Origin of the sequence: Pseudomonas palleroniana, assembly GCF_022836895.1 — a bacterium.
GTDB lineage: Bacteria > Pseudomonadota > Gammaproteobacteria > Pseudomonadales > Pseudomonadaceae > Aquipseudomonas > Aquipseudomonas palleroniana.
The window spans coordinates 4605783-4836468 of the sequence record NZ_CP092411.1 but is presented as its reverse complement, the minus strand read 5'-3'; the positions used below and the strand labels follow the sequence as shown (position 1 = coordinate 4836468).

The 230686-nt window shown below is 60.1% G+C and carries 194 protein-coding genes, 12 tRNA genes, 3 rRNA genes and 4 pseudogenes; 111 read left to right on the top strand and 102 right to left on the bottom strand.

Translation table 11 applies throughout. The features are described 5' to 3' along the window. Nucleotides 1–152 precede the first annotated feature (152 nt). The 5 genes from phnN (at nt 153) to MJP36_RS27960 (ending at nt 8419) form a co-directional block, all read left to right on the top strand. Nucleotides 153–725, top strand: coding sequence for a phosphonate metabolism protein/1,5-bisphosphokinase (PRPP-forming) PhnN (phnN, locus tag MJP36_RS21540; RefSeq protein ID WP_161548883.1), 573 nt, complete (start codon nt 153–155; stop codon nt 723–725). A gap of 350 nt (nt 726–1075) precedes the next feature. Next, on the top strand, nt 1076–2596 hold the full coding sequence (locus tag MJP36_RS21535) for a M10 family metallopeptidase C-terminal domain-containing protein (RefSeq protein WP_244383973.1): 1521 nt from the start codon (nt 1076–1078) through the stop codon (nt 2594–2596). 623 nt (nt 2597–3219) lie between these two features. Beyond that, nucleotides 3220–4032: a M10 family metallopeptidase C-terminal domain-containing protein gene (locus tag MJP36_RS21530; protein WP_244383972.1), complete on the top strand. Its 813-nt coding sequence runs from the start codon at nt 3220–3222 to the stop codon at nt 4030–4032. Nucleotides 4033–4939: 907 nt separating this feature from the next. Continuing rightward, the gene (locus MJP36_RS21525; RefSeq protein WP_244383971.1) at nt 4940–6661 is read left to right on the top strand and encodes a M10 family metallopeptidase C-terminal domain-containing protein; all 1722 of its coding nucleotides are present in this window, start codon (nt 4940–4942) and stop codon (nt 6659–6661) included. 480 nt (nt 6662–7141) lie between these two features. Next, entirely contained in the window at nt 7142–8419 is a 1278-nt protein-coding gene (locus tag MJP36_RS27960; protein WP_279613729.1) for a M10 family metallopeptidase C-terminal domain-containing protein, read from the top strand. A 126-nt stretch (nt 8420–8545) separates the two neighbouring features. Here MJP36_RS27960 and MJP36_RS21510 read toward each other — a convergent pair whose 3' ends face one another. After that, nucleotides 8546–9742, bottom strand: coding sequence for an MFS transporter (locus MJP36_RS21510; protein WP_244383970.1), 1197 nt, complete (start codon nt 9740–9742; stop codon nt 8546–8548). Between the two features lie 175 nt (nt 9743–9917). Here MJP36_RS21510 and MJP36_RS21505 point away from each other — a divergent pair, with 175 nt between their 5' ends. Next, on the top strand, nt 9918–10532 hold the full coding sequence (locus MJP36_RS21505; RefSeq protein ID WP_060754539.1) for a DUF5666 domain-containing protein: 615 nt from the start codon (nt 9918–9920) through the stop codon (nt 10530–10532). Nucleotides 10533–10682: 150 nt separating this feature from the next. Here MJP36_RS21505 and MJP36_RS21500 read toward each other — a convergent pair whose 3' ends face one another. The 8 genes from MJP36_RS21500 to gcl form a co-directional block, all read right to left on the bottom strand. Beyond that, on the bottom strand, nt 10683–11687 hold the full coding sequence (locus tag MJP36_RS21500; protein ID WP_060754538.1) for a sulfate ABC transporter substrate-binding protein: 1005 nt from the start codon (nt 11685–11687) through the stop codon (nt 10683–10685). A gap of 98 nt (nt 11688–11785) precedes the next feature. Next, nucleotides 11786–12607, bottom strand: coding sequence for an ion transporter (locus MJP36_RS21495; RefSeq protein ID WP_244383969.1), 822 nt, complete (start codon nt 12605–12607; stop codon nt 11786–11788). Between the two features lie 31 nt (nt 12608–12638). Then, nucleotides 12639–13514, bottom strand: a complete 876-nt coding sequence (locus MJP36_RS21490) for an urea transporter (protein ID WP_244383968.1) — start codon at nt 13512–13514, stop codon at nt 12639–12641. A 168-nt stretch (nt 13515–13682) separates the two neighbouring features. After that, on the bottom strand, nt 13683–15098 hold the full coding sequence (pyk, locus tag MJP36_RS21485) for a pyruvate kinase (RefSeq protein ID WP_244383967.1): 1416 nt from the start codon (nt 15096–15098) through the stop codon (nt 13683–13685). Beyond that, nucleotides 15088–16368, bottom strand: coding sequence for a glycerate kinase type-2 family protein (locus MJP36_RS21480; protein WP_205345475.1), 1281 nt, complete (start codon nt 16366–16368; stop codon nt 15088–15090). Before MJP36_RS21480 ends, pyk begins: the two co-directional genes overlap by 11 nt. A 265-nt stretch (nt 16369–16633) precedes the next feature. Continuing rightward, on the bottom strand, nt 16634–17524 hold the full coding sequence (locus tag MJP36_RS21475) for a 2-hydroxy-3-oxopropionate reductase (protein ID WP_060754533.1): 891 nt from the start codon (nt 17522–17524) through the stop codon (nt 16634–16636). 18 nt (nt 17525–17542) lie between these two features. Next, a complete protein-coding gene (gene hyi, locus MJP36_RS21470; protein WP_244383966.1) occupies nt 17543–18325 on the bottom strand; it encodes a hydroxypyruvate isomerase in 783 nt (260 codons plus the stop codon). 10 nt (nt 18326–18335) lie between these two features. After that, nucleotides 18336–20111 carry a glyoxylate carboligase gene (gene gcl, locus MJP36_RS21465; RefSeq protein ID WP_244383965.1) on the bottom strand — a complete coding sequence of 592 codons (1776 nt, stop codon included), beginning with the start codon at nt 20109–20111 and terminating at the stop codon, nt 18336–18338. A gap of 256 nt (nt 20112–20367) precedes the next feature. Between gcl and MJP36_RS21460 the strand changes: the two genes are divergently transcribed. Beyond that, nucleotides 20368–20808, top strand: coding sequence for a GlcG/HbpS family heme-binding protein (locus MJP36_RS21460; protein ID WP_060754530.1), 441 nt, complete (start codon nt 20368–20370; stop codon nt 20806–20808). Between the two features lie 105 nt (nt 20809–20913). Here MJP36_RS21460 and MJP36_RS21455 read toward each other — a convergent pair whose 3' ends face one another. The 4 genes from MJP36_RS21455 to MJP36_RS21440 all read right to left on the bottom strand — a co-directional run bounded on the left by MJP36_RS21455 (nt 20914) and on the right by MJP36_RS21440 (nt 25241). Further along, on the bottom strand, nt 20914–21519 hold the full coding sequence (locus tag MJP36_RS21455) for a TetR/AcrR family transcriptional regulator (RefSeq protein ID WP_060754529.1): 606 nt from the start codon (nt 21517–21519) through the stop codon (nt 20914–20916). A 291-nt stretch (nt 21520–21810) separates the two neighbouring features. Then, complete coding sequence (locus MJP36_RS21450) at nt 21811–22689, bottom strand: hypothetical protein (protein ID WP_158510691.1); 879 nt, start codon at nt 22687–22689, stop codon at nt 21811–21813. Between the two features lie 472 nt (nt 22690–23161). Then, nucleotides 23162–23950: an MlaA family lipoprotein gene (locus MJP36_RS21445; RefSeq protein ID WP_060754527.1), complete on the bottom strand. Its 789-nt coding sequence runs from the start codon at nt 23948–23950 to the stop codon at nt 23162–23164. After that, complete coding sequence (locus MJP36_RS21440) at nt 23943–25241, bottom strand: serine/threonine protein kinase (RefSeq protein WP_060754526.1); 1299 nt, start codon at nt 25239–25241, stop codon at nt 23943–23945. Before MJP36_RS21440 ends, MJP36_RS21445 begins: the two co-directional genes overlap by 8 nt. Before the next feature lie 236 nt (nt 25242–25477). Here MJP36_RS21440 and MJP36_RS21435 point away from each other — a divergent pair, with 236 nt between their 5' ends. Next, nucleotides 25478–25846, top strand: coding sequence for a hypothetical protein (locus tag MJP36_RS21435; protein ID WP_090365963.1), 369 nt, complete (start codon nt 25478–25480; stop codon nt 25844–25846). Between the two features lie 98 nt (nt 25847–25944). Here MJP36_RS21435 and MJP36_RS21430 read toward each other — a convergent pair whose 3' ends face one another. Continuing rightward, nucleotides 25945–27498 (bottom strand): glycoside hydrolase family 17 protein, encoded by a 1554-nt coding sequence (locus tag MJP36_RS21430; RefSeq protein ID WP_244383964.1) that lies wholly within the window; start codon nt 27496–27498, stop codon nt 25945–25947. A gap of 332 nt (nt 27499–27830) precedes the next feature. Between MJP36_RS21430 and MJP36_RS21425 the strand changes: the two genes are divergently transcribed. The 3 genes from MJP36_RS21425 to MJP36_RS21415 all read left to right on the top strand — a co-directional run bounded on the left by MJP36_RS21425 (nt 27831) and on the right by MJP36_RS21415 (nt 30845). Continuing rightward, the gene (locus MJP36_RS21425; protein WP_060754523.1) at nt 27831–28682 is read left to right on the top strand and encodes a glycine betaine ABC transporter substrate-binding protein; all 852 of its coding nucleotides are present in this window, start codon (nt 27831–27833) and stop codon (nt 28680–28682) included. Between the two features lie 196 nt (nt 28683–28878). Next, entirely contained in the window at nt 28879–29190 is a 312-nt protein-coding gene (locus MJP36_RS21420) for a DUF485 domain-containing protein (RefSeq protein WP_003190001.1), read from the top strand. Beyond that, nucleotides 29187–30845, top strand: a complete 1659-nt coding sequence (locus MJP36_RS21415) for a cation acetate symporter (protein ID WP_060754522.1) — start codon at nt 29187–29189, stop codon at nt 30843–30845. Before MJP36_RS21420 ends, MJP36_RS21415 begins: the two co-directional genes overlap by 4 nt. Before the next feature lie 1008 nt (nt 30846–31853). Here MJP36_RS21415 and gltA read toward each other — a convergent pair. Beyond that, nucleotides 31854–33143 (bottom strand): citrate synthase, encoded by a 1290-nt coding sequence (gene gltA, locus MJP36_RS21410; RefSeq protein ID WP_060754521.1) that lies wholly within the window; start codon nt 33141–33143, stop codon nt 31854–31856. Nucleotides 33144–33505: 362 nt separating this feature from the next. Between gltA and sdhC the strand changes: the two genes are divergently transcribed. From sdhC to MJP36_RS21355, 11 genes are all read left to right on the top strand, one after another. Continuing rightward, the gene (gene sdhC / locus MJP36_RS21405; protein WP_016979564.1) at nt 33506–33880 is read left to right on the top strand and encodes a succinate dehydrogenase, cytochrome b556 subunit; all 375 of its coding nucleotides are present in this window, start codon (nt 33506–33508) and stop codon (nt 33878–33880) included. Next, nucleotides 33874–34242, top strand: coding sequence for a succinate dehydrogenase, hydrophobic membrane anchor protein (gene sdhD / locus MJP36_RS21400; RefSeq protein WP_003172805.1), 369 nt, complete (start codon nt 33874–33876; stop codon nt 34240–34242). Before sdhC ends, sdhD begins: the two co-directional genes overlap by 7 nt. 3 nt (nt 34243–34245) lie before the next feature. Continuing rightward, entirely contained in the window at nt 34246–36018 is a 1773-nt protein-coding gene (gene sdhA, locus MJP36_RS21395; protein WP_060754520.1) for a succinate dehydrogenase flavoprotein subunit, read from the top strand. Between the two features lie 11 nt (nt 36019–36029). Beyond that, a complete protein-coding gene (locus MJP36_RS21390) occupies nt 36030–36734 on the top strand; it encodes a succinate dehydrogenase iron-sulfur subunit (protein WP_003172807.1) in 705 nt (234 codons plus the stop codon). A gap of 261 nt (nt 36735–36995) precedes the next feature. After that, on the top strand, nt 36996–39827 hold the full coding sequence (locus MJP36_RS21385) for a 2-oxoglutarate dehydrogenase E1 component (RefSeq protein ID WP_161548864.1): 2832 nt from the start codon (nt 36996–36998) through the stop codon (nt 39825–39827). A gap of 44 nt (nt 39828–39871) precedes the next feature. After that, complete coding sequence (odhB, locus tag MJP36_RS21380) at nt 39872–41098, top strand: 2-oxoglutarate dehydrogenase complex dihydrolipoyllysine-residue succinyltransferase (RefSeq protein WP_244383963.1); 1227 nt, start codon at nt 39872–39874, stop codon at nt 41096–41098. 98 nt (nt 41099–41196) lie between these two features. Beyond that, nucleotides 41197–42633, top strand: a complete 1437-nt coding sequence (lpdA, locus tag MJP36_RS21375) for a dihydrolipoyl dehydrogenase (RefSeq protein ID WP_090365957.1) — start codon at nt 41197–41199, stop codon at nt 42631–42633. A gap of 204 nt (nt 42634–42837) precedes the next feature. Continuing rightward, nucleotides 42838–44004 (top strand): ADP-forming succinate--CoA ligase subunit beta, encoded by a 1167-nt coding sequence (gene sucC, locus MJP36_RS21370; RefSeq protein WP_060754516.1) that lies wholly within the window; start codon nt 42838–42840, stop codon nt 44002–44004. Continuing rightward, the gene (gene sucD / locus MJP36_RS21365) at nt 44004–44885 is read left to right on the top strand and encodes a succinate--CoA ligase subunit alpha (RefSeq protein ID WP_003172813.1); all 882 of its coding nucleotides are present in this window, start codon (nt 44004–44006) and stop codon (nt 44883–44885) included. The genes sucC and sucD overlap by 1 nt, the downstream gene beginning before the upstream one ends. A 419-nt stretch (nt 44886–45304) precedes the next feature. Continuing rightward, a complete protein-coding gene (gene brnQ, locus MJP36_RS21360; RefSeq protein ID WP_060754515.1) occupies nt 45305–46618 on the top strand; it encodes a branched-chain amino acid transport system II carrier protein in 1314 nt (437 codons plus the stop codon). A gap of 165 nt (nt 46619–46783) precedes the next feature. Next, complete coding sequence (locus MJP36_RS21355; RefSeq protein WP_060754514.1) at nt 46784–47512, top strand: DUF599 domain-containing protein; 729 nt, start codon at nt 46784–46786, stop codon at nt 47510–47512. 110 nt (nt 47513–47622) lie between these two features. Here the strand turns inward: MJP36_RS21355 and MJP36_RS21350 are convergent, their stop codons facing one another. Beyond that, the gene (locus tag MJP36_RS21350; RefSeq protein ID WP_060754513.1) at nt 47623–47889 is read right to left on the bottom strand and encodes a hypothetical protein; all 267 of its coding nucleotides are present in this window, start codon (nt 47887–47889) and stop codon (nt 47623–47625) included. A gap of 158 nt (nt 47890–48047) precedes the next feature. Between MJP36_RS21350 and MJP36_RS21345 the strand changes: the two genes are divergently transcribed. The 4 genes from MJP36_RS21345 (at nt 48048) to MJP36_RS21330 (ending at nt 51763) form a co-directional block, all read left to right on the top strand. Beyond that, nucleotides 48048–48524 carry a PaaI family thioesterase gene (locus MJP36_RS21345; RefSeq protein WP_060754512.1) on the top strand — a complete coding sequence of 159 codons (477 nt, stop codon included), beginning with the start codon at nt 48048–48050 and terminating at the stop codon, nt 48522–48524. Further along, a complete protein-coding gene (locus MJP36_RS21340) occupies nt 48521–48973 on the top strand; it encodes a PaaI family thioesterase (RefSeq protein ID WP_090365954.1) in 453 nt (150 codons plus the stop codon). Before MJP36_RS21345 ends, MJP36_RS21340 begins: the two co-directional genes overlap by 4 nt. A gap of 89 nt (nt 48974–49062) precedes the next feature. Then, complete coding sequence (gene htpG, locus MJP36_RS21335) at nt 49063–50967, top strand: molecular chaperone HtpG (RefSeq protein WP_060754543.1); 1905 nt, start codon at nt 49063–49065, stop codon at nt 50965–50967. A gap of 67 nt (nt 50968–51034) precedes the next feature. Then, nucleotides 51035–51763 (top strand): dienelactone hydrolase family protein, encoded by a 729-nt coding sequence (locus MJP36_RS21330; protein ID WP_244383962.1) that lies wholly within the window; start codon nt 51035–51037, stop codon nt 51761–51763. A gap of 61 nt (nt 51764–51824) precedes the next feature. Here MJP36_RS21330 and MJP36_RS21325 read toward each other — a convergent pair whose 3' ends face one another. The 7 genes from MJP36_RS21325 to MJP36_RS21295 form a co-directional block, all read right to left on the bottom strand. Beyond that, complete coding sequence (locus MJP36_RS21325; protein ID WP_244383961.1) at nt 51825–52691, bottom strand: pirin family protein; 867 nt, start codon at nt 52689–52691, stop codon at nt 51825–51827. A 64-nt stretch (nt 52692–52755) separates the two neighbouring features. Beyond that, the gene (locus MJP36_RS21320) at nt 52756–53172 is read right to left on the bottom strand and encodes an OsmC family protein (RefSeq protein WP_090365950.1); all 417 of its coding nucleotides are present in this window, start codon (nt 53170–53172) and stop codon (nt 52756–52758) included. Between the two features lie 202 nt (nt 53173–53374). Further along, nucleotides 53375–54595, bottom strand: a complete 1221-nt coding sequence (gene fabB, locus MJP36_RS21315; RefSeq protein ID WP_016979549.1) for a beta-ketoacyl-ACP synthase I — start codon at nt 54593–54595, stop codon at nt 53375–53377. 11 nt (nt 54596–54606) lie between these two features. Continuing rightward, nucleotides 54607–55122, bottom strand: coding sequence for a 3-hydroxyacyl-[acyl-carrier-protein] dehydratase FabA (fabA, locus tag MJP36_RS21310; protein WP_003210552.1), 516 nt, complete (start codon nt 55120–55122; stop codon nt 54607–54609). A gap of 249 nt (nt 55123–55371) precedes the next feature. Then, the gene (locus MJP36_RS21305; protein ID WP_060754507.1) at nt 55372–57273 is read right to left on the bottom strand and encodes an ATP-binding protein; all 1902 of its coding nucleotides are present in this window, start codon (nt 57271–57273) and stop codon (nt 55372–55374) included. Then, entirely contained in the window at nt 57270–58196 is a 927-nt protein-coding gene (locus MJP36_RS21300; protein ID WP_244383960.1) for an ABC transporter substrate-binding protein, read from the bottom strand. Before MJP36_RS21300 ends, MJP36_RS21305 begins: the two co-directional genes overlap by 4 nt. Before the next feature lies 1 nt (nt 58197). Further along, nucleotides 58198–60318 (bottom strand): TonB-dependent receptor plug domain-containing protein, encoded by a 2121-nt coding sequence (locus MJP36_RS21295; protein WP_327194339.1) that lies wholly within the window; start codon nt 60316–60318, stop codon nt 58198–58200. A 195-nt stretch (nt 60319–60513) separates the two neighbouring features. Between MJP36_RS21295 and MJP36_RS21290 the strand changes: the two genes are divergently transcribed. The 9 genes from MJP36_RS21290 (at nt 60514) to MJP36_RS21250 (ending at nt 68362) form a co-directional block, all read left to right on the top strand. Beyond that, complete coding sequence (locus MJP36_RS21290; protein WP_090365947.1) at nt 60514–61539, top strand: NAD(P)H-dependent glycerol-3-phosphate dehydrogenase; 1026 nt, start codon at nt 60514–60516, stop codon at nt 61537–61539. Nucleotides 61540–61549: 10 nt separating this feature from the next. Beyond that, the gene (locus MJP36_RS21285) at nt 61550–61897 is read left to right on the top strand and encodes a DUF4389 domain-containing protein (RefSeq protein WP_090365945.1); all 348 of its coding nucleotides are present in this window, start codon (nt 61550–61552) and stop codon (nt 61895–61897) included. Continuing rightward, a complete protein-coding gene (gene sixA, locus MJP36_RS21280) occupies nt 61894–62343 on the top strand; it encodes a phosphohistidine phosphatase SixA (protein ID WP_060754502.1) in 450 nt (149 codons plus the stop codon). The genes MJP36_RS21285 and sixA overlap by 4 nt, the downstream gene beginning before the upstream one ends. Before the next feature lie 88 nt (nt 62344–62431). Next, on the top strand, nt 62432–64081 hold the full coding sequence (locus tag MJP36_RS21275; RefSeq protein WP_244383959.1) for an AMP-binding protein: 1650 nt from the start codon (nt 62432–62434) through the stop codon (nt 64079–64081). A 30-nt stretch (nt 64082–64111) separates the two neighbouring features. Beyond that, nucleotides 64112–64555, top strand: a complete 444-nt coding sequence (locus MJP36_RS21270) for a hotdog fold thioesterase (protein ID WP_060754500.1) — start codon at nt 64112–64114, stop codon at nt 64553–64555. Nucleotides 64556–64652: 97 nt separating this feature from the next. Continuing rightward, nucleotides 64653–65456, top strand: a complete 804-nt coding sequence (locus tag MJP36_RS21265; RefSeq protein WP_060754499.1) for an alpha/beta fold hydrolase — start codon at nt 64653–64655, stop codon at nt 65454–65456. Then, the gene (locus tag MJP36_RS21260; RefSeq protein ID WP_090365938.1) at nt 65453–66307 is read left to right on the top strand and encodes an alpha/beta hydrolase; all 855 of its coding nucleotides are present in this window, start codon (nt 65453–65455) and stop codon (nt 66305–66307) included. The genes MJP36_RS21265 and MJP36_RS21260 overlap by 4 nt, the downstream gene beginning before the upstream one ends. Nucleotides 66308–66409: 102 nt before the next feature. After that, nucleotides 66410–67228: a DUF4892 domain-containing protein gene (locus MJP36_RS21255; RefSeq protein ID WP_060754497.1), complete on the top strand. Its 819-nt coding sequence runs from the start codon at nt 66410–66412 to the stop codon at nt 67226–67228. Nucleotides 67229–67300: 72 nt separating this feature from the next. Beyond that, on the top strand, nt 67301–68362 hold the full coding sequence (locus MJP36_RS21250) for an AI-2E family transporter (RefSeq protein WP_060754496.1): 1062 nt from the start codon (nt 67301–67303) through the stop codon (nt 68360–68362). Here the strand turns inward: MJP36_RS21250 and MJP36_RS21245 are convergent. Next, on the bottom strand, nt 68359–69393 hold the full coding sequence (locus MJP36_RS21245; protein ID WP_060754495.1) for an ATP-binding protein: 1035 nt from the start codon (nt 69391–69393) through the stop codon (nt 68359–68361). The genes MJP36_RS21250 and MJP36_RS21245 overlap by 4 nt on opposite strands. Continuing rightward, the gene (locus MJP36_RS21240) at nt 69393–70157 is read right to left on the bottom strand and encodes a response regulator (protein ID WP_090372210.1); all 765 of its coding nucleotides are present in this window, start codon (nt 70155–70157) and stop codon (nt 69393–69395) included. The genes MJP36_RS21245 and MJP36_RS21240 overlap by 1 nt, the downstream gene beginning before the upstream one ends. 260 nt (nt 70158–70417) lie before the next feature. On the opposite strand from MJP36_RS21240, the gene pyrF reads away from it, so the two are divergent. Next, nucleotides 70418–71116: an orotidine-5'-phosphate decarboxylase gene (gene pyrF / locus MJP36_RS21235; RefSeq protein ID WP_060754493.1), complete on the top strand. Its 699-nt coding sequence runs from the start codon at nt 70418–70420 to the stop codon at nt 71114–71116. A 31-nt stretch (nt 71117–71147) separates the two neighbouring features. Here pyrF and MJP36_RS21230 read toward each other — a convergent pair whose 3' ends face one another. Then, the gene (locus tag MJP36_RS21230; RefSeq protein WP_244383958.1) at nt 71148–72152 is read right to left on the bottom strand and encodes an NADP-dependent oxidoreductase; all 1005 of its coding nucleotides are present in this window, start codon (nt 72150–72152) and stop codon (nt 71148–71150) included. A 228-nt stretch (nt 72153–72380) separates the two neighbouring features. On the opposite strand from MJP36_RS21230, the gene MJP36_RS21225 reads away from it, so the two are divergent. From MJP36_RS21225 to MJP36_RS28215, 4 genes and pseudogenes are all read left to right on the top strand, one after another. Beyond that, on the top strand, nt 72381–73142 hold the full coding sequence (locus MJP36_RS21225) for an SDR family oxidoreductase (RefSeq protein ID WP_090365932.1): 762 nt from the start codon (nt 72381–72383) through the stop codon (nt 73140–73142). Nucleotides 73143–73345: 203 nt separating this feature from the next. Further along, nucleotides 73346–74758, top strand: a complete 1413-nt coding sequence (locus MJP36_RS21220; RefSeq protein WP_244383957.1) for an aminotransferase-like domain-containing protein — start codon at nt 73346–73348, stop codon at nt 74756–74758. A gap of 80 nt (nt 74759–74838) precedes the next feature. After that, nucleotides 74839–75930 (top strand): annotated as a pseudogene (locus tag MJP36_RS28220) (methyl-accepting chemotaxis protein); the annotation flags it as partial. Then, nucleotides 75922–76839: a methyl-accepting chemotaxis protein gene (locus MJP36_RS28215; RefSeq protein WP_425226351.1), complete on the top strand. Its 918-nt coding sequence runs from the start codon at nt 75922–75924 to the stop codon at nt 76837–76839. The pseudogene MJP36_RS28220 and the gene MJP36_RS28215, both read left to right, overlap by 9 nt. A 36-nt stretch (nt 76840–76875) precedes the next feature. Here the strand turns inward: MJP36_RS28215 and MJP36_RS21210 are convergent, their stop codons facing one another. Both MJP36_RS21210 and MJP36_RS21205 read right to left on the bottom strand, forming a co-directional pair. Further along, entirely contained in the window at nt 76876–77688 is an 813-nt protein-coding gene (locus tag MJP36_RS21210) for an alpha/beta fold hydrolase (RefSeq protein ID WP_104995942.1), read from the bottom strand. Between the two features lie 320 nt (nt 77689–78008). Further along, nucleotides 78009–78767, bottom strand: coding sequence for a hypothetical protein (locus MJP36_RS21205; protein ID WP_081087098.1), 759 nt, complete (start codon nt 78765–78767; stop codon nt 78009–78011). Between the two features lie 370 nt (nt 78768–79137). Here MJP36_RS21205 and MJP36_RS21200 point away from each other — a divergent pair. From MJP36_RS21200 to MJP36_RS21175, 6 genes are all read left to right on the top strand, one after another. Beyond that, nucleotides 79138–79213: transfer RNA gene (locus tag MJP36_RS21200), tRNA-Glu, on the top strand. Nucleotides 79214–79217: 4 nt separating this feature from the next. Next, a tRNA-Gly gene (locus MJP36_RS21195) sits at nt 79218–79293 on the top strand. A gap of 103 nt (nt 79294–79396) precedes the next feature. Further along, nucleotides 79397–79472 (top strand) — tRNA-Glu (locus MJP36_RS21190). Between the two features lie 3 nt (nt 79473–79475). Further along, nucleotides 79476–79551: transfer RNA gene (locus MJP36_RS21185), tRNA-Gly, on the top strand. Nucleotides 79552–79651: 100 nt separating this feature from the next. Next, nucleotides 79652–79727: transfer RNA gene (locus MJP36_RS21180), tRNA-Glu, on the top strand. Between the two features lie 3 nt (nt 79728–79730). Then, a tRNA-Gly gene (locus MJP36_RS21175) sits at nt 79731–79806 on the top strand. Between the two features lie 38 nt (nt 79807–79844). On the opposite strand, the gene pdxR is transcribed toward MJP36_RS21175, so the two are convergent. Continuing rightward, the gene (gene pdxR, locus MJP36_RS21170; RefSeq protein ID WP_244383955.1) at nt 79845–81329 is read right to left on the bottom strand and encodes a MocR-like pyridoxine biosynthesis transcription factor PdxR; all 1485 of its coding nucleotides are present in this window, start codon (nt 81327–81329) and stop codon (nt 79845–79847) included. A 78-nt stretch (nt 81330–81407) separates the two neighbouring features. Here pdxR and MJP36_RS21165 point away from each other — a divergent pair, with 78 nt between their 5' ends. After that, nucleotides 81408–83063 carry a M24 family metallopeptidase gene (locus tag MJP36_RS21165; RefSeq protein ID WP_244383954.1) on the top strand — a complete coding sequence of 552 codons (1656 nt, stop codon included), beginning with the start codon at nt 81408–81410 and terminating at the stop codon, nt 83061–83063. 29 nt (nt 83064–83092) lie between these two features. Here MJP36_RS21165 and MJP36_RS21160 read toward each other — a convergent pair whose 3' ends face one another. From MJP36_RS21160 to MJP36_RS21135, 6 genes are all read right to left on the bottom strand, one after another. Then, nucleotides 83093–84832 (bottom strand): dipeptidase, encoded by a 1740-nt coding sequence (locus MJP36_RS21160; RefSeq protein WP_244383953.1) that lies wholly within the window; start codon nt 84830–84832, stop codon nt 83093–83095. Between the two features lie 433 nt (nt 84833–85265). Beyond that, nucleotides 85266–86483, bottom strand: a complete 1218-nt coding sequence (locus tag MJP36_RS21155; RefSeq protein WP_244383952.1) for a phospholipase D-like domain-containing protein — start codon at nt 86481–86483, stop codon at nt 85266–85268. Nucleotides 86484–86538: 55 nt separating this feature from the next. Beyond that, complete coding sequence (locus tag MJP36_RS21150) at nt 86539–87186, bottom strand: MotA/TolQ/ExbB proton channel family protein (protein ID WP_060757007.1); 648 nt, start codon at nt 87184–87186, stop codon at nt 86539–86541. A gap of 17 nt (nt 87187–87203) precedes the next feature. Continuing rightward, nucleotides 87204–89486, bottom strand: coding sequence for a TonB-dependent receptor (locus MJP36_RS21145; RefSeq protein ID WP_104995946.1), 2283 nt, complete (start codon nt 89484–89486; stop codon nt 87204–87206). 24 nt (nt 89487–89510) lie between these two features. Next, on the bottom strand, nt 89511–90245 hold the full coding sequence (locus MJP36_RS21140; protein WP_244383951.1) for an energy transducer TonB family protein: 735 nt from the start codon (nt 90243–90245) through the stop codon (nt 89511–89513). A gap of 2 nt (nt 90246–90247) precedes the next feature. Next, nucleotides 90248–90655, bottom strand: a complete 408-nt coding sequence (locus MJP36_RS21135; protein ID WP_060757004.1) for an ExbD/TolR family protein — start codon at nt 90653–90655, stop codon at nt 90248–90250. 189 nt (nt 90656–90844) lie between these two features. Between MJP36_RS21135 and MJP36_RS21130 the strand changes: the two genes are divergently transcribed. Further along, on the top strand, nt 90845–91399 hold the full coding sequence (locus MJP36_RS21130) for a GNAT family N-acetyltransferase (protein ID WP_090365907.1): 555 nt from the start codon (nt 90845–90847) through the stop codon (nt 91397–91399). After that, nucleotides 91396–92970: an alkaline phosphatase D family protein gene (locus tag MJP36_RS21125; protein WP_244383950.1), complete on the top strand. Its 1575-nt coding sequence runs from the start codon at nt 91396–91398 to the stop codon at nt 92968–92970. The genes MJP36_RS21130 and MJP36_RS21125 overlap by 4 nt, the downstream gene beginning before the upstream one ends. Here MJP36_RS21125 and MJP36_RS21120 read toward each other — a convergent pair. Continuing rightward, entirely contained in the window at nt 92967–93593 is a 627-nt protein-coding gene (locus MJP36_RS21120) for an alanyl-tRNA editing protein (protein WP_104995949.1), read from the bottom strand. The two genes, MJP36_RS21125 and MJP36_RS21120, sit on opposite strands and share 4 nt — an antisense overlap. Nucleotides 93594–93683: 90 nt before the next feature. Between MJP36_RS21120 and MJP36_RS21115 the strand changes: the two genes are divergently transcribed. Then, complete coding sequence (locus tag MJP36_RS21115; protein WP_090365903.1) at nt 93684–94616, top strand: LysR family transcriptional regulator; 933 nt, start codon at nt 93684–93686, stop codon at nt 94614–94616. A 274-nt stretch (nt 94617–94890) separates the two neighbouring features. On the opposite strand, the gene MJP36_RS21110 is transcribed toward MJP36_RS21115, so the two are convergent. Together MJP36_RS21110 and MJP36_RS21105 are read right to left on the bottom strand one after the other, a co-directional pair. Then, on the bottom strand, nt 94891–95298 hold the full coding sequence (locus tag MJP36_RS21110; protein WP_060756949.1) for a PA2817 family protein: 408 nt from the start codon (nt 95296–95298) through the stop codon (nt 94891–94893). Nucleotides 95299–95373: 75 nt separating this feature from the next. Next, nucleotides 95374–97821, bottom strand: a complete 2448-nt coding sequence (locus MJP36_RS21105) for an acyl-CoA dehydrogenase (protein ID WP_244383949.1) — start codon at nt 97819–97821, stop codon at nt 95374–95376. A gap of 190 nt (nt 97822–98011) precedes the next feature. Between MJP36_RS21105 and MJP36_RS21100 the strand changes: the two genes are divergently transcribed. The 4 genes from MJP36_RS21100 to MJP36_RS21085 all read left to right on the top strand — a co-directional run bounded on the left by MJP36_RS21100 (nt 98012) and on the right by MJP36_RS21085 (nt 101186). Beyond that, nucleotides 98012–98671, top strand: a complete 660-nt coding sequence (locus tag MJP36_RS21100) for a transglutaminase-like domain-containing protein (protein WP_244383948.1) — start codon at nt 98012–98014, stop codon at nt 98669–98671. Between the two features lie 56 nt (nt 98672–98727). Continuing rightward, nucleotides 98728–99345, top strand: coding sequence for a glutathione S-transferase family protein (locus tag MJP36_RS21095; RefSeq protein ID WP_104995951.1), 618 nt, complete (start codon nt 98728–98730; stop codon nt 99343–99345). 132 nt (nt 99346–99477) lie between these two features. Beyond that, a complete protein-coding gene (locus MJP36_RS21090) occupies nt 99478–100410 on the top strand; it encodes an ABC transporter ATP-binding protein (RefSeq protein ID WP_090365896.1) in 933 nt (310 codons plus the stop codon). Next, nucleotides 100407–101186, top strand: a complete 780-nt coding sequence (locus MJP36_RS21085; protein WP_060756954.1) for an ABC transporter permease — start codon at nt 100407–100409, stop codon at nt 101184–101186. The genes MJP36_RS21090 and MJP36_RS21085 overlap by 4 nt, the downstream gene beginning before the upstream one ends. Nucleotides 101187–101296: 110 nt before the next feature. On the opposite strand, the gene MJP36_RS21080 is transcribed toward MJP36_RS21085, so the two are convergent. Beyond that, nucleotides 101297–101842: a TetR/AcrR family transcriptional regulator gene (locus MJP36_RS21080; RefSeq protein WP_244383947.1), complete on the bottom strand. Its 546-nt coding sequence runs from the start codon at nt 101840–101842 to the stop codon at nt 101297–101299. Between the two features lie 91 nt (nt 101843–101933). On the opposite strand from MJP36_RS21080, the gene MJP36_RS21075 reads away from it, so the two are divergent. The 3 genes from MJP36_RS21075 (at nt 101934) to MJP36_RS21065 (ending at nt 106341) form a co-directional block, all read left to right on the top strand. Continuing rightward, entirely contained in the window at nt 101934–103121 is a 1188-nt protein-coding gene (locus MJP36_RS21075; protein WP_104995953.1) for an MFS transporter, read from the top strand. Nucleotides 103122–103234: 113 nt separating this feature from the next. After that, a complete protein-coding gene (locus tag MJP36_RS21070) occupies nt 103235–104383 on the top strand; it encodes a TDT family transporter (protein WP_104995954.1) in 1149 nt (382 codons plus the stop codon). Between the two features lie 83 nt (nt 104384–104466). Beyond that, the gene (locus MJP36_RS21065; RefSeq protein WP_060756958.1) at nt 104467–106341 is read left to right on the top strand and encodes an MFS transporter; all 1875 of its coding nucleotides are present in this window, start codon (nt 104467–104469) and stop codon (nt 106339–106341) included. 103 nt (nt 106342–106444) lie between these two features. Here the strand turns inward: MJP36_RS21065 and sugE are convergent, their stop codons facing one another. The 3 genes from sugE to rdgC form a co-directional block, all read right to left on the bottom strand. Beyond that, the gene (sugE, locus tag MJP36_RS21060) at nt 106445–106759 is read right to left on the bottom strand and encodes a quaternary ammonium compound efflux SMR transporter SugE (protein ID WP_060756959.1); all 315 of its coding nucleotides are present in this window, start codon (nt 106757–106759) and stop codon (nt 106445–106447) included. Nucleotides 106760–106865: 106 nt separating this feature from the next. Further along, entirely contained in the window at nt 106866–107831 is a 966-nt protein-coding gene (locus tag MJP36_RS21055) for a bile acid:sodium symporter family protein (RefSeq protein WP_198763471.1), read from the bottom strand. Between the two features lie 86 nt (nt 107832–107917). Then, the gene (gene rdgC, locus MJP36_RS21050) at nt 107918–108838 is read right to left on the bottom strand and encodes a recombination-associated protein RdgC (protein WP_060756961.1); all 921 of its coding nucleotides are present in this window, start codon (nt 108836–108838) and stop codon (nt 107918–107920) included. 159 nt (nt 108839–108997) lie between these two features. Here rdgC and MJP36_RS21045 point away from each other — a divergent pair. The 4 genes from MJP36_RS21045 to MJP36_RS21030 all read left to right on the top strand — a co-directional run bounded on the left by MJP36_RS21045 (nt 108998) and on the right by MJP36_RS21030 (nt 109517). Continuing rightward, nucleotides 108998–109073, top strand: a tRNA-Val gene (locus tag MJP36_RS21045). A gap of 19 nt (nt 109074–109092) precedes the next feature. Further along, nucleotides 109093–109169: transfer RNA gene (locus MJP36_RS21040), tRNA-Asp, on the top strand. 176 nt (nt 109170–109345) lie between these two features. Continuing rightward, nucleotides 109346–109421: transfer RNA gene (locus tag MJP36_RS21035), tRNA-Val, on the top strand. Between the two features lie 19 nt (nt 109422–109440). Beyond that, a tRNA-Asp gene (locus tag MJP36_RS21030) sits at nt 109441–109517 on the top strand. A gap of 79 nt (nt 109518–109596) precedes the next feature. On the opposite strand, the gene MJP36_RS21025 is transcribed toward MJP36_RS21030, so the two are convergent. Next, entirely contained in the window at nt 109597–111111 is a 1515-nt protein-coding gene (locus MJP36_RS21025) for an MFS transporter (protein ID WP_244383946.1), read from the bottom strand. Between the two features lie 103 nt (nt 111112–111214). Between MJP36_RS21025 and MJP36_RS21020 the strand changes: the two genes are divergently transcribed. Then, nucleotides 111215–112117: a LysR family transcriptional regulator gene (locus MJP36_RS21020; protein ID WP_060756963.1), complete on the top strand. Its 903-nt coding sequence runs from the start codon at nt 111215–111217 to the stop codon at nt 112115–112117. Nucleotides 112118–112430: 313 nt separating this feature from the next. Here MJP36_RS21020 and MJP36_RS21015 read toward each other — a convergent pair whose 3' ends face one another. Beyond that, nucleotides 112431–113594, bottom strand: a complete 1164-nt coding sequence (locus MJP36_RS21015) for a catalase family protein (RefSeq protein ID WP_090365883.1) — start codon at nt 113592–113594, stop codon at nt 112431–112433. Beyond that, entirely contained in the window at nt 113591–115402 is a 1812-nt protein-coding gene (locus MJP36_RS21010; RefSeq protein WP_198763475.1) for a di-heme-cytochrome C peroxidase, read from the bottom strand. Before MJP36_RS21010 ends, MJP36_RS21015 begins: the two co-directional genes overlap by 4 nt. A gap of 248 nt (nt 115403–115650) precedes the next feature. Between MJP36_RS21010 and bamJ the strand changes: the two genes are divergently transcribed. The 4 genes from bamJ to MJP36_RS20990 all read left to right on the top strand — a co-directional run bounded on the left by bamJ (nt 115651) and on the right by MJP36_RS20990 (nt 117974). Next, nucleotides 115651–116391 carry a BamJ family beta-barrel-assembly machinery protein gene (bamJ, locus tag MJP36_RS21005; RefSeq protein ID WP_060756966.1) on the top strand — a complete coding sequence of 247 codons (741 nt, stop codon included), beginning with the start codon at nt 115651–115653 and terminating at the stop codon, nt 116389–116391. A gap of 324 nt (nt 116392–116715) precedes the next feature. Continuing rightward, nucleotides 116716–117171 (top strand): YkvA family protein, encoded by a 456-nt coding sequence (locus MJP36_RS21000; RefSeq protein ID WP_060756967.1) that lies wholly within the window; start codon nt 116716–116718, stop codon nt 117169–117171. Between the two features lie 96 nt (nt 117172–117267). Beyond that, nucleotides 117268–117606 carry a helix-turn-helix domain-containing protein gene (locus tag MJP36_RS20995; protein WP_161550349.1) on the top strand — a complete coding sequence of 113 codons (339 nt, stop codon included), beginning with the start codon at nt 117268–117270 and terminating at the stop codon, nt 117604–117606. Then, complete coding sequence (locus MJP36_RS20990; protein ID WP_005786715.1) at nt 117603–117974, top strand: hypothetical protein; 372 nt, start codon at nt 117603–117605, stop codon at nt 117972–117974. Before MJP36_RS20995 ends, MJP36_RS20990 begins: the two co-directional genes overlap by 4 nt. Here the strand turns inward: MJP36_RS20990 and MJP36_RS20985 are convergent. The 8 genes from MJP36_RS20985 to MJP36_RS20950 all read right to left on the bottom strand — a co-directional run bounded on the left by MJP36_RS20985 (nt 117971) and on the right by MJP36_RS20950 (nt 127715). After that, the gene (locus tag MJP36_RS20985; RefSeq protein WP_060756999.1) at nt 117971–119740 is read right to left on the bottom strand and encodes a bifunctional diguanylate cyclase/phosphodiesterase; all 1770 of its coding nucleotides are present in this window, start codon (nt 119738–119740) and stop codon (nt 117971–117973) included. The two genes, MJP36_RS20990 and MJP36_RS20985, sit on opposite strands and share 4 nt — an antisense overlap. 119 nt (nt 119741–119859) lie before the next feature. Further along, nucleotides 119860–121941 carry a carboxy terminal-processing peptidase gene (locus MJP36_RS20980; RefSeq protein ID WP_232966038.1) on the bottom strand — a complete coding sequence of 694 codons (2082 nt, stop codon included), beginning with the start codon at nt 121939–121941 and terminating at the stop codon, nt 119860–119862. Between the two features lie 423 nt (nt 121942–122364). Beyond that, entirely contained in the window at nt 122365–123018 is a 654-nt protein-coding gene (locus MJP36_RS20975; protein WP_060756970.1) for an HAD family hydrolase, read from the bottom strand. Nucleotides 123019–123048: 30 nt separating this feature from the next. Then, the gene (locus tag MJP36_RS20970; protein WP_003172971.1) at nt 123049–124038 is read right to left on the bottom strand and encodes an ABC transporter ATP-binding protein; all 990 of its coding nucleotides are present in this window, start codon (nt 124036–124038) and stop codon (nt 123049–123051) included. Beyond that, nucleotides 124035–124835: an ABC transporter permease gene (locus tag MJP36_RS20965; protein ID WP_060756971.1), complete on the bottom strand. Its 801-nt coding sequence runs from the start codon at nt 124833–124835 to the stop codon at nt 124035–124037. The genes MJP36_RS20970 and MJP36_RS20965 overlap by 4 nt, the downstream gene beginning before the upstream one ends. Then, nucleotides 124822–125667 carry an ABC transporter permease gene (locus MJP36_RS20960; RefSeq protein ID WP_060756972.1) on the bottom strand — a complete coding sequence of 282 codons (846 nt, stop codon included), beginning with the start codon at nt 125665–125667 and terminating at the stop codon, nt 124822–124824. The genes MJP36_RS20965 and MJP36_RS20960 overlap by 14 nt, the downstream gene beginning before the upstream one ends. Further along, the gene (locus tag MJP36_RS20955; protein ID WP_244383945.1) at nt 125664–126470 is read right to left on the bottom strand and encodes an alkaline phosphatase family protein; all 807 of its coding nucleotides are present in this window, start codon (nt 126468–126470) and stop codon (nt 125664–125666) included. The genes MJP36_RS20960 and MJP36_RS20955 overlap by 4 nt, the downstream gene beginning before the upstream one ends. 177 nt (nt 126471–126647) lie before the next feature. Then, nucleotides 126648–127715, bottom strand: a complete 1068-nt coding sequence (locus MJP36_RS20950) for an ABC transporter substrate-binding protein (RefSeq protein WP_161550342.1) — start codon at nt 127713–127715, stop codon at nt 126648–126650. A gap of 352 nt (nt 127716–128067) precedes the next feature. Between MJP36_RS20950 and MJP36_RS20945 the strand changes: the two genes are divergently transcribed. Further along, nucleotides 128068–128781 (top strand): UTRA domain-containing protein, encoded by a 714-nt coding sequence (locus MJP36_RS20945; RefSeq protein WP_090365867.1) that lies wholly within the window; start codon nt 128068–128070, stop codon nt 128779–128781. A gap of 18 nt (nt 128782–128799) precedes the next feature. Here the strand turns inward: MJP36_RS20945 and MJP36_RS20940 are convergent, their stop codons facing one another. From MJP36_RS20940 to MJP36_RS20905, 8 genes are read right to left on the bottom strand one after another with little or no spacing between them, the layout of a single operon-like run. Continuing rightward, on the bottom strand, nt 128800–129756 hold the full coding sequence (locus MJP36_RS20940; RefSeq protein WP_244383944.1) for a metal ABC transporter substrate-binding protein: 957 nt from the start codon (nt 129754–129756) through the stop codon (nt 128800–128802). After that, the gene (locus tag MJP36_RS20935) at nt 129756–130655 is read right to left on the bottom strand and encodes a metal ABC transporter permease (RefSeq protein ID WP_090365864.1); all 900 of its coding nucleotides are present in this window, start codon (nt 130653–130655) and stop codon (nt 129756–129758) included. The genes MJP36_RS20940 and MJP36_RS20935 overlap by 1 nt, the downstream gene beginning before the upstream one ends. Continuing rightward, nucleotides 130652–131398 carry a metal ABC transporter ATP-binding protein gene (locus tag MJP36_RS20930; RefSeq protein WP_060756978.1) on the bottom strand — a complete coding sequence of 249 codons (747 nt, stop codon included), beginning with the start codon at nt 131396–131398 and terminating at the stop codon, nt 130652–130654. The genes MJP36_RS20935 and MJP36_RS20930 overlap by 4 nt, the downstream gene beginning before the upstream one ends. Then, nucleotides 131395–132315: a metal ABC transporter substrate-binding protein gene (locus tag MJP36_RS20925; RefSeq protein ID WP_244383943.1), complete on the bottom strand. Its 921-nt coding sequence runs from the start codon at nt 132313–132315 to the stop codon at nt 131395–131397. The genes MJP36_RS20930 and MJP36_RS20925 overlap by 4 nt, the downstream gene beginning before the upstream one ends. 19 nt (nt 132316–132334) lie before the next feature. Continuing rightward, on the bottom strand, nt 132335–132895 hold the full coding sequence (locus MJP36_RS20920) for a DUF6162 family protein (protein WP_104995970.1): 561 nt from the start codon (nt 132893–132895) through the stop codon (nt 132335–132337). Beyond that, nucleotides 132892–133215 carry a hypothetical protein gene (locus MJP36_RS20915; RefSeq protein WP_104995971.1) on the bottom strand — a complete coding sequence of 108 codons (324 nt, stop codon included), beginning with the start codon at nt 133213–133215 and terminating at the stop codon, nt 132892–132894. The genes MJP36_RS20920 and MJP36_RS20915 overlap by 4 nt, the downstream gene beginning before the upstream one ends. Beyond that, nucleotides 133212–133748, bottom strand: coding sequence for a thiamine pyrophosphate-binding protein (locus tag MJP36_RS20910; RefSeq protein WP_244383942.1), 537 nt, complete (start codon nt 133746–133748; stop codon nt 133212–133214). Before MJP36_RS20910 ends, MJP36_RS20915 begins: the two co-directional genes overlap by 4 nt. Beyond that, nucleotides 133748–134947 (bottom strand): PepSY-associated TM helix domain-containing protein, encoded by a 1200-nt coding sequence (locus MJP36_RS20905; protein ID WP_198763581.1) that lies wholly within the window; start codon nt 134945–134947, stop codon nt 133748–133750. The genes MJP36_RS20910 and MJP36_RS20905 overlap by 1 nt, the downstream gene beginning before the upstream one ends. A gap of 274 nt (nt 134948–135221) precedes the next feature. Here MJP36_RS20905 and leuC point away from each other — a divergent pair, with 274 nt between their 5' ends. Beyond that, nucleotides 135222–136640, top strand: a complete 1419-nt coding sequence (gene leuC, locus MJP36_RS20900; protein WP_244383941.1) for a 3-isopropylmalate dehydratase large subunit — start codon at nt 135222–135224, stop codon at nt 136638–136640. Beyond that, nucleotides 136637–137251, top strand: a complete 615-nt coding sequence (gene leuD / locus MJP36_RS20895) for a 3-isopropylmalate dehydratase small subunit (RefSeq protein ID WP_060756985.1) — start codon at nt 136637–136639, stop codon at nt 137249–137251. The genes leuC and leuD overlap by 4 nt, the downstream gene beginning before the upstream one ends. A gap of 47 nt (nt 137252–137298) precedes the next feature. Here the strand turns inward: leuD and MJP36_RS20890 are convergent, their stop codons facing one another. The 5 genes from MJP36_RS20890 to soxR form a co-directional block, all read right to left on the bottom strand. After that, nucleotides 137299–138213, bottom strand: coding sequence for a LysR substrate-binding domain-containing protein (locus MJP36_RS20890; RefSeq protein ID WP_244383940.1), 915 nt, complete (start codon nt 138211–138213; stop codon nt 137299–137301). 42 nt (nt 138214–138255) lie between these two features. Beyond that, nucleotides 138256–139560, bottom strand: coding sequence for a dicarboxylate/amino acid:cation symporter (locus MJP36_RS20885; RefSeq protein WP_244383939.1), 1305 nt, complete (start codon nt 139558–139560; stop codon nt 138256–138258). A gap of 85 nt (nt 139561–139645) precedes the next feature. Beyond that, on the bottom strand, nt 139646–140521 hold the full coding sequence (locus MJP36_RS20880; protein WP_060756988.1) for an alpha/beta fold hydrolase: 876 nt from the start codon (nt 140519–140521) through the stop codon (nt 139646–139648). Nucleotides 140522–140645: 124 nt separating this feature from the next. Next, entirely contained in the window at nt 140646–141107 is a 462-nt protein-coding gene (locus tag MJP36_RS20875; RefSeq protein ID WP_205345431.1) for a VOC family protein, read from the bottom strand. A 144-nt stretch (nt 141108–141251) separates the two neighbouring features. Further along, the gene (soxR, locus tag MJP36_RS20870) at nt 141252–141695 is read right to left on the bottom strand and encodes a redox-sensitive transcriptional activator SoxR (protein ID WP_060756990.1); all 444 of its coding nucleotides are present in this window, start codon (nt 141693–141695) and stop codon (nt 141252–141254) included. A gap of 100 nt (nt 141696–141795) precedes the next feature. Between soxR and MJP36_RS20865 the strand changes: the two genes are divergently transcribed. Then, the gene (locus MJP36_RS20865) at nt 141796–142161 is read left to right on the top strand and encodes an antibiotic biosynthesis monooxygenase (RefSeq protein ID WP_060756991.1); all 366 of its coding nucleotides are present in this window, start codon (nt 141796–141798) and stop codon (nt 142159–142161) included. On the opposite strand, the gene MJP36_RS20860 is transcribed toward MJP36_RS20865, so the two are convergent. Then, nucleotides 142150–143253: a sigma-54 interaction domain-containing protein gene (locus MJP36_RS20860; protein ID WP_060756992.1), complete on the bottom strand. Its 1104-nt coding sequence runs from the start codon at nt 143251–143253 to the stop codon at nt 142150–142152. The two genes, MJP36_RS20865 and MJP36_RS20860, sit on opposite strands and share 12 nt — an antisense overlap. 11 nt (nt 143254–143264) lie before the next feature. Then, on the bottom strand, nt 143265–144452 hold the full coding sequence (locus tag MJP36_RS20855; RefSeq protein WP_244383938.1) for an acyl-CoA dehydrogenase family protein: 1188 nt from the start codon (nt 144450–144452) through the stop codon (nt 143265–143267). 286 nt (nt 144453–144738) lie between these two features. On the opposite strand from MJP36_RS20855, the gene MJP36_RS20850 reads away from it, so the two are divergent. The 3 genes from MJP36_RS20850 to MJP36_RS20840 all read left to right on the top strand — a co-directional run bounded on the left by MJP36_RS20850 (nt 144739) and on the right by MJP36_RS20840 (nt 148247). Continuing rightward, a complete protein-coding gene (locus MJP36_RS20850) occupies nt 144739–145008 on the top strand; it encodes a hypothetical protein (protein WP_060756994.1) in 270 nt (89 codons plus the stop codon). A 232-nt stretch (nt 145009–145240) separates the two neighbouring features. Further along, the gene (locus tag MJP36_RS20845; RefSeq protein ID WP_244383937.1) at nt 145241–146401 is read left to right on the top strand and encodes a cysteine desulfurase family protein; all 1161 of its coding nucleotides are present in this window, start codon (nt 145241–145243) and stop codon (nt 146399–146401) included. Between the two features lie 37 nt (nt 146402–146438). Continuing rightward, the gene (locus tag MJP36_RS20840) at nt 146439–148247 is read left to right on the top strand and encodes an aminopeptidase P family protein (protein ID WP_104995980.1); all 1809 of its coding nucleotides are present in this window, start codon (nt 146439–146441) and stop codon (nt 148245–148247) included. A 58-nt stretch (nt 148248–148305) separates the two neighbouring features. Here the strand turns inward: MJP36_RS20840 and MJP36_RS20835 are convergent, their stop codons facing one another. Together MJP36_RS20835 and rhtA are read right to left on the bottom strand one after the other, a co-directional pair. Next, nucleotides 148306–148587: a hypothetical protein gene (locus MJP36_RS20835; RefSeq protein ID WP_060756997.1), complete on the bottom strand. Its 282-nt coding sequence runs from the start codon at nt 148585–148587 to the stop codon at nt 148306–148308. 165 nt (nt 148588–148752) lie between these two features. Then, nucleotides 148753–149640, bottom strand: coding sequence for a threonine/homoserine exporter RhtA (rhtA, locus tag MJP36_RS20830; protein ID WP_244383936.1), 888 nt, complete (start codon nt 149638–149640; stop codon nt 148753–148755). 692 nt (nt 149641–150332) lie between these two features. On the opposite strand from rhtA, the gene MJP36_RS20825 reads away from it, so the two are divergent. The 6 genes from MJP36_RS20825 to mrdA all read left to right on the top strand — a co-directional run bounded on the left by MJP36_RS20825 (nt 150333) and on the right by mrdA (nt 157800). Then, nucleotides 150333–151869 (top strand): 16S ribosomal RNA (locus MJP36_RS20825). A gap of 82 nt (nt 151870–151951) precedes the next feature. Beyond that, nucleotides 151952–152028, top strand: a tRNA-Ile gene (locus MJP36_RS20820). 30 nt (nt 152029–152058) lie between these two features. Then, a tRNA-Ala gene (locus MJP36_RS20815) sits at nt 152059–152134 on the top strand. Nucleotides 152135–152380: 246 nt separating this feature from the next. Further along, nucleotides 152381–155273, top strand: a 23S ribosomal RNA gene (locus MJP36_RS20810). A gap of 151 nt (nt 155274–155424) precedes the next feature. Then, nucleotides 155425–155540, top strand: a 5S ribosomal RNA gene (gene rrf, locus MJP36_RS20805). The 16S, 23S and 5S rRNA genes sit together here with 2 tRNA genes alongside, the layout of an rRNA operon. Before the next feature lie 367 nt (nt 155541–155907). After that, nucleotides 155908–157800 (top strand): penicillin-binding protein 2, encoded by a 1893-nt coding sequence (gene mrdA, locus MJP36_RS20800; protein WP_060752352.1) that lies wholly within the window; start codon nt 155908–155910, stop codon nt 157798–157800. A 17-nt stretch (nt 157801–157817) separates the two neighbouring features. On the opposite strand, the gene MJP36_RS20795 is transcribed toward mrdA, so the two are convergent. Beyond that, entirely contained in the window at nt 157818–158216 is a 399-nt protein-coding gene (locus MJP36_RS20795) for a GFA family protein (RefSeq protein WP_104996103.1), read from the bottom strand. A 98-nt stretch (nt 158217–158314) separates the two neighbouring features. On the opposite strand from MJP36_RS20795, the gene MJP36_RS20790 reads away from it, so the two are divergent. The 5 genes from MJP36_RS20790 (at nt 158315) to MJP36_RS20770 (ending at nt 163300) form a co-directional block, all read left to right on the top strand. Next, nucleotides 158315–158782, top strand: coding sequence for an SRPBCC family protein (locus tag MJP36_RS20790; RefSeq protein WP_090372204.1), 468 nt, complete (start codon nt 158315–158317; stop codon nt 158780–158782). Between the two features lie 118 nt (nt 158783–158900). Continuing rightward, nucleotides 158901–161258, top strand: a complete 2358-nt coding sequence (locus MJP36_RS20785) for a DNA polymerase II (protein ID WP_244383935.1) — start codon at nt 158901–158903, stop codon at nt 161256–161258. Between the two features lie 73 nt (nt 161259–161331). Beyond that, the gene (locus MJP36_RS20780; protein ID WP_060752356.1) at nt 161332–161910 is read left to right on the top strand and encodes a GNAT family N-acetyltransferase; all 579 of its coding nucleotides are present in this window, start codon (nt 161332–161334) and stop codon (nt 161908–161910) included. 16 nt (nt 161911–161926) lie between these two features. Next, nucleotides 161927–162559, top strand: a complete 633-nt coding sequence (locus tag MJP36_RS20775) for a glutathione S-transferase family protein (RefSeq protein ID WP_060752357.1) — start codon at nt 161927–161929, stop codon at nt 162557–162559. A 165-nt stretch (nt 162560–162724) separates the two neighbouring features. Next, nucleotides 162725–163300: a DUF4174 domain-containing protein gene (locus MJP36_RS20770; protein WP_104993218.1), complete on the top strand. Its 576-nt coding sequence runs from the start codon at nt 162725–162727 to the stop codon at nt 163298–163300. Nucleotides 163301–163359: 59 nt separating this feature from the next. Here the strand turns inward: MJP36_RS20770 and MJP36_RS20765 are convergent, their stop codons facing one another. The 13 genes from MJP36_RS20765 to inhA all read right to left on the bottom strand — a co-directional run bounded on the left by MJP36_RS20765 (nt 163360) and on the right by inhA (nt 179980). After that, nucleotides 163360–164403, bottom strand: a complete 1044-nt coding sequence (locus MJP36_RS20765) for an acyltransferase family protein (RefSeq protein ID WP_162843541.1) — start codon at nt 164401–164403, stop codon at nt 163360–163362. A gap of 22 nt (nt 164404–164425) precedes the next feature. Beyond that, the gene (murJ, locus tag MJP36_RS20760; protein ID WP_244383934.1) at nt 164426–165835 is read right to left on the bottom strand and encodes a murein biosynthesis integral membrane protein MurJ; all 1410 of its coding nucleotides are present in this window, start codon (nt 165833–165835) and stop codon (nt 164426–164428) included. 2 nt (nt 165836–165837) lie between these two features. After that, nucleotides 165838–167265, bottom strand: a complete 1428-nt coding sequence (locus MJP36_RS20755; RefSeq protein WP_104996105.1) for an O-antigen ligase family protein — start codon at nt 167263–167265, stop codon at nt 165838–165840. 2 nt (nt 167266–167267) lie between these two features. Beyond that, nucleotides 167268–168371: a glycosyltransferase family 4 protein gene (locus MJP36_RS20750; protein ID WP_244383933.1), complete on the bottom strand. Its 1104-nt coding sequence runs from the start codon at nt 168369–168371 to the stop codon at nt 167268–167270. Further along, complete coding sequence (locus MJP36_RS20745; protein ID WP_104993221.1) at nt 168362–169579, bottom strand: glycosyltransferase family 4 protein; 1218 nt, start codon at nt 169577–169579, stop codon at nt 168362–168364. Before MJP36_RS20745 ends, MJP36_RS20750 begins: the two co-directional genes overlap by 10 nt. An 8-nt stretch (nt 169580–169587) precedes the next feature. Continuing rightward, nucleotides 169588–170916: a cellulase family glycosylhydrolase gene (locus tag MJP36_RS20740; protein WP_244383932.1), complete on the bottom strand. Its 1329-nt coding sequence runs from the start codon at nt 170914–170916 to the stop codon at nt 169588–169590. Next, nucleotides 170906–172096: a glycosyltransferase gene (locus MJP36_RS20735; RefSeq protein ID WP_244383931.1), complete on the bottom strand. Its 1191-nt coding sequence runs from the start codon at nt 172094–172096 to the stop codon at nt 170906–170908. Before MJP36_RS20735 ends, MJP36_RS20740 begins: the two co-directional genes overlap by 11 nt. Continuing rightward, nucleotides 172096–174087 (bottom strand): GumC family protein, encoded by a 1992-nt coding sequence (locus MJP36_RS20730; protein WP_161550195.1) that lies wholly within the window; start codon nt 174085–174087, stop codon nt 172096–172098. Before MJP36_RS20730 ends, MJP36_RS20735 begins: the two co-directional genes overlap by 1 nt. A 14-nt stretch (nt 174088–174101) precedes the next feature. After that, entirely contained in the window at nt 174102–174878 is a 777-nt protein-coding gene (locus MJP36_RS20725) for a polysaccharide biosynthesis/export family protein (protein WP_090372180.1), read from the bottom strand. Between the two features lie 28 nt (nt 174879–174906). Further along, a complete protein-coding gene (locus MJP36_RS20720; RefSeq protein WP_104993225.1) occupies nt 174907–175818 on the bottom strand; it encodes a glycosyltransferase family 2 protein in 912 nt (303 codons plus the stop codon). A 1-nt stretch (nt 175819) separates the two neighbouring features. After that, on the bottom strand, nt 175820–177280 hold the full coding sequence (locus MJP36_RS20715; RefSeq protein WP_244383930.1) for a mannose-1-phosphate guanylyltransferase/mannose-6-phosphate isomerase: 1461 nt from the start codon (nt 177278–177280) through the stop codon (nt 175820–175822). Further along, complete coding sequence (locus MJP36_RS20710; protein WP_104993226.1) at nt 177280–178719, bottom strand: undecaprenyl-phosphate glucose phosphotransferase; 1440 nt, start codon at nt 178717–178719, stop codon at nt 177280–177282. Before MJP36_RS20710 ends, MJP36_RS20715 begins: the two co-directional genes overlap by 1 nt. Nucleotides 178720–179299: 580 nt before the next feature. Continuing rightward, nucleotides 179300–179980, bottom strand: a complete 681-nt coding sequence (gene inhA / locus MJP36_RS20705; protein WP_161550193.1) for an isonitrile hydratase — start codon at nt 179978–179980, stop codon at nt 179300–179302. 90 nt (nt 179981–180070) lie between these two features. Here inhA and MJP36_RS20700 point away from each other — a divergent pair, with 90 nt between their 5' ends. Beyond that, the gene (locus MJP36_RS20700; RefSeq protein WP_244383929.1) at nt 180071–181039 is read left to right on the top strand and encodes a GlxA family transcriptional regulator; all 969 of its coding nucleotides are present in this window, start codon (nt 180071–180073) and stop codon (nt 181037–181039) included. On the opposite strand, the gene MJP36_RS20695 is transcribed toward MJP36_RS20700, so the two are convergent. From MJP36_RS20695 to MJP36_RS20680, 4 genes are all read right to left on the bottom strand, one after another. Next, nucleotides 181009–181935 carry an alpha/beta fold hydrolase gene (locus MJP36_RS20695; RefSeq protein WP_244383928.1) on the bottom strand — a complete coding sequence of 309 codons (927 nt, stop codon included), beginning with the start codon at nt 181933–181935 and terminating at the stop codon, nt 181009–181011. The two genes, MJP36_RS20700 and MJP36_RS20695, sit on opposite strands and share 31 nt — an antisense overlap. A gap of 49 nt (nt 181936–181984) precedes the next feature. Continuing rightward, nucleotides 181985–183811: a glycoside hydrolase family 15 protein gene (locus MJP36_RS20690; RefSeq protein ID WP_244383927.1), complete on the bottom strand. Its 1827-nt coding sequence runs from the start codon at nt 183809–183811 to the stop codon at nt 181985–181987. Then, nucleotides 183804–184604 (bottom strand): glucose 1-dehydrogenase, encoded by an 801-nt coding sequence (locus MJP36_RS20685; protein ID WP_244383926.1) that lies wholly within the window; start codon nt 184602–184604, stop codon nt 183804–183806. Before MJP36_RS20685 ends, MJP36_RS20690 begins: the two co-directional genes overlap by 8 nt. A 90-nt stretch (nt 184605–184694) precedes the next feature. Continuing rightward, nucleotides 184695–185825, bottom strand: coding sequence for an FAD-dependent oxidoreductase (locus tag MJP36_RS20680; RefSeq protein WP_244383925.1), 1131 nt, complete (start codon nt 185823–185825; stop codon nt 184695–184697). 180 nt (nt 185826–186005) lie between these two features. Here MJP36_RS20680 and MJP36_RS20675 point away from each other — a divergent pair, with 180 nt between their 5' ends. From MJP36_RS20675 to MJP36_RS20655, 5 genes are all read left to right on the top strand, one after another. Continuing rightward, nucleotides 186006–186506 (top strand): sigma-70 family RNA polymerase sigma factor, encoded by a 501-nt coding sequence (locus MJP36_RS20675; RefSeq protein WP_090372158.1) that lies wholly within the window; start codon nt 186006–186008, stop codon nt 186504–186506. A gap of 26 nt (nt 186507–186532) precedes the next feature. Then, nucleotides 186533–187483, top strand: coding sequence for a FecR family protein (locus tag MJP36_RS20670; protein ID WP_244383924.1), 951 nt, complete (start codon nt 186533–186535; stop codon nt 187481–187483). Nucleotides 187484–187580: 97 nt separating this feature from the next. After that, entirely contained in the window at nt 187581–189986 is a 2406-nt protein-coding gene (locus MJP36_RS20665; protein ID WP_244383923.1) for a TonB-dependent siderophore receptor, read from the top strand. Nucleotides 189987–190589: 603 nt separating this feature from the next. Next, nucleotides 190590–191048: a hypothetical protein gene (locus tag MJP36_RS20660; protein ID WP_244383922.1), complete on the top strand. Its 459-nt coding sequence runs from the start codon at nt 190590–190592 to the stop codon at nt 191046–191048. Between the two features lie 611 nt (nt 191049–191659). After that, the gene (locus MJP36_RS20655) at nt 191660–192556 is read left to right on the top strand and encodes a hypothetical protein (RefSeq protein ID WP_244383921.1); all 897 of its coding nucleotides are present in this window, start codon (nt 191660–191662) and stop codon (nt 192554–192556) included. Between the two features lie 52 nt (nt 192557–192608). Here MJP36_RS20655 and MJP36_RS20650 read toward each other — a convergent pair whose 3' ends face one another. Continuing rightward, a complete protein-coding gene (locus tag MJP36_RS20650; RefSeq protein WP_244383920.1) occupies nt 192609–193760 on the bottom strand; it encodes an MFS transporter in 1152 nt (383 codons plus the stop codon). 343 nt (nt 193761–194103) lie between these two features. Here MJP36_RS20650 and MJP36_RS20645 point away from each other — a divergent pair, with 343 nt between their 5' ends. The 5 genes and pseudogenes from MJP36_RS20645 to MJP36_RS20625 all read left to right on the top strand — a co-directional run bounded on the left by MJP36_RS20645 (nt 194104) and on the right by MJP36_RS20625 (nt 201049). Next, nucleotides 194104–195090, top strand: coding sequence for a diaminopimelate epimerase (locus MJP36_RS20645; protein WP_244383919.1), 987 nt, complete (start codon nt 194104–194106; stop codon nt 195088–195090). 307 nt (nt 195091–195397) lie between these two features. Further along, nucleotides 195398–197282 (top strand): annotated as a pseudogene (gene tssI, locus MJP36_RS20640) (type VI secretion system tip protein TssI/VgrG). Continuing rightward, entirely contained in the window at nt 197282–198118 is an 837-nt protein-coding gene (locus tag MJP36_RS20635; protein WP_244383918.1) for a DUF4123 domain-containing protein, read from the top strand. The pseudogene tssI and the gene MJP36_RS20635 overlap by 1 nt, the downstream one beginning before the upstream one ends. After that, a complete protein-coding gene (locus tag MJP36_RS20630) occupies nt 198111–198905 on the top strand; it encodes a hypothetical protein (protein WP_244383917.1) in 795 nt (264 codons plus the stop codon). The genes MJP36_RS20635 and MJP36_RS20630 overlap by 8 nt, the downstream gene beginning before the upstream one ends. Beyond that, the gene (locus MJP36_RS20625; protein WP_244383916.1) at nt 198905–201049 is read left to right on the top strand and encodes a lipase family protein; all 2145 of its coding nucleotides are present in this window, start codon (nt 198905–198907) and stop codon (nt 201047–201049) included. Before MJP36_RS20630 ends, MJP36_RS20625 begins: the two co-directional genes overlap by 1 nt. On the opposite strand, the gene codA is transcribed toward MJP36_RS20625, so the two are convergent. The 5 genes from codA to MJP36_RS20600 form a co-directional block, all read right to left on the bottom strand. Beyond that, a complete protein-coding gene (gene codA / locus MJP36_RS20620; protein ID WP_244383915.1) occupies nt 201046–202293 on the bottom strand; it encodes a cytosine deaminase in 1248 nt (415 codons plus the stop codon). The genes MJP36_RS20625 and codA overlap by 4 nt on opposite strands. Nucleotides 202294–202369: 76 nt before the next feature. Then, nucleotides 202370–203638 (bottom strand): cytosine permease, encoded by a 1269-nt coding sequence (codB, locus tag MJP36_RS20615; RefSeq protein WP_244383914.1) that lies wholly within the window; start codon nt 203636–203638, stop codon nt 202370–202372. Between the two features lie 176 nt (nt 203639–203814). Next, nucleotides 203815–204438 (bottom strand): NUDIX hydrolase, encoded by a 624-nt coding sequence (locus MJP36_RS20610; RefSeq protein ID WP_060752416.1) that lies wholly within the window; start codon nt 204436–204438, stop codon nt 203815–203817. Between the two features lie 97 nt (nt 204439–204535). Then, on the bottom strand, nt 204536–204892 hold the full coding sequence (queD, locus tag MJP36_RS20605; protein WP_003190259.1) for a 6-carboxytetrahydropterin synthase QueD: 357 nt from the start codon (nt 204890–204892) through the stop codon (nt 204536–204538). Between the two features lie 76 nt (nt 204893–204968). After that, nucleotides 204969–206048: a patatin-like phospholipase domain-containing protein gene (locus MJP36_RS20600; RefSeq protein WP_198763209.1), complete on the bottom strand. Its 1080-nt coding sequence runs from the start codon at nt 206046–206048 to the stop codon at nt 204969–204971. Nucleotides 206049–206196: 148 nt separating this feature from the next. Here MJP36_RS20600 and MJP36_RS20595 point away from each other — a divergent pair, with 148 nt between their 5' ends. Genes MJP36_RS20595 through MJP36_RS20585 form a run of 3 tightly spaced genes read left to right on the top strand, consistent with a single transcriptional unit; the run spans nt 206197 to nt 208504 of the window. Further along, entirely contained in the window at nt 206197–206520 is a 324-nt protein-coding gene (locus MJP36_RS20595; RefSeq protein ID WP_060752418.1) for a PepSY domain-containing protein, read from the top strand. Next, nucleotides 206520–207188: a response regulator transcription factor gene (locus MJP36_RS20590; protein ID WP_060752419.1), complete on the top strand. Its 669-nt coding sequence runs from the start codon at nt 206520–206522 to the stop codon at nt 207186–207188. The genes MJP36_RS20595 and MJP36_RS20590 overlap by 1 nt, the downstream gene beginning before the upstream one ends. After that, on the top strand, nt 207185–208504 hold the full coding sequence (locus tag MJP36_RS20585; RefSeq protein ID WP_161550180.1) for a sensor histidine kinase: 1320 nt from the start codon (nt 207185–207187) through the stop codon (nt 208502–208504). The genes MJP36_RS20590 and MJP36_RS20585 overlap by 4 nt, the downstream gene beginning before the upstream one ends. A 34-nt stretch (nt 208505–208538) precedes the next feature. On the opposite strand, the gene MJP36_RS20580 is transcribed toward MJP36_RS20585, so the two are convergent. Next, a complete protein-coding gene (locus MJP36_RS20580; RefSeq protein ID WP_244383913.1) occupies nt 208539–210686 on the bottom strand; it encodes a methyl-accepting chemotaxis protein in 2148 nt (715 codons plus the stop codon). A 314-nt stretch (nt 210687–211000) separates the two neighbouring features. Between MJP36_RS20580 and MJP36_RS20575 the strand changes: the two genes are divergently transcribed. From MJP36_RS20575 to MJP36_RS28205, 3 genes and pseudogenes are all read left to right on the top strand, one after another. Next, a complete protein-coding gene (locus tag MJP36_RS20575; RefSeq protein ID WP_162492698.1) occupies nt 211001–212320 on the top strand; it encodes a Na+/H+ antiporter family protein in 1320 nt (439 codons plus the stop codon). A 72-nt stretch (nt 212321–212392) separates the two neighbouring features. Continuing rightward, nucleotides 212393–213166: pseudogene (locus tag MJP36_RS28210) on the top strand (cache domain-containing protein); the annotation flags it as partial. Nucleotides 213167–213250: 84 nt separating this feature from the next. Next, nucleotides 213251–214072, top strand: a complete 822-nt coding sequence (locus tag MJP36_RS28205) for a methyl-accepting chemotaxis protein (protein WP_372241728.1) — start codon at nt 213251–213253, stop codon at nt 214070–214072. Here the strand turns inward: MJP36_RS28205 and trhP are convergent. Continuing rightward, nucleotides 214069–215388: a prephenate-dependent tRNA uridine(34) hydroxylase TrhP gene (gene trhP / locus MJP36_RS20565; RefSeq protein ID WP_244383911.1), complete on the bottom strand. Its 1320-nt coding sequence runs from the start codon at nt 215386–215388 to the stop codon at nt 214069–214071. The genes MJP36_RS28205 and trhP overlap by 4 nt on opposite strands. A gap of 268 nt (nt 215389–215656) precedes the next feature. Here trhP and MJP36_RS20560 point away from each other — a divergent pair. Next, a pseudogene (locus MJP36_RS20560) lies at nt 215657–216103 on the top strand (thioredoxin family protein); the annotation flags it as partial. 81 nt (nt 216104–216184) lie between these two features. Then, complete coding sequence (locus MJP36_RS20555; protein WP_060752425.1) at nt 216185–217252, top strand: AI-2E family transporter; 1068 nt, start codon at nt 216185–216187, stop codon at nt 217250–217252. 3 nt (nt 217253–217255) lie between these two features. On the opposite strand, the gene MJP36_RS20550 is transcribed toward MJP36_RS20555, so the two are convergent. The 3 genes from MJP36_RS20550 to MJP36_RS20540 all read right to left on the bottom strand — a co-directional run bounded on the left by MJP36_RS20550 (nt 217256) and on the right by MJP36_RS20540 (nt 218310). Continuing rightward, the gene (locus tag MJP36_RS20550; RefSeq protein WP_090372117.1) at nt 217256–217438 is read right to left on the bottom strand and encodes a hypothetical protein; all 183 of its coding nucleotides are present in this window, start codon (nt 217436–217438) and stop codon (nt 217256–217258) included. Nucleotides 217439–217529: 91 nt separating this feature from the next. Continuing rightward, nucleotides 217530–217724, bottom strand: coding sequence for a hypothetical protein (locus tag MJP36_RS20545; protein ID WP_060752427.1), 195 nt, complete (start codon nt 217722–217724; stop codon nt 217530–217532). A gap of 232 nt (nt 217725–217956) precedes the next feature. Then, nucleotides 217957–218310, bottom strand: a complete 354-nt coding sequence (locus MJP36_RS20540) for a hypothetical protein (RefSeq protein WP_060752428.1) — start codon at nt 218308–218310, stop codon at nt 217957–217959. Nucleotides 218311–218466: 156 nt separating this feature from the next. On the opposite strand from MJP36_RS20540, the gene MJP36_RS20535 reads away from it, so the two are divergent. Next, entirely contained in the window at nt 218467–219285 is an 819-nt protein-coding gene (locus MJP36_RS20535) for a shikimate 5-dehydrogenase (protein WP_198763214.1), read from the top strand. A 117-nt stretch (nt 219286–219402) separates the two neighbouring features. Here MJP36_RS20535 and MJP36_RS20530 read toward each other — a convergent pair whose 3' ends face one another. Then, nucleotides 219403–220050: a YceH family protein gene (locus MJP36_RS20530; RefSeq protein WP_060752430.1), complete on the bottom strand. Its 648-nt coding sequence runs from the start codon at nt 220048–220050 to the stop codon at nt 219403–219405. Between the two features lie 117 nt (nt 220051–220167). Between MJP36_RS20530 and MJP36_RS20525 the strand changes: the two genes are divergently transcribed. Beyond that, nucleotides 220168–220677 carry a DUF1993 domain-containing protein gene (locus tag MJP36_RS20525; RefSeq protein WP_060752431.1) on the top strand — a complete coding sequence of 170 codons (510 nt, stop codon included), beginning with the start codon at nt 220168–220170 and terminating at the stop codon, nt 220675–220677. Nucleotides 220678–220831: 154 nt separating this feature from the next. Further along, nucleotides 220832–223540, top strand: a complete 2709-nt coding sequence (locus MJP36_RS20520; protein WP_244383910.1) for a hypothetical protein — start codon at nt 220832–220834, stop codon at nt 223538–223540. A gap of 41 nt (nt 223541–223581) precedes the next feature. On the opposite strand, the gene sstT is transcribed toward MJP36_RS20520, so the two are convergent. Beyond that, nucleotides 223582–224802: a serine/threonine transporter SstT gene (gene sstT / locus MJP36_RS20515; protein WP_244383909.1), complete on the bottom strand. Its 1221-nt coding sequence runs from the start codon at nt 224800–224802 to the stop codon at nt 223582–223584. Nucleotides 224803–225042: 240 nt separating this feature from the next. On the opposite strand from sstT, the gene MJP36_RS20510 reads away from it, so the two are divergent. Continuing rightward, the gene (locus MJP36_RS20510; protein ID WP_244383908.1) at nt 225043–226200 is read left to right on the top strand and encodes an MFS transporter; all 1158 of its coding nucleotides are present in this window, start codon (nt 225043–225045) and stop codon (nt 226198–226200) included. 4 nt (nt 226201–226204) lie between these two features. Here the strand turns inward: MJP36_RS20510 and nhaR are convergent, their stop codons facing one another. Beyond that, nucleotides 226205–227107, bottom strand: coding sequence for a transcriptional activator NhaR (gene nhaR / locus MJP36_RS20505; RefSeq protein ID WP_244383907.1), 903 nt, complete (start codon nt 227105–227107; stop codon nt 226205–226207). Nucleotides 227108–227242: 135 nt separating this feature from the next. On the opposite strand from nhaR, the gene MJP36_RS20500 reads away from it, so the two are divergent. From MJP36_RS20500 to mnmH, 4 genes are all read left to right on the top strand, one after another. After that, complete coding sequence (locus MJP36_RS20500; RefSeq protein ID WP_244383906.1) at nt 227243–227491, top strand: hypothetical protein; 249 nt, start codon at nt 227243–227245, stop codon at nt 227489–227491. Nucleotides 227492–227522: 31 nt separating this feature from the next. Next, nucleotides 227523–228272, top strand: coding sequence for a TerC family protein (locus MJP36_RS20495; protein WP_090372100.1), 750 nt, complete (start codon nt 227523–227525; stop codon nt 228270–228272). A gap of 93 nt (nt 228273–228365) precedes the next feature. Then, nucleotides 228366–229400 carry a selenide, water dikinase SelD gene (gene selD / locus MJP36_RS20490; protein ID WP_244383905.1) on the top strand — a complete coding sequence of 345 codons (1035 nt, stop codon included), beginning with the start codon at nt 228366–228368 and terminating at the stop codon, nt 229398–229400. Further along, nucleotides 229400–230503, top strand: coding sequence for a tRNA 2-selenouridine(34) synthase MnmH (gene mnmH, locus MJP36_RS20485; protein ID WP_060752439.1), 1104 nt, complete (start codon nt 229400–229402; stop codon nt 230501–230503). The genes selD and mnmH overlap by 1 nt, the downstream gene beginning before the upstream one ends. Nucleotides 230504–230686 lie beyond the last annotated feature (183 nt).

The window sequence follows — 230686 nt, the reverse complement described above, 5'->3', positions numbered from 1 at the left end:
ACATGATCATGCCGATGGGCGCACCGAACTGGGTGCACGGCGTATCGCACTCGGGTAATGTGGCCGCCGCCGGCCTGGCGGCCGGGGGATTGCTGGGTATACTTTCCAGCGACTACCAGGCCAGTCTGGCGACAAGCGAAGAGGGTGTTTTGATGGCGGGCAGGTTGATCTATCTCATCGGGCCGTCGGGTTCGGGCAAGGACAGCCTGCTGGAGGCCGCACGCCCACGTTTGCTTGAGCGCGGCTGCCGCATTGTGCGCCGCGTGATCACGCGTTCGGCGGAGGCGGTGGGCGAGGCGGCGCAGGGCGTGAGCCCGCAGCAGTTTGCCGCGATGCAGGACGAGGGCGCATTTGCCCTGAGTTGGCAGGCCAATGGGCTGTCTTATGGCATCCCGAGGGAAATCGACGTCTGGCTGGCGGCGGGGGAGGATGTGCTGGTCAATGGCTCCCGAGCGCATCTGGCGCAGACGCGTGAACGCTATCCGACCTCGTTGGTGTTGCTGCTGACCGTGGATCAAGCGGTGTTGCGTGAACGCCTCATCGCACGCGGGCGTGAGTCGCTGGCGGACATTGAAGAGCGCCTGGCGCGCAACGTGCGGTTCACCGCCGAGCTGATTGCCGGCAATGGCGCGGGATTATTCGTGCTGGATAACTCCGGCCCCCTTGAGCATACCGTCGAGCGCCTGTTGTGCTGCCTGGATCACGGGGACGCGGCATGTGCCTGACGTCCGCGTTCATTGCGTAATGTAGGCGTCAGACGTGTTGAAAGTGAGGCAGGGGTAACGAGAGTGTTCCACTAGTTACCGGTGTGTTTGGGTGGGTTTCTTGATGTTTTCACCTCAATAGATTGCTCGCTTGTTGCGAAGTATTTTTTCTTTATAAAACAGCTTGTTGACGGTTTGTAATAGAACAGTCAAGGCAGCTTGTTGTTCGGCGGTTTTCAGGCAGTGGTCTTGCAATAAAGTCTGGGTGGCTGGCGCTTTTTATCTATGGGACTTTTATCGGGCTGGCGACGGATTGGTCAGCATCGAAAATTCATTATGGATTGTGCTCAACGCCCAAGAGTATTCATGGCATGCAGATCCCTGTCAGACATCCTTTCCTGTCACACCCCGATTCTTTGCCGTCCGAACCACCGTGCTCGAATAAAATTGATGTTTTAAAGTGGGTCGGTACACAGCGCTCCTTTAATACGGATCAAGCGGCAAAACATATAACACGCGAAGGTTGCAAGTTTTATGATCGCAATGGTGATAATAAAATCGTTGTTGGTTTTAACCTGGTTGGAGGATTTACCGAGCCTCAGAAGGTGCGTATCAGGGAAGCCTTGCAATACTGGGCGGATGTTACAAACATCAACTTTGTTGAAAATGGCTCGAACACCGATGGCCATATCACGGTCAATGGCGTGGCGGGTTCTTGGTCTGGTCACGCGTATATGCCTAACCAGTCTCAATCTCGGGTCACCGCCAATATAGGCACCGGGGGTGGCGGGGGTAAGCCGGCGATAGGCAGCGCGTTCCTGGGTTTGGCGATCCATGAACTGGGACATACCCTGGGGCTCAGCCATCCGGGCGACTACGACGGCATGGGCCACAGCTACAGCAGTTCTGCGGCCTACAAACAGGACACCAAAGCGCGCAGCGTCATGAGTTACTGGGCGGAAACCAACCAACCCGGGCACAACTTCGCCAACCAAAGCCCCTGTGCGCCCATGATGGATGATATTGCGGCGGTTCAAAGGCTTTATGGAAAGAACACCAAGACCCGAGATACCGATACCACGTATGGCTTCAACTCCAACGCCGGTCGTGAGGTTTATAGCCTCAAGCGTGCAACTGAAAAGCCGGTCTTCACGGTCTGGGACGGCGCGGGCAACGATACGCTGGATTTTTCCGGGTTTGCCCATAACCAGAACATCAACCTCGATGCCGAGGCGTTCTCGGATGTGGGTGGGCTGCGGGGAAACGTCTCCATTGCCAAAGGGGTGGTTATCGAAAATGCCATCGGCGGATACGGTGACGATACGTTGAAAGGGAACGACGGCGACAATCGCCTCAAAGGCGGCAAGGGCAGCGATAAGCTGCGTGGGGGAGCTGGATCTGACACTTTCATTTATGAGCGCATCAGTGACTCTACCCCACAAAAGCCTGACACCCTTGAGGACTTCACTAGTGGTGTCGACCGGATCGACGTTTCCGGTGTGCTTCGAGCTGCAGGCCTCAAGGACCTGAACTTCTCCGAGCGGTTCAGCGGCCAGGCGGGCGACGCCATACTCAGTCATGATTCGAATACAGGCCGTTACCGCCTGGCTGTGGATACGACAGGGAGCGGCGAGGCTGATCTGCTGATCCTCAGTCGTGGCCAGATCAAGCAGACGGATGTGATCTGGAGCGCCCCTGGGCCGACGGTCGCACCAAATGTGGAACCCGCTCCTGAACCAGAACCAACCATTGAGCCTGAGCCTGAGCCGATTCCGGACTCGGCTCCGGCCCCGCTCACTTTCGGCTTGGCTGGGCTCGTCAAAAGAACGGTGAATAAACTCTCCACGACGGCCATCGGCTGGGTAAGCCGAATATTTTCATGGTTCAAATAATGCCAAGCCAGTTTGTACCCTGTGCGGGTGAGTACCTAGTGTTTAAAGACAGCGCGTTACAGGATTTGAGGTTATTTTAAAAGCGGTTGGCCTGTTGTCTTTAGTTTTAAAGGGGGGGTTGGAAGGTTTTTGTCAAAGTTTGCATTGGTGTTTTTGTATTGCTCTTCTTGTCAGCATGGGTGAGTGTTTTAGTCTGAAATAAATAAGCTGTTGTCGCGCTTTTTTTGTCGTGAGAATTTAGAGCTGCTTTGATCGGATGCTCATTTATTTCCTATGTGTATTTGATTCCGGCAATGGGTTTTAATTATTTGTATTCGAAATATTTTCTGGATGGAGAGTGTTGGCTTATGACGGTTCATGGCTCTAATATCAGTTTTCAAACGTATAGTTCATCGCGCTTTGCGGAGCAGTCTACTTTGAGTGGTCGGCCTGATGATACGATGATGTCCAGTACTTCTCGCCTGCACAACTACCACACCCGTAGTCATTTTTCGTCCACGGTAAATGTCCTGGCACCCAACGTACTCGACAGGGGATGGGCGGGCCCGGGGAACGCAAACCTATCGTCCGCCTCCGGCGGCAATCAGCAGATTATGGCGGGGTTTCCAGGGGGGAGCGAAGTGATGAGCCTGTTCGCCAGGGCCTATATGGAATTCCAGCAGGCTTTTACCCGATACGCGCCATGGGGGAGTGCGCATCCGCGCCCGGCATCTGAACCCAAGCCTGGTCCGAAGGCTGTCTTGGCGGCATGCCCAGCCCCTGTGCTGGAGCCAAGTCCGAAGCCTGAGCCGCGTCCGGCGCAACATTTTCCGGGCGATACCCGGTATGGGTTCAATTCGAATACCGGGAATACTCAAACTTCCCTGGTATCTACCTATGACAGACCATGGTTCAGCGTCAAGGATGCAGGGGGCAACGATACCTTGGATTTTTCCGGGTTCAAGCAGCATCAGGTTATCAATCTGGGGGCGGGTACTTACTCCAGTGTCGGTGGGATGGCTAACAATGTTTATATCAGCCGCGAGTCGAAGATTGAAAATGCTGTGGGGGGGGCAGGCAACGATCGGATAATCGGTAACTCATCTGATAATGTCCTGCTTGGGGGGGAGGGCGCAGACACATTGAGTGGCGGCGGCGGGAGTAATGTCTTCAAATATAATGCGGCAGCTGACTCCACTTACGAGAATGCCGACCTGCTCACGGATTTCAAGACAGGTTGGGACAAGATTGATTTGTGCGGCATGGCAAATGCGGCTGGCGTCAGGCTGAACCTGGTGCACAGCTTCACGGGGCGACCCGGTGACACAATCATTAAATACAATGCAAACAGCGGGCGCTATTTTATGGCGGTCGACATGTCGGGTAATCGCCACAGTGACTTCCTGATAAAGAGTACTCGGCCTTTCGGCCCGGAGGATGTCATCGGATTGTCCTGAACACATGAGCCGTGCGCTCGACTGATGTGCACGGAAACATTGCGTTGATCCCCTCGCTGTAACTATCAGCCTCATATTTATCTATTTACAGGCTTGAAACGCGCCCTGGCTTCGCGTTCAAGCCTGCTTTCTGATTCAGCATGGCAGCCTGAAGGCTCCGTGTCGGCGCTATCAACCCCTCCTGGCATGATCCTTCCCCCTACTTAGCTTTGCTGAGGCAAATGTGTGCACTTGGCCGTCTTGTCGACCTGGTTGACGCATTCGCCTGCATTTTACTTCTTTCGCTCCGAAGGTTTGATTTTTCAGGCAGGAATAATGCTGTAGGCATTAATTTACCGACGCGAGACAGAGAATAATCTATTTTTTTGAAATGTTGAGTTTTTCACTCAAGCCAGATTCTTAGATCCTTGTCTTGAATGGATAGTTATGTAGTCATAGTAAGAGAGGGGGTGTTTAACTTTGAGTTTTTGATGAGGTTGGTGTTATCTGATTGTGAGCAATGCGATGAAATTATTCTGATTTTTAGTGTGCTTTATAATTTGTTTTTTCTGCAAAGTCAGTGGCTTATGAAGGTTCTACGTGTGTGTCTGAGGTGGGGGTGGTTTCAGGGTTTTGCGTGGTTAAGGAAAAGTGTGATCAGGATTTAGAATGTGTCAGGGTGAATTAATTAGTGCCTGGAATGCCAAGCGGCTGTGTGCGAACTTAAGGGTGTGCCGACAACTAGTGCCGCTCTTGATGAGCGGGGATTCGGTATCTCGAGTTTGACAATTGTTTACCCCGAGTTTGATTGAAATGAGGACTATGGTTTATGAGAGTACCCGGACCGCCCGCTACTGCCGTTAGTGTAAATAAGGCGTCTAATCCCTGGAGCAGTATCAGCCCTGGGCAGCCTATCAAGACGTACACCTTGGGCAGTAAGAAGGCCGTATTAACAACAGAGCAGGCTGGGAAGAAAATTACCCGAGGTGGCTACCGGTTTCATGACCGCGATGGCGACAAGAAAATTGACTTGTCGTATCGGATCGCCAAGGGCTTCACTCCGCAGCAGGCGGATCAGGCCAGGCAAGCACTGCAATCTTGGCAGGATGTCGCCAATGTGACGTTTACTGAAAACGCGCAAAAAGCCGACGGCCATGTCGATATCAATGATATGGCTGGAACACCTTCTGGCGTGGCCTCGCTCCCCAATAAGTCAATGAATCGAACATTCGCAAATATTGGGACCCTGGGTGTGGGGGCAGACCCGAAGATCGGCAGTTTTTTCCGTGAGGTGCTCATCCACGAAATCGGCCATTCCATCGGGCTGGAACACCCAGGTGGTTATGATGGTTTTGGCGACTATGGGCTTCACGCGGAGTATGCGGGGGATACCCGGGCGCGCTCGGTGATGAGCTACTTCTCGGAAAAGAATCAGCCCGGGCACGATTTCAAGTCGCTGAACCCCTCTGCGCCGATGATGGATGACATTGCGGCTATTCAGAAACTCTACGGCGCGAACAACAAAACCCGTAATACCGATACCACATACGGGTTCAACTCCAATACGAACCGTGAAGCCCTTAGTTTGAAGGCGGACAGCGACAATCCTATTTTCTGTGTGTGGGACGGTGGTGGGAACGATACATTGGATTTTTCCGGGTTTTCACAGAATCAGAAGATCAACCTCAATGCTGAGTCGTTTTCAGACGTAGGAGCGTTAAAGGGCAATGTCTCCATCGCCAAGGGTGTCGTGGTGGAAAATGCCCTGGGCGGCAAGGGAAATGACACGCTGCTGGGCAATCAGGTGGCTAACCGCCTCAAAGGCGGCGGCGGCGCAGATCGTCTGCAAGGCGGTGGTGGGGGCGACACTTTTGTCTATGACCGGGCAAGTGACTCCACCCCGGACAACCCCGATGTCATTCTGGATTTTGAAAGTGGCGCAGATACGATTGATCTCTCTGCGGTCCTGAAAGCTACAGGTATCAAAGCGGTCAAGTTCGTCGATCATTTAACCGGTCAACCGGGTCAAGTCGTGCTCAGGTACGACGCGGGTAGTCGCGAGGGAAGCCTGGCATTGGACCTGACGGGCAACGGCAAGGCGGATCTGTTGATAAATAGCATTGGCCAGATGAAGGCGGGGGATGTCCAGGCGAATGGCGAAAATCCGGCACCCTCGCCCGTGCCGAAGGAGCCCAGGCCGGAGCCACGTCCTGTGCCGCAGGAGCCCAGGCCGGAGCCACGTCCTGTGCCGAAGGAACCCAGGCCGGAGCCATGCCCTGTGCCGAAGGAACCCAGGCCGGAGCCACGTCCTGTGCCGAAGGAACCCAGGCCGGAGCCATGCCCTGTGCCGAAAGAGCCCAGGCCGGAGCCATGCCCTGTGCCGAAGGAGCCCAGGCCGGAGCCATGCCCTGTGCCGAAGGAGCCCAAGCCAGCTCCACGTCCGGATGTCTGCGAGCCGAAGACAGACCCGCGTCCACGACCTCCAGCGGATCTTTGCGGGCCGCAGGTGGGCCCTGGGGGCCTGAATGACGCACATAGATTCCATGCCAAATCTGCGGAGCATCGATCGACGCTGATGTCGGCCTTTGATAGCGCTGCATTTACGGCGCGGGCATGGCAAATCGATCCATTAAATAATAAAAATGTGTGAAATATATTTAAGTAAGTTGTGTTGCTTGAATAGTTGATCCTCTCGCTGATCGCTTGATCAGTCTAAATCCAGTGTGATGAGAATGGTCTTTTGGCATCGCTCAGAAAATTAAGGTGGTGCATTAATCGCCTTGGTGTGTGAGCTATGGCTCGAAAGTAACTATTTAATAATTCGTAAGTTCTACTGTTGCGAAGTGTTGGGCCGTTGTTTTTTTTTAACTTAAAGAGAAAAGTAATTATGATTAATATGAATGCACCCGTTGTAAATTTCCATGCATCCACCAATGTGGCTCCTCAGCTGTTACCCATTGTACATAACCCATACGAGCACTCGCTTATTGAAAAACAGACCTCTACGCGGTCTCCGTTGCTCGGTTTGTCTATGTCGGTGACAAATGGGTTTTCCAGTCTTCAGCGCCTTTATGGATCAAACCCGAATGTCGGTGTGCCCTCCAAGTTATTGCAGCCTGGAGAAACAGCCTTGAGCAACTTATCTTTCGCGGCCATCATCGGCTTCAGCGGTAACGTAGCCACTGCCAGCTGTGAGCCTATGCCTCAGGGAGATGAACCTCGGCCAACTCCAGAACCCAAGCCTCAGGGTGAAACGAAACCTGCTGATGCGAAGCCTAAAGGTGAACCCGAGCCCGTCGGTGATGCGAAGCCTAAAGGTGAACCCAAGCCCGTCGGTGATGCGAAGCCTAAAGGTGAACCCAAGCCCGTCGGTGATGCGAAGCCTAAAGGTGAACCCAAGCCCGTCGGTGATGCGAAGCCTAAAGGTGAACCCGAGCCCGTCGGTGATGCGAAGCCTAAAGGTGAACCCAAGCCCGTCGGTGATGTGAAGCCTAAAGATGAAACCAAACCTGCCGGTGACGCGAAGCCTAAAGATGAAACCAAACCTGCCGGTGACGCGAAGCCTAAAGGCGAAACCAAACCCGCTGGTGATGTGAAGCCTAAAGGCGAAACCAAACCTGCCGGTGACGCGAAGCCTAAAGATGAAACCAAACCTGCCGGTGATGTGAAGCCTAAAGGCGAAACCAAACCCGCTGGTGATGTGAAGCCTAAAGGCGAAACCAAACCCACCGATGACGCGAAACCTGGAGTTAAAACCCTGTCGGATGACACCATCTACGGTTTCAACTCCAACACGGGTAAACCGGAAATGACCCTCACGTCCGCCTCCGACAAACCAGACTTCACCGTCTGGGACGACCGAGGAGTGGATACATTTGATTTTTCCGGTTTCGAGCAGGATCAGTCGATCGACTTGCGGGGCGGTTCACGGTCCAACGTGGGGGGATTGAGGGAAAACGTCAGGATCGCTGAGAACACGGTGATCGAAAATGCCATTGGGGGCCGTGGTAACGACCGGATCGTGGGGAATGGTGCGGACAACGTGCTGACCGGGGGCGCGGGAGCGGACACCTTGGTCGGCGGGGGCGGGTGGAACACCTTCAAGTTCAATGCCTTCGCGGACTCGACACGCACCCAAGCCGATTTATTGCTGGACTTCAACACCGGCCAGGACAAGATCGATCTGTCGCAGATGGCCATCGACGGCAAGGTTGCCTTTAACTTCGTGAATGCCTACACCGGTCAAGCGGGTGACACCCTCATCAAGTTCAATCCGCAATCGGGGCGCTACCTGCTGGCAATAGACCTGGATGGTGACGGCAAGACGGACTTCCTGATCAAAAGCACACGAATGATCAGCCCGGAAGATGTCATTGGGCTGAATATCAAGGAGGATGGCTATCTCTAAGGGGCATGCGGCGTATTTTCAATGATCGCCGTGGCATTCGTTAAAGCTGGGCAGGACTGATCGGTGATTGATCAAGTCCTGCCCTTTTGTGCATTTGAAACAATATTCCGACGGATAGAAGATCGATCAGGCGGTGGCCACCGAGACGCCACGTGCCGCACTCAGGAACCGCAACAACGCCACCAGCGGGAAGGCACTGCCTACCAGCATCACCCCCAACCAACCGCCCTGTTCATACACGCTGCTGGCAATCGCCGAGCCGAAGGCGCCGCCGATGAAGATGCTGGTCATGTACAGCGCGTTGAGGCGGCTGCGGCTTTTGGCGTCGAGGGCGTAGATGGCGCGTTGGCCGAGGACCATGTTCATCTGCACGCAGAAGTCCAGGACCACGCCGGTGACGGCCAGGCCGATGACGCTGTACAGCGGGTGTACGAAGGCCGGCAGGAAGCTCAGCGCCGCGAACAACATCGCCAGCAACGAGGCGCGGTGGGTGTGGCCGGCATCGGCCAGGCGACCGGCGATGGGCGCGGCAACAGCGCCCAGGGCGCCCACCAGGGCAAACAGCGCGATTTCGCTTTGGCTCAGGCCGTGGTTGCGCGCCAGTTCCAATGGGGCGGCGGTCCAGAACAGGCTGAAGGTGGCGAACAGGCAGGCCTGATAGAACGCGCGCTGGCGCAGCAGCGGTTGCTCACGCACCAGGGTGCCGAGGGAGCGCAACAACTGGCCATAACTGGCACTGTGGTCGGGTTGGCGCTTGGGGATGGTCAGCAGCAGCACCACACTGATAAACGCCATCAGCGCGGCGGCGGCCATGAACATCGCACGCCAGCCGAAATGGTCGGCCACCACACTGGACACCGGGCGTGACAGCAGGATACCGAGCAACAGGCCGCCCATGATGCTGCCGACCACACGTCCACGGGACTCGGCGGGCGCCAGGTGCGCGGCCAGCGGGATCAGGATCTGCACCGAGACCGAACTGAAACCGATCAGCAACGACACCAGCAGGAACAGGTTCGGCTGTTCGGTAAACGCTGCGCCCAGCAGGCTGGCGATGGCCACGACGGTCGTGGTGATCATCAGCTTGCGGTTTTCCAGCAGATCACCCAGCGGTACGAGGAAGAACAGGCCGAGGGCGTAGCCGATCTGCGTCAGGGACACGATCAGGCTGGCCATCGCCGGGGTCAGGCCGATATCCGGTGCAATCAGCTCGATGATCGGTTGTGCGTAGTAGATGTTGGCAACGATGGCGCCGCAGCAAAATGCGAACAGCATCACCATGCTCCGGGTCATCGTGCTCGCAGTGTGGGAAGTAGCGTTCATGGTGTTCTCATAAAAGCGTAGGAAAGTGGCGCAAGCCTAAAGGCAACACCGCCGCCGGGGTAGGCCGCTGGCAGTGATATCACTCATGCGCGGCATTGATGACTGAATCGTTAATTTTCTGCGCCGAGGGTGATGATACATTCAGGCACAAAGGCTGAAACAGGAAACTCTTGCGATGAAGATCACGTTGAACAAGATGCTCATGGCTTCGACCCTCGCCGCCGCCATGGCCGTGGGCTTGGCCCACGCTGCCGAGGCTCCGCGTGTCGGGGTTCGCGGCGAGATTACGGCGGTCGACGGTGACGCGCTGCAGGTCAAGGCCAACAGCGGTGAAGAGGTCACCGTCAACCTTACCCAAGCCACCCAGGTGCGCGCCGTCACGCTGGCCAGGATCGATGAAATCAAGCCCGGCAGCTATATCGGCTCGGCCGCAATGCCGAATGCCGACGGCACCCTCACGGCGCTCGAAGTGCACGTGTTCCCGCCAGCCATGGCCGGCACCGGCGACGGGCACCGTGCATTTGACTTGAAGGAAGGCAGCAGCATGACCAACGGCACCGTCGGTGATCTGGTGGTCAGTAACGGGCGCACCCTGACCGTCAAATACAAGGGTGGCGAGCAGAAGATCGTAGTGCCGGAGGGTGTGCCCATCGTCAACCTGGAGCCGGGGGATCGCAGTCTGCTCAAGGCCGGGGTGAAGGTGGTGCTGTTTGCGGCGAAAGGGCCGGATGGAACGATCACCGCTCAAGCCATCTCAGCCGGCAAGGACGGCGTAACGCCGCCCATGTAACAGCCAGTCACAAAACCCAGTGTGGGAGGGGGCTTGCTCCCGATAGCGGTGTATCAGTCAACTCATTCATTGACTGACACTCTGCTATCGGGAGCAAGTCGAATCGTCGCACCGCCCCTCCCACACTTTTACCAGGTTTATCTGAAAGGGTTATTGGCCAGAGTAGATCTGGTCAAACACGCCACCATCATTGAAGTGGGTCTTCTGCACCGTGCGCCAGTCACCAAAGGTCTTTTCCACCGACAGGAAGTCGACCTTCGGGAAACGGTCGGTGTACTTGGCCAGTACCGCCGGATCACGCGGGCGCAGGTAGTTGTTGGCGGCGATTTCCTGGCCTTGCGGCGACCACAGGTATTTCAGGTAGTCCTCGGCGGCCGCGCGGGTGCCTTTCTTTTCGACCACCTTGTCGACCACCGACACGGGTGGTTCGGCTTCGGCGGAGACACTCGGGTAGATCACTTCGAATTGATCACGCCCGAATTCACGGGCGATCATTTCTGCTTCGTTCTCAAAGGTCACCAGCACGTCGCCGATCTGGTTGGTCATGAACGTAGTGGTGGCGGCGCGGCCACCGGTATCCAGTACCGGTGCTTGTTTGAACAGCTTGCCGACAAACGCCTTGGCCTTGTTTTCGTCGCCGCCGTTCTTGAGCACATAACCCCAGGCCGACAGGTAGGTATAGCGCCCGTTACCCGAGGTTTTCGGGTTGGGCACGATCACCTGCACGCCATCCTTGAGCAGGTCCGGCCAGTCTTTCAGGGCCTTGGGGTTGCCTTTGCGCACGATAAACACCGTGGCCGAGGTAAACGGTGCGCTGTTGTTCGGCAGGCGGGTGACCCAGTTGTCGGGCACCAGTTGGCCGTTGTCGACCAGGGCATTGATGTCGGTGGCCATGTTCATGGTGATCACGTCAGCCGGCAGGCCGTCGATGACCGAGCGCGCCTGTTTGCTCGACCCACCGAAGGACATCTGCAAGGTGAGCTTGTCGTTCGGGTGCTCGGCTTCCCAGTGCTTCTGGAAGGCCGCGTTGTAGTCCTTGTAGAAATCACGCATCACGTCGTAGGAGACGTTGAGCAGGGTGACCGGTGCGGCTTGGACGGCACCGGCCAGGGCCAGGCCGGCGGCCAGTAGAGACGCGCTGAGGATTTTTTTCACTGCTCATTCCTTGTTGTTCGGGAGAAGAGGGGGGCGGCAATTTGCCAGCGACTATAGCCGGGGGCGCATAGTCGCTTAAAGATTAAAACGAACTTTGCTTATTCCACTTTCTTAAACAGTGCATTACCGCATCGGGAGCAAAATGCGGCATTGGCTTCGTGGCTGTTTTTCTTGCACACCGGGCAATCCGTTTGCAGTTGCTCGCCACGCATGGCGTTGGCCAGTTCCGCGGTGAAGATTCCGGTCGGCACGGCGATGATCGAGTAACCGGTGATCATCACCAGCGACGAAATCACTTGGCCCAATGGGGTCTTGGGCACGATATCGCCAAAGCCGACGGTGGTCAGGGTCACGATCGCCCAGTAAATGCCCTTGGGAATACTGGTAAACCCGTGCTCCGGGCCTTCGATCACGTACATCAGGGTGCCGAACACCGTGACCAGGGTGCACACGCTGACCAGGAACACCACGATCTTCTGCTTGCTGCCCCGCAGCGCCGACATCAGGTAGTTGGCCTGCTTGAGGTAGGGGCCCAGCTTGAGCACCCGGAAGATACGCAGCATGCGGATAATGCGGATGATCAGCAGGTATTGGGCGTCGCTGTAGTACAGCGCCAGAATGCCCGGCACGATGGCCAGCAAGTCCACCAACCCGTAGAAGCTGAAGGCATAGCGCAGCGGCTTGGGCGAGCAATACAGGCGCAGCCCGTACTCGATGGCGAAGATGATGGTGAAACCCCATTCGATGTAGGCCAGCAGGTCGGCATAGTTATCGTGCACCGCCTGGATACTGTCGAGGATCACGATCACCAGGCTGGCAAGGATGATCAAGAGCAGGGTGCTGTCGAAGCGTCGCCCGGCCGCGGTGTCGCTCTGAAACACCATTACATACAGCCGTTGACGCCAGTTGTTGCTGTCCATGGAAGTCGCCTGAATCGAATATCGCGCCAGCCTAGGAGGATTCGAAGGGGCTGTCCATGCGGGTTTTCTGCAGTACCCGGCAACTGGCGCGCACCAGCCAGCACGCGAGGATAAACGGCGCGGTCAGCGCCGGCAGGTGCAGCGCGGCAAAACCCGGTGTGAGTGCAATCGCCAGCAGGATACCGAGCAGCGGCAGCCAGGGGCGCCGATGGGCCTGGCTCAGCGCCAGGGCGGCGAGTGCCGGGTTGTAGCTGTGCAGGCCGAGCAGGGCGCCGGTGGGGTCATCCAGCAGCCAGCCGACCCAAACGCCGCTACCGGCGCCGATCAACGCCCATAACGCGGCGCTGCGGTTGGCCAGCAGCAGGCCCAGGGCAATCAACGCGCCGGTCAGCGGTTGATCGAGCAACAGGACTTGCGCGAGCCCCGTAAAGGGGGCGGTGAGCAAGGCCACTGCATCGGGTTCGCTCAGGGCGGTGGGGCTATCAGGCACCGTGCCCAGCAGCAACCAGCCAAGGCCGACAAATGGCGCGGTGTAGGCGGGCAAGGCTTGCGCATGGGTGGCATGTTGCAGCCATTGCCGTGTGAGGATCGCACTCAAGCCGCCGCACGCCAGGATCAGTGGCGGCAGTAACGCCGACCAGGCGCAGTGCTGGCTGATCAACAACCCCAGCAGCACGCCGTTATAGCTATAGAGGCCGGCCTGCCGCTCAGCCTTCGGATACCCTCGGCGCTGGGCGGTCAGCAATCCCGCCACACCGCCCAGCAGCGCCCCGCCGAACAGCGCCGGAGCGCCGATCAGAATGGCCAGCAGGCACAGCAGGCCGCATAGCGGGTGGCGTTGCAGGAAGATCTGGCTGAAACCGTTGAGCAGGGCTTCGGCCCAGTCGGGGCAGGTTGGGTTGTGCATGGTGGTCAGTCAGTTGGATTGGGGTGCCCCTAATCGGGAGCAAGTCGAATCGTCGCACCGCCCCTCCCACACTTGATGGTGTTCACACATTTGGACCGGTGAACGCAGTTAAATGTGGGAGGGGCGGTGCGACGATTCGACTTGCTCCCGATGAGGCCCTGACAGGCGCTAAATCAACGTCTCAATCCGCAAGGAATTGGTCGACCCCAACTGCCCGAACGGCACCCCCGCTGTAATGACCAACGTATCCCCACGCTGCGCCATCCCCTGGGCCTGGGCGATCTCCAGCGCCGTGGAGCACACCTCATCCACCTGCCGCAGCCGGTCATTGACCACTGAATGCACGCCCCACGCCACGCTCAAACGCCGCGCCGTGGCCAGGTTCGGCGTGAGGTTGAGAATCGGCGCCACCGGGCGTTCCCGCGCCGCACGCAGGCTGGAGTTGCCCGACTCGCTGTAGTTCACCAGCACCGCCACCGGCAGGATGCTGCTGATGCGCCGGATGGCGCAGCTGATCGCGTCGGACACCGTGGCCTGCGCCTTGGGTCGGTTGACGTCCAGTTGCGTCTGGTAGTCCGGGCCGTTTTCCACCTGGCGGATGATCTTGCTCATCATCTGCACGGCCTCCAGCGGGTAATCGCCCGAGGCGGTTTCCGCCGACAGCATCACCGCATCCGCCCCTTCAGCCACCGCATTGGCTACGTCCGTGACTTCGGCGCGCGTGGGCGCAGGCGAGAAGCGCATGGATTCGAGCATCTGCGTGGCCACCACCACCGGTTTACCCAACTGGCGGCAGGTACGGATGATGTCTTTCTGAATGTGCGGCACGCTCTCGGCCGGCACTTCCACCCCCAGGTCGCCCCTGGCCACCATGATCGCGTCGCTCAATTCGGCGATTTCCGCCAGGCGCTGCACGGCCGACGGTTTTTCGATCTTGGCCATCAGGAACGCCTTGTCGCCGATCAGTTCGCGGGCTTCGCGGATGTCTTCAGGGCGTTGCACGAAGGACAGCGCCACCCAGTCCACGCCCAGCTCCAGGCCGAAGCTCAGGTCGCGGCGGTCCTTGGCGGTCAGCGGGCTGAGTTCCAGCAAGGCTTGTGGGACGTTCACGCCTTTGCGGTCGGACAACTCGCCACCATTGAGCACGGTCGTGTCGATGGCGTCGGCGTGCTTGGTGATGACCCGCAGGCGCAGCTTGCCGTCGTCCAGCAGCAGGTCCATGCCCGGCTCCAGCGCTGCGATGATTTCCGGGTGAGGCAGGTTGACCCGGCATTGGTCGCCCGGCGTCGGGTCCAGGTCCAGGCGCAGGGCCTGGCCGCGCACCAGTTGCACCTTGCCCTCGGCAAAACGTCCGACCCGCAACTTTGGCCCCTGCAGGTCCATGAGAATGCCCAGCGGGTAATTCAACTGGCGCTCCACCTGGCGAATCCACTGGTAGCGCTGGGCGTGATCGGCGTGCTCACCGTGGCTGAAGTTGAGGCGGAAGATGTTTACTCCGGCTTCCACCAGTTCGCGGATATCGTCGATACCGTCGGTGGCCGGCCCCAGGGTGGCGAGGATTTTGACCTTCTTGTCAGGCGTCATGGTGGGCAGTCTCAAGGATCAGGATGGCGCGCAAGTCATTGACGTTGGTACGGGTCGGCTCGGTGACGAGCAGACCGTCGAGCGCGGCGAAATAGCCGTAGCCATTGTTGTTGTCCAGCTCGTCGCTGGCCGACAGGCCCAGGGCTTCGGCGCGGGCGTAGCTGGTGGGGGTCATGATCGCGCCGGCATTGTCTTCCGAGCCGTCGATGCCATCCGTGTCGCCGGCCAGGGCGTACACGCCGGGCAGGCCCTTGAGGCTGTCGGTGAGGCTCAGCAGGAATTCGGCATTGCGCCCGCCACGGCCATTGCCGCGCACGGTGACGGTGGTTTCACCGCCGGAGAGGATCACGCACGGCGCGGCCAACGGCTGGCCATGTTGCACGATCTGCCGGGCGATACCGGCGTGTACCTTGGCCACGTCGCGGGCTTCGCCTTCCAGGTCACCGAGGATCAGCGGGCTGAACCCCGCTTGGCGGACTTTGACCGCCACGGCTTCGAGGGATTGCTGGGGGCGTGCGATCAATTGGAAGTGGCTGCGCGCGAGCACCGGGTCGCCGGGTTTGACGGTTTCCGAGGCCGGGTCCTGCAACCAGTTGCGCACCGAAGCGGGGGCGTCGATGCCGTAGCGCTTGAGGATCGCCAGGGCCTGTTGCGACGTGCTGGGGTCACCCACCGTGGGGCCGGAGGCGATCACCGTGGCCTGGTCGCCGGGCACATCGGAAATCGCATAGGTGTAGACCGTCGCGGGCCAGGCCGCTTTCGCCAATCGGCCGCCTTTGATGGCTGAGAGGTGCTTGCGTACGCAATTCATCTCGCCAATGGTGGCGCCGGATTTGAGCAGGGCTTTGTTGATGGCTTGCTTGTCGGCCAGGGTGATGCCTTCGGCGGGCAGGGCGAGCAAGGCAGAGCCGCCGCCGGAGAGCAGGAAGATCACCCGGTCGTCTTCGCCCAGGTCGCTGATCAGCCCCAGCACACGCTGTGCCACGGCCAGGCCCGCTGCATCGGGCACGGGGTGGGCAGCTTCGACCACTTCGATTTTCTTGCACGGCGCGCCGTGGCCGTAGCGGGTGACCACAAGGCCGGTGACTTCGCCCTGCCAGCAGTTCTCGACGACCAAGGCCATGGCTGCCGCGGCTTTGCCGGCGCCGATCACGATCACCCGGCCGCTGCGGTCGGCGGGCAGATAAGGTTCCAGGACTTGCCGGGGGTGGGCGGCCTCGATGGCTGTGGCAAACAGCTCGCGAAGCAGGTGTTGCGGATCGACCGACATAAGCGGGCTCCCGGGAATTTTTGTTATTAGAGGTGCAACCATTTCAAGCTTGAAATGCGATCAATCTGTGGGAGGGGGCCTCGACCAAACTCTGTAGTGAGCGGGCTTGCCCCGCGCTGGGTGGCAAAGCCGCCCCAACAAAGACGCCGCGGTATTTCAGGAGGACCGAGGTGCCTGGGTTTGGGGCGGCTGCGCCACCCAGCGCGGGGCAAGCCCGCTCACTACAGGCCCCCTCCCACAGTTTGATCGCATTCCAGGTCAGGATTTACTGATCGCGAATCGAGAAATTCGCCATATGCTCCAGGCCCTTGATCAGCGCCGAATGGTCCCAGTTGCCGCCACCAATCGCCGCGCACGTACTGAATACCTGTTGGGTGCCGGCGGTGTTCGGCAGGTTGATCCCCAGCTCTTTGGCACCCGCCAGGGCCAGGTTCAGGTCCTTCTGGTGCAGGTTGATACGGAAACCAGGATCGAAGGTACCCTTGATCATGCGTTCGCCATGCACTTCCAGGATCTTCGACGAGGCAAAGCCGCCCATCAGCGCTTCACGCACCTTGGCGGGGTCGGCGCCGTTTTTCGATGCGAACAACAGCGCTTCGGCCACGGCCTGGATGTTCAGGGCGACGATGATCTGGTTGGCGACCTTGGCTGTCTGGCCATCGCCATTGCCGCCCACCAGGGTGATGTTCTTGCCCATGCTCTGGAACAACGGCAGTGCGCGTTCAAACGTCTGCGGCTCGCCGCCGACCATGATGCTCAGGGTGCCGGCTTTTGCGCCGACTTCACCACCGGACACCGGCGCATCCAGGTATTGCGCGCCAGTCTCGTTGATCTTCGCGGCGAAGGCTTTGGTCGCGGTAGGGGAGATCGAACTCATGTCGATCACCACTTTGTTCGGTGACAAGCCTGCGGCGACGCCGTCTTTGCGAAACAGTACGTCATCGACCTGCGGGGTGTCGGGCACCATCACGATGATGAACTCGGCTTCCTGGGCAACCTGCTGCGGGTTGGCCAACGCCACGGCGCCGGCTGCGATCAACTCGGCCGGGGCCTTGCCGTGGTGTTCGGAAAGAAACAGTTGGTGACCTGCTTTCTGCAGGTTGGCGGCCATGGGTTGGCCCATGATGCCGGTGCCGATAAATCCGATCTTAGCCATGAAGCAATCCTCTTTTTATTAGATGGCGTTGTGGGTTTTCAACCAGCCCAAACCCGCTTCGGTGGTGGTCAGCGGCTTGTATTCGCAGCCGACCCAGCCCGTGTAACCGATGCGGTCCAAGTGTTCGAACAGGAAGCGGTAGTTGATCTCCCCCGTGCCCGGCTCATTGCGCCCGGGGTTATCCGCCAGCTGGATGTGATTGATCGCTTGCAGATGCGCCGCCAGGGTTCGGGCCAGGTCGCCCTCCATGATTTGCATGTGGTAGATGTCGTATTGCAGGAACAGATTGTCACTGCCCACTTGCTCGCGGACCGACAGGGCCTGGGCGGTGTTGTTCAGGTAGAAGCCTGGGATGTCGCGGGTATTGATCATCTCCATCACCAGCTTGATGCCCGCCGCTTGCAGCTTGTCGGCGGCATACTTGAGGTTGGCGACGAAGGTGGTTTCCAGGGTTTGATCATCTACCCCGGCAGGCCGGATGCCCGCCAGACAGTTGATTTGGGTATTGCCCAGCACCTGGGCATAGGCGATGGCCAGCTTGACCCCAGCGCGGAACTCCTCGACCCGGTCCGGATGACAGGCCAGGCCACGCTCACCCTTGGCCCAGTCACCGGCCGGCAGGTTGAACAGCACTTGGGCCAGGCCATGGGCGTCGAGTTGCGCCTTGATTTCGGCCGAGCTGAACTCGTACGGAAACAGGTACTCGACCCCCTGGAAACCGGCGTCGGCGGCCGCTTTGAAGCGGGCAAGAAAGTCCTGCTCGGTAAACAGCATGGACAGGTTGGCAGCAAAACGCGGCATAAGGTTCTCCTTAATCGAGCAGGGAAATGGCGGTCGGCGCATCGTTGCCGACCAGGGCCAGATCTTCGAATTCGTTGACGGCGTTGATCTCGGTGCCCATGGAAATATTGGTCACCCGCTCCAGAATAATCTCAACGATCACCGGCACCTTGAATTCTTCGACCATTTGCTCGGCCTGGCGCAACGCCGGCGCGATCTGGCTGGGTTCGAACACACGCAGTGCCTTGCAACCCAGGCCCTCGGCGACAGCCACGTGGTCCACGCCATAGCCATTGAGTTCAGGCGCGTTGAGGTTGTCGAAAGACAACTGCACGCAGTAGTCCATTTCAAAACCGCGCTGGGCCTGGCGGATCAAGCCGAGGTAGGAGTTGTTCACCACCACGTGGATGTACGGCAGCTTGAACTGCGCGCCCACCGCCAACTCTTCGATCATGAACTGGAAGTCATAGTCGCCCGACAGCGCCACGACCTTGCGGCTCGGGTCCGCCTTGACCACGCCGAGCGCGGCCGGGATGGTCCAGCCCAAGGGGCCGGCCTGACCGCAGTTGATCCAGTGGCGGGGTTTGTAGACGTGCAGGAATTGCGCGCCGGCAATCTGCGACAGGCCGATGGTACTGACGTAGCAGGTGTCTTTGCCGAACACCTGGTTCATTTCTTCGTACACCCGCTGCGGCTTGACCGGCACGTTGTCGAAGTGGGTCTTGCGCTGCAGGGTGGCTTTGCGCTGCTGGCAGGCATGCAACCAGGCGCTGCGGTCCTTGAGCTTGCCGGCGGCTTTCCACTCGCGCGCCACTTCAATGAACATCGTCAGTGCGCTGCCCGCGTCGGAGACGATACCCAGGTCCGGGGTGAACACGCGGCCGATCTGCGTCGGTTCGATGTCGACGTGAATGAACCGGCGACCTTCGGTGTAGACATCCACCGAACCGGTATGACGGTTGGCCCAGCGGTTGCCGATGCCCAGCACCACGTCCGACTTGAGCAGGGTGGCGTTGCCATAACGGTGCGAGGTTTGCAGACCAACCATGCCGGCCATCAGCGGGTGGTCATCGGCAATGGTGCCCCAGCCCATCAGGGTAGGGATGACGGGAATACCCGTCAGCTCGGCGAACTCCACCAGCAGTTCGCTGGCGTCGGCGTTGATCACGCCGCCGCCGCTGACCAGCAGTGGACGTTCGGCCTGGTCCAGCAGTGCCAAGGCTTTCTCCACTTGCACGCGGGTGGCCAAGGGTTTGGCCAGGGGCAATGGCTGGTAGGCGTCGATGTCGAATTCGATCTCGGCCATCTGCACGTCGAACGGCAGGTCGATCAGCACCGGGCCGGGGCGGCCGGAGCGCATTTCATAAAAGGCTTTCTGGAACGCATAGGGCACTTGGCCGGGCTCCAGCACGGTGGTAGCCCACTTGGTCACCGGCTTGACGATGCTGGTGATGTCGACGGCCTGGAAGTCTTCCTTGTGCAGGCGGGCGCGGGGTGCCTGGCCGGTGATGCAGAGAATGGGGATCGAGTCGGCCGAGGCGCTGTACAGGCCGGTGACCATGTCGGTACCCGCCGGCCCCGATGTGCCGATGCACACGCCGATATTCCCGGTCTTGGTGCGGGTGTAGCCCTCGGCCATGTGCGAGGCACCTTCAACGTGGCGAGCGAGGACGTGATCGATGCCACCGACCTTCTGCAAGGCCGAATACAACGGGTTGATCGCAGCACCCGGGATACCAAAGGCGGTGTTGACGCCTTCACGACGCATCACCAGAACGGCGGCTTCGATTGCTCTCATTTTGCTCATGGTTTTGGTGCCTCTTGCGTTTTGTAATTGTATACAAGTGGTGAGTAGTCAAAGTGTATTCACGGCGAGAGGCGCAGGTCAATGCATTTCATGAACCAGCCTTTACGCTCGTCGGAAGGGGTTTTTCCGATATGTGGAGACTTTGTCTGCAAATATTGTATACAAAAAATTATTTCATTGTGTTCTATTTGTTTGATCGAGCATCTGATCAAGCAGACCTCCACCGTATTTCCAATAACAAAAGAAGGACGGCACCATGAGCGCTTTAACCTTGAAACTCGCCACCCAATTGGCCGGGCAGGCCCTTACCGCAGGCCGCACGATTTCGGCCGCTCCGCTGACCATTGCGGTGCTCGACAGCGGCGGGCACTTGATCACCTTGCAGCGCGAAGACGGCGCCAGCCTACTGCGCCCACAGATCGCCATCGGCAAGGCCTGGGGTGCGATTGCACTGGGCAAGGGGTCTCGCTTGTTGGCACTGGACGCCCAGCAGCGCCCGGCGTTTATTGCGGCATTGAACAGCCTGGGGCAGGGCAGCGTGGTACCCGCGCCGGGTGGCGTGTTGATCCGGGATCAGGCAGGGCTGGTGCTGGGGGCGATCGGGATCAGTGGGGATACGTCGGATATTGACGAGCAGTGTGCGATCACGGCGATCGAGGGGCTGGGGTTGTGGGCGGATGCGGGCGTGTCAGCCTGACTTGAGGGCCCCATCGGGAGCAAGCCCCCTCCCACAATTTTGACGGTGTGCGCCGTCAAATGTGGGAGGGGGCTTGCTCCCGATGGGCACAGGCCACTCGGTGTATCAGTCCAGCTCACAGCCCTTGAGCACTAACCGGATAATCGTCTGCGCCGCTGCCTCATAATCGGCTTCATCCAGCTTGGCCTTGCCGGTCACTGCCGAGATCTGCCAGTCGAAGTCCGCATAGGTCTGCGTCGCCGCCCAGATGCTGAACATCAGATGATGGGGGTCGATGGCTGCGATCAGGCCGCGTTCCACCCAGCTCTGGATGCAATCGATATTGTGCTTGGCCTGGGCATTAAGTTGCTCGACCTGGTCGGCACTGAGGTGCGGGGCGCCGTGCATGATTTCGCTGGCGAACACTTTGGAGGCAAAGGGCAGGTCGCGGGAGATGCGGATTTTCGAGCGGATGTAATTGCTCAACACTTCCTTGGGGGCACCCTGCGGATTGAACGGCGTGGAAGCGGCCAGGATCGGCTCGATAATGCTTTCGAGCACCTCGCGGTAGAGGTTGTCCTTGGACTTGAAGTAGTAATAGACGTTGGGCTTGGGCAGCCCGGCCTTGGCGGCGATGTCACTGGTTTTGGTCGCGGCGAAGCCTTTGTCGGCGAACTCCTCGCTGGCCGCCCGCAGGATCTTTTCTTTGTTGCGCTCGCGAATGCTGCTCATAAACCAGTTGATTCCTTGCCAAGACAGGCGGTCGGGCATGGTAGCACCGGCCTTGCGCAGGGCTCAAGAAACTCGCCGCGCCCCTGCACGCTGGGCGTTTGCGCTGACTGCGCTGCAGTATACGGGCGATGTGGTCGAGTGGTTGCTCCACGAGTTTAAGCAAGGTGCTCAGTGTTCCCACAACCGTTCGGCTGCCGGGAGGCGGGTGGTAACACTGAACGAGCAGATAAGGCGACCAATGAGGGCTGGCCCCTCACTGGTCGCTTCTGTGTCATGGCGCGTCAGGAGTAACTAACCGGCTTTGCTGACCTGGTCGGATGTCGGTTTTTTTACAGGGAAATCATCGTCGAAGAACGTAGTAGCGTCTTCAATTTGTGATTTGCGTTGTTTGCGCAGGAAGTCATCAAAGTCTTTTTTGATGGCAGGATCCTTCAGTGCTTCATAGTCAAAGACATTGGCACCATATTGGTACGCAAAGTTGATATCGACGAACTCGGCGCTGGCACACGCGGACGAAAACTTCGAGTTGCTTCTGTCGAAATTAACGCGGTACTGTTTGATTTTCGGAATGTACATGATGGTGTTGCCGATCTTGAAGACTTCGACGGAAACACCCACCGTAATGGTTCTATAGAAGTCCTTGTTTTTTTCAACACCAAAGCGCAGGGCGTCACCTTGTTTGGCCAGGAACTTCTGAAAACTGTCCAGGGCGGTGCTTCCTTGCGATGCGACGATGTCCAATATGAAGTTGACAAAGTCAGTGGCAATACTGACCCCGCGAATATGCCGCGAATAGGTTTGCTCATCGATTTTACTAGGACCCATCAACGGCAGTTTTGACAGCGCAAGGCTCCACAGTTTCACATCGGTTTTATACTGCTCCCCTTCGGCGGCGGCCTTGCGCTGCACATAGTTGGTAACGACGGACGTCATGCCGATCAGGTACTCTTTCAGCTCGGAGATTTTTTTCATCACCTCCGGGTCATTGACCAGTTCGTTGCCGATGATAAATTCAATGAGCCCATCCTTATCAGCGTAGGGATTGTCGTTGTCCTTGAGTTGAATGTCTTTGAGTGCCGGGTCGTCAAAAAAACTGTTGGCTTCTTTCAACTGTTCGGAGAATAAGCGGACATCTTTGACGTAAGGAGGCATTGAAGTAAGCGTTTTCATTTCATCATTTCCTTATGAAATCTGAGATTAACTGTTTTAGTCCGATGCCCTCACGGATGGCTGTCCGTAACGGCCGCGAAAGTTCACCACGGATGAAACGTGCTTATTATTTCTGAGTGACGTTGAAGTGCCTCGATTATTCGAAGCTGTTACCCCCTGGAAAAGAGGTAGGGAATTTATAGAAGTAACGACAAGTAATGGCAATGAGCGAGGCCAACCAATTCGCTTGTTTGGCCTGCGTAGTTATAGCGTTTGGAAGTGAGTGCGCGAGGTTTTTTTTTGACGGCGATCACCCGATGCAACCGAGGATGGCTAAGTGATGGCTTTTGCAGCAGTTTTGCTAGCGGCTGTGCAACTGCTGAAGTGTTACGAAGCGAAGGCGGGATTGGCCGATGCGGGCGGCATTCGACGAGTGGCTGTTTTACGGCGAGATCAAAAGGGGCCCGCCACGGTCGACAGGCCCCTCGGGAGGTTACTCGGCAATCTGCAACTTGCGCGATTCCGTATAGATGTACCGCACCTTCTCGTATTCGAACGGCGAGTTCATCTGCCCATAACGGAAGCTGGTCTGGTAACGCTTGTCGACTGCGCGCAGGGCCCAGATTTCCGGATGGTTTTCGCTGACCTTGGACACGTTGAGGAAGTTGACCTCGGTTTCGGCGCCGTAGTCGACGATCAGGCCGGTGGTGTCGCGCAGGTTCGATGGGCCGAAGATCGGCAGTACCAGGTACGCGCCGCCGGGCACGCCGTAGAAGCCCAGGGTCTGGCCGAAGTCTTCGCTCTGGCGTGGCAGGCCCATGGCGGTGGCCGGGTCCCAGAGGCCGGCGATGCCGATGGTGGTGTTGAGCAGCAGGCGCCCGGTGGTTTCCAGGGAGCGGTGGCCCTTGAGCTGCAGCAGGCTGTTCAACAGGTTGGGCACGTCGCCCAGGTTGTTGAAGAAGTTGCTCACGCCGGTACGCAGGAAGCGTGGGGTGATGTAGGTATAACCGTCGACCACAGGCAGGAACACCCATTGGTCAAACCGGTAGTTGAAGTGGTAGACGCGGCGGTTCCACGATTCCAGCGGGTCGTAGACGTTGAGCGCGGTCAGCGAGGAACGTTCGAACTCACGCTGGTCCAGGCCGGGGTTGAACTTGAGCTTGGACAGCGGCTCCTTGAAGCCATCGGAGTCAACCTTGATCGGCTCGTGGGCCTTGCTGTTGTCGGCGTTGGCCACGCCCGCGCACATCAAGGCGGCGAGCAGCAAAAGATATTTAGCCACGGAAGAACTCCAGCATGGCGTCGGCGTTGACGCGGTAATTGAGGTTGCCGCAGTGGCCGCCCAGCGGGTAGACGGTCAAGCGATCGCCGAAGGTTTGACGCAGGAAACCGAGGTCGCCAGGGCCGAGGATCACGTCGTCAGCGTTGTGCATGACCGCGATTTTCGGGCTGCTGTGCAGGTAGTCCTTGAGGGCGTAAAGGCTGACCTGGTCGACCAGTTGCAACAGGCTGCCGCCGTCGGTGCGCGCGCGCCACATCGGAATGACCTGCTGGGTCAGGTAGCAATCGAAGTCGCATTGCAGCGCACGCCTGAGGAAGGGCGTGAGGCTGGTGCCTTCGCTGATGGGGTATTTCGGCGGGGTGATCAGGCCGCGGCGGTTGATCAGGTCCGAAGTGAACGCAATGTCGGCCGCCGAGAAACGGAACGAGGTGCCGATCAGCATGGCCATCTGTTCGTTGGTCAGGTGTTGCTTGGATTGCTGGAAGTCATACAGCAGGGCGTCGTTGAGGTCGATGTAGCCCTTCTGCTGGAAGTAGCGGGTCAGCTTGCCCAGCACCAGCTCATAGAAGGTGGTGGTGTTGTTGATGCCCTTGACCTCGGTCTGTACCAGTTTGTCGAGGTTGGTGATCGAGGTGTAGAGGTTGACCGGCGGGTTGAGCAACAGCACTTTCTTGAAGTTGAAGCTGCGCCGGGTTTCGTCGAGTTTGCTGACGAATGCGGCGTCCAGCGCGCCCAGGCTGTAGCCGGACAGGTAGTAGTCAGTGACGGGCAGCGACGCATTCTGCGCGCGCACCGCTTGCATCACCCGGTACATGTCTTCGGCGTCTTCCTGGGTGATGCCCGGGGTGGCGAAGCGCGAGGCGGCCGCGATGAAGTCGAAGCTGGTGGGCGAGGAGAGCTGCACCACGTGGTAGCCGGCCTGGTAGTAGAGCTTTTTCAGGTATTCGTTGAGGCTGCTGTCATACCGTGCGCCGGTGCCGGCAATCAGGAAGATCAGCGGCGCGGCGCGGTCTTGCTTGGCGATACGGTAGGTGAGCTTCTTGACGGCCCAGAAGTTGTCCGGGAGGCTGAACTCACGCTCCGGGCGCATGGTCAGGCTGTAGTCGGACTGGTTGATCTCATCGTTGCTCGGCAGCTTTGGCCGCAGGTCGGGCGGTGTCGTCGCGATGGTCGCTTCAAACGGGTTGGTCAAAGGGTAGCCATAGGTGGCTTGGTCGATATCGACCGCCAGTGCTGACGCACTCAAAAATAGGCTGCCCAACAGGGCCGCACAGCGCAAGGAACGGAGCATGACTTAATCCCTAAGAGGAAACGTGCTGAATGAAGATCGCAGGCTATGACCACCGCCCTGTCGCCGAAGTGCCATCACACGGCACGAAATATCGGAAAATAACGTAGGAATCGGGGGTGTAGCAGCCAGACGATACACTTTGCCAGGCCCTGCTGAACACTAATTGTATGTTTGTACCTTGCCAATGGGCGTCGGAGCATTAAGCTGGGCGCCGTTTTTGTCTATCGGAGTGCCCCATGTCTCGTCGTTTGCCGCTGATCCTGCTGCTTATTGCCCTGCCGTTATGGTTGGCCGCCAGTTATGGCGCTCGCTACGGTTTCATGGAGGATGGCCGGTGGGTGGGTATTTGCGTCGATGAAGCCAGCCGCTGGGAATGCCAGTTGCGCTCCAACCTGGGGTTGATGATTCACTTCAAGGTGCTGGGTTGGGCGGCGTTGGTGGCGTCGGTGCTGGCGTTCTTTGTGCCGGGTCGCGCGGGGTGGGGGCTGGCTGTGTTGGGGATGGTGTTCGGGTTGCCGGCGTTGGCGTTGTACAACACGACGTTTGCGGTATTTGCGGTGGTGATTGCCGGGCTGCGGTTGGTCCGCAAGCCGCGCGGCGTCTGATAGGGCCTTATCGGGAGCAAGCCCCCTCCCACAGTGGACTTCATTGCCTCAGGCAAATGCATTCAACTGTGGGAGGGGGCTTGCTCCCGATAGCGGTTTCAGACCTTGCGCACCCGCAAGCAACGCCACAAAGCTGCAACCATCAGCGCGCTGACCACCGCCCAACCCCAAGCCTGCTGGTTCAACACCCCTTCGCGGTACAGCTGCGGCGCAATGCCGGCTCCGATGATGAAGGCCAGCAGGGCAATCTCCCGGCGTGGCCCGGTCACCGGGCGTACCAGATACACCAGGGCCGGCAGCACCAGCGCCGCACTCGGAAAGCTGCGATAACGCGGGTCGAACACCAGCGCCAGCATCATCACCGCCCCTGCAAACCCGGCGATTGCGATCAGCCAGCCGGCACGCTGCTCAAGCCAGTCGAAGGCTCGACCACGCCAGCCCTGACGGGCGCTGAGGGCGAGGGCGGCGTGGGCCAGCACCAGCAGGTTCAACACCACCAGCAAGCCTGCCCATACCCATTCATCATTGAAGCGTGCGGTCACGCGGGTCAGTTCCGCCCAGGTGCCGATGGAGCAGGCTGCGACGGCACCGAGCAATGGCAGCACCAGGGCGCTGCGAGGGCTGCGAACGCGCCCGCCCAGCGTCAGGCTGCCCAGCAGGATGAGGCCACCTACGCCGAGCCACAGCGGCCAGTACGGCACATTGCTCACCGGGCCGGCGAGGATGCCTTTGTCCTGGCGATCGGCATCGAACAAGCCCCAGTAGCCCCCGACGGCGCCTTCACTGGCGCGTTTCCACGGCTGGTCGAAGGCTTCGATCAAGTTGTAGCGCCAGCCATTGGCTTCGGCCATGGCCACGAAACCGCGCATGAACCTGGCTTCGTTGACCCGGCTCGGCACAGCCGTTTCGCGCTGGCGGCCTTCGCTGGGCCAGCCGGTTTCGCCGATCAGTACATCTTTAGGGGCGAACTTGTTGCCAAAGGTCTGGCGTACATCACCGACATGCTTGAGAGCCTGGTCGATGCCGGAAGGATCATCTTCCCAGTACGGCAGCAGGTGAATGGTCAGGAAGTCCACTGCCGGGGCGATTTCCGGATGTTTCAGCCAGAATTCCCAGACGTCGGCATAGGTGACCGGCTGCTTGATCTGGCTTTTGACTTTATGGATCAGCGTGACCAGTTGCCTGGCCGTGACTTCCTTGCGCAACAAGGCCTCGTTGCCGACGATCACCGAGGTGATCACGTCGGGGTTGGCGTTGGCGGCTGCAATCAGTTCGTCGACTTCTTTTTCAGTCGCAATCGGGTCACTGCTGACCCAGGCGCCGGCCATTAACTTCAGCCCGTGTTTACGCGCCATGTCCGGCAACGCTTCCAGGCCGGACATCGTGTAGGTGCGGATGCATTCAAAGCGCGTGGCCAGCAGCGCAAGGTCGGCATCCATGCGCTCGGGGCGCAGCTTGAATGGCTGGTCAAAGGGCGATTGGTCTTTATCGAAGGGCGTGTAGGACGCGCACTGCATCTTGTGTGTGGCGCTGGCGACGTCCGGCAGCACCACGGGCCGGCCGATGCCGTACCAATAGCCGACGATGGCAAGCAAGCCGAGGAACAAAGCGAAAAAGTAGGGCAGGGCAGGAAAGCGGGCAGTCGCGGGCATGGTCAGCTTATCTGGGGAGCAAAGGCGCGCATCTTACCCCGATTTAGCCCGTTTCAGTGGGCTGCATGATTTTGACATGCAAAGTTCGGGCGGGATTTTGACGTCAGGTAAGACAAAGCGTCCTACTGGCTATGTGATGTCGTTTCTTGCTCGTACAAGGTCGCTGACAGAGCAGGTCCAACACCCCGGCAGGTTGATTATCGCAAGGTCAGCACTCCACTGATGCCGCAACATCCGGATCGATGCGCGTGAAGGGCGCGCGGCGCACCCTAAAACAACACAGGTTGATGTCGCCCGGCATCCGTCGGGCGCAGCACTTTCGGGGAAGTATTATGAAGATGCGACGACTCTTGGGCGCAGCTGCCACTCTGGTAGTTGCGATGAGCTCCACACTGGCCAGCGCCGACAGCAAAACCCTGAGCATCGGCTATGTGGACGGTTGGTCCGACAGCGTTGCCACTACCCATGTGGCGGCAGAGGTGATCAAGGAAAAACTCGGTTACGACGTGAAACTGCAAGCCGTCGCCACCGGGATCATGTGGCAGGGCGTCGCCACCGGCAAGCTCGACGCCATGCTCTCTGCGTGGTTGCCTGTGACCCACGGTGAGTACTGGGCCAAGAACAAAGACAAGGTGGTCGACTACGGCCCCAACTTCAAGGATGCGAAGATCGGCCTGATCGTGCCGGAGTACGTCAAGGCCAAATCCATCGAAGACCTCAAGACTGATACGACCTTCAAGAACAAGATCGTCGGCATCGATGCCGGTTCAGGCGTGATGCTCAAGACCGACGAAGCCATCAAGCAATACGGTCTGGACTATAAGCTGCAAGCCAGCTCGGGCGCGGCGATGATCGCCGAACTGACCCGTGCCGAAGACAAGCAGGAATCCATTGCCGTCACCGGTTGGGTGCCGCACTGGATGTTCGCCAAATGGAAACTGCGCTTCCTGGACGATCCAAAGGGCGTTTATGGCGCTGCTGAAACCGTCAACAGCATCGGCAGCAAGGGCCTGGAGAAGAAAGCGCCGGAAGTCGCGGCCTTCCTGAAGAAATTCCAGTGGGCCTCCAAGGACGAAATCGGCGAAGTCATGCTGGCGATCCAGGAGGGTGCCAAGCCTGATGCCGCGGCCAAGGATTGGGTGGCCAAGCACCCTGAGCGCGTCGCTGAGTGGACCGCTAAGTAATATTCTCTGATTTAACCTTGTGGGAGGGGGCTTGCCCTTTCCCACAGGGGTATCCCCCCCCTCTGCAAATCCTCCTGCATCCTCGAAAACCCTCGCTACACTCCCTCTAATACTAAGGTCGTCTGGAACCTGTTCCAGAGCCGCATACAGTGGATACGTTCCAATAATAAAAAGCTGTGCTGCGAGGATAAAAACAATGAACGACAGCATTTACCTCTCGATTCAAAACAGCCCGCGTTTCAAGGAGCTGGTGAGAAAAAGGGAAAGATTCGCCTGGATTCTCTCGGCGATCATGCTTGGGCTTTACTCCGCTTTCATCCTGTTGATTGCCTATGGACCGCAAGTGCTGGGCGCCAAGATCAGTCCTGGCTCCTCGATTACGTGGGGCATTCCCTTGGGCGTCGGATTGATTGTGTCCGCTTTCATCCTGACCGGCATTTATGTGCGCCGGGCCAATGGCGAATTTGACGACCTGAACAATGCGATTCTCAAGGAGGCTGCGCAATGATCCGGCGTCTATTGGCAGTATTCGGCGCTTCGCTTTTGGCTCCAGCTGTTTGGGCTGCGGATGCATTGACCGGCGAAGTGCACAAACAACCGCTGAACATCTCGGCGATCGTGATGTTTATCGCCTTTGTCGGCGCGACCCTGTGCATCACTTACTGGGCGTCCAAGCGCAACAAGTCGGCGGCCGACTACTATGCGGCCGGCGGCAAGATCACCGGGTTCCAGAATGGCCTGGCGATTGCCGGTGACTACATGTCGGCAGCGTCCTTCCTGGGCATTTCCGCACTGGTCTACGCCTCGGGTTATGACGGGTTGATCTACTCGATCGGCTTCCTCGTGGGCTGGCCGATCATCCTGTTCCTGATCGCCGAGCGCTTGCGTAACCTGGGCAAGTACACCTTTGCCGACGTGGCGTCTTATCGCCTGGGCCAAACCCAGATCCGCAGCCTGTCGGCCTGCGGCTCGCTGGTGGTGGTCGCGTTCTACCTGATCGCGCAGATGGTGGGCGCGGGCAAGTTGATCCAGTTGCTGTTCGGCCTGGATTACCACGTTGCGGTGATCCTGGTGGGTATCCTGATGTGCCTGTATGTGCTGTTCGGCGGCATGCTGGCAACCACTTGGGTGCAGATCATCAAGGCGGTGCTGTTACTGTCCGGTGCCTCGTTCATGGCGCTGATGGTGATGAAGCACGTCAACTTCGACTTCAATACATTGTTCTCCGAGGCGATCAAGGTCCACCCTAAAGGTGAAGCGATCATGAGCCCCGGCGGCCTGGTCAAAGACCCGATCTCCGCCTTCTCCCTTGGCCTGGCCCTGATGTTCGGGACCGCCGGCCTGCCGCATATCCTGATGCGCTTCTTCACCGTCAGCGACGCGAAGGAAGCGCGTAAGAGCGTGCTGTATGCCACGGGCTTCATCGGCTACTTCTATATCCTGACCTTTATCATCGGCTTCGGCGCGATCCTGCTGGTCAGCACCAACCCGGCGTTCAAGGATGCGGCAGGCGCCTTGTTGGGTGGCAATAACATGGCGGCGGTGCACCTGGCCAATGCGGTGGGTGGCAGTATCTTCCTGGGCTTCATCTCGGCCGTGGCTTTCGCCACCATCCTGGCGGTGGTTGCCGGCCTGACCCTGGCCGGTGCGTCTGCGGTGTCACACGACCTGTATGCCAGCGTGATCAGGAAGGGCAAGGCCAACGAGAAAGATGAGATTCGCGTGTCGAAGATCACCACCGTGGCCTTGGGTGTCTTGGCGATCGGCCTGGGTATTCTGTTCGAAAGCCAGAACATCGCGTTCATGGTCGGCCTGGCGTTCTCGATTGCTGCCAGCTGTAACTTCCCGGTACTGCTGCTTTCCATGTACTGGAAAAAGCTCACGACCCGTGGCGCGATGATCGGCGGCTGGCTGGGGCTGGTCAGTGCTGTCGGCCTGATGATTCTCGGCCCGACCATCTGGGTCTCGATCCTGCACCATGAAAAAGCCATCTTCCCGTATGAATACCCGGCGCTGTTCTCGATGATCATTGCGTTCATCGGCATCTGGTTCTTCTCCATCACCGACAAGTCGGCGGCGGCAGAGAAGGAACGTGCGCTGTTCTTCCCGCAGTTTGTGCGTTCGCAGACTGGCCTGGGGGCGAGCGGGGCGGTCAATCACTAAGGTTGGCGCTGGATAAGAATGCCCCGGTCGAAAGGCCGGGGCATTTTTTTGCCTGGCGTTTGATCGTTCCCGCGCTCCGCGTGGGAATGTCTCTTGTGATGCTCTGCGTCACGCCTTGGGACGCAGAGCGCCCCGGTATGCATTCCCACGCGGAGCGTGGGAATGATCGGCTTGGTTGCGATTTTCCAGCTTCGGAATGTCACGCGACTGGTTTTGATCGTTCCCACGCTCTGCGTGGGAATGCCTCTAGTGACGCTCCGCGTCACGCCTTGGGACGCAGAGCTCCCCGGTATGCATTCCCACGCGGAGCGTGGGAACGATCGGCTTGGTTGCGATTTTCCAGCTTCGGAATGTCACGCGACTGGTTTTGATCGTTCCCACGCTCTGCGTGGGAATGCCTCTTGTGACGCTCCGCGTCACGCCGTGGGACGCAGAGCGCCCCGGTATGCATTCCCACGCGGAGCGTGGGAACGATCGGCTTAGTTGCGATTTTCCAGCTTCGGAATGTCACGCGACTGGTTTTGATCGTTCCCACGCTCTGCGTGGGAATGCCTCTAGTGACGCTCCGCGTCACGCCTTGGGACGCAGAGCGCCCCGGTATGCATTCCCACGCGGAGCGTGGGAACGATCGGCTTGGTTGCGATCTTCCAGCTTCGGAATGTCACGCGACTGGTTTTGATCGTTCCCACGCTCTGCGTGGGAATGCCTCTTGTGACGCTCCGCGTTACGCCGTGGGACGCAGAGCGCCCCGGTATGCATTCCCACGCGGAGCGTGGGAACGATCGGCTTAGTTGCGATTTTCCAGCTTCGGAATGTCACGCGACTGGTTTGATCGTTCCCACGCTCTGCGTGGGAATGCCTCTAGTGATGCTCTGCGTCACGCCGTGGGACGCAGAGCGCCCCGGTATGCATTCCCACGCGGAGCGTGGGAACGAACAGGCCGGCCGACACAAACAAAAACGGCCTCCACAAAGGGAGGCCGTTTTCATTGCAACAAGCAGTCGGTGCTTATTTGCGATCTTCCAGCTTGGTAATGTCACGCGACTCGTAACCGGTGTACAGCTGGCGCGGGCGGCCAATCTTGTACGGGCTGGAGAGCATTTCTTTCCAGTGGGAGATCCAGCCCACGGTCCGCGCCAGAGCGAAGATCACGGTGAACATGCTGGTTGGAATGCCGATCGCCTTGAGGATGATCCCCGAGTAGAAGTCGACGTTCGGGTACAGCGAGCGTTCGATGAAGTAAGGGTCGGTCAGGGCGATCTCTTCCAGGCGCATGGCCAGTTCGAGTTGCGGGTCGTTCTTGATGCCCAGTTCCTTCAACACTTCGTCGCAGGTCTGCTTCATCACGGTGGCACGTGGGTCGCGATTCTTGTAGACGCGGTGACCGAAGCCCATCAACTTGAACGGATCGTTCTTGTCCTTGGCCTTGGCGATGAACTTGTCGATGTTGGAGACATCGCCGATTTCATCGAGCATGGTCAATACGGCTTCGTTCGCACCGCCGTGGGCAGGGCCCCACAATGCGGCGATACCGGCGGCGATACAGGCGAACGGGTTGGCACCCGAAGAGCCGGCCAGGCGTACGGTAGAAGTGGAGGCGTTTTGCTCGTGGTCGGCGTGGAGGATGAAGATCCGGTCCATCGCCTTGGCCAGTACCGGGCTGATCGGTTTGATCTCGCACGGGGTGTTGAACATCATGTGCAGGAAGTTTTCCGCGTACGACAGGTCGTTGCGCGGGTACATCATGGGTTGGCCCATGGAGTACTTGTAAACCATCGCGGCCAGGGTCGGCATCTTGGCAACCAGGCGGATCGCGGAGATTTCGCGATGCTGCGGGTTATTGATGTCCAGGGAGTCGTGATAGAAGGCCGACAGGGCGCCGACCACGCCACACATGACCGCCATCGGGTGGGCATCGCGACGGAAACCGTTGAAGAAGGTCTTCAACTGCTCGTGAACCATGGTGTGGTTCTTGACGTTACTGACAAACTTGGCTTTCTGCTCGGCGGTTGGCAATTCGCCATTTAGCAGCAAATAGCAGGTTTCCAGGTAGTCCGACTTCTCAGCCAGTTGCTCGATCGGGTAGCCCCGATGCAGCAGGATGCCATTATCCCCATCGATATAGGTGATCTTCGACTCGCAAGAGGCGGTCGACATGAAGCCTGGGTCGAATGTGAAACGGCCCGTGGCCGTCAGGCCCCGTACGTCGATTACATCGGGACCAACGGTGCCGGTTAAAATGGGCAGCTCGACGGGGGCTGCGCCCTCGATGATCAACTGCGCTTTTTTGTCAGCCATGTGGCCTCCTATTTATGCTTCAAATCATCAGACAGACCCCCCACGCAGGGCCCGCACCACTATAGTGAGATAAATTCAGATGTCAATTTGCCTAAAGTCTTGCTCCAGAAGGCTTTAACCATACTTTTTCGTCGAAATTGCCTGCCATTTACGCCTTTTATCTGGTTAAAGCAATGCGCTATTCGGGTGAGGAGTGCGCGTTGTCATTAGTAACCTAACTGTCTATACTCGGCCTCCGACCGCCAGGGGCTTTTGGGCCTGATTTGATGGGGGTCGCATCCCTGGGTGGTGGTTACCTGACCAGTGCACTCCCCAACAACTTTGCCCTGATTGTTAGGGGCTCTTCAGTGTGAAAAAAAGCCGTGAATAGCCAACGACCTGTAAACCTAGACCTAAGGACCATCAAACTCCCCATCACCGGCGTTACGTCGTTCCTGCACCGTGTTTCCGGCATCATCCTGTTCCTGGGCTTGGGCATCATGCTTTATGCATTGAGCAAATCCCTGGGTTCCGAGGAAGGATACGCCGAGGTGAAGGCATGCTTGACCAGCCCGCTGGCCAAGTTCGTAGCATGGGGCCTCCTGTCCGCTCTGCTTTATCACCTGGTAGCCGGTGTGCGCCACTTGATCATGGATGCGGGTATCGGTGAGACGCTGGAAGGCGGCCGCCTGGGCTCGAAAATCATCATCGCCATTTCCGTGGTGCTGATCGTTCTGGCAGGAGTTTGGATATGGTAACCAGCGTTACGAACCTTTCGCGTTCGGGCCTCTATGACTGGATGGCACAGCGTGTGTCTGCGGTCGTTCTCGCGGCTTATTTCATTTTCCTGATCGGATACCTCGTCGCAAATCCGGGCATCGGCTATGAGCAATGGCACGGCCTGTTTTCCCATAATGCGATGCGAATCTTCAGTCTGCTGGCCCTTGTAGCCCTGGGCGCTCACGCCTGGGTCGGCATGTGGACCATCGCGACCGACTACCTGACGCCGATGGCGCTGGGCAAGTCCGCGACCGCAGTACGTTTCCTCTTCCAGGCAGTATGCGGCGTCGCGATGTTCGCTTACTTCGTCTGGGGTGTGCAGATTCTTTGGGGTATCTGATTCATGGCTAACATTCCAACTATTTCCTTCGACGCCATCATTATTGGTGGCGGCGGTGCGGGCATGCGCGCAGCGCTGCAACTGGCCCAGGGCGGTCACAAGACTGCCGTGATCACCAAGGTGTTCCCGACCCGTTCCCACACCGTATCGGCCCAGGGTGGCATCACTTGCGCCATCGCCTCCGCCGACCCGAACGATGACTGGCGCTGGCACATGTACGATACCGTCAAGGGTTCCGACTACATCGGTGACCAGGACGCTATCGAATACATGTGTCAGGAAGGCCCGGCCGCGGTGTTCGAGCTGGATCACATGGGTCTGCCGTTTTCCCGTACCGAGCAAGGCCGTATCTACCAGCGTCCATTCGGCGGTCAGTCGAAGGATTACGGCAAAGGCGGGCAGGCTGCCCGTACCTGCGCCGCTTCCGACCGTACCGGTCACGCGTTGCTGCACACCCTTTATCAGGGCAACCTGAAAGCCGGTACCACGTTCCTGAACGAGTACTACGCGGTGGATCTGGTGAAGAACGCCGACGGTGCATTCGTCGGCGTGATCGCCATCTGCATCGAAACCGGTGAAACCACCTACATCCGCGCCAACGCTACCGTTCTGGCGACAGGGGGCGCAGGCCGTATCTACGCTTCGACCACCAACGCCCTGATCAACACCGGTGACGGCGTCGGCATGGCTCTGCGTGCTGGCGTGCCGGTACAAGATATCGAAATGTGGCAGTTCCACCCGACCGGTATTGCCGGCGCCGGTGTACTGGTGACCGAAGGTTGCCGTGGTGAAGGTGGTTACCTGATCAACAAGCATGGCGAGCGTTTCATGGAGCGTTACGCTCCGAACGCCAAAGACCTTGCCGGTCGTGACGTCGTGGCCCGTTCGATGGTCAAGGAAATCATCGCCGGTAACGGCTGTGGCCCGAATGGCGACCACGTACTGCTGAAACTCGATCACCTGGGTGAAGAAGTACTGCACAGCCGCCTGCCAGGTATCTGCGAACTGTCCAAGACTTTCGCCCACGTTGACCCGGTAGTTGCTCCGGTTCCGGTTGTTCCGACTTGCCACTATATGATGGGCGGCGTGCCGACCAACATTCACGGCCAGGCGATCACCCAGAATGCCGACGGCCAAGACGAGATCATCCACGGTCTGTTCGCCGTAGGCGAAGTGGCTTGCGTATCGGTACATGGCGCCAACCGTCTGGGCGGCAACTCGCTGCTCGACCTGGTGGTATTCGGCCGCGCTGCCGGCCTGCACCTGGAAAAGGCGCTGACCGACGGTATCCATTACGACGACGCGACCGAGGCTGACATCAACCGGGCCATGGCGCGCCTGAACGCTCTGAACGAGCGTACCGATGGCGAAGACGTGGCTACCCTGCGTCGCGAGCTGCAAAGCTGCATGCAGAACTACTTCGGTGTATTCCGTACCGGCGAATACATGCAGAAGGGTATTGCTCAGCTGGCAGACCTGCGCAAGCGCATCGCCAACGTCAAGATCAACGATAAGAGCAAGGCGTTCAACACTGCCCGTATCGAAGCCCTTGAGCTGCAAAACCTGCTGGAAGTGGCTGAAGCGACTGCGATCGCCGCCGAGGTTCGTAAAGAATCCCGTGGTGCCCACGCCCGTGAAGACTTTGAAGATCGCGACGACGAAAACTGGTTGTGCCACACCCTGTACTTCCCGGGTGACAAGCGCGTAACCAAGCGTGCCGTGAACTTCTCGCCGAAGACGGTTCCGACGTTTGAACCGAAGATTCGGACTTACTAAGGGTGGCTGCCATGTTGAAAGTCAGTGTTTATCGCTACAACCCTGATCAGGACGCTGCGCCGTTCATGCAGGAGTTCCAGGTCGATACCGGTGGTAAAGACCTGATGGTGCTGGATGTATTGGCACTGATCAAAGAGCAGGACGAAGGTTTCTCCTATCGTCGCTCTTGCCGCGAGGGCGTTTGTGGCTCCGATGGCATGAACATCAACGGCAAGAATGGCCTGGCGTGCATCACGCCACTGTCCGCCGTGGTGAAAGGCAACAAGCTGATCGTTCGTCCTCTGCCAGGTTTGCCGGTTATCCGTGACCTGGTCGTTGATATGAGCATCTTCTACAAGCAATACGAGAAAGTTAAGCCGTTCCTGCAGAACGACACGCCGGCTCCGGCCATCGAGCGTCTGCAGTCCCCGGAAGAACGTGAAAAGCTCGACGGTCTGTACGAGTGCATCCTGTGCGCTTGCTGCTCGACTTCGTGCCCGTCCTTCTGGTGGAACCCGGACAAATTCCTGGGTCCAGCCGCTCTGCTGCAAGCTTATCGCTTCCTGGCAGACAGCCGTGATACCAAGACCTCCGAGCGTCTGGCTTCACTGGATGACCCGTTCAGCGTATTCCGCTGCCGCGGGATCATGAACTGCGTCAACGTATGTCCCAAAGGCCTGAACCCGACTAAGGCCATTGGTCACATCCGTAACATGCTGCTGCAAAGCGGCGTGTAAGCGACGTTGTAGCAAAGCAGGACCGTTGTGCCCGTAGATGCTGCGGCGCAGGCTTCAACCGGCGCCGTAGTTTTAACCTGAGCAGCGACTTACAAGGTCGCGGCTCTTATTTTGAAGAAATGAGACAAGCAGGGGCATCCGGGTTGGTACCCGGACTATCAGCGTGATCCTAAGTGGCTTGTTTTGGTCGCTGCACTCGGCCTTTTGCAAGCAGACTCGGTGTCTTCGCCGGTGGTGTCCCCTAACCGAGGGTGACCAAGCATGCAAGAAAGCGTGATGCAGCGCATGTGGAACAGCGGCTATCTTTCAGGTGGTAACGCTGCCTATGTGGAAGAGCTTTATGAGCTCTACCTGCACGACCCTAACGCTGTGCCAGAAGAATGGCGCACCAAATTTCAGACGTTGTCTTCAGACGGCAACGCTGCCACCGATGTATCGCATGCAACAATTCGCGATCAGTTTGTGCTGCTGGCAAAGAACCAGCGCCGCGCCCAACCGGTTTCCGCCGGCAGCGTGAGCAGTGAGCACGAGAAGAAGCAAGTTGAAGTACTGCGACTGATCCAGGCCTACCGGATGCGTGGCCACCAGGCGGCCCAGCTTGACCCGCTGGGGCTCTGGCAGCGTCCTGCACCTGCTGACCTGTCGATCAATCATTACGGCTTGACCAATGCCGATCTTGATACGACCTTCCGTGCCGGCGACCTGTTCATCGGCAAAGAGGAAGCGAGCCTACGCGAAATTCACGAAGCGTTGCAGCAGACATATTGCCGCACCATCGGCGCTGAGTTTACGCACATCACCGATTCCGAGCAGCGTCACTGGTTCCAGCATCGCCTGGAAGGCGTGCGTGGCCGTCCGGTGTTGTCCGCCGATGTGCGCAGCCACTTGCTCGAGCGCGTAACCGCTGCCGAAGGCCTGGAAAAATACCTGGGCACCAAATACCCAGGCACCAAGCGTTTCGGCCTGGAAGGCGGCGAAAGCCTGATTCCGATGCTCGACGAGCTGATCCAGCGTTCCGGTTCCTACGGCACCAAGGAAATCGTGATCGGCATGGCTCACCGTGGTCGCCTGAACGTGTTGGTCAACACCTTCGGCAAGAACCCGCGTGAACTGTTCGACGAGTTCGAAGGCAAGAAGAAGGTCGAGCTGGGTTCCGGTGACGTTAAATACCACCAGGGCTTCTCGTCCAACGTAATGACCACCGGCGGTGAAGTTCACCTGGCCATGGCCTTCAACCCATCCCACCTGGAAATCGTTTCTCCAGTGGTCGAGGGTTCGGTGCGTGCTCGCCAGGACCGTCGTAACGACGCCACCGGTGAGAAGGTTCTGCCGATTTCCATCCACGGTGACGCGGCATTCGCCGGTCAAGGCGTGGTCCTGGAAACCTTCCAGATGTCGCAGACTCGCGGCTTCAAGACCGGCGGTACCGTTCACATCGTCATCAACAACCAGGTGGGCTTCACCATCAGCAACCCGTTGGACGCGCGTTCCACCGAGTACGCCACCGACGTTGCCAAGATGATCCAGGCGCCGATCCTCCATGTGAATGGTGATGATCCGGAAGCCGTGCTGTTCGTGACCCAGCTCGCTGTCGACTACCGCATGCAATTCAAGCGTGACGTGGTGATCGACCTGGTTTGCTACCGCCGTCGCGGTCACAACGAAGCGGACGAACCAAGCGGCACCCAGCCGTTGATGTACCAGCAGATCACCAAGCAGCGCACCACCCGTGAGCTGTACGCCGACAACCTGATCAAGGCCGGTGTGGTAGACGATGCGCGTGTTCAGGCGAAAGTCGATGAATACCGCAACGCGCTGGACAATGGTCTGCACGTAGTGAAAAGCCTGGTTAAAGAGCCGAACAAAGAGCTGTTCGTGGACTGGCGCCCATACCTGGGCCATGCCTGGACTGCCCGTCACGACACGACGTTCGACCTCAAGACCCTGCAGGAACTGTCCGCCAAGCTGCTGGAAATTCCAGAAGGTTTCGTGGTGCAGCGCCAGGTTGCGAAGATCTACGAAGACCGTCAGAAGATGCAAGCCGGCGGCCTGCCGATCAACTGGGGTTACGCCGAAACCATGGCGTACGCGACCCTGGCGTTCGAAGGTCACCCGATCCGCATGACCGGCCAGGACATCGGCCGTGGTACGTTCTCGCACCGTCACGCGGTATTGCATAACCAGAAAGACGCCAGCACCTACATTCCGCTCAAGCACCTGTACGAAGGCCAGCCACGTTTCGACCTGTACGATTCGTTCCTGTCCGAAGAAGCCGTACTGGCGTTCGAATACGGTTACTCCACCACCACGCCAAACGCGCTGGTGATCTGGGAAGCCCAGTTCGGCGACTTCGCCAACGGTGCCCAAGTGGTGATCGACCAGTTCATCACCAGCGGTGAGCACAAGTGGGGCCGCCTGTGCGGTCTGACCATGCTGCTGCCGCACGGTTATGAAGGTCAGGGTCCGGAGCACTCCTCGGCCCGTCTGGAGCGCTACCTGCAACTGTGCGCCGAGCACAACATCCAGGTGTGCGTGCCGACCACCCCGGCCCAGATCTACCACTTGCTGCGTCGCCAGGTGATCCGCCCGCTGCGCAAGCCGCTGGTAGTGCTGACCCCGAAATCGCTGTTGCGTCACAAATTGGCCATCTCGACCCTGGAAGATCTGGCCGATGGTTCGTTCCAGACCGTGATTCCAGAAATCGATACGCTGGACGCAGCCAAGGTCACTCGCCTGATCCTGTGCAGCGGCAAGGTTTACTACGATCTGCTGGAAAAACGCCGTGCCGAAGGCCGCGAAGACATCGCCATCGTGCGTATCGAGCAGCTTTACCCGTTCCCGGAAGACGACCTGATGGAGGCCATCGCGCCTTACACCAACCTCACTAACGTGGTGTGGTGCCAGGAAGAACCGATGAACCAGGGCGCGTGGTACAGCAGCCAGCATCACCTGCGTCGCAGCATCGGTAACCACAACAAGGCCCTGGGCCTGGAGTACGCCGGCCGTGATGCATCTGCTGCACCTGCGTGTGGTTATGCGTCGATGCACGCCGAGCAGCAGGAAAAACTGCTGCAAGATGCTTTCACTGTTTAACGCCTTCGCGCTGACTGAAACCGAATTTTAAGGACCCACAGATAATGGCTATCGAAATCAAAGCCCCGTCATTCCCGGAATCGGTTGCCGATGGCACCGTTGCCACCTGGCACAAGAAACCTGGCGACGCTGTAAAGCGTGACGACCTGATCGTCGACATCGAGACTGACAAAGTCGTACTGGAAGTATTGGCCGAGGCTGACGGCGTGCTGGGCGCGATCGTTGCTGAAGAGGGCGCTACCGTCCTGTCGAACCAGGTACTGGGCTCGATCGAAGAGGGCGGCGCTGCTGCCGCTCCTGCTCCTGCCGCCGCTGCCGCACCGGCTGCGGCGGCTCCAGCTGCCGCCCCGGCTGCTGGCGCTGAAGACCCGATCGCTGCACCGGCTGCGCGCCAGTTGGCTGAAGAGAACGGCATCAACCTGGCTTCCGTCAAAGGCACCGGCAAAGACGGTCGCATCACCAAGGAAGACGTGGTTGCTGCTGTTGAAGCCAAGAAGAACGCTCCGGCCGCCGCACCTGCCAAGGCTGCCGCACCGGCTGCCGCTGCTCCAGTGTTCGCTGCCGGCGACCGCACCGAGAAGCGCGTACCGATGACCCGCGTGCGCGCCACTGTGGCCAAGCGCCTGGTAGAAGCGCAGTCGAACATGGCGATGCTGACCACTTTCAACGAAGTCGACATGACCGAAGTCATGGCACTGCGTTCGAAGTACAAGGATCTGTTCGAGAAGAGCCACAACGGCGTGCGCCTGGGCTTCATGTCGTTCTTCGTGAAAGCGGCCACCGAAGCACTCAAGCGCTTCCCGGCAGTCAACGCGTCGATCGACGGCAGCGACATCGTTTACCACGGCTACGCGGACATCGGCGTTGCCGTTTCCAGCGATCGTGGCCTGGTCGTACCGGTTCTGCGTAACGCCGAGCTGATGAGCCTGGCTGAAATCGAAGGCGGCATTGCCACCTTCGGCAAGAAAGCCCGTGACGGCAAGCTGTCCATCGACGAGATGACCGGTGGTACCTTCACCATCACCAACGGTGGTACCTTCGGTTCGATGATGTCGACTCCGATCGTCAACCCGCCACAAGCTGCGATCCTGGGCATGCACAACATCATCCAGCGTCCGATGGCCATCAACGGCCAAGTCGTGATCCGCCCGATGATGTACCTGGCGCTGTCGTACGATCACCGCCTGATCGATGGTAAAGAAGCCGTGACTTTCCTGGTGACCATCAAGAACCTGCTGGAAGACCCGGCTCGTCTGCTGCTGGATATCTGATAGAAGCAGCTGCAGGCTTCGGGCAGGTTGCCGGATAAGGCGGCCTGGCCTGGAGCTTGCGGCTTGAAAGCTTGCTGCTAAATAGAGGAACTATTTTCATGTCGCAGAAATTTGACGTTGTTGTGATTGGTGCAGGTCCTGGCGGCTATGTTGCCGCCATCAAGGCCGCACAACTGGGCCTCTCGACTGCTTGCATCGAAAAATACACCGACAAGGAAGGCAAACTGGCACTGGGCGGTACTTGCCTGAACGTTGGTTGCATTCCTTCCAAGGCGCTGCTGGACAGCTCCTGGAAATTCCACGAAGCCCAGGATGGTTTCGCGATCCACGGTATCAACCATGCTGGCGTCACCATGGACGTACCCGCAATGGTCGGCCGTAAAGCCAACATCGTTAAAGGCCTGACTTCCGGCGTTGCCACCTTGTTCAAGGCCAACGGTGTGACTTCGATCCAGGGCCACGGCAAGCTGCTGGCCGGCAAGAAAGTCGAAATCACCAAGCCGGACGGTTCGGTGGAAGTCATCGAAGCCGAAAACGTGATCCTGGCACCAGGTTCGCGTCCAATCGACATTCCACCCGCTCCAGTTGACCAGAAGGTGATCGTTGATTCGACCGGCGCCCTGGAATTCCAGGCTGTGCCAAAACGCCTGGGCGTGATCGGCGCTGGCGTGATCGGCCTGGAACTGGGCTCGGTATGGTCCCGTCTGGGCGCTGAAGTGACTGTGCTGGAAGCCCTGGACACGTTCCTGCTGGCTGCCGACACGGCTGTGTCCAAGGAAGCGCTGAAAACCCTGACCAAGCAAGGTCTGGACATCAAGCTGGGCGCTCGCGTGACCGGTTCGAAAGTCAACGGTGAAGAAGTTGTCGTGAACTACACCGACAAGGATGGTGAAAAGACCATCACTTTCGACAAGCTGATCGTAGCCGTGGGTCGCCGTCCAGTGACCACCGACCTGCTGGCGGCTGACAGCGGCGTGAACATCGACGAGCGTGGCTTCATCCACGTTGACGATCACTGCGCTACCACCGTGCCTGGCGTCTACGCCATTGGCGACGTGGTTCGCGGCATGATGCTCGCGCACAAAGCCTCCGAAGAAGGCATCATGGTTGTCGAGCGCATCAAGGGCCACAAAACCCAGATGAACTACGACCTGATCCCATCGGTTATCTACACCCACCCGGAAATTGCATGGGTCGGCAAGAACGAACAGCAGTTGAAAGCTGAAGGCGTTGAAGTTAACGTCGGCACCTTCCCGTTTGCCGCTTCTGGCCGTGCCATGGCAGCCAACGACACCGGTGGTTTTGTCAAAGTCATCGCTGATGCCAAGACTGACCGCGTATTGGGCGTCCACGTGATTGGCCCAAGCGCTGCAGAACTGGTTCAGCAAGGCGCGATCGGTATGGAATTCGGCACCAGTGCCGAGGACCTGGGTATGATGGTCTTCTCCCATCCGACCCTGTCCGAAGCGCTGCATGAAGCCGCGTTGGCAGTGAATGGCGGCGCCATCCACATCGCCAACAAGAAGAAGCGCTAAGCGAGATAATAAGAAACCACGGCGGAGTTGCCCGTCGTGAGCCTTGTGCGCAAGACTCACCGCGGAATATCCGCCGGACGCAGCCTTGCGCAGCTTTACGGGCCTTGAGCCCTGCAAGTTGTGCAAGCAGCAGTCACAGGTGGCGCGGCACTCATAATGAGCGCAGCGCCGAATGCGCAGTACCTAACGAAGACGGTAAAAAGCATGAATCTTCACGAGTATCAGGGTAAGCAGCTGTTCGCTGAATACGGCCTGCCAGTTTCCAAGGGCTACGCAGTAGACACCCCGGAAGCAGCAGCAGAAGCTTGCGACAAAATTGGCGGCACTGAATGGGTCGTCAAAGCCCAGGTTCACGCCGGTGGTCGCGGTAAAGCGGGCGGCGTCAAGCTGGTTCGCAGCAAAGAAGACGCCAAGGCCTTCGCACAGCAGTGGCTGGGCAAGCGTCTGGTGACTTACCAGACTGATGCCAATGGCCAACCAGTCACCAAGATCCTGGTTGAATCGTGCACTGATATCGCTAAAGAGCTGTACCTGGGCGCTGTCGTTGACCGTTCGAGCCGCCGCATCGTGTTCATGGCCTCCACCGAAGGTGGCGTGGACATCGAGAAGATCGCTCACGAAACCCCAGAAAAAATTCTGAAAGCCACTATCGACCCACTGGTTGGCGCTCAGCCATTCCAGGGTCGCGAGCTGGCTTTCCAGCTGGGCCTGGAAGGCAAGCAAGTTGCCCAGTTCGCCAAGATCTTCGTAGGTCTGGCCAAACTGTTCCAGGATCACGATCTGGCCCTGCTGGAAGTGAACCCGCTGGTGATCAAGGCTGACGGCGATCTGCACTGCCTGGATGCCAAGATCAACATCGACGCCAACGCCATGTACCGTCAGCCTAAGCTGAAGACTTTCCACGATCCGTCGCAAGACGATCCGCGCGAAGCGCACGCTGCCAAGTTCGAACTGAACTACGTAGCCCTGGAAGGTAACATCGGTTGCATGGTCAACGGTGCCGGCCTGGCCATGGGTACCATGGACATCGTCAACCTGCATGGCGGCAAACCAGCCAACTTCCTCGACGTAGGTGGTGGTGCTACCAAAGAACGCGTAACCGAAGCCTTCAAGATCATCCTGTCCGACGCTAATGTCGCTGCAGTACTGGTCAACATCTTCGGCGGCATCGTTCGTTGCGACATGATTGCCGAAGGCATCATCGGTGCAGTGAAAGAAGTCGGCGTTAAAATCCCGGTTGTTGTTCGCCTTGAAGGTAACAACGCTGAACTGGGCGCTAAAGTACTGGCAGAAAGCGGTTTGAACATCATCGCGGCTACCAGCCTGACCGACGCTGCTCAACAAGTTGTCAAAGCTGCGGAGGGCAAATAATGAGCGTCCTGATCAATAAAGACACCAAAGTTATCTGCCAGGGTATTACCGGTTCGCAAGGTAGTTTCCACACCCAGCAAGCCATCGAATACGGCACCAAGATGGTTGGCGGCGTAACTCCGGGCAAAGGCGGCACCGAGCACCTGGGCCTGCCAGTGTTCAACACCGTGAAAGACGCTGTAGCTGCCACTGGCGCCACCGCCAGCGTGATCTACGTTCCAGCTCCTTTCTGCAAGGACTCCATCCTGGAAGCGGCATTCGGCGGCATCAAGCTGATCGTGTGCATCACCGAAGGCATTCCTACCCTGGACATGCTGGACGCTAAAGTTAAGTGCGACGAGCTGGGCGTAGTCCTGATCGGCCCTAACTGCCCAGGCGTGATCACTCCAGGCGAATGCAAGATCGGCATCATGCCGGGTCACATTCACTTGCCAGGTAAAGTCGGTATCGTTTCCCGTTCCGGCACCCTGACCTACGAAGCTGTGAAGCAGACTACTGACGCCGGTTTCGGTCAGTCGACTTGCGTCGGCATCGGTGGTGACCCGATCCCGGGCTCCAACTTCATCGACATCCTGAAGCTGTTCCAGGAAGACCCGAAGACCGAAGCGATCGTGATGATCGGTGAGATCGGCGGTTCGGCTGAAGAAGAAGCGGCTGCCTACATCAAGGCACACGTGACCAAGCCGGTTGTTTCCTACATCGCTGGTGTGACTGCCCCTGCTGGCAAGCGCATGGGCCATGCTGGCGCAATCATCTCCGGCGGCAAAGGCACTGCAGACGAGAAATTCGCTGCACTGCAAGACGCAGGCGTGAAAACCGTGCGTTCGCTGGCGGACATCGGCAAGGCCCTGGCCGAGCTGACCGGTTGGGCTGTCAAGTAAGCTTCGCGCTTAGCTGACGCTTTACCAGGCAAAGGCCACCTTCGGGTGGCCTTTGTGCTTTCTGGTATGGGTGATGATCAAAAGTGTGGGAGCGGGCTTGCTCGCGAAAGCGGTGGATCAGTCTATGCATTCGGTGACTGGCATACCGTATTCGCGAGCAAGCCCGCTCCCACATTTTTTGTGCATGTTTCCAATTAAGTATGAAAACGCGACATTTGAATGTCGCTTATCGGACAGTACGCCCCGCAACAGTGCGTTTGTCAGGTTAATTCTGTACGCTAGCCGCCTCTTTATGCGCCCGCATCCCAAAAGGACGCTGCGCGCTAGACCGGTCGGCTCCCATAAGGGCCGGCAGCATTTCCCTCATCCATAGGGAAGCCCTCTCTAAATTCCGATTCAGCAGTGTGGTATTTCCTCAAATGAAAGTGTTGAAAAGCCAGGACATCCTGGCGCTGGGCTTTATGACCTTTGCCCTGTTCGTGGGCGCCGGCAACATCATCTTCCCGCCTATCGTTGGTCTGCAGTCCGGGCCGAGTGTCTGGATGGCGGCGCTGGGCTTCCTGGTTACCGCTGTGGGTCTGCCGGTGGTTACCGTCATCGCCCTGGCCAAGGTTGGCGGTGGTATGGACGCGTTGAGCAGCCCGATCGGCAAGATCGCCGGTGGCTTGCTTGCGGCGGCGGCGTATCTGGCGGTAGGGCCGCTGTTCGCTACCCCGCGTACGGCGACCGTTTCGTTCGAGGTGGGCCTGGCGCCGCTGACCGGCGAAAGCCCGCTGGCGTTGTTTCTCTACAGCTCGGTGTATTTCCTGGTGGTGTTCTTCGTTTCCCTGTACCCAGGTCGACTGCTGGACACCGTGGGGCGTTTCCTGGCCCCGCTGAAGATCATCGCGCTGGCCATCCTTGGCATCGCCGCGTTTGCCTTGCCGGCAGGGGATGTGGGCGTCGCTACCCCGGAATACGTCGCCGCTCCGTTCTCCCAAGGCTTTATCAATGGTTACCTGACCATGGACACCCTGGGTGCGCTGGTATTCGGGATTGTCATCGTCAATGCCATCCGCTCCCGTGGCGTGGAGTCGCCGCAGTTGATCACCCGTTACGCGATCATTGCCGGGCTGATTGCCGGCGTGGGCCTGGCGCTGGTGTACATCAGCCTGTTCCGCCTGGGTTCGGGCAGCCATGCCATCGCCGCCGGTGCGAGCAACGGTGCGGCGGTCCTGCACGCTTACGTGCAATACACTTTCGGCTCCCTGGGCAGTGGCTTCCTTGCCGTGCTGATTTCCCTGGCGTGCCTGGTCACGGCCGTGGGCCTGACCTGTGCCTGCGCCGAGTACTTCAGCAAAGTCCTGCCGTTGTCCTACAAGACGCTGGTCGTGATCCTGGCGCTGTTCTCGCTGTTCGTATCGAACCTGGGCCTGACCAAGCTGATTGCATTCTCGATCCCCGTACTCACCGCGATCTACCCGCCGTGTATCGTGCTGGTGGCATTGAGCTTCTGCAAAGGCTTCTGGCAGGAGCAGGGGCGTATTGTCGGGCCGGTGATGCTGGTGTCCTTCATCTTTGGCTGCATCGATGCGCTTAAAGGCGCAGGCCTGGCGGATTGGCTGCCTGCCCAGCTGGCACACCTGCCGCTGAGCGAGCAAGGCCTGGCCTGGCTGGTGCCGTCGGTGATGATCCTCGCCGTGGCTGTGGTGATTGACCGTATGCTCGGCAAGCGCAGCGAAGCCATCGCCTGATCGACGGGTTTCGTGCTGCACTGAAATGCCCCGTATCAATCGATACGGGGCATTTTTTATACTTGTGAGGCAGCACCTTCTAAAGTTGAAACTCGGTCAGTCTTGGGCGGCTTGCGTCCAACCAGTGTCCGGGCTCATCACTTTTTCTTGTGTAATAGGACCCGCATGTCGTTCGTCGAAAACAATCAGATTCACTTGCTGGCTGCCCTCTGGTTCATCCTGTGCTGGGGCGGCTACACCCGATACGCCACTTGGAAAGCCCGCGACACTGCGTGCCTGGCCAGCGTGCTGCATCTGTATCGTGAAGACTGGATGCGCCGCATGCTGCTGCGGGACAACCGTATTGCCGATGCCAGCGTGATCGGCAACCTGGAGCGCAACGCTTCGTTCTTTGCCTCCAGTACCCTGATCATTCTCGCCGGGATTCTCACCGTGCTGGGCGCCTCGGAGCGTGCGGTGTCGCTGCTGGCGGACATTCCCATGGTGCAGCAGGCCTCCCAGGGCATGTCGGAAATCAAGCTGTTGTGCCTGGCGCTGGTGTTTGTCTACGCGTTCTTCACCTTCAGCTGGTGCATGCGTCAATACAACTTTGCGGCGGTATTGGTCGGGTCGGCGCCGATGATCGGTGAGCGCGACGTGTCGGAGCAGGAGCGCAAGGCATTTGCTTTGCGGGCGGCAAGGGTTATTTCCATGGCCGCCAACCAGTTCAACTTCGGCCTGCGCTCTTATTACTTCGGCATGACCATGCTCGCCTGGTTTGTCAGCCCCTGGTTGTTCATGTTGATGAGCAGCGGGGTCGTGCTGGTGTTGTACCGCCGGGAATTTCACTCAGACGTATTGCAGGTGATGGTTTATACCCCGACGCCTGAAGTGCCTAAAGAGGCGGTGTCTTAGTCGGTCGCCGCGACGCCCACTTCGTGTCGGCAGAAAAAACAGCAGACAAAGTAAAGCCCGCTATAAGCGGGCTTTCTTTTTTTGCAGCGCTGCTAATTCAAACCCGGCGATTACTGCTTGGCAGGTTCTGCAGGGGCGGCAGGTGCAGCAGGTGCGGCTTCTTTTGCAGCGGCGGCGTTCGATTCAGCCTGAGCTTTGGCGGCTTCGGCGTTTTCTTTCGCGGCGTCGTTCACTTTATCCTGTGCTTTAGCCATGTCTTTCTGAGCTTGCTCAGAATGGGCTGCAGCATCTTGGGCTTTGTCTTCGGATTTCTTGTCGCAGGCAGCGAGGCCGAGGGCAGCAGCCAACATCATGGAAATAGCTAAAGTCTTGCGCATGGGGTGTTTCTCCTTATTGAAGATATCTACTGGCCTTTCGAGCCTAAGGGGCCACCATTAGTTCCTTTTATCCTACAGATATATAAAGCTTTTCCTCCAAGGAACTTTCACCGCAGAGCTTCATCCGCCGTTTCCACACTAATAAGAGTCTGAAGCCAATGACCGAAAACCCTTTGTTAGCACGCGCTACCCGCTTTATTTCAGCGCTGCGCCATTGCCAAGTGCTCGGTGTAAGCGTGCATGCCGCCAGTGAGGAGGGCATGACCCTGATATTGCCCTACGGCTCACATATCGTCGGCGATCCGCGCACGGGCGTGATACACGGCGGCGCGCTCACATCCCTGATGGACACCGCCTGCGGCATGGCCACGCTGTGCGTATTGCCCGAATTCGAGGTGTGCCCGACGCTGGATCTGCGCGTTGACTACATGCATCCCGCCGAACCGCATAAACCGGTGTATGGCTTTGCCCAATGCTACCGGGTGACGACCGACGTGATTTTTACCCGTGGCTTCGCGTATCAGGATGACCCGCAGCAGCCGATCGCCCATGTGGTCGGCACCTTCATGCGCATGGGCAAACGCCTCAAGGGCACGCAAGGGCTGGGCAGCGCGATCAAGGGAGAGCAGGCATGACACACCGATTCAAGACGCGTATCGAACAGGCCCATGCGCGAGGTGATTACACGGCGTTGCTCGACCTGATCCCCTATGCCAAGTTGATCGGCATCGAATGCACGCGGTTGGGCGACGAGTTGCTGTTTCGCCTGCCGGCCAGCCAGGACAACATTGGTAACCCGATATTGCCGGCGCTGCACGGCGGGGTGATTGCCGGCTTCATGGAGCTGTCGGCGGCCTTGCATCTGTTGGTGTTCACGGGCGCGCCCGGTGTGCCGAAGATCATCGACTTTTCCCTGGATTACCTGCGCGCCGGCCAGTTTCGCGACACTTACGCCAAATGCCAGGTATGGCGCCAGGGCCGGCGGGTGGCGAATGTGGCGGTCACGGCCTGGCAAAGCACAGCGGCGGAGCCGATTGCCACCGCTCGGGCACATTTCAAGATCGAGGAGGTGGAGCGCTCTTGAAATCCTGGTCTTAGCCCCCAACTTTGATGACAACCCGCCGCCAACCCTCAAGGGCGCGGCCACTGCCATCCAATTGGAGTTTGATGACCATGAGTGTGGAAACTCAAAAGGAAACCCTGGGCTTCCAGACCGAGGTGAAGCAACTGCTGCACCTCATGATCCATTCGCTGTATTCCAACAAGGAAATCTTCCTTCGCGAATTGATCTCGAACGCCTCTGACGCTGTCGACAAATTACGTTTCGAAGCCCTGTCCAAGCCTGAATTGATGGAAGGTGGCGCCGAACTGAAAATCCGTGTGAGCTTCGACAAGGACGCCAAGACCGTCACCCTCGAAGACAACGGTATCGGCATGAGCCGTGACGATGCGATCACCCACCTGGGCACCATCGCCAAATCCGGTACTGCCGACTTCATGAAGAACCTGTCGGGCGACCAGAAGAAGGATTCGCACCTGATCGGTCAGTTCGGCGTGGGCTTCTACTCGGCTTTCATCGTCGCCGACAAGGTTGAAGTGTTCAGCCGTCGCGCTGGTCTCGATGCGAGCGAAGGCGTGCACTGGGCCTCCAAAGGCGAAGGCGAGTTTGAAATCGCCACTATCGATAAAGCGGATCGCGGCACCCGCATTGTCTTGCACCTCAAGTCGGGTGAAGACGAGTTCGCTGACGGCTACCGCCTGCGCAACATCATCAAGAAGTACTCCGACCACATCGCTCTGCCGATCGAGTTGCCGAAAGAACAAGCGGCTGTCGAAGGTGAAGAGAAGCCTGCCCAGGAATGGGAAGTGGTCAACCGTGCCAGCGCCCTGTGGACCCGTCCTCGCACCGAAGTGAAGGACGAGGAATACCAGGAGTTCTACAAGCACATCGCCCACGATTACGAGAACCCGCTGAGCTGGAGCCACAACAAGGTCGAAGGCAAGCTGGAATACAGCTCGTTGCTCTACGTGCCGGCCCGTGCTCCGTTCGACCTGTACCAGCGTGAAGCGCCTAAAGGCCTCAAGCTCTACGTGCAGCGCGTGTTCGTCATGGATCAGGCGGAGTCCTTCCTGCCGCTGTACCTGCGCTTCATCAAAGGCGTGGTCGATTCCAACGACCTGTCGTTGAACGTGTCGCGGGAAATCCTGCAGAAAGACCCGATCATCGACTCCATGAAGTCGGCGCTGACCAAGCGTGTCCTCGACATGCTGGAAAAACTGGCGAAGAACGAGCCTGAGCAATACAAGGGTTTCTGGAAAAACTTCGGCCAGGTCATGAAAGAAGGCCCGGCTGAAGATTTCGCCAACAAGGAAAAAATCGCCGGCCTGCTGCGCTTTGCCTCCACCCAGGGTGAAGACGGCGAGCAGGTGGTGTCCCTGGCCGAGTACCTGGCACGCGCCAAGGAAGGCCAGGACAAGATCTACTACCTGACCGGCGAAACCTACGCCCAGGTCAAGAACAGCCCGCACCTGGAAGTCTTCCGCAAGAAAGGCATCGAAGTGCTGCTGCTGACCGACCGTATCGATGAGTGGCTGATGAGCTACCTCAGCGAGTTCGACGGCAAGACCTTCGTCGACGTCGCCCGTGGTGACCTGGACCTGGGTAACCTGGACTCCGAAGAAGAGAAGAAAGAGGCCGAGGAAGTCGCCAAGGCCAAGGAAGGGCTGGTTGAGCGGATCAAGGCTGCCCTGGGCGATACCGTCAGCGAAGTACGGGTTTCCCATCGTCTGACCGACTCTCCGGCGATTCTGGCCATCGGCGAGCAGGACCTGGGCCTGCAGATGCGTCAGATCCTCGAGGCCAGCGGCCAGAAGGTTCCGGATTCCAAGCCGATCTTCGAATTCAACCCGGCTCACCCGCTGATCGAGAAACTCGACGGCGAGCAGAGCGAAGAGCGCTTTGGCGACTTGTCGCACATCCTCTTCGATCAGGCGGCCCTGGCGGCTGGCGACAGCTTGAAAGACCCGGCGGCCTATGTCCGTCGACTGAACAAGCTGCTGGTTGAACTGTCGGTTTAACACCGTTGTAGAAAAACCCGCTTCGGCGGGTTTTTTCGTTCTACTGCACCTCAAACTGGAGTAAATGATGAGCCAAGTCACTGTGCGTTCCGTGGTCTATCAGATTGATGGCCAGTCTTATGAAAGCCGCCTGGCATTCGATGCCAGCCATAAGGGGCCGCTGCCGGGCCTGCTGATGGCGCCGAACTGGATGGGGGTGAGTGCGGGTGCCGAAGAAATCGCCAAGCGTGTCGCCGGCCAGGGCTACGTGGTGCTGGTTGCCGACCTGTATGGGCAAGGCGTGCGCCCCTCGAACGGCGATGAGGCCGGCGCGGCGATGATGCCTTTGAAAAATGATCGCCCGCTGCTGAACAAGCGCATGCAGGCGGCCCTTGAGCAACTGAAAGGGCAGACCGAAGCCGCGGTGGACACGTCGAAACTGGCGACTTTCGGTTTCTGCTTCGGTGGTTGCTGCTCCCTGGAGCTGGCCCGCACGGGTGCGCCTTTGAAGGCGGCCGTGTCGTTCCATGGCACCCTCGATACGCCGAACCCAGCGGATGCGAAGAACATCAAGGGCTCGGTATTGGTGTTGCACGGTGCATCTGACCCGTTGGTGCCGAAAGAGCAGCTACCCGCGTTCGAAGATGAAATGAACGCGGCCGGCGTGGATTGGCAGCTGTTGAGCTACGGCGGCGCGGTGCATTCTTTCACCGACCCTCACGCCAACGTACCGGGCAAGATGATGTACGACGCGAAGACCGCTGCCCGGGCTTTCCAGTCGATGCATAACTTGCTGGACGAAGTGTTCCAGCGGTAAAGCTGCAGGGCTGTTCCGAACTCATCGGGGGTAAGTCGAGCCATCGCACCGCCCCCGATGCCTACCTCACAGGCAATTCAATTCTCTCGGACTCCCCTGGCACCGTCGGCCAATCCCCGGCCGCCCAGCGCTGTCGAGCTTGTTCGATCCTCAAAGGATCACTCGCCACAAAATTCCAATTGATCCGTCGCGGTCCATCCAGCGGCGCGCCGCCAAACACCAACAGGTGGCAATCGGTTTCGGCGGACAATGTCATCTGCTGACCGCTCGGCAACACCACCAGGCTGTGCACTTCCAGCGGTTCGTCGTCGAGCTTTGCATCACCTTCCAGCACATACACCGCCCGTTCTTCGTGTTCATCCGGGATCAGCAAGGTGGTGGCCGTCTGCATCCGTACTTCGGCATACAGGGTTGGCGACAAGACGGGAACCGGCGAGTCGAGACAGAAGCCGCTGCCGGCGATCAGGCGGATCTGGACGCCGAGGTTATCGCTCAACGGCAGGCTCGCGGCCGGGTGATGGCTGTAATGCCCTGGCCCGGTCTCGTGGTCCTTGGGCGAGGCCAGCCACACTTGCAGGCCATGCAGGCTGAACCCGCTGGCCTTGATTGCCTCGGGCGTACGCTCGACGTGGGCAATTGCGCTGCCGGCGGTCATCCAGCTGACATCGCCGGCCTGTACCACTTGATCCGAGCCCAGGCTGTCCTTGTGCTGCAAGGTGCCTTCAAACAGGTAGGTGAGGGTCGACAGCCCGATATGCGGGTGTTGGCGGATATTCATGCCGCTGCCCGGCGCATAGCGTGTGAGCAGCATATGGTCGAAAAATACAAAAGGCCCGACGCTGCGGCATTCGCGCGATGGCAGTGGACGCAGGATGGGTTGGCCTTCGACATCTTCGGGGCGAGGGTGGATCACGGTGAGGCGAGTCATGGTGCATCCCAGTCTGAGCGGGTTGGATGATGCTGAGCATAACCCGCTCGACGGGAAGTGGGGGCTATTGGCTGAACGCGCCTTCCGATAGCCGGGTGTCAATGCTGATCTCGGCGGTGGTCATCAGCTTGTGCACCGGGCAACGATCGGCCACGCGGTGCAGTTCCTCGCGTTGCGCGTCGGTGAGTACGCCCTTGAGCGTGAGTTTGACGTTGAGCTGGTATTTGCCCTTTTGTTCTTCACTGGCGTCGTGGGTGACTTCCACGGTAACGCCGGTGAGCGGGATGCCTTTTTTCTGCGCGTAAAGCTTGAGGGTCAGGGCTTTGCACGAGGCCAGGGCCGCGTCGAAATAATCATGGGGGGAGGGCGCCGAATCGTCGCCGCCCAGGCTTTTGGGCAAGTCGGTAAATAGCTCGTGGTTGTCGATGTTGAGGCTATGACGGAAGTTGTCGGTGTTCAGTGTGTTTACGATAACGGGCATGGCAAACCTCACAGGGTCGCAGGATGAAGGGCATGCAGTTATAGAACATCCTGGCACTTGAGTGTTCCAGGTTTTTTCGTGGCGGCTGGGTTTTGGTGTGCTGACGCTGTCATCCGAGTTGGATGCCGAGCCCCCCAGCATCCGTCGCGCATAAAAAAGCCCCGAACCAGTCGGGGCTTTTCACGTGATCAACCTGCGGGGCTTACTGGCCCTGCCAGCGTTTCAGTACCAGGGTGGCGTTGGTGCCACCGAAGCCGAAGCTGTTGCTCATCACGGTGTCGATCTTGGCGTTCTCAACGGTCTTGGTCAGGATCGGCATATCGGCGACGACCGGGTCGATCTCGTCGATGTTGGCCGAACCTGCCATGAAGTTGCCTTCCATCATCAGCAGGCAGTAGATCGCTTCGTGAACGCCGGCGGCGCCCAGGGAGTGACCGGACAGGCTCTTGGTGGAGCTGATGGCCGGAGCCTTGTCGCCGAATACCGCACGTACGCCTTCCATTTCCTTGGCGTCGCCGACCGGAGTCGAAGTGCCGTGGGTGTTCAGGTAGTCGATTGGGGTATCAACGGTGGACATGGCCATCTGCATGCAACGGATGGCGCCTTCACCGCTTGGGGCAACCATGTCGTAGCCGTCGGAAGTGGCGCCGTAACCGACGATTTCCGCGTAGATCTTCGCACCACGGGCCAGAGCGTGTTCCAGCTCCTCGACCACCACCATGCCGCCACCGCCGGCGATGACGAAACCGTCACGCTTGGCGTCGTAGGCGCGGGAGGCTTTTTCCGGGGTCTCGTTGTACTGGGTGGACAGTGCGCCCATGGCGTCGAACAGGAACGACTGGCTCCAATGTTCTTCTTCACCGCCGCCGGCGAACACGATGTCCTGCTTGCCCAGCTGGATCTGCTCAACGGCAGTACCGATGCAATGAGCACTGGTGGCGCAGGCGGAGGAGATCGAGTAGTTCACGCCCTTGATCTGGAATGGCGTGGCCAGGCAGGCGGAAACGGTGCTGCCCATGGTCCGCGTGACACGGTAAGGGCCAACGCGCTTGACGCCTTTTTCGCGCAGGATATCCAGCGCTTCCATCTGGTTCAGGGTCGATGCGCCGCCGGAGCCGGCGATCAGGCCGGTACGTACGTTGGACACCTGGTCTTCGCTCAGGCCGGAGTCGGCGATCGCGTCTTTCATGGCCAGGTAGGCGTAGGCGGCAGCGTGGCCGACGAAGCGATAGATCTTGCGATCGATCAGTTCTTCGAGGGGCAGGTCGATGGAGCCGGAAACCTGGCTACGCAGACCCATTTCGGCATATTCCGGGTTGAAGCGGATGCCAGGGCGACTTGCACGCAGGTTAGCGGTGACGGTCTCTTTGTCATTGCCCAGGCAAGAAACAATGCCCAGACCAGTGATAACGACGCGGCGCATGCGGATAACCCTTAAAAGTTGTCAGTGGAAGTGAATACGCCGACCCGAAGGCCTTCGGCAGTATAGATCTCGCGACCGTCGACAGTCACCGAACCGTCGGCGATGGCCAGGTTCAGCTTGCCCTTGAGGACGCGCTTGATTTGAATGTTGTAGGTGACTTTCTTGGCGGTCGGCAGGACCTGGCCAAAGAATTTCACTTCGCCCGAACCCAGGGCGCGACCGCGACCTGGCAGGCCTTGCCAGCCAAGGTAAAAGCCGACCAGTTGCCACATGGCATCGAGGCCCAGGCAGCCTGGCATGACCGGGTCACCTTCGAAGTGGCAGGCGAAGAACCAGAGGTCCGGGGTGATATCCAGCTCGGCGACCAATTCACCTTTGCCGTACTTGCCGCCTTCTTCGCTGATATGGGTGATGCGATCCACCATCAGCATGTTCGGGGCGGGCAGTTGCGCGTTACCTGGGCCGAACAGCTCACCGCGACTGCAGCGCAGCAGATCTTCCCGGGTAAAGGCGTTTTGTTTGGTCATGCGAGCTCCTCAATAATCCCATGCGGCAGGGTAGGGTCAATCTTCCCGAACCGAATGAAGCGTTCATGCCTCATAGCGGCAGCCTACACATAGACTATTGCGTTGTAGTGAAAGTCACAGCGTCAAGGCACTCAATGTACACTTGTTCACTGAAATTTTAAACCGGGCCTGTTTATCAGCCCGTTTGGGTGCCTAAGACTGCCGCACTTTCGTGTTTCACGCCAGTCGCAGTTGGCTGATGGCGCGGCGCTATTGCACCCAGCGCTGCAGGATTTGCTGCAAATCCGTGCGTTTGAATGGCTTGGCCAGGTAATCGTTCATTCCAGCTGCCAGGCAGGCTTCGCGGTCACCCTGCAAGGCATTGGCCGTCAGGGCGATGATCGGCAAGTCGGCGCAGCCGGGCAACTGGCGGATTTGTCGGGTCGCTTCGTAGCCGTCGATCAGCGGCAGGCGGCAGTCCATCAGGATGGCGGTGAAAATCAGGCTCTCGGCACTGCGGATCGCCTCGGCGCCGTCGGTGGCCAGGCTGACTTCAAAACCCAGGCTGCGCAGCATGGCTTCGACCACGGTGCGATTGACCGGGTTGTCTTCCACCAGCAGTACGTGTCGTCCATCACCGGCGCTGGTTTTGCCGTCGGCGTCGGGGGCTAGCGCCGGCAGGCTTTTCTGATCGATGGCCAATGGAATTTCCAGGGTAAACACCGAGCCTCGGCCTTCCTCGCTTTGGGCGCGCAACGTGCCCCCCATGCGTTCGGCCAGCGTGCGGGCGATGGGCAGCCCAAGACCGGTGCCGCCGTAACGTCTTGAAATGGAACTGTCGGCTTGCTGGAATGCGTTGAACATCATTTCCAGGCGCTCGGGGGAGATCCCGATACCGCTGTCGCGCACGGTGCAGGTGAACCACACCAGTTCATGATCAAGGGTTTGCCAATGCGGCTCGACGGTCACGGTGCCGTGTTCGGTGAATTTCAGCGCGTTGCCGATCAGGTTCACCAGAATTTGCCGGATACGCGTCGGGTCACCCCGCACCTGCAGTGAGTCCATGCCCAGGGGAATGGGCAGCTCCAGGGCCAGGCCGCGTTGCTGGGCGCTGTGCTGGAAAGCTTGGGCGCAGCTGCTGATCAGGTCCGCCAGGTTGAACGAGATATGTTCCAGCTCCAGCGCGGCGCGTTCGATGCGCGAGAAGTCGAGGATGTCGTTGATGACCTTGAGCAAATGTTCGGTGGACTCGGAGGCCAGCGCCGCATACTCGGTCTGCTCCTCGGTCATTTCGGTGGTTTCCAGCAGTTGCAGCATGCCCAGCACACCGTTCATGGGCGTGCGCAATTCGTGGCTCATCATCGCCAGGAAGTCCGACTTGGCGTTGTTCGCGCGTTCGGCCTCTTCGCGGGTCTGGATCAACTGCGCCATCGCTTGTTCTTGTTCGCGGCTGGCCTGGTTGAGGCCTTCGGCGAGGTTGTTGATATGGCGTGACAGGTCGCCCAGCTCGGAATCATCGACAATCGGCAGGGGCGTCTTGTAGTCGCCTTGCTGGATGGCTTTGACCGCGTGGCCCATCGCGCTGATCGGCTGCGACAGGCTGGCGGCCAGGCGGCGCGCGAGCAGGAAGGTAAACAGCAGGGCGAAGAGGGCGAGGATGCCGGCCTTGAACAGGATCTCCTGCTGGCGCTGGCTGAAGGCATCGTTGGACATGCCGACGATCACCCGGCCAAGGTAATCCGCCCTTGGCGCCTTGGGTTCATTGAGGTTGTCCTGGAAAAAGTCCGTGCCCAGCTGGATATGCTGCAGGCGGATCGGCGCCTGGAACACCTTCACCGACAGTGAGCGGTCGTGTTTCTCGGTCGGTTGCTCAACGTACACCAGAATGTTTTCGGCGCTGTCCTGGATTTCCAGGAAGCGCACGTGGGGCGTGGCCAAGGTGGCGCGCAGCAGGCTCTCGAGCACGTCATTGTTGCCGGAAATCACCCCGTACTCGGTCGCCGGTGCGAGCTGGTTGGCGATCAGCTGGCCGGTATGGTCCAGTTCCTGGCGCAGGTCCTGGATACGCACGAAGGTAAAGAAACTGATCAACAGCAAGGTCAGCAACAAGGCCGGGCCCAGGGTGATGAGCTGGGTGCGGGTGTTGATATCCCAACGACGGCGTAAGGTCATGGGCGTTTTTCTCCTTCGGCCAATCGGGCGGCGACGTCGGCTTCGTCAACCTGTTCGATGCCCAGTGAGCGCGCGACTTGCGGGTTGCCCACGACTTTGAAGTGTTCCGGGTACAACGAGCGTGGCCAGTTGGCCGGTGAATGGTCCAGCAGCCGGTCGAGCACATCGAGCCAGTCGGTCTGGTCGCTGTAGGTGCTGGCCAGGCTGCCGGCCTTGACGAAGCCGGCGTTGGGCCCCACCAGCGGCAGTTGCTGGGCGTAGCTGCTGAGCAACAGGTTCTTCACGGTTTTCGGGTTGTACAGTTGCGGGTCGTCGAGCCCCAGCAGTACATCGCTGTTCTTGAACAGGTTTTGCAGTGGCCGGCTGTCATTGATGTTGTCCCAGCGCTGCGGCACGATTTCCAGGCCTATGGGCGCTGCGTATCGGGTCAATTCGGGTAGCAGGAACTCACTGTCGGTGCCGTAGAGCACGCCGATGCGGCGGGCCTGAGGCAAAATCTGCGCGATCAGGTGCAACTGGCGCTCCAAGGGTGGGTCGCTCCACAACAGGCTGATTTTGGCCGGGTGCGTGGTGCCCAGCCGCTGCCGGGCTTGCAGGCGGCTGATACGCAGCACCAGGGTGGGCGGGCCCTGGGAGTCCTGCAGGCGCCAGTCGAGGCCGGGCAGGTCGAGCAGGATCAGGCGAGTGGCGGCGGGCAACTGGTTCGGTGCCGGCATGTCTTTGAGCGGGGTGAAGGTCACCTGGTCTTCGGGGCGTTGCCGGGCCAGGGCCTGGGCGAACGCTTGCACGCCGGCACCGTCTTCGGCGGCGGTGAGCAGGATGTCGGCGCTCCTGGCCTGCGTCGTCAACAGCAGGCACACCAGCAGCAGGCCGCGCCGCCACAGCCTTGAGAAGAAGGCGGTCATCCGTGACTGATCGGCCATGTCAGAATTCCAGCTCCGCGCTGAAGTAGAGGACATGACGACTGTCGTAGTTGTTATCGGCCCAGGTGGTGGGCTGGTTATCCAGGCGTTGTTGCAGCATGCCGGCCAGCTCCACGTTGGCTTTGCCCAGGGCAATGCGCTTGGCCACCCGCAGGTCGACCCGTTCGAAGCGATATTGGTTGAGTGCGTCGTCGCCATAGTAGAACAGCGCACTGGACCAGCCGTGGCCCCATTCACGCAGCCAGCCGGCCGAGCCGCTGTTACGTGCGGTTTGTGCCTTGTCCAACGGGTTGCTGGCGCTGGCATCGACATAAGCATAGGTGAGCCGCAGGCGGTCGGCGTTGCTCATGCGCCAATCGAACTGTGACTCGGCACCGGTGAACCGTGAGCTGTTGGCGTTGCTGGCAATGTATTGGTTGTTGCGCAGCGGTGAGCTGATCATGTCAGTGATTTCGTCGTAGAACAGTTTCACGTCGACATTCAGCCCGAGGTCGGCAAAGAAGCCGTTGTAGCCCAGCTCTCGCGAGCGCATCAACTCTTTATCGAGGTTGCCAGGGCCGCGCGTCACCACAAAATATTGCCCCGAATTCTGCCCGTAGGCCGGGGAGCTGAGGTTGGTGACGCGGTAGCTCCAATTGACGTTGTTCTCGAACATGTCCGGTGAGCGGATCGCTTCGGAATACACCGCTCGCAAGCCATGGCGCGGGTTGATCAGGTAGTTGACTGCTATTCGTGGCGTCAGTGAGTTGCCGCTCAAGTGGGTGTCTTCGTACATCGCCCCACCCTGCACCAGCCAGTGTTCGCTGGCGCGCCACTCCAGATGGCCGAACAGGCGCCAGGTGGTGTCGTCCAGGGTGCCATTGAAATAGGTGTCGGAGTCGGCGCGGTCGTAGCGGTAGTTCATGCCGCTGACCAGGCGCAGGCTATCGGACAGGCTGAGGGTGTCCTGGATCTCCAGGTCGTAGCGGCTTTCTCGAGTACTTTGATCGATATCGCCGCAGACCGGGTCTTTGCCGCCGCTACCCCATTGCTGCAAGACCTGCTTGGCCAGGGCCTGTTCGGCGTCGCTGCCGGGCGGCAGGTTTTCCGGGGTGTAGGCATTCATGTGCCGGGCCAGCAACTCGGCATAGTTGGGGTTGATTTGCCAGAGGCGGGTCAGCTCCGGGCTGAACGAGACCTTGGCATCACAGGCTTTCCAGACCTGCTGGCGGTCCCATTGCTGGGCCGAGCCTTGAACATACAAGCTGTGCTCGGGGTTGATATCGATGTTCCAGCGCAGCGAGGTGGCATAGTCCTTGGCGGTAACGTCGGAGTTCGTACCGCCTTCGGTAATCCCGGCAAATACCGGGCTGTAGGTATAAGGACGCTGGTTGGACCCTTCCTTGGCGTTCAATTGCCAGTCGATGCTCTGCTGCGCGTTCAGGCTCTGGCTCACGGCCAGGCTGAAGCGACTGAGGCGCCGGCCGTCACGGCGATCGGCGCCGGCGGCATCGCTGTCAAACCCATCATCCTGTTGCCCGGACAGCGACAGGCGCAGGTCGCCGGTCTCCCATCCCGCGCCCTGGCTGGCGTAGAAATCGTTGATCCCGCGTGCGCCACGGATGACTTTGACCCGTGAACCATGGCTGTTGGCCGGTGACCGCGTGAGGATGTTGACCACCGCCATCAGCGCATTGGCGCCATAGCTGACGGTGTTGGGGCCGCGGAACACCTCGATGCGCTCGATGTCTTCCATGGCCACCGGAATATCGCTCCAGTCCACGGTGGCCAGGCCGGCGCGGTACACCGAGCGCCCGTCGATCAACACCTGCATGCGCCGTGCATCGCTGGCACTGGTGCCGTGATAGTTCACCGCCGCCTGGTTGCCGGTGGTGTAGCCGACCATCATCCCGGGCACCAGGCGCAGCAATTCGGCGATGTCCCGTGCGCCGCTGGCCTTGATCAACTCGCTGTCGATCACCGTCATGCTGCCGGGTACGGCGGCAGCGGATTGCTTGAGGCGTGTGGCGGTCAATACCTGCGGCAGCGGCTGGCCGTCCAGGAACAGATCGTCGGCCAGCGCGGGGGCGCTGCACAACAGCATCAACAACAGCGATGAGCGAGGAGGAGGGCCCAGATACACGGCGCGGCCTTGATAATGACGAATAGCCGCCCATGTTAACTGAGGTGGGGCCATTTGCCAGTCGTCGAACTTGCAATTACTTCACGTATATGTGGCATTTTCCGACAAGCATGGGAATTGACGCGGGGGCTGGCCGCAAGCGGGTCGCCCCGTATAATGCCGCTATCGCCACTGGTATGGATTAACGGATTGCATATGACTGAACAGCGCCCTATTGCGGTCCTGGGAGGCGGAAGTTTTGGTACCGCCGTGGCTAACCTGCTGGCTGAGAACGGCCACGCGGTGCGCCAGTGGATGCGCGACCCGGAGCAGGCCGAGGCCATCCGCGTGCATCGGGAAAACCCCCGTTACCTTAAAGGCATCAAGATTCATCCGGCGGTTGAACCGGTCACGGACCTGCTGGAGACCCTCACTGACTGCGACCTGTGCTTCGTCGCATTGCCGTCCAGCGCCTTGCGCTCGGTGCTGGCGCCCCACGCCGAACGCCTGGCAGGCAAGCTGCTGGTCAGCTTGACCAAGGGTATCGAGGCGCACACGTTCAAGCTGATGAGCGAAATCCTCGAAGAGATTGCGCCCCAGGCACGTATCGGCGTGCTCTCCGGGCCGAACCTGGCACGGGAAGTCGCCGAGCACGCGCTGACGGCCACGGTGGTGGCCAGTGAAGATGAAGCGCTGTGCGAGCGCGTGCAGGCGGTCCTGCATGGCCGTACGTTCCGTGTTTACGCCAGTGGCGATCGTTTTGGTGTCGAGTTGGGCGGTGCGCTCAAAAACGTTTACGCGATCATCGCCGGCATGGCGGTGGCCCTGGGCATGGGCGAGAACACCAAGAGCATGCTGATTACCCGTGCCCTGGCCGAGATGACCCGCTTTGCGGTGAACCAGGGCGCCAACCCGATGACATTCCTGGGCCTGGCCGGGGTCGGGGATTTGATCGTCACCTGCTCGTCGCCCAAGAGCCGCAACTATCAAGTCGGTTTTGCCTTGGGCCAGGGTTTGAGCCTGGACGACGCCGTTACGCGCCTGGGCGAAGTGGCCGAGGGCGTCAACACCCTCAAAGTGTTGAAGGCCAAGGCCCAGGAAGTCGGTGTGTACATGCCGCTGGTCGCTGGGCTGCACGCGATCCTGTTTGAAGGGCGCACCTTGAACCAGGTCATCGAATTGCTGATGCGGGCTGAGCCGAAAACCGATGTCGACTTTATTTCCACCAGTGGTTTCAACTGAGGAACGCGTCATGAACGATCCGAAAGCAGCGCCCAAGTACGAATCCATCGTCCTGCGTATTGTGTGGATGCTGGTATTTGCCCTGGTGTGGCAAGTGGCGCAGTTCCTGCTCGGCGCGCTGGTGCTGGTGCAACTGATCTATCGCCTGGTCTACGCCGCGCCGAACCTGGGCCTGATGAACTTCGGCGACAGCCTCAGCCAGTTCCTGGCGCAGATCGGCCGTTTCGGCAGCTTCCACACCGAGCAAAAGCCTTGGCCATTCGCCGATTGGCCGACGCCGCGTGCACCGGAAGGCGAAGCCGCCCACAGTGTGCCACCGGCGCCGCATCCGGTACGTGATGAAGAGCCAAAACTGTGAAGCTTTGGATCTTGCGGCACGGTGAGGCCGAAGGCTATGCGCCCACTGACGCCGAGCGCAACCTCACCGAGCACGGCCGCGCCGAAGTGTTGCGCAGTGCTGCGCACCTGATCGGCCAGCCCCTCGGCGCGATCATCGCCAGCCCATATGTGCGAGCGCAGCAGACCGCGCAGTTGGTTCGCGAGGCGCTGGGTTTCACGCCCGATATCCGTACGGTGCCGTGGCTGACACCCGAAGGCAACCCGCTGCGGGTGCTGGAAAAGCTCGACAGCGATGACAATGTGCTGCTGGTCAGTCACCAGCCTTTGGTGGGCTGCCTGATCAGCTTCCTGCAGCATGGTCATCAGCGCCAACCGCAACCGATGCACACCGCCAGCCTGGCGGAGCTGGAAGGTGATTTTCCGCTGGCGGGGCTGATGAACCTGGTCAGTGTGAAGAACCCGTAGGAAAAGTGATCGCTGCTGTGTGTGCTATATAGTCAACCAAGCAAGTGCTTGGTTGGCTATCATCCGGTCACACAAAGGAGCGCGTCCCATGCCAGTCGCTTTTCGTTTGCCGTTGCAGGTCTTCTTCGAACGTGAAGCGCGGCATCCGCGCAAACCCTTTCTCGTGCAGCCCATCGGCGGGGGCGAGGTGCAAACCCTGACCTGGGGCGACGTCGGCCATCAGGCCCGGTGCGCCGCACACTGGCTGCGTGCTCGGGCGTTGCCGCAAGGCTCGCACATTGCCCTGATCTCGAAAAACTGTGCGCACTGGATCATCGCCGACCTGGCGATCTGGATGGCCGGGCATGTCTCGGTACCGTTGTACCCCAACCTGACGGCCGACTCCGTGGCCCATGTGCTGACCCATTCTGAGGCGGCATTGGTGTTGATCGGCAAGTTGGACGACTGGCCGGCCATGGCGCCCGGTATCCCGGCCGGTTTGTCGACTGTCCGTCTGCCGCTGGCCTCGGCCGGCGACTTCGATTTCACTTGGGCCGATCTGCTGGCCTGTTCACCCATTCAAGATAACCCCGAGCCCGACGCCGACCGCTTGGCCACGATCATTTATACCTCCGGCACCACCGGCTTGCCCAAGGGGGTGATGCAAACCTTCGGCGCCTTGGGCTTTGCCGCCACCCGTGGCACCGAGTTGTTTGGCCTGGGGGAGGACGACCGGCTGCTGTCGTACCTGCCGTTGTGCCACGTGGCGGAGCGCATGTTCGTCGAACTGGCGTCAATTTATACCGGGCAAACGGTATTTTTCGCTGAAAGCCTTGAGACCTTTCTGACCGACCTGCGCCGGGCGCGGCCGACAGCGCTGTTCGGGGTGCCGAGGATCTGGACCAAGCTCCAGATGGGGGTGTACGGCAAGGTTTCACAAAAGCGTCTGGACCGGCTGTTGCGCCTGCCTTTCATCGGGCCATCTGTAGGCCGCAAGGTGCTGTCGGGTCTGGGCCTGGACGCCCTGCGTATTGCGCTATCCGGTGCGGCGCCGGTGCCTGAGGCGTTGCTGCGTTGGTATCAGCGCCTGGGGCTGGATGTGCTGGAGGTGTACGGCATGACGGAAAGCTGCGGCTATTCCCACGTATGCCGCCCCGGGCAACAGACACTGGGCTGGATCGGCCTGCCATGCCCTGGGGTGGAAGTGCGCATCGACCCGTTGGGCGAAGTGCAGGTGCGCAGCGGCGCGACCATGCTCGGCTACTTCAAGGACGCGCAGAAAACCGCCGAGGCTCTCACCAATGATGGTTTTCTGCGCACCGGCGACAAGGGTGAGCAGGACGCGGCCGGCCGCTTGCGCCTGACCGGGCGGCTCAAGGAGATCTTCAAGACCAGCAAGGGGAAGTACGTGGCTCCGGCGCCGATTGAAAACTGCCTGGCGGAACATCCACGCATCGAGCAGGTGTGCGTGGTCGGCGAAGGGCTGAGCGCGCCGATAGGCTTATGCGTACTCGCGGCGGCGGGCGAGGAGCGCCAAGCTCTGCGCGATAGCCTGGAACGCTGGCTGGAACAGGTCAACCAGGCGCTGGACAAGCCTGAGCGTCTGCGCCAACTGGTGGTGGTCAAAGACAGTTGGGCCGTCGAAAACGGTTTCCTGACCCCGACCCTGAAGATCAAGCGCAGTGTGATCGAATCGACCTATGGTGCTCAATTGCATGTTTGGAGCGAGCGCGGCGAATCGATTCTGTGGCAGGATTAGGGGCGTAATAAAATCAATAAGGACACTGCTATGAGCTTGTGGCGCACCCAACCCAATATCGAGCAACTCAACAGCCTGCAGAAAAACACCATCGGTGAGTTGCTGGATATTCGTTTCGAAAGCTTCGACGACGAGTCACTCACCGCCAGCATGGTGGTCGACCACCGCACCCATCAGCCGTACGGCCTGCTGCACGGCGGCGCGTCGGTGGTACTGGCGGAGAGTATCGGCTCCATGGCGGCCTACCTGTGCATCGATCCGAGCAAATTCTATTGCGTGGGCCTTGAGATCAATGCCAACCACTTGCGCGGCGTGCGCAGCGGGCGAGTGACGGCGGTGGCGCGGGCCATCCATATCGGCCGTACGACCCAGGTGTGGGACATCCGCCTGACGGCCGATGACGGCAAGACCAATTGCGTCTCGCGCCTGACCATGGCCGTGGTGCCGTTGGGCGAGAACCCGCCGGTGCGATAGACATGGCGTGAGTGTCATCATTCCTGGCAGTTACAGTCATTGCTGTACGGCTTGGGGCTGGTGACAATCCACTTCTGTTTCTGTAGATGAGTCCGGTATGTCGCAGCACGTGTTTTTTGCCCACGCCAATGGTTTTCCTTCGGCCACCTACGGCAAGTTGTTTGCCGCCCTGGCCCCGGAATATACGGTGGCTCACTTGCCGCAGCACGGCCACGACCCGCGATTTCCAGTGGATGACAACTGGCGCAACCTGGTGGACGAGTTGATCCACCACTTGGAGCAGCAACCGCAGCCGGTGTGGGGTGTCGGGCACTCCCTCGGTGGGGTGTTGCACCTGCACGCGGCCATGCGTTGCCCGCAGTTGTATCGCGGTGTGGTGATGCTGGATTCGCCGGTGCTGACGCGTGCCGACCGCTGGGTGATCCGCGCCGCCAAACGCTTGGGGTTCATCGATCGCCTGACCCCGGCCGGGCGCACCCTGGGCCGGCGTGAAGAGTTCAGCGACCTGGACGCCGCGCGCAGCTACTTCGCCGGTAAAACCCTGTTTCGCGGGTTCGACCCTGACTGTTTTGATGCCTACCTGCAGCATGGCCTGCAACAGGTGGGCGATCGCCTGCGCCTGCGCTTCGACCCCGCCACTGAAATCAGCATTTATCGAGGCGTGCCCCACACCAGCCCGGGTCAGGTGCGCCAGTTGAAGGTGCCGCTGGCGGTGGTGCGTGGACGCCAGAGCCGGGTCGTGATGCGTCACCATGCCAGTGGGGTTGACCGCCTGCCCATGGGCGAAATGCTCACCATGCCCGGCGGGCACATGTTTCCCCTGGAGCGGCCGCAGGACACCGCAGCCTTGATCAAGAACCTGTTCTCCCGCTGGGAAGCCCGTGAGCGCAGCTGCGCATGAGTACGCCGGTCGAAGAGGTTCGTCTCAGCTTGCCGCATATCGAGTTGGCGGCGCATCTATTCGGCCCCGAAGACGGTCTGCCGGTGATCGCCCTGCATGGCTGGCTGGACAACGCCAACAGCTTTGCACGGCTGGCGCCGAAACTGCAGGGCTTGCGCATCGTCGCGCTGGATATGGCGGGGCACGGTCATTCGGCGCACCGTCCTGCGGGGGCCGGCTATGCCTTGTGGGATTACGTGTTTGACGTGCTGCAAGTCGCCGAACAGTTGGGTTGGAAACGTTTTGCATTACTTGGCCATTCCCTCGGCGCCATCGTCTCCTTGGTGCTCGCAGGCGCCTTGCCGGAGCGGGTGACGCACCTGGGGTTGATCGACGGCGTGATCCCGCCGACCGCCACCGGTGAAAACGCGGCGGAGCGATTGGGCATGGCGTTGCAGGCGCAATTGAACCTGCAGGGCAAGCGCAAGCCGGTCTACAGCACCCTGGACCGGGCGGTTGAAGCGCGGATGAAAGGTTTGGTCGCAGTCAGTCGCGAGGCCGCCGAATGGCTGGCCCAGCGCGGTTTGATGCCCGTGCCGGGCGGCTACACCTGGCGCACCGACAGCCGATTGACCCTGGCTTCGCCGATACGACTGACCAATGAGCAGGCGATGGCTTTCGTGCAACGTGTGGCTTGTCCTGCACAGTTGGTGGTCGCGGCTGACGGCATGTTGGCGAAACATTCCGAATTGCTTTCTCAGCTACCCTTTACGGTGACCACGCTGCCGGGGGGCCATCATTTGCACCTGAACGATGAGCCCGGTGCGGCTCTTGTTGCAGACTGTTTCAATCGGTTCTTCTCCACGCCTTGACTTGGCGGGGTCAACTGCCGAGGCTGGGCGGATTGAAAGGGAGTCAACCATGAACCAACTTGAAACTGCTGCGACCTCCAATGGCCAGGGCTCAATCATCCGATGAGCCTGCGTGAAGGATGTATACGTGCCCTCGGGCTGTGCTGCTTCAGCCCTTTGGTGTTCGCCGCCGATGTGCCGGGCAGCCAGGATCTGCCGGCAGTGTCCCGCCAGGTCGACGCGCAGATCGTCGATTACCGCCCCGCTGAAGCCAGGGAGCGCATCTACCCCATGGGGGCGATCCGCAAGATCAGCGGCCAGTTGCGCTACGAGGGCCAAGCCACCGCGCGTGGCCAAGCCACTGCGATTACCTATGAACTGCCCGCCGAGCACACCTCCAGCGCCGCCTTTACCGCGACCCGCGAAGCGTTGCAGGCCAAGGGCGCGCAGCTGTTGTTCTGGTGCCAGGCCCGCGATTGCGGTGAAAGCAGCCTGTGGGCCAACGAAGTGTTCGGCAACGCCAAGCTGGTCGGCGCCGATGGCCAGCAGGAATACCTGCTGTTACGGCTGGCGGCGCCGCAGGACAACTCCCTGGTGGCGCTATACGGCATCACTCGGGGCAACCGTCGTGCCTATCTGCATGTGGAACAGCTGGACGCCAGTGCGCCCCTGGGTGACTTGCTGCCCACTTCGGCAACCTTGCTTCGTGAGCTGAAAAGCACCGGCGAGCTGGATTTCCCTGCACTGGGGAGCGAACCCGATCCGGCCTGGATCACCTTGATCTCCCGTGGCTTGAACCTGGACGCCACCTTGCGTGTCAGTTTGACCGGGCCAACGGCCGAGGCCTGGCGTCAGGGCCTGATCGACAGCGGTGTGCGTGCCGCACGCATGGAAACCGGCACCGGTGACGCTAAGGGTTTGCACCTGCATCTGATACGCTGACCGTCACCAGGCGAACGGACCCGCGCCGTTCGCCTAAGCTCTCCTCCTACAGCCTTATTCTCGAGATACCCGATGCTCAATAACGATCGCCTGCTGGTGCAAATCCTGCTGCTGGTGCTGTTTGGTGCCAGCTTCTGGGTGATGGCGCCATTCTGGTCGGCGCTGTTCTGGGGCGCAGTGCTGGCGTTCGCCAGCTGGCCGCTGATGCGTTTACTCACCCGCTGGCTGGGGGGCCGCGAATCCCTGGCTGCCGGCATCCTGACCCTGGGCTGGATGCTGTTGGTGGCGGTGCCGCTGGTGTGGCTGGGCTTCAACCTGGCCGATCATGTGCGCGATGCCGTGGGCCTGATCAAGGATATCCAGGTCGACGGCCTGCCGGCAGCACCCGCTTGGCTGAACTCAATCCCCTTTGTCGGCGAGCGCCTGGTGGCGACCTGGGACAGCATCGACCAGCAGGGCGCGGCGCTGATGGTCAGCATCAAGCCTTATCTGGGCCAGGTCGGCAATTGGCTGCTGGCGCGCAGCGCGCAGATCGGCGGCGGCATCCTTGAGTTGACCCTCAGCCTGGTGTTCGTGTTCTTCTTCTACCGTGACGGGCCTCGGCTGGCGGTGTTCGTGCATCGTCTGCTGGAGCGTTTGATCGGCGAGCGGGCCGGTTACTACATCGAACTGGTGGCGGGCACCGTGCAACGGGTGGTCAACGGCGTGATCGGCACCGCCGCGGCTCAAGCCTTGCTGGCGCTGATCGGTTTCCTGATCGCCGGCGTGCCTGGCGCGCTGGTGCTGGGCATCGTCACGTTCCTGCTAAGTCTGATTCCCATGGGGCCACCGCTGGTGTGGATTCCGGCGACCGCGTGGCTGGCCTGGAAAGGCGATTACACCTACGCGGTGTTCCTCGGGGTGTGGGGCACGTTCATCATCAGCGGCGTGGACAACGTACTCAAGCCGTACCTGATCAGTCGAGGCGGCAACCTGCCACTGGTGATTGTGCTGCTGGGGGTGTTCGGCGGCTTGATTGCGTTTGGTTTCATCGGCCTGTTCATCGGCCCGACCTTACTGGCGGTGGCCTACAGCCTGCTGACGGATTGGAGTGCGACCCAGGCCCAGGGGCGTCGCGAAGACAACCCCCGTTAAATCCTCGGCAACCACATTACGGCGGTCAAGCCACCGCCTGGTGTGTCTTCCAGGCTGAGGTGGCCGCCGAGACGCTCCACCGCTTCCTTGGCAATCGTCATGCCCAGGCCGACCCCGCCGGAGTTGCGGTTGCGCGAGCCCTCCAGGCGAAAAAACGGTTCGAAGACCGCCTCGCGCTTGTCGGCCGCGATCCCGGGGCCGTGGTCGATCACACGGATCACCAGGGCCTCGCGGCTGTCCGCCAACTCCACGCGTGCGGTGCCGGCATAGCGCAGGGCGTTGTCGATCAGATTGTTCAGGCAAGAACGCAGGGCCATCGGCTGTACCTGCAACGGCGCACAGGTGCCGGCGAACTGCACGTCGGAGCCTTGGTCCTGGGCATTTTCGCTGAGGGACTCGACCAGCGCCTGTACGTCGAGCCAGTGCCGGGTTTCGCTGGTGCGCTGTTCGTGCAGGTAGCTTAAGGTCGCGTCGAGCATGCCGATCATGTCGTCCAGGTCCTGGCGCATCTGGCCTTGCAATTTGGTGTCTTCGATCTGCTCCAGGCGCAGCTTGAGGCGTGACAGCGGGGTACGCAGGTCGTGGGAGACCGCACCGAGCATGCGTGCGCGCTGGCTGACCTGCTCGCGGATGCGCTTTTGCATCATGTTGAAGGTCGATGCGGCCTGGCGTGCCTCTCGTGGCCCGGACTCGTTGAGAGGCGGGCTGTCGAGGTCGACGCTCAAGCGCTCAGCCGCCGCACTCAGGCGCTGGATCGGCCGGCTCAGCAGCTTCGCGCCGTACCAGGCGGCGATGATCAGCGAGATGAACTGGAAGGTCAGCGGCACCACCGGGCCGCCGAACCAGGGGCGATGGTGCTTGCGCAGGGGCTTCATCGTACCGTCCGGCTGCTCGACGAAGGTCTCCTGGGGCGGCGGTGGCGGCGGGCCGTAGTGGTGAAACCAAAAGAACGCCAGCACATGCGCCAACACAATAGCCACCAGCAATACACCGAACAACCTGCCGAACAACGTATTGAAGGTGGCACGCATCAACCGATGTCCCGGGCGTCGAAAAGGTAGCCTTCGCCACGTACGGTTTTGATCAGTTGCGGGGCTTTCGGATCATCCCCGAGTTTTTGCCGCAGGCGCGAGACCAGCAAGTCGATGCTGCGATCGAAGGCTTCGATGGACCGGCCGCGGGCCGCGTCCAGCAATTGTTCGCGGCTGAGCACCCGGCGGGGGCGTTCGATAAACACCCACAGCAGGCGGAACTCGGCGTTGGACAGCGGCACCACCAGGCCGTCGTCGGCCACCAGTTGGCGCAACACGCTGTTCAAACGCCAGTTGTCGAAGCGGATATTGGCGCGTTGCTCGGTGCGGTCATCGCGTACACGGCGCAAAATGGTCTGGATGCGCGCCACCAGTTCACGCGGCTCGAACGGCTTGGCCATATAGTCGTCGGCGCCCAGTTCCAGGCCGATGATGCGGTCGGTCGGTTCGCAGCGGGCGGTGAGCATCAGGATCGGGATGTCCGATTCGGCGCGCAGCCAGCGGCACAGCGACAGGCCATCTTCGCCCGGCAGCATCAGGTCGAGCACCACCACGTCAAACGTTTCGGCTTGCATGGCCTGGCGCATGGCGCCGCCGTCGGTCACGCCGGTGGCGAGAATATTGAAGCGTGCCAGGTAGTCGATCAGCAGTTCACGAATCGGCACGTCATCATCGACGATCAGCGCACGGGTGCTCCAGCGCTTGTCTTCGGCGATCACCGCGCCTTTTGGCTCTTCGTTTACAGAGACGGTAGGGGTATGCATAGGTGCGATCATCTGCCTGGTCATTGCTGTCAGCATAGGCGCCCAGCCCCATGGCTGGAAGTGCTGGACGGGCGGTCATGTGCGCGAGGCTAGTCGTGGGGCGTGTAGGGCGCATGTCGGGAATGTATCGTGCTGGATACAATCACCCGAAACGCCGTGAAATGGACGGCTGAACAGTATTTACCGATCATCGGATCCCGCAACGGCGCTGCTTGCGCTACAATCCGCGCCGATTTCGACTTGCCTGAGAGCCCATTCCAATGTCCGCCTGCCAGACTCCTATCATCGTCGCCCTGGATTACCCCACTCGTGACGCCGCACTGAAGCTGGCTGACCAGTTGGACCCCAAGCTTTGCCGGGTCAAGGTCGGCAAGGAACTGTTCACCAGTTGCGCGGCGGAAATCGTCGGCACACTGCGTGACAAAGGCTTCGAAGTATTCCTCGACCTGAAATTCCACGATATTCCCAACACTACCGCGATGGCCGTCAAAGCCGCTGCTGAAATGGGCGTATGGATGGTCAATGTGCACTGCTCCGGCGGCCTGCGCATGATGACGGCCTGCCGTGAAGTGTTGGAGCAGCGCAGTGGTCCCAAGCCGCTGTTGATCGGTGTGACCGTGCTGACCAGCATGGAGCGCGAGGATCTGGCCGGCATCGGCCTGGATATCGAGCCTCAGGAGCAGGTGCTGCGCCTGGCCGCCCTGGCGCAGAAGGCCGGCCTGGACGGCCTGGTCTGTTCGGCGCTGGAAGCCCAGGCCCTGAAGACCGCGCACCCATCGCTGCAACTGGTCACTCCGGGCATTCGCCCGGCGGGCAGTGCCCAGGATGACCAGCGCCGTATCCTGACCCCGCGCCAGGCTCTGGATGCGGGCTCCGATTACCTGGTGATCGGTCGCCCGATCAGCCAGGCGGCTGATCCGGCGAAGGCGTTGGCGGCGGTGGTTGCCGAAATCGCCTGATACATCCGTGTAGGAGCGAGCCAGCTCGCTCCTACACCTTCAGTACCAACTTCCCAAAGCTCTCGCCATTGAACAACTTCATCAGCGTCTCCGGGAACGTCTCCAGCCCCTCTACGATGTCCTCCTTGCTCTTGAGCTTGCCTTGGGCCATCCAGCCGCCCATCTCTTGCCCGGCGGCGGCAAAATTGGCCGCGTGATCCATCACTACAAAGCCCTCCATGCGCGCACGATTGACCAGCAATGACAGGTAGTTGGCCGGCCCCTTCATCGCTTCCTTGTTGTTGTACTGGCTGATTGCACCGCAAATCACCACGCGTGCCCTCAAGGCCAGGCGGCTGAGCACCGCGTCGAGAATGTCGCCGCCGACGTTATCAAAATACACATCCACCCCGTTGGGGCACTCGCGCTTGAGCGCTGCGGGGACGTCTTCGTTTTTGTAGTCGATGGCCGCGTCGAAACCCAGCTCATCCACCAGGAATTTGCACTTGTCGGCACCGCCGGCGATACCCACCACGCGACAGCCTTTGAGCTTGGCGATCTGCCCGGCAATGCTGCCCACCGCACCGGCCGCGCCGGAAATCACCACGGTTTCGCCGGCCTTGGGTGCGCCAGTGTCGAGCAAGGCAAAGTAGGCGGTCATGCCGGTCATGCCCAGGGCCGACAGGTAACGGGGCAGGGGCGCCAGTTTCGGATCGACTTTGTAGAAACCACGCGGTTCCCCCAGGAAATAATCCTGCACCCCCAGCGCGCCATTCACGTAGTCCCCCACCGCAAACTTTGGATTGTTCGACGCAATCACCTTGCCCACGCCCAGCGCTCGCATCACTTCGCCGATTCCCACGGGTGGAATGTAGGACTTGCCTTCGTTCATCCAGCCACGCATCGCCGGGTCCAGTGACAGGTATTCATTGTGCACCAGCACTTGCCCCTCTCCAGGCGTGCCCACCGGCACTTGCTGGTAGGTAAAAGTGTCCCGCGTGGCGGCGCCGACCGGACGTTTGGCGAGCAGGAATTGGCGATTAGTCAGGGCAGTCATGGCAAGGACTCTTTAGAAATGAACCTTGAGTGATAGACCCTCAATGGCCGGTGAGCAAGGTTGTCCGAGTGGCGCGAATGCACCGCGATAGGTTGGGTTGATAGTCAGGCTGGGGCAGTTATCACTGGGATTCATGCAGCGCCAACCGGCCTTCTGATAGTGCTGACGCGCCGTACAGGCGGTTGGCTAGACTCGAGCCACCGCCATTTCTTGCAAAAGGATATTCCCATGAGCATGACGTTTTCCGGCCAGGTCGCCCTGGTGACCGGCGCCGCCGCCGGTATTGGCCGCGCCACCGCACTGGCGTTCGCTGCCGAAGGCTTGAAAGTCGTGGTCGCGGACCTCGACGTCGACGGCGGTGAGGGCACCGTCGCGCTGATCCGCCAAGCCGGCGGCGAGGCATTGTTCGTGCGTTGCAACGTCACGCTGGAAACCGATGTGCAGCAGTTGATGGCACAGACCGTTGCCGCCTATGGCCGCCTGGATTATGCCTTCAACAACGCCGGGATCGAGATCGAGAAGGGCAAGCTGGCGGACGGCAGCCTGGATGAGTTCGACGCCATCATGGGGGTCAACGTCAAAGGTGTGTGGCTGTGCATGAAGTACCAATTGCCACTGTTGCTGGCCCAGGGCGGTGGGGCGATCGTCAATACGGCCTCGGTCGCGGGGTTGGGGGCGGCGCCGAAGATGAGCATCTATGCCGCGTCCAAGCACGCGGTCATCGGCCTGACCAAGTCGGCCGCCATCGAATATGCGAAAAAGAAAATCCGTGTGAACGCCGTGTGCCCGGCCGTTATCGATACCGATATGTTCCGCCGTGCCTACGAAGCGGACCCGCGTAAGGCGGAATTTGCCGCCGCCATGCATCCGGTCGGGCGCATTGGCAAGGTCGAGGAAATTGCCAGTGCGGTGTTATACCTGTGCAGCGATGGTGCGGCTTTCACCACGGGCCACGCGCTGGCGGTAGACGGTGGCGCGACGGCAATCTAGGAATCCATGCAGGCCGTTATTTGAAAAGGTTTGATGGGATGTGAGGTTTTTCCAGAGCTGGCAATTGGCCTTGGCTGAATGTGTGTCATAAGGTAAATAAGTCAATAAAATCAATACTTTAATAACAATGTAGAGCGGGGCGACAAGGGCTTCTGTGCTTAACTGTTTAGGGTTGAATAACAGACAGTTGAAGTGAGTGGCGCATGGATTTAGGGATCGATCGACAAGCCCTTGTACCGGTGGTGCAGCAAATCGTCTGCGCGGTGACGCAATGGATTCGCACAAGTGGGATTACGCCCGGCACTCGACTGCCCTCTGTCCGGCAACTGGCGCTGGATAACCTGCTGAGCCAGTCCAGTGTGGTCGAGGCATTTGATCGGCTGGTGGCCCAGGGGCTGCTGGTCTCGAAGCAGGGCTCGGGGTTTGTCGTGGCCCAGCCTTCGGTCCTGCATGAAAACCACTGGTATGAAGGTGCGGAGCGGGGTTGGGGGGCTTATACCGATGGGCCGCTGGGTGAGTTGAAACTGGGATGTGGCTGGTTACCGGATGCCTGGCGCGAGAGCGATGACCTCATTTATGCGGTACGTGAAGTCAGCCGTACCGACACCGGCGGCCTGTTCAATTACACCCCGCCCCTGGGGCTGCCGGCGCTGCGTGAACAACTGCTCAAACGCCTGACCCGGATCAAGGTCGCCACTAGCCTCGACCGTATCCTCACCACCGATGGCGCCAGCCATGCCCAGGACCTGCTCATACGTACCTTGCTGAAGGCGGGTGATACGGTGGTGGTCGAAACACCGGGGTATGGCAACCTCTATCGCCAGTTGGCGTTCCATGGCGTCACGCTGCTGGAGGTGCCGCGTACACAGGGTGGCCCGGATATCCCGGTGCTGGAAGCGCTGCTGCGCACCCATCGGCCCAAGTGCCTGTTCATCCACAGCCTGTATCACAACCCTACCGGTACCAGCCTGTGCCGTGAGGTCGCCGAACGCTTGCTGCAATTGGCGCGCAGCGACGATTTCCTGATCATCGAGGAAGACGTTTATGGCGACCTGCAGCACGCCAGCTGCACACGGCTTGCGGCGCTGCCTCATGATGACCGGGTGATCTACATTTCCAGTTTTTCCAAGACCCTGAGCAGTGCCCTGCGGGTGGGCTACCTCAGTGCCAGTGCTTCCGTCATTGCACAATTGGCGAGCCTCAAGACCCTGAGCGGCCTCGGTACTTCGCGTTTTGCTGAAACGGTGGTTGCCACGCTGCTGGCTAACGGCACGTACCGTAAGTGGGTGCAACGCCTGCGCAAACGCCTGAATACACAGATGGCCTCGACCTTGCAGGTATTGGAAGACGAAGAATGGCAGGTGTTTGCCGTACCTTCCGGCGGTATGTTCCTGTGGGCACGCCCAGGCTGGGCGGATCATTCCCATCTGCAGGCCTGCGCACGACGGCTCGGTGTGCTTCTGTCGCCGGGAGCCTTGTTCAACCCGGGCGGTGAACACAGTGACTGGCTGCGCATCAATGTGGCCTATGCTGCTGATCAGCGGGCGTTGGCATTGTTTCGCGCCATGGGGCCTGCCAGATCGACCTCGACCATCCTGAAAACGACGGGCGTGTAGCTTTTTGCCATTATTCCGACGCCAGCATCTTGTGTCGTTGGCGTGTGGTTGCGAATCTCGCTGCATGGAAACCACGCTTGATGGCATCTGCCATTGCAAGAGGATCAAGTGCAATGATTTCGGCCGTGCAACGACGTTTCGCCAACCTCGGTATGGCAAAAAAACTGGGCCTGGGTTTCGCCTTGGTGCTACTGCTGACGGCCGTCGTGGCGGCCATTGGTGTGTGGTCCCTGCAAACGGTTGGTCAGCGCTTCGAGGGCCTCAAGGCGATGTCTTCGCTCAATAGCGGCTTGTTCAAGGTGCGCCTGATCGAGCAGGACTACGCCCTGCACGCCGACCCCAAGGCCGTCGACGCCTTGCATGAAAGTGTCGATGCCCTGGCGGCTCAGGCCGCCGCCCTCAAAGCCGGGTCCGCCGCCAATGTGCCGGTGATGACCGAGGTCGAGCAGGCGCTGGCGGCCTATCGCAAGGCGTTCGACGAATTTGTCGAGCTGACCCAGGCCAAGGACCTGGCCCTGGAAATGGCCACTTGGTCGGTCTCCAGCGTGGCCAACAACCTTGACGTGTTGCAGTCGGGGCTGGCGGATGACGGTACTTATGGCCTCAAGGAAAGCCAAGGCAAGGAAGGCGCGGAGTTTATCGAGCAGGCGGGTCAGGTCGGCCAGGTGTCCAGGCTGATGTTGCAAGCCATGAACGAAGCGCGCGTACGTCTGGATCAGAGCCGCAAGGCCGAGGCCGATGATGCCGAACAGGGCAAGATCGAGCAGGCGGACCAGGCCCTGGCCCAGGTCGAACAACTGAAAACCTCGGTCAAGGATGCGGGTTACCAGACCGTACTCAATGAAGTGTCCGGGCATATTGCCGCGTTCAGCGAAAAGCTCGGCGAGTACACGGGCCTGCTGGCTCAGGAAAAACAGGTCTATAAGCAGTTGCATGACCGGGCCGAGCAAGTGGTCAGCCGGGTCAACCAGGCCTATGCCGCCGAAGACCAGTCGATGCAGGAGCAACTCAAGAAAAGCGCAATGCTGATTATCGGATCGTCAGCCCTGGCGTTGCTGGTGGGCTTGATTGCGGCCTGGGTCATCACGCGGCTGATTGTGGCTCCGCTGCGCAGCGTGATCGCGGTGGCCCAGCAGATTGCCGCGGGCGATCTGAGCGGGCGCATGGAGGTCAGTCGCCGTGATGAAATGGGCCAGCTGATGCAAGCCATGCAGCAGATGGGCAGCGGCTTGAGCCATATGGTCAGTGGCCTGCAGGCGGGCATCGAACAGTTGGCCAGCTCGGCGCATTCGCTGTCCAGCGTGACGGAGCAAACCAACGTCGAAGTCAGCAGCCAGAAGGAGGAAACCGAGCAGGTGGCCACGGCCATGAACCAGATGACGGCCACGGTGCACGATGTGGCGCGCAACGCCGAAGAGGCGGCTCTAGCCGCGCAGACAGCGGATGACAAGGTCGACAGCGGCCAGCAGGTGGTCCGCCAGAGCTTGCAGCGTATCGAGTCGCTCGCCGCCTCCAGCAACAGTGCCAGCGCCAGTATCGAAAGCCTGAGCGCGGAAATCCAGAATATCGGCACCGTGTTGAGTGTGATCAAAAGCGTTGCCGAGCAAACCAATCTGCTAGCTCTCAACGCCGCCATCGAAGCGGCCCGCGCGGGTGAGCAAGGCCGTGGTTTTGCGGTGGTGGCCGATGAAGTGCGGGCGCTGGCCAAGCGCACGCAGCAATCGACTGAGGAAATCGAGCGGCTGGTCAGCACCCTGCGTAACGCGGCGCAGGCGTCGGTGCAGCAGATCCAGCAAAGTGGCGAGCTGGTGAAGCTGGCTGTCAGTGATGCCCTGGAAACCGAAAGTGCGCTGGGTAGTATCGCCGTAGCGGTGTCACTGATTCAGCAGATGAACCAGCAGATCGCCGCCGCCGCCGAGGAGCAGAGCTCTGTTGCTGAAGAGATCAACCGTAGCGTCACCAGCATCCGCGCCAGTGCCGATCAGTCGGCGCTGAGCATGCAGGGTAACGCGGCGTCGAGCATTGAGCTGGCGCAGTTGGGCGCGGAGCTCAAGGGGATGGTCGGGCATTTCCGCCTTTGATCGCAGCGCGAAGGCCGCGATCAAGGAGGAGGGCGATCAGGCGTTGTTGGCGAGGAAGGTCAGCAGGGCTTCGTTGACGAAGTCCGGATTCTCCCGGGAAGAGATATGCCCGGCCTCCGGAATCAGGATCAGATCGCAGCCGATCAGCCTGGCCATTTCCTGGGACTCGGCAGGTGGTCGGGGTTTGTCCTGCTCGCCGCACAGGATCAAGGTCGTGTCCGCGTCCAGCTTCGGCAGTTGGTCCAGCAGGTCGGCGCGACTGAAGATCTGCCGGCCCAGGGGCACGATGCTTTGCAGCAGGCGCTCTTTGGAAAAACCCTGCAGTGCCTGGCGAAAATCCTGATACAGCGCCGATTCCCGGTCGATACCCGGGCGGAAGAAGATCGGTGCGATCACATCCAGCAATGGCTCGGGAATGGCGCCGGCGTCTTCGATCATCTTGAACAGCGAGAAATAATACTGGCGCGTGGCCTCGGGCTCTGCGCCCAGGTAGGTGTCCATCAGCATCAGGCTGTTGATCCGCTCAGGTGCGCTCAATGCCAGGCGCGCACCCCACATGCCGCCGACCGACAGGCCCACCAGGTTGACCTGGGCAATGTCCAACTGGTCGAGCAGGGCCAGGGCCTGGCGCGCCAGGTCGTCCAGACTGCGGGTCTGGGCGGGCAACGGCCCCGATTCACCGTGGCCCCACAGCTCGGGGACGATGACTCGGTACTGTTGCGACAGGGCCTCGATCTGCGGCGCCCACATGTGGAGGTCCCACAGGTAACTGGAGCCCAGCAGGACGGCTGGGCCGGTGCCTTCGTCGAGATAGTGCAGCGGTTGTCCATCAATCACGGCAACGGGCATAGCGGGCCTCTAACTTCATTGAGTGAGGGGGACTTTTTTACGCTAGTCGAGGGAAGGGGGATAGGTGCAAATTGATGGCACGTTGTGCTGGGCTTGTGTAGTGAGCGGGCTTGCCCTAATGCCAGTCAGTTAAGCGATAGAGCGGACGATGGATAACCTGTGGGAGGGGGCTTGCTCCCGATAGCGGTGTGCCAGTCAGCAGTTTATCGACTGACCCACCGCTATCGGGAGCAAGCCCCCTCCCACAGTGACAGCGTTAAGCCTTAACTGACTGGCATTAGGGCTTGCCCCCCAGCGCGGGGCAAGCCCGCTCACTACAATCAATCGTAGATGGCTTTCTTTTTCCACTCGGCGTCGGCGTCGACGACTTTCAGGCCTTCGGTCAATTCGTTGACCTCGTCTTCGGCGGGTTTGCTGTTGGTCAGCACCGTGGAGTTGGCCCGGGCCAACTGTGACTCCAGCAGTTGCAACTGCGCACTGTAGACCACCGGTTCCGGCTGCTTGCGCAAGTACTGCACGCCGCGCTCGAATGCCAGGCGCGCTTGGCCAGGCTGGCCTTGCTGCAGGGCGTGCTGGCCCAGGTTGTTGAAGAACTCGATATGCAGCAGCACCAGGATATGGCGAATTTCCTTGATCCAGTGCTTGGCTTCATTGGTAGGCAGGAAGCCGTCCTGGGCCGCACGGGTGACTTGGCCGTGCAGCGCTTCGAGCAGGAACCGCACGTCCTTGGCCTTGGCTTCGGTCTGGATCGGCGCGGGCGGGTTAGCCACGGGGATCGATTCACCCTGGGCGATCAGCGCATTCAGCTCGGTAATGCGTGCCTTGAGCGGTGCGCTGGATTTGTTGAGGTTCAACAGGCGCTGGTTGACGTTGAGTTCCAGACGGGTCAGCAACAGTTTGAGCGCGGGCGTCATCAACTGGCCTGGGAAGGTTTCGGTGATTTCGCCGCAGCGGCGCAACCGATCATTCAGCTCGATCTCGGTGCGCTTCTTTTCCAACTTGTTGTTTTCCACCACGTGGTTCATGTAGCCAATGGCGATCAGTATTACGATCCCGGCTGTTACCAGCAGGGTGATCATGAGTGGTGTCACCGGTGTGGCCTCTTTATTGGGTTTACAATGGAGTGTAGTGACTGCGCCATCTGGCGGATAGGACTGATCGACCAGTTGCTCAGGTAGATTCTTCTATATAGGTAGAATATTTCCTGCATGGATGCACATTGCCATCATTTGCGGGTACGAACTATAACGTCTTGTCGGGCGTCAGAATATAGGCGCCAACACCCAGACGGACAAAATCCCCGTACGGGCCTGGAAGCAGGGCGAAGTCATTGATTTTAATAAATTTATCCTTGGGGGTTGACGACCTTTCAATCCATCCATAGAATGCGCGCCACTTAACGCGTAAAGCACACAGCAAAACGCGTTGAGCAGTGAATGTTGTACGTGTGTCCCCTTCGTCTAGTGGCCTAGGACACCGCCCTTTCACGGCGGTAACAGGGGTTCGAGTCCCCTAGGGGACGCCAATATGCGGGAATAGCTCAGTTGGTAGAGCACGACCTTGCCAAGGTCGGGGTCGCGAGTTCGAGTCTCGTTTCCCGCTCCAATTTAAGCAGTGCTGCTTTCGGGCGGCATTGAGTGAAACCAGGGTACGATCTTCGGATTTAACCTCTGGGCACTGAAATACACACCATGTATTTCAGTAGCGTGTCCCCTTCGTCTAGTGGCCTAGGACACCGCCCTTTCACGGCGGTAACAGGGGTTCGAGTCCCCTAGGGGACGCCATTTGCGGGAATAGCTCAGTTGGTAGAGCACGACCTTGCCAAGGTCGGGGTCGCGAGTTCGAGTCTCGTTTCCCGCTCCAATTTAAGCAGTGTTGCCTTCGGGTGGCATTGAGTGAAACCAGGGTACGATCTTCGGATTTAATCTCTGGGCACTGAAATACACATGTGTTTCAGTAGCGTGTCCCCTTCGTCTAGTGGCCTAGGACACCGCCCTTTCACGGCGGTAACAGGGGTTCGAGTCCCCTAGGGGACGCCATTTGCGGGAATAGCTCAGTTGGTAGAGCACGACCTTGCCAAGGTCGGGGTCGCGAGTTCGAGTCTCGTTTCCCGCTCCATATTCAATGAAAACGCCGATCAGCAATGATCGGCGTTTTTATTTGTGCGCGTTAAGCACCCTTGCCAGCCGCTGCGTGGCTTGACGGATCTCATCCCGATCCAGTGAGGCAAAACCCAGGCGCAGGGCATTTTCCGGCAGGTTCATCGGCGAAAACTGACGGGCGCTACGCACCACCACGCCTTGGCCCTGGGCGGCGTTGACCCGGTGATCGACGTCGGTGTCATCCTCGAACCGCACCCAGAGCGCCAGGCCACCCTCCGGCTCGCGTACCCGGATACGGTCGCCAAATGCCTCCTGCAGGCAGCTCTGCAGCACCTCCCGACGCGCGGCGTATTCTTTTGAAACGCGGCGCAGGTGTTTCTTCAATTCGCCCTGGTTGATCAGGTCGGCCAGCATCTTCTGCGCGACCGCGTCGCTGTCTCCCACCACCAATGCCGCGCTCCTCTGCAGCACTTCAATCACGCTGGCGGGGGCGACGACGTAGCTGCAACGAAAGGTTGCGCCCAACGCTTTGGATAACGAGCCAATATAGATCACATGACGTTGTGCGTGATCACTGGCCAATGGCAAGTACGGCCGCCCGTTGAAATGGTATTCGTGGTCGTAGTCTTCTTCGATCACACAGAAATTGTGCTGCGCCGCCAGTGCCAGCAACTGTTGTCGACGTGCTGCATGCAGGCTCACGGTGGTGGGGAATTGATGGTGCGGCGTGAGGTAAATCATCCTCACGTTGTGCATGTGGCATAACCGCTCGATGTGGTCCGTTCGACAGCCTTCGTCGTCCATATCGACCATGACCAATTGTGCGCCGAGCTTGCGGAAGATTTCCCACGCGGGGGGATAGCTCAAGCGTTCTACCAGCACCACGTCCCCCGGTTGGATCAGCAGGCCGGCGGTCAGGAACAGCGATACCTGGGTGCCTGGGGTCAGGCAGATATTCTCGGCGTTGACGGCCAACCCACGGTTATTGCGCAACATCTGCGCCAGTGCGCAACGCAATTCATAGCCGGTGCCTTCGCTACCGTAACGCACGCAGTTGGACGTAAAGCTGTTGCGCAGCGCGTTGCGGTAGTAGCGATGCAGCACGGCCTGGGGCAGCAAGCGGTGGTCGCAGGCGCCGTTATCGAAAAACAGCGCGTCGTGCCGATGTTGCAGGGCGATCACCTGGGCGTTCTGGGTGAAGTACGCGACGTTCGCTTGTTCCAGCAATGGCGGGGCAAAAGACTGTTGTGCGCCGCGCGGCGTTGGCGTGGGCGCCAGTTGCGTATTGACGAACGTCCCACGTCGCGGCTCGCTGATCAGCCAGCCTTTGGTCAGGGCTTCTTCATAGGCCAGGATGACCGTCTTGCGGTTGACGTCGAGCAACTGCGCCATTTCTCGCGTACCCGGCAGCAGCGTGCCCGGTGACAGGCGCCCGTCGACGATCGCAGCCACCAGGCCCTCGGCGATCTTGCGATAGGAGGCTTGGCGGGTGTTCTCATCCAACTTGAGCAATGGGCGCCATTTACGCATCTGGACCATCTGAAGTATCCAAAACTGGAGGTTTCTAATGGGCCTAGTCTAGCGCAACAATCAAGCCTCACTTACCCCGAGGTCTTTATGAATACACGCCATGTCATCGAACTCGCCCCCTCGGGGAAAACCTTTGAAGCCGGTGACGAGTTATTGCTGGACGCGATGCTCGCCAGCGGCCTGTCCGTACCGTTTTCCTGCCGTCGCGGCGCCTGCGGATCCTGCAAGGTCATCGTCACTGCGGGGCACTACCGGGCCAAGCCACTGGCGCCCGGCGCCCCTGCGCCATGCTTCCCTCTGGCGGCCAATGAAATGCTGTTGTGCCAAAGCCACGCGTGCGCCGATATGCGCCTGGAAATTCCCGGCTGGTCGCTTGACACGCCCGCGCTGGTTGTCGAGGCGACGGTGCTGGGCAAGCGCGCACTCAGCGCCGATATCACGGAGTTGGTCCTGATGCCGGATAAGCCATTGGCCGTGCGGCCGGGCCAGTACCTCAAATTTCGCCTGGTCGGCGGTGACTCGCGCTGCTTCTCGATCGCCAACCTGCCGGCCGAAGGCGATGGGCGCCTGGTGTTTCAGATTCGCCGGGTGCGCGGCGGGCTGTTTTCCGAGACGCTTCTGGATGACCTCGAGGCCGGCGATCTGTTGCAGTTGGAAGGGCCTTTTGGTGCCTGCACCTGGCATGACGATGCCGCTGCGCCTGTGGTCTTGTTCGCCACGGGCACCGGCTACGCGGGTATCAAGCCGATCTTGCTGACCGCCCTGCAACAGGATGTGCCGGTGACGTTTTACTGGGGCGGCGCACAGGCGGCAGATTTCTACGACCGCGCATTCCTGGATCAGGCGGTCATCGACTCTGCGCATTTTCATTGGCACCCGGTACTGGCAACCGAGGGCAGGGTGCAGGAGGTTGCGCTGAGCCATGGGCACGCCTGGGAGGCGGCTCAGGTGTATGCCTGCGGCAACAGCGTAATGATCAACCAGGCGCGTGCAGCTTGCCTGGACGCGGGCTTGCCGGCCCATCGGTTTATCGCAGAGGCCTTTGTGCCCAGTGGCCAGTCCGGCGCCGATACGCTGCTCGACAACCTGGATCAAACCTGGGAAAAAGTCGGGCCGCGCTATTCCCTCGACGGCATGCTCGCGGCACGTGAGAAAAGTGTGCGTGCACTGGCCGCGATCGCCAGCCAACTGAAGGTGGGCATGACCACGGGTGCCGCCCTCGAAATGGCCGCCCAGCAATTGCAAACCATGGGTGCCTCACATACCTGGCATCCCACCTACATCCGCTTTGGCGATGATACGGTGCGCCCATCCCGGGAAGGCATCGACCCGCTGCGCACATTGCGCCCCAGCGACATCGTGGTGGTGGACCTTGGCCCGGTCTGGGACGGCTATGAAGGGGACTACGGCGATACCTTTGTCTTCGGCGAGGCGCCGTTGCACCTGGAGTGCCGCCAGGTGTTGCATGAAGTCTTCGATGAAACCCGCGAAGCCTGGCTGCGAGGCATGACCGGCTGTGAACTGTATGACTTTGCCGAACGCCGCGCCGTGGACAAAGGCTGGCGGCTGTCACGCAACCTGGCCGGTCACCGCATTGCGGATTTTCCCCATGCGTTGTTCGGGAACAAGGAACTGGCTGACTTGGCTATCACCCCCAGCGAAATGGTGTGGGTGCTGGAGATCCAGCTTTGTCACCCCGTGCTGCCCATCGGTGGGTTCTTCGAAGATATCCTGATGCGTTGAGCCCGCCGTTGCGGCGGGCTCAAATCACCTCAGAGCTTGGGCAGTTGCCCCACACGGCCCATCATTTCGGTGACGATCTGCAGGTCGAGCAGGAACTGCTCGACGCTCTTGAACTCGCCGTCCGTGTGCCCGGTGTATTTGACTTCCGGGCGCGCCAGGCCGAATTGCACGCCATTGGGCAATTCGTGCACGGAGGTCGCGCCGGCCGAAGTGCCGAACTTGTGTTCCATGCCCAGGTTTTCGCTGGCCACGGCGAGCAGGGCTTTCACCCATTCGCCTTCAGGGTTGCGGTACATCGGCTCGGCCACCGAGTAGGTAAAGTCCACCTTGACCTTGGCTTGCTTGTCCCAGGCGCTGAGCTTGTCGGCGATTTCGGCCTTGAGCACTTGCGGCGTCTTGCCCTTCGGCACGCGCAGGTTCACCGCCAGTTTGAAGGCTTTGGCATCCTGGCCGACAAAGGTCAGCGAGGTGGTCAGCGGCCCCATGAAGGCGTCGGAGAAGCCCACGCCCAATTTGCCGCCCAGGTAATCCAGGCCCCAGTTGTCGGCGGCATACCGCGCGGCGTCGGTGATGTGGTTGTGTTTGAGGGCAATCTTGCCGTCCAGGCTGTGGATCAGCACCAGCATGCGCGCCACCGGGTTCACACCGGATTCCGGTTCAGAGGAGTGAGCGGACACGCCGGTCACCGTCAGCTTGACCTCGTTGCCGACCACTTTGGCCGCCACCTCGAAGTCGCCGCCATTCTGCTTGGCGTATTCAACGCCGGCTTTTTCCAGGCTGGCCGCCAGTTCAGCTGGCTTGTCGCTGACCAGAGTGGCCACCGATACCGAAGGAATCTGGTTGGTGGCCATGCCACCGGTCATCGAAATGATCTCGGCGCCTTTGCCTTCACCTTTGCGCACCGGGAAGGTGGCCATGACGGTGCCGTAACCTTTCTCGGCAATCACCACCGGGTAGCCGCCATCCAGCGCCAGGTTGTATTGCGGAACCGGGTTGTGTTCGAAGTAGTACGGGATCGCATCGCCGGAGGTTTCTTCAGTCGTGTCCACCAGCAACTTGAAGTTGCGCGCCAGCGGCAGCTTTTCTTCCTTGATCACTTTCATGGCGTACATGGCCACGACGATGCCGTTCTTGTCATCCTCGGTGCCACGTCCATACATGCGGTCGTCGATCAGCGTGACTTTGAACGGGTCGAGTTTGGTGCCGTCCTTGAGCACCCAGTTTTCCGGCGTTACGGGCACCACGTCGGCGTGGGCGTGGATGCCCACCACTTCGTCACCGCTGCCTTCCAGGGTGATTTCATAGACGCGGTTGTCGACGTTGCGGAAATTCAGATTGAACGCTTTGGCCAGGCTCTGGATCTTGTCGGCGATCTTGAGGAATTCCGGGTTCTTGTACTGCGGCAGGCCATCGACATTGAACGTCGGGATCTCCACCAGCTCGCGCAGGGTTTCCAGGGCGGCCTTGCCGTACTTCACCCGCGTGTAAATACCGAGCAGACGATTGATTTCGTTCTGCTGGTCGGCGCTCAGCGGTTTGTTGGCCAGGAAGGTCTCGATGGCCGGGCCGACATCATCGGTTTTCGCCAGCTCGCCCTTGGACAGGGTGCCGAGGAAACCGCGGAAATCGGTAGCCGGCGCTTCGTTGAAATGCTTGATGATCGTCGCGCTTTGTTCGGCGCTGAGGTTGGCGAAAGCGGGTGTGGTGACTGCCGAGAGGCTGGCTGCGAACAGGGTGGCGGCTACCAGTTTTTTGAGTGGAAAGTGCATTGTCAGAGGCATTCCTTTGCAGATAGTGAGTAAGAGGTTTCTGATCAATAAGTCAGAAACATTTCTACACACTACCATCACCAAGGTCGCTATAGGGAGGCCTTGGTGTGGGAAATATCGTACTCAGGTGTCAGGACAATAAAGACTGAAATGTGGGAGGGGGCTTGCCCTAATGCCAGTCAGTTAAGAGAACCTGCCGCAACCAAACTTTGTAGTGAGCGGGCTTGCCCCGCGCTGGGTGGCGCAGCCGCCCCAACAAAGACGCCACGGTATTTCAGGAGGACCGAAGTGCCTGGGTTTGGGGCGGCTGCGCCACCCAGCGCGGGGCAAGCCCACTCACTACAGATGATGTGTTCTACATCCCACCATTAACTGACTGGCATTAGGGCTTACCCCCTCCCGTAAGGGGGGAGGCGTTGAATCACATTTCAGGTCAAGGCTTGCCTGGGTGTGGCTCCGGATACTGAGCCATGACCTCCAGCGCCTTGGCATATGGTCCATCCCACAACTGCTCATGCAACTCGCCAATTCGCTTGGCCATCGCGTTGTCGTGCATGACCACTTCCAGGTTGCGCGAGTTGTCGAAATACCCGCCGAGCCAGTTGCTCGTGCCAACCCACGCCACTTGCCCGTCGATCTCCATGGTCTTGCTGTGGATCACCCGCGCATAGGGGATGAAGCCTTGTTTGGCCTCGGGCAGCGTGACGATCTTGATTTCGACATTCGGCAATACGGCCAGGCTTTTGAGGTAGGGCAGTTCCAGCGTGTCGGTGTTCCAGTTAGACACCATCAATTTGATCGACACCCCACGTGCGGCGGCGGCGCGTACGGCGTTGTCGATCACGGCGTAGTAGGGGCGGGTGCGATCCGGCCCATAGGACAACGGCGCATAGTCCAACAGTTGCACGCGCACTTCTTTCTTCGCCTCGCTCAGCAGGCGTGGCAGCTCCAGTTGTGAATCGCCCACGCCCGGTGGGTTGTAGCGTTGCGGGCTGGCGACCAGGTAGTTGCCGGTGCGCGCAGGTTCCTGGCCGGTGACCGGCAGGGGCACGGGTTTGTGGTCGGCGAGGGCGGCCTGGGCTTTCCAGTCCTGGTTGAAGATCGCCTGGACCTGGCTCACCACGGTCGCATCGCTGATGCGCAGGCCGGTTTCGTGGATATGTTCCAGTGAACGCCAATCGAAATTCTGGCTACCGACAAACGCCTGTTTACCGTCCATCACCAGGTATTTGGCGTGGATGATGCCGCCGCTCACTTGCCCGTAGGGCAATACGCGGAAGGTCAGGTTAGGAATGGCGCGCAAGCGTTCCAGCGTGGAGGCTTCCGATAACTTGATGCCTTTTTCTTCAAGCAGGAAGCGAATCTTCACACCGCGTTTGCCGGCGGCTTCCAGGTGTTGGATCACGGTGTCCATCACTGAGCCTGGGTGGTCGGCGGCGTAGAACTGGCCGATATCAATGGTCGTTGTCGCACCGTCGAACAGCTCGATCCACACCGGACCAGGCTGACGCAGGTCAGCCGTACCCAACGCAGTATCCACCGGTACGGTGTGCACCAGTTCAAACCCCGGAATTGAAAAGTCCGCTTGGGCAAGCGGACTGAGGAGCACGCCGGCGAGGCCTGCGATACGCAATTTCATGGATAGGTGCATGGGCGTCTCATCGAACAGAAAGAACGGCGGGCGCATCACGCGCCCGCCTTTAAGGTCATGCCGTGCGGGTGTGCAGCGGCGTCGGCACCAGGTGCGGGACTTCACCCTGGACACGGGCACCGGTGGCGGCGCGGATCAGCAGGATCTTCAACTGATCGTTGATGCGCTCCAGGCTGTCCTGGAAGAAGTTATGGAACACCACGCAGAACAGCGCAATGGCAATCCCCAGGCCGGTGGCGAACAAGGCCGTGCCGATACCACCGGAGATCTGGCCCGGGTCGGATACGCCGGCCGTGGCCAGTGCCTTGAAGGTGTCGATGATGCCCAGGATGGTGCCCAACAGGCCCAGCAGCGGCGCGGCGGTGGTGATGGTCTCGATGATCCACAGGCTGCGCGACAGCGGTGCACGGGTCTTGAGGTACTGGGTGTCGATCTCGTCATCCAGGTCCTTGCGCGAACCATGGGCGGCCTTCTGTGCCAGGATCGGCAGTACCATGTTCAGCGGCAGGCTGGCGCGGCGGGTCAGCGCCTGCGGCAGGTCACGTTCGCTGTGCACGTTGGCACCGAGCACTTCGGTCAAGGCACGTGCCTGGCGACGCACATAGGCGAAGTAGATGCCGCGTTCGATGGTGATAAAGATCGCAATCGCCATGGCGGCGTACATTACATAAAAGGTGATGGCGTGAAGCAGGTTCATGTCCATGATCTGTAGCCTCGCAATTAGAAGTTCGCTTCCAGGGAAACCGTGACGGTACGGTCTACGCCCACGATGTAAGCCGGGTCGCCATCGCGGAAGCCGCTGTAGCTCGCCGAGTTGGTCTTGGTGGTGTACACGCCGTCCAGGTATTTCTTGTCGAACAGGTTGTCGACGTTCAGGCGCAGGGTCGCGTCCTTGACCACTTTCTTGTCCACCGGCAGGTAGATACCGGCGCCGAGGTTGAACACGGTGCGGCCGGAGATGGATTCATCGTTGGTCAGGTCGCCATAGAGCTGGCTGGTGTATTTGCCGCCGAAGGTGCCGTAGAAGCGCCCATCGTCATAACCGATGTTGGCTGCCAGCATGTTCTTGGGCACGTTGGCGAACTGCTTGCCGCTGGTGGGCAACACGATGGCTTTGCCCGCGTTGTAGACGGTCAGGTCATCTTGCTGTTCGGCCTTGGTGTAGGTGTAGGAGGTGTAGTAGTTGAAGTGGTTAGGCAGCAGGCCGCTCCATTCCAACTCCAGGCCCTTGTTGGTGACGGAACCGGCGTTGATGTCGGCGAAGTCGCCGTTGATGTCCTTGGACGATACCTGGCGGTTCTTGAAATCCATGTAGAACAGGGTGGCGGCCAGGGTCATGTCGTCGGCGGTGTAGCGCCAGCCCAGTTCGTGGTTCCAGCTGGTTTCCGGCTTGGAGTTGATCGAGTCGGCGCCTTTGTCGTACAGCACATAATTCTGCGGCACGCGCATGTTGCGCGACAGGCTGTAGAACAACTGGTCACGTTCATCGAGCTGGTATTTCAGGCCCGCGTTGGGCAGCAGCTTGTTGTAGGTCTGGTTACGCTTTTCCGGTTGTTCGGTGAGGCTGCCATGGTTGGTGCCGTCGCGCTCGACGTTCATGTAAGCCAGGCCGGCTATCAGGGTCCAGTCCGAGTTGATGAACCAGGTGTCCTGGGCCCAGACTTTTTGCGCCGGGGTCACGGTGAAGCGGTCGCGACCCTGAACGGTGTTGCCGTTGGCGTCGACCACGGACGAGCCATCCGGCCAGGTGTCGCTTGGCTTGCCGCTGTTCTTGAGGGCAATGAACGGTTGGGTCTGGCTCTGGCGTGCGCGCTCGTACCAGTAGCCGAATTGCAGGCTGTGGTCGCCCAGGTCCCAGTTCAGTTTGGTGGTGATGCCCGGGCGCCAGGTCTGGGTGCGTGAAGGGCGATAGTAGACGCCGCTGGTGGAGGAGCCATCGGCATTGTACTGGGCGGCGGTCGGCAGGTTGCCCAGATCGAAAACGCCGCCCTGGTTGGAGCCACGGTTCAGCGCATAGGAAGAGGAGCCGACACCGCTGCCATTACCCCAGTAGTAATACGGGATGACCGACAGCGACAGGTTGTCGGCCAGCTTGAACTGGGTGTTGAGCACGCCGGTAAAGGTCTGGAACGGGTTCTGCGCCAAGGCGTAGTAGTTGTTGACCTTGCCGTTGCTGCCCAGGGCCGGCGTCGCGGCGTACGGGTCGTATTTGCGGCCGAACTGCTGGAACTGCGCCTTGGTCAGCTGGCTGTAACTGTTGTTGTCCTGCTCGTGGTACTTGAGGATCAGGTTCGCGGTGTTGCCGTTGCCGGCATCGAAGAAGCTGTTCCACTCCACTTTGTCCGCGCGCACGGCGCCCGAGCCCCGCCACATATCGCCTTCAGTGTGGGACACCGAGAGCCAGTTGCTCAGGCCGTTGACCTCGCCGGTGTTGAGGCGGGCGAAGGTCTTGCGGGTGGCGTTGCTGCCCACGACCTGCTTGACGAACGCCCCGGTTTCCTTGGTCGGGCGGATCGTCACGATGCCGATGTTGCCGCCGCTGGAACCGATATGCGGGCCGTCCGCCTCCGAGGAACCCTGGGTGACGAAGATCTGGTCGATGTTTTCCGGGTCGCCCAGCAGGTTGGAGTACAGCGCATAGTTGCCGGAGTCGTTGATCGGCATACCGTCCACCGACATGCCCACCTGGTCGGAGTTCATGCCGCGCATGGTAAAGCGGAAACCGGAGAGGCCGGTGTTGTCTTCGCTGGAGATATTCAGCCCCGGCGTGTACTTGAGTTTGTCGATGGCGTTGCCGGTGGCGGTTTGCTTGTCCAACGCTTCCTTGGTGATGGTCGAGCGGCCCTTGGCGCTTTCTTCCGGGACCATGTAACCGCCCCCAGCGGTCGCCTTGCCCTGTACGCCAATCGTCCCGACGTCACTGTCGCTGGTAGCTGCGATGGCCCAGCCCTGGGTCATGCTCGTTGCGGCAACGAGTGCCAGATGAATACGTGTGAACCTCATCACTGTCGTCCTGGTGTCGGGTGCTTATTGCACGCTGTAGTTGAAGGTGGCGGTGAAGCGTTGCTCGTTGCGTCCACCGAAGGCTTGTTCGGGGAACGGCTTGACCTGCTTGATGCGGCGCAGGCTATTGGTAGCGGCCCGATTGAGCAGCATGCTCGGCGCCGGGGTCTGGATCCCGGAGTCGAGGACGCGGCCTTGTCGATCCACCATCAGCCAGACCACCACCTCGCCACTGGGGCGCTCGAGGGACGCCTGGCGCCCGGTGGGGTATTGCTTGTAAGTGTCCAGCTCGTTGCGCAGACCCTTGAGGTAACCCCCCTCCAGTGCCTGCCCATCCACCTTGGGCGGTGCCGGTGGCGCAGGCGGTGCGGGTGTCGGTGCGACGGCGGCCTGCACCGGCTTGGCGGCGACGGGGGCTACTGGCGCGGGGGCGGGCGTTGGCTTGGCGGCCACCACGGGTTTGGGTTTGGGCAGCGGCTTGGGCTTGGGTTCAGGTTTGGGCAGCGGCTTGGGCGGCGGTGGCGGCGGGGCCGGTTCGGACTCTTCATCCTCGATCACCGGTGGAGGCGGTTCTTGCTCCACCACGGGTTCAGGCACCACCTCGGGCTCCGGCTCGATCAGGGCAAGCTCGACCGCCGATTCATCGTACTGAGGCTGGATCTTCAGGGGCTGGGACTGGATGCCCAAGGCAATCAGCACCAGGGCGATCAGGGCCGGGACACTGCCTAGCAGCTGACGCGCACGAAACAATACATACATGGTCAGGACTTACGCGTGGCGATGGAGACGGAGGTAAAGCCACCCTGGCGCAGGGTGTCCATCACTTCCACCAGGCGCGCAACCTCGACGCCTTTGTCGCTGTTGACGATGATCGTCGACTTGGTATCGGGCTTTTCAGCGGCCTTCAGGGCCGGTACCAAGGCGTCGACCGTGAGGTCTTTGCCGTCGAGTTGCAGTTGGCCTGCCAGGCCCAGCGTCAGGATGAATTTGTTCTGCGGCTTGAGTTGTTGCGAGCTGCTGGCGCTGGGCAACTGCGTCTTCATGCCGAGTGCCGGAATCACGTTCAGACTCACCAGTACGAAAAACACCAGGAGGAACATCATCACGTCGATCATTGGGATCAACTCGATGTGTGCCTTGCGTTTCTTGGGTTCATCCCAGGTTCTCATTCCGTTACCCCGTTATTGAATTAGGGGCGACACGCTAACAGTCAAAAATGACCGAACGGTTAACAAAAATTTACGGTTTGAAGGCTCTAGGACGAGTCTTTCAGAAGAGTTACCTTGCAGTTTTGTGACGTAATGAAATTGACACGAAGGCCATACACTCTTGTGCATTTATTTCGCGAGCCGCCCCGTATGTCGACTGAACTGCCTCATTTGTCCACGCCGCGTTTACTCCTGCGGGCACTGGAGCCGGACCAGGCCGAGATACTCTCCACACTCGCCAACGGGCCGAAAATCGCGGATAACACCGCCAATATTCCAGTGCCTTACACGTTGGAAACTGCGCAGCTTTTTATTGCCGGGAGCGCAGAAAAATATCGTGCCGGCGAGTTGCTGAGCCTGGGCATGCATGTCCAGGCAACCGGCGAATTGATCGGTATCGTCAGCCTGCGTATCAACTCTCGACATCACTATGGACACCTCGGCGGATGGGTGGCGGCGCACTGTCGCAATCAGGGTTATGCCGCGGAAGCGGCGAGTGCAGTGACCGACTTCGGCTTCGTCGAACTGGGGTTGCAACGGGTGGGCAGCCAGTGCTTTGGTCGCAACCAGGAGTCGGCGCGGGTCATGGAGAAAATTGGACTGCGCTATGAGGGCTGCCTGCGTCAGGCGTTTCTCAAAAATGGCGTGTATGAGGACTTGCTCGGGTTTGCCACCGTGCGTGACGACTGGGAGCGCCGGTTGTGAGCGGCGCAGTGGACCATGGCCGCCGCCGGGTACTCTCCGGGCTGGCGGTGGCGACGGCGTTTTCGATCCTCAGCCCCTTTGCGCGCAGTGCCGGGGTGGACTATCCGTTTACCCTGGGCGTGGCATCGGGTGACCCGTTGCCGGATGGTTTTGTGATCTGGACGCGCCTGGCGCCCGTGTTCAATGCCGTGGATGGACGCGGTGGGTTGAGCCGCGCCGTGCCGGTGCGTTGGAGGGTGGCCAGTGATGCGGCGATGAAGCGCATCGTCAAGCAGGGCGAGGTGATGGCGACCGAACGGTTTGCCCACTCAGTGCATGTCGAGGTCGCGGGGCTGGAAGCGGGCAGGCCGTATTGGTACCAGTTCGAAGGGCTTGGGGCACAGAGCCCGGTAGGGCGGGTGAATACGGCGCCGCCCTTGCAGGCTATGGCTGCGGCGCGGGTGGGGTTTGTGTCTTGCTCGCATTGGGAACGCGGGTATTTCAGCGCCTACCGCCACCTCGCGGCCGAGCAACCGGACCTGGTGTTTTTCCTCGGCGACTACATCTACGACAGTTCCTACGCGCCGGACTCGGGCAAGATCATTCGCCCCCACGGCAGTGGCAACGCAGTAAGCCTGAGCGATTACCGCAACCGCTACGCGCTGTACAAAACCGACCCGGACCTACAGGCCTTGCACGCCGCCGCGCCCAGCGTGGCGACCTGGGATGACCACGAGGTACAGAACGACTACGCCAATCGCTGGTCCCAGGACCCGAAAATACCGGTGGGGCAATTCCTGCAACAACGGGCGGCGGCCTACCAAGCCTTTTACGAGCATATGCCACTGCGCGCCGGCAGCGTGCCCAGAGGTCCGGATATGCGCATCTATCGGCGCCTGGACTACGGCCGACTGGCGCGCTTCCATGTACTGGATGGGCGCCAGTACCGCTCGGAACAGCCCTGCATTCTCGCCAACGGCAGTCACCAGGGGCATGTCGCCGACAATACGTGCACGGACTTGCGCGCACCCAATCGCACTATGCTCGGTTGGGAGCAGGAAGCCTGGCTGGATCGAGGGTTCGCCGAGTCGCGGGCGCAGTGGAACGTCATCGCCCAGGACCTGCTGGTGGCACCGCTGACTCAACGCGACCTGACCAACCACAAGCCCGGACGCTGGACCGATGGGTGGGACGGCTATATGGCCAACCGCGAGCGCATGTTGGCGTCGATTCAACGCCGACGGGTGAAAAACCCGGTGTTTTGGGGCGGCGATATCCACTCGTTCTGGACCACGGATCTGCACGCTGACGCCAGTGACCCGGACTCGCCCGTTGTCGCCACCGAATTCGTCGGCACCTCAGTGACGTCCGACGGCCCACCGTTCGATGCCTTCACGCAGATCCTGCCGCTCAATCCCCATGTGAAGTTCTTTGGCAGCCGTCAACGTGGCTACGTATCGGTGGCGCTGGAAGAGCAAAAGATGGTGACTAACTTCAGGGTGATCAGCGACCCGCGCGACCCCAGCGCCACGGTCTCGACCCTTAAGTCGTTTGTGGTGGAGCCGGGACGAGCGGGGGCGATTGCGCTTTAATCCAGGCTGTAGCGTACCGACAGCGCGCCTTTCTTTTCCGACAGGGCCAGGATCTTTACCTGGCCCAGTTCGCTCAGCGATTGCACATGTGTGCCGCCACAGGCATACGGCGGCAACTCGCCGAACCCGACTTCCCGCGTGCCGTCTTCCAGCGTCATGTGACGGGCATAGTCAGCGGCGATCCATTGCTCGATCTGCCGCTGAATCAACTCGGGATCCATGGCTTGCGCTGTCTCCCCGCGGATAAAGGTGATTTTGCCTTCACCCGGCCAGTGATGCGCCTTGATCGGCATCCAGCCCAGGCTTTCCCCGGCATTACCGATCAGGTGCCCGGCGGAATGCAGGCGCGTGTGCAGGGCACGGCGTTGTTCGTCGACCCGTGCGATGACGGCTCCCAGTGCCACGGGTTTATCGACGTAGTGAACGAGGCGGTCGGCTTCCTGGATAACACGCAGTACGGCGCTCTCACCGAGCCAACCGGTGTCGTGCGGCTGGCCACCGCCCTGGGGATGAAAAATCGTCGATTGCAAGGTGACTGCAAACTGATCTTCGTGCGGTGTACAGGCGAGCACTTCAAGTTCGGCTGTCAGATGGTCGTGAGTAAAGAATAGGCGCTCGGTCATGGGGTTACATCCGCATCAGGGTTCTGTGAGCAGTATAAATAGTGCTCGGATGGGTGATAATCCGTTCAAATATCAATGGACCTGTGCGTCATGAGCATCAATCTTCCTTTGCCGTTGCTGGGCGAAATGGCGATTTTCGTCAAGGTGGTCGAAACCGGCAGCTTCTCTGAGGCTGCGCGGCAACTGAGTGTTTCACCCTCGGCGGTGAGCCGCAGCATCTCGCGCCTGGAGCAAGCCCTGGCCACTAGGCTTCTGCAACGCACCACGCGCAAGTTGCGCTTGAGCGAGGGGGGTGAAGAGGTTTTCAAGCGCTGCCGGGAGATGGTCAGCGCGGCGCGTTCGGTGATGGAAATCAGCGGCCAATTCACTCATGAGGCCGAGGGCCTGGTGCGGGTCAGCGTGCCCAAGGCGGTGGGGCGGTTTGTGGTGCACCCACATATGCCGGAGTTTTTGCGGCGCTATCCCAAGGTGGATGTGCAGTTGATCCTCGAAGACCGGCATGTCGACCTGATCGATGACAACGTTGACCTGAGCATCCGCATTACCGACAGCCCGCCGCCGGGCCTGGTGGGGCGACAGTTGTTGCCCATTGAGCATTTATTGTGCGCTACACCGCACTATCTGGCTGAGCAGGGGACGCCGCTGCACCCCCATGATTTGCTGGAGCACAGTTGCATTTACCTGGGTGAGACCCCGGGAGATTCCCGTTGGAAATTCCGCCAGGGCAGCAAGGCTGTGACCGTCGGCGTGCGTGGGCGCTACGCGGCGAACCATACCGGGGTGCGTCTGGACGCCGTGTTGCAGCATGTGGGGATTGGCAGCTTGCCGTACTTCACTGCGCGACATGCGTTGGAGGCGGGGCGCTTGGTGCAGGTGTTGCCGGAGTGGGATTTTATTGCGTCCTACCACGGCGAGGCGTGGTTGCTGCATTCGCCGACGCGCTATCTGCCGCCGAAGTTGCGGGTGTTCATCGATTATCTGGTGGAGTGCATGGCGACGGAGCCGACATTGCGTCGACGGTAGGAACAGGGTCCGAAAGGTGGGAGCGGGCAAGCCCTAATGCCAGTCAGTCAAATGGTGGATGTAGAACACATCATCCGTAGTGAGCGGGCTTGCCCCGCGCTGGGTGGCGCAGCCGCCCCAAACCCGGGCGCCTCGGTCCTTCTGAATTACCGTGGCGTCTTTGTTGGGGCGGCTGCGCCACCCAGCGCGGGGCAAGCCCGCTCACTACAGAGTTTGGTCGTGGCAGGTCCTCTTAACTGACTGGCATTAGGGCAAGCCCGCTCCCACCTGAAGATCAGTGCTTGCTCTGGTCCTGAGGCATGGAAAGCAGCTGCTTTTCCTGGTTCCAGTCGAACGGTTCGTCGTTCTGTTCGGCCTCATAGCGACGCTCTTCCAGGGCCTGGTACATGTCCAGTTCTTCGTCGGGCATGAAGTGCAGGCAATCGCCGCCGAAGAACCACAGCAGGTCGCGTGGCACCAGATGGGCAATTTGCGGGTAGCGCAGGATGACCTGACTCATCAGGTCCTGGCCCAGGTACTGGCTTTCGATGGGGTCGACCGGCAGCAGGGCGCGCAGTTCGTCGAAACGCTCCAGGAACAGCGCATGGCTTTCCTCAGGCACCTGTTCGGCTTCGCCGACGGCAACCAGGATGCTGCGCAGGTGGTCGAGCAAGACGAGATGATCGGCAACGGCGTTGGACACGAGATAAGTCCTCTAAAGCAAAAACGGGCGCGAGAGTATATAGCTCAAGCGCCCGTAATTATATGACCGCCCGACTCAGCGGACTTTACCCTCAGCCTGGGCCAGCTCTTCCTTGCTGAAATCGTCCACGTCGATCACCTTGCGTCGCGCGGCTTCAGCCTCACGCAGCGTCTGCGCTTCGGTGGCCTGAAGGACGCCTGCGTTCAGCGCGGCATCGATGACATGCTCGCCCGCAGCGGGTTTGACCTGGCCGCTTTTGAGCGCGGTGTGCAGTTTTTTCTGCAAGGGCTGGCCGGCACCGAGCAGGTCGTAGGCGTGTTGCAGTGCGCCCACCGGATCCTCCGCCGATTGTGGGCGGTAGCAGCCGGCCAGCAACTCCTCCAGGGTCGGGTCGCCCTTGGCCCGGCCGATCACCGCGGCCACTTCGGCATCCAGCGCATCGGAAGGCCCGGTATGGCGACGCCCGAACGGGAACACGATCACCCGCAACAGGCAACCGAGCACTTTGTTCGGGAAGTTGCTCAACAGTTGATCCAGTGCGCGCTCCGACTGGCCGAGGCTTTCTTCCATGGCCCAGGCGAACAGCGGCTCCAGGTGATCCGGAGAATCGAGGTCGTGATAACGCTTGAGCGCGGCCGATGCCAGGTACATATGGCTCAGCACATCGCCCAGGCGTGCCGACAAGCGTTCACGACGTTTCAACTCGCCGCCGAGCAGCATCATGCTCAAGTCGGCGAGCAGGGCGAACGCGGCGGCCTGGCGGTTCAAGGCGCGGAAGTAACCCTGGCTCAAGCGGTTGCCCGGGGCCTTCTCGAAATGCCCCACACCAAGGTTCAGTACCAGCGTGCTGGCGGCGTTGCTCACTGCAAAGCCGATGTGCTGCAGCAGCAGGCCATCGAACTCCTTGAGAGCCTGGTCATGGTCTTCGCGACCGGCCAGGGCCATTTCCTTGAGCACGAACGGATGGCAGCGAATGGCGCCCTGGCCGAAGATCATCAGGTTGCGCGACAGGATATTCGCGCCTTCCACGGTGATGAAGATCGGCGCGCCCTGCCAGTTACGGCCCAGGTAGTTGTTCGGGCCCATGATGATGCCCTTGCCGCCGTGCACGTCCATGGCGTGGCTGATGCACTCGCGACCGCGTTCGGTGAGGTGGTACTTGAGGATCGCCGACAGCACCGAAGGTTTTTCCCCCAGGTCCACGGCGTTGGCGGTGAGCATGCGTGCGCTGTCCATCAGCCAGGCGTTACCGCCGATACGCGCCAGGGCTTCCTGGATACCTTCGAAGGCCGACAGCGGCACGTTGAACTGCTCACGTACCTGAGCGTACTGGCCGGTCACCAGGCTGGTGAACTTGGCGGCGCCGGTGCCCACGGCAGGCAGCGAGATCGAACGGCCAACCGACAGGCAGTTCATCAGCATCATCCAGCCTTTGCCGAGCATTTCCTGGCCACCGATGAGGTATTCCAGGGGGATGAACACATCCTTGCCGGAATTGGGACCGTTCATGAACGCGGCACCCAGGGGCAGGTGACGGCGGCCGATTTCGACGCCGGGGGTGTCGGTGGGGATCAGCGCAAGGCTGATGCCCAGGTCTTCTTCTTCGCCCAGCAGATGATCCGGGTCATACGCCTTGAAGGCCAGGCCGAGCAGCGTCGCGACCGGGCCCAGGGTGATGTAGCGTTTTTCCCAGTTCAGGCGCAGGCCCAGGGTTTCCTTGCCTTCCCATTCTCCCTTGCAGATCACACCGGTGTCGGGCATGGCGCCGGCGTCGGAGCCGGCCAGCGGGCCGGTGAGGGCGAAGCAGGGGATGTCATCGCCACGGGCCAGGCGTGGCAGATAGTGGTTGCGCTGCTCGTCGGTGCCGTAATGCAGCAGCAGTTCAGCCGGGCCGAGGGAGTTGGGCACCATCACCGTCGAGGCCAGGTCGCCGCTGCGCGTGGCCAGCTTCATCGCCACCTGGGAATGGGCATAGGCGGAGAAACCCTTGCCGCCGTACTCCTTGGGAATGATCAGCGCAAAGAAACCGTGGGTCTTGATGTGCTCCCAGGCGGCGGGCGGCAGGTCCATGGCCTGGCCGATTTCCCAGTCGCTGACCATGGCGCAGAGTTCTTCGGTGGGGCCGTCGATAAACGCTTGTTCTTCTTCGGTCAGTTGGGCCTTGGGGTAGGCCAGCAACTTGTCCCAGTCGGGGCGGCCGCTGAACAGTTCGCCATCCCACCACACGGTGCCGGCGTCAATGGCGTCGCGCTCGGTCTCGGACATCGGTGGCAGGACTTTCTGGAACCAGTTGAACAGTGGCTTGGTGAAGTATTGACGACGCAGGTCGGGCAGCAGCAGGGGGGCGGCGACTGCCGCGATCAATACCCAGAAGATCAGCAACAGCCAGCCCGGCGCGTGGCTCCAGGCGCCCATCGCCAGCAGGTAGACGGCGACCACGCCCAGGGCGGGCAGGGGCGCGGTGCGGCGGTGTGCCAGGTAGGCAATGCCGAGCACTAGAACCAGTATCCACAACAACAGCATATTCAATCCTCCGTGAAACCAGGGGCGAAACCACCTTGGAGCTTAGTCGGCATCCGAAAAAGCGCGGTGATCAGGGTGTAACGAGTTGTATTGGGAGCACCATCACCAGGCGCCGACATTTGGCCGAATCGTCGTTATCTCCAGGGCAGACCTGTCGTTAAACTCCAGGCATGTCTCGGAGATACCGCTTATGGATACGTACCTGCGTCCCAGCCGCTTCATCGATAGTGACCACCCTGCGGTGGTGGAGTTCGCCGAAAAACATCGAGGTCCGAGCGCGGATCCGCGTGACCAGGCAGTCAGTCTTTACTACGCCGTGCGTGAGGCGATTCGCTACAACCCTTACACCTTCAGCCGCGATCCCGGCAGCTTGAAAGCCAGCTTCGCGCTGGCCGCCGGCGAGAGCTACTGCGTGCCCAAGGCCACCCTGCTCGCCGCGTGTGCTCGCCACTGTGGTATCCCGGCGCGCATCGGCCTGGCGGATGTGCGTAATCATCTGTCGACTCCCCGCCTGATCGCGCTGCTCAAGAGTGATGTATTCGCCATGCATGGCTACACCGAGTTGTACCTGCGGGGCCGCTGGGTCAAGGCCACGCCGGCGTTCAACCAGCAACTGTGCGAGTTGTTCGATGTACCGCCGCTGGAGTTCGATGGCATTCACGACAGCATCTTCCACGCATTCAACCGTCAGGGCCGACGCTCGATGGAATATGTGCTGGACCACGGGCAGTTTCCGGACGTGCCCGAAGCGTTTTTCTTTGCCCACATCCAGCAGTGCTACCCACACCTGTTTAACGAGGACATGCCGCCCCTGCTGGGCGACATGCACAGCGATTCAAGCCGCGCGTGAACCGGCGTATGCTGCTGCATTCATCAAGCCATGTTCATCAACGATAAGGCGCGGTCATGCTGAAGATCTGGGGTCGTAAAAATTCATCAAACGTCAGGAAAGCACTGTGGTGCGCCGAGGAGCTCGGCCTGGACTATGAGGCAATTGATGCGGGCGGGGCTTTTGGCGTGGTCGACACGCCGCAATATCGGGCAATGAATCCCAATGGCCGGGTACCGGTGATCGAAGACGGTGATTTTGTGCTGTGGGAATCCAACACCATCGTGCGTTACCTGTGCGCCAAGCATGCGTCGGCGTTTTACCCGAGCGACGTGCAAGCCCGCGCCAACGCCGAAAAGTGGATGGACTGGACCACCTCGACCCTCGCCGAGCCGTTCAAGGCAGTGTTCTGGGGCATCGTGCGTACCCCGGCGGAAAAACAGAACTGGGACAGCATCAACGCTGGGCGCCAGGCCTGTATCGATGCTTTGGCTACCGTGGACAAAGCCCTGGCCGAGCAGCCTTATTTGTCCGGCCACGCATTCGGCATGGGTGATATCCCCCTGGGCTGCTTTATTTACGCCTGGTTCGAAATGCCTATCGAGCGTCCTGCAATGCCGCATCTGGAGGCTTGGTACCAGCGCCTGCAGCAACGCCCGGCGTACCGCAAAGCCGTGATGACTGCGTTGACTTAATACCTACTATTAATACGGGTGACTGTACTTGTGCGACGTGGGCACGCACCATGCCCGTGCATCGCAGGTTGAACTACCTGCGGTGCGCCCTCATCTATCTTGTCTATTCCCTTCTTTGGTGCGTAATCCGATATGAGTTCCGCTCTGTCCATCCGGCAGCTAACCAAAACCTACGGCAACGGTTTCCAGGCCTTGAGTGGTATCGATCTGGACGTCGCCGAAGGTGACTTTTTCGCCTTGCTCGGCCCCAACGGCGCCGGCAAATCCACGACCATCGGCATCCTTTCGACCCTGGTCAACAAGACCAGCGGCAGCGTGAATATCTTTGGTCATGACCTGGACAAATCCCCTGCGGCGCTCAAGCGTGCCATCGGCGTGGTGCCCCAGGAGTTCAATTTCAACCAGTTCGAAAAGACCTTCGACATCGTCGTGACCCAGGCCGGCTACTACGGCATCCCGGCGAAAGTCGCCAAGGAGCGCGCCGAGCAGTACCTCACCCAACTGGGCTTGTGGGACAAACGCGACGTGCCGTCCCGCTCGCTGTCCGGGGGTATGAAGCGTCGCCTGATGATCGCCCGTGCGCTGGTCCATCAACCGCGCCTGCTGATCCTCGATGAACCCACCGCGGGCGTGGACATCGAACTGCGTCGCTCGATGTGGACCTTCCTGACCGAGCTGAACGAGAAGGGCATTACCATCATCCTCACCACCCATTACCTGGAAGAGGCTGAGCAACTGTGCCGCAATATCGGCATCATCGACCACGGCACCATCGTCGAGAACACCAGCATGCGTAACCTGCTGGGCCAGTTGCATGTGGAAACCTTCCTGCTGGACCTGAAAAACAATCTGTCGGCGCCGCCGCAGTTGCTCGGTTACCCAAGCCGGCTGGTCGATGGCCACACCCTGGAGGTCCAGGTGGACAAGGCCATGGGCATCACTGCGCTGTTCACCCAGTTGGCGACTCAGAACATCGAAGTGCTGAGCCTGCGTAACAAAACCAATCGCCTTGAGGAGTTGTTCGTGTCCCTGGTGGAGAAAAATCTGGCGAAGGTGGCGGTATGAGTTCCGAACTGCAACCCAACCTCGTTGCTCTGCAAACCATCGTCTACCGCGAAGTGAAGCGCTTTACCCGGATCTGGCCGCAAACCCTGCTGCCGCCGGCGATCACCATGGTCCTGTACTTCGTGATCTTCGGTAACCTGATCGGTCGCCAGATCGGTGACATGGGCGGTTTTACCTACATGGAGTACATCGTGCCCGGGCTGATCATGATGTCGGTGATCACCAACTCCTACGGCAACGTGGTCTCCAGCTTCTTCGGCAGCAAGTTCCAGCGCTCCATCGAAGAACTGATGGTATCGCCGGTATCGCCCCACACCATCCTGATCGGCTACACCCTGGGCGGCGTGCTGCGTGGCTTGATGGTCGGCGTGATCGTGACCTTGCTGTCGTTGTTCTTCACCCATCTGCAAGTGCATCACCTGGGCGTCACCCTGTTGGTGGTGGTGCTGACGGCGACGATCTTTTCGCTGCTGGGGTTTATCAACGCGGTCTTTGCACGCAACTTCGATGATATTTCAATCATCCCGACCTTCGTGCTGACGCCGCTGACTTACCTGGGCGGTGTGTTCTACTCCATTACCCTGCTGCCGCCGTTCTGGCAGACCGTGTCGCTGGCCAACCCGGTACTGCACATGGTCAACGCCTTTCGCTACGGCATCCTGGGGGTATCGGATATCAAGATCAGCGTGGCGATCACCTTTATGCTGATCGCTACCGTGGTGTTGTACATCGGTTGCGCGAGGCTGCTGGTGAGCGGGCGCGGTATGCGTACGTAAGGTCGAACACTGTAAAAATGTGGGAGGGGGCTTGCTCCCGATGGCGGTGTGTCAGTCAATCAATAAGGTGACTGATCCACCGCCATCGGGAGCAAGCCCCCTCCCACATTTCAGGCCTTGAGCGCCAAGTCGATCAGCTCATGCAGCTCTTCAACCGGCAGTGGCGTGCTGGAAAACAGGCTGCGATACACCGTTGGCGCGGCAATCAGGTTCAGCAACCTGTCCAGGGTGGGTAACGAACCGACGGAGTCCTGGTAACGATCAAGAATAATCTGCAACTGGCCCATCAGAATGTGGGTGCAATAGTCCCTTGGGCGACTGCACTGCACGTCGCGCATCATATTGCGCCCCAGCTCCGAGCTCATTTCATCCAGGTATTGTTCGCCCCAGGCGCGCAGGTCGCCGCGCAGGCTACCGGTGTTGGCAGGTTCGCCGTCCGGGCGCAGGCGCTCCAGTGCCACATCGGCGAGCAGGGCGGACAGGTCGCCCCAACGGCGGTAAATGGTGGATGGCGTGACGCCTGCCCGTGCCGCAATCATCGGCACGGTAACGCTGGAGCGCTCATGGGCTTCCAGCAATTCACGGGCAGCGCTGTGCACTGATTCTTGGACCCGGGCACTACGGCCTCCCGGGCGAAGGCCTTCTTTTATCGCCATGGCTAAAACCTTAACACAAAGAATTTGCTTTAAGCGCTTTCTGGTAGCACACTTCGAAAAAGCAAATTATTAGCTTTAGCGGAGCGTGCCCATGTCCAGTCCTACTTCCCATCGTTCCCGCCTGGCGTTCCTGGTGGTGACGGTGCTGACCTTTCTCGCCGCGTCCAGCGCGCCAACGCCGCTGTATCAGGTGTATCAAGACCATCTGCATTTCTCGGCGGCTGTGTTGACGATGATCTTCGGCGTGTATGCCGTGAGCCTGTTGGCAGCCTTGCTGACCGTCGGCTCGCTATCGGATTACCTGGGACGCAAGCCGGTCATTTTTGCGGCATTGATCCTGAATATGCTGGCGATGCTGCTGTTTATCAACGCTGATAGCACCGCGTACCTGATTGCCGCCCGGGCGGTGCAAGGTTTCGCCACCGGCATGGCGACGGCGGTGCTGGGTGCAACCTTGCTCGACACTGACCGTGTCCGCGGCCCGATGCTCAACAGCCTTGCGCCGATGCTGGGGATGGCCAGTGGCGGTTTGGGCAGCGGCCTGCTGGTGGAGTTTGCGCCACGGCCGACCCAATTGATTTATTTCGCGATGCTCGGGCTGATGACCCTGCAAGCGCTGTATGTGTGGCGCTTGCCGGAGACAGTCAGCCGCATACCGGGGGCCTTGAAGTCGCTGGCGCCGACGCTGCACGTCCCCGAACAAGCGCGCCGTGCCCTGTGGCTGGCGATGCCGCTGAATGTGGCGGTATGGGCACTGGGAGGGTTCTTTTCTTCGCTGGCGCCTTCGCTGGTGCGGGCTGCTACCGGATCGACCTCGCACCTGATTGGGGGGGGGTTGGTGGCGGTGGTGACGCTCAGTGGTGCGGTGATGATCTACAGCCTGCGCAATCGCCCGGCCGATAAAATCATGCGCCTGTCGGCTGCATTACTGGCGACCGGGGTGGCGCTGTTGTTGGTGGCGGTGCAGAGCGCCAGCCTTTGGCTGTTCTTTGTAGCCAGTGTGATCGCCGGCTTGGGTTTTGGCGGCGGCTTCACGGGCAGTGTGCGCAGTATCGTCGGTTTGGCGTTGCCTCATGAGCGGGCAGGGCTGATGTCGGCCTTCTATGTGTTGAGCTATCTGGCGTTCTGCTTGCCGGCGTTGCTGGCCGGTAACCTGAGCCGGGAGTTTGGCTTGATCGCCACCACCGATGGCTACGGTGCCGTACTCATCGTTTTGGCCCTGGGTGCATTGGCCGGATTGCTGTTGCAGGAAACGGCGCGGGCCAAGGCTGCGGTGTAGTCAGTGTCATATATAGGTAAAGTAGATAACAGATAGAGATATTACCCGTTATATAGATATTCGATCAGGTTCTATGATGGCTTCAACCTCCTACGAGGAAGAGGATTATCAACATGAGCTGCGCAAATACCCCAAGCTACAAACCTTTGAGTCACCTGACCCGGCCGCGGGAAGTGATTCGTCAATTCACGCCCAACTGGTTTGCCGCAACCATGGGCACCGGCGTGCTGGCACTGGCGCTGGCACAACTGCCCGTCAACGTGCCGGGCCTGTACGCCGTCGCCGAAGCGTTGTGGATGTTTACCATTGGCCTGTTTGTAGTGTTCAGTGGGTTGTACGCCGCGCGTTGGGTGATGTATTTCCAGGAGGCGCGGCGGATTTTCGGGCACTCCACGGTTTCGATGTTCTTCGGCACCATTCCCATGGGGCTGGCAACCATTCTCAACGGTTTGTTGCTGTTCGGCCTGCCGCGTTGGGGCAGTGACGTGCTGCCGTTGGCGCAGACCCTGTGGTGGTTGGACGTCGCGATGGCCCTGGCGTGCGGCGTGCTGATTCCGTTCATGATGTTTACCCGCCAGGAACACAGTATCGACCAGATGACCGCCGTCTGGCTGTTGCCGGTCGTCGCGGCTGAAGTCGCCGCAGCCAGTGGTGGCCTGCTGGCGCCGCACTTGGCCGACGCCCATGGGCAACTGGTGATGCTGGTGACCAGCTACGTATTGTGGGCATTTTCGCTGCCGGTGGCGTTCAGCATCCTGACTATCCTGATGCTGCGCATGGCGTTGCATAAACTGCCCCACGCCAACATGGCTGCGTCGAGCTGGCTGGCGCTGGGCCCTATCGGCACCGGCGCACTCGGTATGTTGCTGCTGGGCGGTGATGCGCCGGCGATCTTCGCGGCCAATGGCCTGCCCGGTGTCGGCGAGATGGCCAACGGCTTGGGCCTGGTGGCGGGCATCACGCTGTGGGGCTTCGGCTTGTGGTGGTTGCTGATTGCGGTGTTGATCACCCTGCGTTACCTGCGTGCCGGCATTCCATTCAACCTCGGCTGGTGGGGTTTCACCTTTCCGTTGGGGGTGTATGCCCTGGCCACGCTGAAGCTGGCGAGCGTGTTGCATCTGGGGTTCTTCAGTGTGTTTGGCAGTGCGCTGGTGCTGGCCTTGGCGCTGATGTGGCTGATCGTGGCCAAGCGCACCGTGCAGGGCGCCTATAAAGGTGAGCTTTTTGTTTCACCCTGCATTGCAGGAATAGGGAATAAGTAAGCGGGTTTAGGTAAAGTCGTGGCCTGTCTCTTTATAAAAGCCTTCGGCAATAAAGCCTATCAGGCCACGCAGGAACACGGACGATGAGCCACCCCTCGCAATTCACCTTGCTGCGCACGCGGCGCTTCTTGCCGTTTTTCGTCACCCAGTTGCTGGGTGCCTTCAACGACAACATCTTCAAGCAATCGCTGATCCTCGCCATTCTCTACAAACTCACCATCGACGGTGACCGCTCCATTTGGGTCAACCTCTGTGCGCTGCTGTTTATCCTGCCGTTCTTCCTGTTTTCGGCGCTGGCTGGGCAGTTTGGCGAGAAATTCAACAAGGATGCGTTGATCCGTGCGATCAAGATCGGTGAAATCGTGATCATGGCCGTGGGTGCCACGGGCTTTCTGTTCAATCATCTGGAGCTGATGCTGCTGGCGCTGTTTGCCATGGGCACGCACTCGGCGCTGTTCGGCCCGGTGAAATACTCGATCATGCCCCAGGCCCTGCATGAAGATGAGTTGGTCGGTGGCAATGGCCTGGTGGAAATGGGCACGTTCCTGGCGATCCTGGCCGGCACCATCGGCGCCGGGATCATGATGTCGTCCGCGCATTACGCGCCGGTGGTGTCAGTAGCTATCGTCGGTGTGGCTGTGCTGGGTTACCTGGCCAGCCGCAGCATTCCACGGGCGGCGGCTTCTACGCCAGGCTTGCGGCTGAACTGGAATATCTTCAGCGAGTCCTGGGCCACCTTGCGCCTGGGCCTGGGGCAGACGCCGGCGGTGTCGCGCTCGATCGTGGGCAACTCGTGGTTCTGGTTTGTCGGGGCGATTTACCTGACGCAGATCCCGGCCTATGCGAAGGAATGGCTGTACGGCGACGAAACCGTGGTCACGCTGATTCTCACCGTGTTCTCTGTGGGTATCGCCCTCGGCTCCATGCTCTGTGAAAAACTCTCCGGGCGTAAGGTCGAAATCGGCCTGGTGCCGTTTGGATCGTTTGGCCTGACAGTGTTCGGCCTGTTGCTGTGGTGGCACTCTGGTGGTTTCCCGCAGAACGTCCAGCCCAACGACTGGCTGGCGGTACTCGGTCATGGCCAGGCCTGGTGGGTGTTGTTCGATATTCTCGGCCTGGGCGTGTTCGGTGGTTTCTATATCGTGCCGCTGTATGCATTGATCCAGTCGCGCACCGCCGAGCATGAGCGGGCGCGGGTCATCGCGGCCAACAACATCCTCAACGCGCTGTTCATGGTGGTGTCGGCGATCGTGTCGATCCTGTTGTTGAGCGTGGCCAAGCTGTCGATCCCCGAGTTGTTCCTGGTAGTGTCGCTGCTCAACATCGCGGTCAATACCTACATCTTCAGGATTGTCCCCGAGTTCACCATGCGGTTCATGATCTGGCTGCTCAGCCATTCCATGTACCGCGTCGAGCATCGCAACCTGGAAGCCATTCCGGATGAAGGCGCGGCGTTGCTGGTATGCAACCACGTGTCGTTTGTCGATGCGCTGCTGATTGGTGGCGCGGTGCGTCGGCCGATTCGCTTCGTGATGTACTACAAGATCTACCGCTTGCCGGTGCTGAACTTTATCTTCCGCACGGCAGGGGCGATTCCGATTGCGGGCCGCCATGAAGATATCCAGATCTATGAAAAAGCCTTCACGCGGATTGCCCAGTATCTAAAGGAAGGGGAGTTGGTGTGCATCTTCCCGGAAGGCAAGTTGACGGCCGATGGCGAGATGAACGAGTTCCGTGGCGGGCTGACGCGCATTCTGGAGGAGACGCCGGTGCCGGTGATTCCCATGGCGTTGCAGGGGTTGTGGGGGAGTTTTTTCAGTCGCGACCCGAACAAGGGGTTCTTTCATCGGGTCTGGTCGCGGGTGGTGCTGGTCGCGGGTGCACCGGTAGCGGTGGAGGCGGCGACGCCTGCGCGGTTGCAGGAAGTGGTGGGTGTGTTGCGAGGGAGTGTCAGGTAGTTTTGTGTGGGGTGTACTGGCCTCATCGGGAGCAAGCCCCCTCCCACAGTTTGGAATACATTCCGAGTGTGGGAGGGGGCTTGCTCCCGATGGCGGCAGTGGCCTAAGTGCTGATCTTGAGCCCAACGAGCCCGCAAATGATCAGCGCCACACTGGCCAGCCGAAACAGCGCCATGGATTCACCAAACAGGATGATCCCGGCGATCACCGTACCCACAGCTCCCACGCCGGTCCAGACCGCATAGGCGGTGCCCAATGGCAGCTCCTTCATGGCCAACCCGAGCAAGCCGAGGCTGAAGGCCATCGCGGCAATCGTCAAGGCGGTGGGCAGTGGCTTGCTGAAACCATCGGTGTACTTCAACCCGACAGCCCAGCCGACTTCGAACAAACCCGCAAAAAACAAAATGATCCAGGACATGCTGACCTCCCATCTATTGGTGGGGTCGTCCCCTGGTTGAGCGCTGCAAAGCGTCGCGAGGTCGTCCCCGCGAAGCTCGGTAGAGTGCCGAAAACGGATCGGACGATCAAGTTTTCGGTTGGGTCTCCAATACGCTGCGGTCGGCCTTTTCGCTCATGCGACGGAAATAAGTCGAGAGCAACGCTCCAGAGATATTGTGCCAGACGCTGAACAGCGCACTGGGCACCGCCGCCAGTGGTGAAAAGTGCGCACTGGCCAGCGCAGCGCCCAGCCCGGAGTTCTGCATGCCCACTTCCAGCGCCAGCGATTTGCGCTGCGCCAATGGCAGTTTGAACAACCGGCCGGTGAAGTAACCCAGCAAGTAGCCGAAGCTGTTGTGCAACATCACCACCGCCATGATCAGCAGGCCGGACTCGGCGATCTTCGCCTGGCTCGCCGCAACCACTGCCGCGACGATGATCACGATGCTGACCACCGACACCAGCGGCAGCACCTCGACCGCATGGCGTACCCGCTCGCCCAGTACGCGCTGCGCCACCACGCCAAGCACGATGGGCAGCAGCACCACTTGCAGGATCGACCAGAACAACTCCATGAACGACACCGGCAACCAGGCCGAGGCCAGTAACCAGATCAGCGCAGGAGTGAGCAGCGGGGCGAGGAGGGTAGTGACGGCGGCGATGGCCACTGACAGCGCCAGATCGCCCCGGGCCAGCCAGGTCATCACGTTGGAGGACGTGCCGCTTGGGCAGCAGCCGACCAGGATCACCCCGACGGCTATCTCCGGCGGCAGGTGGAACGCCTGGCACAAGAGCCAGGCCACGCCGGGCATGATTACAAAGTGCGCAACCACGCCCAGTGCCACGCGCCATGGATGGCGTGCGACCTCGGCGAAGTCTTCAAGTTTGAGGGTCAGCCCCATACCGAACATCACCAGGCCCAATAGCGGGACAATGGCGCCTTTAAGCCCGATGAACCAGCTGGGCTCCAGGAAGGCGAGCACGGCAAACAACAACACCCAGTAAGCGAAGGTATTGCCGACGAAACGGCTCAAGGCGGCGAGTGCGCGCATATGGGGATATCCTTGTTATTAGAGGCTTGGCGTGACACTGCAATCAAATGTGGGAGGGGCCTCCCACATTCTGATCGTCAAACGGCTTAAATGCCCTGCGGGGTTTCTTCACCGCCCAGCGCTTCAACCAGTGCCGGCAGGAAGTCGCCAAACGTCAGCATCATCAGGGTAAAGCTGGCGTCCAGTTGCCCCAGGGCCTCGTCGCCCCCGTCCTGTTCTGCCTGGTCCTGCAGCAGGTCTTCGAACTTCAGGCGCTTGACCGTCATCTTGTCGTCGAGCATGAAGGACAGCTTGTCCTGCCACGCCAGGGCCAACTGGGTCACGACTTTGCCGGTGCTCAGGTGCAGCTGGATTTCTTCGCTGGTCAGGTCCTGGCGTTTGCAGCGCACGATGCCACCGTCTTCGTGGGTGTCACGCAGTTCGCATTCGTCGAGGACGAAGAAGTCATCGGCCGGTTTCTGGGTGGTGACCCAATCGGTCATGATTGCAGTTGGTGCGGTTTTCACCGTCAGCGGGCGTACCGGCAGGGTGCCGATCACTTCGCGCAGCGTCGACAGCAGGTCTTCGGCACGTTTCGGGCTTGCCGAGTTCACCAGGATCAGGCCCTGTTTCGGCGCGATGGCGGCGAACGTCGACGAGCGACGGATAAACGCGCGTGGCAGGAAGGCCTGGATGATTTCATCCTTGATCTGGTCGCGTTCCTTCTTGTAGACCTTGCGCATTTGCTCGGCCTCGATCTCTTCGACTTTCTCTTTGAGTGCGTCGCGTACCACGCTACCCGGCAGGATGCGTTCTTCCTTGCGCGCGGCGATCAGCAGGAAGTCACCGCTGATGTGTACCAGGGGAGCGTCTTCACCTTTACCGAAAGGCGCGACGAAACCGTAGGTGGTCAACTCCTGGCTTGCACAAGGGCGCGCCAGTTTGGTGGCCATGGCCGCTTCCAACGCCTCGGCATCAACAGGCAGATCTTGGGTCAGGCGATAGATAAGCAGGTTCTTGAACCACATGGGGTGAGTCTCTCCTTTATACAAAGGGGGGCATTATTCTCTTGATAGCGTCCCAGGCCAACCCTGCCTAAGCCATTGGAAGGGCTCAAAAAAAAGATTTAAGAAAGTGCTTGCCAGACCTTGGGTCGCTCCGTAGAATGCGCGCCACACCGAAACGAAGGGTGATTAGCTCAGCTGGGAGAGCATCTGCCTTACAAGCAGAGGGTCGGCGGTTCGATCCCGTCATCACCCACCATTCGCTTCATGTGTTACGCGCAGCGGTAGTTCAGTCGGTTAGAATACCGGCCTGTCACGCCGGGGGTCGCGGGTTCGAGTCCCGTCCGCTGCGCCATATTCGGTAACCTGGAACACTGAACGCCAGGTCACCAGAAAAGCCCGCTCATCGAGCGGGCTTTTTTCTGCCCGAAATATGGCAAAAAATCGTGGGATAAACTTTTTTTAAATAAATTGCATTTAAATCAAGACATTACGATTTTTTGGTGTATGATGCGCCCACACCGAAACGAAGGGTGATTAGCTCAGCTGGGAGAGCATCTGCCTTACAAGCAGAGGGTCGGCGGTTCGATCCCGTCATCACCCACCATTCGCTTCAAGTGTTACGCGCAGCGGTAGTTCAGTCGGTTAGAATACCGGCCTGTCACGCCGGGGGTCGCGGGTTCGAGTCCCGTCCGCTGCGCCATATTCGGTAACCTGGAACACTGAACGCCAGGTCGCCACAAGAAGCCCGCTCATTGAGCGGGCTTTTTTTTGCCTGTCATTCAGCTCAACGACTTAATGGCTTGCTTCGCCGCAATCGGCGCGATATCCCGGCGGCCCAGGAACACGAAAACGACCATTGCCGTGAGCAGGGTGAGTGCCGCCAGCCATTGCAGCAACGTGTCGAAGCTTTCCAGGTAGGCCGTACGTAGCAACGCCAATGGAATGTTCGCACTGGCGTGCAGCGTATCGCCCATGACCAACTGTTGGGCTACCACTGAAGCGTCCTGCGCAGCCATGGCATTCAGATGATGCGCGACCAGCGTGCTCAACGCCGCCAAGACGATAGCCAATGCGACACCCTCACTGGCCACCCGGGTTGTGTTGAAGATGCCCGCCGCCATCCCCGCCCTTTCCTTAGGCACCACACTGATCGCCAGGCCGTCCATCAGGCCCCATGGCAGGCCAGTACCGATGCCAATCACCAGCATGGCAACGACGGTCTGCAGTGGATGACCGGGCGTTCCCAGGCTCAACCCATACAAGCCCGCTGCGGCGATCAAAAAACCAATCGCACACAGCATTCCAGCCGGCAGCCAGCGCGTCAGCATCGCAGCGATCATGGGCACTACCAGCATCGGCGCCGACAGCGCCAGCATCATCAGGCCCGCCTCAAATGCACTGGCGCCTTCGACACCGATAAACCTCAGTGGCAGCAATACCACCAGTACGATGTAGCAGTAACAGGTGCCTATCGGTAGCAACTGCACGCCAATGAAGCGCGCAAAGCGAAACAGCCGCAGATCCAGCATCGGTTGGCTTGCGCGGTTTTCAACGAGGATAAACATCAGTAAGAACATCAGCGCCGCTGTGAGCAGGGCTAGCGTCGTCGTTGAGGTCCAGCCTTGTTGCGGCGCCAGGATTACCGCTGTGGTCAGGCTCACCAGCATGGCCGAAAACATCAGGATGCCGGCCAAGTCCAGGCGGCGTGCTTGCGGGTCGCGGCTTTCACGCATTTTGGGTGCGGCGAACAGCAGCGAGAGCCCCGCCAGCATGGCCGTGGCTATAAAAATCGCGCGCCAGCCCCACTGTGCGATTAGCACACCCGAGATCAGCGGGCCAAAGGCCAGGCCCGCGCCGAAAGTGGTCCCCAGCAGGCTGAAAGCGCGCGTCCTGGCATGCCCGTCAAATTCCTGCGCCAACGCCGCGCTGCCGCTGGCCAAGGCGATGGCCGCCGCGACACCCTGCACGCCGCGTAATACGTCCAACCAGAAAATATCCGGCGCCACGGCCAGCAGCAGGGAGGTCGTTGCAAACAGCGCCATCCCCCACAAGAACAGGCGCTTGCGCCCATAAAGGTCGGCGAGGGTGCCCGCCGCCATCAGCAAGCTGCCGAAGCTGAGCATGAACGCATTGGTTATCCAGGCCATTTGCGTGGGATGGGCAGCGAACGCTATTCCAATGGACGGCGTCGCCACGGCGCCTCCGGTGAAGCTCATGGGTAAAACCAGAGCGGCCAGGCAGATCGCGATCAGGATGGCATAGCCGCCCTGAGCCGCAGCGGAGGGTGTGTTCATGGGAATTCCCGTTGGTCTATAAAGATGAAGACTCTAATCAGGATGTAATTCATGATAAACAGGCAGGAATTCCACTCATAGCGGAACAAAAGGATGCAATGCTGTGACCGATAACCTTAGTGGTGTGATCGCCTTCGTGAAGACTGCACAGGCTCTGAGCTTCATTGGCGCGGCGCGAGTCTTGGGGGTTTCCGCCTCAGCAGTGGGCAAAAACGTCGCCAAGCTTGAGGCTGAGCTCAATGTGCGGCTGTTGCATCGCAGCACCCGTAAAGTCAGCCTTACCGTCGAAGGGCAATTGTTTTATGAGCGCTGCCGGAAAATCCTCGATGATCTGCAAGACGCCCGCGCCATGCTCTCCCATGCCATCCAGGCGCCGCGTGGCAAGTTACGGGTCAGTCTGCCCACCATCGGTTATCGCTTTCTCCTGGCGCATATGGTCGCGTTCCGGGAGGCCTACCCGGAAATCGAGTTGGAGCTGGATTTCAACGATCATCTGGTGGACGTGATTGAAGAAGGCTTCGACGTAGTGATTCGTAGCGGAGACTTGGTCGACTCGACATTAATGGCGCGTCGGCTGGGGCCGTTCCGCTTTGTCATGTGTGCATCGCCCGAGTACTTGCGAACCCACGGCCGGCCCGAAACGCTCACTGACCTTGAGCACCACCCCTGCCTGCGTTATCGGTTTGCCACTACCGGTAAAATAATGGAGTGGACGCTGTCCGCCAATCCGGCGATCACCCAGTTGCGCCTGCCCACCGCGATGACCTTGAACAACATGGAAGCCATGCTCATGGCCGCCATCGACGGCCATGGTATCGCCTATATGCCGGATTTCCTGGCCCGGGAGGCGTTGGCCAGGGGGCAGTTGGAGACCGTGCTGAACGGGCATTCCAATGACCAAGGCCAGTTCTGGGCGCTGTGGCCCTCCAGTCGTCATCTCTCGCCGAAAATCCGTGCGTTCGTGGACTTTGCCGCTGCGCACCTGTTCACCACCCATCAAGAGTAAGGGCGGCGGCTGATTTCAACGATCAGCTTATTTGGCTTTCTTTTTCTTCTCGCCGCGAGTGGCAAGCAGTTCAAAGCAAAATGCGGCGGTGCCGAAGAGCGCGATCATTGAGAGGACGACCATACCTAACGTTGAGCTTTCCACGATGACTTCCTACGGGTTGAGGGGTAGGAGGTGACGGTAGAGTCTGTGGGGCGGGTTGCTCAATAGGGGTGACGTAATCGTTATGCCGAGCAGGCGATCTATACGGATTCTTTGCGGGTTACCCTGTCCCTGTCCGTTACCTCGATAACGGATAGGGACCCGGACAACATTACAAGTTGCGGCTATGCCGATAGTCACTGACCGCCTCGTACACCGCCTTGCGCAAGCGATTGATCCCCCCGATCGGCCGGTGCGCCTCCAGCCCGAACCACGGGTTGAACGACTGGTTGTCACAGGCCAGGTTCAAGGCCGGTGTGTCAAAGTCCTGCGCGGGAATCCGCACCTTGGCCACGGTTTCATAGGGCGCATCGCTTTCCTTCCACTCGATGCTGGTGTCTTCGATCGGCATGAATTTCTGCGGGTTCTGCCGCTGAATCTGCAATACAAAACAGGCTGGTACACGGTCGGTAGACAGTTGCTGGTTCAAGGCGCTGCGCAGAAAATTCGGCAGGTCCTGGTTCTGTTTGGGGAGCACATACTCCGGGCAGCTTTGTGGGTCGGGGGCGACGCGGAATTTGGCATTGGCCGCGCCGAATTTGTAGGGTGAAACTGAAAAGTAGGTCGCCTGCGTCGGGCTCGCCGGTGCCGGCGCCAAGGTCGCCAGGGCGATAAACAGATGGCGTACCTGCCAACTGCGAGGGTCGGCTTTGGGGAAGAACGCCAGGACCTTTTTGCCGTCGGCCTGGGCGCCGATGTTCTGCGCGTATTCCGCCACATCGCTGACAAAGAAGTTTGGGTGGCTGAACATCACGAAGTCTTGTTCCGTGCGTGCTTGCTGGTCCGCCATCAATTGTTTGCCCGGTACATCCAGCAGCTTGAGCGCCATGCCCCGAGCATCGCGAATGCTGTCGAACTGCGGGTAGGCATTGCCGTTGGACAGCCGCATCTGCGCCTGCCAGGTCTTGCCCGGCTCGGCGAACACGCCCTGGCGCAAGGCGGGGTCGAGGTCCGCCAGTACGCTGACTTCGGCCTTCACGCAGCCGTGGGCCTTGGCGTGGGCATCACGCAGGTAGCGCGTGCCTTCGCGGTGCTGGTCGACAATCCGTACCGCCGTCTGGATGATGCCCTGGGTCATGGCCGCTTCACCGGCCGGGATCTGCTCGTTCGGCGACACCGGGCCACTGTGCTGCCAGGCGAACCAGGCAGTGGCTCCCAGCCAGCCGAGCACGCCCAGGCCGATCAGCCACAACAGGGTTTTGCCGAGAAACCGGCCCAGGCGCAGCCAGAGACGTGCGAGCAGCGAGCGTTCGTTGTATTGGGATCGAATCATCATGGCAATTGTTGCTCCAGCGGGCCGCCCAGCACTTTGAGGTATTCCAGCAGCGCCCAGCGTTCTTGTGGCTGCAGGCTACGGCCGATCACGCCGTTGCCGCGTTGACCGGCGCGGAATTCATGGCCGCTGTTGTGGTTGCCGGTGATTTTGGTATCGAACAGGAAGGCGTTCTTGAAGGCAGCGGTTTCAAAGCCCAGGTGGCGCGGGTCGTAGTTGAAGGTGCCTTTATAGAACGTGGTGCTGCGCTCGTCCTGGGGCGAAAGCAATTGATAGATCGTGGGCACCGAGCCGTTGTGCAGGAACGGCGGGGTTGCCCAGACGCCGGCCAGCGGGCGTGCCTTGTAGGCGCGCAGTTCGCGCACACCGATAGGCAGGCCGAAGCCGTCCAGGCCCGGGCGTTCGGCCGGAGTCACACCGGCAGCGCGGTAGGCGTGCTCTTCGACGAAGGCGGTGACGTAGGCCAGGCCCTGGGCCACGGACATCTTTTTCAAGTCCATCGGTTCGGTCGGGGTCGGGTGCAACTGGACATCGAGCTTGGCCAGTTCCGCCGGGTCCCATTGCAGGGCGCTCAGGTCATAACGGTGGTCGGCGATGTTGCTTGCGGCGGTTGGGTCGGTGCCGATGTATTCGACCGGGAGCATTTTCAGTTGCTGCACCGGGCGTCCCGTTTCCTGGCTGACGGCGGGCACATGGCAACCGGCGCAGTTCTCGGCGAACAGGGCGCGGCCCTGGGCGGCGAGGGGTTTGTCGATGGCACCGAACAGGTCTTCCGGCCAGGTTGGTGGCTTGAGGTGTTGCAGGGTTTCTTCAATCAGGTTCAGGTCACGCACGCGCACGCTGGAAGGGTAGCGGGCGTCCCCCTGCAGCGGCTGGCCGGCGTTGTCGAAGAAATTCAGGGTGGCGCCGACGCCGAGGGCTTCGCCGATATTGCGCGCCATGGGTTGCTGGGCTGAGCCGTTCCATTGCACCCAATCGAAGGTCCAGATATCCCACAGATGCGGGTAGTCCACGGGGGCGTTGGCGATGCGGTAATTGTCCGGTGAAATCGCGTCGCCGAAACTGGCATTGGCAATACGGCCAAATGCATCGGTGCGGCCGGGGCCTTCTTCGGTGGGGTAGAGGCCACGGTGGGTGTCGTTCCAGGCGACTTTGAGGAACTGGTCTAGGGACTGCTTGAAGTCCGCGCGCAGTTGTTTCTTGTTGTTGTCGTCGTAATCGAAACCGAGCACTTCACGGGCAAAGCGCTCGAACTTCCAGGGGTTGTAATACGTGGCGGCAAGGCTGGCCACCAGGGCCTGACCGAAACTGCCGCCACGCAAGGTGGGCACGCTGGAAGGCAGCACATGTTGAGCCGAGCCACCGTCTACGCGCAGGGCCTGGCCTTTGAAGTGCAGTTCGCCGGTGTGGCAGGCGGCGCAGGTGATATCCAGATACTCCACTTTGCTGTCGGCGTTCTGATGCCGGGCGAACCCCACGGGCAGGTTGCCAGGGTTTTGCGCGGTGGGCACTTGCTTGGGGTCGACCAGGAAACCAAAGCGTGCCAGGTATTCGGGCGTGGCAAAGCGCTGCTCCGAGAAGGGCAGTTCCAGGGCTGTGAACCAGTTGTAATGCAGGCCCTTTACCTGGGTGCCCTGGGGCGTGAAGTAGTAGGTCTGACGGTCGGCGGCACTCCATTGATCCTGGTAATGCACCTGCTGCACGGGCACGTAGTCCGGCAGCCTGGGGTTGACGGTGTAATAGAGCACCACGGCCAGGAGCAGGCCCAATGCCAGGAGTATCAGGAGTAAAACACGGGAAAAAATGCGCAAGATAACTATCCTTGTCGAGGGGTAGCGCTCTTATGCCATCACCCCACGGGGGCGGCAAGTGGCCATGAGCGCGGTTACAGGTGGTCCCGCGATCCTTCGCGGACCCCCATGATGAATGAAAATGCTTTTAAACACGTGAACTTATCAGAAGTTTCCCGCTCAGATGCCGGTAGCCATTGGTCGTGGCCGCCTGATAAGCTCGCGACTTTAATTCGATTGCCCTTTTGGCGCATGAACAAGGAAATAGCATGAAACAGCATCGGTTGGCGGCGGCGGTGGCCCTGGTTAGCCTGGTACTTGCGGGTTGTGATTCGCAGACCAGCGTAGAGCTGAAAACCCCGGCGCAGAAAGCTTCCTACGGCATCGGCCTGAACATGGGCAAAAGCCTTGCTCAAGAAGGCATGGATGACCTGGACTCCAAAGCGGTAGCCCAAGGTATCGAAGATGCCGTCGGCAAGAAAGAACAGAAGCTGAAAGATGACGAGCTGGTCGAAGCGTTTGCCGCACTGCAAAAACGTGCCGAAGAACGTATGACCAAAATGAGTGAAGAGTCGGCAGTTGCCGGCAAGAAATTCCTCGAAGAAAACGGCAAGAAAGAAGGTGTGGTCACGACCGCTTCCGGTCTGCAGTACAAGATCCTGAAGAAGGCCGACGGCGCTCAGCCCAAGCCGACCGACGTAGTGACTGTTCACTACACCGGCAAGCTCACCAATGGCACCACCTTCGACAGCTCCGTAGATCGCGGCAGCCCGATTGACCTGCCGGTCAGCGGCGTGATCCCGGGTTGGGTCGAAGGCCTGCAACTGATGCACGTGGGTGAGAAGGTCGAGTTGTACATCCCTTCGGACCTGGCCTACGGCGCACAAAGCCCGAGCCCGGCGATTCCAGCCAACTCCGTGCTGGTATTCGACCTGGAACTGCTGGGTATCAAGGACCCGGCCAAGGCTGACGCCCCTGAAGCACCTGCTGCACCAGCCGCCAAGAAGTAATCGGCGCCTGAACACACAACGCCCCGTTTTGACGGGGCGTTGTTGTTTCTGCATATTGGCGAAACGCCAACCCTCCGTTCGTGCAGTGAATCTGATCGAACGTCCGTTGTGCCGTGCAGTCTGAACTAAGACTCAAGCATGGGTAGCCGCACATCAACGTCAAGTCAATGAAATCTTGGGTTTTTTTAATGTGCGCAAAAAACGCCCGATCTAACTGAAAGCCTTGTAAACAGAGGGTTTCAGCCATGAAAAAAGGCTCTGTTCACAAGGTTATCCACAATTTGTGTGGATAACCTTTTCTGTCGTCTGGAACTGGAGTGACGAATGAAACCACCCTTCAATTTCACCCGTTTCCTGCCCATGGCTGCGCGCCTGCTCGGCCGCGGCCGCTTGCCCACCTTGCTGTTTGCCGTTGCGGCCAAGGGGTCGAGCCAGGGCAATCGCCTGGGCAAGCTCAAGGATGATCTAAAGCTGCTACAGGCCCTCTGCCTGGCTTACTGGCGTGGCGAATACCGCGCCATCAGCCCAAAGGCACTCATCTCGGTGGTGGCGGGGCTGATGTACTTTCTGAGCCCGATTGACGCGATCCCGGATTTTATCCCCGTATTCGGTATGCTGGATGACATCGCCGTGCTGGCATGGCTCATGAAGACCCTGGACGGCGAACTGAGCGCCTTTCGCGCCTGGCGTGACGCCCAGCGCCCCGAAAAGCTGGCGGTGGTTGAGCGCCTGCCGGCGACGCCTGCGCTGCTGGCCGAGGAAAACCCGCAAAAAAACTGACGGTGCTCATATCCCCCTGCGACCTTTGTGGCTGTTAGGATTACACTTCTAAGGAAAGAACTTACTTAGTAAGTGTTGTTATCCTACGGGGCAGTCATGGATATTCAGATCATTTCACGCGATGGCGAACCCGAATACGCGGTGTTGCCATGGGACCAGTACCAGGCGCTGCTTAAAGCTGCCGGCCAGCAACAACCCGTACCGACTTCATCTTCTGCCACCCAGGCCACGCCTGATCAGGCTTTGCGTCCTCTCGCCGACCTGCGCGGCTTGCGTGAAGGCAAGGGCCTGGCCATCGAAGCCCTGGCCCGCACCGTAGGGATCAGCCCCTCGTACCTTGGATTGATTGAAAGTGGTGAGCGCCAGCCGGATGCCGCTATCCGCCGCAGCCTGGCCTGGGAATTGGGCGTTGCAGGTTGGAGGGATGAATCTTGAGCCTACGTATCAGTCGTCAACACTGGGATGGATTACTCAACGAGTTGGACCAGGCGCGCCGCCAGCGCCATTTGCTGACCTACCGCGCGCTGCTGGAGCGCCTGCAGTTTCCGACCCCTGCCATGCAAACCCTGGCTGCCGCTCTCGAACACCTGGCGGCGCTGGATGCCAAGGCCGAGCAGCCGTTGCGCAGTTCCCTGGTTATCAGCCAGGGCGCCAGCCGCCTGCCACGTACCGGTTTCTTTGAGTGTGTAGAGCGCCTGGGGCGCTTCAGTGGGCCATCCGATGGCGTGGCCGCTGCCTCCTGGCATGCCTCGGAAGTGGTGCGGGTATTCGAATACGAGTACCCGGAATCCGCCGAGGCTTAAAGCGCCTGGGGCAGCGTCTCCACGCTGTCGATGACATGGATGCTGTAACCGGCCACATTCTTGGCATGGTGTTTGGCCTGGGAGGCCAGCTCCGCCAACTGGCTGGCATCCAGTTGTCCACAGGCCTGTGGATAGAGATGCACCACGCCAATGGACAGCGACAGCAGCGCGAACTCCTGACGTATACCCTGGCGGTTCAACGCCACGAAACAGCCGGCCTCCAAGTGTTCGGCGCGATAGAAGCGTCGGCATTGGGTGTGGAAATCATCCAGCAACTGGTTGAGCCGCTTGCGCCAATCCTGCGGGCCGAGCACCAGCAAAAAATCATCACCGCCAATATGCCCGACGAAGTCTCGGCTGGGGTCGATCCGGTCGTTCAGGCATTGCGCCAGGCATAGCAGTACCTCATCGCCACGTCCGTAGCCGTAGATATCATTGAACGGCTTGAAACTGTCGATATCCACGTAGCAAATCACCGACTCACGTTGTTGCTGCAGCAACCGCGTCAGGCACTGCTGGATGGGCACGTTGCCCGGTAGCAGGGTCAGCGGATTGGCGTAGCGTGCCTGCTGGATTTTCAGCTCGGTGATCAGCTTGAGCACATCGATCACCCGGCCCAGGCCCAAGTAATCCCCGTTGAGGGTGATGATGAAATCTTCTTCGATGCGTTGCCGCGCGCGGCTGGTCAACAGGCGGCTGACTTGCTGAAGCGACTGGCTCAACTCCACAGCCAGAAAGTCATCGCTCATCAAGCGGCTGATGGGCTTGCGCGCGAACAGATCGGTGGCGAAAGGCTTGAGCAGCGCATCGGACAACGAGTGTCGATGCACAATGCCGACCGGGTGGCCACGTCGATCCAGCACGGCCAGCGAGTTCAGGTTGGCCTGGCGGCGAAACGACTCCAGTACCTGGGCGGTGGCGGTGTCTTGGTCCACCGCTGGTTGTTCGTTGAGCAGGGCGCTGAGGTCGCTGCCTTCTTCGCTGAGGGCGGTGCTGGCACTGTCTTGCTTGGGCAGCATCAAGTGCGCTTCTTGCGGCGGATGTTCCTGGGGCCGGCAGAGCAGATAGCCCTGGACCAGGTCGACGCCCATCTCCGTCAATACCGCGAGTTCTCCAGGCAGTTCGATGCCCTCGGCAATGACCTGGGCATGGGACGCCCTGGCGATTTGCAGGATAGAGCCGACGAATTCGCGCTTGAGTGCGTCCTGGTGAATACCGTCGATAAAGTGTCGGTCGATCTTCACGTAATCCGGGCGCAGTTCCGACCACAGGCGCAGGCTGGAATACCCGGCGCCCAAGTCATCCAGGGCAATGGCGAAGCCCATGTCGCGGTAATGGTGCAGGGCGGTTTGCAGGAGTGCGAAATCGTCGGTGGGTGTCTGTTCGGTCAGCTCGATGACCACCTGGCTGGGTGGAATGCCGAAATCGCGCAGCAGTTGCAGGGTACGGCCTGGCTGGTGCGCAGTCTCCATCAGGGATTCCGGCGAGATATTCAGGAACAGCTTGCCCGGCAGCTTCTGCTCGCTGAAGCGTCGACACGCACTTTCGCGGCAGGCCATTTCCAGCTCACTGAGTCGCCCCGTTTGGCTGGCCACCGAGAACAGGGCGACGGGGGAGTGCAGCGGGCTGTTGGAGGGGCCGCGGCTGAGGGCTTCATAGCCGAGGATACGCCGTTCGGACAGGCAGATGATCGGTTGGAACAGGCTGTGCAAACTGCCATGAGCGAGAATAGAGCCCAATGCATTCAGCTGTTCGGTCATGGTCATGGCGATCTCGATCGAAAAAAAAGGACCGCAGGCATGGAGCCTGCGGTCCTTCATTTCACGACAGAATGATGTCTATATGATGACACTCCGTAGAGTGTTCAACATTAAATCGCCATCATTTACTGTTTGGCCACCTGTTTGCTGAGCTTGAGGTAGTCCAGCAGGACCCGGCCGGTCTCGGCCAGGTAAGCGTCGTCTTCCGGCTTGGTTTTTTCCGCCTCGGCCGGCAGCGCATCTTCATCTTCTTTCTTCAGTTCCTTGAGCGGGTCTTCGCCCTTGGCCTTGCGGCGGATGTTTTCCAGCACAAGTTGCTGATTTTCGATGTCGGTGTGCTGCGCACGGCGGTCCGCTTCATTGAGGCTGACGGTTTTTTCTTCCATCAGCTTCTTGGCCAGGGCCAGTTTGTCGCGGATGAACACGAACTCGGCATCCTTGGCGGAGCGAGCGTCATGGTCGGCCTTCAACTGCGCCAGGTACGGTTTGAACGGGTCCGACGCCGGTTTGATGGCCGGGCGGATGGTGTCCCACGGCATGGCTTCGGGCAGGGCGCTCTCGCCGATTTCCTTGGTGTCGATGATCGACGGGAAGTCGATATCCGGCAGCACGCCCTGATGCTGGGTGCTCTGCCCGGAAACCCGGTAGAACTTGGCCAGCGTCAGCTTGAGCTCGCCATGGTTCAGCGGTTGAATGGTCTGCACGGTGCCCTTGCCGAAGGTCTGGCCGCCGATGATCAGCGCACGGTGATAGTCCTGCATGGCACCGGCGAAAATCTCCGAAGCCGAGGCCGAAAGACGGTTGACCAGCAACGCCATCGGCCCTTTGTAGAAGGCCCCCGGGTTCTCGTCTTCCAGCACATCGACACGGCCATCGGCGTTGCGTACCAACACGGTCGGGCCTTTGTCGATGAACAGACTGGTCAGCTCGGTCGCTTCCTGCAGAGAGCCGCCGCCGTTGTTGCGCAGGTCGATGACCACGCCGTCGACTTTCTCTTTCTGCAGTTCTGTCAGGATTTTCTTAACGTCGCGGGTGGTGCTCTTGTAGTCCGGGTCGCCGGCTCGGAAGGCTTTGAAGTCGAGGTAGAAGGCCGGGATTTCAATCACACCCAGCTTGTAATCCTTGCCATCCTGCTTGAGCTTGAGGATTTTCTTCTGCACCGCCTGGTCTTCGAGCTTCACCGCCTCGCGGGTGATCGACACGATCTTGCTGGTCTGGTCGTTCGGTGCATTGGTGTGCGGAATCACTTCCAGACGCACCACGCTGCCTTTCGGCCCACGGATCAGCTTCACCACTTCGTCCAGGCGCCAGCCGACCACATCGACCATCTCTTTGTCGGCCTGGGCCACGCCGATGATCTTGTCGGCCGGAGCGACTTGCTTGGTCTTGTCTGCCGGGCCCGCCGGCACCAGACGCACGATCTTGACCTGGTCATTGTCGCTTTGCAGGACGGCACCGATGCCTTCCAGCGACAGACTCATGTTGATATCAAAGTTTTCTGCGTTATCCGGCGACAGATAATTGGTGTGCGGGTCGTAGGACATCGCAAAGGTGTTGATGTAGGCCTGGAAGATATCTTCGGCGCGGGTCTGGTCCAGGCGTGCCAGCTGATTCTTGTAGCGCTTGGTCAACAGTTCTTGAATGGCCTTGGGCTCTTTGCCGGCGATCTTCAAGCGCAGCACTTCGTCCTTGACGCGTTTGCGCCACAGGTCGTCGAGGGCGGCGGTGCTGGTCAGCCAGGGCGCGTCCTTGCGATCCACCAGAAGGGTTTCCTTCTGGGTGAAGTCGAGCTTGTCGACGCCTTTGTTCAACTCTGCCAAGGCGAAGTCCAGACGCGCTTTGACGCGGTCCAGGTAGCGCTTGTAGATGGTAAAGCCGGGCTGCAGGTCGCCGCTCTTGAGGAAGTCGTCGAACTGCGTCTTCCACTTGTCGAACTCAGCGATATCGCTGGCCAGGAAGTAGCTGCGCGAGGGGTCCAGCAGCTTGAGGTAGCTGTCGTAGATGATCACCGAGCGAGCATCGTCCAAGGGCGGCTTGCTGTAGTGATGGCGCTTGAGCAACTCGACGACGTTAAGGCTGGCAATCACCTCATCGCGATCAGGCTGAAGGTTGTCCCAGCTGTTGGCTGCGAACGTATTGGTCGACATCGACGCGAAGCCGAGACCAATGAAAAAAGCGAGGGCGGTGCTGGGGAACAAATGCTTCATGCTGATTCGACGCGGGGGCAATTGATAACGCATATTAGGCCGTCTTTGAGGGAGCCGGTTCCATATGGTCCGGTCGCATAATGCAAAAAGCCCGGCGCTACTGCTACGGGCTCAGTCCGGAGTCACTATGGAGGCACTCTGAAAGCATTGCAAGGCGTTGGAGATCATACGGATTGGTTAGAGGATTCCAGTCCTACCTGTAACGTAGGTCAAGTTCGCCTCTGTGAGTCTGAATCGCGACAGTTTTGAGCCTTTATCTCGGGTTTGACTAAAACCGGGTTGGAATTGGAGTGCGACCCGCCATGTGGGAGGGGGCTTGCTCCCGATGGCGGTGTCTCAGTGAAGAATGTTTCATCTGATGCCCGCCATCGGGAGCAAGCCCCCTCCCACATGTTGACTGGGATTACAATTCCAGAGGCAGTGTCAGACCCAATGATGGATCGGCCAGCCGGCCTGTTCGGCATGGGCCCGCAGCACCGGGTCTGGGTTCACCACCTGTGGGAACTCGACTTTGCTCAACAGCGGCAGGTCATTGCGCGAATCCGAGTAGAAGTACGCGCCCTCCAGTTTCTCACCTTCCTGTTCCAGCCATTCCAGCAAACGGGTGATCTTGCCTTCGCGATATGTCAGTACCCCGATGGTCTGGCCGCTGTACACGCCATGCTTGATGTCCAGTTCGATGCCCAGCACTTCGTCGATACCGATGCGTGCCGCAATCGGCTTCACCAGGTGGGTGCCCGACGCGGAAATCACCAGGATCCGGTCGCCCTTTGCACGGTGGCGGGCGATGGTCTGGGTGGCATCGCTGTAGATCAGCGGTTCGATCACATCTTCAACCCACGGCTCCACCAGATGCTCGATTTCTTCCGGCGTGCGGCCGATCATGGGCTCCAGGCTGAAATCCATGAAGTCTTCCATGCGCAGCTTGCCTTGGCTGTAGGCGTCCATCAGTTCGTTGTTCTTGCGCATGAACGACTCAGGGTCGACCCAGCCCAGGCGGCCCATCTGTTCGCTCCACAGGGTGGCGCAGTCACCGTGGATCAAGGTGTCGTCCAGATCAAAAATTACCAATGCCATCCGTCACTCTCTCTCAAGTCAATCGTTGCATCAGGCTACTTCACACAACGCACTGGGGTCGATGGAAAGTGCCAGGCGCTGCCCGTCGGGGTGCAGATCGTCGGCCGAGCGGTTGAGCACGTCCACCACCAATTCCACGCCGCGCGCTTCGATGCGGTAGCGAATCACGTTACCCAGCAGGCTGTGGCTGCGCACCAATGCGTCCAGCTCGCCGCTGCGGCTCAGTTCGATGGCTTCGGGACGAATCGCGATGCGCCCGCTGATCGGACGTTGCAGCAATTGGCTGGCCTTGTCGGCGTCGAGCAGGTTGTAGTTGCCGATAAAACCGGCGGCGAATACGTCCACCGGCGCGGTGTAGAGGGTTTCGGCGTCGCCGCTTTGCACGATCTTGCCTTGGTTCATCAGGAAGATGCGGTCGGACATGGTCAGCGCTTCTTCCTGGTCATGGGTCACGAAGATCGTGGTCAGGCCCAGTTCACGCTGGATCTGGCGTATCTGCTCGCGCAGGTGCTTGCGAATCCGCGCATCCAGTGCCGACAGCGGCTCATCCAGCAGCAACAGGCGCGGGCGGGTCACCAGGGAACGCGCCAGAGCCACGCGCTGGCATTGCCCGCCGGACATCTGGTGCGGGTAGCGGCCGGCGAGATCCTTGAGCTCCACCAGTTGCAGCACTTCCTGCACGCGCTTGTGGCTGTCATCGGCGTTGACCTTTTGCATGCGCAAGCCGAAGGCGACGTTTTGCTCCACGGTCATGTTGGGGAACAGCGCATAGCTTTGGAACACCATGCCGATATTGCGTTTCTGCGGGCTCAGCGGAACGATGTCCTGCCCGTCCAGCAGGATTTTCCCACTGTCCACCGAGGTCAGCCCGGCGATGCAGCGCAGCAAGGTCGACTTGCCGCAACCGGACGGGCCGAGCAGGGTGACGAACTCGCCCTTGGCGATCTCGCAGTTGATGTCGCTGAACACCGGGGTGCCCGCGTAGCCTTTTTGCAGATGTTGGACGCTGACGAAGCTCATTGGCTTTTGTCCTTGTTCAAGATATTGGCGGCCCAGGTCAGCACCAGCACAAAGAAGAAATAGGAAATGACGACGGCGCTGGTGAAGTGGCCGCTGCTGTTGCGCATGTTGTTCAGGTACACCTGCAGGGTCTCGTAGCGGGTACCCACCAGGATGTTGGCGAACACGAACTCACCGAACAGGAACGAGAACGACAGCAGCAGCGCGACCATCAGACCCTTGCGCAGGTTCGGCAGCACCACCAGGATCGCCGCCTGCCAGGTGCTGGCGCCGAGCAGTTGGGACGCGTCCATCAGGTCGCGCAGGTTGATGGCCTGCAGGTTGTTGGTGATTGCCCGATACATGAACGGCAACGCCACGGTGAAGTAGCAACCGATCAGAATCCACGGCGTGCCCACCATCGCCAGCGGCCCCGAGCCGTAGAGTTGCAGCAAACCTACCGACGACACCACCGGCGGCACCGCGAAGGGCAGCAGGATCAGGATATTCATCAAGGCGTCGAGCTTGGGGAAGTGGTAATGCACCACGAACAGCAGCGGCAGAATCAGCACCACCGACAGGATCAGCGCGCCCACGCACACCACCAACGACTGGCCGAAGGCCGCCAGGAAGCGTGGGTCGCTCCACAGTTGCACGTACCATTTCACGGTAAACCCGGCGGGCAGGACCGTCGCCGACCAACTGCTGGCGATGGAGTAGACAAAGGTGCCTACCAAAGGCAGCACCAGAATCGCAAACAGCAGGTACACCACGACCCGATGGTAGAGGGAGGCCGGGCCGGCTTCAGCGCGAGACATGGTAGCTCCTCTTGAGCAGCAGTTGATGGACCACGGTGACGACGGTCATCAGCGCCACCAGTACCACGGCCAGGGCGCTGGCCATGTTCGGGTCCAGGGAGATGTCGCCGGAGACCATCGCCGCGATACGAATCGGCAGCACGTTGAAGTTGCCGGTGGTCAGTGCGTACACCGTGGCATAGGCGCCGAGGGCATTGGCCAGCAGGATCACGAATGTGCCGAGCAGCGCCGGGGTGAGCACCGGCAGGCCGATATGCCGCCAGAACTGCCAGCCGCTGGCGCCGAGCAGCGAAGCCGATTCGCGCCAGTCTTCACGCAATGCGTCGAAGGCCGGGTAGAGCAGCAGCACGCCCAGTGGAATCTGGAAGTAGGTGTAGAGAATGATCAGGCCGGTCTTGGAGTACAGGTTGAAGTCCTGAATGATCCCGGCCTGCTTGAGCATGATCGTGATGCTGCCGTTGAAGCCCAGCAGGATGATGAATGCGAACGCCAGGGGCACGCCGGCAAAGTTGCTGGTCATGTTGGCGAACGCCGTCACGAAGTTGCGCAGGGGCGAGTCCACGCGGCGCAATGAATAGCTGCCGAGCACCGAAATGATGATGCCGAACACGCTGGAGTAGAAGCTGATCTCCAGGCTGTACTGGATAGCCTGCAGGTAGAACTTCGAACTGAAGATCTTGGTGAAGTTGGCCAGGCCCCAGCCGAACTCCTCCGATTGCAGGCTATTGATCATTACCCACACCAGCGGGGCGATTTCAAACACGATGAAGAACAGCGCAAACGGCACCAGGCACAGGATCGCCAGCCATTTGCCACGGGTTATGGCGTTCACTTCAACAGCTCCCGGCAGACAGGTTTGTCGTGGGGCACACCGAGCAGTTCGCAGACGGTGCCGCACAGTTCGGTTTGCTTGGGGCTTGCCGTGGCACTCAAGTTGAAGGCCGAGCCCAGTACGAACAGCGGCACTTCCCGTTCTTCCGGCAGCATGCCGTTGTGGGAGCGATCGTTGTTCATGCCGTGGTCGGCGGTCACCAGCACCTGGCAGTCGGCGTCGAGCCAGCCCTGCAGGTAGTCGGCGAGGATGATGTCGGCCGAGCGTGCGCTGTTGCGGTACTGCGCGCTGTCGAGGCCATGCTTGTGGCCGGCGTCATCTATGTTCATCGGGTGCACCAGCAGGAAGTCCGGTGTGTGCTTGCAGCGCAGGCTTTCTGCGTCGGCAAACAGGTGGGAATCGGGGTAGTGGTCATTCCAGTAGAAATGCCCGTGCTGGATTGCCAGCGCCTTGTCGTCGGTGTGGCGATCTCGGGAGGCAATGAAGGGCGTGCGGTTATACAACTCGCTGACCCAATGGTAAGCCGCCGCCGCAGTGGTCAGCCCGGCGTCGGTGGCGTAATGGAAAATGCTGCGTTGATTGGACAGGCGTGAAACGTTGTTGTGCACGATGCCGCTGTCGATCGGAGGAACACCGGTGAGGATGCACTCATACAGCGGCCGCGAGAGCGACGGTAATTCACATTCCAGTTTGTAAAGCGCTGCGCGTCCTGCGCCGATATAGGCCTGCAGATGCCCCATGGCATGTCGGGCAACCTCGTAGTTCAGGCCGTCGAGCACCACAAGGATGACGTTGTGCTTCATAGGGGGAGAGGCTCCGCAACAGTTGGGCTTGACTCGATTTTTGTGAGAGGGGGCCGGCTCCCGATAGCGCAGGATCAGCCAATGTATGTGTTGAATGACACACCGCTATCGGGAGCAAGCCCCCTCCCACACAAGCTCGCACCCACATTGGATCTCCATCCAATGTGGGTTGAAGCCTTACTGCATATTGATGATGACTTCTTCCTGCCACTTCTGCGGCAGCGCCTTGGAGGTTTTCTCCCAGGCTTCGGCATCTTTGATCGGCGTGACTTTTTTGTACTGCTCGTTCGGCAGCAACTTGGCCTGAACCTCGGCAGGCAGGGTCAGGTGCTCGGCACGGATCGGACGTGCGTTGCCGCGTGCCAGGTTGGTCTGGCCGGCATCGCTGAAGATGTATTCGCGCGTCAGTTTGGCGGCGTTCGGGTGCTTGGCGTATTTGTTGATGATGGTGGTGTAGCCGGAAATCACCGAACCATCCGATGGGATCAGCACCACGTAATCATCCGGGTTGGCCATCTTGGCCTTGTAGCTCAGGCCGTTGAAGTCCCAGACCACACCCACTTCCACTTCGCCTTTTTCCATGGTGGCGATGGTCGGGTTGGCCAGCGACAGGCGGCCTTGCTTGGCGATTTCCGCAAACATCAGCAGTGCCGGCTGGATGTTTTTCTCGTCGCCACCGTTGGCCAGGGCGGCAGCCAGTACGCCGTTGGCGGCCTGGGCGGCGGTGCTGACGTCACCAATGGAAACCTTGTATTTACCGGTCTTCAGGTCAGCCCAGCTTTTAGGGGCTTCGGAACCGTGCAGCAGCTTTTTATTGACGATGAAGGCGATGGTGCCGGTGTAGGCCAGGGCCCAGTTGCCGTCTTTGTCTTTGGCCCAATCCGGGACCTGTTCCCAGGTGCTCGGTTTGTAGGGTTGGGTCACACCTTGTTTGACCGCGATCGGGCCGAAGGCGGCGCCGACGTCACCGATATCGGCGCTGGCGTTGTCTTTTTCGGCGGCGAACTTGGCGATTTCCTGGGCCGAGCTCATGTCGGTATCGATGTGCTTGAGGCCGTAGGTCTTGGCCAGGTCATCCCAGGTGCCTTTCCAGTTGGCCCAGTCATCGGGCATGCCGACGCTGTTGACGGCGCCTTCCGCTTTCGCGGCGGCTTCCAAGGTTTTCAAATCGGTATCAGCGGCCATGGCGGCGGTGCACATGGCAATGGTCGAGCCTAACAGTGATGCCAGGAAAAGCTGTTTCATCCGAAGCTCCTTTGGGCGTTTTCAACGCTGCGTTTTTTATCGACGTTTGCGGTGGTGTTGGTCTAGGTCAGCAATACCTGAGCCAATCTAGGCGTACTGGATGACAGTTTCATGTCGATGTCGTTTTTACATCCTCGATGTCGCTCACTTCAGACTCAGCGTAGACCATGCTCAAGTGCCCGCAGGCCCTGGACTTGGCCGATGTATTGCAGGGTGTGGAGCAGGGCGGTGGCACGGGTTGTCATCTGCCGGTCATCTGTAGTGCCTACGCTGGCAGGCAGCAGTGGAAGCCCGAATACAGCGCGGTTTATGCACCTGAACGGTGCTGGTCTAGTCCAGATAGGTAACGTTGATGCGTGATGAGGCAATCAAGGCGGTGACATCCATCGGCCTGGCGCTGCAAGAGCAGATCGACCATGGCTTGTTGGCGCCTGCGAGTAAATTGCCCGCCGAGCGCAAGCTCAGCGAGTTGTTTGGTACCACCCGCATTACCGTGCGGGAAGCCTTGTTACAACTGGAAGCCCAGGGCCAGATCTATCGTGAGGAGCGCCGTGGCTGGTTTGTCTCGCCGCCGCGGCTGGCCTACAACCTGATGCAACGCAGCCACTTTCACGCGATGGTCAGCGACCAGGGGCGGGTGGCGTCGACCGAAGTGATTTCTGCGCGCTTGCAACCGGCTTCTGCGGCCGTGTGTGCGTGGTTGCAGTTGCCGGCGCTGTCCAGCGTGATTCAGATTTGCCGGGGCCGGCGCATTGATGGGCGTCTGGTGTTGTATGTGGAGCACTACCTGAACCCGCAATACTTCCCGGGGATCCTGGCGTGCGACCTGAACCAGTCAATGACCGAGCTGTACGCACGCAAATATGACCTGCATTACGGCCGCGTTCGCTTCGAGATCGTACCGACCTCCTTGCCGGTGGAAGCCGCCGCCGCGTTGCGCGTGTCGGTCGGTAGCCCGGGCCTGCGGATTGCCCGGGTCAATTATGACCAGCATCAGCGGTTGATCGACTGCGACCTGGAGTTCTGGCGGCACGATGCGATCCATGTGGGCGTGGATGTGGTTTAACGGTAGTGAGCGGGCTTGCTAGGGTGCAAGTGCCTTGATCACCTGATCCACATTGCCTTCCAGCTCAGCCACCGGGTCCGCCCCGTCGACCTTCAATACCAGCAATTGCGCACCCCCTGCCGTCACGGCTGTTTGTACGGCTTCGCTCGGCTGACGGTGATGCAGTACCACCGCCACATCGTTGCCCTTCAAGTCGGCAGTGAGTTGCTGCAATGCCTCGGGTGTCCACTCTGCATCAGGCCGTGCATCGGTGTTGAGCACTTCCAGGTTCAGGCTGCTGACCAGGTAGCCGAAATGATCACTCAAGCTGGCCACGCTCAAGTTGTCCGCCTTGGCCAATCTGGCCTCGCTGTCGGCGGTGAGCCTGAGCAGGCGCTGCTTGAGGGCGGCGAGGTTGGCGTCGATTGTCGGCTTGGCGGCCGGTGCCAGGCGGCTCAGGTCGGCGGCCATCACGTCGGCCATGCGTCCCATATTGTTGCTCGATTGCCACGGCTGGCTGTTCAGGCCATCGGTAGCGCCTGGCTGTAGGGCAATGCCTGGCAAACCGCCGTCCACCGGGCGTGCAGCGTCCACTTCGACGATACGGATATTGCTGCGTCGCGCCACGGGGTAGAGCGGATCATCCGCCCACAATGAGCGCAAGCCAATGGCCGCGTCGGCGTCCTGCGCCAGGGCATTCAAAGCCTGCGCGCCGCGACCGGTGAAATACGCCACTTGTCGCGAGCCCGGCAGGTTGGCCGGGGCGGCTCGCTCGAGTGTCACGTCGCTACCTTTGAGCAGCACCTCGGCCAGACCGTAGGTGATCGGCAGTGAGGCCAGGACCTTGACCGGCGTCTGGGGTTGGGTCAGGGCGGCATGGCCGAGGCCCTGGTTGACCTTGAAGTGACTGGGGTCGAAACCGTCGACGGCGGCCATTGCCGAGGTGCTCAGCAAACAAGCAATGGCCAGGGTCAGCGGGCGAAAGGCAGGGTGCATTATCCAAGATTCCCTTTGAGGCTGGGCACGGTGCCGCGCGCGATGGCGGCAAAGGCAAAAGCGATGCCGGCCGTCAGAATGATCGCGGCACCGGATGGGATGGGCAGGTCGAAGATGATCGGCAACAGGATGCCGCACAGGGTGCTCACCGTGGCGATCGCCACCGAGACCCAGAAGAACCCTTTGAGTGACTGGCTAAGCAGGCGCGCCGCTGCGGCCGGAATCACCAACAACGCGCCCACCAGGATCGCGCCGATGACCTTGACCGCCGCTACGGTGATCAGCGTGACCAGGATCACGAACAGATAATCCAGGGTCTTCACCGCCACCCCGCGTACCGCCGCCAGCTGCGGGTTGAAGCTGGCCAGCATGATGCGGTTGTACAACGGCAAGGCCAGGGCCATGACCAGTGCGCCGACGACTGCCAGCACCAGCAGATCATTGCCATTGACGGTCAGCACTGAACCGAACAGTACGTTCTCCAGAATGTGCACGTTGATCTTGCCCGCCAGGATCAGCAGCAGGCTCGCACCCAACGCCAGCGACACCGAGAGAAACACCCCGATCAAGGTATCCGGGGCGAGGCCCGTGCGGTTGCGCAGGTAGTTGAGCAGGATGCCGAACAGCAGGCAGTAGCCGAACAGCGCGCCATAAGGGCCGGTGTAGGGCTCACCCAGCAGGATGCCCACTGCCACGCCGGTCAGCGCGGCGTGGCCGACGGCTTCGGAGAAAAACGCAAAGCGTTTGACCACCACCAGCGTGCCCAGGCCGCCCAGCACCGGGCCAATGAGCAAACCGGCGAGCAGCGCGTTGACCACAAAACCGTAGGCCAGTGCCTCCGGCAGATAGCCGGAAGAGGCCCAGCCCTGGACCATCAAGCGAAAGGCTTCATAACTCATTGCACCGGGCTCCGCGGGTGGGTGGAGAACAGGCTCAACAGGCGCTCCGGGGTCAGCGCCTCCTTGGGCGTGGCATCAAACAGCACCCGACGGTTGAGGCCGGTGACGCGGTCGGCCAGGCGGCTCACGGCTTGCAGGTCATGTTCGATCCATAACACGGTGAGGCCGCTCAGGCGCCAGTCGTTGAGCAGGCGTTCGAACACCTGGATACCGGCTTCATCAAGGGCTGACATCGGCTCATCCAGCACCAGCAATTGCGGTGCCGGGATCAGCCCCTGGGCCAGCAGTACCCGTTGGCGCTCACCGCCGGAGAGTGCGCCCATGCGTCGTTTGCGTTTGTCCTGCATGCCCACCCGCTCCAGCGCTTCGCCTATCGCGCCGGCGTAATGCCTGGACAGGCCGAGAAATGCCGGGCGCCGCTGGCACATGGCAGCCATGAAATCATCGACGGTCATCGGCAAGCCCCGGTCGAACTCCAGGGCCTGGGGCACATAGCCGATGGTGCCGGGCGTGTTCGGCCAGTGCAGGCGCAATTGGCCCTGGTGCGGGGTTTGCCCCAGCAGGGTCTTGATCAACGAACTTTTGCCCCCGCCGTTGGGGCCGACCAGCGCATGAATGCTGCCGGGCTGGACCTGGAAGCTCACGCCGTCAAGTATCGTCGTGCGGCCCAGGGTCAACGACACCTTGTCGAAGTCGAGGGTCGGGCCGATGCTGGCCACTTTCAGAGGTTGCGCTGCCGTCATGCGCCTGACTCTTGAATGGCGCGCACCACGGTATCGAGGTTGCGGGTCATTTCCACTTCGTACTTTTCAGGCGTGTAGTCGCCATAGGAGATATGCGACAGCGGGTACAGCTTGACCCCAGACTCGCGCTGGATGGTCTCGACGTAGGTGGACGGGAAATCCATTTCCGAGAAGATCACTTTCACGTCCAGGGCGCGCAGTTCGTCGATGGTTTTTTTCAACTGGCTGGGACTGGGCTCGATGCCGTGGGCCGGTTCGACCACGGCGGTGACCTCCAGGCCGAATTCGCGCAACAGGTAGTCATAGGCCGCGTGCACCGTTGCCACGCGCAGGTCCGGGTTGGGCGCGCGGGTCAGTTTGGCCAGGGCGTCGGCGCGCATCTGGCGCAGGCGTTTGCCGTAGGCACGGGCGTTCTGGGTGTAGGTCTTGGCGTTGTCCGGGTCGAGTTTGCCCAGTTCGCGGGCGATGTTGTTGACCTGGGCAATCGAGGCGCTGATGGACAAGAAGGTGTGCGGGTTGACCACCTTGCCGGCGCCACGGGCCGCGTTACCGGTGGCGGCCAGCAACGGCACGTTGGCGTTGGCCTCGATCACCGGGATGTCCGGGCGCTCGCTGGTGGCGATCATGCGGTCGGCAAAATCGTCATGGCCGACGCCGTTGAGCACGATCACGTCCAGGGTGCCGATGCGCTTGATGTCTTCGGCGCGTGGCTCGTAGGCGTGCGGGTTGAAACCGGCCGGGATCAATGGCACCACGTCGGCCTTGTCGCCGACGATGTTGGTCACGTAGCTGTAATAGGGGTGCAGGGTGATCCCGATGCGCAGGCGTTTAGCCGCCTCGGCGTTGGCGAGCGGGGCGAGCATCAGGCTGCAGAGGCCAACCAGCAACAGGCGTAACAGGGGCGATGAAATAGACATGGGTAATCGGTCTTCTCGTTCAGTGACGGTGCTGGCGGGTCACGCCGGCATCGAATTGCGTGACCACCTGCTGCCAACCGGCGGCAACCAGGGCCGGGTCGGTGAGGTCGGAAGGGGCGGCGAGATCGGCTCGGCGGTTGATCCACACATCCGGTTCGGAACCGTGCACACGCATCAGCAATGAGCCGCTGATGCCGGGCACCTGGCTCAAGCCCAGGTAGGCGGCCGGCTCAAGCAATTGCCAGCGATGGCCGCCCCGGCTGACCGAGCTGGCATCCTGGGCAAACGGCACAAAACCTTCTTCGGCCAGTTGTTCGGGCGTCGGCAGGGCGTTCTGCTCTTGTTGCAGCAGCTGGATTTCATCAAGGGTGACCCGCAGGTCGGCGTAGATGCCTTGTTCGGCGGGGCTCAGGTCACGACGGGCATCCAACTGATGGCTGGGCACCGCGGCTACCTCCTGGGTCTGGCCATGCAGGGACACCACGCTGCCGGCCACTGCCAGGATGATCAGGCACAGCAGCAACACGTAGAGGGTTTCGTGGCCGGCCCCGGCGGGGCGTACAACCTGTGTGGTACTCATTGTGGCTGGATGTCCGCTTGGTCGATTTCGACGACATGGCCGGGGCCGGCGTCAAACAGCACGTAGAATTCGGCGGAAGGCTTCTTGAAGGTCAGGGTCGAGTCCTGGCCGAGCTTGCCGGGCAGCAGGATGGTTTCGTCGTAGCCGATCACATCCAGGGTTACGCCCGGCGCGCCGCTGCCGTCGGAAAAACCACCCGTGCACTGGATCTGCTCGCCGGGGATTTCCTTGCATTCGCACATCGGGTTGTGGGCCAGCGCCACACTACTGAAACCGGCGCAAAGCAATAGCACTGCGCGGGATAAGCGCCTCAACATCATGGTTTGACTCCTTGCTTGTTCAGCCAGGCAATGGTGGCAGGCGAGGCCTGGCTCAGCGGGATGGAACCCTGGTGCATGCTGCCGTCCCAGCCTTCCATGGTGACCCAGAGTTCGGCATCGACGGGCGTGCGTTCCGGCACCGGCAACAGCGCGCCCATGCGGTACGGCGTACCGAAGAAGATCACCCCGGCGGCCCGGAGGCTGCGCGGTTTGCCGATGCGCAGGTAGGTGGCCTTGACCTGTTCGGTGCACGTGGCGCACAGGGCTGCGTTGAAGAATTTCATCGGGCCGGCCGGGTCCGGGCGTGGGCCTTCGTTGCGAAATTCGGCGAGGGTCAGGCTCCAGGGGCCGACCTGCACTTCCCCGGCCACTCGCTCGCCGATACCTGCGTCTCCACGAAACAGGGCCGCCTCGGAAAAGTAGCGAGGCATGAACCCCAGCGGTATCAGGATCAGCAGCACATTGGGATAGAAGCGCCACTTCAGCCAGAAGGCCCGCAGTGGCGAAGGGGCAGCCGCGACGACCTTGCTCATCAGTGACCCTCCGTGGTTTCAGCTTGCAGCACCGGGATAGGCGCCGATTGCCGTGGGGCCTTGGCTTCGCGCTTGAGTGCATGGAGCGTGGCCAGGGCGGTGCGTTTGGTCCAGATCAGCAGGCCGCTCAAGACCATCATGCTCAGCACCAGGCCGAAGAACGCCCAGATCAGTTTGATCCACAGGCCGCCGAAGTCGCCGGTGTGCAGCGGGCGCATGGACTCGGTGACGAACTCCAGCGGGGTACGGTCGGACAGCAGGTGCGAGACGCCGATTTCACCGTTGTACGGGTTCAGTTGCGCGGTCTGGAACATCAACGGGTACCAGCCGCGCCCGCCGATCTGCAGATGGCTATAGGCATTGCCCGGCAGGAACACGAAGGTGGCGTCCAGCCCCGGGATGCGTTCGCCGGCAATCTTGATCGCGTCGTCCAGGGCGATCCTCGGTGCCGGCACGCCGGGGGCCGACAGCGGCACTTTCTCCCGGGCGATCACCGGCACGATGGGTTCGCTGGAGATGGAAATCTGGTTGTCGCCCAGGATCGCCTGGATCAGGAACCAGGTGCCGGTGATGGAAATGACCGCGATGAACCAGATCGACCAGATCCCGCTCAGGCGGTGGAAATCGCCCCAGAAGATCCGGGCGCCGTGGCGGATGCGCAGGGTCGGCCTGAAAAAGCCCTTCCAGAAACGCTTGTACACCACCAGCCCGGTGATCAGCGAGGCCAGTAACGGCAGGCCGAGCAGCGATACCAGGTACCAGCCCCAGCTGTAACCGTTGGTGAACGGCACCAGCCACCAGCCGTGCAGGGCACGGGTGAACTGCTTGAAGTCGAACGCCGGGCTGATGCCCTGGATCACCCCGGAGTACGGGTTGACGTAGGCCTCTACCGAGCGCCCATCGGGGTAGGTGAGATCGACGCTCAGAGCGAAGTGCGATTCATCCGGGCGGATGATCGATTGCACGATGACTTGGGGTTCGGCTTGTTTGATCGCGGCGATCACCTGGTCGAAGCTCAGCAGTGGTGCATCCTCCGACGGTTTGCTCGCACGGATATCCGGGTTGGCGAGCCAGACGATTTCCTGGCTGACCACTGCCAGGGTGCCGGTGACGCAGACGATCAGTACAAAGAACCAGATGGGCAATGCCAGCCAGCTGTGGACGAGAAACCAGAGTTTTGAGCGCGACTTCTTCGACATGTGAATGCGGGTCTTGATCGGAGCGGGCGATGGAGGCCCGGAAAAGGCCGGTCGTAGCTTTTGCTGACGCGACGGGCTGTATCTAAGTTAAGACGAATGAGAATGGGAAATCCCTAAGCGGAAAATGAAAGAAAATGTTTCTGGTTCAAATCGCTTGTGTATTTCAAGGCCGAATCGAACACGAAACATGTTCCCAGCTATCACCCGGCTGCCATTGATGGCGCCGGGGCGCTGCGTAGGATGGGCGCACACCGTTGAGTGAGCCCCAGGAAAAATGACTGCCAGAACCCTCTACGACAAACACATCGATGCCCATACCGTGTGTGCCCTGGATGATCAGGGCCATGTCCTGCTGTATATCGACCGCCAGGTGATCAACGAATACACCAGCCCCCAGGCGTTCAGCGGCTTGCGCGAGGCCGGGCGCAACGTATGGCGCCCAGGCACGGCACTGGCAGTGGTCGACCATGTGAACCCGACCACGCCCCAGCGCATCGCGGCGATGCCGGATGCGGGCGGCGCCCGGCAAGTCTCTTACCTGGCGCAAAACTGCCGGGACTTCGGCATCGAGTTGCTGGATATCCTCGACAAGCGTCAGGGTATCGAACACGTCATTGCGCCGGAGCAGGGCTTCATCCTGCCGGGCATGGTGATTGCCGCCGGCGACAGCCACACCACCACCTATGGCGCGCTGGGCGCGTTCGGCTTCGGGATCGGCACCTCGGAAATCGAGCACCTGCTGGCCTCGCAGACGCTGGTTTATAAACGCCTGAAAAGCCTGCGCGTCACCGTCGATGGTGCGTTAGCCAGCGGCCTGACTTCCAAGGACGTGATCATGGCGCTGATCGGCCAGATCGGCGCATCCGGCGCTACCGGTTATGCCATCGAGTTCCGCGGCTCCACGATTGATGCCTTGAGCGTCGAAGCGCGCATGACCATCTGCAACATGGCGGTGGAGGCGGGGGCGCGTGGCGCGTTCATGGCGCCGGATGAAAAAGTCTTCGCCTATCTCAAAGACAAGCCTCGCGCGCCGAAGGGCGAATTATGGGAGCAGGCCCTGGTGAGCTGGCGCCAACTGCATTCGGACGCCGACGCGGTGTTTGATCAGGAAGTGCACTTGGATGCCGGCGCGCTGGAGCCCATGGTCACCTGGGGCACCAGCCCCGACCAGGCCGCGCCCATCGGTGCGCGCGTACCCGACCCGCAAGACGTCGACGACCCGATCCTGCGCCAGGACATGCACCGCGCCCTCAACTACATGGGCCTGCAAGCCGGTATGCCGTTGAGCGATATCGTGATCAGCCATGCGTTTATCGGCTCCTGCACCAACGCCCGTATTGAAGACCTGCGCGACGCTGCCAGCGTGGTGCGCGGTAAACATGTGGCCGCGCACGTGCGGGCGATGATCGTGCCTGGTTCTACCGAGGTCCGCGACCAGGCCGAGGCCGAAGGGCTGGCGGCGATCTTTATCGCGGCAGGTTTCGAGTGGCGTCAGTCGGGCTGCTCAATGTGCCTGGCCATGAATGACGACGTGCTGGCCCCCGGTGACCGCTGCGCCTCCAGCACCAACCGCAACTTCGAAGGCCGCCAGGGGGCCGGTGCACGCACCCATCTGATGAGCCCGGCGATGGTCGCCGCCGCCGCGATCACCGGCCGCCTTACCGATATACGTGACTTTGGAGACCGACTATGAGCCTGCAACCCTTTACCTTGGTTACCGGCAAGGCCGCGCCCATGCTGGCGGCCAATATCGACACGGATGTGATCATGCCCAAGCAGTTTCTCAAGGGCATTGACCGCAGCGGCCTGGACCGTGGGCTGTTTTTCGATTTGCGCTTTCTGGCGTCCGGCGAACCCAACCCCGCGTTTGTGCTCAACCAACCGGCCTGGCAGGGTGCGAGTTTCATGGTCGTAGGGCCGAACTTCGGTTGTGGCTCCAGCCGTGAGCACGCCGTATGGGGCCTCAAGCAGATGGGCATTCGTGCGCTCATCGGCAGCAGCTTTGCCGGGATTTTCTATGACAACTGCCAACGCAACGGGGTGTTGCTGATTACCCTGGAGGACGCGGTACTGCACAAGCTCGGGCAAACCGTCAGCCAGCCCGACCAGACGCAGATCAGCATCAACCTGCAGACCCAACAGATCGGCCTGGCGGACGGCCAGGTGATCCCGTTCCAGATCGACACCCTGCGCAAGAACGCGCTGCTACTAGGGCTGGATGCAATCGGCAGTACGTTGCAACGCAGTGATGAGATCCAGGCGTTCGAACGTCGGCACCTCGCGGCCAACCCCTGGCTCAGCTGACCGGTCGCAGTTCAAGTGGTGGAAGGGTTTACAGGGCTGGAGTAGGGCTAAATAGACAGCCCTTTGAAATGCTCCTGTAAAAACTCCACGCATGCCCTTAGCTTTCCGGAGTGCGCCAACCGTGTCGGGTACACCGCCCACACGTTGGCGCTTTGGGTGTAGCTGTGCAGCACCTGCACCAGCTTGCCTTGCTCCAGCAACGGCTTCACATCCCACATCGAGCGCAGCAGCACCCCGCGACCATCCAATGCCCACTGCATCACGATTTCGCCGTTGTTGGAGGACAGCGGCCCGCGTACGCGCACGCTTTCCTGGCTGCCGTCGCGCTCCAGGTTCCAGAGACCGAACGGGTTGTCGCGTTCCTTGAGGACCAGGCAGTCGTGTTGCTCCAGCTCACTCAAGTGTTGCGGCGTACCTCGGCGTTTCAAGTACGCGGGCGCGGCGCAGAGTATGCGGCGGTTGCTGACCAGCCGCCGGCCGATGTGCTGGCCGGGAATGTCATCGCCGACACGGATCTCCAGGTCGAAGCCTTCGCTGACGATATCCACCACGCGGTCGAACACGTCCAGGCGCACCTCCAGGTCAGGGTACTGCTCGGCTAGCAACGACAGGGCGGGGGCCACATGGTTGCGACCAAAGCCGAAACTGCTGCACAAGTGCAGGTGGCCTCTGGGGCTGTCATGGGCGTCCGAAAGCTCGTCGGACAGTTGCTGGAAGTCTTCGAGAATACGCACGGCCCAGCGTTGCACCCGCTCACCGTCCTCGGTCAGCGCGATGCGGCGGCTGGTGCGGTGCAGCAGGCGGGTGGCGAGGGTGGTCTCGAGGATCTGGATGCGCTTGCTGACATACGCCGGCGACAACCCCAGCTCATCGGTGGCGGCGGCAAAGCCGGCCTTGCGGATCACGGTCAGGAACACCCGCAGGTCTTCGGGTAGGGGCACGGTATCTTTCTTATGAGTCATCAGAAACAGACCTGGCGGCATGAGCCGCCAGAATAGCACCGCTTACTCAGCGGAGATTTTTGCCTGTGCCGCGGCCCGCGCATGGCGACCCTGCTTGAGGGCAATCGGCGCCATCTTCTCGCGATCCAGCTCACCTTCCCAGGCCGCCACCACCAAGGCGGCGACTGCGTTGCCGATGATATTGGTCAGCGAACGGCATTCGGCCATGAAGCGGTGGACGCCGAGGATCAGCACCATCGCCGCCACGGGGACGGTCGGCACCACCGCCAGGCTTGCCGCCAGTGCCACAAAGCCTGCGCCCACCACCGCACCTGCGCCCTTGGACGTCAGCATGGCGACCGCGAGCAGGGTCAACTGTTGTTCCAGCGGCAGGTGAATGTTGGTGGCCTGCGCCAGAAACAGCACGGCCAGGGTCATATAGATGTTGGTACCGTCCAGGTTGAAGGTGTAGCCGGTCGGCACCACGATACCCACCACGCCCTTGGACGCGCCAAGGCTTTCGAGCTTTTGGATCAGTTGCGGCAGTGCCGACTCCGAAGAGCTGGTCCCCAGCACGATCAGCAATTCCGACTTGATATAGCCCAACAGTTTGAAAATGCTGAACCCGGCATAGCGGGCGATGCTGCCCAGCACCACGGCCACGAAGAAAAACGCGGTGACATAGAACGTGCCCACCAGCTTCAGCAGGGGCAGCAGCGAACCCACGCCGTATTTGCCGATGGTAAAGGCAATCGCGCCGAAGGCACCGATAGGCGCGACGCGGCTGATGATCCCCACGATGCGGAAAAACACTTCGCTGGCCTGATTGATCACGCCAACCAGGGGCCGGGCCTTTTCGCCGACCATCACCAGGCCGATGCCGAACAGTACCGAAACGAACAGCACGGGCAGGATTTCCCCTTTGGAGAACGCGTCGAAGAACGTCGTGGGGATCACCTGCAGCAGAAAGCCGGTGATGCCTTCGCCATGTTCGGCCTGGCCGACAAACCCTGCGATCGCCGAGCTGTCGAGGGTCTTGACATCAATGTTGAAGCCCTCGCCTGGGTGCAACAGGTGCGCGGCCAGGATACCGATCAACAGGGCGACGGTGGATACGAGCTCGAAGTACAGCAACGCCTTGCCACCGACCCGGCCCACTTGCTTCACGTCGTGCATGCTAGTGATGCCACTGACCACGGTGCAGAAGATGATCGGGCCGATGATCATCTTGATCAGCTTGATAAACCCGTCGCCCAGCGGCTTGAGGTCGATACCGATCTGCGGCCGTAGATGGCCGATCAGCACGCCCAGCGCGATGGCGATGAGCACCTGCACATATAGGGTTCCCAGCAGTTTTCTGATTGTCATTGTTGTTATCTCGCGGGTCTTTTTTGAGGCAAGCAGACCCCGTCGCCGGCGTTTGCGCGCCGGCGCGGGGAAGCGGATCAGGGCTTCAGCGAAGGAAGGTCAGGACTTCGTCCAGTAACAATTCAGGCACTTCCTCGGCAAGGTAATGGCCGGCCGGCAGCGCCTTGCCGCGCACATCGGTGGCGACTTGCTGCCATTCCTTGAGTGGCTCGAAACAGCGGCCGACCGTGCCTTCGGCGCCCCACAGCACCAGCAACGGCAGGTTCAGCTGGTTGCCGGCGTCGATGTCGGCCTGGTCGTGCGCAAGGTCGATACCGGCAGAGGCGCGGTAGTCCTCGCAGATACCGGTGGCGCTGCCTGGCAGGCTCAGGCAGCGCAGGTATTCGGCGAAGGCTGCATCGGTGAAGGGTTTGAGCCCGGCGCTGCGGCTGCCCATCACACTGCGCAGGTACAGTTCGGGGTTGCTCTCGATCAGGGCCTCCGGCAGCGGCGCCGGGCGGATCAGGAAGAACCAGTGCCAGTAGGCACGGGCAAAGGCTTCATCGGTTTGTGCGTACATCGACAGGGTCGGCGCGATATCCAGCAGCACCATGCGCTGCACGCTCCGGGGATGGTCCAGCGCCAGGCGATGGGCGACGCGCGCGCCACGGTCGTGGGCCAGTACCGAAAAGGAGTCGAAGCCCAGGGCCCGCATCAGCTCGACGCTGTCCCGGGCCATTTCCCGTTTCGAATAGTTCGTGTGCAGCGCATTGGCCGGCGGTTTGCTGCTGTCACCATAACCGCGCAGGTCGGCGGCCACTACGGTGAAGTGCGCGGCCAGTTGTTCGGCGACTTTGTGCCAGATGACGTGGGTTTGCGGGTGCCCGTGCAGCAGGAGCAGGCCGGGACCGCTACCGCCTTTGCGGTAACTGATGCTGACGCCGTTGACGTGGCACTGGTCTTTTTGGAATCCGGCGAACATGGAATGACTCCTTGTGATGATTGCCTGCATCCTGGAATCACACGGCGCTCGGGGCAAGGAGGAAAGCGTGGAGGGGGTGTTCATGAAGTGTGATGCAGGAGCGAGCACGCTCGCTCCTGCAGGCTCAGCCTTGCTTGAACATCTCTATTGCGCGTTGGCGGATCTGCGCTTCGGTCAGGTCTTCTTTGTGGGTGGCCAGAAACCAGACATGCCCGAACGGGTCTCTCAGCGTGCCGGTACGGTCGCCATAAAACTGGTCTTTGGGGTCGGAGACGGCAATACCACCCGCGGCGATGGCTTGTTGGTACTGCGCGTCGACATCGGCCACATATAAATGCAGGCCGACGCTGGTGTGGCCGTCGCGAGGGCTGCCGAACGGACTTTCATCGCAAGGCGAGCCAAGCATGATGGGCGAGTCGCCTATGCGCAGTTCAGCATGGCCCACTCTGCCATCGGGCATATCCAGGCGCATGACTTGGGTGGCGTTGAATGCCTTCTTGTAAAACTCAATGGCTTCGGCGGCTTGTTCGACGCCCAAGTAGGGCGTGAGGCTGTGGAAACCCTCGGGAATCGGTTTAACGCTCATTTCGTTCTCCTTTGGTGGGGGGCAGGGAGGTACGACTTTTTCACTATAGGCCACGCCGACCGTGGCCTGCGAGCAACCGACGAGATGCTGGGCTGGCAGTGTGAGCGGGTGATTTGCCTGGGGTGCCGACTTGCTCGCTCTCGGCTAAGGGCTAGGCTCCAGCAATTGGGCGCCTGGGCCGCATTCACCGAGCTTGTCGCCCTGATTACGCAGCGGGCATGCCTCCAGCGACAGACACCCGCAGCCGATACAGCCGCTGAGTTTGTCCCGCAGCAACGTCAGCTTGTTGATGCGCTCATCCAGGTCTTCCCGCCACAGCGCCGACAAGCGTTGCCAATCCTGCGCCGTGGGCGTGCGGCCATCGGGCAGGGTTTGCAGGGCTTGGCCAATCGTCGCCAGCGGAATGCCCAGGCGTTGGGCGATCTTGATCACCACCACCCGCCGCAGCACATCCCGGGGGTAGCGCCGTTGGTTACCGGCATTGCGGTTGCTCTTGATCAGCCCCTTGCTCTCGTAGAAGTGCAAGGCCGTGACGGCCACACCACTGCGGGCGGCCAGCTGGCCGACGGTGAGTTCCTTGTTGAGCATGAAAATCTCCGAATTCGCGCTTGACCTTGACTTAACTAGAGGTTTTACCCTGCACGGCATCGAATCGCAAGATTCTGCTTACAAAGGAAGGGGAGTGTTCATGCAGGTATCAGAGAAAAATCGCAGCTTCACTCAGTTGATCGAGTTCCAGATCGAGCCCCAGCAACAATTTGCCTTGGTGGCGGCCTTGTCTACCCAGAGCGAGCGTCTGGCCCAGCGCCATGCCGGCTTTATCAATGCGAGTGTGCAAGTCAGTGACGATGGTCGGCGAGTGCTCAATTACCTGCAATGGCGCTCGCGTGAGGATGGCGAGGCGGCGTTCAAATGCTTCGAGCACGGCGAAGAAGATTTCTGGACGTTGATCCGCGCCCATCAGGCCACGGCGGTGACCTTCGGTTCGTTCCAGGTGCTGCGCAGCTTCGAGCGCAGCCATGACAACGCTTTGCACTGCCGTTTAAATGGATAAATGCAGCATCCGCTCGCCCTGCACGGTTTCCCCCGGGCGGCGTTTGTTCACTGCCAGTTCGCCGATCTTGATCAGGCGCGTGCGCGTGACATTGCGGCTCAGGCCCAGCAGGTTGGCGGTGTGCACCTGGTTGTAATGGCTGAAACGGTAGGCGGCGCGCAGCAGTGCGTCTTCGACCTTTTCATGCAGCGCGCCGGCCTGTTCCTCGAAGAGTTTTTGGAAGGCGCGCTCCAATAGCGCCTGGGCACTGTTGTCGGTGGCCTGCTGGCTATCGTCCTGGCGCTCGATGCGCAGGTTCGACAGGCGCAAATCGTCACGTTCGATCACGCCGTTACGGCAGATCAACAACGTGTGGTGTATGACGTTTTCCAGTTCGCGAATATTGCCCGGCCAGCTGTAGCTCTTGAGTTTGTGCTCGGCCTCGCGGCTGATGGTGATCGGGCCGTAGCCCAGGCGCTGGCTGTAGGTTTCGATGAAATGCCGGGTCAGCGCCAGGATATCGCCGGGGCGCTCGCGCAACGGGCTGAGTTCCAGACTGACCACATCGAGACGGTAGTAGAGATCTTCGCGGAAATGCCCGGCATTGATGGCCTTTTCCAGTTGCACATTGGTCGCGGCGAGCACGCGCACATCAATTGGAATGCTCTTGCGCGAGCCCAGGCGCACGACTTCGCGTTCTTGCAGGACGCGCAACAGCTTGACCTGGATCGCCATGGGCAAGTCGCCGATTTCATCGAGGAACAAGGTGCCGCCATCGGCCTCTTCGAACCAGCCGGCCTTGGCGCTGAGGGCGCCGGTAAACGCGCCTTTTTCATGGCCGAACAGTTCGGCTTCCACCAGGGATTCGGAGAACGCCCCGCAATTGACCGCCACGAACGGCCGGTTGCGCCGTGCACTGAGGTTATGGATATGCCGCGCCACCAGCTCTTTACCGGTGCCGGTCTCGCCGATGATCAATACGCTGGCTTCACTGGGAGCCACTTGCCTGATGTGATCGAGCAGCGCCTGGGATTTGGGGTCTTCGAAGACCTGGGCCGTGGCGCGGATCGAGGTCGCGAGGGCGGGTGAGGGCGGTAGGGTCAGAAGCTGCATGGGCACCTCTCTCAGGAATAGAACGTCGGAATCGGCAGGGACTGATTCAATGCCCAGTCCCCCAGTTCGTGGAGCTTGTAGTCCACCGGGTCGTGCAGGGATTGTGTGCGCAGGTTGCGCCAGTGGCGGTCCAGGCGCAGCGAGGCGTGGGTTGACCGCGCGCCGGTGACTTCGAAAAGGCGGCTGCACAGATCCAGGCCCTGGCGGGTGGCGGCGACCTTGGCGGTGGCAATCGCAATCGCCAATTGCCCGCGCTCGTGTTCGCTCAGATGGGGCCCCTTGGCCCAGGCTTGGTCGAGCAACCCGGCAGCACGCTCCACCAGCAGGCGTATACCTTCAAGAGCCACCCAGAAGTCGCCGTAGTGATGCAGCACGTAAGGATCCTGGCGCACGTCGTCGGCCGTGGATTTATGCCACGAGCGGGTTTCGGTGAGGGTGTAATGACGGGCTTCTGCAAAGGCACCTTCGGCAATGCCCAGGAACATATGGGTGAAGGTCAGCTGGGCGATCAACGGGCGCAGGCAGGCAAAGGGTGTGCTCAGTGGCCCAGGGTCGAGCAGCAACTCCGACTCTTCGACGCGCACCCGCTCGAAGCTCACGCTGCCGCTGTCGGTTTGGCGCTGGCCGATATTGTTCCAGTCATTATGCAAAGTGATGCCGCTGCGTCCGCTGGGGATGGCGGCAATCAGCAGCTTGCCTCCGGCGCTTTCATCCACCGCCGAGGCAATCAGCATTTCGGAGTCGCTGGCGCCGGAGCAGAAACTTTTCTTACCGGAGAATTCGCGCCAGCCGCCGAAATTCTTGACCAGCGTTCGGGTGTCCAAGGGGTTGAGGGCATTGCCCCAGAACCAGCTTTTGCGCGCGGTCTGTTCGAACCAGGGTTGCCATTGCTCGGGTCGGGCGAACAGGCGCACGGTGGCGAGCATTAAATGATGAAAGCCGAAGACATGGGCGATGGAACTGTCGACCTTGGCGAATTCGCGTACGACCTCCAGGGTTTCACTCCAGCGCGCGCCGAGGCCACCGTACTGGGTGGGAATGCTTAGCGCGAGCAAGCCGCTCTGACGCAAAGCGTCACGTTCGGTTTTGGGTGTACCACCGCGTTCGTCACGCTCAACGGCGGTGAGGGCGAATTCGGCGGCCAGCAACTGTGCGGTCTGCAAGGGGGAGGGCAGGACGCTGTGGGTGTTGGCTGTCACACGGTATTCCTCAAAATGAAACTGGGGGGGTCGTTAAACGGCTGTTGTTTGGGCAACAGTTGCGTGGCGAACAGTGTGGTGAAGCCGGGAGCCCTTTATAAAAGGTCTTTGTTATTCCGTAAATGAACGTATTTCCATATTTATAGATCTAAATAGAATATTTGGTGGGGCTATCGAAAGTGTCTGAATAGCTGATAGCGACTATCAAGGGCGGTGATTTTTAACCGTGCGAGGGCGGGAGTAGCCTGTGTTCATCGACTTGAAACCTCTTCCCAGGACCTTCGCCATGAACCGTTTTCTCGCTGTTTGCTTGTTGATTGTCAGCTCCGTGCTCGCCGGATGCGCAACCCACCCTTCGCCCGAGCTACGCCCCTACACCGCCGAAGAAACCAAGGAATTGGCCTTGGAAGCACTGAGCCGTCGCGGCCTGTCGTTTGACGAATATCAACAGCAACGGGCCGCGCTGACGGCTCAGCCACAGAAGCCCTTTGGCTTTGATCGCCAGGGCGAAATGAACGCCGAGCGCAGCGTGACGTTGCAAGGTCGTCCCAGTTGAGCCCGCGCTCAATGGCGAAAAGCCCGAGGTTCCCACAAGGAATCTCGGGCTTTTTGTTTTCCATGACGTCACTTGCGCCTGTTAAGCTGGATTTCAGGAGCGTTCCTACGCACATTTGCCTACAGTGATCTTCTTTCAATGGCATACGATCGGTTAAACCTGACGACCTCTGTTCCCATCGATGCCCCTGAGACGTTGTTCTCGGGAATACGCTCTGCGAGTCTTTAACGTCATGAAGAAACGTCCGTTGTATTTCGACTACGCCGCCACCACGCCGGTGGATGAGCGAGTCATCCAGGTGATGGTCGAGTGCCTGGGCTTCCATGCCAATTTCGGCAACCCGGCGTCCAGTTCCCATGCGTTCGGCCAGGCGGCCCGGCAAACGGTTGAACAGGCGCGTCGCCAAGTGGCCGATCTGGTCGGTGCCGGTCCTGAGCAGATCGTCTGGACTTCCGGCGCCACCGAATCCAACAACCTCGCGATCAAGGGCGTCGCCCAGGCACGCGGCGTGGCGGGTGGGCATATCATCACCAGCCAGATCGAGCACAAGGCCACGCTGGACACTGCGCGGCAGTTGCAGGAAGCCGGGGTGGCCGTGACCTACCTGGTGCCGGACGCCGAAGGCTTGATCAGCGCTGATGCAGTGAGTGAAGCGTTGCGCGAGGACACCTTCCTGGTATCGCTGATGCTGGTGAACAATGAGCTGGGCACCTTGAACGACATCCCTGCCATTGGCGCGCGCGTGCGTGAGCACGGCGCGCTGTTGCATGTGGATGCGGCGCAGGGGGCCGGCAAGGTCGCCATCGACCTGGCTGAATGGCCGGTAGACCTGATGTCGTTTTCGGCGCACAAGCTGTACGGCCCCAAGGGCATCGGCGCGCTGTATGTCGGCCCGCGTGCGCAGCAGAAAGTGTTGGCGCAGATTCACGGCGGTGGTCACGAGGGTGGCTTGCGCTCCGGCACCCTGGCGACCCACCAGATTGCGGGGATGGGGGCGGCGTTCGCCTTGGCTGCGCAGTCCTTTGTCGAAGAGAAAGCGATGATTGCCGCGTTGCGTCAGCGTCTGCTCGACCAATTGGAGCCGATTGCCGGCGTGCGCCTCAATGGCAGCCCGACGCAGCGCATTCCCCATACACTCAGCCTGACCTTTGCTGAAGGGGAGTTCAACTCGAGCGCATTGAGCGCAGGCATTGCCTTTTCGGCGACCTCGGCCTGCAATTCGGCCAGCAATGCGCCGTCTCACGTGCTTCTGGCCCTGGGCCATGATGCTCGCAGCGCCGCACGTACCATCCGCCTGAGCCTGGGTCGGTTCACCACCGAGCAGGATATCGATGCGGCCGTGCAACTGATCAAGGCAGCCCTGGCCAGTGCACCCGCGTTTTGGGCCGTTTGATTCACATAACAATTATGAGTGGTTAGCAGGAGACACAATGAGTACGCAGCCTTTGACCCATGGAACGGTTCCCCAGCGCCTGGCGCATACCCGCGAACTGATGAGCCGCGAGGGCATTCATGCCTTGCTGGTGCCGTCGGCTGACCCGCACCTGTCCGAATACTTGCCGGGTTACTGGCAAGGACGCCAATGGTTGTCCGGTTTCCATGGCTCTGTGGGAACGTTGATTGTCACGGCGGATTTTGCCGGGGTGTGGGCCGACAGCCGTTATTGGGAGCAAGCGACCAAGGAGCTCAAGGGCAGCGGCATTGAACTGGTGAAGTTGCAGCCAGGCCAACCCGGCCCATTGGAATGGCTGGCCGAGCAAACCCCGGAAGGCGGTGTGGTGGCGGTGGATGGCGCGGTCATGGCGGTGGCCTCGGCGCGTACCCTGAGCGCCAAGCTGGCAGAGCGTGGAGCGCGGCTGCGTACGGACATCGACCTTCTGAACGAGGTCTGGAAAGACCGTCCGGCACTGCCGAACCAGCCGGTCTACCCGCACCTGCCGCCGCAAGCCACCGTCAGCCGTGGCGAAAAACTCGCGGCACTTCGCGCCAGCTTGAAAGAGAAGGGCGCCGACTGGCATTTCATCGCCACCCTGGATGACATCGCCTGGTTGTTCAACCTGCGCGGCGGCGATGTGTCGTTCAACCCGGTGTTTGTATCCTTTGCCTTGATCAGCCAGGCGCAGGCCACATTGTTTGTGGCCCTGAACAAAGTGGATGACGAACTGCGCGCGGTATTGGCGCAGGATGGCGTGACGTTGCGTGACTACAGCGAAGTCGCACAAGCACTGCGTGACGTGCCAGCGGGGGCAAGCCTGCACATTGATCCGGCGCGCGTGACCGCCGGTTTGCTGGAGAACCTCGATGCCGGCGTCAAGCTGGTTGAGGGGCTGAACCCGACCACCTTGGCCAAGTCCCGCAAGAGCCTGGCCGACGCGGAGCATATCCGCCGGGCCATGGAACAGGATGGTGCGGCACTGTGCGAATTCTTCGCCTGGCTGGACAGTGCATTGGGTCGCGAACGTATTACCGAGCTGACCATTGACGAACACCTGACCGCTGCCCGTACCCGCCGTCCCGATTACGTATCGCTGAGTTTCAACACTATCGCGGCGTTCAACGCCAACGGTGCCATGCCCCATTACCACGCGACCGAAGAAGAGCATGCGGTGATTGAAGGTGACGGCCTGCTGCTGATCGATTCGGGCGGCCAGTATCTGGGTGGCACCACGGACATCACACGGATGGTGCCGATCGGTACGCCGAGTGACGAGCAGAAACGCGATTGCACGCGCGTGCTCAAGGGGGTGATCGCCTTGTCCCGGGCGCATTTCCCCAAGGGCATTCTGTCGCCACTGCTGGACGCCATCGCACGTGCGCCGATCTGGGCCGAAGGTGTGGACTACGGTCACGGCACAGGTCATGGCGTAGGGTATTTCCTGAATGTGCATGAAGGCCCGCAGGTGATCGCCTACCAAGCCGCCACTGCACCGCAAACGGCGATGCAGCCAGGCATGATTACTTCAATCGAACCGGGCACTTATCGCCCAGGTCGTTGGGGCGTGCGTATCGAGAATCTGGTGTTGAACCGTGAGGCGGGCAAGACGGAGTTTGGTGAGTTCCTCAAGTTTGAAACCCTGACCTTATGCCCGATCGACACCCGTTGCCTGATACCGTCGCTGCTGACGGCGGACGAGCGGGAGTGGTTCAACGCTTACCACGCCGAGGTGCGTGATCGCTTGAGCCCGCTGCTCAGTGGTGCCGCTTTGGAGTGGTTGCGGGTACGTACAGCTGCGATTTGATCGGTCGCAGCTCGGGGTGCAGGACTAAAGCGTCGGCGACTCTAGTCGCCGAACGGCGCTACTTGCAGATCACAATCATGCTACGGCTGGTATAACCGGCCGGGTTTATCCCGAAGGGGTAATCTCCTGGTTCCTCGGCGTTGTCACCGGATTTTGCGATGATCCGATAGCCCTTGGCGCCGCATGAATTGGTTGCACTGGTGTAGCACTGGTCCCAGGAGGAGGACAGGCCGGAACAGTTGATATGCAGCCCTTTTTTGCCCCGTTTCACTTCTGTCTTGGTGGTCGCGGCACAGCCAGCTATGCCCACGATCATTAACAGTATCAAAATTCGTTTCATTCCTATCCTTATAGCCGCTTCGCAAAAGGCTCGATGCAGGCTTTATTCGCTCTCGATTGTAGCGTTCAGGCTGTCCTTGTCGAAATTCTCCATAAGTGACATTTGTTTGCTGGCTAAACATGGCCTAAATGAGGGGTAATTGCCAGAGCTACCTTTTCATGCGGATCAATCGGCTGGCACCAAAGGTTTGGATTCGTTGCGCATTGTCAAAGTGGCGCCTACGGAAGCCAGAATGATGCAGGTGATTGCAAGCCATTGCGCCAGGGACAGATGTTCATGCAGGAAAAACAGGCCGGAAAGTGCACCGAAAGCGGGTTCGATGCTCATCAGAGTGCCGAAGGTGCGGGCGGGCAGGCGAGTGAGCGCGACCATTTCCAAGGTGTAGGGCAGAGCAGTGGATAGAATGGCGACACCGATGGCGACAGGAATCAACGCTGGCGTGAGTAACGCGGTGCCTGCATGGACAATGCCGATCGGTGCGACGAACAATGCGGCAATCATGACCCCGAGGGCTGCGGTCTGGACGCCATTGTCGTTACCCGCTTTCTGGCCAAACAGAATGTACAGCGCCCAGCAAATCCCGGCGCCGAGTGCGTAGGCTGCGCCGGTCAGGTCGATGCCGCTGCTGGCCTCATTCGTTGGGATCAATAAGAGAAGGCCGGTGATTGCAAGGCCGATCCATAGGAAGTCCACTGCTCGGCGGGATGCATAGATGGCGACGGCGAGTGGTCCGGTAAATTCCAGGGCCACTGCAATACCCAACGGGACCGTGCGCAAGGACATATAGAAGAGAAAGTTCATGCCGCCCAACGCCATCCCGTAGATGACGACAGTGCGCAGGGACTTGGCCGTCAGCTTGGCGCGCCATGGGCGTAGTAGAAGCAACATGATCACACTGGCGAAAATCAAGCGCAGGGTGGTGGTGCCTTGCGCGCCGACGATAGGGAACATGCTTTTTGCCAAGGAGGCACCGGACTGGATGGAAGCCATGGCGATCAACAGCAGGCCGACAGGAAACAATGTCGAGGCCAGGCTGCGGTGTGAGGTGGTCATTGGGGTACGTCCGGGTCTTGGTCGGTAGGCGGAAGGCGCTATGATGCTTAACTGTTTGTCGTTGGGCAATATATTGCTCAGTTTTGCGTGATGCTCTCACTTATATAGAGGAAATGGGGATTTCAAACTATTTGATAGTCAATTCAAATTAAGTGTTGACGGTGAATTATATCTGTCTATAATTCGCCCCACTTCCGGCGCAGTAGAAACTGAAAACTCCTTGGTAAACAAGAAGTTACGAAGATTCAGGCAGCGAATAGCTTCAGTTCATCGAAGCCCAGAAGGAGTTGATCGGGCGGTGTTATTTGGCTCTATCAACGGTTCGATCTTCTCGGTCGAAAGCGGAGAAAAAGAGGTGTTGACAGCAGCGTGTAACGCTGTAGAATTCGCCTCCCGCTAACGAGAGATCGGAAGCGCAAGTGGTTGAAGTTGTTGAAGAAATCTTCGAAAGCTTCTGAAAATAATCACTTGACAGCAAATGAGGCTGCTGTAGAATGCGCGCCTCGGTTGAGACGAAAGACTTAACCAACCGCTCTTTAACAACTGAATCAAGCAATTCGTGTGGGTGCTTGTGGAGTCAGACTGATAGTCAACAAGATTATCAGCATCACAAGTTACTCCGCGAGAAATCAAAGATGTAACCAACGATTGCTGAGCCAAGTTTAGGGTTTCTTAAAAACCCAAAGATGTTTGAACTGAAGAGTTTGATCATGGCTCAGATTGAACGCTGGCGGCAGGCCTAACACATGCAAGTCGAGCGGTAGAGAGAAGCTTGCTTCTCTTGAGAGCGGCGGACGGGTGAGTAATGCCTAGGAATCTGCCTGGTAGTGGGGGATAACGTCCGGAAACGGACGCTAATACCGCATACGTCCTACGGGAGAAAGCAGGGGACCTTCGGGCCTTGCGCTATCAGATGAGCCTAGGTCGGATTAGCTAGTTGGTGAGGTAATGGCTCACCAAGGCGACGATCCGTAACTGGTCTGAGAGGATGATCAGTCACACTGGAACTGAGACACGGTCCAGACTCCTACGGGAGGCAGCAGTGGGGAATATTGGACAATGGGCGAAAGCCTGATCCAGCCATGCCGCGTGTGTGAAGAAGGTCTTCGGATTGTAAAGCACTTTAAGTTGGGAGGAAGGGCAGTTGCCTAATACGTAACTGTTTTGACGTTACCGACAGAATAAGCACCGGCTAACTCTGTGCCAGCAGCCGCGGTAATACAGAGGGTGCAAGCGTTAATCGGAATTACTGGGCGTAAAGCGCGCGTAGGTGGTTTGTTAAGTTGGATGTGAAATCCCCGGGCTCAACCTGGGAACTGCATTCAAAACTGACTGACTAGAGTATGGTAGAGGGTGGTGGAATTTCCTGTGTAGCGGTGAAATGCGTAGATATAGGAAGGAACACCAGTGGCGAAGGCGACCACCTGGACTGATACTGACACTGAGGTGCGAAAGCGTGGGGAGCAAACAGGATTAGATACCCTGGTAGTCCACGCCGTAAACGATGTCAACTAGCCGTTGGAAGCCTTGAGCTTTTAGTGGCGCAGCTAACGCATTAAGTTGACCGCCTGGGGAGTACGGCCGCAAGGTTAAAACTCAAATGAATTGACGGGGGCCCGCACAAGCGGTGGAGCATGTGGTTTAATTCGAAGCAACGCGAAGAACCTTACCAGGCCTTGACATCCAATGAACTTTCCAGAGATGGATTGGTGCCTTCGGGAACATTGAGACAGGTGCTGCATGGCTGTCGTCAGCTCGTGTCGTGAGATGTTGGGTTAAGTCCCGTAACGAGCGCAACCCTTGTCCTTAGTTACCAGCACGTTATGGTGGGCACTCTAAGGAGACTGCCGGTGACAAACCGGAGGAAGGTGGGGATGACGTCAAGTCATCATGGCCCTTACGGCCTGGGCTACACACGTGCTACAATGGTCGGTACAAAGGGTTGCCAAGCCGCGAGGTGGAGCTAATCCCATAAAACCGATCGTAGTCCGGATCGCAGTCTGCAACTCGACTGCGTGAAGTCGGAATCGCTAGTAATCGCGAATCAGAATGTCGCGGTGAATACGTTCCCGGGCCTTGTACACACCGCCCGTCACACCATGGGAGTGGGTTGCACCAGAAGTAGCTAGTCTAACCTTCGGGAGGACGGTTACCACGGTGTGATTCATGACTGGGGTGAAGTCGTAACAAGGTAGCCGTAGGGGAACCTGCGGCTGGATCACCTCCTTAATCGACGACATCAGCTGCTCCATAAGCTCCCACACGAATTGCTTGATTCATTGAAGAAGACGATAAGAAGCAGCCCGAAATTGGGTCTGTAGCTCAGTTGGTTAGAGCGCACCCCTGATAAGGGTGAGGTCGGCAGTTCGAATCTGCCCAGACCCACCAATTTTGTGTGGGAAACGCCTGTAGAAATACGGGGCCATAGCTCAGCTGGGAGAGCGCCTGCCTTGCACGCAGGAGGTCAACGGTTCGATCCCGTTTGGCTCCACCACTACTGCTTCTGACGTTTAAAGCTTAGAAATGAGCATTCCATCAAGGTGATGGTGAATGTTGATTTCTAGTCTTTGATTAGATCGTTCTTTAAAAATTTGGGTATGTGATAGAAAGATAGACTGAACGTTACTTTCACTGGTAACGGATCAGGCTAAGGTAAAATTTGTGAGTTCTCTTAGTTGAGAAATTCGAATTTTCGGCGAATGTCGTCTTCACAGTATAACCAGATTGCTTGGGGTTATATGGTCAAGTGAAGAAGCGCATACGGTGGATGCCTTGGCAGTCAGAGGCGATGAAAGACGTGGTAGCCTGCGAAAAGCTTCGGGGAGTCGGCAAACAGACTTTGATCCGGAGATGTCTGAATGGGGGAACCCAGCCATCATAAGATGGTTATCTTGTACTGAATACATAGGTGCAAGAGGCGAACCAGGGGAACTGAAACATCTAAGTACCCTGAGGAAAAGAAATCAACCGAGATTCCCTTAGTAGTGGCGAGCGAACGGGGACTAGCCCTTAAGTGGCTTTGAGATTAGCGGAACGCTCTGGAAAGTGCGGCCATAGTGGGTGATAGCCCTGTACGCGAAAATCTCTTAGTCATGAAATCGAGTAGGACGGAGCACGAGAAACTTTGTCTGAATATGGGGGGACCATCCTCCAAGGCTAAATACTACTGACTGACCGATAGTGAACTAGTACCGTGAGGGAAAGGCGAAAAGAACCCCGGAGAGGGGAGTGAAATAGATCCTGAAACCGTATGCGTACAAGCAGTGGGAGCAGACTTTGTTCTGTGACTGCGTACCTTTTGTATAATGGGTCAGCGACTTATTTTCAGTGGCGAGCTTAACCGAATAGGGGAGGCGTAGCGAAAGCGAGTCTTAATAGGGCGTCTAGTCGCTGGGAATAGACCCGAAACCGGGCGATCTATCCATGGGCAGGTTGAAGGTTGGGTAACACTAACTGGAGGACCGAACCGACTACCGTTGAAAAGTTAGCGGATGACCTGTGGATCGGAGTGAAAGGCTAATCAAGCTCGGAGATAGCTGGTTCTCCTCGAAAGCTATTTAGGTAGCGCCTCATGTATCACTGTAGGGGGTAGAGCACTGTTTCGGCTAGGGGGTCATCCCGACTTACCAAACCGATGCAAACTCCGAATACCTACAAGTGCCGAGCATGGGAGACACACGGCGGGTGCTAACGTCCGTCGTGAAAAGGGAAACAACCCAGACCGTCAGCTAAGGTCCCAAAGTTATGGTTAAGTGGGAAACGATGTGGGAAGGCTTAGACAGCTAGGAGGTTGGCTTAGAAGCAGCCACCCTTTAAAGAAAGCGTAATAGCTCACTAGTCGAGTCGGCCTGCGCGGAAGATGTAACGGGGCTCAAACCATACACCGAAGCTACGGGTATCACGTAAGTGATGCGGTAGAGGAGCGTTCTGTAAGCCTGTGAAGGTGAGTTGAGAAGCTTGCTGGAGGTATCAGAAGTGCGAATGCTGACATGAGTAACGACAATGGGTGTGAAAAACACCCACGCCGAAAGACCAAGGTTTCCTGCGCAACGTTAATCGACGCAGGGTTAGTCGGTCCCTAAGGCGAGGCTGAAAAGCGTAGTCGATGGAAAACAGGTTAATATTCCTGTACTTCTGGTTATTGCGATGGAGGGACGGAGAAGGCTAGGCCAGCTTGGCGTTGGTTGTCCAAGTTTAAGGTGGTAGGCTGGAATCTTAGGTAAATCCGGGATTCTAAGGCCGAGAGCTGATGACGAGTCATCTTTTAGATGACGAAGTGGTTGATGCCATGCTTCCAAGAAAAGCTTCTAAGCTTCAGGTAACCAGGAACCGTACCCCAAACCGACACAGGGTGGTTGGGTAGAGAATACCAAGGCGCTTGAGAGAACTCGGGTGAAGGAACTAGGCAAAATGGCACCGTAACTTCGGGAGAAGGTGCGCCGGTGAGGGTGAAGGACTTGCTCCGTAAGCCCATGCCGGTCGAAGATACCAGGCCGCTGCGACTGTTTATTAAAAACACAGCACTCTGCAAACACGAAAGTGGACGTATAGGGTGTGACGCCTGCCCGGTGCCGGAAGGTTAATTGATGGGGTTAGCTAACGCGAAGCTCTTGATCGAAGCCCCGGTAAACGGCGGCCGTAACTATAACGGTCCTAAGGTAGCGAAATTCCTTGTCGGGTAAGTTCCGACCTGCACGAATGGCGTAACGATGGCGGCGCTGTCTCCACCCGAGACTCAGTGAAATTGAAATCGCTGTGAAGATGCAGTGTATCCGCGGCTAGACGGAAAGACCCCGTGAACCTTTACTATAGCTTTGCACTGGACTTTGAATTTGCTTGTGTAGGATAGGTGGGAGGCTTTGAAGCGTGGACGCCAGTCTGCGTGGAGCCATCCTTGAAATACCACCCTGGCAACTTTGAGGTTCTAACTCAGGTCCGTTATCCGGATCGAGGACAGTGTATGGTGGGTAGTTTGACTGGGGCGGTCTCCTCCTAAAGAGTAACGGAGGAGTACGAAGGTGCGCTCAGACCGGTCGGAAATCGGTCGTAGAGTATAAAGGCAAAAGCGCGCTTGACTGCGAGACAGACACGTCGAGCAGGTACGAAAGTAGGTCTTAGTGATCCGGTGGTTCTGTATGGAAGGGCCATCGCTCAACGGATAAAAGGTACTCCGGGGATAACAGGCTGATACCGCCCAAGAGTTCATATCGACGGCGGTGTTTGGCACCTCGATGTCGGCTCATCACATCCTGGGGCTGAAGCCGGTCCCAAGGGTATGGCTGTTCGCCATTTAAAGTGGTACGCGAGCTGGGTTTAGAACGTCGTGAGACAGTTCGGTCCCTATCTGCCGTGGACGTTTGAGATTTGAGAGGGGCTGCTCCTAGTACGAGAGGACCGGAGTGGACGAACCTCTGGTGTTCCGGTTGTCACGCCAGTGGCATTGCCGGGTAGCTATGTTCGGAATAGATAACCGCTGAAAGCATCTAAGCGGGAAACTAGCCTCAAGATGAGATCTCACTGGAACCTTGAGTTCCCTGAAGGGCCGTCGAAGACTACGACGTTGATAGGTTGGGTGTGTAAGCGCTGTGAGGCGTTGAGCTAACCAATACTAATTGCCCGTGAGGCTTGACCATATAACACCCAAGCAATTTGAGTCGAAAGGCCAGATTGCGGTGTGTGAAGACGCTATGAACCGAAAGTTCGACGCTCACAAGACACCGACTTCTATTACATACCCAATTTGCTGAAGCGAAGCCGACTGGCTGCGACTCAGTACCCGAATTTCTTGACGACCATAGAGCATTGGAACCACCTGATCCCATCCCGAACTCAGCAGTGAAACGATGCATCGCCGATGGTAGTGTGGGGTTTCCCCATGTGAGAGTAGGTCATCGTCAAGATTAAATTCCGAAACCCCATTTGCGAAAGCAGATGGGGTTTTGTTTTGGGCGATCGAAAAGTGGCAAGCTGGCTGTGGCACGGCGCCCAGTGGGTTCAAGCCAATTGTCTTGAGCCGTGTGTCAGCACAGTTACTTACACCACGAGCCCCGTGCGCCTAACCTATCGGGCATCGGTCGCAAACATGGCCCCCTATGGCTTGAAGCCTTTCGAGAGCCAAAGTCCGTGTTCACCTGACAAAACACATGCCGTTGGGGAAATCGATGCAAAGTGTTTCTGCATTTTTGGTATGGTGCAGCACATTTTCACAAGGATTGATCTTTATCCGCAGGATGCGGCGTCGACCCTCTTCAACGAGATGCTGTAGAAATGCCTGAAGCGATACCGATCAAAGATCACGAAAAAGAAAACCGTTTGGTCAACAAGCGTCTGTTCGCCTGCGCGCTGCTGGTGATTGGTATCACCTGTGCTCTGGTGGGCCGCCTGTATTTTCTGCAAGTGGTGCAATACGACTACCACTCCACGATTTCAGAAAACAACCGGGTCCACGTACTGCCGATCACGCCGACCCGCGGTTTGATCTATGACCGCAACGGCGTCGTGCTGGCTGATAACCGCCCCAGCTACAACCTGACGATCACCCGTGAGCGTACGACCGACCTCAAGGGCGAGTTGGATGCCATCGTCAATCTGCTGCACCTACCCGCCGAAGACCGTGCAGTGTTCGACAAGGCGCTGAAACAAGCGCGCCATCCGTTTGTGCCCGTTACGCTATTTTATGAACTGACTGAAGAACAGATTGCCGTTTTGGCCGTCAACGAATTTCGTCTGCCAGGCGTGGACGTTGAGCCGCAGTTCGTGCGGCACTATCCGTTGGGCCCGCATTTCGCTCATTCGATCGGCTACGTCGGCCGCATCAACGAAAAAGAATCCAAGTCCCTCGATTCTGTGGAATACCGCGGTACCCAGTCCATCGGCAAGACCGGCATCGAGCGGTTCTATGAGTCTGAGCTGCATGGCCATGTCGGCTATGAGGAGGTCGAGACAAACGCCCAGGGTCGTGTATTACGCGTTCTCAAGCACACCGACCCGATCCCCGGCAAAAACATCGTGCTGAGCCTCGACGTCAAACTCCAGGAGGCCGCCGAAGAGGCCCTGGGCGACCGTCGCGGCTCGGTTGTGGCACTTGATCCACGTACGGGCGAAGTGCTCGCCATGGTCAGCAAGCCGAGCTTCGACCCGAACCTGTTCGTCACCGGTATCAGCTTCAAGGAATACGCCGCGCTGCACGATTCCATCGACCGTCCGCTGTTCAACCGCGTGTTGCGCGGTCTTTACGCGCCCGGCTCGACCATCAAGCCGGAAGTAGCCATCGCCGGTCTCGACAGTGGTGTCGTCACCGCTCAAACCCGAGTGTTCGACCCTGGTTACTATCAGTTGCCCGACTTTGACCACAAATACCGAAACTGGAATCACAGTGGCGACGGCTGGGTGGATATGGACGCGGCAATCATGCGTTCCAACGACACCTATTTTTACGACCTGGCCCACAAACTCGGGATTGACCGGTTGCATGACTACCTGGCGGAATTCGGTCTTGGTCAGAAAGTCTCCCTGGATATGTTCGAGGAGTCTGCTGGCCTGATGCCGTCTCAAGCCTGGAAGCGCGCCACACGTCGCCAACCCTGGTTCCCGGGGGAAACCGTGATCCTGGGTATCGGCCAGGGTTATATGCAAGTCACGCCACTGCAATTGGCCCAAGCCACCGCGTTGATCGCCAACAAAGGTGTGTGGAACCGACCGCACCTGGCGAAGACCATCAACGGTGTGCCGCCAGTGGATGAACATCCGATGCCCAACGTAGTCCTCAAGGACCCGCGTGATTGGGAACAGGTCAACCACGGCATGCAGCTTGTGATGCACGACCCGCGTGGTATCGCACGGGCCGCGGCGCAAGGTGCGCAATACCGCATCGCCGGCAAGAGTGGTACGGCGCAGGTGGTCGCGATAAAGCAAGGCGAACGTTACGACCGTAACAAAACCCTGGAGCGCCATCGCGACAACGCCTTGTTCGTCGGGTTTGCCCCGGCGGAACATCCGGAGATCGTCATTTCGGTCATGATCGAGAACGGTGAGGCTGGTGGCCGAGTCGCCGGCCCCGTGGTACGTCAGATCATGGACGCCTGGCTACTCGATCAAGAGGGGCACTTGAAACCCCAATATGCCGCGCCGGCCAAAGCCCCGGGCGACCCGCACGTCTAAGCCCGGCCAGGACAGGATCAGGCTGGTCGCGCCACGCACTCCAAACCCTCATGAGCCAGCCACGGCACATCGTGGCTCGTCCAGATATGTGAAGTGGGCCTGACGCCCGGGTCATCATCCAGCGTCGCCACTCGCACGATCACATGGGGCTGATGCCCGCGCTCCGCCATCAGATGTGATCCGCAACGTGAGCAGAAATGTCTCAGCTTGCCCGGCGACGATTCAAACGCCGACAGCAGCTCCTTACCCTGTATCCAGCGAAAGTGCTCACGCATCACCCCGGCAGTGGCGACGAACGCAGCTGCATGGGTTTTGCGGCAACTGTCACAGTGGCAATGGCTGATAGGCATGTCGAGGCTGTCCACCTGATAGCGCACAGCTTTGCAGAAGCAACTTCCGTTCAACGGGTCAGTCATAAGGTACGGCCGTGTCGAGGGTAGGGGCACCATCATCGCGCATAACTCAAGGTTGCGCATTGATCGATGTCGCCTACTGTCAATGGAGGAGGTGACTTATGCTTGTATTAGATCGCATCGAACGGAAAGTCTTGCTCAACGCTTCACGCAAACAGATCTGGGAGGCCCTGACCGACGCCGAAAAGTTTGGCAGTTGGTTCGGCATCGCCCTCAAAGGCAAGAGCTTCGCCGCGGGTGAAACCATCGAAGCCCCGATTACTTACCCTGGTTACGAACATGTGATGTGGAAGGCCAGGATCGAACGCATCCTGCCGCAAACCCTGTTTTCCTTCTGGTGGCATCCTTACGCGGTCGAGCAGGACATCGACTACGACAAGGAGTCCCCGACATTGGTGGAGTTCACCTTAGAGGACCGTGCGCCGGGCATTCTGCTGCGGGTTGTCGAGTCCGGGTTTGATGCAATCCCTGCCGCCCGCCGTCAAAAAGCCTTCAAGATGAACTCTCGTGGCTGGGACGAGCAAATGAACAACATAGAGACTTATCTGGGCCAAGCCCATCGGGCGTGAACCGCACGGGTTGCGGCGGGCTGCCGCCGGCGATGCCTGAATCGCACGTAAACGTGCCGTGTAGAGACGAATGCCGAGTAGAATCACGCTCTGAAAGCGATTCCTGAGGTGCGGTACGTTGGATTTACAGCAGGGTTTTGTCCTGACCCGGCATTGGCGCGACACTCCGGCGGGCACGGAGGTCAGTTTCTGGCTGGCCACGGACCATGGCCCGCGGTGTATTCGGTTGCCCGTGCAGACCTCGGTGATGTTCATTCCTCAGGCCCATCGCAAGCCGCTGGATTGGCTGCTCAAGGGCGAGCGTGATATCGAATTGCGCCCGTTGCAACTGTGCGACTTCCATCATCGTCCGGTGCTGGGCCTCTACACTCGCCAGCATCGCCAATTGATGGACTTGGAAAAGCGCCTGCGTGCCGCCGGTGTCGATGTCTACGAAGGCGACGTACGCCCACCGGAGCGCTACATGATGGAGCGCTTCATCACCGCGCCCGTGTGGTTCGGTGGCACACCTGAGGCAACGGGCGTGCTGGGCGATGCGCAGATGAAACCCGCGCCCGACTACCGCCCGCCGCTCAAGCTGGTGTCCCTCGACATCGAGACCACCGCCCAGGGCGACCTCTATTCCATTGCTCTGGAGGGCTGCGGCGAGCGCCAGGTGTACATGCTCGGCCCACCCAACAAAACCGCTGCCGTAGATTTCAAGCTCGACTACTGCGAGACCCGCGCCCAACTGCTCGAACGCCTCAACCTGTGGCTTGCCACCCATGATCCCGATGCGATCATCGGCTGGAACCTGGTGCAGTTCGACCTGCGCGTGCTGCATGAGCACGCCCAGCGTCTCAATGTACCGTTGTTGCTGGGGCGCGGCGGTGAAACCATGACGTGGCGCGAACACGGCAGCCGCAATCACTACTTCGCGGCGGCAGCGGGGCGGTTGATCATCGACGGCATCGAGGCACTGCGTTCGGCCACTTGGAGTTTCGAGTCCTTCAGCCTGGAAAACGTCGCGCAAACCCTGCTCGGCGAAGGCAAGGACATCTCCACACCCTATCAGCGCATGGACGAAATCAACCGCATGTTTGCCGAGGACAAGCCCGCCCTGGCGCGCTACAACCTCAAGGACTGCGAATTGGTCACACGGATTTTCGCCAAGACCGACTTGCTCAAGTTTCTGCTGGAGCGGGCCAGCGTCACTGGGTTGCCGGCCGACCGTAGCGGCGGTTCCGTCGCCGCCTTCACCCATTTGTACATGCCGCTGATGCACCGCCAGGGCTTTGTCGCGCCGAACCTGGGCGACAAACCACCCCAGGCCAGCCCCGGTGGGTTTGTCATGGACTCGCGTCCCGGCCTGTACGAGTCGGTATTGGTGCTGGATTACAAAAGCCTCTATCCGTCGATCATCCGCAGCTTCCTGATCGATCCGGTGGGCTTGATCGAAGGCCTCAAGCACCCCGAAGACAGTGCGTCAGTGGAAGGCTTTCGCGGTGCGCGGTTCTCTCGCACCCGCCATTGCCTGCCGTCCATCGTCGCTCGTGTTTCCGAAGGTAGGGAAGTGGCCAAGCGCGAACACAACGCTCCGTTGTCCCAGGCCCTGAAAATCATCATGAACGCCTTCTATGGTGTGCTCGGTTCCAGCGGCTGCCGGTTCTTCGATACGCGGCTGGCTTCGTCGATCACGATGCGTGGGCACCAGATCATGCGCCAGACGCGCAAGCTGGTCGAAGCCCAGGGTTACGAGGTGATTTACGGTGACACGGATTCCACCTTTGTCTGGCTGGGCAAAGCCCATTCCCAAGCCGATGCCGGCCGCATCGGCCAAGCGCTGGTCCAGCACGTCAACGCCTGGTGGCGTGAGCATTTACAGCGCGAATTCGGCCTGCAAAGTGCTTTGGAGCTGCAATACGAAACGCACTTCAGCCGTTTCCTCATGCCGACCATTCGCGGCGCTGAGGAGGGCAGCAAAAAGCGCTACGCGGGCTTGGTCGTGCGCGAGGATGGCAGTGAGGAAATGGTCTACAAGGGCCTGGAAACCGTGCGCAGCGACTGGTCGCCCCTGGCGCGGCAGTTCCAGCAGGAACTCTACCGGCGCATCTTCCATCGCCATCCCCATCAGGACTACGTGCGCGACTACGTGCGGCGCACCTTGAGCGGTGAGTTCGATGAACTGCTGATCTACCGCAAGCGCCTGCGTCGTCAACTGGATGACTACGAACGCAACGTGCCACCGCATGTACGCGCTGCACGCCTGGCCGATGACTACAACGACCGCCTGGGCCGCCCGCGCCAGTACCAACGCGGTGGCTGGATCAGCTATGTGATCACGCTCAACGGCCCGGAACCGCTGGAGGTGCGGCAGGCGGCGATCGACTACGACCATTACGTCACGCGGCAATTGCAGCCGGTGGCCGATGCGATCCTGCCGTTCGTCAACGACGATTTCGTCACCCTGGTCGGCGGGCAAATGGGCCTGTTCTAAAACACTTGCCGAAGCGCTGCGCGAGCCTGCACTCTTGCCCTCTGACGACCACTCGCAGACGGCGCAGCTCTCCATGACCCAGATCACCTTGACCGGCACTATCGTCGAACTCCAACCCTTGCAGCTCGAACACACAGCGGCCTTGCTCCAGGCCGCCGCCGACGGTGAGTTGTGGAACCTCAAGGTTACCAACGTCCCCGGCCCGGACACCATCGAGGCGTACATGGCGACCGCCTTGGCCGGGCGTCATGCCGGTACGGTCATGCCCTTCACCATCGTGCGCAAGAGCACTGGCGAGGTCGTGGGCAGTACGCGCTTCTGGAAGATCGATCGGGTCAACCGCAAGCTGGAGATCGGCCACACCTGGCTGGCGCAATCCACTCAGAAATCGGCAATCAATACCGAGGCCAAGCTGTTGTTGCTCAGCTACGCCTTCGATGTGCTCGACTGCGTGCGCGTGCAATTCACCACCGACGAACTCAACGAAAACTCTCGCGCAGCCATCCTGCGTCTGGGCGCCGTGCAGGAAGGTATCGTGCGTCACGAACGCATCATGCCGGACGGGCGCAAGCGCAACTCGGTGCGCTTCAGCATCATCGACTCGGAGTGGCCGCAGGTGAAGGCGAACTTGCAGGCCAGACTAGTGCGATAAACCAGAGGGAACGCCCATGTATACGCTCTACGGTACCGACGATTCCGGCTCATGCATGATCGAAATTGCCCTGCAACGTTGCGCGGTGCCGTGGCACCGGGTAGAGGCCAGCTCCTGGCAGGAGGGCGAGGGCACCGAAGCCCTGGCCCGTATCAACCCACTCAAGCAGATTCCCACGCTGGTCACCCCCGATGGGCAGGTGCTGACCGAAAGCGCTGCCATCCTGATCTATCTGGGCATGGCGTTTCCCGCGTCGGATCTATTGGCTGGCAACCGCGCGCAGATCCTGCGCGGCCTGCTCTACATCACCGCCAATTGCTACTCGGCGATCGGTATCATCGATTATCCGCAGCGTTGGCTGGGTAATGCGGATGAGGCGCTGCAGGCGCAACTGGTCAGTGGTACGCGACGCTATCTGCATCAAGCCTGGGTGGTGTTCGCCGATCAATTTGCCGAACAGTTGTTCGCCCCCGGCAATGTGCCGAACGCCCTGGGCATTATGGCGGCCGCGGTTTCGCACTGGGATGAGGCGCGTGAGGTATTGACCGCCTTGGCGCCAAGCTTCGCCCAGAGCCTGGCGCACGTGGATGCCGACCCCATCGTGGCACCGGTGTTCGCCCGGCATTGGCCTCTGTGGGAAGTCTCATAATGTTTCCGCAATCAGAAGAAACAATGGCGCCTGACCCCATCCAAGCCCTTGCGTCGTGGGCGTCCTGTCCTACTCTTTCGTAAAGCGGTGTAGGAATCATCCTTGAATTTGACTGTCGCACACATGAAACTCAAGAACCCTGCATGGAATTCAAAGGAGGTGCGCATGCTCATCCGGTCGCTGACCCTGGCTACCTTGATGGCTTTAACGGGGCCGCTGTTGGCCGCTGAGGATATCAACCCGCTCAAGCAAGACATGGGCAAGTCCCGTCCGCTGGTGGTTGTGGAGCTTGATTCCGGAAACTCCACCTTGGCGACTCTTCAGAAACAACTGAGCGAGCCCGCCACCAAACAATCCTTTGAAGAACGCAATATGGTGTTCTACACCGTGAAGTTCGGCAGCATCGGCGCCGAAGGGGAAAAGTTTGCCAAGGATGCCAAGGACAACAAGAAGCTGACGCCGCCGGAAACCAATGCGTTGATCCGGGCCCTCAAGCTGGGTGCCGGCAGCGGCACCAAGGTGATCCTGATCGGCAAGGACGGCGAGAAAAAAATCGAGAAGACCGTGCCACCGGATACCCTCGATTTGAAGGAGTTCTTCAGCGCCATCGACCAGATGCCCCAGGCCGAAAAAGACCTTGCGGCACCGGCTGAACCGGAACCTGCCGCAGCGCCTCCAGCCAAGGGCGCCAAATCGGCCAAGCCCGGCAGTAAGCCCGCCGCGTCACAACTTGATGACTGAACATGCATGACACGTGTGGGAGCGAGCAAGCCCGCTCCCACATCGTATGAGTGGTATTTTCAACTTTTCGGGGCTTTGCGCACCGGAAACGGAAAGTAGAAGAACCGCAAGACCGCCACACGCTTGATCACTTCCCCAATCATCAGCGGTACCACCACCGCGATCACCAGGCCCAGACAGGCCGACATGAACGGATGCAGGCCCAGGCGCTCCATGAGGTCCACGGCCTTGTGCTGGATTTCCCCGTGAAAGATCAACACGATCAGCGTTGACTGGCCGATATACGTCATCATCCGGGTCAATAGAGGCGATACCATCAGCACCCGTGCCAGCGCCCAGCACATATACACGCCGATCACCGCCAGCAGACTGGTCCACAACCAGTGGTCATAGCGCCGTTGCGCCAGGTCCATGGTGTCGCGGCTGTAAACAAACACGGCGGCGAACAGGGCGATGGAAATCACCAGGGTCAGCAGCGAGCCCTCATGCCTGCGCAGCCAGTCGCGCAGCAGGTAACCGTAGATAAAATAGGTGCTGCTGATCAGGGTGACTTCGAGGCTGAAGGGCAGGCCGGGCATCGTCCAGGTTTGCCCGCCTATGGTCACCGGTACTTGCCAGAACCACGGCAGTACCCAGATGCCGAGCAACAGTTGCGCGACCATCAGCAGGCAACTCGCTAGCAACGGCAACTTCAGATGCTGGATCAGGCGCAGCATTAACCAACTGAACAGAATCGCCACCCAGAAGTGCGGTAAAAACCACAACGCCTGCCACGGGATCGTGTCCACCGAGGCGTACAGCACACCGCCCACATCCGGCAACAGGGGCTGCCCGCGCAGCAAATCACGTACGAGCACATACATCAGCATGGTGAAGAAAAACGGCTTGAGCAGGCCATCGGCCTTGCGCACCGCCATCTCCACAAACGGCTGTTCGGGCTTGAAAAACACGCCGGACAGAAAGAAGAACAATGGCAACACAAACGAGGCGAGTATCGGATAGAGCAGGTCCAGAGAGTTGGCGACAAACCAACTATGGCCATACACGATCACCAGGATGCCGATGCCTTTGGCGATATCCATTTGAATCCAGCGTTGTTTCACGTAACGACTCCTGATCGATCATTCATGCCTTGCGCCACGGCTTCAGCCACAGCCCCATGCCCAGCAACACCACGGTGCCTGCCAGGGTACTTAGCCCCAGTTGCAGCCACACGCCTTCAATTGAAAACAGCCCCAGCGCGGCCGCGCCCATGACCAACGCACTCAGCAGCCACTGCCGCGCCCAGGGCAGGGCGGCGAGCAATGCCTGGCGCTGCATCAGCAACAGTGCCGTGCACATCACCCCGGCCAATGCGGCCAGCGGAATGCCCGCCAGGCCAAACACAAAGGGCAAGGCCGCGAGCAACAGCACATTGACCAGGCTACCGAGCAACTCGCACCGCAGCGGCTGTCGCGTATCGCCAGCAGCGTAGGCATAGCGCGCGAGCAGGGCGTTCCAGGCACCGAACACCAGCGGTACGGCGAACCAGGCCAGCAGCAATGGCAACGGCGAGTCCGCCGACTGCTTGGGCAGCAGCAGGGTGACCAGACTGGGCGCCGCCGCGACCAGGCCGACGCCGGCCGGCAAGGTCAACACGCTGGCGGTCTCCAGGCCGCGCTTGAGCAAAGCCAGGCGCTCATCGCCCTGGCGGCGGCTCATCATGCCCAGCAGCACCTGGTTGAGGCTCATCAGTGCAATCAGCGGCAGGTTCATCAACTTGCGCGCCAGGTTGACCCACGTCACCGCGCCTTCCCCCAGCAGCGAGGCCACCAGCCGCTCGATCAGCGCCAAACCTTGGCTGGCACCGTTGCTCAGCAGCAGTGGCCCGATGCGTTGCCCCAGCTCCTGCAACGGTGTGACGCTCAACTGCCAGCGCCATGGCCGCCACCCTTGGCGCCAGATCGACGGCAGCAGGGCCAGTGGCATCAACAGGCTACCGGCCAGGCAGGCCAAGGCCAGTGCGCGAGGTTCAGTCGCGGTGCCTGCCAGCGCGAGGTAAGTCACCGGCGGCAAGTTGAACAACAGCGAGCCCAAGCCCGCCAGCACAAAACGCTCGCTTGCCTGCAACGGAATACTGAATAGCGCATGCAGCATCAAGCCCGGCACGCACCAGGCCACGACCTGTAAATTACTCGCCGCCAGGGCCGTCGCGCTGGCCGCCAGCCCCGGGCCGAGTAGCTGCACCAGCCAGGGGGCCAACAGCGTCAACAACAGGCTGGTCATCAGCGCAATCAGCAGCAACGCGGGAAACAACACCGCCAGCCAATCCAGGCGTTCGCCGTCCTTGCGTTGCAGGTACAGCGGCAAGGCAGCGGCGCTCAACACACCGCCGGCCAACGACATGCGCAACGCCTCAGGCAAGAACAGCGCGATCAGGAAGGCGTCACTGCGCTCCCCGGCGCCCCAGGCCGCCACCAGCAGCCACTCGCGCGCGAACCCCAGGCACAGGCCCAGCAGGGTCGCCAGGGTCAGCCAGACGGCGGAACCGAGCATGCTTAAGGCCGCACGCCGTCAAGCAACGGTTTGCGATACGCCACTGTCTTGTCCTGCGGCAGGCGTGCCGGAAACAGGCGGCGTGCTTCCAGCACGTTGATGCCCACCATCAGCCAGAACAGCGCCACCATCACCACGGCAAAACTGAAGTAGTGGTCAAACAAACCGCTGACCAACGCTGATAGAATCCCCGCCGTGCTACCCAGCCACAGCGCGTTGTCCTTGGTCAGGCGGATCGGGCCGGCTTCCGGGCGTGCTTCACGCCACCAGCGCACGGTGACCGCTACAAACAGCAGCATGCCGACGATGCCCGTCTTGTAGATGAAGTTAAGCCACAGGTTGGAAATCCCCAGCAGATGCGTGCCCGGCACGGGCGGATCGACCTTGAAACCAATACCGAACGGATAGGCCGCCACCGCTTGGGGGAACATGCGGTATTCATCGACACGGACCTCGGTACTGGCGTTGCTCGACGAGAAGATCGTCGCCAGGCGGTCCTGCAATGGCGGGTAGGCCATCACCAGCGCCACGGTCAGTACCGCGCCGACCATCAGCAGGCGCCCGGTGTATGGCACGCGGCGCGTGGCCATCCAGATCAACACCAACGCCAGACTGACCATTGCCCCACGGCTACTGGCCAGCAGCAACGCCGCCGCCCCCAGGCATGCCACGCCCAGGCCCAGTGCACGCTTCCAGCCACGCTCGGTCATGCCGAAGCAAAATGCCAGCGGCAACAGCAAGGCCATGATCCCGCCGATGGCATTGGGGTGCATCCACGGCGAACCCATGCGTGAAGACATCGCCTCCAGGCCGAATTTCAACATGTCGAAGTTGCCGTAATTGAGCAGCGCCAGGATCGGCGCAATCCCCGCCCCTGAACGGGTGCGTATGAATACGGCGATGGACATCACCAGCATTGCCAGGGTGCCCAGCAGCAAGGCCATCACCAAGGCCTCGCGGCGTTTTTGATCCACCAGCAGCTTGGCGGTGAGGAACACGCCCGAGAGGTTCAGCAACCAGCGCAACCAGTTGGCCACGCCGCTGCTCTCGGCCTGGATGCTGACCTGGCCGACGATGAACGGGAACACGCTGAACAGCATCAGCCACAGCAGCATCTGGTCAGTCGGCCGGCGTGACAGGCTCGGCGTGTCCGGCAGGCGGGCCAGGAAGCTGTGCCACATCACGGCGCCCCAGGTCAGCGCCAGGATCGCTTCGCTCACCGTGCTGCGGATCCCCAGGTTGATGGTCGAATAGGGCATGAACGTCGCCACCAGCGCGAAGAGCAGCAAGCCCCAGAACGGAAATCGCAGGATGGTCACGGCCGCCGCGAGGCCGATCACGGCCAGGAACGCCTTGGCGGGTGAAAGTGCCAGGGCCAGCCCGCCGAACAGCAGGCCGAACAGAATCGCAACGAGGCTTGCCAGGGTTATTCTCACGTGAGTTCCTCGATCAGTTCGGCCACGCGCCGGCGATAGGCATGGTGGTTGAAACGCTGCGCCCAATGGCGATGTTGTTCGGATGAGTCTTCATCGGGCTGTTGGCTCAGGTTCACCATCAAGGCGGTCAGCGCTGCGCTGTCGGTGGGCGAAAAGCGCGCCGCCGACGGTGGCGTGATTTCATCTAGCGACGTACCGCTGGCCACGGCCACCGGGGTACCGACACTGAGCGCTTCGATGACCGGTAAACCAAAACCTTCGGCATAGGACGGTTGCCACAGGCGCGATGCCTGCCGGTACAACCCATGTAACTGGGCATCCGACACGCCGCTCAGTGCACGAATGCCCGGCAGCGTACGCTGGGCCTCGGGCAGGTGCTCAAGGCTGCCCACCAGCACCAACTCCGGCACGTTGGGCGATTGCTGGCGGGCTTTCTGCCAGGCCTCCACCAGGAACGGTACGTTCTTGCGCAGCTCGCGAGTCCCGACCAGCAGCCAGTAGCGCTGCGGCAGTTGATAGGCGCTGAGGTCTGCCGGCGGTTCGCCAAACCCATCGACCTGATTGGGCAGCACACGAATCTTGCCCGCCGCCTTGGGGAACAGGCGTACGGTTTCATCCGCGCTGTACTGTGAGGGCGTCCACACGCGGTCGGCGCTGTGCACCGCGTAGGCAATCGACACGCGATCACTGGTTTTGTAGATCAAGGCCTTCAGACGGTTGGCGTGGTAGTTGTTCAAGGTAATCTGGAACAGGTCATGCAACAGCACCACGGTGCGCATGCCCTTGGGCTTGGGGGGCAATGGCAGGCCCATATTGAAGGTGCTGATGTACACATCGATGTGTTGCTCACGCAAGGCACGCGGCAGGAACCCGGCTTCGAAACGCAGGCGGTTCTGCGGCTGATGCATCGCGGTTTTCGCGCAGCCCCAGGCCGGGCAGTGGGCCCGCAAGCGAGTTTCATCGCCCAGCGGGGCCACCGTGAAGCGCTCCAGCTCGATACCCGGCAGGCTGCACAGCGCATTTTCCAGCGCATACACCTGACGGCTGATGCCCGATTGCGGCGAGGTGCCGACGGTGCGGTAATCCAGACCTACACGCATGTGGGCTCCTTTTGATTGAGCGGCGAGAGCGTCGCGTACACCTGCTCCAGCTGGCCGGCGGCGACACTCCAGTCATGGGCCCGGCGTGCATAGGCGCGGCCAGCCTCGCCCATGGGCAGTGCCGCTGCGGGATATTGCAGCAGGCGCACCACTGAATCCGCCAGGCCGCTGGCAGTCTGCCCGCCCAGGTAATCCACCCCTTCGACCAGGTCCAGGCCCGATACCCCTTGTTCGGTGCTGGCCAACGGCAACCCCGCAGCCAGGGCTTCGAGTACTTTGAGCTTGGAACCGCCACCATGACGCAACGGGGCCAGGAATACCGAGCAACTCGATTGCAGCGCCAACAGGTTCGGCACAAAACCTTGCCACTCGATACGCGGGTCCTGCCAGCGTTCGCGCCAGCTGCCGGGCATGCCGAAGCCGCACACGCTCATGCGCGCATCCGGGCATTGCTCCCAGACCTTGGGCAGGATTTCATCCAATGCCCATTCGATCGCGTCCACATTGGGAGCGTATTCATAATTGCCGAGGAACAGCACACGGCGCGCCGCGGGATCAGGACGGGCACCGGCGAAATGCGCGCAATCCACGCCGTTGACCACCACGGGCACGGGCTTGCCGGCGATGTTCTCCAGCACCTGCGCGTCGCCGGCGGTGACCGCCACCACCTGCGTGGCCTGGCGCATGACGCGGCGCTCCCAGCGGCGGTATCGCCATTGGTCGTAGTGAATGAAGGGCAGCGCCCAGCGAGGCAGGCGGTCGTAGGTCGCTGCGCCGAGCGCCGATTCCACGTTGTGCTCGGTCAGCACAAAGGGTTGGGATTTGCGCGCCAGGGCATCTTCATAGGGTTGGAAGGTGTAGGAGTGCTCGATCTGCACCACGTCCCAATGCTCATTGAGCAACGGGTCGAAGGTGTCCTGCAGTGCACCTGACAAGCCATTGACACTGGCCAGCAGCGGGTAGGGCGCAAACAGCCCGGCCACCAGGGTTTTCACGCTGCGCAGTGGGCGGCGCGGCAGGATGATCAACTGTTCCAGGAAGGCTTCCAGCACCTGGCGATCGGTCAGCGACACGGGGTGCTTGTCATGCAGCAACAACGTGATCCTGTGCCCACGCGCGGCCAGGCTGCGCAGCAAGTGGAACTGGCGCGTCTTGCCGCCGCTGGTGGCGGGCCAGGGCGAGTAGGGCAGTATCCATAAAATGCGCATGGCGGGCTTCAATCCCATAACAGAATTTGCAGGTTCGACTTGACCGGCACGGTCAACCCATTGGCGCCGCTCACCGGGGTTTGTGTGCCGCGCAGCGGGTCGTACAGGGTCGCGCTGGTCAGGTTCGGCAGGTGTGCGTTACCGCCCTGTGCCGACCAGAAGTACCACAGCTTATGGCCGTCGGCGCGGGTCCAGCCGATGCTGAACAGGCCGTCGGGTAACTGGTCGGCGGTGGGCGGATCGCCGGGGGTCAGTTGCGGCCCGCTCACATCGAGGAAGTTCTTCAGCGCTGTGTAGGACGGCTTGGGGTTGGCGTTGATGTCGAGCAAACCGTAGGACTGGTCGCGCACGCTGGCCCGCTGGTCAAGGTCGCTGAGGGTGAACAGGAAAATCTTGTCAAAATCCATCGCGCTCATCAGCGCCACCCGGCGTACCACGTAGTCAGCCTGCTGCTGCCGGGTGATGAGGTCTTGCGCCTCTTTGGGCCCCGGGTAATTCGACCAGCCCCACTCGGTGCTCCACAGGGTTTTCACGCCCTCTGCGCGCAGGGACTGGTTGAGTGCCTGGGTCTTGGCGACAAAGTCCAGGTTGGCCGGATCATTGCCCTCGGGCAGCTGGTTGTAGGGGTGATAGGACACCACCGTATTCAGGCGGTTTACGCCCAGGGCGCTGAGGGCGCTGAGCATGGTCTTGCCGTTGGGCATTTCGCTGAGGAAGGCCATGCCGGCCGCAACCACGGGTTTGTCCGGGTTGACCGTGCGCAAGGCGTTGGTGGTCGCCGCCAACAGGGTGAAATAGCCTGCGGGGTCGGCTACCGGGCGCCAGAAGCCGAGCAAGTTGGGCTCGTTCCAGACTTGCCAGGCGTCGACGCTGGGGTAGCGCTGGGACAACAGCGCCATGCGGTTGGCGAATACATCCGGGTTTTTCGGTGGGTACTGGTCCTGGTACGGCGCACCGGGCGGCGCCGTGGTGGCAAAGGGCGCCGAGCCCACCAGGTAGAACACCGATTTGAGCTGGTTGGTCTGCAGGTTGCCGACCAGTTGGTCCAGCGTCGCAACCTGGTACTGGCCTTCGGCAGGCTCCAACTGGTCCCAGTGCAGGTCCAGGCGCACCCACTGCAAGCCCAGGGCTTTGAGTTTGTCGATCTGCTGTTGATACAGCGTGGGGCTGAACCACAGGAACTGCGCGTTCACTCCCAGGAAATCCTTCCACACCAGCACTTTGTTGCCTTTGAGCACATGGCTCTCGGCATCGGCCTGGCGGCCCCACAGAAAAACGCTCAGGCCGAGCGCGACGATCACGAGCAGTGAGGCGAACCAGGTCCGTTTATGCGCCATAGGGTGCTCCTGCAATGGCTTGCTCAAAAAGGTCCTTGAACTTCTGCGCGGTCAACGGCCACAGGCGTTCGCGGCCGATTTGCGCGGCGCGTTCAGCCCAGTCCTGCGCCAGTGTCGGTGTATTCGCCAGACGCAACAGTTGCTCGCTCAATGCGCCCACATCGCCCTGGGGAAAGATCAAGCCATTGCCGCTGGCGACCTCCTCGGCAAACGCGCGCGCATCCGAAGTGATCGCCCCACGCCCACACGCGGCGGCCCAGGACAGCGCGCCACTGGTGCCGCGCTGGCGGCCCAGCAGGCCGAGTTTTTTCGATTCGCGATACGGCAGCACCATCACATGGTGCGCCTGGATCGTCTGGGCAATCTCGCTGGCCGGCAGGTTCAGCCGCCAGTCGATGGAGCCCGCCAGGCCGAGGTCGGCGATCTGGCTGTTCAACTGCTCCAGGTAATTGCCGCCTGCGCCGAACGCCATTTCGGCGGCAGTGCCACCGGCCAGGGTCAGGCGCACACGGTCACGCAATTGGGGGGCTTGCTTGAAGACGGCGGCCAGGGCCTGCAACAAGTCTTCAATGCCTTTGCCACGGTAGATAAAACCGAAATACAGCAGGCGCAGCGTGTCCAGCGACGGCAAGGCTGCCGGCGCAATCGCCAGGTTGGCGTGGTTGATCACGGCCACTTTGCCCGCAGGTAAGCGCATGCGCTCGCTCAGGCAATCGGCGCCCAGGCGGGTGAGGGTGACCAGCCGGGTCAGGTCCTGGGCGACGCGGCGTTCTTCGCTCAAGGTCAGCGGGTCTGCCAGCACCACCGCTGCCTGGGGCAGTGGGCTGGGCAAACGTTCCAACAGGTTCAGCGGGAAGGGCAAACGTTCCCGGCGCCAGACCATGCGCTCTGGGTCATGCACGGTTGCGGTCAGCGGCAGCTTGGGGAACGCCTTGCGCAACTCGCGCAAGGCCAGGAATTCTCCCAACCGCCCGCCGCCCAGTTCGGCGTGGACCAGGTCCACACCTTGCCAGTCGAATGCGGCGATGGCTTGGCCGATGGCAACGCTGTTGCCCGCCACGCCGCTCAACGGTGTCACCACCGTCACCCCCAGTTGCTCCAAAGCCGTCTTGAAATGCTTCGCGTAGTCGGCGATCCCATTCTTTTCCGGCGGCAAGGGCGCAAGTAGGGCGATGCGCATCAGAACGCCCCCCGGTACTTGGCGATGTTTTGCAGCACCTTGGCCGGCACTTCGAACTTACGCCGGTTGATGATGATGCCGTCGACTTTGCCAAACGCCGTGTTGAGGATCGACAGGGCATGTTCCACCACCGGCACCGTGCTTTTTTGCGCTTCCACCACCAGCGCGATCAGGTCGGCGCGGCGCAACGTGACGAATGCATCGCGGTTATCCAGCAGGGCCGAAGCATCCAGCAGGACCACTTCCCCCTGTGCCGCCGGTGCCGCACCGCCGACACGCACGTTGATGCCGTTCTCTTGCAGCAATTGGCGCAATTGTTCCACCACAAAGGTCACGCCTTCACCGTGGCGCGCCGAGGTCAGCCCCAGCGTCATGCCCTGTTCGGCAATGCGCTCCAGTTGCAGCAAACCGTACAGCCGGTAAATGCTCGCATTGAACGCGTTGGTGCCTTGGGCGGTGCTGGTGTCCAGTTCCGGCAGGGTGGTCCACAGCGGCAAGCCGAATTTGCGCTCCACCAGGCCGCCATCGTGAATGCGCTGGTCCAGCAGGTAGCACAGGTAGATCACCAACAGGCCGACGACGATGGCAAACGGGATCGCCAACATCAGCATCACCAGGGTTTTCGGGAAGACGCGGCCCGGGTTCAGGGTGGCTTCTTCGATCACCGCGATGTTGCTGATCTGGCTGTTATCCAGTTCACGGTCGATGCGCGACTTTTCCAGGTTGTCCACATACAGCGCGTAGTTACGCTCGGTGGCGCTCAACTCGCGGGAAAGGCGCGCCAGCTCCGGCTCAATCTCCAGGGCCTGCTTGCGCTGGGCTTCGAGGTTGACCAGTTGTTTCTGCTGCTGAACCAACTGAGTACGCAGCGCCAGGTTGTTGCTCGACTCATCCAGCAGCACGCGTTGCAAGTGGATTTCCAGGGTGTTCGGCGCACGGTTTTCCGAGCTCTGCACCGTGTTGCTTTCACTGGCGACCTGGGCCTGCATGGCAAGGATCGAGGCGTCCAGCGCTTTGACCGGCGGCGCGTTGTCGGTGTAGGTGCGCATCATATCGGCCTTTTCCAGCAGCTTCTGGTTGAGCAGGCGACGCAAATCCTGCTGCTGCGGGTTCAGGGCGATCTGGCGGACCGTGGTCACTTCCTTGGGCTGGGTCTTGAGCTGGTTGCGAGTACTCTCCAGGGCGCTGTCGGAAGAGGCGATCAGGCGGGTGGTGTTGAAGGTCTCGCCGCGCAGCACGTTGATGCGCTCGGACAAGTCCTCCAGGCGGTCGGTAATGCTCGCCGCGCCGATCTCGTTGAGGTGCGTGAGGATCTGTTGCTTATAGCTCTTGATCTCGTTGGCGCTGGTGTTGACCTGGCCCTCGTAGAACGCGTACAGGCTCTTGCGGCCCAGGGCCTGGGTGCGTTCGTTGATGTAGGTCTCGATCCAGTTCTTGACCACCATCTGGGCAATTTCCGGGTCGCCCCATTTGAAGCTGATATCCATCACCGTGGACCCCGCGGCGTGGCTCACCTCGAAGTTTTTCTCCAGGCTGGCGGCCAGGCGTTCCACCGGGGTGGTTTTTTCGACGATACCGACGGTTTCCAGCACTACACGCACGCCGTCGAACACGGCACCGATGCCGCTCTTGACGTAGTACTTGGTGCGCTTCCAGAAACCTTCCGGCGGCGGTGCATTTTCAATCACTTCCAGGTAGTGCTCGGCCACCGCGCGCACGATCGGGCGGCCGGTCAGCAGGCGCTCCTCGTCGACAATCGGGTCGCGCTGGGTGCTGGGCATCACCAGTGCCTGGCGGTTGCTGATCTCGATCGGCAAGGTCGAGTCACGCCCAGGCTTGACCAGCAGGCGTGCGGTGGACTCGTACTTGGCCGGCAGCAGGAAGGCCCCCAGCAACATGATGACCAGCGCCGCGATGGCCGCCAGCTTGAACTCATGTCTGAAGATGAAGAACAGGCGCAGAAGATCCCGAAAAGAACGGATCTCGATCATGGGATGTCGCTCCTTTAGTTGTTGCTGCCGCTGGTTCGGGTGTAGTTGTAGCCAACCCCGATCGACTTGGTGAACGGAATCAACTGGTTCAAGTAGGTATCCACCCCTTGGATGCGTTCGCCCACGTTGGATTTGGGCACGAACACCACATCGCCGCGTTGCAGGCGCACTTGTTTGCGCCCGTTAGGCCCGGTCTTGAGGTATTGGCTGAAGTCCAGGAAGTAGGCACGGTAGGCGCCCTGGGCATCTTCGCGCAGCAGCGCGACCATGCTTGCGTTGCCGGACGGGTTCACCCCGCCGGCGCCGACAATCGCCTGTTCCAGCGTGTTGGCCGTGCCGATTTGCACCGCCGTCGGGTTGTTCACCGCGCCGCCGACGATCACCGAGTTACCCGGTGCCTGGTTGATGTTCACCGTCACCCGCGGCTCGCGATACACCGGCGCCAGCTTGTTGCTCAGCTCGGTGGCCAGCTCCGAGGGCTGGCGCCCGGCGACCTGGATCGGCCCCAGGAAGGGGTAGTTGATCTTGCCGTCGGCCTGCACCGTGTACAGCGTCAGCTCATAGATGGTGCTGACGTTGAACGCTGACAGCGTCGGCATTTCTCCGGCATCGCGCACGATGCGCAACTGGTCGCCGACGCGGATACGTTCCACGGCCGGCGGCAGTTGGGCCAGTTGGTCGAGGGCGCGTTTGCCTTCCTCGACCGTCTTGTCGTCCGGTGGGACGATGCGTGCGGGCGTATTGCAGGCGGCCAATGCCATCATGGCCAGGACGAGCAAGGTTCGTTTCATCAAGGGGGACTTCCTGTGGGTCATGTGCTCACCTCCAATAACCGGGGAACATGCTGATGCGCCGCTTGAGGGCGATGGGTAGCCGGCGTTCCTGATGGCCCAGCCGATAGCCGAGCAACTTGAACGCGCTGCGCACCAGTACTTCGGGTACGCGATGCAATGCACCGGCAGCACGCAATGCTGCGAGCTCCGCCAGTACATAGCGTTTACCTTCTCCGCCGGCATCGCCGAATGCCTCGCGTATCCACGGCTCGCGACCGTAGAACACGCCAATGTCGAAGTAGCGGTGGAACTCATCCATGAGGCGGTAATCGTGGGAGTGATACACCTGCGCGGACGCGGCGTAGCGCACCTTGTAGCCTTCAAGCAGCATGCGTGCGGCCACATAGGCGTCTTCGCTGCCGATCACGTCGGCGGGAAAACCGCCGACGGCCTGCAATGCGCTGCGTCGGTACACAGAAAACGAATCGGAGCTGAAGCAGGTCTTGATCCCCAGCTGCGGAGCATCGGCCAGGCTCTTGCTGCGGCTCTGGTCCGGGTAGTTGAAGTGCCGCGATTGCGCGCCCAGCACCCCGGCGTCCGGGTGCGGCAGTTGGCGGCCATACGCAACGCCGTTGAGCGGGTCTTCCTGCAATTCGCGCAACAGGTTGGCGAAGGTCTCGGGGGTTGCCGGGATTGCGTCCTGGGTCATCACGATCAACGCATCGCCGTCCACTTGCTCGCTGGCCCAGCGCCGGGTGCCGCCATGGTTGAAGTCCCGCGCGTCGATGACCTCGACCCGCGCGCCGAATTCGCGAAACCGCGCCACGGTGTCGTCGCTGGAGGCGCTGTCGACCACCAGCATGTCGTCCGGTTGCAGCGTCTGCATTTTCAGCGCCGGCAGCAGTCGTGCCAGGTGGCTGGAGGCGTTGCGGGTCGGGATGATCAACGAGGTCCGCATGTCACTTTTTCACCTCGGCCGGGGCACGCCCATAGATGTCGTCGAAGCGCACGATGTCGTCTTCGCCCAGGTACTCGCCGCTCTGCACTTCGATCATCACCAGGTCGATGATGCCGGGGTTGGTCAGGCGGTGTTTGTGCCCGGCCGGGATATAGGTGGACTCGTTGGCGTTGATCAGGAATTCGCGGTCGCCATTGGTGATTTGTGCGGCGCCGCTGACCACCACCCAGTGTTCACTGCGGTGGTGATGCATCTGCAACGACAACGATGCTTGCGGCTTGACCACGATGCGCTTGATCTTGAACCGGCTGCTTTCCTCCAGCACGGTGTAGGTGCCCCAGGGCCGGGTGACCGTGCGGTGCAGGCTGAACGCCGGGTGGTTCTGGCGCTTGAGTTCGGCCACGATGTAGCGCACGTCCTGGCTGCGGTGGGCATCGGCGATCAGCAGGGCATCGGGGGTGTCGACGATGATCAGGTCTTTCACGCCCACGGCGCCGAGTACGCGCTTGGGCGAGTCGATATAGCAGTTGTGCACGTCATGCAGGATCGCTTCGCCGTTGACCTGGTTGCCATGGGCATCACTCGGGGTGAGCTGGCGCAGGGCTTCCCAGGAACCGATGTCGCTCCACCCGATGTCGCAGGGCACCACGGCCACTTGGCTGGACTTTTCCATCAAGGCCACGTCGATGGAAATATCCGGTGCGCTGCCGAACGCTTCAGCGTCCAGTTCACGCTGGCGCGAGGTTTTGTTCTGCAGGTGCTGGCTGTGCTCCAGCGCCGCTTTCGCGGCCGCCAGTACGTCGGGGGCGTGGGTCGCCAGCTCATCCACCAGGGTGCTGGCCTTGAAGCAGAACATACCGGCGTTCCACAGGTGCTTGCCGCCGTCGAGATAGCCTTGGGCGGTGGCCAGGTCAGGTTTTTCGACAAAGCGTTTGACCCGGTTGCCGGTGCTCAAGGCTTCGCCTTTTTCGATGTAGCCGAAGCCGGTTTCCGGGTGGTCGGGCTGAATGCCGAAGGTCACCAGGTAGCCGGCTTCGGCCAGGTCGCGGGCCTGGGCCACGGCCTGGGCGAACGCGACTTCATTCAAGATCAAATGGTCGGCGGGCATCACCAGCAATTGCGCATCGCCGCCGAAGTGTTCCTGCACATGCAACGCGGCGACGGCGATGGCCGCCGCCGTGTTGCGGCCGAACGGTTCCAGCAGCAGGTCCAGGGGCAGGTGGGCCTTGTTGACCCCACGGTAGTCATCCAGGGTACGGAACAGCAGGTCGCGGTTGGTCACCGTGAGCACGCTTTCCACGCCGGGCAGTTTGGCGGCGCGCTGGAAAGTCTTTTGCAAAAGGCTCTGGCCATCACGCATGCGCATGAAGGGCTTGGGCATGTTCTGCCGCGACACCGGCCACAGCCGAGTGCCTGAACCACCTGAGATAATGCAGGGAATTAATCCGTTGAGGGTATTCATCAATACACTTCCTTGGTGGAGAGGACGGCCGGGATCGTCATGCAAACGATGTACAAGTCAAACCACACCGACCACTTGGAGATGTACTCCAGGTCGTATTCGACACGCTTCTGGATTTTGACCAGGGTATCGGTCTCACCCCGGTAGCCATTGATCTGCGCCCAGCCGGTGATGCCCGGCTTGACCCGATGCCTTGAGCTGTATTCGCTCACCGCCACTTCAAACGGAATGCCCGCCGCTTTAGTCGCCGTGGCATGTGGGCGCGGGCCGACCATGGACATATTGCCCAGCAGCACATTGAACAGTTGCGGCAGCTCGTCGATGCTGGTTTTGCGGATGATGCGGCCAACGCGGGTGATGCGTGGGTCTTCGCGGGTGGTCTGCTGTTCGGCGGTGAAGTCGCTCTGTTCGGTAAACATCGAGCGGAACTTGAACACGCGAATCTCGTTGTCGTTGTAGCCATAGCGGTTCTGACGGAACAGCACCGGGCCTTTGGAGTCGAGCTTGATCGCAATGGCCGTCACCAGCATCACCGGCGAAAACACCACCAGTGCCAGGCTGGCCAGCAGCAAGTCTTCACAGCGCTTGATAAACGGTGACCACCCGCGCAGCGGCAATTGCGAGGTGTTGAACATCAGGATACCGCCGACGTCGGTGATGCGGCTGTGGCCGTAGCGCAGGGCGGCCATGTCAGGCACCAGCATCACATTCACCGACATCTGCCGCAGGCGATTGACCAGCCCGTGGATACGTTGCTCGGCGGCCCAGGGCAGGCAGATCATCACTTGGTTGACCTGTTCGGCGCGGATCAGTTTTTCCAGGTCGCGAGTGTTGCCCAGCAACGGCAGTCTGCTGAGTTCCTTGGGAATGCGCTCGGTGCGATCGTCGATAAAGCCGATCAGGCCGGAGCGGATATCGCCGTTGCGTTGCAGGTGGTCGGCCACATGTACGGCGGTGTCGGTGAAGCCCAGAATCACCGTGCGTTGCAGGTATTTGCCCTTGCGCATCAGGTTGCGATACAGGCGCAGCACCCCCAAACGCTCCACACAGAACAAACCGAGGCTGGCGATGTACCAGACCACCAGGTTGCGTGGGGTCAGTTGCGGGAAGAACTGCAGGATCTGATACATGAACAGCAAGATGCAGAATGCCGCAGACCACGCCACGATGTTGCTGCGCAGGCGCAGGCGATTACTGAAAAGCTCCTCGGAATAAATACCCAGGGCTTGAAACAGAATGATGGTCAGCACCGCAAAAAACAGCAGCAGGCCGAGGAAGTGGGAACGCAATTCATGGGCCATCGGGTCGAGGAACAATACCAGGACCAGAGGCGGCAAGATCGCAGTCAGGCCATGAACCAATTTGACGAAAACAACAAAAAACTCAACAAAACCGGCACGGGTCAAAAACAGGCTGTCGACCGACGACTTATCGCGCATAAAAACATCCCTCATCGCACTCCAAGCTCTATGTTCGAGAGTTGGTCCGATAGGCAGCGTGCTGCTATCAGGGGCAAGTCGAACGACGGCTACTCTGTGTCAAACGCAACCATTCCATTCACGTGGAGCCAGCCAAATGAAGGAGATCGGTGGGGGCAGTCGCTGAAGGATGTTTTATTTTTGAGCATTAGTCAATAACTTGACCATTTTGCATTTTTCAAAAGTTAGGCATTCTAAATAATTTTTATCTGTCATTTTATTGGCGCTCCTTGTCCGATTCCGTCTGATGTCGGGTGTGATTTGGAGTGTAGAAACAAATGTGGGAGTTTTCCTGTACAAATCGGAAACCTTTTTCTAACTAGAGGTAGGAAAAGGGGGCAGGGGGAAGTGGGGCGGAACGCGTTGAGTGTTCTATCGGCATCGCTTATCGGAAAAAATGTCTCTTGTTGGCGCGATATCAGTCGCTTTTTTGCTGCTGCCGTCTAGAGCGCCAGGCTCCAGCAATGGGGTCTGGCGACGGTGCTGATGCTGTTGGCCGCGCGCCTTAGCGGTGATGTCACGTCCGGCCTGAGCACCCCTGTCAGCGCAACCGTGCGGCTGCCCGGGCGACAATTTCACCCCGCACCCGACGCGGTTCCGCCGTGCGTTTTCGGGCTTCTTCCAGCACTGCCTCGGGCGCGGTGTCCGGGCTGCCGGCGTCGAACGGCGGCGCCGGCGCGTATTCAATCTGCAGCTGGACCAACTGGGCGACGTCCTCGCCGTACAACTCCGCAGCCAGGGTCAGGGCAAAGTCGATCCCGGCGGTGATGCCGCCCCCGGTGAACAAGTTGCCGTCACGCACTACACGTGCCTGCACCGGGATTGCACCCAGCGGCGCAAGCAGGTGGTGATAGGCCCAATGGGTGGTGGCCTTGCGACCGCGCAGCAGACCCGCCGCACCGAGCACCAGGGAGCCGGTGCACACTGATGTCACATAGCGCGCCGTGTGGGCCTGCTCCTTGAGAAAATCCAGGGTCTGTGGGTCTTCCATCAATGCGCCCACGCCGGTGCCACCGGGCACGCAAATCACATCCAGGCGCGGACAATCGGCATAGCTCATGGTCGGCGTGAAGACCATGCCGGTGCTGGAAGTGACCGGCGCCAGGTCTTTCCACACAAGGTGCAGTTGCACATCCGGCAGTGCGCCCAACACGTCGTAGGGGCCGGTCAGGTCCAGTTGCTGGACGCCGGGGAACAACAGAAAGCCGATCTGCAAAGTCATGGATAAAGCTCCAGAAGAGGGGTGGACGGCTTCACTCTAGAGGCCTAGGCTTTGGCGCATACGCCATTGAGCCCACAGATCACGCCAATCATGCCCAGAATCATCCACGTCCTCGCTTTCGAAAATGCACAGGTGCTCGATGTCACCGGGCCGTTGCAGGTGTTCGCCTCGACCAACGATCTTGCCCGGCAGCGCGGGCTACCGTTGCCCTACGCGGTGTCGGTGATCGCTGCCCAGGCCGCGCCGGTCGTGACCTCCGCCGGCCTGGCACTGGTGGCCGAACCGCTGCCGCCGGCCGACACGCCCGTCGATACCCTGGTGATCGCCGGTGGCTGGGGCGTTTACGGGGCTGCCGAGGATCCGGTGCTGGTCGACTGGGTACGCGAAAAAGCCCGACACACCCGACGCATGGCCTCGGTGTGTACCGGGGCTTTCCTGCTGGCCGCCAGTGGCGTGCTCGACGGCCGCCGCGTGGCCACCCACTGGACCCGCTGCGAAGAGCTGGCGCGCAAGTTTCCTGCGCTGACGGTGGAGTCCAATCCGATTTTCATCCAGCAGGGCTCGGTATGGACCTCTGCCGGTGTGACCGCCGGTATCGACCTGTGCCTGGCGCTGGTGGAGGAGGACCTGGGGCGCGCCGTTGCCATGGAGGTCGCGCGGCATCTGGTGGTTTTCCTCAAGCGTCCGGGTGGGCAATCGCAGTTCAGCGTGGCGCTGTCCTTGCAAAGAGGCGATAGTCGTTTTGCCGAGTTGCACGCCTGGATCGCGGACAACCTGAACCTGGACCTCAACCTCTCAACCCTGGCCGCCAAGGCGTGCATGAGTGAACGCAGCTTTGTCCGCCACTACCGTGCTGAAACCGGCCAGACCCCGGCGCGAGCGGTCGAACTGATCCGTGTGGAAGCCGCTCGCCGGCAGTTGGCCGACAGCACGTTGCCGATCAAACGCATCGCCGTGCAATGCGGGTTCGGTAGTGAAGAAACCCTGCGTCGCAGCTTTTTACGGGCGCTGGCGGTGACGCCCCAGGCTTACCGTGAGCGCTTTTCACCGGTGTCGTAAGCGAGCAATTCCAGCAACGCAGCCAGGGTCGCCTGCGGCGCTTCCTGTGGGATGTTGTGGCCCACGCCGGGCAAGACTTCACGCCGGTAAAAACCGCTGAAGTGCGCCACATCGTCATCGTCCACCGCGGGAGGCCCCACACCATCATCGGCACCGCACAGCGAAATACTCGGCACCGAAATCGGTGGTTGCAGCGCCAGCGCCTGCTCGATGGGTTCCAGCGCCGGGTCGCCGGGTGCGTACATGAAGCGATGGCGGTAGGAATGAATCACCACTTCGACAAAATCCGGGTTATCAAACGATGGCGCGGTCTGGCCGTAGAGGCCCGGGCCTTCGGCCCAGGTCGGTGACCACAACCGCCACAGCAGTTCGCACAGCTCGCGGCGATTGGCCGTCAGCCCCTCCACGCCACGCGGGGTGTGAAAATAGTACTGGTACCACAACCGATGCTCCGTCTGCGGTGCTCGCGGCGTAAGCGAGCGGGCGATGTCCTGGATGTTGTAGCCATCCCCCGTCACCAGCCCGCGCACGCGTTCGGGCCACAGCGCCGCGACAATACACGCCGCCCGCCCGCCCCAGTCGTAACCGGCCAGTGTCGCTTGCGGGATAGACAACGCGTCCATGAAGTCCAGCAGATCCTTGGCCAGCGCCGCCTGCTGCCCGGAGCGCATTACCTGATCGTGGATAAACCGCGTCGGACCATAACCGCGCAGGTAGGGCACCAGCACCCGGTAGCCGCGCTCGGCCAATACCGGTGCAATCTCATCGTAGCCGCGAGGATCATAGGGGAAGCCATGCAGCAGGATCACGGGCTCGCCATCAAGCGGGCCCTGGGCTTCATAGGCCACATCAAGCATGGACGTACGGACATACAACAGCGCAGCGGTCGAGGTCATGGTGGGCTCCGATGAGTGGGCCGAAGGTTTTCAGACTCTAGACGAAACGTCAGGGCTGCCAGACGGTTTTCACCCCGCTGAGCTTACGATCCAGAAACGTCGCCGCACTGATCAGCGCCAAATGGCTCAATGCCTGCGGCGTGTTACCCAAATGCCGGGCCTGGCCGTCGAACTCCTCGGCATACAAGCCCAACGGGTTGGCGTAGCGCAGCAATTGTTCGAACTCCAGATGCGCCTTTTCCACTTGCCCTGCGCGAGCCAAACATTCGACATACCAGAACGAGCACGCCACAAACGCGCCTTCGGTCCCTTGCAGGCCGTCGATCTGGCTGTCGTCGTTGCGATAGCGGTACACCATGCCATCGCGGACCAGGCTTTTCTGAATCGCTTCCAGGGTCGACAACCAACGCGGGTCGGTGGCGGCGACAAAGCGCACCAGCGGCATCAACAGCATCGAACCGTCCAGCGCCGTGCTGCCGATGTGCTGCACAAAATGCCCGCGTTCTTCGTTCCAGAAGTTACTCCAGATATCGGCGTAGATCGCCTGGCGGGTCTGGTCCCAGCGCGCGAAGGGGGCGGGCAGCGAGCGTTTGGAGGCCAGGCGGATCGCGCGGTCCAGGGCGACCCAGCACATCAGTCGTGAATGCAGAAAGTGATGTTGCTCACCGCGCATCTCCCAGATGCCGACATCCTTCTGGTTCCAGATCTCACAGACCTGATCGACGACTTCCACCGTGTGTTTCCAACCTTCGTGGGAAATGGCTTCACCGTATTTGTTGACCAGATACACCGCATCCATCAACTCGCCGTAGATATCCAGTTGGATCTGATCGAACGCTTCGTTGCCGACCCGCACCGGCCTGGCGCCGCCATGGCCGCTGAGGTGGTCCAGTTCGACCTCGGGCAACTCCTGGCGCCCGTCAATGCCATAGAGGATATTGATTTTGGTCGGTTGGCTGCAGCAATCACTGACCCGGCCCTTGAGCCAGCGCATGTAGGCGTTGGCCTCCTCGACGAAGCCCAGGCGCATAAAGGCGTAGACGGTGAACGAGGCATCCCGGATCCAGGTGTAGCGATAATCCCAGTTACGTTCGCCGCCCGGGGTTTCCGGCAGGCCGAAGGTGGCGGCGGCGATGATTGCGCCGTGTTTGCGCGAGGTCAGCAGTTTCAACGCCAGGGCCGAGCGATTGACCATTTCGCGCCAGCGCCCGCGGTAGTTGGATTGGGCAATCCAGCCGCGCCAGAACTTCAAGGTGCGTTCCAGGTACAGGTCGGTACAGCCGTTGGTCACGCGTGGATCGTCTGCGCCGCCCAGCACGAATTCGGCGCCTTGTTCCTGACTGAGGCTGAATCGGGCGACCGCCGAATCCTCTTCGAGAGTCAATGGGTGGCTGCCGACCAGGCGCAGGTCGGGCTGGCCGTCGGCAGCGAACAGCACGCCGCCCGCTTCGGCGCGGGCGCGTGTCGGTGCCCGGGCATAGTCATGGCGCACGGCGCAGCGCAGGTGAATCGTCGCCGTGCCGCTGACCACCCGCACCCGGCGAATCAGCAGCGGCAAGTCGTCGACCTCTTCACTGACGGTCAACAGATCGGTGATTTCCACCACGGCTTCGTCGCTCAGCCAGCGGGTTTGCAGCACGTTGGTGTCGGGCAGGTAGATCTGTTCGCGGCGGGCGTTGGGCAAGTCGGGGGTGAGCTGGAAAATACCCGCTTCAGGCGTACCCAGCAGCGCGCAGAAGATCGATGGGCTGTCGAACTCCGGCCAGCAGAAAAAATCGATGCTGCCCTGGTCGTTGATCAAGGCGGCGCTGCGCATATCGCCAATGATGCCGTGGGCATCGATCGCACTTTGAGGTTCGTTCTGGAAATCAACCATTGCCACGGAACTCCGGATAAAGGCTCATGCCGCCATCGATGAACAGGGTGCTGCCGACCACGTAGTCCGACGCATCACTGGCCAGCCAGACCACCGCGTTGGCTACATCTTCCACGTCGCCGACCCGACCGTAGGGAATCAGCTTGAGCAATTCTTTCTCGGCCGCGCCTTCGGTGGCCGCACGATTGATCGCCGTACGAATCGCCCCCGGTGCAATCCCATTGATGCGGATGCGTTGCTCACTGACTTCCTGGGCGAGGGTGCGCATCAGCATTTCCACGCCGCCCTTGGACGCCGCGTAATTCACATGGCCGGCCCACGGAATGACCTGATGCACCGAGCTCATGTGGATGATTTTACCGGCGGCTCGCGACACGCCCTCACGTACACCCTGGCGATTGAAAATACGCACGGCCGCACGCGCGCACAGGAACTGGCCGGTGAGGTTGACGCCGATCACGGTGTTCCAGTCGTCGAGGCTCATGTCCACCAGGTTGGCGTCTTTTTGCAGGCCGGAGTTCGCTACCAGAATGTCGAGGTGGCCGAAGGCGTCGAGCGTCTGGGCGAACAGGCGTTCGACGTCGGCCTCCTTGGACACGTCGCCAGCGATGGCAATCGCTCGGCCGCCGCTGGCGTTGATCTGCGCCGCCAGGGCTTCAGCGGGCGCGGCCTGGGAGTTGTAGTTGAGCACCACCGCCGCGCCGGCCTCGGCCAGCGCCTTGGCCGCACCGGCGCCGATGCCGGAACTGGCGCCGGTGACCAGCGCCACTTGTTGCTGCAAGGAAATCTGCATTGCGCACCCACGTTCGAAGAGAGTCCTTTTTGAGGACAGGCTCTGCGGCGTACAAGTTCAGCTTCCAGGAGAAGAAAGCGCTCGCAGCGTCTACGAAGCCCGGGGTGACTCAAACAGGCTGACCAGGCTATGCGGTGTTTCGTGACCAAAGATCAACTCGTGCAGTTCATTGCTTTCAGCCGCCACTCGTGCGCTGCGCTGGAACATGGCCTGTTCGTACTCATGCAGGGCTGTTTCGACGTCATCAGGGTGTGAAGCAATAGCTTTGCCGAGTTCGGCCCCGTCGTATAAGGCAAGGTTGGCGCCTTCGCCATTCGGGGCCGCAAGGTGTGCGGCATCGCCAATCAGTGTGACTCCAGGCACTCGATTCCAACGGTGCTCAACCGGCAGACTAAAAAGCGGGCGCCATACCCATTCGGTATCGCTTTCTGTGATCAGTGCAGTGAGGGCAGGGCACCAGCCTGCAAACTCCTGTGCGATCCGCGCGGCTGCGCCTGCTCGGTCGGTGAAGTCGATGGCGGCAAACCAGCTTTGCGGTTTGGTGAGCATTATGTAGGTGTGAAGCGTGGCGTCAGGCTCACGGTGTGCCTGGATCCCTTTTCCTGGTTGAAGTGCGAACAGCGCACCGGCACCGACCGCGTTGGCTGTGGCGGGATGCCGGGCGTCGCAGTCATAGAGGTAGGTTTCAATGAGCGAGCGGCCCATATACTCGGGGATAGCGTTGCTGAGCAGCGGCCTGACCTTTGACCAGGCACCGTCCGCACCTATCAGCAGGTTGGTGACAATGTGAGAGCCGTCGGCGAATGTCACCTCATGCTGGCCTTCGCCGAGGGGGCGCACGCTATTGACCTTGTGGCCCCAACGCACGGTACCGGCCGCAAGTGAGTGGAGAAGCATCTTGCGCAGCTCGCCGCGCATGACCTCTGGGCGACCGCCGCTGCCGTCGTCGGGTTGGTCGAACAGAATTGTGCCTGTGTAATCAAGTACGCGAGTCGCCTCGTGCCCCTCCAGGATCAGGGCGCGGAAATCGTCAGCCAAACCCGCAGCCTGCAAGGCCAGTTGGCCGTTGTAGTCGTGGATGTCGAGCATCCCGCCTTGCGCGCGAGCGTTTGCCGATGGCTCAGCTTCATAGACGGTGGCGGGAATGCCGTGGATGTGCAGGACACGGGCCAAAGTGAGACCGCCCAGGCCTGCGCCGATGATGGTGACGGGGATGTGCATAGTGGACCTATTGAATGTGCGGTTTCTTTCGAAAAATTAGACCCAAGAGATTACAGAAAAGGACGAACATGCCATTTTTGTCGTTTTTTCTGAAAGCCTAACACTGGGCGAAGGAAGCCATTTGCCCTGTTTAATGGGAAACATTACTATTTACACCCCCGTCTTCCCAGTGCTCACGCGATGATTCCCCAGCCGCCCCGCAGAACAGGCTTTTTCGAGCACTACGAAGAATTGGTCGGCACTTGGACTCGTCGCCTGAGAAACCGTCAGCATGCCGAAGACCTGGCCCACGACACCTTTGTGCGCGTGCTTGAGTCGAGTTCCGCCGAGGTTGAGCAGCCGCGTGCCTATCTGCATCAAACGGCGCGCAATATCGCGGTGGACGCCTATCGCCGGGAAGACCGCCGGGAGGCTATGGTCCTGGATGCCTTTGACCAGCCTTCGCCTCATCAGGGCGATCCGGAGCATTACATGCATGCGATCCAGCTAGCGGAGTCCGTCGAGCGGGCCTTGGCCGAGCTGCCGCTCAACTGTCGCAAGATTTTCATCTGGCAGAAAATCGAAGGCCTGACCCAGCAGGAAATCGCCGATCGCCTGGGTTTGTCTAAAAACATGGTGGAAAAGTATATGATCCGCACCCTGCGGCATCTGCGTGATCGCCTGGATGCGTTGGCCCCATGACTCGTTTTGAAACAGGACCTTCAACGATGGATAGCCGTGCTCGCGACGAGGCCGCGCAATGGTTTGTACGCTTGCAGGACGCCGGGCTGAGCCACGAAGAGCGTCAACATTTCGATGCATGGCGAGCACAGCGGCCCGAGCACCAATACGAATTCGATGTGTTGCAAGGGGTGTGGAGCGCTGCGGACCTGTTACCCAAGGCGCGCTTGCAGGCGTTGTGCGACGCCCCGGTGACGCGGCCCAAAGGGCGCGCTGCCTGGCGTTATGCGGTGGCCGCGAGTGTGGTGGCGGTCGCCTTGGGGTTGGGCCTGTTCAGCGGGCTCGATCATCCAAAGCCTTACAGCGCCGAGTTCAGCACGCGTGTAGGCGAGCATCGCCAGGTCGCCTTGCCCGATGGTTCGATAATGGACCTGAACAGCCGCAGCGTGGTTGCGGTGCATTATCAAAAGGGCCGCCGCGCAGTGGAGCTGAAGCAGGGCGAAGCGATGTTCAGTGTGGAGCATGACACCAGCCGTCCGTTTGTGGTGGCAGCCGGGGCAGGGCAGGTGACAGTCACCGGTACGCGTTTCGATGTGCGCCGAGATGATGACCAAACCCGCGTGGTGGTCGAGGCCGGTACGGTCAACGTCACAGGGCGTGCGTCGGATCAGCTCGTGACGCTGACGGCGGGCCGCGCCACCCATGTCGATGCCCTGGGGCAAGTCGCTACTGCCTACACCGTGAATACCGATGAACTGACGGCCTGGCGCAGCGGGAAGCTGGTGTTCAACAACGCCACACTGGGTGATGTGGCGCGCGAGGTATCGCGTTACCGCGAGCGGCCGTTGCGGGTCAGTTCGACGGCGGTGGGTAACCTGCGCTTGACCAGCGTGTTCAAATCCAGCGATACCGACGCCTTGCTCAAAGCCCTGCCGCACATATTGCCGGTGGCGGTGCGCGCTTTGCCGGACGGCAGCCAGGAAATTATTTCACGCTGACATTCAGGTTTTTTTCGAGTTCTTCGTCTTCTCCTGCAACTGCAACTGGTTTGCATTAACGGATGCGCACTCTTGCGATCACAGGACTAGGTTCGACGTGAAAAAACTTGCCGTGAACAACAATAAAATTTCCTGCTGGGCGCCTCTCGCCCTGGCGCTGGCGGTCAGCGCCGCGTTGCCGGCAGCCTACGCTGGCGATGGTATCCACATCCGCGCCCAATCGCTGGGCGCGGCGCTGAGTCAACTGGGCCAGCAGACTTCCCTGCAAGTGTTCTTCAGCCCTGACATGGTCGCGGGCAAACAAGCACCCGCCGTTGACGGCAACCTTTCACCGGAACAGGCCCTGCGCCAATTGCTGCAAGGCAGCGGCCTGGATTACCAGATCGACGCCGGTTCTGTGACCTTGCGCCCAGTGAGCAGCGGCACGGGGGAAGCCGGTTCACCGGTTGAACTGGGTATTACTGATATCAAGGTGGTCGGCGACTGGCTGGGTGATGCCAATGCCGAAGTGGTGCAGAACCATCCAGGCGCGCGCACGGTCGTGCGTCGCGAAGCCATGGTGGAGCAGGGCGCCATGAACGTCGGTGACGTGCTGCGCCGCATTCCCGGCGTGCAGGTGCAGGAAGCCAACGGCACTGGCGGTAGCGATATTTCCCTCAACGTTGGCGTGCGCGGACTCACGTCGCGCCTGTCGCCACGCTCCACCGTACTGATCGATGGCGTACCGGCGGCTTTCGCCCCATACGGTCAGCCACAGTTGTCGATGGCCCCGATTTCCTCGGGTAACCTCGATAGCATCGACGTGGTGCGCGGCGCCGGCTCCGTGCGTTATGGGCCGCAGAACGTCGGCGGTGTGATCAACTTCGTGACTCGCGCCATTCCCGAGAAGTTCTCCGGTGAAGTCGGCACCACCCTGGAAACCTCGGCGCATGGTGGCTGGAAACACATCGAGAATGCCTTCGTCGGCGGCACCGCAGACAACGGCATCGGCGCGGCATTGTTGTACTCCGGCGTCAAAGGCAACGGCTATCGCAGCAGTAACAACTCCAACGATATCGACGACGTGATCTTCAAGACCCACTGGGCGCCGACCGACCAAGACGACTTCTCGCTGAACTTCCATTACTACGACGCCAGCGCCGATATGCCCGGCGGCCTGACCCAAAAGCAGTTCGACGCCAACCCCTATCAATCGGTACGTGACTGGGACAATTTCAGCGGGCGCCGCAAGGATGTTTCCTTCAAATACATCCGTCAGATCGATGACCGTACCCAGGCGGAAGTGTTGACCTACTACTCCGACAGTTTCCGTGGCAGCAACATCGCCAACCGCGACCTGAAGACACTCGGCTCCTATCCGCGCACTTACTACACGTTCGGCATCGAACCCCGGGTGTCGCATGTTTTCGACGTAGGCCCGAGCGCCCAGGAAGTCAGCCTGGGTTATCGCTACCTCAAGGAAGGCATGCACGAGCAGGCGACCAGTCTTAACCTGGTCAACAATGTGCCCACGCCAGGCGGTCAAAGTGATGGTCATGTCTATCAGGACCGCACGGGCGGCACCGAAGCCAATGCGTTTTACATCGATAACAAAATCGATATCGGCAAGTGGACCATCACTCCGGGCATCCGTTTCGAAGACATCCGCACCGAATGGCATGACCGTCCGGTTGTCGCCCTCAACGGCAAGCGTACCGAGGAAAAACGCCGCGAGGTGCATAACAACGAACCGTTGCCGGCCCTGAGCGTGATGTACCACCTTTCCGATGCCTGGAAACTGTTCGCCAACTACGAAACCTCTTTTGGCAGCCTGCAGTACTTTCAACTGGGCCAGGGTGGCACCGGCAACCAGACCGCCAACGGCCTGAACCCGGAAAAAGCCAAGACCTACGAGGTCGGCACGCGCTACAACGACAGCGTGTGGGGCGGCGAAGTGACGTTGTTCTACATCGACTTCTCGGATGAGTTGCAGTACGTCAGCAATGACGTAGGCTGGACCAACCTCGGCGCCACCAAGCACACCGGCATCGAAGCCTCGGCCCACTACGATCTGTCCAACCTCGACTCGCGCCTGGACGGCCTGACCGCCAACGCCGGCTTCACTTACACCAAGGCCACCTCCGAAGGCGACGTGCCCTTCAAGGGGCGTGATTTGCCGCTGTACTCCCGTGAAGTGGCTACCCTGGGCCTGCGCTACGACATCAATCACTGGACCCATAACCTGGATGTCTACGCGCAGTCCGGCCAACGTGCACCCGGTACTGGCACCACTTACATCACCCAGGGCACGGCCGATGGCCAATACGGCGATATCCCGGGGTATGTCTCGGTCAACCTGCGCAGCGGGTATGACTTTGGTGAGCAATTGTCCAACCTCAAGCTTGGCGTCGGCGTGAAAAACGTCTTCGACCAGCAGCACTACACGCGCTCCAGCGACAACAATGCCGGGTTGTACCTGGGCGAACCTCGAACCTTCTTCGTACAGGCCAGCGTCGGGTTCTAGAGCTGCATTGAGTGGAAAATCGCCGCCGCCCCGCACTGGGACGGCGGCGATTTGCGTTTTGCTCCTTATCTCCTGAGAGGTTCTTCCTACCGCTGCCTGGAATTCTTCAACGCTGTGAGGAACCGATATCTGCGCGCTTGCCACACAAGATTGGCCTGCTTGCGATTGACGATTGCAGCGAGGCAAGACGCTCAATACACAGCACTGGAGAACCTTATGTCGATATCCGCATTCAATCAGACAGTCGCTCGTTCACCCGCTCAGGCTGAGCACGAAACTGCCGGTTCCCGCACGCCATCCAGTGCGCGCCGTCCAGGAGGCATGAACTACGCGCAAGCGGGCAAGCATCACGGGCCGGTATTCGATACGCCTGTGCAACGACCTTTCCCTGGTCATTGCCACTCTTCATGCCCGCCCCAGCGACCGCAACCAGAGCCAGGTCCACCTCAGCGCCCGCTGCCTGTGGGCGTACAACCAAACCCGGGGCCACCGCCGCGTCCCAATCCGGCTCACTCCTCAGCCCTTGCGCAACAACTGTTGGATAATTATTGCGCGTTCAAAATGCCTCCGTTGCAGCGCGTAACCGCCGACAGTGTGCGAGCAATGGCCAATAAAGGACTGACCGGTGATCCGGTCAAAGACGCGAACATCCGCCTGGCGCAAGCCTTGTTGCGCCATCCTGGCCTATTGGAGGCTCTTGATCGAGATGGCGAGACCGGCATTGAGGATGGTCATTTAACTGAAGCCAATATCGCGAGCTTTATCAGCTCCGATAATCCCCTGAAGCTTCACAGTGACAAGCAACTTGTCCAGGAACTGCTCTCTCAATTCAGTAAGTTAGCCACCGGCTATTTTCCCCGTTCGATCAAGCTCCGCGAGCTTGATCGTCTGGCGAAGCAACCACTGACGGGCATACCAGCCCAGGACAAGCTCATCCATTTGGCGAAAGAGCTCATGGTGCGTCCGGAACTCAAGGCTTCGATGGATCACCCTTTCCAGTGGCAGCGTGATCGCAAGATCTCCCGTGAAGAGTTGAAGCAGTGGCTGAAGGTGTCTGACTAGACCTGCGCAGGACATACGTTCAATTACACAGGAACCCTTCACCCAGATTTACCACGAAGAGTACATCCAACGGTGGTTGGTCATCGGTGGATGTCCTCATCTATTGAGTCAGGCCCTGGCACATGAACTCGACATCACTTGAACCTCGCCATTCCCAGCACAGTGTTTCGACACTGCCCGCGTCAGCCCAGAAGGCCACCGCTCAAAAGAACTTGAAAGCGCTTGCGGTCAATCTCAGTTCCTCGCCAAAGAGCAGCTTCAAGGCGCCCACCGCCGAAGACTTCGACAGAGGGGCCAGGCCGTTTGCAGATGAGCCGGTATCCCGTTCCCTGGGGTCAATCTTTGCGATGTTCTGGAGCAAATTGTTACGCCATGAGCGCTAGTTGTTTTTGATGCGCAGACGTTATCGAGAGTGAGCCTGGACGGCTTGGGCGGTTACAAATGCTCAAGTTTTACCAGGGATATTCCTCACCGGGAGCGGCGATTTTCCGGAACCATTATTTTTCGGCAACCACACAACCCAGGCTTATGCAGCGCTGGCTCTCAAGGCGTTTGAGACGGTCAAGCACTCGGGCTCAGGTTACGGAATCTAAATAGGGTGGGTATGAAGCATGACTGACGGGATCAATAATCCAGGCCGCCGGCTGCCTTTTTCATGGAGTGCGCCCGCTACGGGCGCGGGTGCCCCGGCGCTGGGAAAATCTTCTGCGCCAGGTCTGTCCTCCAATCATTTTTTCATCGGCGGGATGAGCGGGGCCGATCCGCAGGTTGACGGCCCATCTGCCTTTGGGCGTATGACCCCTGCTGCAAACCCCTACGCCAGCTGCGACGATCATATGTTGGCAACGGCCCTGAAAAACGAATTTTCCATGTTGGACGCGTTCAAGAAGGACGGAAAGCTGAGCCAACGTGCATTGCAGCAGATTGCGGGTGAAGCGCCGAACCAGAGCGCAGTAGCCGAGCGCATCATCCTGTTGGCCCGAGAGATACTCAACCGTCCCAGGCTGAACGAGGCGATTGTCGCCAATGGCGGTTTTATCACCACAGACAGCCTTTCCAAGGCTGCCGATTCAAGGGTCGGTAACACCCACCCGGACAGGCATAGCGCAGACCCCTTTCATTCCAAGACCGACGCAGAGGTCGTCAGGGCATTCAGGACAATGTTCGATGAGCTGCGCGACACAGCCGAGGACTACAGTTTCTTTTTTGAGAAACACCGATATGTGAAGACCGACAAGCTGCTCGAGATGAGCCAGGACCCTGACGAAACCGATAAAAAGGGTGACGTTGTGCGGGATGCCGCCACCGGGTTTCCCAAAAAAAGATACAGCGAGCAGCAGGTGTACCTGGCCAGGAATCTGGTTGAGCGCTCGGGCTTGCTGGCGTCGCTGGAGAGCAGCAAGGCCAACGGCACGCGTTTTTTTGGTAGCCACAACACTGAGGGATGGCTGAAGAACTACAGCATCGATCGGTGGCTGGAAAATGACAGGAAGGAGAAGGGCAACTGAAGGGCGCTGATCAGCGCCTTCAACGTCCCCCCCATTCCTGCCGGTTTTCGCGTTAAACCCGCAGTATTTTGCCGCTGACCGCCACCGCCGCCAGCAACCCACCGATCAACAGAAAGGCGGTCGCCAGGCTGCTGCCATGGGCAATGAAGCCGATCACGGCGGGCCCTGCCAAAATCCCCGCGTAACCCAGCGTGGTAATCGCGGGCACGGCAATGTGTTCGGGCATGACGTTCTGCTTGCCGACGGCGGTATAGAGCACCGGGACGATATTCGAGCAGCCGGCGCCCACCAGTGCATAACCCAACAGGGCCATTTCCCACGCCGGGGACAGTGTTGCGAGGAACACGCCGGCGGCAGCCAGCGAGCCGCCGATCACGATCACCCGGGTGGGCCCCAGACGACGTACGATCGCGTCACCGGTCAGGCGCCCGGCCGTCATCGTCAGGGCAAATGCCGCATAGCCAAGGCCCGCGTAGGCTTCGTCCAGGCCGCGCTCGGCACTGAGAAACACGGCGCTCCAGTCGAGTACGGCGCCTTCGGCGAGAAAAACGATAAAACACAAACTGCCAATAAACAGCACCACCCCGTGGGGAACGGCAAACGCCGGCCCCGAGCTTTCACTGCCATAGGGCAGCAAATGCGGCCCGGCCTTGAGCAAGGCCAGCCCCATGATGACGATCACCACCAGGGTCGCCTGCAGCGGCGACAAGCCCAACCCCAGCAGGCCGGAAACCCCCGCTGCGCCAACAATACCGCCCAGGCTGAACAAGCCATGAAAGCCCGACATCATGGTTTTGCCGCTGGCGCGCTCTACGATGACCGCTTGAAGGTTGACGGTTGAGTCCACGGTGCCCAAGCCTGCGCCAAACAGAAACAGCCCGGCCATCAGCAGCGGAATCGAACTGACCGTGGCCAGTATCGGCAGGGCCAGGCAGATCATGAGCGTGCCGGCGCTGAGCACCCGACGGCAGCCAAAGCGTGACGCCAGTACGCCCGCCACCGGCATGGCGAGAATCGAACCCACCCCCAGGCACAACAACAGCAGGCCAAGCGTGCCTTCATTGAGTTGCGCACGTTCCTTGGCGTACGGCACCAGTGGCGCCCAGGCGGCGATGCCGAAGCCGGCAATGAAAAAAGCGATACGGGTCGACATTTGCTCCAGCCGCCCGGGAACCACGGGCGCTGGGGTGGGGATGGCAGTCATGAAGAAATCCTTGGTTTTGCGTTCAATGAACGATGTCCGGCGACACATCCTTGCACATCAAGCCCGGTCGAGCGAGCCGGGCTCGTTCGCATTAGCCCATGGGATATTTTTACAACGATGGAACGCCTTGGACGACGGCGACCACATACAGGCTATCCAGTGTGTAGGAGGTGGTCTGGAAGGTGTGTAATCCCTGTGAGGACTGATGAACCCCAGGTTTCTTGCAGCGGGTTACCACCTTCCAGGCCACTTCCCACACCTGGGGTGTTCTGTAATACGCTGCCGCCCAATCAGTAGGTAACCGTATGGACGAACCGATGAAAACTTCCAGGCAGCTCGCCTCATGACCCAGTTCTACGACGCACGCGGCAATATCTATGGGGTGGTCAGCCCGGCTGACTTGCGCAGCCAGGGCATCGACGTGCCAGGCAGCGCCGAGTTGGCGGCGAACACCCGGCTGGCATGGGCCGCGTCGGCCATCGCATCTGAATGTGGCTGGGGGACGACGCCGCGTCCGGCGGGTGCCAAAGCGCATCGCTGCGATGGTTTGCTGGTCGGACCGTTTCAGGCTGCGCCACCGTTTGACCTGTTGATCGTCAACACTGACGGCACACTCGCGGAGCGCAGTGGCAATGGGCTGACCATTTTTGCCCAGGCGCTGACCGACCAGGGCCTGATGGCTCAAGCGTGTGAACTGCGGGTGCATCACGATCAGCCGGCTGCCGCGTCCCCCGTGACCACTGCTGTCGAGCCGGCGATCTACGAACAGGTCGAGGGCTTTTGGCTGGCCCTGGGGCAGCCTGCGTTCGGACCTGCGGCGGTCGGCGCCAACGACATTCAAGCCGTCTCGGTGCGGCACCGTGAGTTCAGTCGCGTAGCGGCCTTGGCCACCATCGACCCGCAATGGGCATGCAGCCAGTTTGTGCGAGTGGGCAACCCCCATTGCGTGACCTTGGTCGAGCAGGTCTCGGCTTTGCCGGAAAACCCCGCGATGCTCCAACCCGTACTGTTTGAGCGCTTGCAAGCAATAGCCTTCGCGCCGCCCGTCGGCAAGGGCCAACCCTGTGTGGCTGGCGTCAACCTGCAATGGGCTGCGCGAGCCTCGGGCAACCGGGTAATCGCACGGGTGTTCGAGCGGGGCGAGGGGCCAACGGCGTCTTCGGGGACCAGCGCCAGCGCGGTGGCCTGCGCAGCGTGGCGCGCAGGTTGGATTGACGCCGCTGAAGTGGCCGTGGTGATGCCGGGTGGCACAGCGCCTGTCCGTTTGCACGCAGAGGCGCAAACACTGGTGAGCGTCAGTCTGTTCGGCGCCGCACACCGGCAGCGGTAAGCAGGGAGTAACAGTGGATAGCTTGGAGTGTTGTCTGCTGTTTCGTAATTGATTAGTTGTATTGGTAAGTTCAGATGTAAGAATTTTCTTGTTTTAGAAGACGTGCTTATTGAGTGTATTAATTATTTTGTAAAAGTCATTTCCATCTCTGTCGTACGAAACTTCTTTTTTATTTCTGAACAGCCGAATTTTCCCTGAAATCGCTAAGCTTCAAGGCGTTCAGGCGCTTTTTCTCGGCTGGCAATCAGTACTTTCCGGGGAGAGCTTTAAATCAGCGAGTGGGTTTATCAGCGACGGGTAACAACGGATGGTTGACGCGTTTGTTTCGTCACGTTTCAAATTGATTATTCCGGAAGTGACTTCCGACTTTCAGGTGCTTGCCTTCAACGGCTGCGAGTTTATTGACCAACCGTATTTCATTCATATGCAGTTGGTCAGCGAAAACCCCTGTGTGGATCTGGAAGCACTGCTCCACCAACCGGCGTACCTGCATCTGGGGGAAGTGGATCAAGGTCTGCACGGTCAAGTCTACGCGGTAGGGCGTGGCGACCCGGGTGTCCGGCTCACCCGTTATCACCTGACGCTGGCGCCGCGCCTGGCGGGTCTCGCCCACCGCCGTGATCAGCGGGTTTTCCAGCAGCGCAGCGTGCCGCAGATCATCGCGGCCGTGCTTGAGCAACACGGCATCCTGGCCGATGCGTACGTGTTCGAACTGGGCCCCGTGGTTTATCCGCCGCGCGTTTTTTGTGTGCAGTACGCGGAGACCGACCTGCACTTCATCCAGCGGTTGTGCGAAGAGGAGGGGATTCACTACCACTTCCGCCACAGCGCGAACAATCATCTGCTGGTGTTTGGTGATGACCAGACGGTGTTCCAGCGCTTGCCCGTGCAGCGATATCACTCGGCCAGCGATCCGCTGGCGGAAGCGGCGGGTATCCAGCGTTTCGATGTGCGCCTGGAAACCCGCAGCCGAAAAACGGTGTGCCGTGATCACGATTTCGAACATCCGTCCTTGCTGTTGCAAGGTGTGGCCGGCTCTGCGACACCGTCTCCTCTTGAAGACTACAACTACCCTGGGGGTTTTTCCGGTCCTGTACGCGGCAGGCAGTTGGCCTGTCGCGGTCTTGAGCGTCATCTGGCCGATCGCTGTCGGGCCTCGGGCACGAGCGACCAACCGCTGCTGCGCAGCGGCCATTTTCTCGAACTGCAGGAACATCCCGATCCCGCCTGTAACGACCTGTGGTTGATCACCTCAGCGCGTCATGAAGGCTACCAGCCACAGGTGCTGGAGGAGGCGGCGGGTGAGGCGAATACCTTCCAGGGTTATCGCAACCGTTTCACCGCGACACCTTGGCGTGCGGTGCACAGGCCACCGCTGAAACACCCCAAGCCAACCATCAATGGCAGTCAGACGGCCACTGTCACCGGGCCGGCCGGGGAGGATGTGCATTGCGATGCCTACGGCCGAGTGAAGGTACGTTTTCATTGGGACCGTCGGGACCCGACGGATGACACAAGCAGCTGCTGGGTGCGCGTGGCGTCCGGTTGGGCCGGTGACGGGTTCGGCACAACGATGATTCCCAGAGTCGGTATGGAGGTGCTGGTGAGCTTTTTGGAGGGCGACCCGGACCGGCCGTTGATCAATGGTTGCCTGCCCAATGCCTCGCTCCTGCCGTCCTACCCCTTGCCGCAGCACAAGACACGCAGCGTATTGCGCAGCCGCAGCACCCTGGGAGGCACGGGCAGCAATGAATTGCACCTCGAAGACCGCCAGGGTGCAGAACTTGTCTATCTGCGCGCCCAGCGTGACCTGGAGCAGCAAGTGGGGCATGACAGCCGCCTGGAGGTACAAGGCGACAGTTACATGCAGGTCGGTCAGACCCTGGTGATCGGAGCCGGGCAACAGGTTCACCTGACGGCGGGTGCCAGCCTGGTGATCGACGGGGGGACGCAGTTGAGTTTCAAGGCCGGGGGTGAACACCTCGTGATTCAAGCGGGCGGCATTTTCAGCAGCCGGCCCATCACTGTCGCAGGGGCGGCGGTGGCCGGCACTTTACCTTCGGATGATCGGCCGAGCCTGTCTGCCGTTCAAGGCCCTCATGGACATGGCCCGGCAACTGGGCGCGGACTATTGCCCCGTCTGCGAGCGCTGTGGTGAAGGCCTGTGCGATCTCGGCGGGAGGGCAGCGTGATGCAAGGCATGCCTTATCCATGGATGGCCCGACAGCAACAGGCGGGACGCCATTTGTGCTTGATTATCGATGGGGACGCAGAAGCATGTCAGGCACTGTCGGCGGCTCGCGACACCTCGCGATATTGCACCCTCTATAGCCAGACAGTGTTAGCGGAATTGGCGCATACCGGCCCGGTGATCCTGTTGCTGGAGCAGGTGGGAGAACCGGCCTTGACCCGCTTGCTGCAACAGCCCGAAACGAACTGCGGGTGGCTGGGCAGCTTGCTCAACGACGATCTGACCGACGTGACCCGGCATTGGTGCGAGCGGATGCTGGGCGGCGCACCGGGGCGCCAGGCCCTCTACCGGTTTCAAGACAACCGCACCCTGGCGCGCGCCTTGGCCTACCTGCCTGCCGAACAGTGGCCGGTGTACCTGGGGCCACTGGCCAGCGTGTGCTACTGGCATGACGACCGATGGCGCTGCTGCGACAACCCGGCACCGGGTGAATACCCGGTACCGGATCCCACACCCTGGTCGCAGGTCCCCAACCCCCAGGCTGCGGCCATTCTGCACGCCAATATCCTGCGCTACCTGCTGGCGGAGCACAGTGAGGACCTGGTGACGCTGGTGGAGTTTCAAGACCCGAGGATCTGGCTGAGCCAAGTGTTGGAGCAGGCCCATGCCTGGCAATGGTGCGGCCCGCAACAGCTGGAATTCCTGGTGGTGCGACGGCTGGAGGAGGCCACACGAAGCAGTGTGATCCGGTGGCAGCCGATGCAAGGCGAGGCCCCGGCGGAACATTACGAACGGTTGGTGGAGCAGTGGCGAAGGGAAGGGGCGGAGCATGTCTAGCTGGATGAAAAACGTGGTGATTGTGCTGGGGGTGGTGGCGTTATCGGGGTGCGCGGGGAAAAGCGCGGACAGCTTTACGCTGGAGGTGGATCTGCCGGCGGATTTTGAACTCAAGACGGCTGCCAATTATCGTCCCGCCACCGGCGCAGCCTGTTCCCTGCCGATGCGCCGAGGCAAAAGGCCCGAGCGCAAGGTGTTTTTTACCGAGTTCAATCCCGTGGCCAATCGGGTGAGCTATGAATTGCCACTCAGCGAAACCATTGAGGGGTGTCCTTCGGTAATAAGCAGCGTGCAATTTGATGTTTATGCAAAATGGGGAAAGCAGGATTGGGATGTGGGAGGGGATCTTGCCGGGATTGGTATTCGAGACCGTTTGGCGGGTGATCTACCTGGAATGCCCGAGGACGGTGTTCAGGAGTTGAAAGGGCAATGCCGTTGGTATTTCCGCACGATAGGACCTATGCACGCGATCATCAAGATTCTGCAATGCCATTCGTTGGATGCAGCCGGTCAGCCGCAAAAGATGCAGGCTGGCGGCGTTGCCCAACGAGACCAGTTGCGAGGGAAAAAGTTAAGAATGGTATTGAAGGTTCTTGATGAAGAGTTACCTGCTTTTGATCACAGATGGATAGCTGTACCGGGCGGGTGGAAGCGCTGCCGAGGTAAAAGCTTTGAGGATATGGCCGCGTACTGCACCGGCAATGACTCGGAGTTCAAGCCTGTAAAGATGCCGGATGGGCGTATCTGTGACGTCTACCCGACATGCAATCAACAAGGAGCGAATTGATGAAACAGGATGCATGGAAGCAGGCGTTTTTCAGCGGCAAGATGCCGGCATGTGCAATGAAAGGGCACTGGGTGAGCTTTTGCCTGGTGGATGAAACGGGGAGTGGGACGGCGTACGGCGGTCTTGCCTATACGGTTCACGACAGTATGGGGTGCGAGTACAACGGTAAATTGAATGGAGAGGGGTTCGCAAATATACAGGGGGTTTACCGCGGTCCTGTCGTTCTCAAGTTCGATGACCCGTATGCCGGGGCACAAGAGCCGTATTACCGATTGAGTGCGCGCCTGACGTACAAGCTGCCGATTACCGAGATTCAAGTCCGCGCCGAACAAACACGGTTTTCTGATGCAAAGGGGCAGCGTATTCAGGGGAATCCCGCCATGCAGCGGGCAGACCGGTTTTATCATGTTGAAGTCAGCGATCTGGTCAACCATGTCGCGCACTTGCCGTCGATCGCTCCTGCGATGTTCAGCCCTCATCGGCATGCGTTGAAAATGGTGAACGACCTTGGATTCGGCCCGCCTCTGTCCTCGGGAGTGGTCTTGTTTCCCAATCAGTTCAGTGTGTTGGAAGTACGGCCCTTACGTGCGCTACGGCCGATGCTTTCCACCGCAGATCATTTCTGTGCCTTGAACTTGTACCAATTGGCGCTGATGTCCGCCTTGAGCTACTGCGATTTTGGTCAGCAACCGCCGAAGAAACCTATCGACAAAGTGACGTTCCCGTTCAACCCTACCGTTGGCAATCTGTTTGCCGAAACGTTATCGGGGTACCACGAAGCCTGGCGAGTGGATCTCGAGCAAACGCAACGCTTTTTTCCCGTATATGAAGATGTTCCTTACTCCCGGCGTTTCGAGATCCTGCCCTTCGATCCCGAGTTGTATCCGCAAAATCATCCGGCTCGCGAAGAGGAGCAGGAGCATCCCTCGAACCTGCACTTTTTCGACGATGAAAAATTTGGTACCGACACTCAGGCGTTTATCTGCCATCACGATGAAGTCGTCCTGATCTCTGTGCGCGGTACCGTCAGCGCCGCCGATGCCCTGCGCGACGCGAACGCCCATCAGGTGGCCTTCGCCGAAGGGGGCGGCAAGGTGCATCTGGGTTTTTATGAGGCTTACCGGGCCATGCGAAACTTCGTGCTGCGCTACCTCAGCCAGTTTTATGAAGGCCAACGAATAGTCATTTGCGGACACAGCCTGGGCGGCGCGATTGCCTTGTTGTTGGCCGAGGGGCTGCGTCGTGTACCTAATCCCAGCTACAACATCCTCCTCTACACCTACGGCGCCCCCCGAGCGGCCGACAGCGAGTTCGTCGACGGCGCTTCAGCCTTGGTCCACCACCGTATCGTCAACCACAACGACCCCGTTCCCAGTGTTCCGGCCATCTGGATGAATACCACCGCCAAACTCTGGATTCCGGGCGCCATAACCTTGTTCAGCGCGCCTGCCCATGGGGGCCTGCTCTTCGCTGCTGGGCTGGTGCGGGTGGGGGGCAACCCTTACCGGCATCACGGCGAACAGCAACACTTCATGCCGATCGAACTCCCAGGCGGCAGGCATTCCTCGGTGCTATGGAAGCCAGGTTGTGAGTCGCTCCAGGAAGCAGGCTGCAATCGTGCGTTGCAATTGCATGGCGACATGCCGCAGCGCGACAACCTGCTCAAGCAGCTGTTCCAGGCGCATCAGCACTTCATGACCGCCAGCTACATCCCGGCGGCATGGGCCACCTTGCGGCGCTGGCAGCAGACACTGGATAGCCAGGGCCCTCTGGTTACGCAGAGGGAGTTCGAGCTGTTGGATCGCGCCTTCGAAGACATGCGTGAGCAACTGCGCGCCAAGCGACGCGAGCTTGCCCGACGGCGCCCCGCCAATGATCGCGACTATGAACGCAACGATGCCTTGAATGCCGAGATCGACCGTTTGCATACCAGCCGCGAGCGCCTGGCAACCCTGCGCTGGCGCCGCCTTGAGGCGCGTGATGTCTACGGCAGCCAGGCGTATGGCGCTAACCTGCAACCCAGCCTCAAGCGCTGGTTCACCCATCGGGAAAACCAGGAAGTGGCCCAGCTCGCCAGTATTCCGCCACCGACGCTCAATGATCGGGTGAGGGCGCAAATACTGGACATCGACTCGATCGTCTAGCCTGGCGTGTGCGCAAACTCCACCTGTGCCGGTTGCCGCTTCATCAGCACTTTACCGTTGCGGATCGAGTACAACGGCAGGCCCTGACTGCGGATCACCTCATAGTCACTGTTGGCCGAGAGGATCAACAGATTCGCTGGTCGACCGGGCTCCAGCCCGTAGCGGTCCCCGAGGGCCATGGCCTTGGCGCTGTTGTCGGTCACCAGGTCGAGGGCCGATTGCAGGTTGCGGTAACCGAGCATATGGCAGATGTGCAAACCGGCTTCGAGTACACGCAGGATGTTGCCATTACCCAATGGGTACCAGGGGTCGACGATGGAGTCCTGGCCAAAACAGACGTTCATACCAGCTTCGAGCAATTCGTTGACGCGCGTGACGCCGCGCCGTTTCGGAAAACTGTCGAAGCGGCCCTGCAGGTGGATACTTTCGGTCGGGCACGACACAAAGCTGATACCGGAGTGTCCCAGCAGGCGAAACAGTTTGGCGCAGTAAGCGTTGTCGTAGGAGCCCATGGCCGTGGTGTGGCTGGCGGTGACGCGGGCGCCCATGTCGCGGCTGCGGGCTTCTTCGGCGAGTACTTCGAGGAAGCGTGAATGCGGGTCGTCGGTTTCGTCGCAGTGTACGTCCACCAGGCAACCGGTGCGTTCGGCCAGGTCCATGAGGAACTTCACCGAACTGACGCCTTGGTCGCGAGTGTATTCAAAGTGGGGGATGCCACCGATGACATCGGCGCCCAGGCGAATGGCTTCCTCCATCAAGGCCCGGCCATTGCGGAACGACTCGATGCCTTCCTGGGGAAACGCGACGATCTGCAGATCAATCAGGTGCGTGGTTGCTTCGCGCACCTCCAGCATGGCTTTCAACGCGGTGAGGTCGGGGTCGGTGACATCGACGTGCGTGCGCACATGCTGAATGCCATGGGCCGCGAGGGCCTCGATGGTTTTTGTGGCGCGGGCCTTGGTGTCTTCATGAGTGATGGTGGCTTTGCGTTCGCCCCAGCACTCGATACCTTCGAACAAGGTACCGCTCATGTTCCAGCGCGGCTCACCGGCGGTAAGGGTTGCGTCCAGATGAATGTGCGGTTCGACGAATGGGGGGGTCACCAGGTTACCGGCGGCATCCAAGTCGCCGGGCGATAAAATGGGCGCCGCCGTTTGCGCGGTGATGCTGGCGATCCGGCCGTGTTCCAGGTGCAGATCGTGCAGGCCTTCACGGTTGCGCAGGCGGGCATTGATGACATGCATGGGCAAGTTCCTCTTGGCTAAAAACAATCAGGCAGACAGCGCTGGGCGGCTCCAAGGTTAGCATTCCCGGCCGGATTCATGCCGGAGCGTCAGCCAAGGGGACTCGTGCGCGCAGTGCGGCAGTGAGCGCGATGTAAGTCAGCGATGCCGCGACGATGCCTACCAGTGGCGCGACCCAGGGGGAGTTGAATGCCAGCACGGTACCGACGGCATAGGCGATCAAGCCCGGCCAGTTGAAAGCCGGCAGCTGTACCTCGGCCAGGCGCGGGTATTGCCCGCGATAACGGTAAAAGAAGTCCGCCATGATCACCCCGCCAATCGGCGGTATCACCGTGCCCAGCAGGATCAGGTAAGGCACCAGCATGTCGTACATGCCGAGCAACGCCAGCAGGGTGCCGATCACCGCGCCTGCAAGGGTGACGCTCTTGCGACGCCGGGTGCGCAGCAAGTTGCAACCGGCCACGGCAAAGTTGTAGATGGTGTTGTCCTGGGTGCTCCAGATGTTGAGCAGCAACATTGCCATCGCGGCCATGGCGAAACCTTGCAGCAGCAACACTTCCACCACATCGGGCTGTTGATAAACGATGGCGCCGTAAGCGCCGATCAATACCATCAAGCCATTCCCGATAAAGAATCCGATCAGGCTGGCCAGCACCGCAACCTTGGCCGAACGCGAGAACCGGGTCCAGTTGGTGGCCTGGGTTGCGCCGCTGACAAAGGTGCCGAACACCAGGGTGACGGCCGTGGACAGGTCCAGTTGTGCGGTCGGCACCACCGCCAACAGGCCATTCAAGCCACCCACTTTCACGGTTGCGACCCACATGGATAGAAACAATAGAATGCCCATGGCCGGCACCGCGATGTAGGACAGAATCTCCAACCCGCGATAACCCACATAGGCGGTGGCACAAAATACCAGGCCGAACAACACCATCAAGGCCAATACGCTGCCTTGGCTCAACTCGAGATATTTACCCAGCACCACGGCGGCGGTGGCTGTCCCCCAGGCGTACCAGCCGATCTGGGTAAAACCGAGGATCAGGTCGCTGAGTTTGCTGCCCACTTCGCCGAAGCAGAAGCGCCCCATCAGTACCGAATTCAGGCCACTCTTGAAGGCGATGTAACCCAGCCCCGCAGCGTAAATGCCCAACAGCAAGTTACCCAATGCCACGACGCCGAGCATGTCGATAAAGCTGAACGCCACGCCCAGCTTGCCGCCGGCGAACATGGTTGCAGTAAAAAAGGTAAAGCCCAGCAGCACCATGGCGGTGGAAGCCAGGCCCTTGCGCGCATGCAAGGGGACTTCGCTGAGGGGGTAATCGTTGCCCGGTTCTTGCTGCGTCATGTGCCTTGCTCCCTGAATGAATGACGCAGGTCTGTTGCACCGTGCGTGCCAAATCAGTAGTGGTGACCGGCGAACGACCGCAAACGGTCTGTGTCGTCAAATAGCAGCAGAACACTGGGAGGGGCGTGCGGTGCCTTGTCGGGCACGAAAGCAGTGCAGCGATGATACAAATTGGATCAGTCGAACAGCGTGTGTGTGGTCTCGCCACGATGAAACGCAAAAGCCGCCTCAAGATCACTTTCGATGGTGCGCCCACGGGACAGGGGCGGCAGGTCATCCAGGCTGAAAAAGCCCACGTCCGTGGTTTCGAACCCCGCCGCGGGCGCGAGCTGATCCACCCGTTCGCAAAGGAAATACAGCTTGTAGAAGTCCCGCACGTCCGGTCGATACAAGCCCTTGGCCTTGTGGGTGACGCTGTACAGGGCCCGTGCGGTGACGCTCAGACCGGCCTCTTCGCGAATTTCCTTGACGATATTCTCGGCCGCCGACAAGCCGATATCGGCATAACCCCCGGGCAGCGCCCAGCAGCCATCGGTCAGCTCTTTCACCAGCAGAATCCGTTCGCCCTCGATCACCGCACCCCGCACATCGATCATCGGCGTGGAGTAGCGCTTCGCAAAGTCCGGCACCAGCCCAGTGATGCGTTCCAGCGGCACACTGCCCAATTGCGCGAGCATGCTGTGGGCAATCTCGGCGATTTCCTCCAGGCGCTCACGCTCGAAGTCGTCGGTGCAAAAATGGAGCCCGGTGGACGCCAACGCTTGCAAGCGTTTGGCCTGGGCCAGCCAAGTGTTTTCCATGGGGTCTCCTTTGTTCTGCAAAGGGCTTTGCCGGTTGAAGGGTGCTACGCGGGGTATAAAAAAACCACCGCAAGGGTGGTTTCTTTACATCGCCGGTCTATTCGCCGCGATAGATGCAGCCGCTGGTGCACGTCTCGTGGATGCGGATCGCGCTTAGTTCCGGCAACAGCGGTTTCAACTCGTTCCAGATCCACTTGGCCAGTACTTCACTGGTGGGGTTTTCCAGGCCGGGAATGTCATTGAGGTAGTTATGGTCGAGACGTTCGTAGAGCGGCTTGAAAATCGCCTTGATCTCCGAAAAGTCGCGAATCCAGCCGGTATGAGGGTCGAGGTCGCCGCTCAGGTGGATGGCCACCTTGAACGAATGCCCATGCAGGCGCCCGCATTTATGGCCTTCCGGTACGTGGGGCAGGCGGTGGGCGGATTCGAAAGTAAATTCCTTGAAGATTTCCACAGTGTTTTCAGCTCGGTCAGGTATCTGGCAGGCGGCGAGTTTAACAGTTTGATCCCTCGCCGCGCATACCGCTCGGTCAAAGCGCCTGCAAGCGTTCGCCCAGGCCGCCCTTATCGACCAGTTCCAGGAACTCATCGCCCAACCGCCGGCTTTCGCTCATTGCCGTTTGCCAGTACTTGTTGCGGCTCGGGTCATCGCCCATGAAGCGCTTGAAGTCGCTGCGGTCCGGCAGCTTGCCGTGGGGCAGGCGGGCCAGGTAGTCCTTGGACGGTGCCAGCAGCAACACATCCTGCAAACCCTGCTGATTGCTGCGCCGCCACGGCAGGCCCTTGTCAAACCAGCCAGGGATGACCCGGTCGGTAAAGTGCGGATACAGCACGATGTCGTCGCCGTGGTAGGGCAGGTCGAGGTGGTAGTCCAGCAAGCCGCCGTCGCGGTAGGTGCCGTGGCCGGCGCCGGGCAGGTCGCGTATGCCTTGCATCACCATGGGAATGGAGCCTGAGGCCAGCAAGGCCTGGCGCAGGTTGCCCAGCTCCAGTTGCAGGAAACGCGATGGGAAATCCGTCAACGGATGCAACGGTGGCGCCTGGCGTGGGTCGTGAATGATCAACCGTTCAAAATGCCGCGACAACCGTGCACGACCGCGCAAGTTATCGGCAATCACCGAAGTCAGGCCCAGGCCCAGGCGCCCGCGATGGTCATCGGCGAGCAGGCCATGGCTCTTGACCACCATGATGTTCAGGCGATAGTGAGGAGTGGCCAGCACCTGTGCATCACGGCCGGCCAGCAAGTCATCGAGCATGCGCCGGCAGCTTTGGGTGACCTCGGCCATGGTCACGCCTTTAGCGAAGCTCTGTTCGTTGTACAGGCGACCGAGGTCGAGCAGGCCTTGTACCGGGTCGGGCAGGCAGGCACTGGCAAATCGCCAGGAACCGATGGAGGCGCCGATCAGCGCGCGCTCACGGGGGGCGCGAGGCAGCCAGTCGCCGAACAGCGCCAGGTCCAGGCCTTGAATCCCCAAGGCCTTGGGGCCACCGGCCGCACCGGGTAGGATGCCGACATCGGCGGGCTTCAGGCCCTGTTCGCGAATACGCGCCAAGGCGCGCTGGCCGGCCTTGAGGGTCAAGGCGGGAAACTTGATGTGGATGGCTGTCATACCGGTCTCTTTTGAAGCGAGCGGGCAGTATAGGAAATCTGGCCTGGCGATGGGGCCGCTGATCGATGAAAATTGCCATGGTGGCAATTCAGTTTCAGTTAAGTTGCGACGGTTAACGTGGTGACCTCAAGGAACAACAGGATACGCAATGAAGGTAAATCTACGGGGGGGCGGTCCAATGGCATTGGTGTTGCTATTGACCAGCTCCCACCTGACGGCCCACGACCTCGGCCCGGACGAAGCCTTGCGTCTGCGTCAGAAGGGCGTCATCGCCCCTCTGGAGCACCTGCTGGGCCCGGCGCTGGAACGCTACCCCGGTGCCAAGTTGCTCGATGCCGAGCTTGAGGAGCACAAGGACCGCCCGGTGCCCTATATCTACGAAATCGAGTTGTTGACGGTGGAGGGAGTCGTGCGCGAAATCGAGCTCGACGCGAGCACCGGCGCGCTGCTCAAAGATAAGGAAGACGACTGATGCGCCTGCTTCTGGTGGAAGACAACGTTCCCCTCGCCGATGAGCTGCTGGCCGGCCTGCAACGCCAGGGCTACGCCGTCGACTGGCTGGCCGATGGCCGTGATGCAGCCTATCAGGGCAGCAGCGAGCCCTATGACCTGATCATTCTGGATCTTGGCTTACCCGGCCTGCCCGGGCTTGAAGTCCTGGCGCAATGGCGTGCGGCGTCATTGGTCACGCCGGTGCTGATTCTGACCGCTCGCGATTCCTGGGCCGAGCGCATCGAAGGGCTCAAGGCCGGCGCGGATGATTACCTCGCCAAACCCTTTCATCCTGAAGAGTTGTTCCTGCGCATCCAGTCACTGTTGCGCCGTTCCCACGGCCAGGCCAACCAGCCGACTTTGCAGGCCGCGGGTCTGCACCTGGATGAGGGGCGCCAGTGTGTGCTGCGCGATGGTGACGAGATCCAGCTGACCGCCGCCGAGTTTCGCCTGCTGCGCTACTTCATGCTGCACCCCCAGCAGATCCTGTCGAAAAGCCACTTGGCTGAACATTTATACGACGGCGAGAGCGAGCGCGATTCCAATGTGCTGGAAGTCCACGTCAACCATCTGCGCCGCAAGTTGGGCCGCAGTGTGATCGAAACCCGGCGCGGCCAGGGTTACCGGTTTGGCGCCAGCCCTGCATGAAGTCCATTCAGCGGCGCCTGAGCCTGGGCCTGGTCAGTGTGATGGTGGTCGTCGGCGTGGTGCTGGCGCAGACCAGCCTGTGGTTATTCGAAGCCGGGTTGCAACGCTACCTGGAGGCGGGGCTGCGCAACGATAGCGAGAACCTGCTGGTTGCGCTGGTGCGGGGGGCCGATGGCGTGCAACTCGATGAGCACCGTTTGTCACCGGCTTATCAGCGACCGTTTTCCGGGCATTACTTTCGGATTGATTTTGCCGATGTTCACTGGCGTTCCCGCTCGCTGTGGGACCAGGAGCTGCCGCGCCTGCCGCAGACCGGTCTCAAAGGTAACCTGCAATTGGGGCCGGAGGGCCAGCAACTGCTGGTATTGCGTTCGGACTACAAACGTTTTGGGCAGTCGATTTCCATCAGCGTGGCCCAGGACTACACACCTGTGCGGGAAAGCTTTCGCCTGATGCGGCAGATCGGCCTGGTGCTGGGGTTGGCGGCGTTGTTGCTGGTGTTGATCCTGCAACGGGTGACCGTACGTCGTGCGTTGCGCCCGTTGGAGACCGCCCGCGAACAGATCGCCCAGTTACAACAAGGCCAACGCTCGCAGCTCGATACCCAGGTGCCGCTGGAGCTGGAGCCGCTGGTGGCGCAGATCAACCACCTGCTGGCCCACACTGAAGACAGCCTCAAGCGTTCACGCAACGCCCTGGGCAACCTCGGTCATGCCTTGAAGACCCCGCTGGCCGTGTTATTGAGCGCAGCGTCCAGCGAGCCGCTCAAGGACCATCCGCACCTGAGCAAGTTGTTGCGTGAGCAGCTTGAGCAAGTGCAGCAACGCCTCAATCGTGAACTCAACCGCGCACGCCTGGCCGGTGAAACCCTGCCCGGCGCATTGTTTGACTGTGAAAAAGAACTGCCCAGCCTGTTGGCCACGCTCAACATGATCCACGGTGAACATCTGGACTTGAGCTATCAGGTGTCGCCCGGGCTGCAATTACCCTGGGACCGCGAAGATCTGCTGGAACTGCTCGGCAACCTGTTGGACAACGCCTGTAAATGGGCAGACGCCGAAGTCTGCCTGAGCATCGGCGAAACGACGCAGACCTATCGGTTGGCCGTGGAAGACGACGGCCCCGGTATTCCCGAGACCGACCGCGACAAGGTGCTCAGCCGCGGCACGCGCCTGGATGAGCAGATCGACGGCCATGGCCTTGGGTTGGGGATCGTGCGCGATATCGTCGAGGTGTGGGGCGGGGTCTTGCAGTTGCAGGAGAGCCGGCTGGGAGGCCTGAAGGTGCTGGTCGAACTCCCCAAACGCCAGAGCTGACGCAGCGCCCTCCATATTGAATCTTCTGCGGTGTTCAGACCCTGAATTGATCCATCAGCCCCTGCTGTTGATTCGCCAGGCTGTTCAACGCCTGGCTGACCCGCGCCGACTCATTGGCCTGCTCCGACAACGACTCGGTCACATCCCGAATCGTCGCCACATTACTATTGATCTCTTCAGCCACCGCGCTTTGTTCCTCGGCAGCGCTGGCGATTTGCAGGTTCATGTCGCTGATTACGGTGACTGCGTCACCAATCTGGCGCAAGGCCGTCACCGCTTGGCCGACCTGTTCGACACTGCCCTGAGCCTGGCGATGGCTGTTGCCCATGGCGCCGACCACCTCGGTGGTGCCGCTTTGCAATTGCTCGATCACTAGGCGGGTTTCCTCCACCGACTCCTGGGTACGTCGCGCCAGGTTACGCACCTCGTCGGCAACCACGGCAAATCCACGCCCAGCTTCACCGGCCCGGGCCGCTTCGATGGCGGCGTTGAGTGCCAGCAGGTTGGTCTGCTCGGCGATGCCACGGATCACTTCCAGCACCGAACCGATTTGTTCGCTGTTGGCTGCCAGGCCCTCGACTTGGGCCATGGCGGTGCTCATGTCGGCGGCCAGCGCACCGATGTTGCTGGTGGTACGGTCGATCACCGTCAAGCCTTCACGCGTAGCCTGGTCGGCATCGCGTGCGGCCTGGGCGGCTTGGGCCGCGCTGCGGGCGACATCCTGGGCGGTGGCGCTCATTTCATGGGAGGCGGTGGCGACCTGATCCACCTGGCGGTATTGCTGTTCCATACCGGCGCTGGTTTCAGTGGCGATCGCGGCGGATTGGTCGGCGGTGCCACGGGCGTCCTGCACTGAGCGTTTCACTTCGGCAATGATCGGCTGCAGCTTGTCGAGGAAGCGGTTGAACCAGCCGGCCAGTTGGCCCAGCTCATCTTTTTTGTCGTAGGCCAGGCGGCGGGTCAGGTCGCCTTCGCCACTGGCGATGTCTTCGAGCATGTGCGCCACACCGAGAATCGGACGGGTCACGCTGCGCGCCATCAGCCACACCAGCGCCAGGCCCACCACCGCAGCCAACAGGCCCAGGCTCAGTTCCAGCAGGGTGCCCTTGGCATTGTCGGCATCCAGTTGCGCTTTCAGGGCTTCGGCAGGCGCGACCAGGACTTTCTCCGGTACGTCGAGCAACACGCCCCAAGGCTTGCCCCCCGGGATCGGTGTAAACGGCGCCAATACCTTGAGTTGCTGGCCGGTGCGCAGGCTGCGGGTTTGCGTGCTGCCGGCGAGGGCGCTGATCAACTGCGCGCCGCTGGCAGTGTCGACCTGGTCCAGGCGCTGGCTGAGTTTGCTCGCGTCCGGGCTGTAACCGGCAAGCAAGCCGGTCGGGCTGAGGATGCTGACCTGGGTCTGGCCGTCATACAGCTTCTGGCTCGCCTGTTGGCTGACGGCCTGCAAGCTGTTGAGGTTGATGTCCACCGACAGCGAGGCGATGACTTTGCCGTTGACGATCAACGGGAACACGATACTGGTCATCAGCACGTTCTGCCCGTCGATCACATAAAAATACGGTTCGATCACGCAGGGTTTGAGGGTTGTGCGTGGGCAGGTGAACCAGGCGTTGGCTTTTTCGCCGCTGGGGCCGACGCTGGTATCGGCCATGTCGCTTTCGGGCAGTGACATCGAGGTCAGTTTGCCCGGCGTGGGTTGCGACCAGTACAGGGCAAAGCGGCCTTTTTCGTTACTGCCCAGTTCTTTCTGATTGGCGAACAGCTCGTCCTTGCCGTCCAGCGCATTCGCTTCGAACACCAGGGACAAACCGAGCAGGTCCGGGTTGGCCTGCAACGCGGCCTTGACCTGGCGAGTCAGGTCTTCGCGGGTGTCGAAGGCATCGAGAAAGCGCTTTTCAGCCTGTTCGCGCAGAAACAGCACTTGGCGGGAAAAGCCATGGCCGTACTGGTAGGCGTCCATGAACTGCTGGCGAATGCCCAATGCCTGCCCTTCACCCTGCGCTTCGATGCGCGTCTGGGCGGCTGCATCAAGCATCTGCATGCTGGACGCTTTGACCTGCTCGGAACTCTGCGCCATGCGATACAGCGACAAACCCACCAGAAGGGTCACGATCCCCAGCAGGCAAAGGCCGGCGAGCAGGGTGATTTTCCATTGAATGGAGAGCTGTCTGAGCGACATCGGGACATCCTTACCTGAAAACACATAGAGACCCGTTATCGGCGGCACGTCTGATTTCTTTATTTGCGGGGCCCGGGCTTGCCGTAATGCCAGTCAGTTAAATGGTGGATGTAGAACACAGCGTTTGGTCGCGGCAGGTTCTTTTAACTGACTGGCATTAGGACTTGCCCGGGTTTTTTGACATGCCCGCCCACCTGCTGCAAAGTGCCCGCCCTCTAATAAGACCTCCTCAGCCTGCACGCCGGCCACCCTGTTCCATGGCCGCCTGGGCGACGTATGCCTGTTCTTCTGTTTTCTGTCTTGAGGTAACCATGATTAACGCAGTAATCGCCGCGGTCGGCACCATGCTGGTGCTCAGCCTGTCCCGCGTGCATGTGGTCATCGCCATTATTGTCGGTGCGCTGGTGGGCGGCTTGACCGGTGGCCTGGGTATCGAAGCCACGCTCAAAGCGTTTAACGGTGGTTTGGGCGGCGGTGCAACCGTGGCTTTGTCTTACGCTTTGCTCGGCGCTTTCGCTGTGGCGATTGCCAAATCCGGTCTGGCCCACGCCCTGGCGGACAAAGCGTTGCTGCTGGTGGATCGCCAGGAAGCGACGGGCGGCAATCACGTCAAATGGTTGTTGATCGGCCTGCTGTGGAGCGTCGCGATTGCCTCGCAGAATATCCTGCCCATTCATATTGCCTTTATCCCGCTGTTGGTCCCGCCGCTGTTGTACGTGCTGACCAAATTGCAACTGGACCGCCGCCTGATCGCCTGCGTGATGACTTTCGGCCTGATCACGCCCTACATGTTCCTGCCGGTAGGCTTCGGCAACATCTTCCTCAACCAGATCCTGCTGGCCAACGTCGCCAAGAGCGGCGTAGACATCAGTCAGGTCAACGTTACCCACGCCATGGGCTTGCCGGCGCTGGGCATGGTAGTCGGCCTGTTGGTGGCGGTGTTCATCAGCTACCGCAAAAAGCGTGTGTATGACCTGGAGAAAATCGAGCGGGTCGAGCAAGTGGCGGTGCAATACAACCCGTTGACCCTGCTGGTGGCCGGGCTGGCGATCGCTGCGGCATTCATCATCCAATTGTGGCTGGACTCGATGATCATCGGCGCCCTGGCCGGGTTCCTGATCTTCTCGGTGTCCGGCATCGTGCGCTGGCGCGAGACCGACGACCTGTTCACCGAAGGCATGAAGATGATGGCGATGATTGGCTTCATCATGATCGCTTCGTCGGGTTTTGCCGAAGTGCTCAAGGCCACCGGCGACGTGCGCTCGCTGGTGGAAGCGTCGGCGGCGTTCATCGGCCATAGCCGGGGTGTGGGCGCGTTGCTGATGTTGCTGGTGGGCCTGCTGGTGACCATGGGGATCGGTTCGTCGTTCTCCACGGTGCCGATCCTCGCCGCGATTTTCGTGCCGCTGTGCGTGCAACTGGGCTTCAGCCCGTTGGCTATCGTGTGCATCGTCGGTACGGCGGGGGCCTTGGGTGATGCCGGGTCGCCGGCGTCGGACTCCACCCTCGGCCCGACCTCCGGCCTGAACATTGACGGCCAGCATCACCATATCTGGGACACCGTGGTGCCCACGTTCCTGCACTACAATATTCCGTTGTTGGCGTTTGGCTGGATTGCCGCGATGACCCTCTGACAGGGTTGTCCTACAGAAATCGGACAATTGGCCGTTAACTTCTCAAGTCGCCACGAATAAGAGAGAAAAGCCATGCGTCTGAGTTTGAAGGCCAAAGTCCTGGCCCTGGCCGTCGTGCCGGTATTGCTGTTTGCCGTGGTCATCAGCCTGACCACGGTGTGGATCCTGCAGGGGCAGGCGCGCAACGAGGTGGACGAAACCCGCCAGCGCCTGCTCAACGACGCCAAGACGACGCTGCGCAGTTACGTGGAAGTGGCCATGACCACCATCAAGCCGCTCTACGACGCGGCCGCCACCGGCGACACGGCGGCGCGGGCCGAGGTGGTCAAGCTGCTGTCCAGTACCAGCTACGGCAAGGATGGCTACTTCTTCGGCTACGACTCCGAGACCATCCGCCTGTTCAAGGGCAACAGCCCCGATGGCGTAGGCAAGAGCTTCAAGGACAACCGCGACCCCAACGGCGTCTACGTCAACCGCGACCTGGTCAAGGTCGGCAAGGACGGCACCCACTACCTGCAATACAGCTCGACCCAGCCCGGCCAGACCGAGTTGGTGCCTAAGCTCGGCTATACCGAGTACTTGCCGAAGTGGGACATGGTGATTGGTACCTCGGTCAACCTCGATGGCATCGAAGCCCAAGTGGCAGTGGTCGAGGCCAAGGTCGAGAAACGCATGGAGGGCGTGCTGCTGAGCATCCTCGGTGTGGCCGTGGTGGTGCTGCTGGTGATTGCCGCCGTGGGCATGATAGTCGCCAATACCATCCTGCGTCCGCTGGGCCTGATGAAAGCCAACCTGGACGACATCGCCGCCGGCGAAGGCGATTTGACCCGCCGCCTGGCGATCACCAGCCAGGATGAGTTGGGCGATCTTGCCGTCGCGTTCAATCGTTTTGTCGACAAGATTCACAGCCTGGTGCGCCAGATCACCGAGATGACCAGCCAACTGACCGGCCTGGTCAGCCAGGTGTCCGATCAAGCGCAGCGCTCCGAACAGGCCATGGAGCGCCAACGCCATGAGACCGATCAGGTCGCCACTGCCATCAACCAGATGTCCTCTGCGGCCCAGGAAGTTGCGCGCAGTGCTCAGGGGGCTGCCGTCGCTGCGCAACAGACCGATGCCGAAGGGCACGCGGCCAAGCGTGTGGTCGACGGCAGCATCGCGCAGATCCACGCGCTGGTGAACGATATCCGCAGCAGTGGCGTGTCCCTCGACAGCCTGCAGCAGGATGTGTCGTCGATTGTGAGTGTGCTGAGTGTGATCCGCTCGATTGCCGAACAAACCAACCTGCTGGCCCTCAACGCGGCGATCGAAGCCGCGCGGGCCGGGGAGGCCGGGCGAGGGTTTGCGGTGGTGGCCGACGAAGTGCGTGCCCTGGCCAGTCGCACCCAAACCAGCACTCAGGAAATCCAGGGCATGATCGACCGCCTGCAAAAAGGCACCGTTGCCGCCGTGGACGCCATGCGCCGGTCCAGCGACGCGGGTGACGGCACCTCGGCCCAGGCCAACGAAGCCGGAGCCTCACTGGACACCATGGCGCAACTGATCGGCACCATCAATTCGATGAACGCCCAGATCGCCAGCGCCGCCGAGGAGCAGACCGCCGTGGCCGAGGAGATCAACCGCAGCGTGCATCAGATTGCCGTGGCGGTGGACACTGTGGCCGATGAAACCCAGCAGGGCGCCCAGACCTCGCGCAGTCTGGCGGACCTGGGGCAACGCCTGGGGCAATTGGTGGGGCAGTTCAGGATCTAGAGATCGCGCATCAACAAGCCAAAGTGCACGTCCATGTCGGCCGGCAGTGGCACATACACCGTGTGTCCGTCCCCCGGCGCCACCTCAAGGGCTTCGCCTTTGGCATTGTGCAAAGTGTTCAGGTCAAAGTGGAAGTTGCCGGCGGGGGTCATCAACTCCAGGTGATCGCCCACGGCAAAGCGGTTCTTGACCTTGACCTCGGCCCAGCCGCTACGGCGCTCGCCGGTCAGTTCGCCGACAAACTGCTGGCGTTCGGACACTGAACTGCCGTTCTGGTAGTTCTGGTATTCGTCATGCACATGGCGGCGCAGGAAGCCTTCGGTGTAACCGCGCTGGGCCAGGGATTCGAGGTCGGTCATCAGGTTGCGGTCGAAGGCGCGCCCGGCCACCGCATCATCGATGGCCTGGCGATACACCTGGGTGGTGCGTGCGCAGTAGAAGTGGGACTTGGTGCGGCCTTCGATCTTCAGCGAGTGCACGCCCATCTGCGTCAGGCGCTCCACATGCTGCACGGCGCGCAGGTCCTTGGCGTTCATGATGTACGTGCCGTGCTCGTCCTCGAAGGCGGGCATCTGCTCATCGGGGCGGTTGGCCTCTTGCAGCAGGAAGACCTGGTCGGTCGGCGCGCCAATCCCCAGGGTCGGCTCCGGCTGATACTGCTGGACGATCTCGCCCGTGGCGTTTTCCATCGCCGGGGTGGCCTGGTACTTCCAGCGGCAGGCGTTGGTGCAGGTGCCCTGGTTGGCATCGCGCTTGTTCATGTAGCCCGAGAGCAGGCAGCGCCCGGAATAGGCCATGCACAAGGCGCCGTGCACAAACACCTCCAGCTCCATGGCCGGCACTTGCTGGCGGATCTCGCCGATCTCTTCCAGAGACAACTCCCGCGACAGAATCACGCGGCAGATGCCTTGTTGTTGCCAGAATTCGACGCTGGCCCAGTTCACCGTATTGGCCTGCACCGACAGATGAATCGGCATCGACGGGAAGTGGCGGCGCACCAGCATGATCAAGCCTGGGTCGGACATGATCAGCGCATCCGGGCCCATGGCGATCACTGGTGCGAGGTCTTTGAGGAAGGTTTTCAGCTTGGCGTTGTGCGGTGCGATGTTGACCACGACGTAAAAGCGTTTGCCCAGCACATGGGCTTCCTGAATGCCCAGCGCCAGGTTGGCGTGGTCGAACTCGTTGTTGCGCACCCGCAGGCTGTAGCGCGGCTGGCCGGCGTAGACCGCATCGGCACCGTAGGCGAAGGCATAACGCATGTTTTTCAGGGTGCCGGCGGGGGCGAGCAGTTCGGGGGCGATCACAGGGGGCATGGGCTCAAGTCGCAAAAGGTCGCGAAGGTAAGGGATCCGGGGCCGGGGTTTATTGATCCAGGTCGCCCTTTGCTGATTTTGTATCGCTGTGTATCGGCAGTGGGGGTTCGACACAGGCGCGATACTCCAGGGCGTTCCAATGGAGGCTCTGAATACCCTACAGGTAATGATCATGCGACCTATCACCTTTCTGCTCGCCGGCCTGCTGCTGACGCTTGCGCTGATTTCCAGCGTGATGGCCAGCCGTGAAACTCCCGCTGACCCACCGGGCGCCATGCCATCGCTGGCGGGGGCGGCCGAATGGCTCAACTCCCCACCGCTCGATCTGCAGGCGCTCAAGGGCAAAGTCGTGCTGGTGGATTTCTGGACTTACGACTGCATCAACTGCCGGCGCGCGCTGCCTTACGTAAAAGAGTGGGCGAAACGCTACGAACCTGATGGCTTGGTGGTCGTTGGTGTACACACTCCGGAATATGCCTATGAACAGGTCAGCGGCAACGTCAGGGACCAAGTGCGCAAGCTGGGCATCACCTACCCGGTAGCCCTGGATAACAACTATGCAATCTGGCGCAGTTTCGATAACCAGTTCTGGCCGGCCCATTACCTGATCGATGCCAAGGGGAAGGTGCGCTATAGCCACTTTGGCGAAGGTGACTATGAGGCTCAGGAACAAGTGATCCAGGCGCTTTTGCATGAGGCCAAGGCTATCGAGTGACGGGATGGCACTCCCGGGTTCGCCTGCGGACTAAGCAAAAGGGCCGCTGAAGGCCTACTGCTTTTTTGACATGGACCGGACATGAACTCGACCAACCTGCAATTCAAAACCCTGTTGTTGTTGCTGGCCCTGGTGACCGTCGCCTTCATCTGGATATTGCTGCCGTTTTACGGCGCGGTGTTCTGGGCGGTCATCCTCGGCATCATCTTTGCCCCGATGCAGCGCCGCCTGCAGCAACGCTTTGGCTGGAACCGCAACCTAACCTCCCTGACCACCTTGACGGTGTGCCTGGTGATCGCCATTTTGCCGGTCATCATCACCAGCGTATTGCTGGTGCAGGAAGGGGCGACGCTCTACAAAAACGTCGAAAGCGGCAAGCTGGACGTCGCCGGGTATATCGAGCAGTTCAAGAACGTACTGCCGCCGTATTTCCAGCACCTGCTGGACCGGTTCGGCATGGGCAACCTGGAAGGCTTGCGCGAGAAAATCGTCAAGAGCGCGATGCAGGGCAGCCAGTTTTTTGCCTCCCAGGCGTTCAGTTTTGGTCAGGGGACGTTTGATTTCCTGGTGAGCTTTTTCATCATGCTGTATCTGCTGTTTTTCCTGCTGCGCGACGGCCCGGAACTGGTGCGTAAAGTCCGCACGGCAGTGCCCCTGGCGGAGCCCCAGAAGCGTCGCCTGCAACTCAAGTTCAATCGGGTGGTGCGCGCCACCGTCAAGGGCAACGTACTGGTAGCCGTGACCCAAGGCGCACTGGGCGGTTTGATCTTCTGGTTCCTGGACATTCCCAGCGCGTTGCTGTGGGCGGTCTTGATGGCGTTTCTTTCCCTGCTACCGGCGGTGGGCGCGGGGATTGTATGGGGCCCGGTGGCCGCTTACTTCCTGTTGAGCGGTTCGATCTGGCAGGGCGTGGTGCTGACTGCGTTCGGCGTTCTGGTCATCGGCATGGTGGACAACGTGCTGCGCCCGGTGCTGGTGGGCAAGGACACGAAAATGCCTGACTACCTGATCCTGATCTCGACCCTGGGCGGCCTGTCGGTATTCGGCCTGAACGGGTTTGTGATCGGCCCGTTGGTGGCGGCGTTGTTCATGTCCAGTTGGGCACTGTTTGTAGAAACCAAACCTCGGGTCAAGCTGCCGTTGCCGTAGGTTTCAGGCGTTGAGCCTGAAATTGGATGCGCATTGCAGCTGTTTTTGCGCATCGGATAACGACATGAGCGGGCCGCTGATGGGCTCGCCATCGCTGACTACGTACCAGCAGGCGAGCAGGCCCAGCTCCCGGAGTGGGGTGGGAACGGCGCTACCAATGACGGACATGATTTGAACAGTGGGCATAAGGACCTCCAATCGCTATGGAGGTCACCTTACGATGGCTGGGTGCTCAGCAAAAATCACCTGGCTCGATAGTCGACATCAACGCCAGGCGTCAATCCACCACATGGTCCAGCATGAGCACCACTTCCTGCTCATTGAGCAGGCCCTTGCGCACCAGGTTTTCCGCCAGCAACGCCAGGAATTTGGCCGTGCGGTGGCCTTCCAGGTGCTTGAGTTCGGTCAGTGCGCTGTAGACCTTGCTGGAGGTGCAGAGGCCGGCGGTATGGTGCGGGTTTTGTGTGGGCATGGTCAGTCGTCCTTAATTGTTCTTGGCTGGACAGGTCGATAGTGAGTCCGTTTCGTGACGTAAACATGACAGGGCGGACCTTGATCGAGCAAGAAGACATTCAACCCTCATGATGTGGGATTGAGCCCCCGAGCATTGTCCTCACTGCGACCTTGGCAAGATAAATCCAGACTTCAAAGGCAAAAAAAGGCCCCGCGTGTGGGCGAGGCCTGTTTAGACGAACCTGTTCAAGTTACCAGCCGCGGCCGTAATAACCGTGAGGCGGGCCGTAGTAGCCACGTGGAGGGCCGTAGTAGACCGGCGCCGGGCGGTAGTAAACCCGTTCTTGCACATACACCGGTGGTGGCGGTGCGTAGTAGACCGGCGGCGGAGCGGCATACACCGGTTGCGGCTGGACATAAACCGGCTGCTGCACGTAGACCGGCTGGGATTGGCTGGCAACCACCGAACCCACTACAGCGGCGCCGACCAAAGCACCCAGAACGGCCGGGCCACCCCAACCACCACCGTGGGCGGAGGCTTGGCCTGCCATAGCGAGTGCGCCGACAAGCAAGGCGATTTTGGGGATTTTACGAATCATGGTCATTCCTCGGTTAGCCCCTGCGCTTGTGGTCTGCAATCAATAGACTCAAGGATTGTCGCGGGGATACTTTTAAGACAACGTATTTCTGAAAAACAGCACGGCCGATAGGTAAAGGTTGTGTAAGGTCTGTACCGATTTGCTTACTCAAAGGAGTTATCCATGCAGATGCACCCCAACAAAGACACCCAACTGTGTATGTCATTGTCGGCGCGTCCCGGGAATTTTGGCCTGCGGTTCCACAACCACCTGTATGAACAGTTGGGGTTGAATTTCTACTATAAAGCGTTCAGCAGCCAGGATTTGCCCGGCGCGATAGGTGGTATCCGGGCGCTGGGCATTCGCGGTTGCGGTGTTTCCATGCCGTTCAAGGAGGCCGCGATCGCCCTGGTGGATGAGCTGGACGATTCGGTGCAGGCCATCGATTCCCTGAACACCATCGTCAACACTGACGGCCGTCTCAAAGCCTATAACACCGACTATATCGCCATCGAACAACTGCTGAAAAAGCATGCCGTGCCCAAGGACTCGACCTTTGCTTTACGCGGCAGCGGCGGCATGGCCAAGGCCGTGGCCAGTGCCCTGCGTGACGGTGGCTATGCCAATGGCGTGATTGTGGCGCGCAACGAAGCGGCAGGCCGCGCGCTGGCGCAAAACCTCGGGTATGCGTGGCAGGCCGAGCTGGGTGACTTGCGCCCGCAGATGCTGGTCAATGTGACGCCGATCGGCATGACCGGTGGCGCCGAAGCCGATCAGTTGGCCTTTGCGGCTGACGCCGTGGATGCTGCGGAAACTGTGTTCGATGTGGTAGCGATCCCCGCCGAAACGCCGCTGATCGTGCGTGGACGTGCCAAGGGCAAGCGGGTGATCACCGGGCTGGAAGTGATTGCGATCCAAGCGCTGGAGCAGTTCGTGCTGTATACCGGCGTGCGGCCGACGCAGGCGCAATTTGAGGCGGCAGTGGCCTTTGCCCGAGGCTGAAACCCACGAAAATCCAATGTGGGAGCGGGCTTGCTCGCGAATGCGGTGGTTCAGTTAACTCAACTGTGACTGCCACACCGCATTCGCGAGCAAGCCCGCTCCCACATTTTGATGGTGTTACGCCTGTTCCAACTGCGCCAGTCGTTCTTCCAGCGCTGCGATCCGCGCTTCCAGCTCTTCAATCCGCTCCACGCCAACCCCGGCGCCACGCTCCACCGGATTGCCTCGGGCTGCGATAATCGCCTCGATATCCGCCGGATCGCCCAGCGCATGGGTATACCGATCTTCCCGCTGTCCCGCCTGGCGCGGCACCAGCACTGCCAGCCCGCGTGCAATCAGACGTTCCAACTGGTGCACGACCTGCTCGGCATCTTCGAAATCGTGCATGCGCCCGCTGCGGGTCAGCAGTTCATTGACCGTCTGTGGCCCGCGCAAAAACAGCAGCCCGATCAGGATTACCTGGGCCGGCACCAGCTCCAGTGCCTTGTCTACCCGGTGTTCCCAGCGATCGGCGCGGCTGCCCATGACCAGCCGGGTATAACCTTGGCCTTCCAGTGCACGCAGGCTCTGGCCGACCTGGCCTTGGCTGAGGTTGGTCACCGGCTCCCGGCTGGTCTTCTGGTTGCAGGCCAGTACCAGGGCATTGAGGGTCAGGGGGTAGGTTTCCGGGTTGGTCGCCTGTTTTTCGATCAGGCAGCCCAAGATGCGGATTTCCGTGCTATTGAGGCGCGGCTCAGGGGGCTGGGTGTCATGCTCGGCGGTCATCGCGCGTTTCCCTATGCAGTGAGCCCACTAGCCTATGCCGGAAAAAATAAAAGACAAGCGGCGGGCAGGTCTATAATCGCTGCTGGTTCCAAACCCTGCCATCACCGTGAGACTGTCATGACTATTTCCCTGTACGCCGCTTCCGTCCCTGTCTTCAAGCAAATGCTCAACGCCCTGAGCGATGTGCTGAACAAAGCCGAAGCCCACGCAACCGCCAAGAACATCGAACCCAATGCCTTGCTGCAAGCGCGTCTGTTCCCTGACATGTTCCAGCTGGTGCGCCAGGTACAGATCGCCGTCGACTTCGCCAAAGGCGTATCCGCCCGCCTGGCCGAGATCGAAGTGCCCAAATATGACGATCAAGAAACCACCTTCGCCGACCTGCAAGCACTGATCGCCAAGGTGCTGGCCTTCCTCGACACCCTCAAGCCCGAGCAGATCGACGGCAAGGAAGGCATCGAGATCATCACCCGTCCAGGCACGCCGAAAGAGAAGCGCTTCAGCGGCCAGTCCTACCTGTTGACCTACGGCCTGCCGCAGTTCTTCTTCCACGTCACTACCGCTTACGCCTTGCTGCGCCACAACGGTGTTGAAGTGGGCAAGCGTGACTACATGGGCGCCTTCTAAACGCATGACGCAGCCTCAAGCCCGGGTGGTTCATTGACGCGCCACACCGGGCTTTTTCATGCTCCAGCTTGTTACATATCCCCATGCAACCGAGCTTAGCCAATAGGCTACTCAAGGACGTCAATCAGGCGTAACGAGACCTTGAGGCTCCCTAATGATCGTGACCACCCACAACTCCCCGGCCGGGGTGAGTGCTTCCTTTGAACTTGGCGCTGTGACCCCCATCAGTGCTCCGCCGACGACCAAGCCTGCGCAGGGCGCGGCCGCCCCCGGTACTTCGTCTACTCGGCAGACGGCCAACAGAAATGACCTGGCGAATTTTCGCGACGCGTTGGTCAATGCTTATGTACGGGTAACTTCACATTTGCAGCAGCAGGAACGATGGCGTACATCGCCTACCGGCCACCCTGCGCGGTTTAACCGTGAAGAGGCTTTTACTCAGTACTTGGGTAGCCAGCAGATCAAGTTGGACCCGGATTCCAATTTCCATCTGAATCATGAGGCGAAGGCGGGGCAGACCGTCAATCTGTTGCAGTTTATGGCTGGCAAGGGTTGGGACCAGCCAGTCAATGAAAGTGAACTGTTGAATATGATCAAAGAGTTGAGTCGTCCAGTGGAGCATTCACCGCCCCATGGGGACCTGGGGGGCGGACTGTCATGGCCCACTGCATTGGATCAGGAGCAGCGTCAGGCTATCTACGACGCTGTGGCGTTCAATGCATTGGAGTTGCCCGAGTTCCATAAGCTGAAGCTGAGCCAGAACGCCTTTGGTTTCTTGACACAAACGGTCGATTGGACAGCTGCCGAGCTGGAAAAGCCGCGTGAAACGCTGCTAAAGCTGTTGCAGAGCCCCTCCGCGCAGGCGCTGGGAATTGCGTTGCGTGACAAGTTCAAAGGCGCGGGTACGGCTGAAGAGTGGACGCTTTCGGCTTTGCAGGTAGGTCTTGACTGGGATGCGCTGTTGTACCCGGATAAGAAGAACCGGGTGGGAGGGTACGATTTATCGCGGCGGGAAAACTGGGGGGTGCCGCTCTCTTTTGTGGTCGAAGGGTTGACCCGCCATCTGAGTCGTTCCTATGGGCGCAACGCTGCGATCGCTGCGTACGTGCTGCTGTCCCGCCACGCCCCTGAAATGCTGGTCAAGGAGGTTCCCGACAACGTGACTTATGGCTCGCCCGCCTGGGTCAGTTTGAAGGCCATCGTCGCCAAGGCTGATATGCGTGCGCCGGGGCTGGCAGCGACTAAAACCTATGAGCAATTGATCAAGGAGGATCTCAGTCCGATCAGCGCCGATGAAAAAACGGTAGAGGCGTTGGCCGGCTGGGAAGGGGTGATTCATTGGGCCGTGGCGGATGGGGCGATTGCCAAACGGGACGATAACAATTATTCGCCAGCAGAAGTCGAGCGCGCTGGCGCAATGGCCAGCGAGCGCCTGGAAACCCTGGCCCAGGCTTCAGAGGCCTTCCGTGCACCCGTACCGACCCGTCGATCGGTTGCGCTCAAGTTGATGAAAGAGCGGCTGCCCGAAAAATACGCGGATGTGGATCTCGAAAAAAAGGTCCTGGAACCGTCCGAGAAGTGGCGGGATTACAAGGGGCCGTATTCACTACTCGATATCGCGCTCACGAATACACCTGTCAGTTGGGACTCTACCGACCCGGCCATCCCCAGCGATGTAGCACGCTATATCCGTTTTCTTCCCGACGAAATCAACGCGGCGTTCGAAGAGCAAATCCGCGCTTATTACGACGCTCTCAAAGCGGCCTCAGAAGTGACAGTCAAACACCAGATGTCCCTGCTGTCACAGGCAGATAAGGATGTTTTGGAATGGGGTGAATTGAAATTTTTCACCGAGCAGACAGTCACCCGACCACTCCATTCGCCAGGCCCGTATGAACTGCCCTCCTATCTGTTCAACAAGGATTTCGAAAAGTTCGACAAGCCCAAGGATGGCCCGTTGTTCGTAGAGTCCACGTACAACGGCAAAAAGCGCGTTTACGAAGTTGACCCCACAAACGGTGTATTGCGTCATCGAAAGGACTTGGCGGAGGGGCTCAAGGGTGGGCTGCAGGGCCAATGGCAGCGCGTCGCGGGAGAAGGATCAATACCCTGGGTGAAAACCAACACCCAACTGACTGAGGTCTCGGGTTATGACGCTCAACGAACAGCACGAGCACAGTCCGATTCGCCTGTTCAAACCTTCACCTCGCCAAGGTCACAGTTCATTGCCGAAACCGCTACGCGTTATTACTTCAAGTCAGCCCAGCGTGACGAGCTGTTCGCAGCCGCCAGGGGCGCCACCACCTTTGACACGGAAGTCACCGAGTTCGAGAAAATCCAGGCGGTCACGCGTGCGCTGATACCGGTCGCGGCGGCCGTGCACAGCTTCAAAGAGGGCAGGGTTGGTGAAGGCCTGGCGTTCCTGGCCGTCGATATCTTTGGTTTTGCGTTAGGTGGGGCCGGGGCCGCGACGAAGGTCTTGAAGTCTGGCGGCAGCGTGTTGAGCAAGGCCGGTACCTTCACTCGCGCACTGGTCAGTGCGGCCAATCCGTTTGCTGGAGGGAAAGCGCTGGTGAGCAAAGGATTACCACTTCATACGTCAGCCCTCGGTCGAGGGTTGCTTTCCTGGAAGGCCGTTTCGGCCAACCGCAGTGTGGACCGAGTGTTCCAACATAAACCCAAAGGAGTGGTGGAAGGCACTCACGCCGGGGCCGAAACCACGAAGGTCCAGGCGCTGCTGGATGAAACCACTGGGAATTGGTACCGATACGATGTGAAAAACCAGCGGATGTACGGGCAACCGCTGACAGCGTTTCGTCCTGATCGCCTTGAACCTTCCGTCGATACGTCGATAGCCGCATGAAAACGCCAGGCCGGTTCCTGAGTGAGCCGGCCTGGAGGGGGTCAGGCCGATTGCTCTTCCTTGCCCAAGCAAGCGGCAGCGGTAAACAGCACATCGGTGGACGAGTTCAGCGCGGTTTCCGCCGAGTCCTGAAGTACGCCGATGATGAACCCGACAGCAACCACCTGCATGGCGATCTCGCTGGGGATGCCGAACAGGCTGCACGCCAGGGGAATCAGCAACAGCGAACCACCGGCCACACCCGAGGCTCCGCAGGCGCAAACAGCTGCTACTACGCTGAGCAGTACGGCGGTAGGCAGGTCGACCGAAATCCCGAGGGTGTGTACGGCTGCCAGGGTCAACACCGTAATGGTAATCGCGGCACCGGCCATATTGATGGTGGCGCCCAGCGGAATCGACACCGAGTAGGTGTCTTCATGCAGGCCCAGGCGCTTGCTCAACGCCAGGTTCACCGGAATGTTCGCTGCCGAGCTGCGGGTGAAGAAGGCGGTGATGCCACTTTCGCGCAGGCACATCAACACCAGCGGGTAAGGATTACGGCGCAGTTTCCAGTACACGATGGCCGGGTTCATCACCAATGCCACGAACAGCATGCAGCCGATCAGTACGCCCAGCAGATGGGCGTAGCCGAGCAGGGCGCCGAAGCCCGAGGTGGCCAGCGTCGATGCCACGAGACCGAAGATGCCCAGAGGTGCGAAGCGAATCACCACGCGCACCATCAATGTCACGCCGTTGGACAGGTCGTCGATCACCTTGCGGGTCGTCTCACCGGCATGGCGAATGGCGACCCCCAGGCCGATGGCCCAGGCCAGGATGCCGATAAAGTTGGCGTTCGCCAGGGCATTGATCGGGTTGTCCACCACGCTGAGCAGCAGGCTTTGCAACACTTCGCCGATTCCGCCCGGAGCGCTGACCGTGGCGTCATGGGTGGCCAGTACGAGCGTCGAGGGGAACAGCGTGCTGCCGATCACCGCCACCACGGCGGCGGCAAAGGTGCCGAGCAGGTACAGGAACAGGATCGGCTTGATATGGGTTTGCTGGCCCTGTTTATGATTGGCTATCGACGCCATCACCAATACAAACACCAGGATCGGCGCTACGCCTTTGAGCGCGGCGACAAATACCTTGCCGATAAAACCGGTGGCCTTGGCCGCCTCAGGCGCAACGAGTGCCAGGAGGATGCCGGCTATCAGGCCGAGGAGGATTTGCGTGACCAGGCTGACGCGGGCTAGTCGTTGCAGAAGGGAAGGGGCAGCAGTCATAAACACTTGTCTCTAATTTTTTGAAGGTACAGCGGCGCACGCAGAAAAGGCTGTAGGACGCGAGGGCGCGAAGTCTAGCATGTCGTCATCGGTACCCCGGGCGCTGCGACATCGCGTCACCCGCGCTTCAGGGCCTTCGCCAAACCTGGACACACTCTGTTAAGATTCTTGCCTCTCATCTTTCCTCTCCGTCAGCGAGCCCTTCGGGCTGTCGTTGATGTCGTTGTTTCTGGAGTTTTCATGTTGTTTCCCATCCTGCTGCTGTCGGCCGCCGGTTTTACCGTGCTGACCACAGAATTTGTCATCGTCGGTTTGTTGCCGTCCATTGCCCGCGACCTGAACGTCAGTGTGTCCCAGGCTGGGCTACTGGTGACGCTGTTCGCTTTTACCGTGGCAGCCTTTGGCCCGTTTCTGACGGCGTACTTCGCCCGCTTCCCACGCAAGCGCCTGTTTATCACTATCCTGGTCATGTTCGGCGTGGCCAACACCGTGGCGGCCCTTGCGCCGAATATCTGGATGATGGCGCTGGCACGCTTGATCCCGGCCCTGGGTTTGCCGGTGTTCTGGGCCTTGGCCAGTGAGACCGCGGTGGATATCGTCGGCCCGGAATACGCCGGACGCGCGATCGAGAAAATCGGCTTCGGTATCGTCTGCGCCACGGTATTCGGTATTCCCGTGGGGACGCTGATTTCGGACATGTTCGGCTGGCGCACCGCGTTTGCCATCCTGGCGGTGGTGGCGTTGGCCAAGGCGCTGCTGCTATTTCTCTATTTGCCGGTGACCGCGCCGAAGAACGATCAAGTGACGCTGCGCTCGCAGTTCAAGATCCTGCGCAGCCCGCTGATGCAGGGCCATATCCTGTTGTCGATCCTGGTGTTCAGCGGCATGTTCACCGCCTATACCTATCTGGCTGACATCCTTGAGCGCCTGGCCGGGTTCGACGGCACGTTGGTAGGCTGGTGCCTGATGGGCTTTGGTGCGGTCGGCTTGATCGGCAATTCCCTGGGCGGGCGGGCGGTGGATCGGCACCCGTTGATTGCGTCCATGGTGTTCTGCGGTTTCATGATCGCGGGCATGGTGGCGCTGGTGCCGGCGATTCACTCCACGATCGGCCTGGCGACGGCGATGGCGGTGTGGGGCGTGACCCAGGCGGCGATGTTCCTGGTCAGCCATGTGCGCTTGATGAAGGCCGCGCCCCATGCTCCCGCGTTTGCCGCGTCGTTGAATATCGCCGGGGCCAACCTGGGGATCGGTCTGGGAGCGATGGTCGGCGGGCATGTGATCGACACCCTGGGCCTGGGCAGCCTGGGCTTTGCGGCGTCCGGGTTCATTCTGGTGTCGATCCTGCTGGCGTTGTGGCTGATGAGCGCCCGACAAACGCACGTGGCCAGCGTCTGACGCCTCAGGGCAGGGCGGTAAACAGTTCCCTTCGAGCACCTTCGGTAATGGCCACGATGCCGGGGTGCTTGACCTTGCGTTCTACCGAGATCGCGTAAAACGACTCGGTCACCGCGACGGTCTGGCCGATCAGCGCCACGCCGTACTGGCGCACCACCTCGTCGGCGATCACGCTTGGCGCGATGAAGACCCCGCTGCCGGATTGGCCAAACGCCTGCATCAAGGCACTGTCGTCGAACTCGCCGATGATCTTCGGTTGGATCTGCTGCTCGGCAAACCAGCGCTGCAAACGGCTGCGCACCACGGTTTCTGCTCCCGGAATCAACAGCGGCGCGCCCTGCAAGCACTGTGGGAAGTCGCCAGCGTATTCGCCAGCTAATGCCTGGGTGGCGAAAAAACTGATGCCGCATTCGCCCAGCTTCTGGCTGTAGCCTTTGATATCCAGGTGCGTAGGCATCGGGCTGTCGGAAATCACCAGGTCGAGGCGCTGGATCGCAAGGTCAGCCAATAAGCGTTCGAGTTTATCCTCGCGGCAGGTGATCCGAATCGGCTCGCTCAACTCCATGGTCGGCGCGATCAGCCGATAGACGATCGATTTGGGCACCACATCCGCCACGCCGACCCGAAACAGGATCTGCTGCTCATTCGGTTGGGCGCGCAACATTGCCTCCAGTTCATTGCCGGTCTGGAACATCTGTTCGGCATACGGCAGTGCCCGGCGCCCGGCTTCGGTCAGCTCCAACTGGCGCCCGACGCGCTGAAACAGCGCTACACCGAATGTTTGCTCGAGCAGGCTGATTTGCCCGCTGATGGTCTGAGGTGTGAGGTTCAGTTGCTCACAGGCGCGCACAATGCTGCCGGTCTTGGCCACCACCCAGAAGTAATGCAATTGCCGGTAATTGAGCATAGGGGTCTATAGTTCGTTAAATCCGAAGTATATGTCATAAAAATACGAATTTTCCTGAACTGTTCGCCTGCATAGAATGCCTCGCTATCGCAGGGCCACTATTTGGTCCCTCTGGTTCTAAGAGAGGAATACATCATGAAACTCAATTATCTGGGCGCGGCGTCGTTGCTTGCGCTTTCATTGGTAATGGTTGGCTGTGATCAAGTGGAAAAGAGTGCGCAGCAAGTGATGGGCAAGGCTACCGAGTCGGCCAAGCAAGCCATCGATGAAACTCACAAGGCCGCCGAGCAGGCCCTGAGTGAGGCAACCCGGGGCTTGATCAGCCCTGAGAAGAAAGACAAGGACGCTGAAAATGCTTCCGAGTCCGATAGCAAAGAAACCTAATTCCCGAGCCTCACCACGTCAGGACTGACCTATGGATTACCTTTTACAACTGGCTGCAAGCCCTACCGCCTGGGTGGCGTTGGCTACCTTGATCGTGATGGAAATCGTGCTGGGCATCGATAACCTGATCTTTATCTCGATCCTCACCAACAAATTGCCGGAGAAACACCGGGCGAAAGCACGTCGTATCGGCATCAGCATGGCGTTGATCCTGCGCCTGGGCCTGTTGAGCACCATCGCGTTCATCGTGCAGTTGACGGCGCCGGTGATCGAAATCTTCGGCCAGGCATTTTCGTGGAAAGACATGATCCTGATCGCCGGTGGCTTGTTCCTGGTGTGGAAGGCGACCACTGAAATCCACCACAGCATGGACCCGGAGCCGGAAGAGAAGGTCAGCGCCGGTAACGGCGTGTCCATCGGCTTTGCGGCGGCCATTGGCCAGATCCTGATGCTCGACTTGGTCTTTTCCATCGACAGCATCATCACCGCCGTGGGCATGACCGAGCATCTGCCGATCATGATCATTGCCGTGGTGGTCTCGGTGATCGTGATGCTGGTGGCGGCAGAGCCGTTGGCCAAGTTCATCAACGACAACCCGACCGTGGTGATGCTGGCCCTGGGCTTCCTCATCATGATCGGCATGACCTTGATCGCCGAAGGCTTCGGCGCCCATGTGCCAAAAGGTTATGTATATGCGGCCATGGCGTTCTCGGCGGTGATCGAACTGTTGAACATGGCGCGACGCAATCGCCACAAACGCCTGCTGGCTGCCAAGCAGTAAGGCTCGATAGGCAAAGGCCAACTGCGCTCCGTGAGCCCAGTTGGCCTTTTGCTGTCTGGTAGACTCCACCCACTTGATAGCTTGAGGTCCTCCATGAACGAGCCTATTCGCCTCACCCAATACAGCCACGGCGCGGGTTGCGGCTGCAAGATTTCGCCCCAGGTACTGGAAGTGATCCTGGCCGGCAGTGGCGCGCAGAATCTCGACCCCAACCTGTGGGTGGGGAATGCTTCGCGCGATGACGCGGCGGTCTACGCCATCGACGACGAGCGGGGCGTGGTCTCCACCACTGATTTCTTCATGCCGATTGTCGATGACCCCTTCGACTTCGGCCGCATTGCCGCGACCAATGCCATCAGCGACATCTACGCCATGGGCGGCGACCCGCTGATGGCCATTGCCATTCTCGGCTGGCCGGTGAACGTATTGGCACCGGAGATTGCCCGGGAGGTCATCCGCGGTGGCCGTTCGGTATGTGACGCGGCGGGCATCCCGCTGGCCGGTGGCCACTCCATCGACGCGCCGGAACCGATCTTTGGCCTGGCCGTGACCGGGATCGTGCAAAAGCGCCATATGAAGCGCAACGACACCGCCACGGCCGGGTGCAAGTTGTATCTGACCAAGCCGCTGGGCATCGGCGTTCTGACGACTGCGGAAAAGAAGAGCAAATTACGCGAGGTCGATGTGGGTGTGGCCCGCGACTGGATGTGCACCCTGAACAAGCCGGGCAGCCGTTTCGGCAAGTTGGCCGGCGTGACGGCCATGACGGACGTCACCGGATTCGGCCTGCTCGGCCACTTGGTGGAAATGGCCGACGGCAGTGGCCTGACGGCGCGCATCGAATATGCCAAGGTGCCGCTGCTGCCGGGCGTCGAGCATTACCTGGATCAAGGCTGCATGCCCGGTGGCACGTTGCGCAACTTCGACAGTTATGCGAGCAAGCTGGGGCGCCTTCAAGAATTGCACAAGCGTGTGCTGTGTGACCCGCAGACCAGTGGTGGCCTGTTGATTGCCGTGACGTCGGAGGGCGACGCCGAATTTCATGCAGTGGCCGCCGAAATGGGCTTGAGCCTTGAGCCGATTGGCGCGTTGGGTGAGCGACAGACCCACGCGGTAGAGGTGTTTTGATGGCGACTGATTTCACCGACTACCGCGACATCTTCCTCAATGACCGGCCAATGATGGATACCCGTGCGCCGATCGAGTTCACTAAGGGCGCGTTCCCCGGGGTGATCAACCTGCCGCTGATGACCGATGACGAACGTCAACGGGTCGGCACCTGTTACAAGCAGCAAGGCCAGCAGGCTGCCATTGTGCTGGGGCATGAACTGGTGTCCGGGGCGATCAAGGCAGAGCGCATCGAGCAGTGGGCACAGTTCGCCAAGGCCAACCCCGACGGGTACTTGTACTGCTTTCGTGGTGGGCTGCGTTCGCAGATTGTGCAGCAGTGGTTGAAGACCGAGGCGGGTATTGAATATCCACGCGTCGGCGGTGGCTACAAGGCCATGCGCACCTTCCTGCTGGACACCCTGGAACAGGCAACGAACGCATGTGATTTTGTATTGCTGGGCGGCATGACGGGCACCGGCAAAACCGAAGTGCTCGGTCAGTTGCGCAATGCCCTGGACCTGGAGGGGCACGCCAACCACCGCGGTTCCAGCTTCGGCAAGCGCGCTACGGCGCAGCCATCCAACATCGATTTCGAAAATCGCCTGGCGGTGGACCTGCTGAAAAAACGCGCGGTCGGTATCGAACAGTTTGTGGTCGAGGACGAGAGCCGCATGATCGGCAGTTGCGCGCTGCCATTGCCGTTGCACAAAGGCATGCAGACGTTTCCGATGGTCTGGCTCGAAGACAGCGTGGAGGGGCGTGTTGAGCGAATCCTGCGTGATTACGTGGTCGAACTCTGCGCAGAATTCATCGAGGTGCATGGCGAAACCGGCCAGGCCCGCTTTGCCGAGCGCCTGACCCAGAGCCTGGCCAACATTCACAAGCGCCTGGGCGGTGAACGCTTCCAACGGCTACAGGCGATCCTGCAGGACGCCTTGGCGGAACAGGCCCGCAGTGGTGCAGTCGACCTGCACCGGGAGTGGATCGAAGGGTTGCTGCGCGAGTACTACGACCCGATGTACGCCTTTCAAAAGCAAAGCAAAGGCGCCCGGATCGAGTTTTCGGGAGAGCAGGGCGCAGTGGTGGAGTATCTGCGTGAAAGGCTGGGTCGATCTTTCTGAGCCGATACAGACAATCCGCATCTGATCAAATCTATCCGGTCTTGCCCGCATGACGGCTGAGATTCGCTGCTTGCCGCACTCCTGATCTTGCTTTTGATCTTGATCTTGATCTTGATCTTAGGCGCCCCGTCAAACCACGCTGGCCGAACGCAGGCTTGAATCCGTGGGTAACCCGGCAGGACG

Bases quoted from the DNA above. Each gene is read 5' to 3' on its own strand.
- MJP36_RS21075 (WP_104995953.1), top strand. From the start codon at position 101,934: ATGTCCAGTCCTACTTCCCATCGTTCCCGCCTGGCGTTCCTGGTGGTG.
- MJP36_RS20905 (WP_198763581.1), bottom strand. From the start codon at position 134,947: ATGTCGAAGAAGTCGCGCTCAAAACTCTGGTTTCTCGTCCACAGCTGG.
- MJP36_RS21055 (WP_198763471.1), bottom strand. From the start codon at position 107,831: ATGCGCGCACTCGCCGCCTTGAGCCGTTTCGTCGGCAATACCTTCGCT.
- rdgC (WP_060756961.1), bottom strand. From the start codon at position 108,838: ATGTGGTTCAAGAACCTGCTTATCTATCGCCTGACCCAAGATCTGCCT.
- MJP36_RS21205 (WP_081087098.1), bottom strand. From the start codon at position 78,767: ATGATCACCCTGCTGGTAACAGCCGGGATCGTAATACTGATCGCCATT.
- MJP36_RS21320 (WP_090365950.1), bottom strand. From the start codon at position 53,172: ATGCCCGTTATCGTAAACACACTGAACACCGACAACTTCCGTCATAGC.
- sstT (WP_244383909.1), bottom strand. From the start codon at position 224,802: ATGACTGCTGCCCCTTCCCTTCTGCAACGACTAGCCCGCGTCAGCCTG.
- MJP36_RS20865 (WP_060756991.1), top strand. From the start codon at position 141,796: ATGCAGGTATCAGAGAAAAATCGCAGCTTCACTCAGTTGATCGAGTTC.
- MJP36_RS20940 (WP_244383944.1), bottom strand. From the start codon at position 129,756: ATGCACCCTGCCTTTCGCCCGCTGACCCTGGCCATTGCTTGTTTGCTG.
- MJP36_RS20995 (WP_161550349.1), top strand. From the start codon at position 117,268: ATGGATATTCAGATCATTTCACGCGATGGCGAACCCGAATACGCGGTG.
- MJP36_RS21100 (WP_244383948.1), top strand. From the start codon at position 98,012: ATGGATACGTACCTGCGTCCCAGCCGCTTCATCGATAGTGACCACCCT.
- MJP36_RS21230 (WP_244383958.1), bottom strand. From the start codon at position 72,152: ATGACTGCCCTGACTAATCGCCAATTCCTGCTCGCCAAACGTCCGGTC.
- MJP36_RS21480 (WP_205345475.1), bottom strand. From the start codon at position 16,368: ATGTCGGTCGATCCGCAACACCTGCTTCGCGAGCTGTTTGCCACAGCC.
- MJP36_RS21490 (WP_244383968.1), bottom strand. From the start codon at position 13,514: ATGCACAACCCAACCTGCCCCGACTGGGCCGAAGCCCTGCTCAACGGT.
- MJP36_RS21345 (WP_060754512.1), top strand. From the start codon at position 48,048: ATGACCGAAAACCCTTTGTTAGCACGCGCTACCCGCTTTATTTCAGCG.
- MJP36_RS20775 (WP_060752357.1), top strand. From the start codon at position 161,927: ATGTATACGCTCTACGGTACCGACGATTCCGGCTCATGCATGATCGAA.
- MJP36_RS21535 (WP_244383973.1), top strand. From the start codon at position 1,076: ATGCAGATCCCTGTCAGACATCCTTTCCTGTCACACCCCGATTCTTTG.
- MJP36_RS20525 (WP_060752431.1), top strand. From the start codon at position 220,168: ATGACTATTTCCCTGTACGCCGCTTCCGTCCCTGTCTTCAAGCAAATG.
- MJP36_RS21000 (WP_060756967.1), top strand. From the start codon at position 116,716: ATGAAACCACCCTTCAATTTCACCCGTTTCCTGCCCATGGCTGCGCGC.
- MJP36_RS21285 (WP_090365945.1), top strand. From the start codon at position 61,550: ATGAACGATCCGAAAGCAGCGCCCAAGTACGAATCCATCGTCCTGCGT.
- MJP36_RS20725 (WP_090372180.1), bottom strand. From the start codon at position 174,878: ATGAAACGAACCTTGCTCGTCCTGGCCATGATGGCATTGGCCGCCTGC.
- sucD (WP_003172813.1), top strand. From the start codon at position 44,004: ATGAGCGTCCTGATCAATAAAGACACCAAAGTTATCTGCCAGGGTATT.
- MJP36_RS21115 (WP_090365903.1), top strand. From the start codon at position 93,684: ATGAGCATCAATCTTCCTTTGCCGTTGCTGGGCGAAATGGCGATTTTC.
- MJP36_RS20975 (WP_060756970.1), bottom strand. From the start codon at position 123,018: ATGGCATTGGTAATTTTTGATCTGGACGACACCTTGATCCACGGTGAC.
- MJP36_RS21260 (WP_090365938.1), top strand. From the start codon at position 65,453: ATGAGTACGCCGGTCGAAGAGGTTCGTCTCAGCTTGCCGCATATCGAG.
- odhB (WP_244383963.1), top strand. From the start codon at position 39,872: ATGGCTATCGAAATCAAAGCCCCGTCATTCCCGGAATCGGTTGCCGAT.
- MJP36_RS21245 (WP_060754495.1), bottom strand. From the start codon at position 69,393: ATGCGTGCCACCTTCAATACGTTGTTCGGCAGGTTGTTCGGTGTATTG.
- MJP36_RS20875 (WP_205345431.1), bottom strand. From the start codon at position 141,107: ATGAGCGTTAAACCGATTCCCGAGGGTTTCCACAGCCTCACGCCCTAC.
- nhaR (WP_244383907.1), bottom strand. From the start codon at position 227,107: ATGCTCAATTACCGGCAATTGCATTACTTCTGGGTGGTGGCCAAGACC.
- mrdA (WP_060752352.1), top strand. From the start codon at position 155,908: ATGCCTGAAGCGATACCGATCAAAGATCACGAAAAAGAAAACCGTTTG.
- MJP36_RS20850 (WP_060756994.1), top strand. From the start codon at position 144,739: ATGAACCGTTTTCTCGCTGTTTGCTTGTTGATTGTCAGCTCCGTGCTC.
- MJP36_RS20670 (WP_244383924.1), top strand. From the start codon at position 186,533: ATGGATAGCCGTGCTCGCGACGAGGCCGCGCAATGGTTTGTACGCTTG.
- MJP36_RS21455 (WP_060754529.1), bottom strand. From the start codon at position 21,519: ATGAGCAGCATTCGCGAGCGCAACAAAGAAAAGATCCTGCGGGCGGCC.
- MJP36_RS20915 (WP_104995971.1), bottom strand. From the start codon at position 133,215: ATGATGTTGAGGCGCTTATCCCGCGCAGTGCTATTGCTTTGCGCCGGT.
- MJP36_RS21140 (WP_244383951.1), bottom strand. From the start codon at position 90,245: ATGTATGTATTGTTTCGTGCGCGTCAGCTGCTAGGCAGTGTCCCGGCC.
- MJP36_RS20695 (WP_244383928.1), bottom strand. From the start codon at position 181,935: ATGACCTCGACCGCTGCGCTGTTGTATGTCCGTACGTCCATGCTTGAT.
- MJP36_RS20510 (WP_244383908.1), top strand. From the start codon at position 225,043: ATGTTGTTTCCCATCCTGCTGCTGTCGGCCGCCGGTTTTACCGTGCTG.
- MJP36_RS20745 (WP_104993221.1), bottom strand. From the start codon at position 169,579: ATGCGCATTTTATGGATACTGCCCTACTCGCCCTGGCCCGCCACCAGC.
- MJP36_RS20860 (WP_060756992.1), bottom strand. From the start codon at position 143,253: ATGCAGCTTCTGACCCTACCGCCCTCACCCGCCCTCGCGACCTCGATC.
- MJP36_RS21080 (WP_244383947.1), bottom strand. From the start codon at position 101,842: ATGGCGATAAAAGAAGGCCTTCGCCCGGGAGGCCGTAGTGCCCGGGTC.
- leuD (WP_060756985.1), top strand. From the start codon at position 136,637: ATGAGCCTGCAACCCTTTACCTTGGTTACCGGCAAGGCCGCGCCCATG.
- gltA (WP_060754521.1), bottom strand. From the start codon at position 33,143: ATGGCTGACAAAAAAGCGCAGTTGATCATCGAGGGCGCAGCCCCCGTC.
- MJP36_RS21300 (WP_244383960.1), bottom strand. From the start codon at position 58,196: ATGGCCGATCAGTCACGGATGACCGCCTTCTTCTCAAGGCTGTGGCGG.
- MJP36_RS20595 (WP_060752418.1), top strand. From the start codon at position 206,197: ATGAAGGTAAATCTACGGGGGGGCGGTCCAATGGCATTGGTGTTGCTA.
- MJP36_RS21425 (WP_060754523.1), top strand. From the start codon at position 27,831: ATGAAGATGCGACGACTCTTGGGCGCAGCTGCCACTCTGGTAGTTGCG.
- MJP36_RS20610 (WP_060752416.1), bottom strand. From the start codon at position 204,438: ATGGAAAACACTTGGCTGGCCCAGGCCAAACGCTTGCAAGCGTTGGCG.
- MJP36_RS21420 (WP_003190001.1), top strand. From the start codon at position 28,879: ATGAACGACAGCATTTACCTCTCGATTCAAAACAGCCCGCGTTTCAAG.
- MJP36_RS21450 (WP_158510691.1), bottom strand. From the start codon at position 22,689: ATGAAAACGCTTACTTCAATGCCTCCTTACGTCAAAGATGTCCGCTTA.
- MJP36_RS20740 (WP_244383932.1), bottom strand. From the start codon at position 170,916: ATGGCGCATAAACGGACCTGGTTCGCCTCACTGCTCGTGATCGTCGCG.
- MJP36_RS21160 (WP_244383953.1), bottom strand. From the start codon at position 84,832: ATGCACTTTCCACTCAAAAAACTGGTAGCCGCCACCCTGTTCGCAGCC.
- MJP36_RS21120 (WP_104995949.1), bottom strand. From the start codon at position 93,593: ATGACCGAGCGCCTATTCTTTACTCACGACCATCTGACAGCCGAACTT.
- MJP36_RS28215 (WP_425226351.1), top strand. From the start codon at position 75,922: ATGGAGGTCAGTCGCCGTGATGAAATGGGCCAGCTGATGCAAGCCATG.
- mnmH (WP_060752439.1), top strand. From the start codon at position 229,400: ATGGCGACTGATTTCACCGACTACCGCGACATCTTCCTCAATGACCGG.
- MJP36_RS20495 (WP_090372100.1), top strand. From the start codon at position 227,523: ATGGATTACCTTTTACAACTGGCTGCAAGCCCTACCGCCTGGGTGGCG.
- MJP36_RS21390 (WP_003172807.1), top strand. From the start codon at position 36,030: ATGTTGAAAGTCAGTGTTTATCGCTACAACCCTGATCAGGACGCTGCG.
- MJP36_RS20580 (WP_244383913.1), bottom strand. From the start codon at position 210,686: ATGTCGCTCAGACAGCTCTCCATTCAATGGAAAATCACCCTGCTCGCC.
- MJP36_RS20590 (WP_060752419.1), top strand. From the start codon at position 206,520: ATGCGCCTGCTTCTGGTGGAAGACAACGTTCCCCTCGCCGATGAGCTG.
- MJP36_RS20885 (WP_244383939.1), bottom strand. From the start codon at position 139,560: ATGACAATCAGAAAACTGCTGGGAACCCTATATGTGCAGGTGCTCATC.
- MJP36_RS21105 (WP_244383949.1), bottom strand. From the start codon at position 97,821: ATGCTGTTGTTGTGGATACTGGTTCTAGTGCTCGGCATTGCCTACCTG.
- MJP36_RS20555 (WP_060752425.1), top strand. From the start codon at position 216,185: ATGAACTCGACCAACCTGCAATTCAAAACCCTGTTGTTGTTGCTGGCC.
- MJP36_RS20630 (WP_244383917.1), top strand. From the start codon at position 198,111: ATGTCTAGCTGGATGAAAAACGTGGTGATTGTGCTGGGGGTGGTGGCG.
- MJP36_RS21415 (WP_060754522.1), top strand. From the start codon at position 29,187: ATGATCCGGCGTCTATTGGCAGTATTCGGCGCTTCGCTTTTGGCTCCA.
- MJP36_RS20675 (WP_090372158.1), top strand. From the start codon at position 186,006: ATGATTCCCCAGCCGCCCCGCAGAACAGGCTTTTTCGAGCACTACGAA.
- MJP36_RS20770 (WP_104993218.1), top strand. From the start codon at position 162,725: ATGCTCATCCGGTCGCTGACCCTGGCTACCTTGATGGCTTTAACGGGG.
- MJP36_RS20935 (WP_090365864.1), bottom strand. From the start codon at position 130,655: ATGAGTTATGAAGCCTTTCGCTTGATGGTCCAGGGCTGGGCCTCTTCC.
- MJP36_RS20920 (WP_104995970.1), bottom strand. From the start codon at position 132,895: ATGAGTACCACACAGGTTGTACGCCCCGCCGGGGCCGGCCACGAAACC.
- MJP36_RS21130 (WP_090365907.1), top strand. From the start codon at position 90,845: ATGTCGACTGAACTGCCTCATTTGTCCACGCCGCGTTTACTCCTGCGG.
- MJP36_RS21350 (WP_060754513.1), bottom strand. From the start codon at position 47,889: ATGCGCAAGACTTTAGCTATTTCCATGATGTTGGCTGCTGCCCTCGGC.
- MJP36_RS21340 (WP_090365954.1), top strand. From the start codon at position 48,521: ATGACACACCGATTCAAGACGCGTATCGAACAGGCCCATGCGCGAGGT.
- MJP36_RS20880 (WP_060756988.1), bottom strand. From the start codon at position 140,521: ATGTTCGCCGGATTCCAAAAAGACCAGTGCCACGTCAACGGCGTCAGC.
- MJP36_RS20550 (WP_090372117.1), bottom strand. From the start codon at position 217,438: ATGCCCACTGTTCAAATCATGTCCGTCATTGGTAGCGCCGTTCCCACC.
- murJ (WP_244383934.1), bottom strand. From the start codon at position 165,835: ATGCTCGGTTCCGCCGTCTGGCTGACCCTGGCGACCCTGCTGGGCCTG.
- MJP36_RS21435 (WP_090365963.1), top strand. From the start codon at position 25,478: ATGTCTCGTCGTTTGCCGCTGATCCTGCTGCTTATTGCCCTGCCGTTA.
- MJP36_RS20955 (WP_244383945.1), bottom strand. From the start codon at position 126,470: ATGAAGCACAACGTCATCCTTGTGGTGCTCGACGGCCTGAACTACGAG.
- hyi (WP_244383966.1), bottom strand. From the start codon at position 18,325: ATGCCGCGTTTTGCTGCCAACCTGTCCATGCTGTTTACCGAGCAGGAC.
- MJP36_RS21065 (WP_060756958.1), top strand. From the start codon at position 104,467: ATGAGCCACCCCTCGCAATTCACCTTGCTGCGCACGCGGCGCTTCTTG.
- MJP36_RS21330 (WP_244383962.1), top strand. From the start codon at position 51,035: ATGAGCCAAGTCACTGTGCGTTCCGTGGTCTATCAGATTGATGGCCAG.
- MJP36_RS21250 (WP_060754496.1), top strand. From the start codon at position 67,301: ATGCTCAATAACGATCGCCTGCTGGTGCAAATCCTGCTGCTGGTGCTG.
- MJP36_RS21440 (WP_060754526.1), bottom strand. From the start codon at position 25,241: ATGCTCCGTTCCTTGCGCTGTGCGGCCCTGTTGGGCAGCCTATTTTTG.
- MJP36_RS21505 (WP_060754539.1), top strand. From the start codon at position 9,918: ATGAAGATCACGTTGAACAAGATGCTCATGGCTTCGACCCTCGCCGCC.
- MJP36_RS20980 (WP_232966038.1), bottom strand. From the start codon at position 121,941: ATGAAGCATTTGTTCCCCAGCACCGCCCTCGCTTTTTTCATTGGTCTC.
- fabB (WP_016979549.1), bottom strand. From the start codon at position 54,595: ATGCGCCGCGTCGTTATCACTGGTCTGGGCATTGTTTCTTGCCTGGGC.
- MJP36_RS20950 (WP_161550342.1), bottom strand. From the start codon at position 127,715: ATGAAACAGCTTTTCCTGGCATCACTGTTAGGCTCGACCATTGCCATG.
- MJP36_RS20945 (WP_090365867.1), top strand. From the start codon at position 128,068: ATGCGTGATGAGGCAATCAAGGCGGTGACATCCATCGGCCTGGCGCTG.
- MJP36_RS20660 (WP_244383922.1), top strand. From the start codon at position 190,590: ATGGCCAATAAAGGACTGACCGGTGATCCGGTCAAAGACGCGAACATC.
- MJP36_RS20890 (WP_244383940.1), bottom strand. From the start codon at position 138,213: ATGACTCATAAGAAAGATACCGTGCCCCTACCCGAAGACCTGCGGGTG.
- MJP36_RS21090 (WP_090365896.1), top strand. From the start codon at position 99,478: ATGAGTTCCGCTCTGTCCATCCGGCAGCTAACCAAAACCTACGGCAAC.
- MJP36_RS21495 (WP_244383969.1), bottom strand. From the start codon at position 12,607: ATGGACAGCAACAACTGGCGTCAACGGCTGTATGTAATGGTGTTTCAG.
- MJP36_RS20545 (WP_060752427.1), bottom strand. From the start codon at position 217,724: ATGCCCACACAAAACCCGCACCATACCGCCGGCCTCTGCACCTCCAGC.
- MJP36_RS20780 (WP_060752356.1), top strand. From the start codon at position 161,332: ATGACCCAGATCACCTTGACCGGCACTATCGTCGAACTCCAACCCTTG.
- MJP36_RS21430 (WP_244383964.1), bottom strand. From the start codon at position 27,498: ATGCCCGCGACTGCCCGCTTTCCTGCCCTGCCCTACTTTTTCGCTTTG.
- MJP36_RS20500 (WP_244383906.1), top strand. From the start codon at position 227,243: ATGAAACTCAATTATCTGGGCGCGGCGTCGTTGCTTGCGCTTTCATTG.
- MJP36_RS21145 (WP_104995946.1), bottom strand. From the start codon at position 89,486: ATGAGGTTCACACGTATTCATCTGGCACTCGTTGCCGCAACGAGCATG.
- MJP36_RS21015 (WP_090365883.1), bottom strand. From the start codon at position 113,594: ATGATGATTCGATCCCAATACAACGAACGCTCGCTGCTCGCACGTCTC.
- MJP36_RS20790 (WP_090372204.1), top strand. From the start codon at position 158,315: ATGCTTGTATTAGATCGCATCGAACGGAAAGTCTTGCTCAACGCTTCA.
- MJP36_RS20735 (WP_244383931.1), bottom strand. From the start codon at position 172,096: ATGCGCATCGCCCTACTTGCGCCCTTGCCGCCGGAAAAGAATGGGATC.
- MJP36_RS21270 (WP_060754500.1), top strand. From the start codon at position 64,112: ATGAGCTTGTGGCGCACCCAACCCAATATCGAGCAACTCAACAGCCTG.
- MJP36_RS21070 (WP_104995954.1), top strand. From the start codon at position 103,235: ATGAGCTGCGCAAATACCCCAAGCTACAAACCTTTGAGTCACCTGACC.
- MJP36_RS20650 (WP_244383920.1), bottom strand. From the start codon at position 193,760: ATGACTGCCATCCCCACCCCAGCGCCCGTGGTTCCCGGGCGGCTGGAG.
- MJP36_RS20715 (WP_244383930.1), bottom strand. From the start codon at position 177,280: ATGAATACCCTCAACGGATTAATTCCCTGCATTATCTCAGGTGGTTCA.
- MJP36_RS21305 (WP_060754507.1), bottom strand. From the start codon at position 57,273: ATGACCTTACGCCGTCGTTGGGATATCAACACCCGCACCCAGCTCATC.
- MJP36_RS21275 (WP_244383959.1), top strand. From the start codon at position 62,432: ATGCCAGTCGCTTTTCGTTTGCCGTTGCAGGTCTTCTTCGAACGTGAA.
- sugE (WP_060756959.1), bottom strand. From the start codon at position 106,759: ATGTCCTGGATCATTTTGTTTTTTGCGGGTTTGTTCGAAGTCGGCTGG.
- lpdA (WP_090365957.1), top strand. From the start codon at position 41,197: ATGTCGCAGAAATTTGACGTTGTTGTGATTGGTGCAGGTCCTGGCGGC.
- MJP36_RS20700 (WP_244383929.1), top strand. From the start codon at position 180,071: ATGCCCAGAATCATCCACGTCCTCGCTTTCGAAAATGCACAGGTGCTC.
- MJP36_RS20520 (WP_244383910.1), top strand. From the start codon at position 220,832: ATGATCGTGACCACCCACAACTCCCCGGCCGGGGTGAGTGCTTCCTTT.
- MJP36_RS21220 (WP_244383957.1), top strand. From the start codon at position 73,346: ATGGATTTAGGGATCGATCGACAAGCCCTTGTACCGGTGGTGCAGCAA.
- MJP36_RS21265 (WP_060754499.1), top strand. From the start codon at position 64,653: ATGTCGCAGCACGTGTTTTTTGCCCACGCCAATGGTTTTCCTTCGGCC.
- bamJ (WP_060756966.1), top strand. From the start codon at position 115,651: ATGAAACAGCATCGGTTGGCGGCGGCGGTGGCCCTGGTTAGCCTGGTA.
- MJP36_RS21225 (WP_090365932.1), top strand. From the start codon at position 72,381: ATGAGCATGACGTTTTCCGGCCAGGTCGCCCTGGTGACCGGCGCCGCC.
- MJP36_RS20985 (WP_060756999.1), bottom strand. From the start codon at position 119,740: ATGACCATGACCGAACAGCTGAATGCATTGGGCTCTATTCTCGCTCAT.
- MJP36_RS20750 (WP_244383933.1), bottom strand. From the start codon at position 168,371: ATGCGTGTAGGTCTGGATTACCGCACCGTCGGCACCTCGCCGCAATCG.
- MJP36_RS21155 (WP_244383952.1), bottom strand. From the start codon at position 86,483: ATGCACCTATCCATGAAATTGCGTATCGCAGGCCTCGCCGGCGTGCTC.
- htpG (WP_060754543.1), top strand. From the start codon at position 49,063: ATGAGTGTGGAAACTCAAAAGGAAACCCTGGGCTTCCAGACCGAGGTG.
- gcl (WP_244383965.1), bottom strand. From the start codon at position 20,111: ATGAGCAAAATGAGAGCAATCGAAGCCGCCGTTCTGGTGATGCGTCGT.
- MJP36_RS21385 (WP_161548864.1), top strand. From the start codon at position 36,996: ATGCAAGAAAGCGTGATGCAGCGCATGTGGAACAGCGGCTATCTTTCA.
- MJP36_RS28205 (WP_372241728.1), top strand. From the start codon at position 213,251: ATGACCAGCCAACTGACCGGCCTGGTCAGCCAGGTGTCCGATCAAGCG.
- MJP36_RS20795 (WP_104996103.1), bottom strand. From the start codon at position 158,216: ATGACTGACCCGTTGAACGGAAGTTGCTTCTGCAAAGCTGTGCGCTAT.
- MJP36_RS21095 (WP_104995951.1), top strand. From the start codon at position 98,728: ATGCTGAAGATCTGGGGTCGTAAAAATTCATCAAACGTCAGGAAAGCA.
- MJP36_RS21530 (WP_244383972.1), top strand. From the start codon at position 3,220: ATGAGCCTGTTCGCCAGGGCCTATATGGAATTCCAGCAGGCTTTTACC.
- sdhD (WP_003172805.1), top strand. From the start codon at position 33,874: ATGGTAACCAGCGTTACGAACCTTTCGCGTTCGGGCCTCTATGACTGG.
- MJP36_RS20910 (WP_244383942.1), bottom strand. From the start codon at position 133,748: ATGAGCAAGGTCGTCGCGGCTGCCCCTTCGCCACTGCGGGCCTTCTGG.
- MJP36_RS20840 (WP_104995980.1), top strand. From the start codon at position 146,439: ATGAGTACGCAGCCTTTGACCCATGGAACGGTTCCCCAGCGCCTGGCG.
- MJP36_RS20965 (WP_060756971.1), bottom strand. From the start codon at position 124,835: ATGTCTCGCGCTGAAGCCGGCCCGGCCTCCCTCTACCATCGGGTCGTG.
- MJP36_RS20970 (WP_003172971.1), bottom strand. From the start codon at position 124,038: ATGAGCTTCGTCAGCGTCCAACATCTGCAAAAAGGCTACGCGGGCACC.
- soxR (WP_060756990.1), bottom strand. From the start codon at position 141,695: ATGCTCAACAAGGAACTCACCGTCGGCCAGCTGGCCGCCCGCAGTGGT.
- pyrF (WP_060754493.1), top strand. From the start codon at position 70,418: ATGTCCGCCTGCCAGACTCCTATCATCGTCGCCCTGGATTACCCCACT.
- MJP36_RS21150 (WP_060757007.1), bottom strand. From the start codon at position 87,186: ATGGACATGAACCTGCTTCACGCCATCACCTTTTATGTAATGTACGCC.
- phnN (WP_161548883.1), top strand. From the start codon at position 153: ATGGCGGGCAGGTTGATCTATCTCATCGGGCCGTCGGGTTCGGGCAAG.
- MJP36_RS20655 (WP_244383921.1), top strand. From the start codon at position 191,660: ATGACTGACGGGATCAATAATCCAGGCCGCCGGCTGCCTTTTTCATGG.
- trhP (WP_244383911.1), bottom strand. From the start codon at position 215,388: ATGCCCCCTGTGATCGCCCCCGAACTGCTCGCCCCCGCCGGCACCCTG.
- MJP36_RS21210 (WP_104995942.1), bottom strand. From the start codon at position 77,688: ATGCCCGTTGCCGTGATTGATGGACAACCGCTGCACTATCTCGACGAA.
- selD (WP_244383905.1), top strand. From the start codon at position 228,366: ATGAACGAGCCTATTCGCCTCACCCAATACAGCCACGGCGCGGGTTGC.
- MJP36_RS20530 (WP_060752430.1), bottom strand. From the start codon at position 220,050: ATGACCGCCGAGCATGACACCCAGCCCCCTGAGCCGCGCCTCAATAGC.
- MJP36_RS21355 (WP_060754514.1), top strand. From the start codon at position 46,784: ATGTCGTTCGTCGAAAACAATCAGATTCACTTGCTGGCTGCCCTCTGG.
- codA (WP_244383915.1), bottom strand. From the start codon at position 202,293: ATGCATGTCATCAATGCCCGCCTGCGCAACCGTGAAGGCCTGCACGAT.
- MJP36_RS21510 (WP_244383970.1), bottom strand. From the start codon at position 9,742: ATGAACGCTACTTCCCACACTGCGAGCACGATGACCCGGAGCATGGTG.
- MJP36_RS21325 (WP_244383961.1), bottom strand. From the start codon at position 52,691: ATGACTCGCCTCACCGTGATCCACCCTCGCCCCGAAGATGTCGAAGGC.
- fabA (WP_003210552.1), bottom strand. From the start codon at position 55,122: ATGACCAAACAAAACGCCTTTACCCGGGAAGATCTGCTGCGCTGCAGT.
- MJP36_RS21255 (WP_060754497.1), top strand. From the start codon at position 66,410: ATGAGCCTGCGTGAAGGATGTATACGTGCCCTCGGGCTGTGCTGCTTC.
- MJP36_RS20720 (WP_104993225.1), bottom strand. From the start codon at position 175,818: ATGCGGACCTCGTTGATCATCCCGACCCGCAACGCCTCCAGCCACCTG.
- MJP36_RS21290 (WP_090365947.1), top strand. From the start codon at position 60,514: ATGACTGAACAGCGCCCTATTGCGGTCCTGGGAGGCGGAAGTTTTGGT.
- MJP36_RS21025 (WP_244383946.1), bottom strand. From the start codon at position 111,111: ATGAACACACCCTCCGCTGCGGCTCAGGGCGGCTATGCCATCCTGATC.
- MJP36_RS20845 (WP_244383937.1), top strand. From the start codon at position 145,241: ATGAAGAAACGTCCGTTGTATTTCGACTACGCCGCCACCACGCCGGTG.
- MJP36_RS20625 (WP_244383916.1), top strand. From the start codon at position 198,905: ATGAAACAGGATGCATGGAAGCAGGCGTTTTTCAGCGGCAAGATGCCG.
- MJP36_RS20600 (WP_198763209.1), bottom strand. From the start codon at position 206,048: ATGACAGCCATCCACATCAAGTTTCCCGCCTTGACCCTCAAGGCCGGC.
- MJP36_RS21240 (WP_090372210.1), bottom strand. From the start codon at position 70,157: ATGCATACCCCTACCGTCTCTGTAAACGAAGAGCCAAAAGGCGCGGTG.
- leuC (WP_244383941.1), top strand. From the start codon at position 135,222: ATGACTGCCAGAACCCTCTACGACAAACACATCGATGCCCATACCGTG.
- MJP36_RS20585 (WP_161550180.1), top strand. From the start codon at position 207,185: ATGAAGTCCATTCAGCGGCGCCTGAGCCTGGGCCTGGTCAGTGTGATG.
- sdhA (WP_060754520.1), top strand. From the start codon at position 34,246: ATGGCTAACATTCCAACTATTTCCTTCGACGCCATCATTATTGGTGGC.
- MJP36_RS20635 (WP_244383918.1), top strand. From the start codon at position 197,282: ATGCAAGGCATGCCTTATCCATGGATGGCCCGACAGCAACAGGCGGGA.
- MJP36_RS20930 (WP_060756978.1), bottom strand. From the start codon at position 131,398: ATGACGGCAGCGCAACCTCTGAAAGTGGCCAGCATCGGCCCGACCCTC.
- MJP36_RS20690 (WP_244383927.1), bottom strand. From the start codon at position 183,811: ATGGTTGATTTCCAGAACGAACCTCAAAGTGCGATCGATGCCCACGGC.
- inhA (WP_161550193.1), bottom strand. From the start codon at position 179,980: ATGACTTTGCAGATCGGCTTTCTGTTGTTCCCCGGCGTCCAGCAACTG.
- MJP36_RS21135 (WP_060757004.1), bottom strand. From the start codon at position 90,655: ATGAGAACCTGGGATGAACCCAAGAAACGCAAGGCACACATCGAGTTG.
- MJP36_RS20730 (WP_161550195.1), bottom strand. From the start codon at position 174,087: ATGATCGAGATCCGTTCTTTTCGGGATCTTCTGCGCCTGTTCTTCATC.
- MJP36_RS21165 (WP_244383954.1), top strand. From the start codon at position 81,408: ATGAATACACGCCATGTCATCGAACTCGCCCCCTCGGGGAAAACCTTT.
- codB (WP_244383914.1), bottom strand. From the start codon at position 203,638: ATGACGCAGCAAGAACCGGGCAACGATTACCCCCTCAGCGAAGTCCCC.
- MJP36_RS20710 (WP_104993226.1), bottom strand. From the start codon at position 178,719: ATGCGCGATAAGTCGTCGGTCGACAGCCTGTTTTTGACCCGTGCCGGT.
- MJP36_RS21460 (WP_060754530.1), top strand. From the start codon at position 20,368: ATGAGCGCTTTAACCTTGAAACTCGCCACCCAATTGGCCGGGCAGGCC.
- MJP36_RS20835 (WP_060756997.1), bottom strand. From the start codon at position 148,587: ATGAAACGAATTTTGATACTGTTAATGATCGTGGGCATAGCTGGCTGT.
- MJP36_RS20680 (WP_244383925.1), bottom strand. From the start codon at position 185,825: ATGCACATCCCCGTCACCATCATCGGCGCAGGCCTGGGCGGTCTCACT.
- brnQ (WP_060754515.1), top strand. From the start codon at position 45,305: ATGAAAGTGTTGAAAAGCCAGGACATCCTGGCGCTGGGCTTTATGACC.
- MJP36_RS20685 (WP_244383926.1), bottom strand. From the start codon at position 184,604: ATGCAGATTTCCTTGCAGCAACAAGTGGCGCTGGTCACCGGCGCCAGT.
- MJP36_RS20925 (WP_244383943.1), bottom strand. From the start codon at position 132,315: ATGTCTATTTCATCGCCCCTGTTACGCCTGTTGCTGGTTGGCCTCTGC.
- pyk (WP_244383967.1), bottom strand. From the start codon at position 15,098: ATGACGCCTGACAAGAAGGTCAAAATCCTCGCCACCCTGGGGCCGGCC.
- MJP36_RS20645 (WP_244383919.1), top strand. From the start codon at position 194,104: ATGACCCAGTTCTACGACGCACGCGGCAATATCTATGGGGTGGTCAGC.
- MJP36_RS21085 (WP_060756954.1), top strand. From the start codon at position 100,407: ATGAGTTCCGAACTGCAACCCAACCTCGTTGCTCTGCAAACCATCGTC.
- MJP36_RS20540 (WP_060752428.1), bottom strand. From the start codon at position 218,310: ATGACCATGATTCGTAAAATCCCCAAAATCGCCTTGCTTGTCGGCGCA.
- rhtA (WP_244383936.1), bottom strand. From the start codon at position 149,640: ATGACCACCTCACACCGCAGCCTGGCCTCGACATTGTTTCCTGTCGGC.
- sucC (WP_060754516.1), top strand. From the start codon at position 42,838: ATGAATCTTCACGAGTATCAGGGTAAGCAGCTGTTCGCTGAATACGGC.
- pdxR (WP_244383955.1), bottom strand. From the start codon at position 81,329: ATGGTCCAGATGCGTAAATGGCGCCCATTGCTCAAGTTGGATGAGAAC.
- MJP36_RS20535 (WP_198763214.1), top strand. From the start codon at position 218,467: ATGCAGATGCACCCCAACAAAGACACCCAACTGTGTATGTCATTGTCG.
- MJP36_RS21475 (WP_060754533.1), bottom strand. From the start codon at position 17,524: ATGGCTAAGATCGGATTTATCGGCACCGGCATCATGGGCCAACCCATG.